This is a genomic window from Salinispora vitiensis (assembly GCF_000378825.1).
Classification (GTDB): domain Bacteria; phylum Actinomycetota; class Actinomycetes; order Mycobacteriales; family Micromonosporaceae; genus Micromonospora; species Micromonospora vitiensis.
This window is the reverse complement of the sequence record NZ_KB900388.1, coordinates 4,157,326-4,383,454: the sequence shown is the minus strand read 5'-3', so window position 1 is coordinate 4,383,454 and position 226,129 is coordinate 4,157,326. Positions and strand designations below refer to the sequence as shown.

Here is a 226,129-nt window from a genome sequence, read left to right as displayed (position 1 = left end):
GGACGTGCTGGTCCTGAAGCTGGTCTGGGTTGCCGCGCTGATCGCCCTGTTCACGCTGGTCGCCGCCGGTTTCGGGTGGGGCGTGACGAGTCCGATCCACTGGCGTCGGGTCGGCATGGCGGCTGTCGGCGTCGCAGTGGTGGGGGCCGCCGGGATCCCGATCGGGCTGGCGCTGTCCGATGTCGGAGGGGAGCCGATGACCCGGTTTTCGGCAGCGCAACATCAGGTGTGCGGTGGGCAGCAGCCACGGGTCTGCCTCTGGGATGACCACCGGCGGCATCTGGACGATGTCGTCCGCATGGTCGAGACAGCTAAGCAGGTCAGCGGAGTCGTACCCGGGGATGTGCAGCAGTACGAGGAGTTCGGCATGAGCGCGCCGGCCGGCAACCCGGACATTTTCCGAGGCGGCAACGGAGTAATTCACATTGATACCGGGTTCATAAAAGACGAGGAATTGGTCCAACAACTCGCCGGCCAGTGGCGCCACGTGAACATGGAACGCTGCGACACACCACGGGAGGAATTGTTCACCGCTTACCCGGAGCTGGATAACCTGTACCAAGAATTGTTTACGGCTGCGCTCGCGGGCCCGGTTGACGACCTCGCTGCCTGGCGTGGCCGCTACGCCGCCGCCTCGGCGTGCTGACCGCGCCATGACGACCTCACGTATCCGCGAAGGCGCACCGCTGCCGCTACTCTGGCTCCGCGTGCACGGACTCGCCGGTTACCTAGCGGCCGGTGCCGTGGTGGCTGCCTGTTACCTGTGGCAGCGGCTCGAATCGGCTGATTGGCCCTTTCCGCTGAACAACGACGTCACGTTTCTTCCGGCCATCCTGGCCGCCGGCGCGCTGCTCGGCCTCGGAAGTGGGGTCGGTTTCCTCGAACGACGCCATCCCGGTCTGGTCGGCGTCCGAGCCTTCACTGTGGCGGCGTACGGCATTCTGGGCGTGATGATTCTGCTCCTGCGGCCGTCCTCTGTGGCCGAGGACCTACCCGGGCCGCTGCCGACTATCCGCTCATTCATGATCGCCCTCGGCATAGGGTTGATCGTCCAGGTGTGGGCCGGCACCGCGCTGGCCTGCGGGCTCGTGATCGTTCGGGCGCTGGTGGCCGGGCAGTTCACCCAGAACGGGAACGGAGCGAGTCTGTTTCTGTGGGATCTCGCGCCACTCGACGCCGTGCCATACACAGTGGCCGCCGTTGTCCTGCTCGGAGTGGGTACTGCCTTCCACGCGACCAACGGGCCACACCGAAACCCGTAGTCGACCACGACTCTGCTTGTACAACCCTGATGCCTACGGCCGGCTCTTCGGTTGAGGCACTTGCTACCGCTTTGGGCCCTCCGTCTCAGGACGGCCTTGCGGTGATCGTCGTAGGCGGGCCAGCCAGCCGTCGGCCCAGTCGAGATGCGGACAACCCTTGTTCGCGCACCGGGGGCAGGTCCGCCCTCCCCAGTGGCTACGAATGATCATTTCGATTCCGCGAAACACCAGGTCCAGGTCTCCCGGCTCAAAGGCGCTGGTCGTGGGGTGGTCGGGTTCCACCCGCCAGCACCAGTCGACAAACCTCTCCCTGAGGTCCGGTCTGGTGCCGTTGAGCCGGGATAGCTGATCAGATGCCTCGGCCAAAAGCTTGCCCTGGTGAGCCAGCAGCGCTGACCTCCTGCCGCGATACTCATCCAACAACGCGAGCCGCGCGGGCTGGCACGGCCAGTCGGCGCCGCAGGCCCGGCACCGCCAGAGCGGGCGCATGGGATCGTGTGCCTTTCTCACCACGACCGGCTCCCGCCCGCGTGGTGGTCACGTAGGCAACGCTTGACGTCACCACACCGGGGGCACCAACTACCCGAACGACTCTTGGTCACCAGACCCAGGACCACACCAACGGCGAGCCCAACGACGACGGCAATAGCAGCGACAACCATCGACGCCCCCTCAGTCTCGCCTGTCGGCGCTTCGGGCAGGCGGCCGGTGCGCCATCACCAGCGGCCTCCGTTGGCTCGCCACTGCTGCGCCGGGGTGAGCCAACCGACGCGGCCGGGCCGGGGGTCGGCGAGGGTGGGCTGGGTCATCCACGCCGGGAAGTTGACCGACCTAGCGCGCTGCACCGTCACGGGGTACGGGACGTTGTTCCTCTGCTGCGGTGCAATCGCGGAGGGCGGCGAGCTCCTCCTCAGGCGGCGGAACCAACGGCTGGGGCGCATGTCTCCTCCTGCAGGGCTGGGGGTCCGGCGACCTATACGGGTTGCACATGGAGCACCACGTCGGGGTCATCGTGCATCATGCACACACGGCAATGCAATGCCCTGCGGTTCAAATCGTGCCCACCTTCGGGGTATCTCGACTCACGTCTGTGTGAGTACGATGCGATGCATGGCCAACTCACGGCGGTACCAACCAGGCAACATGGCTGGTCGACGGCTCGGGATGACGCTCCGGGCGCTTCGAGAGGCGGCCGAGCTAAGCACGGCTCAGGTCGCGGAGCACCTTGCCAGCAGCCAGCCGAAGGTCAGCCGGATCGAGAACGCCGTATCCCCTGTGTCCAAGGGGGATCTGATGCTGATGCTCAACCTGTACGGCGTCACCGACCCGGACGAACAAGATCGACACTGGCAGCTTGCCCGCGCCGGACGAGAGCGGGGTTGGTGGGAGTCGTACCGGGACGTCATCACCGGCTCCCTCGGGTCCTACATTGGATTCGAGAACGACGCCACCTCCTTGAAGGTTTGGTCCTTGGGAGTCTTCCCCGGGCTGCTCCAGACCGAGTCGTACGCTCGGGCGCTGTTCGCGGCGGACCCCGTACGAACGGAGCCCGAGGAGGTGGATCGGCTGGTGGCGGCTCGAATGCAACGTCAGCAGCGGATCGAGAACGACGGGCTGAGCTTGTGGGTCGTCCTTGACGAATCGCTGCTACACCGTCAAGTCGGGTCCTCGGAGGTGCTTGCAGGGCAGCTTGAGCGAGTGGCCAGCCCGCCACCAGGAGTGACGGTGCAGGTACTGCCATCAAACATCGGATGGCACTCCGGGCTGAGCGGCGCCTTCACGATCATGGAATTTGCGGAGTACCCCACGATCGCGTTCCGCGAGGCGCTGACCGGGGACACCCCGGTGGAGAGGGCCCGCGACGTCGGGAGATACACCTTGGCTTTCGATCACCTCCGAGCCTCTGCCTTGAGCCCGGTAGAGTCAAAGAAAGCCGCCGCGTCGGTGGCGCGGGAACTACGGAGGCAACAGCAATGAACCTCGACGGCGCCACGTGGCGCAAATCCACCCGGAGTTCCGGCGGCGGTAACGGGGACTGCGTGGAGGTCGCCGACAACCTTCCCGGCGTCGTCGGCGTCCGTGACAGCAAGGACCCCACCGGACCGGCCCTGGTGTTCGGTCCGGAGGCGTGGCAGGCGTTCGTTACGCACGCCCGGCGCTGACAAGCAAGAACCTAAGCCCCCCGGTGTTGGCACCGGGGGGCTAAAGCATGTCTGGGACCCACCTCCAGCCCCACACCCCCGCGCCGGATATCCACCGCTCGTAAGCGTAAGTGACAAGGGTCGACCCGGGTCGTTGTTCTCGCGCCAGGGGAAGAGGCCAGCGGACGCCACCCGGCGGCGGCCCGCCGCGGTCTAGCCGGCCGGGCTGCCCGCCGGCTGTGGCGTCGGCGCCGGCTCCGCCGCCCCGGGGCGATCCCGGGGCAGTCGGGCACAGGCGACCAGCCCGATGAGCAGGAAGCCGGCGGCGGCGAAGGCCGCGTACCGGGTGGCGTCGGCGAAGGCGGCCTTCGCCTCCTCGGCGATCGGCGCGGTGCGGGGGTCGGCGGCGAGCCCGGCGATCGCCGCTCCGCCGCTCTCCCGGACCTCGGTCACCACCTGTTCCCGCTGGGCGGAGTCGAGCTCGGAGCGATCAGCGAGCCGCGCCCCGAGAAGCCCGCTGAGTCCGGCGAAGAGGACGGTGCCGAGCACGGCGATGCCGAGGGCGGAGCCGACCTGCCGCGCGGTGCTCTGCACCCCGGACCCCTGGCCGCTGCGCCGGACCGGCACCTCGCGCAGCGACACCCCGGTGAGTTGGGCGGTGGCCAGACCGACGCCGACGCCGTAGACGAAGAGCAGGCCGAGCGGAGCCCACCAGCGGGTGTCGGGGGCGACCACGAGGCCGAGTCCGGCGATGCCGGCGATCTCCGCGGCTACGCCGAGCTGCACCACCCGGGTGGTACCCCACCGTTTGACGAGAAGCGCTCCGAGCGCACTGGACAGGAAGCTACCGACAGCGAGGGGCAGCAGCGCTAGGCCGGTGTGGAAGGCGCTGTAGCCGAGCACGTTCTGGTACCAGAGCGGGAGCGCGAAGAGGAGGCCGAACTCGCCCAGGCTGACGATCGCGGCGGCGGTGACGCCGGTCCGGAAGGAGCCGATCCGGAACAGCGACAGGTCGATCAGCGCCGGGCGACCGATCCGGTTACGGCGCACTTGGTGGGTGACCAGAAGGGCGAGGGCGGCCAGGCCGGTCAGCCCGACGACCGGTACCGGGGAGATCGCGGCGGGCCAGTCCAGGCCGAAGATGCTGACCGGCTTCGCCAACCCCCACCAGCCATATGTACGCCCCTCGATGAGGGCGAAGACGACGCCGGTCATACCGAGCACCGACAGCAGCGCCCCGATCAGGTCGATGCCGCGCTCGACTCGTTCGTCGCGGGATTCGGGGACCAGCGCGAGCGTGGCGACGACAACCAGCAGGCCGATCGGGAGGTTGATGCCGAAGGCCCACCGCCAGGAGAGCTCGGTGGTGAGCCAGCCGCCGAGCAGCGGGCCGAGCGCGGCGGCCCCGCCGATGGTGGAGCCCCAGACCGCGAAGGCGATCGCCCGCTCTCGGCCGGCGAAGTTCGCGTTCAGCAGCGACAGTGAGGTGGGCAGCATCATCGCGCCGCCCAGCCCTTGGAGCACCCGCGCCCCGATCAGCTCCGCACCGGAGCCGGCGGACGCGGCGAGCAGGCTGGCCACGACGAAGACCAGCACGCCGACGACGAACATTCGCCGCCGGCCGGCCCGGTCGGCGAAGCGGCCGGCGACCAGAAGCAGGGCGGCGAAGACGAGGGTGTACGCCTCCTGGACCCACTGCGCCCCGGCGGAGCTGACACCGAGGTCGGCGATGATCGCCGGGACAGCGACGTTGACGATCGTCACGTCGACGATGATCGTGGCGACTCCGAGACTGATGGCGAGCAGCCCCCACCAGCGGCCGCGTCCCTGCTCCGGCATACCCGCTCCGATCGCTAGTTTATCTAGCTACCTGAGCTGCTAGCTTCGTCCCGTGGACAGCGCCGCGTCAACCACCCCCGGCTCGCGTCGCGGGCCGTACAGCGAAGCGCCCTCAACCAGCCGCACCGCCCGGGCGCTGCGCGAGGTGATCCGGGCTGCCAGCGGCACCCCGGGGGCGCTGGCCCGCCGGCTCGGAATCGGGGTCACCGACGCCGCCGCCATCGACCACCTCGCCGCCAGCCCGGACCCGCTCGGCCCGGTGGAGTTGGGCAACCGCCTCGGCATCCGGTCCGCCTCGGCCACCGCGCTGGTGGATCGGCTGGTCCGCGCCGGCCACTTGGCGCGCACGCCGCATCCGCAGGATCGCCGCCGGGTGGCGCTGCAGGTCACCGACCAGGGGTACGACGAGGTGTCGGCGGCATTGCGGCCGATGCTGGCCGGCATCGAGCAGGCGGTCGACCGGCTCACGCCGGAGCAGGCAGCCGCCACGGCCACCTTCCTGCTGCAGGTCGCCGAGGTTATGCGGGAGTACGTGGGGACCGCGCAGGCGGAACCGCCCGACCTTGTGCGTCAACCCGGGCCCCGAACAGCCGACGAATGACGACCCGGGCGGCCTCCCGCGGATCGTCCCCCGTCTCGTCCGGCAGGGCGCCCGCGTTCCACAGGGTGGCGAAGCCATGCACGATGGACCAGGCGGCCAGCGCATCCCCGGCGGCGCCGCCCACCGCGCCCGGCCCTGGCGGCAGGTCGGCCACCGCCGAGCGCAGGACCGCGCGCGATCGTTTCCGGGCGGCCACCACCTCCGGCGCGTCGGCGCGGTAGAGGTCGGGGCGGTACATCACCTCGAAGTGCGCCCGACGCCGGACGGCGAAGTCAACGTAGGCCACCCCCATCTCGAGCAGGCTGTCGCCGGTCCGCAGGGCCGCGGCGAGCAGGTCGAAGCCCTCGACCGCGAGCGCGGTGAGCAACCCTGACTTGTCGCCGAAGTGGTGGGCGGGCGCCGCATGCGACACACCGGCTCGGCGGGCGAGGTCCCGCAGGCTCAGGGCGGCGGGCCCGGACTCCTCGATCGCCACCGCGGCGGCGGCGAGCAGGGCCCGCCGAAGATCGCCGTGGTGGTAGCCGCGTGCACCGGTCATCTCGGAAGCATATCTTGCCGTTGACAAGATATCCGGACGGAGGCAGTGACGACCCACCCTGGCCGATTCCGGCTACGAAGGCATAGGCCAGGGGGCATCAAGACCCCGATCAAGCAACCACCGATGGCAGCCGACTCGCACCCGACAACCGCGCCTACAACCGGCTCCTACGTGGCCTGCGCTGAGGACGAGTAAAAGTCCCAACAACGCCATTCGTCCATCAGGATGAATGGCGCCGGGCTACACACTGTCTTCCTACATCCTCCGACGGGGCCAGACCGCGGCCAGCGGCTGCAAGTCGCCTACCGACGCTTCTTCCTACGCTCCCGCCTTTCCAGCCAGGCTAGGTACCTCGGAAGACCGACCACCGCTGAGACCAGGTACGCCCCACTCCCTACAATCAGGGCAAAAAATACTCCGACTTGGAACATAAGAATAAGTTTGACCGCCATCGCCCAGATCCGGAGGGAGGGGCGACCGTATCTACACTCGGAGTTTCCTGCTCCGTAGCACGCCTCACGAAACTCGATTGACTTACCACGGTCAGCTGGAGTAACGATGGACCTACGAACTGTTGTCACCACCTGTCGGCCATCCTGAGTCTGGACCGCGACGTCACAGTGCCACCAATACCCAAGGCCGTTACTACTCACCGGCCCGACCCGTTCGCAATACTGCACGGTGGCCACGGCTGGGCGCTCCGTAGGAAAGCTTTTAATAACGCCGGTGCCGGGATAGAAGCTAGCCAACGTCTCGGAGATCAGGTACAAAACGGGTATAGCGGCGAGGAGGGCGATCGCTATTGCAAGCCGCACCACTCGTCCCCAGAATGGCCCACGCCGCTGGTAGGCAGCGAGCGCCTCCTGCTGAAAACGCACTGACTCCGCATCCACTTCACTGCCCCCTTACCAAGACCGGCCGACAGCAGCGAGCCAATCGCATTCCACAAATTGCGCGAATCACCCAACTAAAGTCGTCGGAGATTGGTAGGAGTATAACCTGCCACAATTGCGAGAATAAACCCGGCGCGTGGCGACAGCGCAGTGCGACAACATCCCGTGGCGACGGCCCATCTCTGAGCCTCGATTCACCGATGAAGATCGCCGGTGACGACCGTGACGTTCGTGCGCGAATCTGCTGCGTGCCGGCCTGGTTCCGGTGATGCGGCAGTTGCGGGCTGCCTGACCGCATACCGGCCGGAACCAGGCGGCCCGACCACAGGCCAGAAACCCCGCCCCACTCCAGCACAACCCTGCCCGGAGCAAGCCGACCACGTAACCGGCGAGTCTGCCCTGCCCCGAAACCACATCCCGCCTGTTTCCACCGCCGCCCGGCCCAGCACCTTTGCCCGTGTCGCACCGAACAACCCTTATACGTTGCTGAGATAAGCTCAGTCTGCCACCGACAGGATCGGCTTGGCGGTTCCGCTGGCTCCGCCACCGCCGTCGCCATTTCGGTTGGCACCTGACGATCCGACCACTAACCTGCCCGGGTGAAGGAAACCCCCCGCCAGGACGCGCCACTCGTGCGCTGGCCATCCTGACCACCCGGGCCGACCGAGGCGAACCCCACGGAGAGCCGGCGTGCTGATCCAACTGCTCCGCACCTACCTACGCCCCTACCACCGCCCGCTGGCGGCCGTGGTCGCCCTCCAGTTCGTCGGCACCATCGCCTCGCTGTACCTGCCGAGCCTCAACGCCGACATCATCGACCTCGGGGTGGCCCGCGGCGACACCGGCTTCATCCTCCGCACCGGGGGCTGGATGCTCGTCGTCAGCCTGGTACAGATCGTCTGCTCGATCGCCGCCGTCTACCTCGGCGCCCGCACCGCAATGGCGTACGGCCGGGATGTCCGGGCGGCGCTCTTCGCCCACGTCAACACCTTCTCCGCTCGCGAGGTCGCCCACTTCGGCGCACCATCGCTGATCACTCGCAACACCAACGACGTGCAGCAGGTGCAGATGCTGGTGCTGATGAGCTGCACGATGCTGGTCGCCGCGCCGATCATGAGCGTCGGCGGGGTGGTGATGGCGCTCCGCGAAGACCTCGGGCTCTCCTGGCTGCTGCTGGTCTGCGTCCCCGTCCTGGCGCTCGGTCTGGGCCAGGTGATCCGCAAGATGGTGCCCGGATTCCGACTCATGCAGACCCGCATCGACACCGTCAACCGGGTCCTCCGCGAGCAGATCAGTGGCATCCGGGTGGTACGGGCGTTCGTCCGGGAACCGGACGAGACCCGGCGCTTCGCCACCGCCAACACCGACCTGACCGTGACCGCCCTACAGACCGGCCGACTGGCCGCACTGATCTTCCCGATCGTGATGCTGGTCCTCAACGTCTCCAGCGTCGCGGTGCTCTGGTTCGGTGCCGGACGGGTCGACGCCGGCGCCATCGAGGTCGGCTCCCTCACCGCCTTCCTCCAGTACCTGATGCAGATCCTGATGGCGGTCATGATGGCCACGTTCATGCTGATGATGGTGCCGAGAGCGGCCGTCTGCGCCGAGCGGGTCAGCGAGGTGCTGGCGACCAAGACCTCGGTCACGCCCCCACCGGAGCCGGTCACCACACCGCCGGGCCGCGCCGAGGTGGAGCTGCGCCGGGTGCGGTTCCAGTACCCGGGCGCGGCCGAGCCGGTGCTGCGGGACGTGTCGTTCCGGGTGACCCCGGGCACGACCACCGCGATCATCGGCAGCACCGGCGCCGGCAAGAGCACCCTCCTCGCCCTGATCCCACGACTGATCGACGCCACCTCCGGTGCGGTGCTGGTGGACGGGGTCGACGTCCGCGACCTCGCGCCGGAGGCGCTGTGGCAGCGGATCGGCCTGGTGCCCCAGCGCCCGTACCTGTTCACCGGCACGATCGCCAGCAACCTGCGGCACGGCAACCCGGACGCGACCGAGGCCGAGCTGTGGGCGGCGCTGGAGGTGGCGCAGGCCCGCGACTTCGTCGCGGCGCTGCCGGACGGGCTGGACGCGCCGGTAGCGCAGGGTGGCACCAACCTCTCCGGCGGGCAACGGCAGCGGCTGGCCATCGCCCGGGCGCTGGTGCGCCGACCAGAGATCTACCTCTTCGACGACTCCTTCTCCGCCCTTGACCTCGGCACCGACGCGCGGCTACGGGCGGCGCTGCGCCCGGTCACCGCCGACGCGGCGGTGGTGGTCGTGGCGCAGCGGGTCGCCACTGTGGCAGACGCCGACCGGATCGTGGTGCTGGAGGACGGGGGCGTCGTGGGGATCGGCCGGCACGCCGAGCTACTGACGGCCTGCCCCACGTACGCGGAGATCGTCGCATCTCAGCAGAGCACGGGGGTGACGGCGTGAGTGCTCCGGCCGTACCGAAGAAGAACCCACCCGGCGAGGAGCCGACGCCCCAGCGGCTACCAAACGGCGGCCAACGCGGCAGCGGACCCTCCTGGCCGGGGCCGGGCATGCCCGCCGAACGGTCGATGTCCTTCGGGCCGTCGGCTCGGCGCCTCCTCGGACGGCTCCGCCCGCACCGCCTCCCCCTGATCGGGGTGATCGCCCTGACGGTGCTCGGTGTCGGCCTGAACGTGGTCGGCCCGAGAGTGCTCGGCCACGCCACCGACCTGATCTTCGCCGGGGTGTTGGGGAGACAACTCGAACCCGGCACGACGACGGAGGCCGCCGCCGCGGCGGCGCGCGCGGCGGGCAACGACAGCTTCGCCGACATCATCACCCGGATGGGCGTGGTTCCCGGCGCCGGGATCGACTCGGCCGCGCTGGCCCGGGTGCTGCTGCTGGCGCTCGCCCTCTACGTCGCGGCGTCCCTGCTCATCTGGGGGCAGGGTTGGCTACTCACCGGAATCGTGCAGCGGACGGTGCACCGGCTACGCGAGGAGGTGGCGGCCAAGCTGAACCGGCTGCCCCTGCCCTACTTCGACCGACAGCCCCGGGGTGAGCTGCTCAGCCGGGTCACCAACGACATCGACAACATCTCGACCAGCCTGCAGCAGACCCTGAGCCAACTGCTCACCGCGCTACTCACCGTGGTCGGGGTGCTCGCCATGATGTTCTGGATCTCGCCGCTGTTGGCGCTGATCGCACTGGTGGCGGTGCCCCTGTCGGTGCTCGTCACCCAGCAGATCGCGAAGCGGTCCCAGCCGCGGTTCGTCGCCCAGTGGACGCACACCGCGGAGCTCAACGGCCAGATCGAGGAGGCCTTCACCGGCCACGAGCTGGTCAAGGTCTTCGGCCGGCAGCGGGCTGTGCAAGCCTCCTTCGCGGCCAAGAACGAGGAGTTGTTCCAGGCCAGCTTCGGGGCGCAGTTCATCTCCGGAATCATCATGCCGGCGATGATGTTCATCGGGAACCTGAGCTATGTGGCGATCGCCGTGGTCGGCGGGCTCCGGGTGGCCTCGGGCACGATGACCCTCGGTGACGTGCAGGCCTTCATCCAGTACTCCCGCCAGTTCACCCAGCCGCTCACCCAGCTCGCCGCGATGACGAACCTGCTCCAGTCCGGGGTCGCCTCCGCCGAGCGGGTCTTCGCGGTGCTCGACGCCGAGGAGCAGGATCCGGAACCGGCCGCCCCGGCCAAACTGATCGCACCCCGCGGGCGGGTCGCGTTCGAGCACGTCTCCTTCCGGTACACGCCGGACGAGCCGTTGATCGAGGATCTGTCGCTGACCGCCGAGCCCGGGCAGACGGTGGCGATCGTCGGGCCGACCGGGGCCGGCAAGACCACCCTGGTCAACCTGGTGCTGCGCTTCTACGAGCTGAACGCGGGTCGGATCACCCTCGACGGGGTGGACATCACCGGGCTGCGCCGGGACGACCTGCGCTCCCGCATCGGCATGGTGCTCCAGGACACCTGGCTGTTCACCGGCACGATCCGGGAGAACATCGCCTACGGCCGACCCGACGCCACCGAGGAGGAGATCCTGGCGGCGGCGCGGGCGACCTTCGTGGACCGCTTCGTACGCAGCCTGCCCGATGGCTACGACACCGTGATCGACGAGGAGGGGAGCAACATCAGCGCTGGCGAACGGCAGCTCATCACCATCGCCCGCGCCTTCCTCGCCGAGCCGTCGCTGCTGATCCTCGACGAGGCCACCAGCTCCGTGGACACCCGGACCGAGGTGCTGCTCCAACGGGCGATGGCGGCACTGCGCTCCGACCGCACCAGCTTCGTGATCGCACACCGGCTCTCCACCATCCGCGACGCCGACCTGATCCTGATGATGGTGGACGGGCGCATCGTCGAACAGGGCACCCACGACGAGTTGCTCGCGGCCGATGGCCCGTACGCCGGCCTGCACCGCTCTCAGTTCACCCAGGGCCAGCCGACCGGGTCCGAGCCGATCTCGGCTCCGTAGCCGGCGGTCCTCGGCGTGCCGCTCAGCTCGGCGGGAGAAGCTCCGGCGAGCGGGTCGCGGCGACCCGGGCAACCAGCGCGAGGGCCTCGGCGGCGGGCAGCGGGGCCAGGTGCTGGCCGTCCCGCAGCCGCAGCGACACCCGTCCGGCGGCGGCCTCCCGCGGGCCGACCACCGCGGCGTACGGGACCCGGGCCTGCGCCGCGTCGCGGATCCGCCCGCCCAGCGAGCCTCCCCGGTCCACCTCGGCCCGCAGTCCGGCCACCCGCGCCGCGGCGACGAACTCGTCAGCCGCGCCGTCCTGCGCGGCCGCGACCGGCAGGACCACCAGCTGAACCGGCGCGTACCAGACGGGGAACGCCCCCTCGTGCACCTCGATCAGGTAGCTGAACAGCCGCTCCATGCTCCCGACGAGACTGCGGTGCACCAGCACCGGCCGGCGCCGGACACCACCGGAGTCGACGTACGACAGATCGAACCGCTCCGGCTTGTCGAAGTCGAGTTGGACGGTGGAGAGCGTCCACTCCCGGCCGGCGGCGTCCGCCACCTGAATATCAATCTTCGGTCCGTAGAAGGCCGCCGCACCGACATCCTCGGTGTACTCCACCCCGTCGAGCGCGGCGCGGAGCAACTCCTCGGCCAACGCCCAGTCGTCCTCCGCGCCGACGTAGCGCTGACCCGGGCCCCGCAGCGACAGCCGGAACCCCGCCGGTCGTACGCCGAGGGCGGCGTGCGCCGCGCGGATCAGCCGAAGGATCTCCGCCACCTCCGCCCCGACCTGCTCCAGGGCGCAGAAGTTGTGGGCGTCGTTGAGCGAGATCGCCCGTACCCGGGCCAGCCCGCCCAGCACACCGGAGCGCTCGGCCCGGTACATGCCACCCAGCTCGGCGATCCGCAGCGGCAGGTCCCGCCAGGATCGTCCCCGGCACCGGTAGACCAACGCGTGGTGCGGGCAGAGCGCCGGGCGGAGCAGGAGCTCATCGTCGGCCGACAGCCGCATCGGTGGGAACATCTCCTCGGCGAAGTGGCCGAGATGCCCGGAGCGTTCGAAGAGTTCCCGCCGACCGAGGGGCGGGGTGAGGACGTGCTGGTAGCCGGCCTGGCGTTCCAGGTCCCGGAGGTACTCCTCGACGGCGTGCCGGGCCGCCGCCCCGGCCGGCAGCCAGAGCGGCAGCCCCGCGCCGGCGAGCGGGTCGGAGGTGAACAGGCCCAGCTCCCGGCCGAGCCTACGGTGGTCGATCATGTCGCGCTCCTGGTTCGGGTACGGCGCTCGGAGCGATCGGTACCCGGAACGCAACGAGGCCCCGGGGCGGTTCGCCCCGGGGCCTTGTTGACGGAGAAAGTCAGTGCGGCACGCCGGGGTTCCCCGGCGTCGTGTTCCTTACCGCAGCCTGCATGGGGCGAGGCTACGGCGAGCAGTACCGAGCCCGCACCCGAATTTGGCCCACCTCCGGTCGCGATGGCCCACCGCCGCCCTCACCGTCGAGCCCGCGAACGAGCGGAAGGCACCCAATGAGCCTTTCCGGGTAGCGGGTCGTCTGCCGCGACGGTGTCGCCGATTCTCCAGGGACAGCGGCTGATGTTGCGGATCCGGGGCGCCCCGAGATGGTGGCCGGCGATGCCCCGAAAAGGTTGGCGCGTCGGCGGGCACGGATTGCCGGCGACGCGAATGAGGAGGGGCACTTCGAAGCAGCATCGATCGATGCTAATGGGCGTCAATGCTGATGGCCGCTAGGATGCCAGCGTTACGTTCGCTGTCGAGCTGCCCCACCGGCGGGACCGACACCAAGGCCCGACTCGGGCCGCCGCGAGCAGGTGCTATCAGCCGGAATAGAGCGAGATGTCGATCGAGGCGGGCGCGGGTATTCCTGCGCCCCATCCATGAGGGCAACTCGACAGCGGGCGACACAGCACCACCTAGCCCCGGCAGGACGACGCACGACCGCCCCCCCCGGATGCCCGCACGACCGCCCGCCCGGATGCCCCGGCGTGCCCGTTCACCGTGACGGTCCAGCGGGCAGCCTAGACACCCACTGGAACGCCCGGTTGCCGTTGGGCGATCGGGCCCGTCACTCCGGCTCGTGCAGCATCAACTGCCGGGCGGCCTCGGTGACGGAGCCGGAGAGCGAGGGGTAGATGGTGATGGTCTGCGCCAGCTCGTTGACCGTCAGATGGTTCTCCACCGCCATCGTGATCGGCAGGATCAGCTCGCTGGCCTTCGGGGCGACCACCACACCACCGATCACCTGGCCGCTGGCGGGCCGGCAGAAGAGTTTGACGAAGCCGTCGGGGACCTCGTCCATCTTCGCCCGGGCGTTGCCGGCGAGCGGCAGCATGACCTGCCGGGCCGGCACCTTCCCCGCGTCCACCTCGTCCTGGGAGACGCCGACCGTGGCCAGCTCCGGATCGGTGAAGACGTTCGCCGCGACCGTACGCAGCCGCAGCGGCCGGACCGCCTCGCCGAGCGCGTGCCACATCGCGATCCGGCCCTGCATCGCGGCCACGCTGGCCAACGGCAGCATCCCGGTGCAGTCCCCGGCGGCGTAGATGCCGGGCACGTTGGTCCGGGACACCCGGTCGACCGCGACGTACCCGCCCCCGGCCAGCCCGACGCCGTACTCGGCCAGCCCCAGGTCGGTGGTGTTGGGAATGGAGCCCACCGCGATCAGCGCGTGTGAACCGTGCACCCGGCGCCCGTCGGAGAGCTCGACCTCGACGCCGTCGGCGGTCCGGCGGACGGCGTTGGCCCGGGAGTTGTTCAGGATGCTCATTCCCCGGCTGCGAAACACCCGTTCGATCGCCATCGCCGCGTCGGCGTCCTCGTGCGGCATCACCCGGTCCCGGCTGGAGACGAGGGTGACCTCGATCCCCATCGCCAGGTAGGCGCTGGCGAACTCGGCGCCGGTGACGCCGGAGCCGACCACGACCAGGTGCCGGGGCAACTCAGGCAGGTCGTACACCTGCCGCCAGGTGAGGATGCGCTCACCGTCCGGGAGCGCGGTGGGGAGTTGGCGCGGGGTCGCGCCGGTGGCGATCAGGACGGTGGTGGCATCGATCCGGTACTCCGCGCCGCCGTCCGCCGGTGTGACGATCACCCGGTGGTTGTGACCGAGCGTGTCCTCGCCGAGCCGGGCGCTGCCGGCCACGAACGTCACCCCGGCCTTGACCAACTTGGCGTGAATGTCGGCGGACTGCGCGAGCGCGAGCCGCTTGACCCGTGCGTGCACCGCCGGGGCGTCGACGGTGACCGCCGCCCGCCCGGCCGGGTGGACCCCGAACTCCTCCGTGTCCCGATACCCGGTCACCAGCTGCGAGCTGGCGATGAAGGTCTTCGACGGCACGCAGTCGGACAGCACGCAGGCACCGCCGGCACCGTCTGCCTCGACCACGGTGACATCGGCGTCCAGTTGGGCGGCGACCAACGCCGCCTCGTAACCGGCCGGCCCCCCGCCGATGATCACGATCCGGCTCACAGCGCTCACTCCCTGTCCATACTCACAGTGTTTTTCTTCTCCCGAACGCATCCGACACGCACCGTCGTATTCTCCCCCACCCGCCGGCCGGGCTATCGTCATCGTTGTGCGTCATTACGCCGCCTACGGCTCAAACCTCGACCCTGCCCGGATGCGCGCCTACTGTCCGCATTCGCCGATGGTGGGCACCGGCTGGCTCGAAGGCTGGCGGCTCACCTTCGCCGGCGAAGGCGTGATCGGCTGGGAGGGCGCGGTCAGCACCGTGGTCGAGTCCCCGGGGGATCGCGTCTTCGTGGCGCTCTACGACATCCACGCGTACGACGCGGCCCAGCTCGACGAGATCGAGGGCATAACCTCCGGCACCTACCGGAAACTCCACCTGCGGGTGTCGGCCCTGACCGGCGATGTGACCGCGTGGATCTACGTCTTCGACGGTTACGAGGGGGGCCTGCCGACCTCGTGGTACCTCTCGGAAATCGCCAACGCCGCCGAGAAGGCGGGCGCACCGGACGACTACGTCACGGGACTGCGCTCCCGCCCCACCGGCACCGCTTCGGCCTGACGGCCGGCAGTCTGTGGGGGGATGTCGCACGACCCACAGTCTGCTATCGCCCACCTTGGGGCAACGAGCCGGCCCCGCCGTGCGTCGTCAATCACACATTCGGGTGTCGACCGGCACCGCGGGGGTCGGCCTCCTCCTCGGCGAACGCTTCGGCCGCGGCCTCCACCTCGCCGGTCCGGCGCCGCGCGCCGATGACCGCCCGTTCGGCTGCCCGCCGCGCCGACCTCGCCCGGCTCAGCTCCGCTTCGGCAGCGGCCCGTTGCCGCTCCAGCTCGGCGATTTCCGTCTCGATCGCGGCGAGTCCGTCCACCCCACCCCGCTCGGCCTCCGCCGCACCGGCCAGCTCCGCCTCGGCCCGTTCCTGATCAGTACGGGCCTTCGCCAACTCCGTCGCCAACGCCCGACGTTTCCGTTCCCGCTCGGCGCGGGCGGCCCGCTCCGCCTGCCGAGCACGGGGGGCTGCCCCGTCGCCACCCGGTGCCTGGGCCGGCGGCGCCGACTCCTCGGTGACCAGCCGCAGCTGCGGGCGCGGCACCTCGCCGAAGCCGGCGTAGCTGGCGGCCCGGAGCAGCCGGCCCGAGCGCACCTGCTCGGCGACCTCGACGTCGGAGAGCGCGGCGTTGAGGGTCGACTCCACCGCCCCGAGCGGGAGCTTGCCGGGCGGTGGAGCACCGGGCACCGCGGCCGCCAGACTGCGGACCTCCGCGAGCAGCGCGCCGACCACTGCCCGCCGCCGGGTGGAGAGCTCCCGCAGCTGCGCGCCGCGCAGTTCCCGCTGGGCCGACCGGAGTGACTCCGCGAGCTGACCCAGGTCGGCGACGAGCTCCGGTCGCTCCAACGCGAGCAGGTTCACCAGCCACGCCGCGACCGTGGGGCGACGAAGCCGGGCGATCTCTCGCGCGGCAGGTACGTCGCCCGCTCGCCGCGCCTCGGCCACCGCCTCGTCCCGGGCGGCCACGAACCGGTCGGGGGGCGTGCGATAGAGCTGCCGCAGCAGCTCCCGGGACGGACCGGACATGCGGTTCAGGCATCCACCAGGGTGCCCGGTACGAGCCGCTGGTAGTCCACGTCGGAGAGGCGGACGAAGTTGTTGTTCAGCACATCCAGGCCGCGGTCGTTGAGCAACCCGTCGTGCAGCGCGTACGCCCGGCGGGGCCCGACGGCGCGGAGGAAGTCCAGCGACTCGGCGAACTTCGCCCAGGGCGCGTGGATCGGCAGGAACAGCGTGTCGATCGGCACGTCCTGCGGCACGACGAAGGAATCACCGGGGTGGTAGACCACGTCGTCGATCAGGTACGCCAGATTCTCCACCACCGGAAGGTCGGAGTGGATCACGGCGTGTCGGCCGCCGTAGGCGCGGACCGGAACACCGGCGGCGGTGAATTCCGCGCCCGCCTCGACCGGGACGAACGTGGCGGCCAGGCCGTCCAGCACGGCCGCCAGCGACGGCGGTCCGTACACGACGAACGGCCCCCGGTCGTGTTGCTCGGTCAGGGCCGCCACGTCCACGTGGTCCGGGTGCTCGTGGGTGATCAGCACAGCGTCCACGCCGTCCAGCGCGGCCCGCTCGCTGTAGACGCCGGGATCGACGACCAGCACCCCACCTTCGTCCTCCACCCGGATGCAGGAGTGCGTGTACTTGGTCAGCCGCATTCGTGACTCCTCGAGAATCGAATCGTGACCTCCTCAGCGCAGTCTGCCGGAAGGGACGCCGCATCGCGTCCCGACTGACCGATCGTCCCTGCCGTCCGGGTCACGCACCGGTGCGGAGCAGATGAATGTTACGGATCGGAGCGGATATGTATCGATGTGGAGCGCGCCGCCGAGGGGCGGCGCTGGTAGCGGTACTGATGGGGGTCCTGCTCGTCAGTGGCTGCGGTGCGGGCACGGACGAGCGCGGCGGTCCGGGCACCGGCGACGACACGGCGGCGACCGCGGCGGGCGCCGGCCAGCCGGACGGGCCGGCCGGGCCGGACGGGGGCGACGACGCTTCGGCGGACCTCCGGGTCGACCAGCGTGCCATCGTCTACACCGGTTCGATGCGCGTGCAGGTGTCCGACGTCGAGCAGGCGGCCCGCGATGCGATCGCCCGGACCACCGCGGCCGGCGGTTTCGTCGGTAGTGACCAGCGACGTAGTGCGGCCGGGAACGCCACCGTCGAGCTGACGCTCCGGGTGCCGGCCGCGAAGTTCGCCACGGTGGTGGAGCAGGTCGCCGAACTCGGCAAACGGCAGCGACAGGAGATCTCCACCGAGGACGTCACCGAGGAGACGATCGACCTCGACGCCCGGATCACCACCCAACAGGCCCGGGTGGACAACGCCCGGCGGCTGCTCGGCGAGGCACGGTCGATCAGCGATCTGGTGACGCTGGAGAACGAGTTGGCGCGCCGCGAGGCCGACCTCGCCTCGCTGGAGGCGAAGCAGCGCCGACTGGCGGACTTGACCGCGCTCTCCTCGATCGTGGTGTCGCTGGTCGGCCCGGACGCCGCCACCGAGGACGAGGCTTCCGCGTTCGGCTTCGTGGCTGGTCTCGAGGGCGGGTGGAAGGTCTTCGTGATCTCGTGGACCGTCCTGCTGACCGTACTCGGCGCGGTCCTGCCGTGGCTGCTCCTGCTCGGCGCACCGGTGGGCACGACGGTGTGGTTGCTACGCCGCCGCCAGCGGCCGGCCCTGGTCGCTCCCCTCGCGGGCGGCGCCGGGAGGGGGCCGACCGATCCCGCAGGGAGGGGGCCGACCGATCCCACCAGCGGCGGGGTCGCTCCGCCCCCGGTCAGCCCGCCGCCGCAAGCGCCTGGAGCGCGGTCTGCACCATGAGTCGAACGCCGACCGGGATGGCCCGCTCGTCCGGGTCGAACGACGCGCGGTGGAGGTCAACGTTCGGGCCCGGGCGTCCGACACCGAGTCGGGCCAGGGCACCGGGGACGTACTCCAGATACCAGGAGAAGTCCTCACCCCCCATGCTCTGCGGGGTCTCCGCGATGCCCGCCGGCCCGAGCGCGGCGGTGGTCGCGGCGGCGAGGACCTGGATGGCCTGGGAATCGTTGCTGACCGGTGGTCGGCCACGCTGATAGTCCAAGTCCACGGTGGCGCCGGTGGGGGCGATCACGTCCTGGACCACCTGGGCGACGACCTTGGGGGCCATCGCCCAGGTGTCCCGATCCATCACGCGCAGCGTCCCAGAGGCGCAGGCTTCCGACGGGATGACGTTGTAGCGGGTGCCGGCCGAGGCGTGGCCGAACACCAGCAGTAGTCCGCTGTTGGCCGGCACCCGCCGGGCGACCAGGGCCGGCACCTCGGTGATCAGCCGGCCGAGGGCGTCAACCAGATCGACGGTGAGGTGCGGGCGGGCAGTGTGCCCGCCGGGACCGGTCAATCGCACGCTGACGTTGTCGGCGGCAGCGGTGATCGGACCGACCCGGAGGCCGATCTCGCCGACCGGGAGGTTCGGGTCGCAGTGCAGCGCGAAGATCTGCACCACCTCGTCGAGACCGCCGGCCTCGATCACCTCGAGCGAACCACAGGGCAGGATCTCCTCGGCCGGCTGGAAGATCAGGCGCACCCGGCCCGGCAGTTCACCCGCTTCGGCGAGGCGGGCGAGGAGCATTCCCAGGCCGAGTAGGACCGTGGTGTGCACGTCGTGGCCGCAGGCGTGACAGACCCCGTCAACCGTGGAGCGGAAGGGCACGTCCTTGCTGTCGGTCAACGGCAGCGCGTCGATGTCGGCCCGGAACGCGACCACCGGGCCGTCTGGGCGACCGTCGATGTCGCAGATGACTCCGTTGCCCTTGGGGAGCAGCCGGGGTCGCAACCCGGCCTGGGTCAGCTCCCGGGCGATCAGGGCGGCCGTCTCGAACTCCTCGCCGGAGAGCTCCGGATGCGAGTGGATTCGCCGACGGGTGGCGATCAGGCCCGACACCCGGAGCGCGAGGAACTGGTCCAGGTCGAGGGGTAAGGGCTGGGAGCCGGCGGGCGCCTCCGTCCAGGACGACGCCAGCTGGCCATTACTCGGCAGCGTCAACGCACTCGTCACGTCGAATTCTCGATCACTAGAAATGGATGAATCTTCCGGAACCGCCGACAGCCTAGACCTCCGACGGTGACGCTGCGCAACCTCGTTCTGGTAGCGATCGGGCCGCTCTGCGTCACGTACGCCCTGCTCGGGGCGCTCGTTCATCGGCGGGACAGCAGGTAGATCGCGGTTGAACGCTGCCATCTGCCCCACACCTCCTACAACGCGTAACCGATTCACGAGTGCAGAATTTTTCCCCACCACTCGAGACCGTCATCCGAATTGTGGCATTAGTCCGTTCTGTTAACGGACACTCCGACAACTAGCAACCACACTCACGACCGGAGCCCGCAGACGGTCACACGTTCACCCGGTAACCGACCACACACGGTGTGCGTCTACCTCACTCGAACGGGTTACCCACGGTTGCCGCCCGCTACGCGCCCAGACCGCCACCCAGCCCGCGAACGGGCAGCTGGCAGGGGCAGGGCAGCGGGCAGCAACCGCTGGCGGCACCGGCAACGGCAGCACCGCGGGGACGCCAGACGTCGGGACGTCGGGAGGCCGAGACGTCGGGAGGCTGGGGCGGGGTCAGAAACGGTCAGCGGGGCGGTACATCCCCCAGACCTCACGCAGCGTGCCGCAAACCTCGCCAACCGTGGCGCGAGCCCGCAACGCCTCCTTCATCGGGTAGAGCACGTTACCGCTCCCCTCGGCAGCAGCCCGGAGCTGCGCCCGGGCCCGCTCAACCGCACCGGAGTCCCGCTCCGCCCGCAACTTCGCCAGCCGCTCGGCCTGCGCGACCTCGATCGCCGGGTCAACCCGCAGCGGCTCGTACGGCTCCTCCTCGTCCACCGCGAACCGGTTGAGGCCCACCACGACCCGATCGCCGGAGTCGATCTGCTGCGCGATCTGGTACGCCGACTGCTCGATCTCCCGCTTCTGGAACCCGACCTCGATCGCCTCAACCGCCGAGCCGTGCTCGAAGACCCGCTGCATCAGCCCCTCCGCCGCGGCCTCGATCTCGGCCGTCATCGCCTCCACCACGTACGAGCCGGCGAACGGGTCAACGGTGTCGGTCAGGTCTGTCTCGTAGGCGAGCACCTGCTGCGTCCGCAGCGCGAGCCGGGCGGCCTTCTCCGTCGGCAACGCGATCGCCTCGTCGAAGCTGTTGGTGTGCAACGACTGGGTTCCGCCGAGCACGGCACCGAGCCCCTGCACCGCCACCCGGACCAGGTTCACCTCCGGTTGCTGGGCGGTCAACTGCACGCCGGCGGTCTGGGTGTGGAACCGGAGCATCATCGACTTCGGATTCTTCGCGCCGAACTCGTCCCGCATCAGCCGCGCCCAGATCCGCCGGGCGGCACGGAACTTCGCCACCTCCTCCAACAGCGTCGTCCGGGCGACGAAGAAGAACGACAGCCGCGGCGCGAAGTCATCCACGGCCAGCCCGGCGGCGATCGCCGCGCGGACGTACTCGACCCCGTTGGCGAGGGTGAAGGCGATCTCTTGAACGGGAGATGCACCCGCCTCGGCCATGTGGTAGCCGGAGATGGAGATGGTGTTCCACTTCGGCGTCTCGGCGCGACAGTAGGCGAAGGTGTCCGCGACCAGGCGCAGCGAGGGCTTCGGCGGGAAGATGTACGTCCCGCGGGCGATGTACTCCTTGAGGATGTCGTTCTGGATCGTGCCGTTCAGTGCCGTCCCCGGCACGCCGTTCTCCTCGGCGACCAACTGATAAAGCAGCAGCAGCACCGAGCCCGGCGCGTTGATGGTCATCGACGTGGAGACCTTGTCCAGCGGGATGCCGTCGAAGAGCAGTCGCATGTCCTCGATGGAGTCAATGGCGACACCGACCTTGCCGACCTCACCGTGCGCGATCGACTCGTCCGAGTCGTACCCCATCTGGGTGGGCAGGTCGAAGGCGACGGAGAGCCCCATCGTGCCTGCCCGAAGCAGCTGGTGGTAGCGCGCGTTGGACTCCGCGGCGGTACCGAAGCCGGCATACTGGCGCATCGTCCAGGGGCGCGCCGTGTACATGGTGGGATAGACCCCGCGGGTGTACGGGTACTCCCCCGGGTTGCCCAGCCGGGAGTCCAGGTCCGCCGGGAGGTCGGCCGTTGTGTAGACGCCCTGAATCGGGAAACCGGACTCGCTTGACCGCCGTTCGCTCATTACCGGATGGTAAGGCGACCTGCCCCGGCACCGGATGAGGGATAGGGCACACACCCCACCCGACCACCCCAGCGTGCCTGTCCGGACACACACCGTCGACTTTGCCAAATGTCCGCCGCGTCGGCTTTCGCAACCGGCATCCGACCCAGCAAGATAGGGGGGTTGTGTCCCAGCCCCCCTCGAAATCCCCGGTGGCTCTTCAGTGACTCAGATCCCGACGTGGAGCGGCGGACCTGTCAGTCCTCCCAGCGACCGCGCAACACCCAACACCATCATTGGCGGGCGCTACTCATTGCGCTCGGCGGTGGGCAATGGCGGCATGGGCACGGTCTGGCGTGCCGCAGACACGCTCCTGCGCCGAGACGTGGCCGTCAAGGAGGTCGTCCTACCCCAGGGGCTGGCCCCCTCCGACCGCGACGCCATGTACGAACGCACCCTGCGTGAGGCCCGCGCCGCGGCGGCGATCCAACACCCCGCCGTCGTCCAGGTTTACGACGTGGTCACCGAGGGTGGCCGGCCGTGGATCGTGATGGAGCTGCTCGACTCCCGCAGCCTCGCGGACATGGTGATCGAAGACGGCCCGTTGGCCCAGCGGGTGGTAGCCAAGATCGGCGTCTCGCTGCTCGGCGCGCTGGAGGTGGCGCACGCGATCGGCGTACTGCATCGTGACGTCAAGCCCGCCAACGTGCTGATCTGTTCGGACGGCCGCTGCGTGCTGACCGACTTCGGGGTGGCCCGGATGCCCACCGACGTGCAGCTCACCACGCCCGGCATGGTGCTCGGCTCCCCACACTTCATCTCCCCCGAACGGGCGATGGGCCAGGACTTCGGGCCGCCCAGCGACCTGTTCTCCCTCGGGGTGACCCTCTACACGGCCGCCGAGGGGCGCCCGCCCTTCGACAAGGGCGATCCGATCGAGACGATGCACTCGGTCGTCGAGGACCCGCCGGCCCCGCCCCAGCGCAGTGGCCCGCTGGTGCCCGTACTGATGGGACTGCTGGAGAAGGACCCGGACCGCCGGCTGCCCGTGCACACGGCCCGGGCCATGCTCCGCGAGCTGCTCGCCGGCCCGCTGACCAGCAACGCGGCTGCGGTGCACTCGGTGACCGACCCGTACTCGGTGGTGCCCGTCCAGCAACAGCCAGCCGCGAGCCCGCAGCCGACCCAACCCGCCCAACTGGCTCAACCCGCCCAGCTGGCGCCGGCGCAACCGGCCCAGCCGAAACCGAGCGGCGCGATCGGCGGGCGCGCGATGCTCGCCGCCGGTGAGTCGCTCACCGACCGGCTCGCCGCGCTGCGCCGGGGCGAGCGTCCGGCGGTGGAGTCCCGGGCCACTCCCGCTGCTCTGGAGGAAACCAGCGCCAACGCGCTCGGCGGTCCGTTGAACACACCGACCGGGGCGATGCCGGCGCCGAGCCGCACCTACGGCGGGGATGCCACCGCGCGCGTCGGGGGCTACCCGGGCCCGGCCGCTCCCCCGGCCGGCGCCCAGTGGTCAGTTCCGGGCACCGGTCAGGCGTGGACCAACGCATCGCAGCCGCCGGCACCGGCACCCGGCGGCGGCCTCGCCGGTCCGGCCCGGGCCGGCGGCAACCAACTCGTTGACCGGGTGAAGAGCTGGCCGGGCAAGGTCCAGCTCGCCGTCGCGGGCGGGCTGGCCGTGGTGCTCCTGATCGGCATCCTCACCTTCACCGGCGGAGACGATTCGGAGCCACCGGTCGCACCACCGGCGGCTCCGCCGACGTCGGCCGCTCCCACCGTCGAGCTTCCCGAACTGATGGAGTACTCGGCGCGGGGGGTGCGGGTCCTGGTGCCGCAGGGTTGGGAGGAGAAGGTCGGCGGGCTGTACACCGACTACGTTGACCCGGAGGACCAGGGCCGCCGGGTCCGCGTCATCACCGAGAAGTGGAATAACACCTCAGCACGCTGGGCAGAGATCGCCGAGGACGGGCTGCAGACCAACTCCTCCTGCGCGAAGCCGTACCGTCAGGTCGCCTTGGACGTCGGGGTCGAGCTGGCCGGCAAGCCGGCGGCCCAGCTTGAATACACCTGTGGTGAGGGCGCGGAGATGCGGCACGGCATCTGGCGTGGCGTCGCCCACGAGGGCCAGTCGTACTCGTTCTACCTGACCGCCAACGACGCCCGGTTCGAGGAGAGTCGACCGATCTTCGACGAGATGGTCAAATCTTTCCAGCTGGCCGCGGCCAGCTGAGCCTGGGCGAGCCGACGCGGTGATCCGCCGACGTGCTATCAAGAGGCATGTCGGCGGATCACCACCACCACCTCAATGACCTTCGTGAGCAGGCCCAACGTTGGCTCGACGACGATCCGGACCCGGCCGGCCGCGCCGAGCTACAGGCAGTGCTCGACCGATTTCCGGCCAGCGCCCCGGAGCTGGCCGACCGCTTCGCCGGCCCGCTGACCTTCGGCACCGCGGGCCTGCGCGGCCCGTTGCGGGCCGGCCCGAACGGAATGAATCTCGCGGTGGTCACCCAGGCCGCCGCCGGGCTGGTCGCCTGGCTGGCCGCCCAGGGTGGCGTCGGTCCCCTGGTGATCGGGTACGACGCCCGAACCGGCTCCCGCGCCTTCGCGGAACGAACCGCGCAGGTCGCCACCGGCGCGGGCCGCCCGGCGCTGCTGCTTCCCCGCCCGCTGCCGACGCCGGTGCTGGCCCATGCGGTGCGCCAGCACGAGGCGGTCGCCGGAGTGATGGTGACCGCCAGTCACAACCCGCCCCAGGACAACGGCTACAAGGTCTACCTGGGCGCCCAGCTCGGTGGCGAACTGGGCGCGGGCGCGCAGATCGTGCCGCCAGCGGACGCCGAGATCGAGTCCGCCATCCGCGCGGTCGGCCCGCTCGCTGCCGTACCGCTGGGCCCACCCGGGCAGCTCCTCGACGACGCCCTGGTGGCGTCGTACGTGCAGCAGGCCGTCGCGGTGATCGCACCGGACGGGCCGCGTGACCTGCAGGTGGCGTACACGCCACTACACGGAGTTGGCGCCGCGGTGCTCACCGCGGCGTTCACCCACGCCGGTTTCCCCACCCCGCAGCTCGTACCGGAGCAGGCTGAGCCGGATCCGAAGTTCCCCACGGTCGCCTTCCCCAACCCGGAGGAGCCCGGAGCCGTTGACCTGCTCACCGCCCTGGCCGAGGCGACCGGCGCGGACCTCGCGATCGCCAACGACCCGGACGCGGACCGCTGCGCGGTGGTCATCCGGGAGCCGGCCGAATCCGGGACGGACCGGGACACTCCGGGGTGGCGGATGCTCCGCGGTGACGAGGTGGGGGCGCTCCTCGCCGACCACCTGATGCGGCGCGGCCGAACCGGCCTCTACGCGACCACCATCGTGTCGTCGGCGCTGCTGCGCGCGATGTGCACCGCCCGGGACCTGCCGTATGACGAGACGCTGACCGGGTTCAAGTGGATTGTCCGGGCCGGCGGTGGGTCCACCCCGCTGGTCTTCGGCTACGAGGAGGCACTGGGCTACTGCGTCGCCCCCGACCACGTCCGGGACAAGGACGGCATCACGGCGGCGCTGACCATCGCCGAGCTCGCCGCTGGGCTCAAGGCGGAGGGGCGTGGCCTCGCCGACCGGCTGGACGAGTTGGCGGCCGAGTTCGGCGTGCACCACACCGACCAGCTCTCGGTCCGGGTGGACGACCTACAGGTGATCACCGACGCGATGGCCCGGATCCGCGCCGCGACCCCGCGCACCCTGCTCGGAGAAGCGCTCATCGAATCCCAAGACCTGCTCCCGGCAGCCGATGTGGTGATCCTGCGCAGCGCCACCGCCCGGGTGGTGATCCGACCGTCCGGCACCGAGCCAAAGCTCAAGGCGTACCTGGAGGTGGTGCAGCCGGCCGTCGCGGGTGACATCGCCACGGCCCGGCGCCGCGCCGCCGCGGCCGTCGCCGAGTTGCGCACCGAAATCGCCGCCAGCCTGGGGGTGTAGCGGGTCCGATCCGGGGCAGCGGGCTGCCCCGGATCAACAATGGACGCGCACGTGGGGCAGCTCGGCAGCCGCAGCACCGACCACGCGGTGCGGCAGCGGCGCTGTGGACCAGTCGCGGTCAGAAGCGGGGCATGCCACCAAACTGCCGGTCACCGGCGTCGCCCAGGCCGGGGACGATGAACCGACGGTCGTTCAGGCCCTCGTCGACTGCCGCCGTGACCAGGCGCAGGGGCAGTCCGGAACGCTCCAGCCGGTCAATTCCGACCGGCGCGGCGAGCACGCAGAGCACCGTGATCTCGGTGCACCCCCGGTCGGCGAGCAACCGGCAGCAGTGCTCCAACGAGCCCCCGGTGGCGAGCATCGGGTCGAGCACCAGCACCGGCAGTCCGGTGAGGTCCGGCGGGAGCGACTCCATGTACGCGCGGGGCTCGAAGGTCTCCTCGTCCCGGGCCAGACCGACGAAGCCCATCGAAGACTCCGGCAACAGGCCCAGCGCGGCGTCGGCCATGCCGAGCCCGGCCCGCAGCACCGGCACCAGCAGCGGCGGATTGGCGAGTCGGGTGCCCTGAGTACCGGTCACCGGGGTTTGCACCGGGTAGCGCTCGACGGGGAAGGAGCGGGCCGCCTCGTACACCAGCATGGTGGTGAGTTCGTGCAGCGCGGCGCGGAACGAGGCCGAGTCGGTCCGGGCGTCGCGCATCGCGGTCAGCCGCGCCTGGGCGAGCGGGTGGTCAATGACGTGTACTTCCACGGTCGCCCAACCTACCCGCCCCCGGCCCTGGGCACCCTCGGTGTGGCCGGAACGACGGCGCTGGCGGGCAGCGCCACCATGACCAAGATCACAGTTGGACGCTCCGGCGTACACTCCGGGTCATGACGGCGACAGCGATGTCGGCCCGGTCGGACCTGACCGAGCTGGGACGATCCGAGACCGCGCTCCGGGCGTTCCTCCACAACCTGCCCGGCGTGGACCAGGTCGGTGCCGAGCAGCGGGCGGCGCAGCTCGGCACCCGTTCGATCAAAGCCACGGCGAAGGCCTGGGCGATCGACCTGGCGATCCGGATGGTCGATCTCACCACCCTGGAGGGGGCCGACACCCCCGGCAAGGTTCGGGCACTCGCCGCCAAGGCCCTGCGCCCCGACCCCGCCGACCCGTCCTGTCCGCACGTCGGCGCCGTCTGCGTCTACCCGTCGATGGTCCCGTACGTGGCCGAGGTGCTGCGTGGGCCCGCCGGCGGGGCCGGACCGGCCGGCGCCGGAGCAGCACCAGCCGGCGTGGTGCACCTGGCCAGCGTGGCGACCGCCTTCCCCGCCGGCCAGGCGCCGCTGGAGGTCAAGCTCGCCGACACCCGGGCAGCGGTCGCCGCCGGCGCCGACGAGATCGACATGGTGATCAACCGGAGCGCCTTTCTGACCGGCCGCTACCAGGAGGTCTACGACGAGATCGTGGCCACCCGGGAGGCCTGCGGCCCGGCCCACCTGAAGGTGATCCTGGAAACCGGGGAGCTCGCCACCTACGACAACGTCCGTCGCGCCTCCTGGCTCGCCATGCTGGCCGGGGCGGACTTCATCAAGACCTCCACCGGCAAGCTCCCGGCGGCCGCCACCCCGCCGGTGACGCTGGTGATGCTGGAAGCGGTCCGGGACTTCCGTGCCGCGACCGGACGGCAGGTCGGCGTGAAGCCGGCCGGCGGCATCAAGACCACCAAAGACGCCATCAAGTACCTCGTGCTGGTCAACGAGACGGTCGGCCCGGACTGGCTGGACCCGGACTGGTTCCGGTTCGGCGCCTCCAGCCTCCTCAACGACCTGCTGATGCAACGCACCAAGCTGACGACCGGCGACTACGCCGGTCCCGACTACTTCACCCGGGACTGAGCGCGATGTTCGAATACGCCCCCGCCCCCGAGTCACGCTCGGTGGTACGGCTCCAGCCCGCGTACGGGCTCTTCATCGACGGCGAGTTCGTTGACCCGACCGACGGCGACAGCTTCCCGTCGATCAACCCCGCCTCCGAGGAGGTCCTCGCCGAGGTCGCCGCCGGCGGCGCCGGCGATGTCGACCGTGCGGTCCGCGCCGCGCGCACCGCGTACGACCGGGTCTGGGGCCCGATGCCGGGCCGGGACCGGGCCAAGTATCTGTTCCGGATCGCCCGCCTCATCCAGGAACGTTCCCGCGAGTTGGCGGTGCTGGAGTCGCTGGACAACGGCAAACCGATCAAGGAGTCCCGGGACGTTGACCTTCCGCTGGTCGCCGCCCACTTCTTCTACCACGCCGGCTGGGCGGACAAGCTCGACCACGCAGGGTTCGGGCCCGGCCCCCGGCCGCTCGGGGTGGCCGCGCAGATCATCCCGTGGAACTTCCCCCTGCTCATGCTGGCGTGGAAGATCGCCCCGGCGCTAGCCACCGGCAACACCGTGGTACTCAAACCCGCGGAGACGACCTCGCTCACCGCGCTGCTCTTCGCCGAGATCTGCCAACAGGCCGACCTCCCCGCCGGGGTGGTGAACATCGTCACCGGCGCGGGTGGGACCGGCCGGGCGCTGGTCGAGCACCGCGACGTAGACAAGGTCGCCTTCACCGGCTCCACCGAGGTGGGCAAGGCCATCGCCCGCGCCGTCGCCGGCACCGACACGAGGCTCACCCTGGAGCTGGGCGGTAAGGCCGCCAACATCGTCTTCGACGACGCCCCGGTGGACCAGGCGGTGGAAGGCATCGTCAACGGCATCTTCTTCAACCAGGGGCACGTCTGCTGCGCCGGCTCCCGCCTGCTGCTGCAGGAGTCGGTCGCCGACCAGGTGCTGGCGGCACTCAAGCGGCGGATGACCCAGCTGCGCGTCGGTGACCCGCTGGACAAGAACACCGACATCGGGGCGATCAACTCGGCGGCGCAGCTGGCCAGGATCAGCGAGCTCGCCGACGCCGGCACGGCCGAGGGCGCCCAGCGCTGGTCGCCCCCGTGCGCGCTTCCCGACCGTGGCTTCTGGTTCGCGCCCACCATCTTCACCGGGGTCGCCCAGTCCCACCGGATCGCCCGCGAGGAGATCTTCGGCCCGGTGCTGTCCGTGCTGACCTTCCGCACTCCGGCGGAGGCCGTCGAGAAGGCCAACAACACTCCGTACGGGCTTTCGGCCGGCGTGTGGACGGAGAAGGGCTCCCGGATGCTGTGGCTGGCCGACCGGCTCCGCGCCGGCGTGGTCTGGGCCAACACCTTCAACAAATTCGACCCCACCGCGCCGTTCGGCGGTTACCAGGAGTCGGGCTACGGTCGCGAGGGCGGCCGGCACGGGCTGGAGGCGTACCTGAATGTCTGAGCGGGTCGCGGTACGAAAGACGTACAAGCTCTACATCGGCGGGAAGTTCCCGCGCAGCGAGTCGGGACGGTCGTATCTCGTGCAGTCAGGTGAGAACAGCACGGCCAACGTGGCGCTCGCCTCGCGCAAGGACGCCCGGGACGCGGTGGTGGCGGCCCGGGCCGCCGGCTCGGGTTGGGCCGGCGCCACCGCGTACAACCGGGGTCAGATCCTCTACCGCGCCGCCGAGATGCTGGAGGGCCGGCGCGAACAGTTCGTGGCCCTCGGCATCCCCGGCGACGAGGTGGACGCCGCGACCGACCGGTGGGTCTGGTACGCCGGCTGGTCGGACAAGCTGCCCCAGGTGCGGGGCGGCGTGAACCCGGTCGCCGGCCCGTACCTCAACCTGTCGACGCCGGAGCCGACCGGGGTGGTGGCGGCGGTGGCCCCTGCGGCGCCGGCGCTACTCGGCCTGGTCAGTGTGATCGCCCCGGCGATCGTGAGCGGAAACACCGTGGTCGTGGCAGCCTCGCCCACCGACCCCCTCGCCGCGGTGACCCTGGCCGAGGTGCTGGCGACCGCCGATCTGCCTGCCGGGGTGGTCAACATCCTGACCGGTCGCATCGAGGAGACGGTCCCGTCGCTGGCGGGCCACCGGGATGTCAACGCCCTCGACCTGACGGGCGTGGCCGACGCCGAGCTGGCGACGAGGCTGGAGGTCAGGGCGGCGGAGAACCTCAAGCGGGTGCTGCGCCCGGTCCCGGCCCACCACGACTGGTACGCCGATCCCGGCCTGGCCCGGATGACGGCACTGCTGGAGACGAAGACCGTTTGGCACCCCAAGGGCGGGTAGCAGGAACTACTACGCGAGGTAGGATTACCGGGTGACCCGGCTCGGCGAGCTCGAACGCGCAGTGATGGATGTGCTGTGGGACCTATCCCCCGGCAGGACAGACGGGCTGATGGTGCGGGAGGTCGTCGACGCCCTCGCCGGGCGCGAGCTGGCCTACACCACGGTGCTGACCGTGCTGGACCGGCTCGCCGGCAAGGGCATGGTGCGGCGGGAACGCGAGGGGCGGGCCTGGCGGTACCAGGCCGCCGCCAGCCGCGAGGCGCACATCGCCCAACTCATGCTCGACGCGCTGGACCTCGGCGGTAGCCGAGACGCCGCCCTGGTGCGCTTCGCCCGGTCGGTGACCGGCACCGAGGCGGAGGTGCTGCGCGCCGCGCTGATCGCGTCCGGCGAGCCCAACCCCCCGGCGGACCCCGCCACCCCGGTGGACCCGGTCTCCCCGGCGGACCCCGCCACCCCCGCGGCCAAGACGCCGAAGCACTAGGGCGACGAGCATGACGTACGCGCTGCACTTCGGGCTCACGGTGCTGGCCTGCTGGCTCACCGCGCAGGTGTTGGCCCGGTCGACCTGGACCTGGCGCAGCCCGCGGGTGGCCATTCTCTGCTGGCAGGCGGTCGGCCTGGCGGCGGGGCTGGCGGCGATGGGTCTCCCGATGGCCCTCGGCCTGGCCGGCTACGACCTGCCGACCGGCAGCGCCCTCTGGGCCCTCGTCGGGGAACTGCGGCGCGGCGCGTGGCCGGCCGGGGTGACGGCGCTCCAACTCGGGCTCGTCGGTCTCGGCTGCGGAATCGGCGTGGTGCTGTTCACCACCACCCTCCGCAGCCTGCACAGCGCCGTCCGGGCCCAACGCCGCCACCGGGATCTGCTCACGCTGGTCGCCCGGCAGGATCCGACGGTGCCCGGCGCGCTGGTGCTCGACCATCCGAGTGCGGCCGCGTACTGCCTACCCGGCGTACGGCCCCGGGTCGTGATCAGTGCCGGCACCCTCGACCTGCTGGACCAGGCCGAGCTGGCGGCCGTGCTCACCCACGAGCAGGCCCACGCCCAGGAACGACATGACCTCGTCCTGTTGCCGTTCACCGCGCTCCGTCGGGCGCTGCCCTGGCTCCGCTGGGTACGGGACGCACACGAGCGAGTCACCCTGCTCGTCGAGATGCGCGCCGATGACAAGGCCCGCGAGCGGCACGCCGAGGCGCCCCTGGCCGGCGCGCTGCGCCGGTTCGCCGCCGCTGATAACCGGCTGACTCCGGCCGGCGCCCTGGGCCTCGGCGACCACGACCTCGAACTGCGGGTCCACCGGCTGCTGGAGACGGGACGACCGCCCCGGCTGCTCGGCACCGCGGCGCTGGCGGTGACAACCACGCTGGTCGCCCTACCCGTCTCGCTGTTCCTGAGCTGATGGCCAAGGCACCACCGGAGTCCGGCCCGACTAGGCTTTACGCAATGTGCTGGTGGGAGCTGCAGGGACGGACCGAGGGTAGGGCACCGGGGCAGCTGTGAACCGTCGTCCCTTCGATCCACGTCTGCTGCGACGGGTCCCCGCGGCCCGGCGCGACCTCGCCGTACTCGCGCTCCTCGGCGTACTCGCCGCGGGCCTGGTGCTGGCGCAGGCGACCGCGCTCGCCGCACTGCTCGCCACCGCCTTCGACGGGCAGCTCAACCGGCCCGCGTTGGCCGGCTTCGTCGCCGCGATCAGCGCCCGGTCGCTGCTGGTGTGGGCGCAGGGAACAGTGTCGGCCCGGGTCGCCGCGACGGTAAAGGCGGCGCTGCGGGCCGAGCTGCTCGCCGCGGTCGGCCGGCACGGCCCAACCTGGGTCGCCGGGCAGCGGGCCGGACAGCTGGCAACGCTGGCCGGGCGCGGGCTGGACGCGCTGGACGCCTATTTCACCGGGTACCTGCCGCAGCTCGTACTCAGCGTCACCGTGCCGATCGCCGTACTCGCCCGGATCTTCGTCGCCGACTGGAGCTCCGCCCTCATCATCGCGGTCACCCTCCCCCTCATCCCGATCTTCGGCGCGCTGCTCGGCTGGCAGGCGCAGGCGGCGACGGAACGTCAGTGGCGGCGGCTGGCGCTGCTCGGCGGGCACTTCCTGGACATGATCGCCGGGCTTCCGACGCTGCGGACGTTCGGCCGGGCCCGGGCCCAGACCGAGGTGGTCCGCAGGATGGCCGACGGGCACCGGGTGGCGACCATGCAGACGCTGCGCATCGCGTTCCTCTCCGCACTGGTACTGGAGCTGGTCGCCACCCTCTCCGTCGCGCTGGTCGCGGTGCCGGTCGGGGTCCGGCTACTCGGCGGCGGGCTGACCCTGCAGACCGCCTTGTTGGTGCTGCTCCTCACTCCCGAGGCGTACCTCCCCCTGCGGACTGCCGGCAGCCGATTCCACGCCAGCATGGAGGGGCTCACCGCGCTGGACGAGGCGCTCACCCTCTCCGCCGGGGCACCCGAGGCCGGCACCGGGACGGGTCGGGCCGCGCCGAACGGCCGGGGCGTGATCCGGTTCGAGGGAGTCACCGTCGCCTACGACCGGACCACGGCCCTGCGCGATGTCACGCTGACCATCCAGCCGGGCGAGCGGATCGCGGTGGTCGGGCCGAGCGGCGCCGGCAAGAGCACCCTGCTGAACCTGCTGCTCGGATTTGTTCGGCCCACCTCCGGTCGGGTCACCGTGGACGGCGTTGACCTGGCCCAGGCCGACCTGGACGCCTGGCGCCGCAACCTCGCCTGGGTTCCGCAGCGGGCCCACCTGTTCGCCGCCTCGCTGGCGGACAACATCCGTCTCGGCTCCCCCGACACGCCCGACGCCGCGCTGGCCGACGCCGTACGCGACGCAGCGCTGGCCGAGGTCGTCGCCGCGCTCCCGGACGGGCTGGCCACCCACCTCGGTGAACGGGGGCACGGCCTCTCCAGCGGTCAACGACAACGGGTCGCGTTAGCCCGCGCCTTCCTCCGGGACGCCCCGGTGGTGCTCCTCGACGAGCCGACCGCCCGCCTGGACTCGGGGAGCGAGTCCGCCGTCCTCAGGGCCACCCGCGCGCTGGTGGCCGGCCGCACCGCGCTGCTGGTGGCCCACCGTCCCGCGCTGCTGGCCGACGCGGACCGCGTGCTGCGGGTCGCCGACGGGCGGGTTACCGAGCTCACCGCGACCCCCGCCGGGAGGACGACCTGATGAGTGTCTCCGACCCGACCGGCAACCCCGGTACTCCCCCGGCCGACGCCACCGCGGGCGATGCGGCGCCGCGGCCCACCGGGCGTGCCGATGCACCGGAGTGGGTGGTGCTGCGGCTGGCCCGCCCCTACCTGAACCGGCTGATCGGGGCGGGTCTGCTCGCCGCCGCCACCGAATTCGCCGCGCTGGCCCTGATGTCCACCGCGACGTGGCTGCTGATGAGCGCCGCCGGCCGCCCGCCGCTGGACCGGCTGACGGTGGCGATCGTCGCCGTCCGTGCGCTCGCCATCGGACGCGGCGTGCTCCGCTACACCGAACGCCTCGCCGGGCACGACGCGGTGCTGCGGCTGGTCACCGATGTCCGTACCCGGGTCTTCGCCGCCCTGGCGTCCCGGCGAGACAGCGCCGGGCAGCGCTCCGGCGACGCCCTGAGCCGGCTGGTGTCCGACGTCGAAGCCGTCCAGGATCTGCTGCTACGGGTCCTCGTTCCGGCAACGGCAGCGGCGCTGGTAGGCGTGGTGGCCGTCGCCGCGACCACGTTCGTCTCACCGGCCGCCGCCGGAGCGCTCGCGGTTGGACTGCTGCTCGCGGGGGTCGCGCTGCCGGTGCTGGCCACCGCGCTGACCCGACGCGCCGCCGCCGAGCTGGCACCGTTACGCGGCGCCCTGGCCACCGACGCCGTTGACCTCACCCACGGCGCTGCCGACCTCGCCGCCTTCGGAGCCACCGATCGGGCCCGGGGCGCGGCGACCGGCCGGATCCGGCGGCTGGCCCGAATCGAACGGCGGCTGGCCGCGGCCGGTTTCGCGGTGGATGCGCTGGGAGTTCTGGTTGCCGGGCTGACCGCCGGGGCGGTGCTGCTGGTGGCCCTCGCCGACGGCGTAACCGGGGTGCTGGTCGGCGTCCTCGCCGTCGGCACGCTGGTCGCCGTCGAGGTCGCGCTCGCCCTCGTCGGCGCCGCCCGGCAATGGACCGGCCTCCGCGCCGGCCTCACCCGGATCGCCGCGCTGCTTCGGGAGGCGCCGGCAGCGTCCCCGGCCACTCCCGCGGTGCGCCCCGCCCCCACCACCGTGGACATCCGGTTCAGCGAGGTCACCGTCCGGTACCGCAGCGAGGGGCCGCCCGCCCTCGACCGGTTCCGCCTGGACCTACCCCCGGGCCGGCGGGTCGCCGTGGTGGGGCCGAGCGGCGCCGGCAAGAGCACGCTCGCCGCCGTCCTGACCGGCAGCGTACGGCCAACCACCGGACAGGTCGTCCTGGCCGGAGAGGAGCTCTCCGCCTACCCGGCGGAGCTCCTCCCCCGGCTTGTCGGGGGCCTACTCGCCGAGGCGTACGTCTTCCACGCCACGGTCCGGGAGAACCTGTTGCTCGGTCGCCCCGGGGCGACCGAGGAGGACCTCGCCGCGGCGGCCACCACCGCCGGGTTGGCGGGTTGGGTACGGGAGCAGCCCGACGGCTGGGACACGGTGGTGGGAGAGGAGGGCGGTCAGCTCTCCGGGGGCCAGCGGCAGCGTCTCGCGCTGGCCCGGGCGCTCCTCGCCGAGCCGGCGGTGCTGGTGCTCGACGAGCCGACCGAGGGGCTCGACCCGGTGGCCGCGGATGACGTACTGGCCGCGGTGCTGGCCGCCACCCCGGCCCAACGCTCCGTGCTGCTGATCAGCCATCGGCTGCGCGGCCTCGACGCGGTTGACGAAATCCTGGTGCTCGATGCTGGTCGGGTTGTCCAGCGCGGCCAGCACGCCGACCTGGTCGCCACCCCCGGCTGGTACCGGGATCAGTGGCAACTCCAGGAGGCTGCCGAGCGCGGCTATCTCGCTCTTGGCCCACCCTGACCGGGCTGGGCCAGGGGCCGGGGCTACCGCCCCGCCGGCCACCACCCCCCGCCAGCTGTCTCCCTCCGCTCGCACGTCCGCAATTCCCAGTCACCGGCGGGGTGCCGACACCACAGTCCGGCGCCGCCCACTAGGGTATGTGCGCGTAGTCACCCGCCGGGTCGCCCTGGTGGGTGGGCAATCCGAAGCACACGGAGGTCAGCGTGGCCCGCCAGTCGCCTCAACGACCCGATTCCGACGAGCCCGAACTCGACGACTCGGCTGCCTCCGGCACCGCTGCCGAGCCGACTGAGGTTGACCGCGCGCTCTGGGCGGAGCTGCGGATCGACCCGGTGGAGATCGCGCTACCCGCCGGCACCGGCTACACGCTGCGCGCCTACCGTCCGGCTCGGGAGCTGACCCCGACCGACGTCGAGGAGCGCGACCAGGACGACCCCTTCCTCGCCCGGCGACCGGTGGTGGCCGAAGAGGACGACGAGGAGGTCGTCATCCTCGACGAGGAGGTCGCCCAGGAGTTCGCGGAGAGCGACAAGGAGGAGCGCGGCGCCCACGAGGACTCCGGGGACGAGGCGGAGGCCTCCTCAACCGAGTCCACCGACGACGCGGGCGATGAGGAGGTGCCGGTCTTCCTCAGTCACAAGGGTCGGCTGCTGCTCTTCAAGACGGCCGAGTCCCTGGTCAGCTTCGTACGCTCCGGCGCCCCCAACGATCTGTCCCAGCTGGACAGCTGGGGCGAGCTGGCCGAGCGGGTGGAGCCGGGCGATGTCACGCCGCTCGACGAGGACACCTACGAGCTCGACCTGGTCGTGGAGAACCTGCGCGGCGGGCACGACGCGTGGGACTCGACGCTACTCATCGAGGCCGGCGAGGTCGCCCGTGACCTCTCGTACGCGCTGCGGGTGCCCGCCGTGCTGGACATGCTCTCCGCCGGTTCCAGCCTTGACGACCTGGACGAGGCGTTACGGGCGACTGCCAACGGGGGAATTGGCGGGTTTCGCGGCCGGCGCCGGCTCAAGAAGATCGGGGCACAAACCGCAAGCCTGGGTTGGCGCACCATTGTCGGCAAGATCTCTGCCGTTGTGGACTGGCGCGACTGACCCACACCAGGGAGCATCATTCTCTGGCAGAGAAGACCTGTGTCCCGGGAGGAGGACGACGCCGTGGCGCTCGTGCGCGTGTACTGCGGTCTGGCCTCGGCGGATCCGGCTGAACGGCCGGCCTCGGTCGGTTCGACGCTGACATCCGCTGTTGTTGACGACGCTGGTCGTCTGCTGCACGTCTGCGAGATCAGCGACGACCCCGCCGGCTACGCCCAGTTGGTCACACTGCTCGTGGAGCGATCGGGCGGACCGAGCGGCGCGGCGATCGCCGCCGACAACGACGACCACGCCGTCACCTCCCTCGTCACCGCCGCTGGTCGTCCGCTGGCAGTCGCCGACGACGACTCGGTGGACGACTTCGCCGAGCGGTTCGCCGACGATGACTCCCTGGAGGAGGTGCAGGCACCGCCCGTGCAGCGACGGGCCATCGGCCTCGCCCGCGCCCTACAAGCCGGTGCGCTCTCCGCCGTCGCCCTACCCGCTCCTCGGGACCTGGCCGGCTACCAGCCGGTCCTCGCCGCGCACGCCGCGCTCGCCAGCGGTCGGCATTCGGCCGCGGTCGCGCTGCGAGAGGTGCTACGGGAGCTCTTCCCGGCGGCCCTACAGGCCTACCCTGATCCCGCCGAGCCGGTTGCGCTGGCAGTGCTCGACGCCCTCCCCGAGCCCGGGATGCTGGCCGGCGCAGAGCCCGACGGGCCGGCCGACCGGGCCCTCGCGGACCTCGCCGCCACGGGTCTCGCCGCACCTGAAATGATCGAGGCGGCGATCACCTCCCTCCGGGTCGCGGTCGCCGAGACCCCACGCCGCGCCGCGGTCAGCCGAACCCTCACCTCGGCGGTCTCCACCACCGTCCGGCATGCCGTAGCCGCGGTCCGGGCCGGCGATGTCGGCTGCGAGGCGCTGGTCGGTGTGCTCCACGACCGGGCGGGCACTCGCGCGTCGGGCCGCCGGTCTACCGCCCGACGCGGTGCATCGAGCCACGGGCCGGCGTCCGCTGGCGCCACCCTGCCCACCCGGCTGGAGAGCGCCCGCCGGCCCCAGCCAGAGCCGGCGCCCGGCCAGACCGCCCCGCCGACCCCGCGCCCGCTCGGCCCCCCACCGGTCGCGCCGATGCCGGTCGCACCCCCACCAGTGGCCCCGGAGCCGATTACCCCCGTAGCCGTGGCCGGTCCGCCGGCCTCGGTGGAACCGACTCAGCCGGAGGCGACGCCGAGCCCTGTTGACGGCCCGACGAACCGCCCCATCTCGTCGGCCGCCAACGCCCCGGCCCCGCCGTCGCAGCGCGGCTCGAGCTCACCGGCGGAGGCGGGTGAGCCATTCCGGGCGACGTTGACCACCGCGGCGATCCAGAATGCCCGCGCTGAGCGGCAGCGCACCATCATCCCGCCACGCCCCAACCCGGGATCCGGACCGGTGACACCGAGCAGCGGGTTCAGCGTGACCGACCCCAGCGTGCCGGTGCCGAACCCACGTCCCGGCCGGGAGCCCGCTGCCCCGGGCTCGCGGGCGAACTGGCCGCTGGTCAACAACCCGGACCCGGGGGACGGTGCTACGCGTAACCCTACGGCCGACTCGTATGGCGGGCATGGGGTGGACGCCCCGACCGATCCAGGTACGGAGAACCGGGTGCCACCGCCGTGGTTGGCTGACGACATGCCGCAGGAACCGCCGGTGCTGCGCTTGGTCGAGCCGCCCCCGCTGGCCGACCGCGCGCTACTCGACGGGGTTGACCAACAGCTCGACACGCCACCGCTCCGCCTCGTTGATCGGGACGGGCCCCGCAGTCACCAGCCCACCGAGCGCCCCAACGGGCAGCAGTTGCCGCCGGTGGAGCACCGTCCCCCACCGGTCGCCGACGACGGGGACGGGGACCTGCTCATCTTCGCCCAGGCGAAATCGGCCTGGTTCGTCGGTCAGAGCGAAGACGACGAGGTGAACTGGTCGTCGCTGAACGACACCGGTTGGCAGGCGGCCGAACAGGCGGCGGAGCAGGCGGCGAAGCAGGCAGCGGAGCAGTTGGCGAAACCGCTGTCCGGCTCCGAGACAGCAGCGGGCCTTCCGGTCCGGGTACCACAGGCCAACCTGGTCCCCGGTTCACCGAAGCGGGATGATCGACCCCTGCGGATTGTTCGGGACGCGGCCAGTCTCGCCGAGAACACCACCGGTTACTTCCGCGGCTGGCGTCGCGGTCAAGAGATCGGGGGGTTCGCAGTTGGTGGCCGGCCAGGGCGCGAAGCCGCTGGCGGCTGGGACTTCACCCGGGACACCAGTGACCGCGACGAAGAAGAGTACGAGTACCGCTCGGTCGGTTACCGGTCCTGACTCCCGGGTCCCGGCCTCATCAGCACCAGCTGGAAATCGAACAGCCCCCGGCCAACTGCCGGGGGCTGTTCGATTTCCTTGACCGTAAGAGCTCAGAGGTAGCTGGCGACGGCCTTGCCGTCGCCAGCTACCGGCACGTCATCTCAGGCCCGGGCGACAGCCCGGGACCGACGCATGGTTAGCACGTACTCGACAAGCGAGATCAGCACGTGTTTCGTGGACTCTCGGTTGCGAGCGTCACACGCCACCACCGGCACATGGCTGGAAACTGCCAGCGCGTCCCGGACCTCCTGCGGGTTGTGGTACTGCAGCCCATCGAAGCAGTTGATGGCTACCAGGTAGGGCAGCTGCCGGTGCTCGAAGAAGTCAATCGCCGCGAAACAGTCAGCGAGCCGACGGGTGTCGACCAAGACAACCGCACCGATGGCGCCGCGGACCAGTTCGTCCCACATAAACCAGAACCGAGTCTGACCAGGCGTACCGAACAGGTACAAAATCAGGTCTCGGTCGATCGTGATTCGACCAAAATCCATGGCCACAGTGGTCGTCGACTTCCCCGGCACCTGCCGATTGTCGTCAACGCCCACGCTCGCGGAGGTCATGATCGCCTCCGTTGTCAGCGGCGTGATCTCCGAGACCGAGCCGACCAACGTCGTCTTGCCGACGCCGAATCCACCGGCAATGACAATCTTCGCCGATGTCACGCGGCCGCTCGCGGTCGGCGGACGCGCCACGTCAGAGCCTGCGAAGTCCACTCAGCACCCTTTCCAGCAGTTCAGTGCCCACCACGTCGTCCGAGTCGTCCAGGATGGTCGGCTCATGGACCGCGACCAGGCCGTCTGTCGCCATGTCGGCGATGAGCACCCGGGCCACTCCGAGCGGAAGCTGCATCCGCGCCGCGATCTCGGCTAACGACTGCACACGTCCATCACAGAGCGCGGCGATGTACTGGTGCTCACGGCCGTGCCCACCGTTGCCCGTGGCAACGGCCCGCCCGCGCACCGTTGTCTCGATAAGCGCTTCCATCGCGATATCGAGTCGGGGACGGGTGCGACCCCGGGTCACGGCGTACGGACGGACCAACGCGCCGGTCGGTTCGTCACGATCAGTCATGTCACCGCTCACCTCCTTCGCACCCGGGGCCGGCGTGGGCCGACCCCCATTTTTTTGTCCTTGTCCGCCGGCATCATCCGGTCAGCGAAACGTCAGCCCGGCATGCCCGCAGCCGCACGCGGCTGCGGGGTCAATACGTCCCCCACCCGGTCTACCAGGAGGGCCATCTCGTAGCCGACCTGCCCGACGTCAGAGTTGCGGGCAGCGAGCACGGCGAACGATGAGCCATCCGAGATCGACATCAGGAAGAGGAAACCGTTGTCCATCTCCACCACGGTCTGGAGCACGGCACCGCCCTCGAAGCAGCGGGCTGCACCCTGGGTAAGGCTAACCAGTCCGGATGCGATGGCAGCCAACTGGTCGGCCCGGTCCCGCGGAAGGTCCCGTGAGGCCGCGAGGAGCAGGCCGTCCGCCGACACGGCGACCGCATGCGCGACTCCCGGCACCCGGTCGGCGAAGTTGGCGAGCAGCCAGCCGAGGTCCTGCGTAGTAGTCATCCTTCTTGCTCCTTCTGCCCGCTCCCAGCCATTGGGCCTGAGCCAGATTGCGAGGACTGCCCACCCGGATTCCCCTCCGGGCTGGTGGGGTTACTGTCCGAGGGATTATTGCGCCCTCGCTGGACCCCACGGTGATACGCGGAGAGCAGCCCTCGGACCGACTCGGGCGTTCGCCGCTGAACCGCTGCCGACGGCTTTTCAACCGCGCCCGGTACCAGCTGGGCCATCGGCGTACGCTTCGGCAAACCAGTCGAGGTCGTCGCCGCCACCGGTACGTCGCTGGCCGCGGTAGCGGCCCGCCAACCGTCGTCGGCGGCGGTACTCCAACCCTCACCGGCTCTTCCCGGTGGCGGGGCGAACCCGCCCGTGGAGAGGGTGTTCCCGTTCGCGGTCGTGCCGTTCTGACGCGACGTACCACCGTTCGTCGGGCTTTCTGCCATTGGTGTGTTACCTGTCGTTGCGGGTGGTGCCTGCTGCTGACGGTCCGCGTCTATCCTGGCGAACTGCTGGGTCGCGGCACCACCCTGCCCCGTGGCGCCGCCGCCCCCGACAGTTTCGGCATTCTTGACTGTCTCCTCGGAGCCGGGTCGGCGAGTGCGGAACCAGGCCGACTCCAGCTCCCGGAAAATCGGCAGTTCCATCGTCGCGTCGGCAGGCGGCTGCTGGTTTGGCGCCGGGGCTGACGGCTGCTGGTTCTGCGGCGCGGCTGGCTGCGGCGCGGCTGGCTGCACCGCAGTTGGCTGCGGCGCGGCTGGCTGCGCCGGAGCGGGGCCCGGCACCGGAGCGGCTGGGCCAGCGGCCGACGCGGGAGCAGCGGGGTACGCGGCGGGCGGGGAACCAGCCGAACCTGCTATCCGAGGCAGCTCGGTAGTCAGGTCGGGGGCTGTGGGGACCTGTTCGGAGACCGAGGCAGCAGTGCTGGACACCGGCGGCCACGCCGGTGGAGCGGCGCTACTCGGGGCCGTGGTGGCCGGAGGCAACGGCGCCGCGTACGGCTGACCCGAACTCGGCGCCGCGTACGGCTGACCCGAACTCGGCGCCGCGTACGGCTGACCCGAACTCGGCGCCGCGTACGGCTGACCCGAGGTCGGTTGCCCGGAGGTCGGGGCAGCCGACACCGGCGACGCGGAGGTCGGCATACCCGCGGTGGGTTGGGCGGAAGCCGGCCACCCGGCGAAGGGAGTCGACGGTGTGCCGTACGGCTGGGCTTCTGGGCTACTCGGCAGTTGTCGCGGAATCCCCGGCTGCTGCCCGGTGACATCCGACTCACTCGAGGAACGCCGCTGCGGCAGCGTGCTGTTCGGCTGCCCGCTCATGGGGTACGGGGCAGGCGACCCACCGCCGGTGACGGCGTTGGTCGCACCGGTGAGATCGGACCACGCCGGCATCGCCTGCGGCGAGCCCGAGGGCGTGCCCGCACCGTTGCTGTGGGCCGGATCGAAGGGCCGGCCACCGAGTGTGACCTGGTTACCCGACTCGCCCGGGCGGGGGTCAAAGGTTGAGCCACTCGACGCGGGGAGCGCGTCGAGTGCCGCCGCGTTGGTGTTCGGCGCTGCCGGCAGGCCGGGGGGCAGCTGCTGCCCGGCGCCGAGCGCCCGGGGCACCAGCACACCAGCCGGAAGGCTCACCTCCGCGACGGCTCCCCGATCGGTGCCGGCGCGCAATTCCACCTTGACCCCGTGCCGGGAGGCCAGCCGAGCAACCACGACCAAGCCCATCATCCGAGAGACCGCCACGTCCACCTGTGGCGGGGTGGCGAGCTTCTCGTTCAGCTCCCGCAGCTGTTCCGCGCTGATGCCGATGCCGCGGTCCTCCACGTATAGGGAGGCCCGGTCGCCGGCCCGCCGGGCCTCCACGACGACCTGTGACTCGGGCGGCGAGAAGGCGGTCGCGTTGTCGAACAGTTCGGCGATGAGATGCACCAGGTCGTTGACGGCGGCGGCGGCGACCTCGATATCGCGGTCAATGACGCCGAACTCGATCCGCGTGTAGTGCTCCACCTCGGACTGGGCAGCCCGCAGCACGTCGATCAGGGCGGCCGGCTCCCGCTGTACGCGGGTGCTGTCCGCCGCGGCGAGAACCAGCAGGTTCTCGTCGTTGCGGCGCATCCGGGTGGCGAGGTGGTCGAGCTGGAACAACTCGGCCAGCCGATCGGGATCCTCCTCGCCCCGTTCGAGTCGGTCGAGCTGACCGATAAGTCGGTCGACCAGGATCTGCGACCGGCGCGCCAGGTTAACGAACATGGTCGCCACGGAAGCCCGCAGAGCGGCCTGCTCCGCCGCGGTACGCACCGCCTCCAAGTGGACCGCGTTGAACGCCTCGGTCACCTGACCGAACTCATCCTTGCTGCGCACCGGCAGCGGCTCGGCGATCTGGTTGGCGAGTTGCACCGGGGTTTGCTGGCCGCCGGTGGCATGCATCTCCCGAAGTCGGGCGACGGCCTGCGGCAGCCCATGCCCGGCGATCATAAGAGCGCCCTGCCGCAGGTCGCGTAGCGACCGCGCCATCGAGCGGGCGATCAGGTACGCGAAGAGGACGGCGAGCAGCAGCATGCTGAGCAGCAGCCCGGTCTCCAGTAACACCTGCATCCGCACGGCCGACCGAAGTTCGTCGGCGCGCCCGACGGCATCCCCGTCAAGCTTCGTCTCCACCTCCCGAACCAGGGTGGCGTACTCGGTCATCGCCTTGTCCCACTCGTCGGGTGTGAAGCCGACGTTCTCCAGGTTCCTAGCATCGGAGAGGCCGCGTAGGTTGCTGTTGTAGGACTCCGCCTCCCGGGCGATGGAACCGGCGGCCGTTTGGTCGAACAGCTCCTGGTCGGCGAGGTCGGCGACGGCGGCGAAGGACTCCAGCCACTGTCGCTGGCCAGTCCAGGTGGAGATGTAGGTGTTCCACAGGTCGGCGCCGAGCTGCTCCCGGCTAAAGGCGATGTGAACCACGTCCCGCTGCTGGGACAGGTACTCCTTGTTCCGGGTGAGGGCGGTCGCGGCCCGCATCAGGTCGCTCAGCTCGGAGTCACCGGCCAGCTGGGTGGCCGAGTCCCGCACGTTGATCAGGTCGGCGAGCAAGCTGTCGTACTGCTGCTGCGCCTGGGTAGTGCTGAGTCGGCCGTTGAAAACCTGGCTTCGCGTTCCGGGCAGGTCGGAGAGAGTCTGGTCAATGAAGCGGAGCTGGTTCTCCAGCGTGTCGGGCAGGCCCGTAACCTCGCTCCGCCGCGCGGCGTACGGTTCCTTCGCCTCGTCGACCCGGGCGGAAGCCTCATCGTATGCCGTGACGCGCTTCTCTCGCTCGGCCGCCCGATCTTCGCCCAGCAGCCGGATCGCTTCCGTCCGCTCGGCCTGCAGCTGACCAACCAGGTCGCCCGAGTGGGCAACCAAGCTGGCGAGGTCGCCAGATCGATTGGCGTTGTTGAGTGTTTGCAGGTGGTCGACGATGCCACTGGTACCCACGACGACCGTTGCAACGGTCGGCACGATCAAGATGAGACCGAGCTTGGACCAGATCGGCAGGTCGCGGAGCCAACCAGCAGGCCGGCGTATACGCGACAGGGAAGAGCCCGCCGTCTTCGGTCGTTTGCTCACGTCACCGCCCTCGTGATTGCAGCCCTCGCGTTGCCCTCGGGCAACACCTGGCGACCGACCCATTGGGTCGGACCATCCGAGATTCCACCACGCCACCCCGGAAAGAGAAAGCCCAGGCTGGTCTTGACCGCCCCCACAGCGAGATGTTCTGGCGATTCGATCGCATTCAGTCTGACCTGCGTTACCCAACGCAATGGAACGCCCCTCCGCGTTGTCCTGCTAGCCGCCGCTCCGGCCATCAAAAGTCGTACATAGCTTGACGAACCGAGCTTCCGGCTCGGCTCGAACGACTGCCACCCGAGCCCTGGGAACCTCACTGCCGCCGACCGAAAGGGCAGGTCGACCGGAAGTACCGGGCTCGACGCGCCGACCCGACAGCAGGGTACGACGCTCCGGCAAGCCCAGCTGCGGGCCGACGCGTCATTATACGGGGTTAGGGGCGAAATGGATACAGCTACTCAGCCAATTAGAGTCGCCAACTCGCCACTTCTTGGCACCAAAGGGACAATTCCCACCGGCACCGGCAGCGATGGGATGCCAACCCGGCGACCGGATCGCCCAAGCCCCGGCTCTGCCCCCGGCTACCCGGCGTCGGTCAACAGCCGCCCGTACGCCGGCTTGATCACCTCGTCGATGATCTGTAGCCGCTGGTCAAACGGGATGAAGGCGCTCTTCATGGCGTTGATCGTCAGCCACTGCAGTTCCCGCCAGCCGTACCCGAACGCATCCACCAACAAGGCCATCTCCCGGGACATCGAGGTGCCGCTCATCAACCGGTTGTCGGTGTTGACGGTGACCCGGAACCGCAGATCCCGCAGCAGCCCGATCGGATGATCCGCAATCGAGAGGGCCGCCCCAGTCTGCACGTTCGACGAGGGGCACAGCTCCAACGGAATCCGCTTGTCGCGCACGTACGCGGCCAGCCGGCCGAGTACCGGCTCCTCACCGGGCGTGATGTCATCCACGATCCGCACCCCGTGGCCGAGCCGGTCTGCTCCGCACCACTGGATGGCCTGCCAGATCGACGGCAGCCCAAACGCCTCGCCAGCGTGGATCGTGAAGTGGAAGTTCTCCCGCTGCAGATATTCGAAGGCATCCAGGTGCCGGGTGGGCGGGAAACCGGCCTCGGCCCCGGCGATGTCGAAGCCCACGACGCCGACGTCCCGGTGCCGTACGGCCAGTTCGGCGATCTCCTGCGACCGGGCGGCGTGCCGCATGGCGGTCAGCAGCGTGCCAACCCGAATCGGCGTGCCCTGCGCCGCGGCGAGGTCGGTGCCCTCGGCGAAGCCGGCGATCACCGCCGCGACCACCTCGTCCAGGTTGAGACCCCGCTCCAGGTGCAGCTCCGGCGCGAACCGGACCTCCGCGTAAACGACACCGTCAGCCGCCAGGTCCAGCGCGCACTCCCGGGCAACCCGCCGCAGCGCCGAAGCGGTCTGCATGACCTGAACGGTGTGCGCGAAGGTCTCCAGATACCGCTCCAACGAGCCGGAGCCGGCCGCGTCGACGAACCAGTGGCCCAACGCCTCCGGGTCGGTCGTCGGCAGCTCGTGCCCCACCTCGGCGGCCAGCTCGACGACCGTCGCTGGTCGCAGGCCACCGTCGAGGTGATCGTGCAGCAGCGCCTTGGGGACCTTGACGATGTCCTCGTACCGAATAGTCGCAACCATGTTCAGACCCTAGTCGGCACCAACGTCTGCACAGCGTCAGCCCCGTTGGCGCGTTGTCCGGGTCACCCACCAGCCGGGCGTGGCAGTGCGCGACGCGGCAACCGGGTCGTCCTCAGCACCGGCTCGCCCGGGGGTCGATAGGATGCCGGTCCACCGGGTGACCGCCCGGCTCACCACCGACCGGCCCGGAGCCCGACATGGATCCCCGCATCCGCCACCGGCTGCGCTGCCCGATCTGCGCCCTTCCGCTGGCCGAGGCGACCGCTGGCACCACCCGGACACTGACCTGTCCGCGCCGGCACAGCTTCGACGTGGCCCGGCAGGGCTATGTGAATCTCCTGGCCGGCCGGGCACCACACGTCGGGGACACCGGCGAAATGGTTGCCGCCCGCACCGACTTCCTCGCCGCCGGTCACTACGACCTGATCTCCCGGGCGCTGGCCGACGCGGCCGCGGTCGCCACGGCCCGCTACCGCGCCGCGCACCCCCAGCCCGAGACGAGCACCGCGTACCCCCTGGTGGTGGAGCCCGGCGCCGGCACCGGCCGGCACCTCGGCGCGGTGCTGGCGGCGCTGCCGGACGCCGTCGGCCTAGCCCTGGACGTGTCGAAGCCGGCGCTACGCCGCGCGGCCCGCGTCCATGAACGAGCCGGGGCGGCGCTGGCCGACACCTGGCAGCAGCTGCCCCTGCCCGACGCCTCGGTCGCCGTGCTGTTGAACGTCTTCGCCCCGCGCAACGGAGCGGAGTTCCACCGGGTACTCGATCCGGCCGGCGCGCTGCTGGTCGTCACGCCGGCCGCCGACCACCTCACCGAGTTGGTTGGTGCGCTCGGCCTGCTCCAGGTCGACCCGGCAAAGCCCGACCGGGTGGCCGGGCGCCTCGGAACGCGTTTCGCCACCGAGTCGGAGACCGAACACCGAACCCGGCTGACGTTGACCCGCCCGGAGATCTCCACTCTGGTGGGAATGGGACCCAGCGCCTGGCACACCGAGCCGGCCCGGCTCGCCGAACGGATTGCCACCCTGCCCGACCCGGTCGAGGTAACCGTGGCCGTCCGACTCGGCGTCCACCGTCGCCGCTAGGTCGAGAGATCTACCTCTTCCCAGCCGGGGGGCTCGTCGTGGTAGGGGCCCCGGAGGACTACCGCCCACTCCAGTGCCCACCGACGTTGCCCAATCGCGTTGGCGTCCACCAGGCCGGGCAGGGTTCGGTGGGCGTGCTCCACCTCGAGATAAGCCCAATCCAGGCAGTAGTGCAGGTCGAGCAGGGCCGCCGCGTCCGCCGGATCCCGGGGGGCGGTGAGGGTCCGTGACCGCCAGTGCCGGACCGTCTCGCCGGCCAGAATGTTCGGCATCCGCTCCACCAGCCGCTCATCCACCGGCAACGTCGGGTCCAGCTGCCGAGTCAGGCCAAGCACCCAGGCCAGGGCGTACAGCGCGTCGTAGTGCAACACGAAAGAGCGGTGGTCCCCCTTGCCGCCAGTGACGAACTGCCACTCCGGCGGGGTGACCGTCTCGACCAGATGCGAGGCGAGCAGCCAACTCATCGCCGCCTGCGGCGGCATGCCGAAACAGCGGGCCAGGATGAGGTGCAGCACCGCGACCCGGGTCTCGATCTCACCGGTCGGGCGCAGCTCGATCTCGTCACCGGGCTCCCACACCAGGGGAAAGTGCGCCGGCGGCAGTGGCAGTCCCAGCCGAGACAACTCCTCCAGGCTGGCCGCACGCACCATTTGGGGGTTTGGGGCAGGTACCGCCACGACAGTTATCCTCGTCTGTGTGGACCGGCTGGCCGGATCGTCCTCCTGGCCAGGCAGGATAGCCCTCCGCTAAGGGGGAACGGAACGGACGGTCAGCTGATTCGCTCGAGCACCAACGGCTGCTGTTCCGGGGCAGCCGCCGCGATCCGCACCGCCCGCACCGCCTCCGTCCGGGCCGCCGGAATCCGGTCGGCCTCCTCGGCCCGCAGCTCAAAGAGGGGCTCGCCAGCACGGACCGGATCACCGGGGCGCTTGTGCAGCAGCACCCCCGCCGGCGCGGACACCGCGTCCTCCTTGCGGGCCCGGCCGGCGCCGAGCCGCCACGCGGCCAACCCCATCCCGTACGCGTCCACCTGGGCCACCACACCGCTCTCGGCTGCGCGGACCACCTCGACCTCCGGCGCGGTGGGCGCCGGGGCGTCCGGGTCCCCGCCCTGGGCCCGGAGCATCGCCCGCCAGGCGTCCATCGCCCGGCCGTCACGCAAGGCCGCCGCCGGATCGGCGTCCGGTAGCCCGGCCGCGTCCAGCATCTCGCGGGCCAGGGCCAGGGTCAGCTCCACCACGTCCGCCGGGCCGCCGCCCGCCAAGACCTCCACAGACTCGGTCACCTCGACCGCGTTGCCGATGGCCAGCCCCAGGGGGGTGGACATGTCGGTCAGCAGGGCGACCGTGCGGACACCCTGCGCACCACCCAACTCGACCATGGTGCGGGCCAGTTGCCGGGCCTGGTCGACCGACTTCATGAACGCGCCGGAGCCGACCTTGACGTCGAGCACCAGCGCGCCGGTCCCCTCAGCGATCTTCTTGCTCATGATCGAGCTGGCGATCAGCGGGATGGCCTCCACCGTGCCGGTCACGTCCCGCAACGCGTACAGCTTGCGGTCGGCCGGCGCGAGACCGGCACCAGCCGCGCAGATCACCGCGCCGACCTCGCGAAGCTGGGCGAGGAACTCCTCGTTGCCCAGCGATGCCCGCCAGCCCGGAATGGACTCCAGCTTGTCCAGCGTGCCGCCGGTGTGCCCGAGACCTCGGCCGCTCAGCTGCGGCACCGCCGCACCACAGGCCGCGACCAGCGGAGTCAACGGCAGGGTGATCTTGTCTCCGACGCCGCCGGTCGAGTGCTTGTCCACCGTCGGCCGGTCGACCGCTGAGAGGTCCAGCCGCTCGCCGCTGGCGATCATCGCCGCGGTCCACCGGGCGATCTCCGGCGTGGTCATGCCGTTCAACAGGATCGCCATCGCGAGCGCGGCCATCTGCTCGTCCGCCACCTGGCCCCGGGTGTAGGCGTCCACCACCCAATCAACCTGGGCATCGGAGAGGACCGCGCCGTCCCGCTTGGCCCGAATGACATCAACCGCCGCAAATTCCGCCATGAACTAACTCTCTCCCCACGTTCTCAGCCCGGGCCGGCTACCCGCCCGCTCCGATGTGTCCCGCCGCCGGTCGGCCCTCGGCCCGTACGCTCAGCCCGGCCACCGGATCGGGATCTCCAACGGCGGCTCGCCCTCACCCGCCCAGAAGATCGTGCCCGCCGCGTCCACCACCACGACCCGGGGTACCCGGGCCAGCCCCCAGGTGATCGCCTCCGCTGGATCATCCCAGCTCGGCCCCTCCTCGAGAACGCCGGTCTCGCCGTCGCCGGCCTCCCCCGCCGAGCGTTCCCAGTACGCCGTCCACACCTGTTGCCCCGCCGACAGGTCCGGGTGCACGAAGACCGTCCCGCGCCCCCGCCAGGCAGCCAGCCGCTCCGGCACCACCGGAACCGGGTCCGTCCCGGTCACCGCCTCCAGGTCCGCCACGTCGAACGCGTGCGGCAGCAGCTCGGCCATCCGGAGCGCCCCGCTCTTAACCTCGATCAGGCACTCCGGGCCGCCGTGTTCCCAGAGCAGCTGCCGGCACCGCCCGCACGGCATCAGCGGCTCCCCGGTGGCGTCAACGCAGGAGAGCGCGACGATCCGCCCACCACCGGTGGCGTGCAGCGAAGAGATCACCCCGCACTCGGCGCAGAGCGCCATGCCGTACGACGCGTTCTCCACGTTGCAGCCGACCACGATGCGACCATCGTCCACCAGGGCGGCCGCCCCCACCGGAAACTTCGAGTACGGCACGTACGCGTGCCGCATCACCTCGGTCGCCGCGGCGCGCAGCCGCCCCCAGTCGAGCTCCATCTGCTTTCCCCATCAACCCTTGATGTACGGCTTTCCGTCGGCTGCCGGCGCCCGGACCCTACCCACCAGCCCCGCCACCGCCAGGATCGTCGCCAGGTACGGCAGCATCGCCAGGAACTGGCTCGGAATGGAGCTGTTGATCGCGCTCAGGTAGGTGGCGAGTTGGTCGGCGAAGCCGAAGAAGAGCGCCGCGAGCAGCGCGCCGGTCGGGCTCCACCGGCCGAAGATCAGCGCCGCTAGGGCGATGAAGCCCTTGCCGCCGATCATGTTCTTGGTGAACGAGAAGAGGGCGAGCGTGTACGAGGCACCGCCGATGCCGGCGACCGCCCCGGCCAGCAGCACGTTGCGGTAGCGCAGTCGCAGCACCCGGACGCCCAGGGTGTCGGCGGCGGTCGGATGCTCACCGACCGAACGGGTACGCAGGCCCCACCGGGTCCGGAACAGCGCGATGTGGATCACCAGGACCAGAAGCAGGCCGAGGTAGAGGAAGATGTTGCCGGCGAACAGCGCCGGCCCGAGCACCGGGATCTCCGACAGCAGCGGGATCTCCCAGTTGCTGAAGTGTGGGGCGCTGTTGTATTTCGCCGGGTCGGGTTGCATCAGCCGCTCGTAGAGGAAGCCGGTGATGCCCACCGCGAGCAGGTTCAGCACGATCCCCATGACCACCTGGTCCACCAGGTAGCGGATGGCGAAGACCGCCAGCAGCAGTGAGATGAAGGTGCCGCCGATGGCTGCGGCGATCAGGCCCACCCAGAGGTTGCCGCTGAGGCTGCCGAAGAGGGCACCGCTGAAAGCCCCCATCAGTAGCTGGCCCTCGATGGCCACGTTGACCACGCCGGAGCGTTCGCAGAGCACGCCGGCCAGCGACCCGAAGATCAGCGGAAGAGCCAGGATGAAGGTGCCCCGGACGATGTTGACCAGGGGCATGAAGTTCTGCCCGGCCGGGGCGGTGGAGACCTGCCAGCAGAGGAAGCTCACCACGAAGCCGACCAGGCCGACACCGAGCACGAGGGTGAACCAGCGCTTCGGCAGCCCGGCCAGGATCGCCACGCCGGCGGCGAGGGCGACCGCCCCGAAGAGGGCCGCCCCGACCGTACCGTTGATCTTCAACGCGGCGCCGCTGGCATCCTCGCTGAGGGTGAACCGGGCCGGCTCGCTGGCGGCGAGCGCGGTGAAGAGCAGCACCGCCAGCAGGCCGAGCACGGTCAGCACCAGGCCGGCCTTCCTGGCTCGGGTCCAGAACCCCTCGTTGACCGGGGAGACCGCGACGTCGTCAACAGCCATGGTGGACATGCGCGTCACCAGCCCTTCGCGAGGCTCGTCTGCGGCCGGGCGGCCCGGGCGGCTCGAAGCTGGAAGATCGCCTTCACCAGGGCCGGCGCGGCGATGAAGATGACGATCAGCGCCTGGAGCACGGTAACCAACTCCAGCGAGACACCCGAGTACGACTGCATCCGGTTACCGCCGGCCTGCAGCGCGCCGAAGAGCAGGGCGGCGAGCAACACGCCCCACGGCTTCACCCGGCCAAGCAGCGCCACCAGAATGCCGTCGAAGCCGATCTGGGCTACGACCAGCGGGGTCAGTGCGGCGGCGGTGGTGCCGAGCACCATCTGCGAGCCGCCGAGGCCGGCCAGGGCACCGGCGAAGACCATAATCAACACGTACGTCCGGGTGACACTGATGCCGGCGGTACGCGAAGCCGCCGGGTTACTCCCCACGGCCCGCAACTCGAAGCCGAGGGTCGACCGGTTCAGCAGCCAGGCGACCGCCCACGTCGCCAGCACGGCGAGGATGATTCCCGCGTGCGCCCGCAGGTCGTCGCCGAAGAGCCGGGGAAGCTGCGCGGAGGCGTCCACCGGACGGCTGATGGCATTCGTACGGTTCGGGTCCTGAACCCCGTTCTGCGTGATCAACCACACCAGGAAGTACACCGCGACGTAGTTGAGCATGATCGTGTTGATCACCTCGTGGGCGCCGGTGCGGGCCTTGAGGATCCCCGGAATGAAACCCCACACGGCACCGCCAACCGCACCGGCGAACACCGCGACGAGCAGGTGCAGCCCGGCCGGCAGCGGCAGCAGGAACCCGGCCAGCCCGGCCGCGATGACGCCCATCGTGGCCTGCCCCTGGGCACCGATGTTGAACAGGCCGCCACGGAAGGCGAGCGCCACGGAGAGCCCGGTGAAGACCAGCGGGGCGGTGTAGGTCAACGTCTCCGAGATCGGGCTCAGCGCCGCGGTGAGACCGACCGCGTCGGGGTCGAAGACCGCGCCCTTGAACAGGTTCGCGTACGCCTCGCTGACCAACGCCCAGCTGGCGTTGAGGGCGTCGGCCGGGCGGGCGGTGATGTAGCTGTAGGTGGCCAGTACGTCCGGATCGGAGACGATCATCAGGATCCCGCCGACGATCATCGCCAGGACCAACGACAGCAACGTCACCGTGAAGGTGTTGGCGGCCCAGAGGTTCGCCACGAAGAGCCGCCCGAGCGCGGGGCGCTCCGGTGGCTGCTGACTCGCCGGCTCGGCTCGCTCGGTGTTGTCGAGCGTCATCCGGGCCGCCTGGTCCGTGGTCGCCGGTTCCTTGTCCGGGGAGCCGGACTCTGCGTTGGTCATGCCTCGTCCTCGCTCCCGGGGCCCGATGGGCTGGGCGCCCCGCCATCGGTACCCGCCGTCGCTCCGTTCGCCCCGGCGTCCGCCGGATCCGGAGTGATGCCCGCCATCAGCAGGCCGATCTCCTCGCGGGCGGTGTCCGGGCCGACGATGCCGATGATCCGACCGCGGTACATCACCGCGATCCGGTCGGCCAAGCCGATCACCTCGTCGAGTTCGCTGGAGACGAGGAGGACGGCGGTTCCGGCATCTCGCTCGTGAATAACCCGGCTGTGGATGAACTCGATGGAGCCGACATCGACGCCACGGGTCGGCTGGGCGGCGATGAGGAGTTTCAGCGGCCGGGACAGTTCCCGGGCGACGATCACCTTTTGTTGGTTCCCGCCGGAGAGCGTGCCAACCGCCGCCTCCGCCGACGGGGTACGGACGTCGAACTGGGCGATCCGCTCCCGCGCCGACTTCTTGATCGCATCCGGGCGGAGCGCGAGCCCCCGGCCGAACGGCGGTCGGTCGTACAGGTCCAGCACCAGGTTCTCCGCGATGCTGAGTTCCTTGACCAACCCGTCAACGCTGCGATCCTCGGGCACGTAACCAACGCCCGCGCGGAGGATCTCCTTGGTTGACCGGTCGTCGATCCGCTCCCCGCCCAGCCGCACCGAGCCGGCGAGCAGCGGACGTAGCCCCATGACCGCCTCGACCAGCTCGGTCTGGCCGTTGCCCTGCACACCGGCGATGCCGAGCACCTCACCGGCGCGCACGGTCAGGTCAACGCCGTCCACCGCGCGTACCTGCCGGTCGTCGTCAACCACCAGCCCGGAGAGCTCGAGAACCGGCTCGCCCGGCGTCGCGGGCTCCTTGTCCACGGTGAGCCGGACGGTGCGACCAACCATCAGGGCGGCCAGTTCGTCCCGGCTCGCCTCCGGCGTGGCGGTGCCGACGGTCCGCCCGCGCCGGATCACGGTGACCCGGTCGGCGATGGCCTTCACCTCACCGAGCTTGTGGGTGATGAAGACGATCGACCGACCAGCGGCCTTGAGCTCCCGCATGACGGTGAGCAGTTCCTCGGTCTCCTGCGGCGTGAGCACCGCGGTCGGCTCGTCGAGGATGAGCAGGTCAACGTCGCGGGTGAGGGCCTTGACGATCTCGACCCGCTGCTGGATGCCGACCGGCAGGTCCTCGATGATCGCGTCCGGGTCGACCTGAAGGTTGTAGCGGGTCGAGACCTCCGCGACCTCGCGCCGGGCACGTCGGCGGTCCAGGAAGCCGAGCATGCCGCCCCGGACCTGCTCGGCGCCGAGCATGACGTTCTCGGCCACGGTGAGGACCGGTACCAGCATGAAGTGCTGGTGCACCATCCCGATCCCGGCCGCGATGGCGTCCGCCGGGCCGCGCGGCTGCAGCGGCTTCCCGTCCACCAGGATCTCGCCCTCGTCGGGCTGGTAAAGCCCGTACAGCACGTTCATCAGGGTCGACTTACCCGCGCCGTTCTCCCCGAGCAGGGCGTGGATCTCCCCCGGCTCCACCGTGAGATCGATGTGGTCGTTGGCGACCAGGTCACCGAAGCGTTTGGTGATGCCGCGCAGTTCGAGTCTCAGCGCAACCTCCCGGGTACGAAGCGATGGTGCGGGGAGTTACCGGTACGCCGGCAACGGCACTCGTCGGTGGAGCCGATCGGCCGCCCGGCGCCGGCGGGAAGTCCCGTGGCGCCAGGGCGGCCGGATCGTCGTGCGGTCCGCTCGCCGAGCAGCTGGCTAAGTGCCCCTCCACGGCGAGTCGGCATCAGCTCACTGCGGCTGGGACTGCGACTCGACCTTGATCAAGCCGGCGGCGATGTCCGCCTTCAGCTTGTCGACCTCGGCCTTCAGCTCAGCCGGGATCTTGCTATCGAACTCGTGGTACGGCGCGAGCGAGACGCCCTCGTTGGCCAGCGTGCCGGTGAAACCCGGGTCCGCCTCCAGCTTCTCGCCGGCGGCGGCCTTGAGCACGGCCTCCTGAACGGCGCCGGGGATGTTCTTCACCACGGTGGTGATGATCGCCGGGCAGTTCGAGGTGCTCTCGCAGCCGTCGATGTCGACCCAGATGGTGTTGTACTTGCCGCCGGAGGACTGGGCCGCCGCGGTGGTGCCGAGGCCAGCACCGCCGGCGACCGGCATGATGATGTCGGCGCCCTGGGCGACCAGCGCGTCGCTGACCTTCTTGCCCTCGTCCTGCTTGACGAAGCTGTTGGCGAACGAGCCGTTCTGGCTTTCCTTGTCCCACCCCAGGGCCTGGACGTTCTTCCCCTTGGCCTGGTTGTAGTGGTCGACCCCATCGACGTAGCCGTCCATGAAGATGGTCACCGGCTGGATCTTCTCGCCGCCGTAGGTGCCCACCTTGCCGGTCTGGCTGAAGCCAGCGGCCAGATAACCGGCGAGGAAGCCGGCCTGGGCGGTGTCGAACTGCATCGGGTAGACGTTGCTCTGCGGCAACTTCGTGTCCACGATGCCGAACTGCTGGTCCGGGTTCGCCTCCGCGATCTTGGCGGTGGCCTCCTGCATCAGGCCACCGACGGCGAGGATGAAGTCGCAGTCCTGGTTGACGTACTGCGTCAGGTTCGGCTCGTAGTCGGCCTCAGCCTTCGACGCGACGTACTTGATGTCGATGTCCTTGTTCTCGGCCTTGGCTGCCTCCAAGCCCTGCCAGGCCGAGGTGTTGAAGGACTTGTCGTCGATCCCGCCGACGTCGGTCACCATGCAGGCACTGAACTTCTCGCCGCCGTTGCCGGCGTTGTTCTCCTCGGGCGCCTCACCGCAGGCGGAGGCGGCCAGCACGAGGCCGCCCACCGCGAAGACCGAGGCGATCCGCATCCCACGCACCGAGCGCAAGACGACTCCTTCCATTGCGCACCGCGTCCACCACGGTGGCAGCCCTTGTGAACCGGCCTGCACTGTGCCGCCGGTGTCCCACGTTCCGGACGCCGAGCGTACGCCCCCGGCCCCTACCCCGGCCGACAGCCATGCGTGACTGTTGAGTGCCTGTTACCCCGACGTGATCCTGGGGTACTTCGGTCACTCGACATGGCGGCCAAAGGTGCCCGGATGGGACGAATTCTCCGCATCCAGCGGGTTCCTCGTGCAGGGTGGTTACCCCCAGTCGGACGTTACCGCCAGAAGACCGCCACCGCAGCGTTGACCAGGGTCAGCCCGATGATCGCGAGGAAGTGCCCCCGGGCGACCGCTTCCCGCTTCCGCGAGAAGAAGACCATGACGAAAATGAGCAGCGCGAGCGTCAGCTTGGTGACGAGCTTCGCCGGGTCCGGCTCACCCCCGTCCCGCAGTGGCGCGGAGAGGCCGATTCCGGTCAGCAACGCGAGCCCCGCACCCCAGAGCATGGCCGGGTTGATCCGGAACTTGCCCTTGAGGTACTGCACCACCGCGCCGCCGAGCAACAGCGCGAACCCGATCAGGTGGATGTAACGGAGAGTCAGTCGTAAGGCTTCCACGCGGCCTATCCTCCCCCACAACGACGGATCGTAGTAGAGGGGCTCGGTCGATCGGCGCCTCAGCCCTTCGTACCACCCGCGGTCAGACCCGAGACCAGGTGCCGTTGGGCGATCATGAAGACCAGCCCAGCCGGGACCGTCACCAGCACCGCCGCCGCCGTCAGGTACTCCCACTGCGGGTTGTACTGCGGCACGAACTGCCGAAGCCCGTACGCCAGGGTGAACTGGTTGTCGGTCTGGATGAAGGCCGACGCGTACGCGACCTCCCCCCACGCGGTGAGGAAGGTGTAGAAGGCGGTGACCGCGACGGCCGGGCGGGCCAGCGGCAGCACCACCCGCCAGAAGGTGGCGAACGGGCCGCAGCCGTCCAGCGCCGCCGCCTCGTCCAGCGAGGTGGGGATGGAGTCGAAGTAGCCCTTCAGCATCCAGGAGCAGAACGGAACGGCGATGGTCAGGTAGGCGATCACCAGCGACGGCAACGTGTTGATCAACCCGAGGTGCGCCATGATCGTGTAGATCGGCACGATCAGGATGGCCACCGGAAACATCTGGGTGACCAGGAAGACCATCATCAACGGCCGGCGGCCCGGGAAGTTGAACCGGGAGACGGCGTAACCGGTGGTCGCCGAGAGGAAGATGCCGATCCCCATCGTGCCGCCGGCCACGATCACCGAGTTCAGCAGCCACCGCAGAAAGCTGGTGTCGAAGAGCACGTAGCGGTAGTTGGTCAGGGTCGGATCCTGGACCAGGGTCAGGTCGGTGCTCTGCACCGCGTACCCGGGCTTGAAGGAGGAGAGCAGCACCCAGGCGATCGGACCGATCGCAACCAGCGAGGCGACGATCAAGGTCCCGTGCAGCAGCAGCGACGTCGCCGGGCTACGCCGACTACGGCCAGCACGCCGCGCGGTCTTGGCCCGGGCGGTCGGCGTGGCCCCGGCCCCGACCGGGGCCGCCGGTGTCCCCGCCGTGGACGTGGCCGTCCCGGAGCTGGTCGATTGGCTCATCACCACACCTCGCCTTGCTTACGCAGTGCCCGCCGGTAGAACACGGAGAAGACCAAGAGAATGGAGAGAATCAACACGCCGTACGTGGAGGCGAGCGAGTAGTTGCGGATGCCCTCGAAGGCGGCCCGGTACGCGCCGGTCACCAGGATCTCGGTCTCTCCGGCCGGCTCTCCCTCGGTCACCAGGAAGATGACCGGGAAGAGGTTGAACGTCCAGATGGTGCCGAGCAGGATCACGGTCATGCTGGTCGACCGCAGGCCCGGCAATGTGATGGCCCGGAACCGCTGCCACGGCGACGCGCCGTCGATCTCCGCCGCCTCGTAGAGCTCACCGGGAATGGTCTGCAGCCCGCCGAGCAGCGCCACCATCATGAACGGCACGCCGAGCCAGACGTTGGTGACGATCGCGGTGAACAGTGACGTCCACCGTTCGGAGAACCACGGGAGCGGGTCGGCCCCGAGCCCGGTGAGCACCGAGTTCGCCAGGCCAAAGCGCTCGTTGAAGATGAACTTCCAGGCGAAGGCGCTGACGAAGGCCGGCACCGCCCACGGCAGCACCAGCAGCACCCGGTAGAGGCCACGGCCGCGGATCGGGCGGTTGAGCAGGACGGCGAGGCCGAGCCCGAGACCATAGTGGAAGGCGACACCGACGGAGGTCCAGATCAGAGTGATCCCGGTCCACTCCCAGAACCGGCCGACCTGGCCCGTGAGGACCCGGACGTAGTTGTCCAGACCCGCATACTCCCACCGGTTGGGGTTCTCCTCGCAGACCTCACCGCCGGTGATCGACTTGGTGCAGATCTCCGCCACCTGGTTGGCCTCGTTGAGGTTGGTGAAGGAGAGCCAGATTCCCCGGCCGAGCGGATAGAAGATCAAGACTGCCAGGACGATCACCACCGGCAGGACCATCGCCCAGGCGTACCAGTTCCGGTCCCAGCTACGACGAAGTCGGGACGGGCGGGCGGGGCGACGGTCCGGCGGCGCGGACGCTGGCGCGGCGGTCACGGTGCGCATATCAGCTGAGCTCCAGTAGGTGGGCCGGTCGGCCGGCGACCGGAGCGGTCGCCGGCCCGACCGGATGCCGAGGGACGAGTGGTCGCCGGCCTCTGCCCGCCGGCGGGTGGATCAGAAGCCGTACGCGGTGACGACCTCCGCCTGGTACCTCTTCGCGAGCTCGTCGAGCGCCTCCTTCGGGTCCCGGTTCTGGATCAGGACCTTGGTGACCATCTCGTCCAGCGGTTCGAAGAACTGGCCAGCCTCGGGGATCCAGGGGCGGCTGACCGCGGCCTCGACGGCCGGCTGGTACGCGGTCACGATTGGGTTGCTCTGTACCGCGTCAAGGTCGTAGGCCGACTTACGCGTCGGCAGCAGCCCGAGCTTCTCAGCGAGAAATGCCTGTGATTCGGCGGAGCTCATGAAGGCCACGAAGGCAATGGCGGCCTCGACCTTCTCCTCCGGCATGCCGGACCAGACGGTGTAGTTGTGCCCACCGACCGGACTGCCGGCCTGGGCCGAGCCGGCGGGGACCGGGGCGATGCCGAGGTTCTCCACACCGCCGAAGGCCGGCGCCTGCGACACGTTGTTGACCTCCCAGGGACCATTAATGATCATGGCGACCTTCTCTTCATTGAAGAGGGTCATCATGGTTCCGTAGGAGTCCGTCGCGGGCGGCGGGACGGCCGCGCCGCTGTCGATCAGATCCTTGGCGATCTCCAGCCCGGCCACGTTCTGGTCCGAGCCGACGACGATCTTCTTGGCCGGGACATCCACCAGGTCCCCGCCCTCGCCGTAGAGGAACGGCAGCAGGAAGTAGCCCTCCGGATTGAGGTAGAGGCCGTCCGCGCCGGTCTTCTCCTTGACGGCTTGGGCGGCGGTCTTCAGCTCGGCCCAGGTCGTCGGCGCGGCGGCGACACCCGCCTCGGCCAACAGCTTCTTGTTGTACATCAGCGACAGCGTGTCGGTCACCTGCGGGACGCCGTAGGTCTTGCCGTCGTACTTGTTCGAGGCGAGCGGAGTGGGCAGGAAGTCCGACTCGTCGGCGAGCAGTTCGGAGCCGTCCAGCGCGTAGAGGTAGCCCAGCGAGGCGAACTCTGGAACCCAAGCCACCTCCGCCCGCATGATGTCCGGCGCGCCGGTCTCGGCCTGTGCTGCCGTCTTGAACTGGTTCTGTGCCTCACCGAACGGGACCGACTGATAATTGATCTTCACGTTCGGATAGGTCTGGTTGAACTTGGCGATCAGCTCCTGGAAAACCGGACCCTCGTTCTTCGGGTCTGAGGTGTCCCACCAGGTCAGCTCGGCCTTCATGGCTGCGGGGTCGGTCGTTGACCCTTCCCCCGCGCTCTGCTCGTCCTCGCCACAGGCGACGAGGGTCAGAGCAAGGGCGGCGGAGGCGAGTACGGCGACTCCCTTGGCTGTGCGACGCATGTTCGCTCCTAGATTGCCTGCCGGTGTCGGCCGGACACTAGCAAGAGTTTTCTAAGTTAGAAACCCTTTGCGAACGGTCTTGCAACAACCGGGGCCATCTTGTCATCTAGACCCATCTCATGTCGGGCTTGCGCGACAAAACGGCAGGCCCGGACCTCGGCCAGCCGTCGCCCCCCGCCCCCCGGCCGCCAACACCCCGACCGCGTTGATGCTGTTCGATGCGGCATCCCTCGGACCTCACCGACCGAAACACCGTCCTCCGCCCAGGCCAGCAGCCCCGGAAAATCGGGCTGCAAGAACTTGCCTGTCAGCGCAAGAACCATCCGGTGAGCTACAGTGCCGCCATGCGCGCTCGACTGTCCGACATCGCCCAGCAGGCAGAGGTCAGTGAGGCCACCGTGTCGCGGGTGCTCAACGACCGACCCGGAGTGGCACCCGAGACCCGACAGGCCGTCCTGACCGCCCTTGACGTGCTCGGGTACGAACGTCCAGCCCGGCTCCGCAAACGCTGCGCCGGACTGGTGGGCCTGGTCGTCCCGGAACTCGACAACCCGATCTTTCCCGCCTTCGCGCAGATCATCGAGTCGGCGCTGGCGCCGACCGGCTTCACCCCCGTGCTGTGCACCCAGACCCCCGGGGGAATCCGGGAGGACGAATACGTCGAGATGCTGCTCGACCGGCAGGTCTCCGGCATCGTCTTCGTCTCCGGCCTGCACGCCGACACCGCCGCCGACCACGAGCGGTACCGCGCACTGATCGCCCGCCCACTGCCGGTTGTCATGGTCAACGGCTACGCACCGAACCTCCCCGCGCCCTTCATCTCCTGTGACGACCGGGAGGCCGCCGAGTTGGCCGTCACCCACCTGGTCGCGCTGGGGCACCGCCGGATCGGCCTGATCACCGGACCAAACCGGTTCGTCCCCGTACAGCGCAAGGTCGCCGCCTACCAAGCCGCCATGCGGCGCTGCACGAATGTCTCCGAGGCCGAGCTCACTGAACTCACCGAGCTCTCCCTCTTCGGCGTCGAGGGGGGCGAGGCCGCCGCCACCCGCCTGCTGGACCGCGGCGTCACCGGCCTGGTCTGCGGCTCCGACCCGATGGCGTTGGGTGCCATCCGCGCCGCCCGACAGCGCGGGCTCGCCGTGCCCCGCGACGTCTCCGTCGTCGGATACGACGACTCCCCGCTGATGGCCTTCACCGACCCACCCCTGACCACCATGCGCCAGCCGGTCGCCGCGATGGCGGTTGCCGCCGTCCAGGCTCTGGTGGACGAGATCAACGGGCATGCCGCCCCACATTCGGAGTATCTGTTCCGGCCCGAGCTGGTGGTACGCGGCTCGACCGCGGTCGCCCGGACGCCCGGCGTTGACCCCGGTGGGCCCACCCCCGCCCCGCTGGCGGTCTCGGTCTGAACGCCCGCCGCCCGCCCCGTCCCGAGCCCGGCCGGGAGGCGAATCCGGGCCCATCTTGCGCAAGGTCTGCTTGACTCTTGCAACGCTCTGCCGGCATCCTGCACAGCAACCGGCGCCACCACCCCTGCCCGCGCCGGAGACCGCCGTACCGCGCGAGATCGGGGAACCCCTCATGACCGTCCGCAACCCCACCCCGCCGACCTCCGACGATGACTGGTGGCGCTCCGCCGCCATCTATCAGGTCTACCTCCGCAGCTTCGCCGACGCGAATGGTGACGGGATCGGCGACCTGGCGGGCCTGCGGCAACGCCTGCCCTACCTGCGCGACCTCGGGGTGGACGCGCTCTGGTTGACCCCCTTCTACCCCTCACCCATGATTGACGGCGGCTACGACGTCGCCGACTACCGCGATGTCGACCCGATGTTCGGCACCCTCACCGAGTTCGACGACGTGATCGTTGACGCGCACGCACTGGGCCTACGGATCATCGTCGACCTGGTGCCCAATCACACGTCGAGCGCCCACCCCTGGTTCCAGGCCGCCCTCGCGGCGGCCCCCGGCTCCCCCGAGCGGGCCCGCTACCACTTCGCCGCGGGGCGCGGAGCCGCGGGCGAACTGCCGCCGAACGACTGGGAGAGCATCTTCGGCGGACCGGCCTGGACCCGGCTGCCCGACGGGCAGTGGTACCTGCACCTGTTCGACTCGGCACAGCCGGACCTGAACTGGCGCAACCCCGAGGTCCGCACCGAGTTCGAGGAGGTGCTCCGGTTCTGGTTGGACCGCGGCGTCGACGGGTTCCGGATTGACGTGGCCCACGGAATGATCAAGGCGGAGGGCCTGCCGGATGTCGGCTTCGGCCAACAGACCGGCCAACGACAGGTCGAACTGCTCGGCAAAAGCCGACTGCCCTACTTCGACCAGGACGAGGTGCACGACATCTACCGTGCCTGGCGGCCGATCCTGGACAGCTACCCCGGGGGCCGGATGGCGGTGGCCGAGGCCTGGGCGGAGACCCCGCAACGGCTCGCCCGCTACATCGGTCCAGACGAGCTGCACCAGGCGTTCAGCTTCGACTTCCTCGACGCCCACTGGTCGGCCGACTCCTTCCGCAAGGTCATCGACAGCGCGCTCGCCGAGTCAGCGGTCATCAACGCGCCCACCACCTGGGTGCTGTCAAACCATGACAAGCAGCGACACGTCACCCGGTACGGGGATGGGCCGGCCGGACTACGCCGCGCCCGCGCCGCAGCCCTGCTGATGCTCGCGCTGCCCGGCTGCGCCTACGTCTACCAGGGTGAGGAGCTGGGCCTACCCGAGGTCCTCGACCTCCCGGACGACCTGCGGCAGGACCCGCAGTACCTGCGGACCGGCCAGAGCCGGGACGGCTGCCGGGTACCGATCCCGTGGAGCGGCGAGCTCAGCCCCTACGGCTTCGGCCCCGCCGGCAGCGCGCTGAGCTGGCTGCCCGCCCCGGCTACCTGGCGGGAACTGTCGGTGGCTGCCCAGCGCGGCGTCCCCGACTCCACGCTCGAGCTGTATCGCACCGCGCTCCGGATCCGCCGGGCGCACCCCGCGCTCGCCACGGCCGCGGCCCAGATCGGCTGGCAGGAGAGCCGGCCGGGCGTCCTCGCCTTCACCCGTACCGCCGGCGGTACGGCGCTCACCTGTGTGGTCAACATCAGCGACGCACCCGTCAGCACCGAGTACGGCGAGCCCCTCGTCGCCAGCGCCACGCTCACCCGGGAGGAATCCGGCTACCTGATCCCGGTCGACGCGGCCGCCTGGTTCGAACGGCGCTAAGCGGGTACGCCCCAACCAACCTGGTCGTTCGGCGTGCCCCGGGCCGCCGGGCGGCTGGGCAACCGGCCGGCCCGAGATCAACGCTCGAGGCCCGGTAACTTCGCTGCGATCCGGGCAAAGCCCGCCCGGATCGCAGCCTCACTCGGCGGCATCGCCGACTGGGCCTCCCGATCCCGTTCCCCCTCCGCCAGCTCCTCGTCAAAGGTGTCGTCAAAGTTGCCGTAGAGTTCGGCGCTGTCCGCCTGCGCCGCCGCCTCATCCTCGGCGGCGGCCTGAGCCGCGACGATCTCACCTCGGATCTGCTCCGCCGACACCGCCGGCAGCAGCGGCTCGACCACTGCCATCAGCGCCTCCTCCGCCACCATCACCTCGGCCAGCGCCAACGCGGGCGCCCGCTCGTACGGGCCGCAGACCACCGGCTCCCACTCGTCGGCGTCGCCGAGCGGGCCGAAGGTGATAATCCACGGCAGGTCGAGCATCGGCGAGTCGTCCGGCAGGTCGAGTGTCACGAGAGTGCCCACCCGCCAATCATCGTTCCCCGGCCGTGGGCGGATCCCCGGTTCGACGCTCCGTCCCTGGTTCGGGTGCCGTCGGCCCGTTCACGCTCGGCTGCCCGGGGGGCGGGGAGCCCGCCTCCTCCGGGTCGGCCGCCACCCGCTCCGCCGCGAGGTCCACCACCTGCCCCCGGCTGCCGGTGGCCACCAACGCCGCGCCGAAGAGCACGAGTTGGTTGAGCAGATAGAGGTAGAGCAGCAGCCCCACCGCGCCCGCCACCACCGTGTACGCCGGGTTCCGCTCGGTCCGCACCACGTAGTACCGCCCGATGGTGTTGAGCAGGGTGATACCCACCGCCACCAGCAGCACCGCCGGGCGCAGCCGGACCCGGCTGGGCCGCAGCCGGGGCACCGCCGCCAGCAGTAGGGTCGCCAGCACCGCGTTCACGAAGACGCTGAGCACCGCACTGATCGTGGTGAGCCCGGCCGAGCCGGCACTGCCCAGCAGCCACCGCAGCAGCGACTTCAACGTGTCCACCGCCGCTACCGAGACGCCGAGCAGCACGAACACCACCAGCAGCACGCCCAGGTCGACCAACCGACGAACGACAAAGTTGCCGGGTTGTTGGTCGAGGCCGTACAGCAACCGCTGGGAGGAACGGATCGCCTCCACCCAGCCGACCCCGGTGAAGACCAGGATGATCAAACCGACCACGCCGACGGCCCCGCTACTCTCGGCGACCTGCACCGGGTCGAGGAAGGGCAGGTTCTCCCGAAGGAAGTCCGCCGCGGCGGCATTGGCCTCGACGTTTCCCTCCAGGATCGCCCCGAAGACGGAGTAGGCGACGAGGGCGAGCGCGAAGACCGCGAAGAAGCCGTAGTAGGCGATCGCGGCGGCGAGCCGGCTGCCGAACCGGCGGTTGTAGAGCAGGGCCGCCCGCAACCCGTGGTCGAAGGACGGGTAGCGGCGCCGCGTGCTGGTGATCCGCCCGTGGGCACCCGCCTGGATCCGGCGGAACACGTTCATCTCGCCATCCTCGCCGACCTGTCGCCGGGCACCGGCTCAGCCGCCGAGCCGAAAGTCCCGCCGGGGCTGCCACTTCGTCTGGCCACTGTGGGAGAAAAGCGTGAACGCCTCCACCCCGAACATCGCCGAGAAGTCAGCCAGGTCCTCATACGCCTGGTCCAGCGCGTCGGGTGAGACGTCCTGCGCCACCGTGACGTGCGGGTGGTACGGAAAACGGGTTTCCCGGTGCAGCTCCGGGGCGCCCCGGATCGCCGCGGCGAGCAGCTCGCACTCGCTGATCCCGGTCGCCACCGTCACGAAAACCACCTGGGTGACCGGCCGGAACGTGCCGGTACCGCGCAGGTGCAGGGTGAACGGAGGGTGCGCGGCGGCGACCTCGGTCAGGTGCCGTTCGACGGCCGGCAGGGCAGCGGCCGGGATCTCGGTCGGCCCGAGCAGCGTCACGTGCGCCGGGACGGCCTGCTGGTCGCCCGCCGCCATCCGCCGCCGGGTCAGCACACTCCCCCAGGGCTCGGGGACGTCCACCGCGATGCCGATCTGGATTGTGCCGCCGGCCGTCGACGACCCGTCCCGCAGGTCCACGCCTCGTGCCACCCCTTTGGCCACCGGTTCCATCCCGCTCACCCGCACGCGTCGCGTCGCTGACTACTCGCCGCGCACCGGCGGGAAGAAGCCCACCCGCTCGTACACCGCCTGCAGGGTCGGTGCTGCCACCGCCCGCGCCTTCTGCGCCCCCGCGGCGAGCAGCTTGTCGAGCTGGGCCGGGTCGTCCAGATAACCCCGGGCGCGTTCCTGGATCGGCGTCACGAACTCGCGTACCACCTCTCCAAGGTCCTTCTTCAGGTCACCGTAGCCCTTGCCGGCGTAGGCGCCGACCAGATCGTCAATGCTCCGGCCGGAAAGCGCCGAGTAGATCGTCAGCAGGTTGGAGACACCCGGTTTCTGCTGGACATCAAAAACGATCTCGCGTCCAGTGTCGGTGACCGCCGAACGAATCTTCTTGACCGACCGGGCCGCGTCCTCCAGGAGCAGGACGATACCCGCCGGGGAGGAGGACGACTTCGACATCTTCGCCGTCGGATCCTGCAAGTCCGTGATCTTTGCCGTGTCCTTGACGATGTGCGCCGCGGGAACGGCGAAGGTCGAGCCGAACCGGGTGTTGAACCGCTGCGCCAGATCGCGGCTGAGCTCCAGGTGCTGCCGCTGGTCCTCGCCGACCGGCACCGCGTCCGCCTGGTAGAGGAGGATGTCGGCCGCCTGCAGGACCGGGTACGTGAACAGGCCGACGCTGGCCCGCTCGTTGCCCTGCTTCTGCGACTTGTCCTTGAACTGGGTCATTCGGCCCGCCTCGCCGAACCCGGTGATGCACCCCAACACCCAGGCCAACTGCGCGTGCTCGGGCACCTGGGACTGCACGAAGAGGGTGCAGCGCTCTGGGTCCAGCCCCGCCGCGAGCAGCTGCGCGGCGGCCATTCGGGACCGCTGCGCCAGCACCCGGGGGTCGTGCCCAGCGGTGATCGCGTGCAGATCAACCACGCAGTAGGTGGCGTCATGCGTCTCCTGCAACGCCACCCAGTGCTGAACCGCGCCCAGGTAGTTGCCGAGATGGAACGAGTCGGCGGTCGGCTGAATGCCAGAGAACACGCGCGGTCGAACGGGTACGTTGGACATGCTGGCAATTCTGTCAGCAACCGGGGGCATCCGTCAGGACGGGCCGGCGGGTTGACCGCGACCGGCCTGGGTGGGGAGCCCCACCTCGCGTCGCGACTCGGCCGGCCGGGCCGCGGCTACCGTCACCCGGGCCACCCGACGCCCATCCAGCGTCAGCACCCGCAGCCGCCAGCCCCCGGGCGGTGCCCGCACCGGCTCCACCGGGACGGCCGGCACGGCGGTCACCGACACCTCGTCGCCAGCTACCGGCAGCCGGCCCAGCTCGGCCATGACGAAGCCACCAACCGTCTCGTAGGGTCCGTTCGGCAGGCTCACCCCGGTCCGCTCGGCGAAGTCGGCCAGGTTCAGCCGACCGTCAACGGTGGTGGGCAGGCCGGCGTGCATCGGCTCCGGCGGCGTGTCGTACTCGTCGTGCAGTTCGCCAACCAGCTCCTCAATCAGGTCCTCACAGGTGACGATGCCGGCGGTCCCCCCGTACTCGTCGACGACCACCGCCAGGTGATGCCCCTCCCGGCGCATCTCGGTCAGGGCCGGGAGCACCCGTTTACTGCCGGGCAGCCGCTTGACCTCCCGGGCCAGCTCGCCCACTGTGACCAGTGGGTCTTCGTCGGTACGGAGCAGCACGTCGTGTAGGTGCACGAAGCCGACCACGTCGTCATGCGTCCCGTCCGCCACCGGGTACCGGGTGTGCGGCTCGACCCGGACCAGGCGCTGCGCCTGGCCGATGGTCAGCGCGGTGGAGAGGAAAACCACCTCGGTGCGCGGCATCATCACCTCGCGTACCAGGCTGGCGCCGGCCACGAGGACCTCGTCGATGATCCGCCGTTCCACCGGGTCCAGCACGGTCGCCGCGGCGACCAGGTCGCGTAACTCGTCCTCGCTGATCCGTTCCCGGCCGGCCACCGGACTGGTGCCGAGCAGCCCGGTCACCAGGCGGGTGGCGGCGGTAGCGGTGCGGACCACGACCCGGGCGACCGCCCAGGACAGCGAGCCGGGTTCGCGGCGGGGTCGCCCCCGCGCACGGCGCCGGAGCCCGGGACGACCCGCTTCCCGCATGAGATCGATGGTAGACATGCATCGCAGTCGCGGAACAGCACCACGCCAGTTCTTCCGGCCCGCGGGCGCGACCCGCCCCGCCGACCGCCTCGCAGCGCGGGCACAGCAAGCCGCCGTAGGGTGATCACCGAAGGTCGCTGGTGGGGCGGCCCCGGCAGGAGGAGATTGACGTGAAACTGCTTGTCACCGGCGGCGCCGGCTTCATCGGCAGCGTGGTGACCCGGATGCTGCTCGACGCCGGCCACGAGGTTGTCGTTCTGGACGACCTACGGACCGGACACCGCGTCGCCGTGGCACCCGACGCCACCCACATCGTCGCCCCCCTGGACGAGGTGGCACAGGTGGTGACCCCGCAGGCGGGCTTCGACGGGGTACTGCACTTCGCCGCCCTGATCGCCGCCGGCGAGTCGATGGTCAAGCCAGAGCTGTACTGGCACACCAACGTCGTCGGCTCCCTCGCCCTGCTCGACGCCGTACGCGTCGCCGGGGTCCCGAGGGTCGTCTTCTCCTCCACCGCCGCCGTCTACGGCAACCCGGTCGAGCTGCCCATCTCGGAGACGGCGATCACCGCCCCCACCAACACGTACGGTGCCACCAAGCTGACCGTCGACATGGCGCTCACCTCGGCGGCGGCCGGGAGCGGGTTGGCTGCCGTCTCGCTGCGCTACTTCAACGTAGCCGGCGCCCACCTGGCTGCCCCGGTGCCCCTCGGGGAACGGCACGATCCGGAGACGCACCTCATCCCCATCGCCTTCGACGTCGCCGCCGGCCGCCGGGAGAAGCTCCAACTCTTCGGCGACGACTACCCGACCGTTGACGGCACCTGCGTCCGCGACTACATCCACGTCACCGACCTCGCCCGGGCTCACCTACTCGCGCTCGACGCCGCGGTCGGCGGCCAGCACCGGATCTACAACCTCGGCAACGGCAACGGGTTCACCAACCGTCAGGTCGTCGAGGTGGTCCGCGAGGTCACCGGCCGCCCGGTTCCGGTGGTGGTCGCCCCCCGCCGCGTCGGCGACCCCGCCGAGTTGGTCGCCGCCGCCGACCTGGCCCGTACCGAGTTGGGCTGGACACCCGCCAAGCCCACCCTGCACGACATCATCAGCGATGCCTGGACCTTCTACCGCGACCACCTGCCGGTACGGGGGTAGCCAGTCCGGCGCCGGCGACCACCTCGATCAGCGGCGACCCCGGAGCGCCCGCGCCGGCCGGGTGGGGTCAGCCCGCCTCGACGATCATGCCGGCGCCAACCGTCCGGTTCGTCGTCTCGTCGATGATGACGAAGCCACCAGTGGTGCGGTTCCGGCGGTACTCGTCAACCAGCAGCGGGACCATCGTCCGGAACCGGACCCGGCCGATCTCGTTGAGCTTCAACTCCCCCGCCGACTCGTCCCGGTGCAGCGAATTGATGTCCAACCGGTATTGCAGCCCACGCAGGATGGCCCGCGCCGACCGGGTGGTGTGCTTGATCACGTACCTGCCACCGAGCTGCAACGGTCGGGTTTCGTCCATCCAGCAGACCATCGCCTCGATGTCCTGGGCGACGGCCGGGGCGTTGTTCGGGCGGCAAATCATGTCGCCCCGGGAAATATCGATCTCGTCAGTCAGCCGCACAGTCACCGACATCGGCGGGAACGCCTCCGGTACCGGCCCGTCGGCGGTCTCCACCGCGGCGATCCGGCTGGTGAAGCCGCTCGGCAGCACCATCACCTCGTCCTCGGGCTTGAGTACGCCGGAGGCGACCTGGCCCGCGTACCCGCGGTAGTCGGTGACGGTGGTGGACTGCGGACGGATCACGTACTGCACCGGGAAGCGTACGTCGACCAGGTTCCGATCGCTGGCGATGTGCACCCGTTCCAGGTGGTGCAGCAGGGACGGCCCCTCGTACCAGGGCATCTTCTCCGACCGGGAGACGATGTTGTCGCCGTGCAGCGCGGAGACCGGCACCACCGTCAGGTCCGGCGCGTCGAGCTTCGCCGCGAACGCGGTGAACTCGTCGGCGATCTTCTCGTAGACCTCGCGCGACCAGTCCACCAGGTCCATCTTGTTGACGCAGAGGACCAGGTGCGGCACCCGCAGCAGGGAGCAGAGGAAGGCGTGCCGACGGGACTGCTCCACCAGGCCCTTCCGGGCATCAACCAGGATCAGCGCAAGGTCGGCGGTGGAGGCGCCGGTGACCATGTTCCGGGTGTACTGGATGTGCCCCGGGGTGTCGGCGATGATGAACTTCCGGCGGGGGGTGGCGAAGTAGCGGTACGCCACGTCGATCGTGATGCCCTGCTCCCGCTCGGCCCGCAGGCCGTCGGTGAGCAGCGCGAGATTGGTGTACTCGTCGCCGCGGGCCGCGCTGACCGCCTCCACCGCGGCGAGCTGATCGGTGAAGAGGGACCGGGTGTCGTAGAGCAGGCGGCCGATCAGGGTCGACTTGCCGTCATCCACGCTGCCGGCGGTGGCGAACCGCAGCAGGTCCATCGGTCGGGCGGACGTCGCTTCGGCACCGACCGCGGCGGTCGTCTCGGTGGTCATCAGAAGTAGCCCTCCCGCTTGCGGTCCTCCATCGCGGCCTCGCTGACCCGGTCGTCACCGCGGGTCGCGCCCCGCTCGGTGACCCGGGTGGCGGCGACCTCCTCGATGACCTTCGCCACCGTGTCGGCGTCCGAGCGGACCGCCGCCGTGCAGGAGGCGTCGCCCACCGTCCGGTAGCGAACCCGGGCCTTGAACCGCTCCTCACCGGTGCGGGGACGGATGAACTCGTTCACCGCGTACAGCATCCCGTCGCGCTCGATCACCTCGCGCTCGTGCGCGTAGTAGATCGAGGGCGCCTCGATCTGTTCCCGGGCGATGTAGTGCCAGACATCCAGCTCGGTCCAGTTGGACAGCGGAAACGCCCGGATCGACTCACCCGGCTGGTGCCGACCGTTGTAGAGCGACCAGAGCTCCGGACGCTGGTTCTTCGGATCCCACTGGCCGAACTCGTCCCGGAAGCTGAACACCCGCTCCTTGGCCCGCGCCTTCTCCTCATCCCGACGGGCGCCACCGAAGAGCGCGTCGAAGCGGTGCTGCTCGACGGCGGCCAAAAGCACCGGGGTCTGGATCCGGTTGCGCATGCCGTCCGCGCTCTCCCGCACCAGCCCGCTGGCCAGGGCCTCCGGCACGCTCGCCACCACCAGCTGCAGGCCCAGCTCGGCGACCCGCTGGTCCCGGTACGCCAGCACCTCGGGGAAGTTGTGCCCGGTGTCGACATGCAGCACCGGGAACGGAATGTTCGCCGGGGCGAACGCCTTCTGCGCCAGCCAGAGCATGACGATTGAGTCTTTGCCGCCGGAGAAGAGCAGCACCGGTCGTTCCATCTCCGCGACCACCTCACGCAGCACGAAGATGCTCTCCGCCTCCAGCGCGTCGAGGTGGGACACCTGGTATGCCGCCGTCGTGGTCATGACGCCGACTCGATTCCCGCACTCATTTCCAGACCTCTCCGGTCGGCTTTGCCAGAAGTAGCGCTCAGGCTACCCGCAATGGCGCTGCAACGCCGCAAGCAGTGGGCTGGCGAGATCCTTACGACAGACCAACAGGTCCGGCAGACGTGGGTTGGCTTCGTTGTAGGTCAGCGCGGAGCCGTCGATTCGGGAGGCATGCAGCCCCGTGGCGGTCGCCACCGCCACCGGCGCCGCCGAATCCCACTCGTACTGCCCGCCCGCGTGGATGTACGCGTCCACCTCACCGGTGATCACCGCCGCGATCTTCGCACCGGCCGAACCCATCGGCACCAGCTCGGCACCCACCTCGGCGGCCAGGTCGGTCAGGAAGACCGGGGGGCGGCTGCGACTGGCGGCCAACCGGATCGGCGGCTCGCCCGCGGTGGTCACCGCCGGCACCTGCGGGTACCCCGGCGGGTAGTCCGTTCCCAACACCCGATCCTGGGCCGGCAACCCGACCGCACCCGCCACCAGTCCGTGCGGCGTCGGGGCGTTCCGCGCCCAGAGCGCCACATGCACCGCCCAGTCCGCCCGGCCCGCCTCGGCGAACTCCCGGGTCCCGTCCAACGGGTCGATGATCCACACTCGGTCGCTGCCCAGCCGCGGTGCCGTCGAAGCGCCCGCCTCCGCCGCCCAGGCCAGCCGGGAGCCCTCGTCCTCCTCGGACAGGACCGCATCCTGCGGACGCCACGTCGCCAGTTCGGTCCGGAGCAGGTCGTGCGAGACCTTGTCCCCCGCGGCCCTCAGGGCACCCGGATCTCCGAAGCCCACCTCGTCGCGCAGGCTGACCAGCGCCTGCCCGGCCCGGACCGCCAACCAACGGGCGAACGCCCCATCGATCATCGGAGGACTGCTCATTTTCCGTACTCCCGTCGCCACGCCAGCCGTCGGTAGGAGCGGAGACCACCGCCGAACTGGCCGTCAGGCACCGTGGTAGAGGTTCTGGGTCGGTTCCACCCCGCGTTGGACAACCGACTCCACGACATCTGCCGCCCGATCCACCAGGAAATCCAGCTCCTTACGCTCGACCGTACCGAAATCCGACAGTACGAAATCCGCCGGGTCCCGCCGCGCCGGCGGCCGGCCCACTCCGAACCGCACCCGGGCGTACTCCTTCGTCCCCAGGGACTTCGTCATCGACCGCAGACCGTTGTGGCCGCCCTCGCCACCACCGCACTTCACCCGAACCTGGCCGTAGGGGATATCCAGCTCGTCATGGATGGCCACCACCCGCGCCGGCGGCACCTTGTAGAACTGCGCCAGGCCCGCCGCCGCCGCGCCGGAGAGGTTCATGTAGGTCAGCGGCTTCACCAGCACCAGCCGTGGCCCGCCGAGACCCAACCGCCCCTCGGCGACCTCCGCCATCGCCCGCTTGTGTCGACCGAACCGGGCCCCCAGCCGCCCCGCCAGCAGGTCGGCCACGAAAAAGCCGACGTTGTGCCGGTTCCCGGCGTACTGCCGACCGGGGTTACCCAGACCGACGACCAGCCACGGCCCTGTCTCCTCCGCCACCGTCTGCCCCTTCCGCTCGTACCCGTGCCACCCACCGATACGCAACAGGCGCCCCCGACGAGCGGGGACGCCTGGCATCTGCGCAGCGAACGATCAGGCCTCGGCCTTTGCCTCGGCACCCGCCTCCTGCTCGGCGACCGGAGCCCCGGCCTCGGCACCCTCCGAGCCCTCGGTGACCTCGCCGACCTCGGCCTCGGCCTCCGCAGCGGCCTCCTCCACCTCCGGCAGCGTGGCCTCGAGCTGCTCCTCGGTCGGGGCGGCGGTCACCGCGGCGACCGGCAGCTCCGGGTCGGTGGCCAGCTCGACTCCGGCCGGCAGCTGCACGTCGCCGGCGGCGACCTGCGTGCCCGCCTCCAGGCCCTCGATGGTGGCGTCGAGGTGGTCCGGCACCTTGGTGGCGTCAGCGGTCACCGAGAGGCTGTCGTGGTCGTGCACGATCAGCGTGCCCTTCGCGGCCTCCCCGACCAGCTGCACCGGGACCTCGACCGTGACCTGCTCGCCGCGGCGGACCAGCAGCAGGTCCACGTGCTCGAAGGTGTCCTTGATCGGATCGCGCTGGATCGCCTTCGGCAACGCCAGCACCTGCGTGCCGTCGCTGACGTCGATCGTGAAGAGCTGGTTGGCACCACCGCGCCGGATCGCCGCGGCGAACTCCCGGGCCGGCAGCGCGATGTGCTTGGGCTTCTCGCCGTGGCCGTACAGCACGGCAGGCACCTTGCCGGCCCGGCGGGTACGACGGGCACCCCCCTTGCCGAACTCGGTACGGGGCTCGGCGCTGATCTTTACCTCGGACACGGGGAAACTCCTGATGCTTCGCTGCGGCGATGGTCGTCTCGGTGCCGGGTGAGGGGCTCGCTGGGGCTCCTGCGTCATGACCGACCGCCTAGGAGCGCCGCGTCGATGACGGCGCCTCCGTGCGGTCCTGATCAGCGGCCCGCAGGGCACCCTCGCCGTGGCAACCGCACCAGTCTACCCGAAGGTAATCCACCCACTCCGGCGGCACCCCGGAATCAACAGCTCCGGCCAAAGCAGCGCCGACGAAGCCCGGGTCCGGCGGCGTCGACCGCCGCCGGACCGGGGCCGCCGGGCCTCAGCTCAGGCCACCGAAGAGGGTGGTCACCGAACCATCGTCGAAGACCTCCCGGATCGCCCGGGCCAGCAGCGGTGCGATCGACAGCACGGTGATCTTGTCGAGCTGCTTCTCCGGCGGCAGCGGCAACGTGTTCGTCACCAGTACCTCGCTGATCGGGCTGTTCTTCAGCCGCTCGGTCGCCGGATCCGAGAAGAGCGCGTGGGTGGAGGCGACGACGATCTCGGCCGCGCCCAGCTCCTTGAGGATCTCCGCCGCCTTGGTGATCGTGCCACCCGTGTCGATCATGTCGTCAACGATCAGGCAGACCCGGCCCTCAACCTCACCGACCACCCGGTTCGCCACCACCTGGTTCGGCTTGGACGGGTCCCGGGTCTTGTGGATGAACGCCAGCGGGCAGCCGCCCAGCCGGTCGGTCCACCGCTCGGCGACCCGGACCCGACCCGAATCCGGGGCGACCACCGTCATCGGACGCCCCGCGTACCGACGCTCCACCTCCTCGGCGAGCACGTCCATCGCGAAGAGGTGGTCCACCGGACCGTCGAAGAAGCCCTGAATCTGGGCGGTGTGCAGATCAACGGTGAGAATCCGGTTCGCGCCGGCGGTCTTCAACAGGTCCGCGATCAGCCGGCCCGAGATCGGCTCCCGACCCCGGTGCTTCTTGTCCTGCCGCGAGTACGGGTAGAACGGCAGGACCACGGTGATCCGCTTGGCCGACCCACGCTTCAACGCGTCGATCATGATCAGGGTCTCCATGACCCAGGTGTTCACCCCGTGCGTGACGGACTGCACCACGAAGGCGTCCGAACCGCGCACCGAGTCCTTGTAGCGGACGAAAATCTCACCGTTGGCGAAATCGTAGGCGTCGGCCGGTGTCGGGGCGACCCCGAGCACCTCGCCGATCTCCTTGGCTAACTCCGGAAAGCCACGCCCGGAGAAGAGCATCAGGCTCTTGCGGTTTTCGGCGACGATGCTGCCCATGGCCCGTCTGCTCCTGTTGGTTGGTGGTGCCCGGCGCGGGTGGTGGGCCGGGGCTAGTCGGTTGCAGTATCCCCGGTGCCGTGCGCCCCACCCACCGGCTCGGCCCCCGCGTGCATTGCCTCACCTTCACTTGCCGTCGCCCCGGAAGACACTCCCGCGACACCGGCCTGCCCCGCACGCTCGGCGGCCGCCGCGGCGGCCGTGCCGGCCCGCCGCTTAAGCACCCAGCCCTCGATGTTGCGCTGCCGCGACCGGGCCACCGCCATCGCCCCGGCCGGCACATCCTCGGCGATCACGGAACCGGCCGCCGTGTACGCCCCGTCGCCGACCTCGACCGGCGCCACGAACATGTTGTCCGCGCCGGTACGGGCGTGGTCACCGATGACGGTTCGGTGCTTGCGTACCCCGTCGTAGTTGACGAACACGGTCGCCGCGCCGATATTGCTCTGTTCGCCGATCGTGGCGTCCCCGACGTAGGTCAGGTGCGGGACCTTCGACCCCACGCCAACCTCGGAGTTCTTCACCTCGACGAAGGTGCCCACCTTCGCCTTCTGCGCCAGCCGCGCCGCCGGCCGCAGATACGCGTACGGGCCGACGCTGGCCGCCGGGCCGACCTCCGCTCCGACCGCGTGGCTGCGGACCACGGTGGCGCCGGGCCCGACCAGGGTGTCCACCAACGTGACATCCGGGCCGACCTGCGCACCGGCACCGATCACGGTGGCGCCCCGGAGCTGGGTGTTCTGGTCGACCACCGCGTCCCGGTCCAACGCCACGGTCACGTCGATCCAGGTGGTCGCCGGGTCGAGCAGGCTGACCCCGCTGCGCATCCAGGCCTCGTTGACCCGGTCGCGCAGCAGTCGCCGCAGCCCGGCCAACTCCACCCGGTCGTTGCAGCCCAGCGTCTCGATGTGGTCCGGCGCCACGTGCACCGCCACCGGCTCGCCCGCCGACCGCAGCAGGCCGAAGATGTCGGTCAGGTACTCCTCGCCCTGGGCGTTGTCGGTCGACAGCTTGCCGAGCGCGCCCCGCAGCCGGTCCGCGTCGAAGGCGTAGATACCGGCGTTGATCTCCCGAATCTCCCGCTGTGCGGGGGTCGTGTCGCGCTGCTCCACGATCTGCTGGAGCTGACCGTCCGCGTCCCGGACGACCCGGCCGAGCCCGGTCGGATCGGGTACCTCCGCGGCCAGCACCGTCGCGGCGACACCCGCCCGCTCGTGCGCCTCGACCAGCCCGCCGAGCGTCTCCGGCCGCAGCAGCGGTACGTCCCCGTTGAGAACCACCACGGTGCCGCTGCTCTCCGGGACGGCGGCCAACGCGATCCGCACCGCGTGCCCGGTGCCGAGCTGTTCGGCCTGCAGCACCGGGGTGGCCGGCGGGGCGATCTCCGCCAGATGGGCCCGGACCTGGTCCGCGCCGTGACCGACCACCACCACCGTACGGTCGGCGGCGAGCGGTGCGGCGGCGCTGAGCACGTGGCCGACGAGCGTCCGACCAAGCAGTGGGTGCAGCACCTTCGGAAGCCCGGACTTCATCCGCTTACCCGCACCGGCGGCGAGCACCACGACGGTACGGGGGGAGGGCTGCTGGGACACGGAAGGGCTCCCGTCGGAACGGCGACAGTCTCGCGGTCATGCTAACCAGACATCAACCCAGGATCGGGCGGGGCCTTCACAATGCTGACCGGTGGCTGGAGCTGGGGTGCCTGGATTCGAACCAGGAGCTCAAGGCTCCAAAGGCCTGCGGGTTGCCGTTACCCCACACCCCATCGCCGTGTCGTCCGAACGCGTGGTCGCAACAGACCCACGATCCGGAACAGCTCGGTGATCATACCTGCGATCCGCCCGGACAGCGCCCGGCCGCAGGCCGGATTACCGACAACCACGATAGTCCCCGCCAACTTGGGGCCAACCGGGTGGTGGGGTCAGCGCGCCTCACGGTGCGCCGCGGCACCGACCGCCGACCGCCGCGCGCCGCGGCACCGACCCGACCGCCGCCGGGCGCCGCGCCCGAGCCGACCTGACAGGATGACCGGTGACGGGCTCGACCCACGACTGGATTGCCGGTGACCGACTCGACCCCACGACCGGACGGCACCGAGCGCCGATGAGGTGACGACATGATGGATGGCCTGGGCAGCGACCACACCCCCGGTCGCCGACGGGGAGCCGCAGCGGCCGGCAAGACCGCACGGGTACGCATGTCGGCGGCGCAGCGGCGCGAACAACTCATCGCGACCGCGCGCCAGCTCTTCGCCGAACGCGGCTTCGACGCCACCTCGATCGAGGAGGTGGCGGCTCGGGCGAAAGTCTCCAAACCGGTGGTGTACGAGCACTTCGGCGGCAAGGAGGGGCTGTACGCGGTGGTGGTGGACCGGGAGGTCCGCAACCTGCTCGACCGGATCACCACCGCCCTGACCGCCGGCCACCCACGGGAACTGCTCGAACAGGCCGCGCTGACCCTGCTCACGTACATCGAGGAGGAGAACAGCGGGTTCCGGGTGTTGGTCCGGGAGTCACCCCTGATGTCGTCGACGGGCAACTTCAGCAGCGTCATGAACGACGTCGCGCACCAGGTGGAGCACATCCTCGGCGCCGAGTTCTCCAGCCGCGGGTACGACCCGAAACTGGCCGAACTCTACGCCCAGGCCCTGGTGGGAATGGTGGCGCTGACCGGCCGCTGGTGGCTGGAGGTACGCCGGCCGGGCAAGGAGACGGTGGCGGCGCACCTAGTGAACCTGGCCTGGAACGGCCTGTCCCACCTCGAGCCGAAGCCCGGCCTGATCACCATGCGGAGACGCTGAGCCATCGACCGGTTCCGGTCGGCGGCCGGACGGCCGGACGGCCGGACGGCCGGCGCCGGCCTACTCCGTCTCGGCGGGCTCCACCGGCCCGACCTTGTCGTAGAGGCCGGTGCCGAGCAGGATCAGCCCGAAGAGCATCGACACGATCACGGTCGACATCGAGAAGCTGAGGACATTGGCCGAGGTCTGCAACACCGACATCATCAGGATGCTGGTCACCAGAAAGACGACCCCGGCGATCAGGTTCATGTAGTGGCCGAGATTGCCCCGCCGCGACGCCCCCACCAGGAGGAAGGCGCCGAAGACCACCGAGGCCAGCGCGAACGCGAGGTTGGTGCGGAGGCCGAGCACCCATTCTCCGTCCCGGTCGAAGAGCGGGTCACCCAGCGTCTGCGCGGTGCCCCAGACACCGAAAACCAGGATGTAGAGACCGATCAGCCCGGCGAGGAACCGGTAGATCGGCCGCGCCGGATGGTTCAGCGGGATGTGCGCCATGACGCCTCCGACCACTCGACGACAGCCAGGGGCCATTGTCACCCAGGCCGGGGCGGCGCGTACGGCGAATCGGTCGGTAGCCGGCAAGCGGCCCCGGAGTCCGCCGCACCCCACGGGGACGGCGGGCTCCGGGGCCGAGAACAGCGGTCAGAGCACCAGCCGCGCCTTCTGCCAGGCCTCCTGCTCCGCGTCGGTACCGACCTTGCCGTACATCCCGACCATGAGCAGGACCAGGCCGGCCACCATCAGCACCAGGACGGTGGCGATGCTGAAGTTGAAGAAGTTCGCCTCGGTGCGGAGGAAGGCGAGGCCGGCGAGGCTGAGCGCCATCCCCGCGTACCCCAGCCCCTGATTGATCAACACGTCGACGTTGCGGCCGATCGCCGTACCGGCCAGCACGGCGCCACCGAGCAGCACGCTGAGCAACGAGAAACCGAGGTTCGTGCCCTGACCGAGTACCGCGGTGTCGCCCTGGGCCCAGAGCTCGTCGCCGGCGGTCGCGATGAGACCGAGCACGCCGAAGGCGACCAGGTACAGGCCGGTCAGCCCGCCGATCGCCCGGTAGATCGGCCGCGCGGGATGGTTCACGGGGGTGTGGGCCATGGCTGAGTCTCCAACGAGGTTACGGTGAGGGTCGGCGCCGATTGTCCCGTACTGGCCGGTGTGACGCCGCACACGGTCCCGGGGCGACTGCGCCGCGGCGCAGCGGCGGTCAGCCGGCCGGGATCTCGTCGGCCAGCGTCAGCCAGGCCTGTTCGACCTGCTCCCGCTCGCCCCGGACCTCCTTGACCTGGGCGTCCAGCTCCGCCACCCGGGCGTAGTCGGTCGCGTTCGCGGCCAGCTGGTCGAGCAGCTCCGCCTCCCGCTGCTCCAGCCGGCCCACCTGCCGCTCCAGCCGGGCCAATTCCTTACGGGCCTGGCGGACCTGCGCGGCAGACATCCCGCTCGCCTTCGCCGGCGCTGACCCACCACCGGACGCCGGTGCCGGAGGGCCCCCGTCGGTGGCCCGGGCCAGGTACTCGTCAACCCCGCCGGGCAGGTGCACCAGCTGGCCATCGCCGAACATGCCGTACACGGTGTCGGCGACCCGTTCCACCAGGTACCGGTCGTGGCTGGCCACGATGATCACGCCAGGCCAGGAGTCGAGCAAATCCTCGAGCGCGGCGAGGGTGTCGGTGTCCAGGTCGTTGGTGGGCTCGTCCAGCAGGAGCACGTTCGGCTCACCGGCGAGCAGGCGGAGCAGCTGCAGCCGCCGCCGCTCGCCACCGGAGAGATCAGCCACCGGGGTCCAGAGCCGACGGTCGTCGAAGCCGAAGACCTCGGCGAGCTGGGCGGCGGAGATCTCCCGGTCACCCAACCGGACCCGACGGGCGATCTCCTCGACCGCCTCAAGGACGCGCAGCTGGCCGGGGAGTTCGGCGAGTTCCTGGGAGAGGAAGGCGGGACGCACCGTGGAACCGGCCACGAACCGGCCGTGATCCGGTTGGGTGACGCCGGCGAGCATCCGCAACAGCGTGGTCTTGCCGGCGCCGTTACGGCCGAGGACGGCGATCCGATCCCCGGGGCCGACCTGCCAGGTGAGGTCGCGCAGGATCTCCTTCGGCCCCGCGTCCAACCGGACGTGCTCCAGGTCGTAGACCTGCTTGCCGAGTCGGGCGGTGGCGAGCCGCTGCAGCGACATGCTGTCCCGCGGCGGCGGGACGTCGGCGATCAGCGCGTTCGCCGCGTCGATGCGGAACTTCGGTTTGGCGGTCCGGGCCGGTGCGCCGCGCCGCAGCCAGGCGATCTCCTTGCGGAGCAGATTCTGGCGGCGCGCCTCGGTGGCGGCGGCGACCCGTTCCCGTTCGGCCCGGGCGAGGGTCCAGGCGGCGAACCCACCCTCGTACGCCCGGACGGTCTGGTCGGCGACCTCCCAGGTGGTGGTGCAGACGGCGTCGAGGAACCACCGGTCGTGGGTGACCACGACGAGCGCACCCCGGCGGGCGAGCAGGTGCCGGGCCAGCCAGTCGATGCCGCCGACATCGAGGTGGTTGGTGGGCTCGTCGAGGATCAGCAGGTCGGCCTCGCGAACCAGCAGCGCGGCCAGGGCGACCCGGCGGCGCTCGCCGCCGGACATCGGACCGACCGGAGCGTCGAGGCCGAGGTGCGGCATCCCGAGGCCGTCGAGGACCGCCCGGACTCCGGCGTCGCCGGCCCACTCGTGCTCGGCGCCCATCCCCTCGGCCAGCCACGCGGTGCCCAGGACCACGTCCCGGACGGTCGCGTCGGGGGCGAGCTGCAGGGTCTGCGGCAACGCGGCGACGCGCAGGTCGCGCCGGTGGGTCACCCGGCCGTCGTCCGGCTCCTCCTGCCGGGTAAGCAGGCGCAGCAGGGTGGATTTGCCGGCGCCGTTGAGGCCCACCACACCGATCCGGTCGGCGTCGTCGAGACCGAGCGAGACCTCGGTGAGCAGCGGCCCGGCAGCGCCGTAGCCCTTGGACACCCGGTCCAGGTTGACGATGTTGGCCACTACACCCCTTCCATGGTCAGGGCGCCCGGCACCGGATCGGCAGCCAAGGACGCCCGAAGCAAGGGTACGCGGGCGCCGGACGGCCGGCGCCGGGGACGGTCAGCCGATCCGGGCCCCGGCGACCGGGCCGTGTGCGGTGCGCGCCTGTCGGCACACGTCGAGGGCGCCCAGCTCGGCGGCGATGCGCTCCGCGTCGGCCGCTCCGGTGGCGAGGAAGACACAGGTCGGCCCGGAGCCGGAGACGATACCGGCGAGCGCCCCCGCCGCCTCGCCCGCCTTCAGGGTGGCGGCCAGGGACGGCCGCAGGGCGAGTGCGGCGTCCTGGAGATCGTTGCCGAGGGCCGCGGCGAGCACCCGGGGGTCAGACTGCCGGAGGGCGGCGAGGAGGGTGTCGGTGCTGCCGAGTGGGGGGCCGGCGGCCCCGGCCTCGCGGAGCCGATCGAGTTCCCGGTACGCGACCGGCGTGGAGAGGCCGCCGTCGGCGACCGCGACGACCCAGTGCCAGACGGTCGGCCGGGCCAGTACCGGGCTGACCGCCTCACCCCGGCCGGTGCCGAGCGCGGTGCCGCCGTGGATCAGGAACGGCACGTCGGAACCGAGGCCGGCGGCGATCTCCGCCAACTCGTCCCGCGACAGCCCGGTCCCCCACAGCGCGTCGCAGGCGACCAGCGCGGCGGCGGCATCGGCGCTGCCCCCGGCGAGCCCACCGGCCAGGGGAATCTGCTTACGCAGGTGCAGCCGGGCGTGCGGCGGCACCCCGGCGGAGCTGGCGAGGGCGCGGGCGGCGCGAATGACCAGGTTCGACTCGTCCAGGGCCAGATCGCCGGTCCCCTCGCCCGCCATCGTCAGGCTGAGGGTGTCGCCCCGGCGGGCGGTCAACTCGTCGTGCACAGAGATCGCGTGGTAGACGGTGTTGAGCTCGTGATAGCCGTCCCCGCGGAGCGGTCCCACCCCCAGATGCAGATTGATCTTGGCGGGGACTCGTACCCGGACCGGCCCGCTGACACCTCGCGGTTCGTCATCCTCCGGTCGCCATGCCTCGGTCACGGGATGGCGTCCCCGACCGGGCCCCGGCTCACCGGCGCGACGAGCGGGGACAACGGCGTGGCTTTTCCAACTTCCTCGACGGGCACGGCGTCAGCCTACTGCCCGGTGGGAGTGGCCGCCGCGGCCGACGCGGCGATCGCGGCGAACTGCTCGACCGGGAGCGCCTCCCCGCGGGCCCCGGGGTCCACTCCGGCGGCGGTGAGCACCGCTGCCGCCCGGTCCGCACCGCCGGCCCAACCGGCCAGGGCCGCACGAAGGGTTTTGCGACGCTGGGCGAACGCGGCGTCCACCACCGCGAAGACCCGCTCCCGGGAACCACCCACGCCCGGCGGTTCCCGACGGGTAAAGGCGACCAGCCCCGAGTCGACGTTCGGCACCGGCCAGAACACGTTCGGCGGCACCTTCCCCGCCGCGTGGACGTGGGCGTACCAGGCGAGTTTGACCGACGGCACGCCGTACACCCGGGAACCGGGACCGGCGACGAGCCGATCAGCGACCTCCTTCTGCACCATGACCAGGCCGTGCCGCAGCGTCGGCAACTCGGCGAGCAGATGCAGCACCACCGGCACGGCGACGTTGTACGGCAGGTTGGCGACCAGCGCGGTCGGCGCGGGATCGGCGAGCTGCCCGGCGGTGACCCGGAGCGCGTCGGCGCGGTGCACCGAGAGCCGGTCGGCGGCGGGACCGGCGTGCCGGGCAGCGGTCTCCGGCAGGGCGGCGGCGAGGACCGGGTCGATCTCGACGGCGTGCACGTGCGCGGCGGCCGGCAGCAGCGCGAGGGTGAGTGAGCCGAGCCCCGGCCCGACCTCCAACACCACATCCTCGGCGGTCAGGCCGGCGGTGGTGACGATCCGTCGCACCGTGTTGGGGTCGTGCACGAAGTTCTGGCCGAGCCGCTTGGTGGGAGCGACGCCGAGGCGGGCGGCGAGGTCCCGGATCTCCGCCGGGCCGAGGAGACCGGTCACGCCCGCAAGCGTAGGTGGAGGCCGGGGCGCACCGGGCAGGGGCCCGCCACCTCCCGGCGAAATCCCGTCAGCGCCACCGTCACCAGGGGCCGAAGGCCCGCTCACCGGTACGGGAGAGCGCCGCGCAGAGCTCGTCCAGGTCGCTGCCGGTGGCGGCGGCGAGCGCGCGGACGGTGAGCGGGATCAGGTACGACGCGTTGGGCCGGCCCCGGTGCGGCACCGGAGTCAGATACGGCGCGTCCGTCTCCACGAGGAGGTGATCCAGCGGGGTCACCGCGGCGGCCTCCCGCAGCGCCGCGGCACTGCTGAAGGTGACGGTGCCGGCGAAGCTGAGCAGGTAGCCGCGGCGCACGCACGCGCGGGCGAACTCGGCATCGCCGGAGAAGCAGTGCATCACCACCGTCTCCGGGGCGCCCGCATCGTCCAGGATCCGCAACACGTCGGCGTGCGCGTCGCGGTCGTGGACCACCAGGGTCCGGCCGTACCGCTTGGCGATGTCGATGTGCGCCCGGAAGCTGGCCTCCTGCGCGGCCCGCCCGTCCTCGCCGGTGCGGAAGAAGTCCATCCCGGTCTCGCCGACTCCCCGTACCCGGTCCTGGCCGGCCAGCGACTCGACGGCCCGCAGCGCCTCGTCCAACTCCGCCAACCGGGGCGCCTCGTTGGGGTGCAGCGCGACGGTGGCGACGACCGCCGGACAGCGCCGGGCCAGCTCCGCCCCCCACCGGGACGAGTCGACGTCGACCCCCACCTGCACCAACCGGTCCACCCCGACCTCCGCGGCCGCCTCGACCGCGGCGCGGACCGGGTCGACCGCCGCGCCGGTGTCGGCCCCCGGGTCGGTGTCGGCCCCCGGGTCGACGGCCGACCCCGCTGTTTGCCGGCGCGGTGGGACCCCGGCCTCGCTGATCGTGATGTCGAGGTGAGTGTGGCTGTCGGGCACCGGTCGGGGCAGCGGCGCGGGCGCGGCCGGGAACTCCCCGGCCCGGCGAGCCGCGCGCTGCTTACGGGTTTCGGTCTGCTCGGTCATCGGCGCAAGCATCACACACCAGCACCGGCAGCCGCCCGCTACCCGCTGTTCACCCGGACCAACGGCTACCTGGCGTTCGCGCCCGCCACCGATTCCGGAGCCGCGTCGACACCCCGGCGCTCGTCCCGGCTCACCCGCGGGTCCCCCTCGTCGGCGAAGTATTCGTCCGGGCTGGTCCGGTCACCCCCGTCGGCCACCTTCGCCGCCCGCAGCACCAACGTCAGCGCTGTCGCGACCAACAGGTTGGCCAGCACCGCCACGAACCCGGCGTAGATGGTCATCGTCGTGTCGAAGCCGAACTTCTCCAGGGGGAACGCGGAGCCGCCGAAGTGACTCCGGGTCGGGCTGGACACCTGGTAGAGCATCCACATGCCCAGGGACATGCCGACGGCCCAACCGGCGATCAGCGCACCGCGGTGGAACCAGCGGGTGTAGAGGCCGAGGGCCACCGCCGGCAGCGTCTGCAGAATGATCACGCCGCCGATCAGCTGAAGATCGATGGAGAACTGCGGGTCGAGGAAGACGATGCAAGCTACTGCGCCGATCTTCACCACCAACGAGGTGAGCTTGGAGACCTTCGCCTCCTGCGCCGGAGTAGCGTCCCGCCGCAAATACTCCTTGTAGATGTTGCGGGTGAACAGGTTCGCTGCCGCGATCGACATGATCGCCGCCGGCACCAGCGCCCCGATGCCGATGGCCGCGTACGCGACGCCGGTGAACCAGCTCGGGAACTGCTGGTCGAAGAGCACCGGAACAACGGTGTTGTTGTCCACCGTGCCCGCGGTCGCCCCGGGCAGCGGCTGCACGTCGGCCGCGATCGCCATGAAGCCGAGCAGCGCGATGAGCCCCAGCAGCACACTGTAGGCGGGCAACGCCGACATGTTCCGCTTGATCACGTCCCGGTTCCGACTGGCCAGCACACCGGTGATGCTGTGCGGGTACAGGAAGAGCGCCAACGCCGAGCCGAAGGCCAGCGTGACGTACTGGACCTGGTTGTTGGCATTGAGCAGAATCCCGTCGTTGGGATTCGGTGATGCCGCGAACTTCGCATCGGCGGCGTCGAAGATCTCCCCCCAACCCCCCAGCTTGTACGGCAAGTACAGCACCGCCGCCAGGATCACCACGTAGATCAGGGTGTCCTTGACGAAAGCGATCAGCGCCGGCGCACGGAGCCCGGACTGGTACGTGTACGCCGCCAGGATCGCGAACGCGATGATGATGGGCAGGTGCCGGGCCAGGCTGCTCTCCCCGGTCACGCCCATGGTCTTGAGCACCGCCTCGATCCCGACGAGCTGCAACGCGATGTACGGCATCGTGGCCACGATCCCGGTAATCGCCACAAGCAGTGCGAGGACCGGCGAGTCAAACCGGCTACGGACGAAGTCCGCCGGAGTGACGAAACCGTGCCGGTGCGACACCGACCAGAGTCGACAGAGCACCAGGAAGACCATCGGGTAGATGACGACGGTGTACGGCACCGCGAAGAAGCCCATCGCACCGGCACCGAACACCAACGCCGGCACGGCCACGAAGGTGTACGCGGTGTACAGGTCGCCGCCGATCAGAAACCAGGTGATCCAGCCGCCGAAGTTGCGCCCACCCAGCCCCCACTCGTCGAGGTGGGCCATGTCCTTCGATGCGCGCCAGCGGGATGCGATGAATCCCATGGCGCTCACCAGCAGGAAGAGCGCGGTGAAAATGCTGATCTCGGTGACGTGCTCACGCCACATCAGCGGTCACCCCGCTTCTTCGTGAGCTGATACACCAGCGTGGTGACCGCGACGCCGAGCAGGATGTACGCGAGCTGGAGCCAGTAGAACCGTGGGAAGCCGAGAATCCGGGGCGAGTCGGTGTTGTAGAACGCTGGGATCAACGGCACGACGACCGGTACGAAGAGCAGCCAGTTCCAGGGACTCTTGTCCTTCGCCCGGGTCTTCGCGGCGGCCGGCGTCTGGGGTTCGGATGTGGCCATCGGCCCACCTCCGGTGCGGGTGATTGGGTGTGGCGGCCGAGACTACGACCGCATGATCACCGTCACCTGCCGCCGGTGGGCCGCTGCGCCGAGCGGTGGATCCGCTGCGGCGAGCGGCGCGGCCACCAGCGTTCAGCCCGCCAGGCGGGCCAGTTCCTCGTCCACGATCGACGGGTCGAGTTTGCGGAACACCGGCTTGGGCGGGTCGAGTGCCCGCCCCACCTCCAACGGCACCGACTCCCACCGGGCACCAACCGTGTAGTCGCCGGTCAGCACCGGGTAGTCCGGCCCACCGTCGAGGTCCGCAACCTCCTCGATCACCGGCATCGGCGCGTGCACCCCGGTGCCGCCGAGCAGCTGGTGGATCTTCTGCGCGGAGTGCGGCAGGAAGGGGGTGAGCAGCGTGTTCGCGTCGCTGACCACCTGCAGGGCGACGTGCAGGACGGTGCCCATCCGCGGCCGGTCCGCCTCGCCCTTGAGCTTCCACGGCGCCTGCTCGGAGAGGTAGCGGTTGGCCTCGGCCACCACCTTCATCGCCTCGCCGATCGCCTGCTTCTGCCGGTGCCGGCCGATCAGCTCGCCGACCGTGTCGAAGCCGGCCCGGGCCACCGCGAGCAGCGCCTCGTCGGCCTCGGTGAGCCCGGCCGGGTCAACCGGGGGGATCGCGCCGAAGTTCTTCGCGGCCATCGAGATGGAGCGGTTGACCAGGTTGCCCCAGCCGGCGACCAGCTCGTCGTTGTTGCGCCGGAGGAACTCCGCCCAGGTGAAGTCGGTGTCGTTGCTCTCCGGTCCGGCAACCGCGATGAAGTAGCGCAGCGCGTCGGCGTCGTAGCGCTCCAGGAAGTCGCGGACGTAGATGACCACGCGCCGGGACGAGGAGAACTTCCGCCCCTCCATGGTCAGGAACTCGCTGGAGACCACCTCGGTGGGTAGGTTCAGCCGACCCAACTCGCCCGGCTGGCCGTCGTGGGAGCCTTCGCCGGAGTAGCCGGCGAGCAGCGCCGGCCAGATCACCGAGTGGAAGACGATGTTGTCCTTGCCCATGAAGTAGTGGCTGGGGGCGTCCTTGCCCGGCCCGTCGGCCGACCACCACCGGCGCCACGCCTGTGGGTCACCGGAGCGGCGGGCCCACTCGATCGAGGCGGAGAGGTAGCCGATCACCGCGTCGAACCACACGTAGATGCGCTTGTCGCCGCGCTCCCGCCAGCCGTCGAGCGGGACCGGTACGCCCCACTCCAGGTCCCGGGTGATCGTCCGGGGCTGGAGGTCGTCCAGCAGGTTCTTGGAGAAGCGCAGCACGTTCGGCCGCCAGCCCTCCCGCGTGTCCAGCCACTGCCCTAGGACGTCGGCGAGCGCCGGCAGGTCGAGGAAGAAGTGTTCGGTCTCGACGAACTTCGGCGTCTCCCCGTTGATCTTCGACTTCGGGTTTCGCAGGTCGATCGGGTCAAGCTGGTTGCCGCAGCTGTCGCACTGGTCGCCGCGGGCGCTGTCGTAGCCGCAGATCGGGCAGGTGCCCTCGATGTAGCGATCGGGCAGGGTCCGACCGGTGGACGGGGAGATGGCACCCATGGTGGTCTTCGGCACGATGTAGCCGTTGCGGTACATCCCCTCGAACAGCTCCTGCACCACCGCGTAGTGGTTGCCGGTGGTGGTACGGGTGAACAGGTCGTAGGAGAGTCCGAGCCCGTGCAGGTCCGTCACGATCACCCGGTTGTAGCGGTCGGCCAACTCACGGGGGGTGACCCCCTCCGCGTCGGCCTGCACCTGGATCGGCGTGCCGTGTTCGTCGGTGCCGGAGACCATGAGCACGTCGTGGCCGGCCATCCGCATGTACCGGGCGAAGACGTCGGAGGGAACGCCGAAGCCGGAGACGTGGCCGATGTGGCGCGGGCCGTTGGCGTAGGGCCAGGCAACCGCCGCGAGAACGTGACTCATGGCCAACAAGCCTAGTGACCCCGGCCGCGGGGCCGCGAACCAATAGGCCCGACCGGCCGCCCAGGTCACTTCTCTTCCGCGGGCACCACCTCACCGCTGTTCCGCGGGCACCACCTCACCGCTGTTCCGCGGGCACCACCTCACCGCTGTTCCGCGGGCACCACCTCACCGCTGTTCCGCGGGCACCACCTCACCGCTGTTCCGCGGGCACCACCTCACCGGTGGACGATGTCGTAGACCTCACGTCGGCGTAGCCCGTACTCGACGGCGACCTCGGTCACCGCGTCCCGACGGGAACGGCCGGTCGCTTCCCGGGCGGCGACCGCCGCCCGCAACGTCTCGTCGTCCGGACGTTGCCGGGCCGGACCCGAGGCCCCCGCCACCACCAGCGTGATCTCGCCCCGCGCCGGCTCCTCGGCGGCCCAGCTCGCCAACTCACCGAGCGGACGCCGGAGCACCTCTTCGTAGGTCTTGGTCAGTTCCCGGCAGAGCGCCGCCGGCCGATGCGTGCCGAACGCCGCGGCCAGGTCGGCGAGGGCCGCGGCGACCCGGTGCGGCGCCTCGAAGAAGACCAGGGTGCGTTCCTCGGTGGCGAGCGCGGTGAGCCGGGCGCGGCGCGAGCCCGGGCTGCGGGGCAGGAAGCCCTCGAAGCAGAACCGGTCGCTGGCCAGCCCGGAGAGGGTGAGGGCGGTGGTGACCGCGCTGGGGCCGGGGGCGGCGGTGACCGGTATCCCGGCATCCACCGCCGCCCGGACCAGCCGATAGCCCGGGTCCGAGACGCTGGGCATGCCGCCGTCGGTGATCAGGGCCACGTTGAGGCCGGCGCGGAGCGCCTCGACAAGTTCCGGCGTCCGGCGTTCCTCGTTCCCCTCAAAATATGAGACCATCCGCCCGGAAACGGTCACCTCGAGCTCCCGGGCCAACCGGGCCAGGCGCCGGGTGTCCTCGGCTGCCACCAGGTCAGCGGTCGCGAGCACCTCGCGGAGCCGGGCGGAGGCGTCGGCCGGATTTCCGAGCGGCGCGCCGAGCAGGACCAAGCGCCCGACATCGGACTTCGCATCCACGAAAGGACGCTCCTTCATCGACGGTTACAATTCTGACTCAGGGCAGTGGGCACGCCGGCCCACCTTCGCAGCCTACGATCACGGGGTGACCCAGGCGTCAACAGCGCACCCCGCCGGCCAGTCCGGGCCGGAACAGCCCGAGCAGACGGGCCGGAACCTGCCCACCGGCAAGGGCCTTCCCGACCTCGTCCGCCGCCGGCTGGCCACCGTTGACAACCGGCTGGACCGGCGGTCCTGGCTGGCCACCGCGGTGATCGTCACGATCGCGGCGGTCCTGCGCTTCGTCAACCTCGGAACCCCGCCCGGCAAGATCTTCGACGAGGTCTACTACGCCCGCGAGGGCTGGGCTCTGGTCGACCGGGGCGTCGAGTGGAACTACCAGGACGACGGCCCGTCGTACGTGGTCCACCCGCCCCTGGGCAAGTGGCTCATCGGGCTCGGCGAGTGGGCCTTCGGATACAGCGACACCGAACAGGGGGTCGTCGCCGCCGGGCACCTGATCACCACCGCCCCCGAGGTGGGCTGGCGATTCTCGGCGGCGCTGATCGGCACCCTCTCAGTGCTGCTGCTGGTCCGCATCGCGCGCCGACTGTTCGGCTCCACCGTGCTGGGCTGCGCCGCCGGGCTGCTGCTGGCCCTGGACGGCTTCCACCTGGTGCTGTCCCGCACCGCACTGCTCGACATCTTCCTGCTCTTCTTCGTGCTGGCGTCGTTCGGCGCACTGGTTCTCGACCGGGACGCCCGGCGCCGCCGTTGGGCGGAGACCCTCACCGCCGGGCCGAACCCGGGCCACCCGCCGGCCGCCGACCGACCCGCCGGTGGCTGGCGGGGGTGGCCGTGGTGGCGGCTGGCCGCCGGGGTGCTGCTCGGCTGTGCCTGCGCGGTGAAGTGGAGTGCGCTGTACTTCCTCCCGGTGTTCGCGCTCCTGGTGATCCTCTGGGAGGTCGGCGCCCGCCGCTCCGCCGGGGTACGCCGGCCGTGGCGACGCACCCTGCTCGACGAGACACCCTGGCTGCTGCTGGCCGGGCTGCTGATGGTGATCACCTACCTCGCCACCTGGTCCGGGTGGCTGCTGGGCGACGAGGGGTTCTACCGGGTGCCCGACGCACAGCGCTGGCCGCAGGCCGCGCTGAGCGACACCCCCGTCATCGGGGCGCTACAGAACCTGATCGAGTACCACAAGGAGGCGTACGGCTTCCACCGGCAGCTCGACAGCGCGCACACGTACCAGTCCTGGCCCTGGCAGTGGCTCCTCCTGGCGCGGCCGGTCGCGTTCTACTGGTCGGGCGAGGGACCCTGCGCTGCGGCGAACTGCGCCACCGAGGTGCTGCTGCTGGGCACGCCGCTGCTCTGGTGGTCCTTCCTACCCGCCCTGGCCGCGCTCGCCTGGCTGGGCCTCGCGCGACGGGACTGGCGGGCCGGGGCGATCCTGCTCTGTGTGGCGGCCGGGCTACTGCCCTGGTTCTGGTACGCCACGGACAGCGGGCGCACCATGTTCTCCTTCTATACCGCCCCGGCACTCCCGTTCCTGGTGCTCGCCGTGACCTACGTGCTGGGTGTGATCATCGGCTCGCCGGCGGCGACCGCTGCGGAGCGCACACCAGAGACCTCGGCAGCAGGCGACGGGGGGCAACGGCTCGTCGGCGCCGTCATCGCCGGAGGGTTCGTGCTGCTGGTGGCGCTTAACTTCGCCTACTTCTATCCGATCTTCGTGGGTGAGCCGATTCCGTACGACAGCTGGTCCAACCGGATGTGGCTGGATAGCCGATGGATCTGACCGGCGTCGGTTGGGTCGGGCGGGCGCCGGTTGGGTCGGACCGGCGCCGGCTCTGGCACCCCTAATAACGGAAAGGGCCCGCACGCGAGACGTGGCGGGCCCTTTCCAAAGAAAAGCGCGCCCCGATCGCCTGCCACGGGGGAAGCGGGCGATTGGAGCGCGCAGCAAAAGCTTAACCAGATGAACGCGATGGCACAACTGGGCGGGTTGGGTCAGATTTACGACGATCGCCACGCCGATGCGTCGTTGCGGTCGAGACGAATGAGCCGCTAACAACCGCGCCCGGGTCAGCGGCGGGGCTTCCGCGCGGGTTTCGCGCTTCCGAGCGGGGTTCGCGCTCCAGCAGCAGCACCGCGAATGCGCTACCTTGGGCAGCCATGGCCCTCACGCAGACGCTGGCTGCGCCGCGCGAACCTTCCGCCGGCGACGCCGCACCGGAGTAGTCGATGCGTGACCTGCTGCCTGCCGCCGTCGCGGTCGTGGTCGCGGAGCCGCCCGACTGGGAGGGCGTGCTGTTGCCGGAAGAGCAGGCGGGCCTCGGCGATCGAGCGGTTACCAGCCGGCGTCGCGAATTCACCGCTGGTCGCGTCTGCGCCCGCCGCGCCATCTCCGTGCTCGGCCAGTCACCGGTCGCCGTCCCCACCGCCGCCAACCGGGCGCCGGTCTGGCCGGCCGGGGTGGTCGGGGCGATCACCCACACCCGCGGCTACTGCGCCGCCGCCGTGGCCCGGGCCGACGAGATCCGGTCGGTCGGCCTCGACGCCGAGCAGCACCGGCCGCTGAGCCCGGGGGTGGTCTCGGCGATCTGCCTGCCGGAGGAGGAGGCGCTGTTTCCGCGGTTGCCCAGCGGCGTCTCCTGGCCGGCCGTGGTGTTCAGCGCGAAGGAGACGGTCTACAAGGTCTGGCATCCGGTCGTCGGCACCTGGCTGGACTTCCATGACGCGACGGTGACCCTGGATCCAGAGGCGGGTCGGTTCACCGCCCGGATCGCCCCCGCGCGAGTAGCCGCTGCCCCGGTGCCCGCCCCACCGGCCACCGTGTCCGGCCGATTCGCCGTCGTTGACGGTCTGGTCCACACCGCGGCGGTGCTGCTTCCGGCGTAGCGACCGGAGCACTGGCGCCGGTCGGCCCAGTACCACTCTGCCGTCGGCGGGCCAGCCAGAGCCAGCCCCCAGTACGCCCTGAGTTACGCCAACCTGCCCAGATACATCGAAATACATTACCATTTACTTACATAAATACCTAAAACGCTGACCGTTCAGAATCGGTCCGCTTCTCTGGAATGCGGCGACCCGCGCTGTCGCCATCGGTCTGGAACCCACGCCAGGAAGTAGGACCCATGCAGCGCATCTCAACCGCCCCAACCGGAGAGACAACCACGTCAACCCGAACGACCAGCCACCCGAACGCGCCCACCCCGCCCCACCAACTGCCGGAACCACTGGCGACACTACCGCCCCGGGACCGCGAGCTATTCGTACGCTTCGGTCACGGCCCCATCGAATCCGTCGCGCACTCCCGCATCCACCACGCCTTCGAGTACTGGGCCACCGTCACTCCGGACGCCGTCGCCGTCGAACACGGTGACGAGACCATCACCTATCGCGAGCTGGACCGGCGAGCCGACGAGTTGGCAGCCCGACTCGCCGCCGCCGGTGTCCGTACCGGCGACCGGGTCGCGCTCTTCGTCCGGCGGTCGATCCCCATGGTCGTCGGCCTGATCGCAGCCTTGAAGTCCGGCGCGGCCTACGTACCGCAACACGTCGACTCCGTGCCCACGGCCCAGCTGCAGCATGTCATCCAGACCGCCGAGACCCGGGTGATCCTGACGCTCGCCGCCACCGCCGAGCGCATTCCGGCCCCCGAGGGCCACGTCGTGATCGCCCTGGATAGTCCGGCTACGGAGCTCGGCGAACGCCCGGTCCGTCGCTTCACCCCGACCAGGCCGGTTCAGCCCGACGACCCCTGCTACGTGCTGTTCACCTCTGGTAGCACCGGCCGCCCCAACGGGGTGGTCGTGACCCACCGCAACCTCTGCAACATCCTGCTGACCTCCCCCGGCGACCTCGGTATCCAGCCGGGGTGGCGGGTCGGCCAGATCCTCAACATCGCCTTCGACATGGCCGCCTGGGAGATCCTGGGGGCGCTCAGCCACGGTGCCACGCTCGTCATCCGTGGCCGGGACATCGCCGAGACGATGTCCCGCGTGGACGTGATCGTGGCGACCCCGACGGTGCTCAGCCGGATCGACCCACGCCGGTGTCACCGGGTCAAGGTCGTGGCGGTCGCCGGTGAACCCTGCCCCCGCTCGCTCGCGGACACCTGGTCCGCGGTCTGCTCCTTCTACAACTCCTGCGGCCCCACCGAAACCACAATCGTCAACACGATGAGCCGGCACCACCCGACCACCGAACGACTCACCATCGGCCGGCCAACCCCCAACAACACCGTGTACGTGCTCGACGCCGATCTTCGACCCTGCCCGATCGGCACGGTTGGTGAGATGTGGGCCGGTGGTGCCGGCGTCTCGGCGGGATACCTCGGAAACCCGCAGCTCACCGCCGAACGGTACGCCCTCGACCCGTTCCTCGGCGGTGAGCACCGGATGTTTCGCACCCGGGACCTGGGGCGCTGGACCCCCGACGGCGAGTTAGAACACTTCGGACGGACCGACGACCAGGTGAAGGTCCGCGGCTTTCGGGTAGAGCTGGACTCGGTGTCGGCGATCCTGGAGGCGGTACCGGGGTGCACCCGAGCGGCGACCATCAAACTGGACGACCGCACCCTCGTCTCATTCGTGGCACCCACCCAGGTGGATCCCGGGCTCGCCCGGATGGCCGTCTCCGAGGCGCTGCCGTACTACTGCGTACCCGAGACCGTGCACACCCTGCCGGAACTTCCCATGACCAGCCGAGGAAAGATCGACAAGACCGCCCTCCGCCGGCTGGTAGCCGACCACGGGCGGGAGGCGACGCGGTGACCATCACCCCGCTGGCCGAAACGCCGGCCGCACCACCGACCAGCGCAGCCCTGGACTCGACGCGCTCCGCCCCCGGCGTCACGCTGCCACCTCGGCTTCCGCTACCGCGGCGAATCTTCACGCACCCGGCCCTGATGCACCATCACCGGCTGGCCGCGGTGGTCCTCATCGTGAACCTCGGCCTGGCCGGGTACGGGCTCGGCACCGGCGGGTGGTCCACCGCTGAGCTACCGACCTCCCAGCTCGCCGGGCTGACCTTGGCGAACTTCACCCTCGCCGTCGTCGTCCGACAGCAGTACGTCATCAATCTGTTCTTCTGGCTGGCCACCCGGGCCCGACCGAGCTGGCCCCTGCGCATCCGCCGGACCCTCGGCAAGGTCTACCACTTCGGTGGGCTACACGTCGGCGGCGCGCTCGCCGGGACCCTGTGGTTCCTCGCCCTCACCGCGACTGCCACCGTCGAGGCTCGCCGGGACGGCTCGGGCCTGCCCGCGACCCTGGTCGTGACCTACCTGTTGGTCGCGTTACTCCTCACCGTCTGCGGCACCGCCCTGCCACCGGTACGCGCCCGGCACCACGACCTGTTCGAACGGGTCCACCGCTTCGGCGGGTGGCTGGCCCTGACGCTGTTCTGGGCGTTGACGGTACTGATGATCGCCGCGGATTCCGACTCCCGGCCGCTCGCCACCGCGCTGCTGACCGCGCCGAGCAGCTGGGCGCTCGCCCTGATGACATTCAGCGTCGCCCTGCCGTGGCTCCGGCTGCGCCGGGTGCCCGTGGCCATCGAACGACCCTCCAACCACGTCGCGCTGGTCCAGCTCGAGCGCCGCCGGGTTCCCTTCCCCGGCTCCTCCACCGCGGTCAGCCGTAGCCCGCTGCTGGAGTGGCACTCGTTCGCCAACGTTCCCGCACCCGGGCAACGGCACTTCCGCATCACGATCTCCCGCGCGGGCGACTGGACCGGCGCCCTCGTGGACGATCCCCCGTCCCACCTGTGGGTCAAGGGCATCACCACCGCCGGGGTGGCCAACATCGAGACGCTCTTCACCAAGGTGGTCTACGTCGCCACCGGCAGCGGGATCGGGCCGGTGCTGCCCCACCTGCTGGCCGATAAGGTCCCCTCGCACCTGGTCTGGGCGGTCCGTAGCCCCCGGATCACCTACGGCGACGCGTTGATCGACGAGATTCGCACCGCCCGGCCGGGGGCCACGATCTGGGACACCGCCACCGACGGTAAGCCCGACATGGTGGCCCTGGCCTACCGCGCCTACCGCGAACACGGCGCCGAAGCCGTCATCTGCATCTCCAACAAGAAGCTGACCTGGCAGGTCGTCCACGGGCTGGAGCAACGGGGCATCCCCGCCTACGGCGCCATCTGGGACTCCTGAGCGAAAAAGGAGATAAGACTGTGAATCTCATCGTGGAGCGGACCGACCGGGTCGTCACCGTACGGCTGAACCGGCCCGCCGCCCGCAACGCGCTCAACACCGAACTGCTGACCGAACTACTGGCCACGCTGCAGCCGCTGGATGCCGACCCGGCCGTCGGATGCTTCGTCCTCACCGGCACCGACCAGTTCTTCGCGGCGGGTGCGGACATCCGGGAGATGGCGGCGAAGTCGGCCGCGGAGATGGTGGTCGAGGACTTCTTCGCCGGCTGGGAGGCCTTCACCGCGCTTCGTACGCCCACTGTGGCGGCGGTCGCCGGCTACGCCCTCGGCGGCGGCTGCGAATTGGCCATGATGTGCGACCTCATCGTCGCCGCCGACACGGCTCGCTTCGGCCAACCGGAGATCAAACTCGGCGTGATCCCCGGCATCGGCGGCACCCAGCGGCTGACCCGGCTGGTGGGCAAGGCCAAGGCCATGGACCTGATTCTGACCGGCCGGCTCATGACCGCCGAGGAGGCCGAGCGCAGCGGCCTGGTCTCCCGGGTCGTTCCGGCCGACCGGCTGCTGGCGGAGGCGGAGGCGGTGGCCCGGACAGTGGCCGGGTTCGGCAAGGCGGCCACCACGGCCGCCTGCGAGGCGGTCGACCACGCACTGGAGACCGGCCTGCGGGAGGGGGTCCGCTTTGAGCGACGCAGCTTCCACGCCCTGTTCGGCACCGCCGACCAGCGGGAGGGGATGCAGGCCTTCCTGGACAAGCGGGCGCCACGGTTCACCGGTCGGTAGGTGCCCGGTGAATTCCGCCGCTGACCTCGTGCCTCGGCCCACTCGCGCCGCGCCGCGACCTCATCAGTCAGCTAACCGCCGGCGGCCCGCCACACCAGGCCGGCGGCGACCCCGACGACGAGGCTGAGCGCGGCCGCCACGACGGCCACCGTCGTACTCCATCGCCCTGGGCGGTCGGGCGGGGCGACCGCCCAGGGCTGCCAGAGCGGAACCAGCCACCGCAGGTAGTAGAAGAGGCTGAGCGCGGAGTTGATGAAGACGACGACCGCCAGCCACGCGTACCCGCCGTCCCAGGCGGCACTAGCGGCGGTCAGTTTCCCGACGAAGACCGCTGTCGGCGGGGTGCCGACCAACCCGAGCAACGCCACCACCAGGGCGGCGGCCAGCCACGGCGCGGTCGCCGCCACCCCGCGCCAGGACGTACGGTCACGGTGCCGTGGTAGCGCGGCGGTGACCGCGAAGGCGGCGACGTTGGTGACGGTGTAGCCGGCGAGATAGACCAACAACGACGGCTGCGCGAGGTCGCTGCGTCCGGTGGCGACCACCGGCACCAGCAGGTAGCCGACCTGGCTCACCGTTGACCAGCCGAGCAGCCGCCGCACGTCGGTCTGCCAGTAGGCGGCGAGGTTACCCAGCAGCATGGACGCCACGGCCAGCGCGGCCACCACCGTCGGCCAGTTCGAGGAGCCGGGGAGGACCTCGGCGAGCCGGTGGACCGCGAGCAACGCACCGATCTTGGGCACGGTGGTGAGGAACGTCGCCGCCGTGGCCGTACCGCCCTGGGCCGCGTCGGGAACCCAGAAGTGCGCGGGAAAGCCACCGGCTTTGAACATCAACCCGCCGATCACCGCGACGGCGGCCGCGGTGACCACCGACCGCGGCGCGTCCGGCAGCCGAGCGGCGAGTTCGGCGTAGGCCGTGGTGCCGGTGATCCCGGCGAGCAGCGTGACACCGAGCAGGAGCAGGATGCCGAAGAGGGCGCCGAGAAGGTAGGTCTTCAGCACCGCTTCGGCACCGGCGCCGGTGCCGGCCAGGCCGATCAGCGCGTACAGCGGGATGCTGGCCAGCAGAAAGCCGACCACCAGGGCGAGCAGGTCGGTGGCGCCGGCGAGCAGCACCGCCCCGGCGGTGGCGAAGAGCAGCAGCGCGTAGGCGTCGCTCTCCCGGGCCGACCTGGCGAGCTCGTCCCCGGCGAGGGCGAGGACGAGGAGGCAGCCGGTGGCGGCGAGGATCCGGGCGACGCCGGTGCCGGTGTCGACCGCGTAGGTGCCGTCGAAGGCGGTGTCGGCCGGATCGGAGAGCGCTACCGCCGCGGTGATGATCACTGTGCCGCAGACAGCGGCGGCGACCCCCCGCAGGATCCACTGCCGGTGGCGGGGCGTGAACGAGCCGCCGAGCAGAACGACGAGGGCACCGCCGGCGAGCAGCATCTCCGGCAGCAACAGCTCGGTGCGCATCATCTCCGACGCCACCTGAGTCACCGGCCGAGCAGGTCAACGACGGTACGGGCAGCCGGCTCGACGAGATCGAGCAGCGGACGCGGCAGCACCCCGATGAGCAGGGACAGTGCCAAAAGCGGCCCCACCGACCACAGCTCGTTAGCACGCAGGTCACCGAAGCCCTTCGCGCACCCGGCGGTGGGGCCGGTCAGCAACGACTGCCCGGCGCGGAGGAACAACGCGGCCGTGACGAGGATGCCGAGCAGCGCCACCGCCGTCACGGGGGCGGTGGCGATGCTGCCGGCGAAGACCTGGAACTCGGCGATGAAGCCGGAGAAGGCCGGCAGGCCGAGGGAGGCGAAGGCGCCGACGGCGAAGAGAGCGGCGAACACCGGTGCCGGGGCGGCGAGACCGCCGTACGCGTGCAGGTCATAGCTGCCGGCCCGCTCGTACAGGACCCCGGCGAGCAGGAACAGGGCAGCGGTGATCAGACCGTGGCTGACCATCTGGGTGACCGCACCGGTCACCGCCACCGCCCGCGGCTCCGCGGTGTCCACACCGACCAGGCCGGCGACGCCAACGGCGAGCACGACGTAACCCATGTGGTTGATCGAGGTGTAGGCGATCATCCGCTTGAGGTTGGTCTGGGCCAGGGCGACCAGCGCGCCGTAGAGGACCGACACCACCCCGACGGCGACGATCACCCACGCCCAACCCCGCCACGCCTCGGGCAGCATCGGTGCGGCGATCCGCACGAAGCCGTAGGTACCCAGCTTCAACAGCACCCCGGCCAGCACGGCGGAGCCGACCGCGGGAGCGTCGGTGTGCGCCGGCGGCAACCAGGTGTGGAACGGCACGGTGGGGGTCTTCACCGCCAGGCCGATCAGGATCGCGGCGAGCACCAGGCCGCCGGCCAGGGGACGCCCCGCGAGCGGGTTCTGCGCGGTGAGGGCCGGCATGTCGAAGGTGTGCGGGTCGGCGGCCGCGTACAGGCCGATGAACCCGGTGAGCAGCGCCAGCGAGCCGAGGAAGGTGTAGAGGAAGAACTTCAGCGCCGACCGGGCCCGGTCGCCGTGCCCCCAGCCGGCGATCACCGCGTACATCCCGACGATGGACAGGTCGAAGAAGACGAAGAAGAGGATCAGGTCGGCCGCGGCGAAGACCCCGAGGCACACGCTCTGGAGGAACAGGAAGAGCGACGCCTGTACGCGGGGGCGGTGCCGCTCCCGCAGCGCGTACACCGCGCAGGCGAGGAAGACCACCGCGGTCATCGCCATCAGGGGCAGGGAGAGCCCGTCCACGCCGAGGTGGTAGCTGCTGCCCACTCCCGGGATCCACGCCGCCCGTTCGGCGAAGGCCAGTTCTCCCGGGGGCGGCGTCTCGTACCCCGCCCAGACAACGCCGACCAACGCCAGCTCGACCGTCGCCGTACCCACCCAGACCCAGCGCGCGGCGACGTCACCGCACCGGGGTACGACGGCCAGCAGCACCGCGGCGAGCAGCGGCAGGAAGACGATCGCGGTCAGCATCCGGCTACCCCAGCACCACGAGGACGACGGCACCGACGACGAGCACCACCACGGCCTGGAGGTAGTACTGGTGCAGCTGCCCGGTCTGCGGCCGGCGCGCGAGGTGCCCCAGCCGCCGCAGCCCGGCCGCGACAACCTCCACGGTCCGGTCGACCCGGCGCTCGTCGACCCGAGCCGCCCGCCTGGCGAGGACGACCGTGGCCCGCGCCGCCTGCGCGACACCCTGGTCCAGCACCCGGTCGTCGAACCGGGCCGCCGCCGCACCGAGCGCCAGGGTCGGACGCGTCACCAGCACCGAAGCCGCCTGTCGCAGGCCCAGCCACCGCCGCACCCAGCGGGGTGCCGGCACCCGCCACCGTGCCACGACGAGGAGGGCCGCCAGGGCGATCAACGCCGACGCGGCCAGTTCCGGTACCGGGGTCGGGTGGTAGCCGCCGGGTTGACCGACGGCCTGCGCGACGACGGCGCCGGTCGGGGGCAGCGCCAGCAGTCCGGCGACCGCGGCGGCGACCGCCAGCACCAGCAGCGGCAACCACCCGGCCCGGGGAATCCGCCCGGTGCCGGTCCCCTCCTGGTCCCGGTACGCGTCCACCGCGTCCTGCTGGTCGGCGGGGACCCGCCGCCAGAGCACGACGAGAACCTTCCCCGCGTAGGCCGCGGAGAGCGCGGCGGCCGCGAGGCCGACCGCGTACAGTGCCGGCGACTCCTCGCGGACGGCAGCGAGGATGGCGTCTTTGGTCGCCCAGAGCGACAGCGGCGCGATCCCGGCCAACGCCAGCAGCGCGACCGTGGCCGACCAGCCGACCAGCGACCACCGCCGGGCCACCCCGGCCAGACCGGCGAGCTGTTTGGTGCCCAGCGCGGTGAGCCACGCCCCGGCGGCGAGGAACAACAGGGCCTTGACCGCGGCGTGCGCCACCAGATGCGCGGTCCCACCCGCTACCGCACCGGCGCCGGCGGCCAACACCACGAACCCGAGTTGCGCGCAGGTGGAGGCGGCGAGGAGTTGCTTGAGGTCGGGCTGGGTAAGCGCGACCGCGCCGAGCAGCAGCGCGGTCCCCGCACCGACCCACATGGCCGCCCACGGGGCCCAGCCGGTGGCGGCCAGCAGCGGCTGCATCCGCAGGAGCAGGTAGCCGCCCAACGCCACCATCGCCGCGGAGTGCAGCAGCGCACTGACCGGACTCGGCCCGACCATCGCCCGGGACAGCCAGAAGGAGAACGGTAGCTGCGCGGCCTTGCCGAGCGCCGCGACCAGGACTCCCGCCGCCAGCACGTGCCGCCACCCCGGGCTGCTGGCGGCGAGGTCGGCCAGGGCGAGGCCCGCACCACCGGCCAGCGCCGCCCCGGCCGCCAGGTAGAGGCCAAGATCCGCAGTCCGGGTGGTGACGAATGCCGTGCGGCCGGCGGCGACCCGGGCCTCGTCCCACCACCAGAACCCGATCAACGCGTACGACGCGGCGCCCATCAGCTCCCAGGCGAAGAGCAACGTCGGCAGGGTGCCCGCCGTGACGGTAAGCGCGGCCGCGGCGGCGAACAACAGCATCAGGCCGTGGAACCGTGCCGCCGGGGTGAGTGCCTCGCCGACGGCGGCCACCAGCGCCAGCAGCGTCACCACCAGCACCGTCGGCAGGACCAGCGCGGCCAGCCCATCCACCGTCAGGACGAAATCCGCGCCGGCCAGGAACGGCACCGCCACCGTCGGCCGGGCGACGGCGACCGGTGCCGACAGCAGCACGGCCGTGGCCGCGACCGCCAACGCGACCCGCACCGCGACCCGATCCCGGGGCCGGGCGACGAGCAGCACGGCACCGGCGGTGGCGGGCAGGCCGACCACCGCCCACAACGCTGCCGTCCCGAGCGTGGTCATCCGGACAGGTCCGCGGCCGTGTCGGTCAGGTCCGACCGCCGGATCCGGTGCAGGGACGTGGCGACGGCGAAGCCCATCGCCATCTCCACCGTCATCGCCGCGAGGACGACCAGGAGCAGCACCTGCCCGGACGGGTCTGGGGCGCAGAACCACCACAGCCCGGCCACAGCCAGGATCACCCCGTTGAGCATCAACTCCAGGCCCATCATCACCATCACCACGACCTGTTGGGACAGGGCGCCGTACAAACCGACGGAGATGAGGGCCGCGGCCACCAGCAGCACGGTCCGTAGCGTCACCGGCCGACTCCCCCCGGCTGCGGATCGGCCGCCCGCGGCCGACGAAGGTCGTCCCCGAGCCGGTCGTAGCGGGTGCGGTGCGCGGCCAGGACGACCCCACTGACGATGGTGGCCGCCATGACCACACCCACCACCGCCATCGTCAACATCTTCGGACCCATCAGCTCCGTGCCGAGGGCTGCGGTGACATCCGCCGGTGGGCTGCCGCGCCGGCTCGGCCACGGCGCGAAGAGCGCCCCGGCGGCCAGGAGCAGAAACACCCCGACCGACACCGGTAGGGCGTGGCGAGCACCGTGGACCATGTTCATCGACACCATCGCCGGATTCATTCCCATGAACATGTTCATGTAGACAGCCATGACCGTCATCTCCATCACCATCATCAGAATGACCAGTACGCCGACGTAGAGCTGCTGCAGCAGAAGCACCTGAAGGCCGACCGCGATGAAGGAGAGCGCCAGGGAGTAGCTGGCCCGGGCCATCGAGTTGACGACGAAGACGGCGATCCCGGTGAGCACCGCGACGACCGCGAGGCCCCAGAAGACGAGGTGGGTGAGCATGCCTCAGCCCCCGATCACGATGACGGCGACGAGGAGGTCCTGCAGCAGCACCGCCGGCAACAGCACCAGCCAGCCCACCTCCATGAACAGGTCCGGACGCAGCGCGGGCATCCGACGGCGCAGCCACACCAACCCCGCCAGTAGCGCCGTGGCCTTCACCAGCACCCAGGCCCAGGCCGGCAGCAGCGGGCCGGACCCGCCACCGAGGAACATCGGTACGGCGAAGGCGGCGCCCGCTGCCAGCAGCGCGTACCGACCGGCCAGAAACAACAGCCGATCCACACCGGAGAGCTCCGCGGTCACCCCGCCCGCCACGTCGCGACCCACCGCCGGCGAGAAGGGTCCCCAGACCGCCATCGCCACCACGCCGAGGCAGTAGACGACGAAGGCCACCGGCATCCACACCACAAACCACAACCCCTGCTGCGCGGCGGCGACCTCCCCCACCCGCAGACTGGACGCCGCGACCGCCGGTGCCACCAACGCGAACATCAACGGCAACTCGTACGCGAGCCCGTGCGCGAGAAACCGGTATCCGCCGACCATCGCGTACGCGGAGTTGGCGCCCCATCCGGTCAGCCAAACGAACGCCCATGCCAGGACATCGAGCGCGTTCACCCACACCACGCCGACGGCCAGGTCGAACAGGGTCCACCGTCCGAGCGGCACCACCGTGACGATCATCAGCGCCATCCCGAGCAACCCGGCCCCGCCGATCCGCCACAGCAGGCGGTCCGCGGCGACGGTGGTTCGCCGGCGCTGCCGCAGCAACCGCGCCACCTCGCCCACCGGCCGCCCCATCCTGGACCGGGCACCGGCGGCCCGCCCGGCCAGGGCGCCGTCGAAGAGCGCCGCGGCGACTGCGAGCGTCCCCAGCAGCCCCGCCGCGAGCGGCGCCCAGCCACCGGAGACGGCTACCGGTGTTTCAGCCATCGGTGACCACACCCAGCGCCGCGATGTCGAGGCTGGCCACGATGAGCCGGGCGGTGGCCAGGTCCCACCCGGACACCACGCTGGCGACCGCCGCGGGCGGGGTGACCGGCACGCCGGCTGCGACGCCGACGGGAGTTCCGACCGCCACCGCGGCGGGACCACCGGCCGCGAGGGCTGCCCGGTCGAGCATGCCGTTGAGTCGGTCCCACACGTCACCGGTGAGCTCCGGGGCGAGCCCCAACCGGGCCAGTTCGTCGGGCGGCAGTGGCCCGACCCGCCGCAGTGACCAGTGCAGCAGCCACGAGCGGCGGACCCGGCGCCGTAGCCGCGCCAACTCTGTGATCGCCGCCGACCGTTCGCCGGCTAGGAGCCGATCGCGGACGACGCGGGCCTGCTGGGTCATGTCCCGCCAGCCCACCAGCGCCAGCAGCCGAGCCGCGTTGTCGCAGCGTTGGGCGGCGAGCTCTGCGGCGTCTGCCGGCCTGACCTCGCCGGACGGCTCACCACCTACCTGCACGCCGCCGGCAGGCCCGTGCCCGGCGTCAACGACGGCCGCCTGCGCCTCGGCGATGAGGTCGCCGTGCAGGTGAGCGCGGAGGACCAGGCCGGCTGGCCAGTCCGGCAGCACCGGGCCGAGTCGTACGTGCAGCACGTCCATCTCCAGCCCGTCGCGATCCTCGCTGCCGTGCGCCAGGGCGGTGTCACCGTCCGGGGCGTCGTCGGGCCCACGCCCGTCGCGGGCGATACTGTCCCGTCGCTGGCGGGGCGTGTCCCGCAGGGCGGCCTCCGCCTGGTCCAGGGCGGCGGCCGCCAGGTCCGGCCTGGTGACGTCGATCCGGGCCCGTGGCCCGGGCAGCTGCTCCCACAGGCGCGCCACCACCGGCGCCAGCTCCGGTCCGGGGGATCCACATACCGCCAGGATGTCGGCGTCCGCCGGTGACACCGCCAGCCGCCACCCCCGGACGGCCGCGAGCCGCTCGACGGTGACCCGGGTCAACCAGTTCCCGGGTACCTCGATGACCAGCAGGTGGGCGTGCCGGAGGGCGAGCCGCGCCAGCGCACCGCTCACACCCATCGCAGCGCGCCTTCCCGCCAGGCCCACACCACCGCGACGAGCACACCCACCAGGAAGACGAACATCTCCACCACGGCGGTGGCCCCCAGGTCGGCGACGACCACCGCCCACGGGTACATGAAGAGCATCTCCACGTCGAACGCCAGGAACAGCACCGTCACCAGGTACCAGCGGACGTGGTACCGGGACAGGGCGTGCTCCTCCGGGGGCCAGCCGGACTCAAACGGCGCGACCAGCAGCGGCCGACGGGCAATCGCCAGCGCACGGTGGGCCAGGTAGCAGCCCGCCACGACCGCCACGGCGACCAGCGCCATTCCCGCCGCCCCTGCGTACATCACGCTTCACCCCGCCCTGCCCCACCTGCGAGGGCGCGCTATCACATTAGGAACCAAAGGGGACCTTTCACCCAGAGGGCGGGCCTCCTCACCCGTTTGAGGCCTACCCCCGGCCCGTCCCCGGCCTACCTCCGCCCCACCCCGCTCTCCCGACGCCCGGGCGGGGGTGCCACCGACGCCACAGCCAGCGGTAGCGAACCCGACACCGGATCCGGTACACATAGTCCATGTTGAATGGAATTGATCGCCGGACCTTACTCCGCGTGGCCGGTGCATCCGCTGGCACCGCCGCACTCGCCAGCGCCACCGTCGCCCGCGGCAACCCCGCCCAGGCTGCTAGTGGCGCCTTCCGGCACGGCGTCGCCTCCGGCGACCCCCTGCCCAACGGAGTCCTACTCTGGACCCGCCTGACCCCGACCGAGGAGGCCCAACCCGGCTCCGGGCTCGGCCCCGAGGCACAGGTGTCCTGGCAGATCTCCGCCGACCCGGACTTCACCACACTGCTGGCACAGGGGACGATCCTCACCGGGCCCGCGCGGGACCACACCGTTCGCGTCGAGGCAACCGGGCTCGAGCCGGCCACCACGTACTGGTACCGCTTCGGCTACGACGGCGGCTGGTCTCCGACCGGGCGAACGATGACGGCGCCGGACCTGGACGCCGAGATCGATCGCCTGCGGCTGGGCGTGGTCTCCTGCTCGAACTGGGAGGGCGGCTACTTCGCGGCCTACCGGTACCTGGCCGAGCGGGGCGACCTGAACCTCGTCGTGCACCTCGGCGACTACCTCTACGAGTACGGCACCGGAGAGCTCGGCACCGGAGGCCAGGTCATCCGCCCGGTCAGCCCACCGCACGAGATACTCACCCTGGCCGACTACCGCATCCGGCACGCCACCTACAAGACCGACCCAGACCTGCAGGCCCTGCACGCCGCGCTGCCGTGGGCGATCACCTGGGACGACCACGAGGTCGCCAACAACTCATGGTCCGGGGGCGCGGAGAACCACACCCCGGGCGAGGAGGGTGACTACGCGGCCCGGCTGGCCGCGGCGCGGCAGGCGTACCTGGAATGGATGCCCGTACGCGCGGGGGTGGATGGCGCCATCTACCGCCGACTCCGCTTCGGACGGCTGGCCGACCTCTCCATGCTGGACCTGCGGACGTACCGGTCGGAGCAGGAATGGGGCGAGGTCGACGACGCCGACCGGACCATCACCGGTGAAGACCAGATGACCTGGCTGAAGAGCGGCTTGGCCGCCTCCGACGCGCGATGGAAGCTGGTCGGTAGCTCGGTGATGATCTCTCGCCTCGATGTCGGCACGTTGCCCGCCTGGCTGCTCGGCCCGCTCGGCGAGCTGCTGGGCGTGCCACAGAACGGTGTGGTGCTCAACGCCGACCAGTGGGACGGCTACAACGCCGACCGCAACGAGTTGGTCGACCACCTCCGCGCCACCGACACCCGTGACGTCGTCTTCCTCACCGGAGATATCCACACCTCGTGGGCCAACGAACTGACGACGAAAGCCACCGGCCCCTGGTCGCCGGCCGCCGCCGAATTCGTGGTGCCATCGGTGACCACCGACAACGTGGACGACTTCCTGCGACTACCGCCCGACAACGCCATCAGCAAGCTCGGCGCGAGCCTGATCCGCGCGACGAATCCACACGTGCGCTGGACTGAACTGGACGGACACGGCTACGGCGTGTTGGAGGTTACCCAAGCCTCGTGCCGGATGGACTGGTACCACCTAGCGGACCGGACCAAGCCGACCACATCCAGCGAGTGGGTTGCCGGCTGGTCGGTCGGCGCCGGGTCGGCGAAGCTACGCGAGGAGCATTCGCCTCTAGCCTGACCAGCAACATCGCCGGACGGTAATCGATGTTACCGGATCGAAACATAACACCACTAGCACCCCCGATCCCCCAATGTCACATTGACGTTCGTCACTGGTTTCTCTCCCACCCACCACCGCCAGGTCCGAACTCTGGGCCGCCTGGATCGAAAGAGACCCCATGAGACGCTTCGTCCGCACCGCTGTCGCCGCCGCCCTGGTGGCGACGGCGGCACTGGTCGCACCGTCGGCCGCGCAGGCCGCAGTCCGCAATCCCGTCCTCTTCGTCCATGGCCTAAGTAGCTCCGCCAGCACCTGGAACACCTGGATCAACAAGTTCAAGGCGGACGGCTACCAGGACTCCGAGCTGTACAACTGGTCCTACGACTGGAAACAATCCAACGCGACCACCGGCTCGCAGCTCATCGACAAGGTGCAGGAGGTGCTCGACGCGAGCGGCGCCACGAAGGTTGATATCGTCGCCCACTCGATGGGAGCGCTGAGCTCCCGCTGGTACCTGAAGAACGGCGGCGGGACCGCCACCGTGGACGACTTCGTCTCCGTGGCCGGGGTGAACCACGGAACCGACGTCTCCTTGTTCTGCTTCTTCTACACCTCGTGCCGGGAAATGATTCGAGGCAGCAGCTTCCTCGACTCGCTGAACTCCGGTGACGAAACCCCGGGAAACGTAAACTACGCCGCCCTGTGGTCTACGTGTGACGCACTGATCAACCCCGACAGTTCGGCAAAGCTCGACGGCGCGGTGAACACCTCCGTGGGCTGCAAGGGACACACCGACATGAACGATGACGCTAGTAACTACACCAAGGTCCGAGACTTCATCGCCTGACCAGACCGGGCTGCGGTCTACTGTGCTTCTGGCGGAGCCACCGCCGGCAGCCCGACGGCGAAGACCTCCCGGGCCAACGCGCTCAGCCAACCGGTCAGGGGCGGGTACTCCAGCAACCGAGACCCGCCCCTGACCGCTTTCCGCCTCCCGGTCGAAGGGGCTCGCGAAAACTCGGGATGTGAAGGCACCAACAGTCGGCTAAGGTCCCGGCATGGTTACGAGGAACGCCGATCCCACCGTTGGTCTGATACAGGCACGCACGGGCAGTGAACGCGCGGTGCTCGAATCCTTCCTCGACTTCCACCGCAGCGTGGTGCTGCGTAAGCTGCGTGGGCTCTCCGAAACCGATGCCGCCCGCCGCTTGGTGCCGTCCTCCACCACAGTTGGCGGCCTGGTCAAACACCTCACCCTCGTGGAGCGGAACTGGTTCTCGGCCCTACTCGACCCCAGTGGTGGTGAGGTCGTCCAGGCCACCGCGGAGAACGCACTGGCCAGCTTCACCCTGACCGACGAGGACACCGTCGAGCAGCTCGCGTCGGCCTACGAGGCAGAGTGCGCCCGGTCCCGAGCGGTTGCCGCCCGGTTCGACCTCGACCATGTGGTGCCACAGCCACAGCTCGGCGAGGTCTCGCTCCGCTGGATCCTGGTGCACGTGATCCAAGAAACGGCCCGACACGCGGGCCACGCCGACATCCTTCGCGAGCTGACCGACGGGTCGACCGGCGCTTACTGACCGGCGCTGGAGTTTGCCTGGACCTCACGAGGCCTCGACCGCCGTACGCCTCATCGCCGGGCTCTCCGGTGACCGAGAAGGTGGGCGAGTTTCTCGGTCGGGGACGAGGTTGACACCCCGACAACGGGCGCGTCATACATGCTTCCGCGAAGCCGGTCCGGGATGACCGTGGCCGCGTAGGACAGGCAGCGTTCCGCGATGCCGTTTGGAGCCTCACTGGGCTGGCCGACGGCGACTGCGAGGTCCCAACCATGCGTGATCGTCTCGACGGTGAAGCCTCGTGCCGCCGCGACGGCCGTGCCCGGGCCCCAGGGGGCGACGACCTCGTCAGCAGCGGTCAGCAGCGACCAGCTTTCCTGGAGGGAGACTGCCAGCTGTGCGTACGCGGCGGCGAGTTCCGCGTCCGGGACGTCGGTGACCACATGCGGGATGCCCCGCGTCGGGTTGCCCTGGGCGGTGGCTAGTCCCCGGCGCGCGGTGCCGATGAGGTGGCCAAGCAGGCTGCGGACATCGAAATCGTCGCAGGGCGTGGGCAGCCCCAGACACTGACTCGGTACCTCCGTCGCCAGGTGCGCCACCCAGTCCAGGGCATCGAAATAGTCGCGCCGTTGCTGCATCATCGTCACTGCGCCGTCCTACCACAGGCTGTTCGGCAGCGATACGTGCGGCCGCGCCCTCGCCGGTCGGTACGAGCATGCGGCGGTCCCGGCGGCTGGGGTGCCGAGTTCAGCTGTGCTGAACCCACAGGTTTTCTTCGACATACAGTCCGCGGTCCCGTTCCCGATCGATCAGCACGAGGTTGAGTGCACCGGGTACCACATACTCCCGGGTCACCGGAAACACCATGTCCGCCCAGCTCTCCCAGTCAGCGACGCTTCCTTCAATGACCATCGACCTCCGGGCTGGACCCAGCACTCGGGCGCCCATGCGTTGGTGGGTGCGGATCCACGGATCGATAGAGAGCCCGTCCGGACGGGTCCACCCGACGTACTCGGCCATCGACACCATCGGGTACCGGTGCTTCCACGTCGGTCGGAGTGGAGCGACCACATGTGCGAGGCCGTCGCTGTGCGCCCGTCGCGCCAACTCCTCGAGCACGACTCCGGCCAGGCCGCGCTTGTCATGCGATGAGCCGACGGCGACCGCCATGAAGCTCAGGCTCGTGGGCTCGACCCCAGCTTCGCGGCCTTCCACCGCCCGCACCAACGCCTCGTCGTAGCCGGACGGCAGGTCACCGAGGGTGCCATCCCAAGCTATCGGCACTCCCCACCCACCGGCGACCACCCGGCCCCCATCCAGCACCATGACGTCGTATCGCGCGAAATAGTCCTCGACCCGGCTCATGTACCGCTTCGAGACGTCGTCGTGGAGAACAAACTCTGGCCAGCGTTCTCGGAACGTGGCGGCCGCCACCTCGTGCAGCTCGGGCCGATCGATGCGAGTCACGATCTTCACCCTGGGAAAATACCGGTTTCGCCAAGTGACCGCGACGCCGATACCCGTGCGAACGACCGGCAGCACGTCGTGCGTCACCCAAGCCGCCCACAGCCCCTCACCCGCCGAGGGGCACAACTGGGCACCAAGCAACTACAAACCCAGCTCTCGAAGGTCGACCTGAACGCCCTCAACCGACACGAACACCGTCAGATCAACTACTGAAAACCGGCCACCGTCGGCGAACTACTGTTCAACTTCTGGGGCCGAGCACCAGTTTCCGGAGGCTGACCCAGTGATGATCATCTAGCCGACCCTTCACCCAAATGTCCGGAGTGGGCACGTGATGATCAAAATCAGTTTATGACAGCGGCCTTGCCCGCAGCCATGGTCACCGCCCTTGAATAGGGCTCGTTTTCCCGGCCATCCTTCACGTCCTGCACCTGGGTAAACACTCCATTGCGCTCTGTCTTGCTGGGCCACACTCCCGTCGTCCCACTGCCAGCCAGCACCCTGCCGACACTGCGGGGTGCGCAGGCGGCACTTGTCGGACACGGCTGCGGCATCGGTGTTTCGACCAGGCAAGGGGCTGCTTCCGACCCCCGTCGCCAGCATCCGAGAACTGGCGCCCTTACCCCTCCTCCTGAGGACTCCAAGCCCCCGATCGCGGGGGAAACTGCCCGAAACAGGGATAGGTTCAGCCGCGCCACCGCGCCAGGCCGTCCGCCGCCCGACTGTCTTCACCTCGACAGAATCCGAAAGTGAAAGATTGCAATAGACCAAGATGTCCCCTAAGATACGCGCAAACCAACGGTAGTTGACGTGACTTCAACCGCGAAGCGAACTTGAGGTAACCTCTTGCCGGATTTGGGCTCGGTGCGGAGGCGGAACGATGACTAGCGGCATGACTGTTGCGGACGTACAGGCAAGGACCTACAAGGCACGTGATTCTTGGTGGACCATCTTCCTTGTAGATCCACTCGCATCAAGACTGGTCTGGCTCGTCGCCCGCTATCCCTGGGTGACCCCCAACCGACTCTCCGTCGCCGCGCTCCTGCTCGGGATCGGCGCCGCAGCGGCCTTCGTCCCAGCGACACCGGGGTGGCTGATCGTGGGGGCGGTGATCTTCCACCTGAGCTTCGTCGTCGACTGCATGGATGGCAAGGTGGCCCGCCTCAACGGCACCGGCAGCCTGTTCGGGGCCTGGCTGGACTACATCCTTGACCGCGTCCGCGTTCTGATCTGCACCATCGCGCTGATGGGCGGGCAGTACGCCCGAACCGGCGACGTAACATTCCTGGTCGTCGGTGGCGCGATCGTCTTCCTCGACATGTTCCGTTACCTCAACGCCCTGCAGTTGTCGAAGGTCAAGCGCAAGATGCGCCGGACTCTGCGCAAGCGGATCAATGCCTCGCCAGAGCAGACGAGCGTCACCACGCCGGACTACGAAGAGGCCGACCTGGAAGGCCTCGAGCCCAGCGTGGCCGCCGTGATGCAACGCCCTGAGCTGGTGATGGAGCGGGAATTCCGGTCGCGCTTCACCGGCTTCACCCGCCTCCGCGACCTTCTCATCCGCTCCCGAGTACGGGCCCACATATTCAGCGGCATCGAGTTTCAGATGGCCGTCTTCATCATCGGCCCAATCACCGGGGCCGTGCTCGTTGTGTCCGTAGTGGCCGGGGCGCTGCTGCTGCTGTTCGAGTTCGCGCTCATCTTCAAACTCTGGCTGTCGACCAGGTCGTACGCGCACTACGACAGCTCCCTCGCCGCCGAGGCCGAGGCCGCCGGAATCGGGGAAGGACACGACGAGCCGGCGACGGCAGTGCTGGAAGCCGAGGAAGCCGCCCTGACCGGCGCGCGGCAGGGTGCCGACATTACCCGTTAGCCGGTAGTGCCCGGGGCTATCCGACTTTCGTCGGATAGCCCCCTTCGTTTTCCGGCCAGTCCTCACGGATCCCCGTCGCGACATGGGCGGTCTCGAATCGAAAAGCGCAAGCAGGCCGACGATCCAGGCCGTGGCATCGACTTTGTCGCGAGGTACCTCGAAGAGGCGACGGCCGGTGAGCTTCGCTACGCCGCGCTGTTCAACTACACCGAATTTCCCGCCTACGCGGAGGTTTCCACCGAGCAGGGTCACCTCACCGACGTCCGGTGGTTCGAGCACACCGATGTCCACCGCCGAGGTCAAGAAATGCACCGAACGCGACCGGCAGCACCCGCCTATCTGAGATGGAGCACCGTGAAAACCTTCCGCAACCCCCCGCAGATCGCAGCGCCGCTCGCCGCCTACTCCCATCAGGCGGAGATCACGGGGTCGGTCAGGTGGCTCGTGCTCTCCGGCCAGGTGGGGATGACGCCCGCCGGTGAGCTTCCCGACGATCCGATCGAGCAGTTCGGCCTGGCGTTGGAGAACGTAGCGGCCAACCTGGCGGCTGCCGGCATGCGTCCGGAGGACGTGGTCAAGCTGACGATCTACCTCGTCGGCGAGATCGACCTGCACCGTCGGAGGAAGCGACTGAGCGCATGGCTGAACGACCTGCGGCCCTGCATGACCGTCATGACCGTCGCCGGTCTGGCCACGCCTGACCTGCGCGTCGAGATCGAAGCCATCGCCTGTGCCGAAGACACTCCGACCATCGTGAGCCAACAGTGATCGTCGACTCCACGACACGGCGTCCCCCACCCCGACGGCTACCGCATCCACTTCCGGGTGCGGGCTCAAAATGGCGACGTCCGGCACGGGGAACCGGACGCCGTCATCTGGATCAGGCGTCCCGTCTGCGCAGGACCAGGTAGCCGACGAGCTGGGCAGCGACGACCCAGGCCAGAAGCACAATCAGCGCGACCGGTCGGCTGTAGGGTTCCATGTCGCCGACCATCAGGTGCTGGGCCGCTATGGACGGCAGGTAGTCCGAGATCTCCTGCGCGAGCTCGTTGCTGGAGATCACGAGGGCGCCCGGCAGACCGGCGAGGATCATAAAAACTGTGGTGAGAGTTCCCACCGCGCTGCGTACCGCAGCACCGACGCCGATCGCGAAGACGCTGATCAGTGCGACGTAGACACCCGCGAACAGAACTGTCGGCACCGCCTTGCCGAGGTCGGTGTCGCCGTATTCGAACAACAGCGGCGTGGTCGCCGCCGCGCCGAGCGCGGCCAGCGCCGTACCGACGACGAACATGATCGGGAAGATGACCACCGACTTTGCGAACAGCATCCGACCGCGCACCGGGACGCACTGCAAAGTCGTCCGGATGCTGCCAGTGGAGTACTCGGTAGTGATCACCAGCATCGCCAACGCGACGACCGCAAACTGCACCAGGTTGAGGGCCATCGCGGGGCTCTCCGCGATGGGCAGCTTGGTGTGGACGCCGTCGTCGCGGTAACCGTTGGCGATGCTACCGCCCAGGGCCGGCGCGAAGACCCCCATCAGCGCGAACGATCCGGCGAGGCACCACCAGGTGGCGCGCACGGACCACAGCTTCGTCCACTCGGCGAAGAGTGCGCCGACCGTTCCGCCCGGGCCGTCACCGGAGGTGTCGGCGGGGATGTAGGCGCCCCCGCGCGCGGTGTCCCTCATGGTCGCAGGGGACATGACTCAGACCTCGAATTTCTGCTGCGGCGCCGGCTCGGCCGGCGGCTTCGGCGACTTGTACTCGACGCTGGCGGCGGTCATCTCCATGTAGGCCTCCTCCAGCGAGGCCTCGACGACCCGCAACTCGTGCAGGCGTACGCGGAGCTCGAAGGCCAAGTCGCCGATCTGCTCGACGGACATCCCGGAGACCAGGGCCTCGTTGTCACCGTGGCGCTGCACCTGGCTCGCACGGTTCCCGAGCTGGGTGAGCAGCTCGGCGAGACCGGTGCTGTCGGGCGTACGGACGCGTATCGCGGTCAGCGAGCTGCGGGCGATGACGTCCTCGATGGCGGCGTCGGCCAGTAGCTTGCCCCTGCCGATGACGACCAGGCGGTCCGCGGTCAGCTGCATCTCGCTCATCAGGTGGCTGGAGACGAAGACCGTGCGGCCCTCGGCGGCCAGCGAACGCATCAGCTCCCGTACCCATCGGACACCGTCCGGGTCGAGGCCGTTGACCGGCTCGTCGAACAACAGCACCTGGGGATCCCCTAACAGAGCGCTGGCGATGCCGAGGCGCTGGCCCATGCCGAGCGAGAACGAACCGGCCCGCTTCTTCGCGACCTTCTCCAGGCCGACGATCTCCAAAACCGCACCCACCCGCCTGCGCGGGATGCCGTTGCTGCGGGCCATCGCGAGCAGGTGGTTGTACGCGCTGCGGCCCGGGTGCAGCGCCTTCGCCTCGAGCAGCGCGCCGACCTGGCGTAGCGGGTTCTTGATCGAGGCGTACGGCTGTCCGTTGATCAGGACCTTGCCGGAACTCGGCCGGTCCAGCCCCATGATCATGCGCATCGTCGTGGACTTGCCCGCGCCGTTGGGACCCAGGAAGCCGGTCACCTGTCCCGGCGGGATCTCGAGGTTCAGCCGGTCGACCGCGACGGTTGACTCGTACCGCTTGGTCACCTCCCGAAGTGTGATCACCGTCGATTCTCCCCCGATTTGTTCTTCATGGCTAAACGCTACAAAGCCGTGGTGGCGGGTCTCCTCGCTCGTTCGACAGAGCCGCACCACGACTTTCGACATAGTGCGCCGGGTGGCTCAGCCCTCGGCGAGGCCCTGGAACTCGTTCTCGAAGTCGTCGATCTCGCTCTGGCTGATGGAGTCGAGCGCCACGTCGAACGGGGTGAGGTGACCCGCGTCCGGCTGCCGCGCGTACGCGACGTAGGCGCCCAGCGCCTCGGACCCAGTACCGGGCCAGTACCGGGCCAGAGCCGCCACGTCGGACTCGGCCCCGCCCGCCCCAGCGTCCGCTGCCAGTACGACGACTCGACCTCGCGGTCCGGTGCCACGGCCAGCTCCGCCAGCCGCCGTGCCCAGCCGCGCAACGACGTGACGACCGGGTCGAGCGTCACCTGCCGGCCACGACCGGCCTGCTCCGCCGCCTGCGCGAGGTCGGGGACGAGGATGCGCCACGACACCCCGGCGAGGTGGTGTACGACCAGCAGCAGTCAGCCCGGGAGGTGGTGTAAGAGACGGCCATCGCGTGATCCGGTCTGATGTTATGCGGAGATCGGGGCCGTGTCGGTGTGGTCGGTGTCGTGTTGGCTGGCCGAAGAAGAACCGTCGCCGCAACATCGTCAGCACGGCGCTTCGGTCGGCTGCGGGTAAACGCTCTGGGATGGCGCTTCCGGGCTGAGTTGTGCCGGATCTGTGCCAAATGATCAACGACCAGCGTTTCCACTGGTCGTTGAGGGTATGGGTGGAGCTGAGGGGATTTGAACCCCTGACCCCCTCGATGCGAACGAGGTGCGCTACCGGTCTGCGCCACAGCCCCTCCGCCGGTGTACCGGCGCAGGTCCCACTCGGCGTTCACCGAGCGGGCCGGCGCTAAGGCTAACAGGTCGCTGGCCACCCGGCGAATTACCCCCGACGTGGCGAAGGGGGCGCCGCGAACCGAGCGGGTGGTACGCCCGGTTCCGGCCGGGCGGGCGCTCCGAGGTCAGGCCGGGTGGGCACCGCGGCCGGACTGGTACGGGCGCCCGCGGAGGCCGCCGGCCCGCCGGTAGGAGACGGTCCCGCCGTTCGCCGCGGCCGGCAGGTCCGCCGGCCGGTCCAGACCCATCGCGGTACGGCGCACCGACTCCCGTTGGGCCGCCAGGCGGCGCTGTGCCTCGCGTCGGGCCGCGGCCCGACGCGCCTGCTCGCGCCGTACCTCGGCTTGACGGGCGGCCAGCCAGGCCGCCTCGCGGGCCTGGGCGCGTCGACGGCGCTGGTCGGCGAGGGCACGGGAGCGCAGGTGGGCGACGTAGGCCAGGAGCAGGGCGGCGGTGACCGCGAAGCTGATCCAGAATCCGGGGCCGACGAACAGCACACCGACCAGCTCGACGGCGTTGAGCAGGAACAGCGCGGCAAGCACCCGCCGCCGCCGGTAGATGACTGGGGGGCCCTGGCGGCGACGCCGCTGGAGCCGGCGTGGGTGGGCGCCGGGCCGCCCGCCGAGCCGGCGCTGCCGTTTGGGGTTGGCCGGAACCGCGCGCAGCTGGTCCGACCGACGGGACCCTGGCGCCGATTCGGCACCGCCGGCACCGGAGCCCCCATTTTCACTTAACGTGACTGAAAGCGAACGCGGCGGATTTATCGGTCGGCGACCTGGGACAGTGCGGCGTCGTCGACGACGCTGGAGCACCCGCGCCGTCGACTTCGCCCGCTCCGCCACCAGCCGCTCGGTCGCGTCGTACCGGCGGACCAGGGCCGGCGCCAGGGCGAGCAGGCCGGCGGCGGCGAGGACGGCGAGGAGCACCGAGGTCGGCACCCGCACCCCTCCCGTTCACCGAATTTCAGGCAAGCACAGATCAACGCCGGACGATCTTTCACGTTTCGACCTAGAGCCGAAGATCTTACGGGTTGACTGCAAATGCCGTAGCTTGCAGTTACCTGAGGTTACGGGCGGAGGCACCGGATGCCGGCACGCCGCGCCGATCGTCCCGGCCGGGACCCATTCAGCCGATCGTTGCCCGTAGCCGGTACCAACGGGCCAGCAGACCCCCCTCGGCCGCCACGTCCTCGCTGGTCAGGGCGTAACCGATGTGGTCGCGCCAGGCGCCATCGATGTGCATGTAGCGCACGTGGTACGCCTCCTCGCGAAAGCCCAGCTTCTCCATCACCCGACGCGACGGCTGATTCTCCGGGCGGATGCTGATCTCGACCCGGTGCAGCCCGCCCGGCCCGAAGGCGTGGTCCACCGCCAGGGCGAGCGCGGTAGGGATGATGCCTCGCCCGGCCACGCGGGAATCCACCCAGTAGCCGACACAGCCCGAGCAGAACGCCTGGCGCACGATGCTGCCGACATTCAGATGACCGACCAGGCGCTCCCGTCCTCCCTCGCGGAGACAGACCACAAACGGCATGCTCTCGCCGACCCGGGCCGAGCGGCGCTGCTCCCGATACAGCCAACGAAAGGCGTCGGGTGAGTTCAGGTCCGCCCAGGCACCTGGGAGCGACGCCTCCCAGGGAGCGAGCCACGCCTCATTGACGCGGCGCACCTCAGACCAGGCGATCGCGTCCGAACGCCGGTAGGGCCGCACCAACACCGGACCGTCCGCCAACGCGGCGGGCCACCCCGGCGTACGTCGTCCCAGAAGACTCACCGGCCGATCCTCCGCCCTCAGCGCTGGCCGGGGCAAGCACCCTCACCGACGTCGGTCCAGCAGCAGAACGTCCACGGTGGAACCCGCAGCGGCGGTGGTCACCCGCTCACCGAGCACCAACAACCCATTCGCCTCGGCCAGCCCGGAAAGGGCCAGTGGCCCGCCCCGCAACGGCTGAACGGTGTAGCCGCCACCACGCCGCTCCGCGACCTGCGCCGGTCGGAACTCACGCAACCCGGCCGGCGACGAGATGGTCTCCAGTAGATGTCCCCGAACACCGGGGCGAAAGACCGGCTCCGCCCCGGCCAACATATTGATCACCGGTCGGGCCAGTACCTCGAAACCGATCAGCGCCGCCCCTGGATCACCGGGCAGGCAGACCACCGGTACCTCCTCCGGGCCGACCGTACCGAACCCGAGCGCGGTGCCGGGGTAGAGCGCCACCTCGGTGAAGGCCACCGGTCCGGTCCGGTTTCCCTCCCGACGGGAGAGGATCCGCCGGACCATGTCGCCCGGCCCGGTGCCGGTACCACCGGTGGTGATGATCAGATCGGCCCGCAGGGTCTGGTCCTCCAGCAGGCCACGTAACCCGTCCGGGTCGTCGTCGCAGATGCCCACCCGGTACGCGAGAGCGCCGGCCTCAGCCGCCGCCGCGGTCAACGCGTGCGAGTTCACGTCCACCACCTGGCCGGGCTGGCTGCCCCGCCCCACCTCGACGAGTTCGTCACCGGTGGCCACGACCACCACGCGAGGGCTGGGCCGGACCACCACATGCCCGATTCCGGTAGCGGCGAGCACCGCGACCAGCGCTGGCGAGACGTAGGTACCGGCCCGGGCGAGCAACGTGCCGGCCGGGAGTTCCTCGCCGGCCTTGCGGACGCTGTACCCCCGCTTCGGTACCCGGTAGATCTCCACCGAGGCCATGCCCTGGTCGGTCCACTCGACCGGAACCACCAGGTCCGCACCGATCGGCAGCGGCGCCCCGGCGGCCACCGAGAAGCACGTCCCCGGAGTGAGGCGGACCGGACGCCAACTAGCGGCGCCCAGGTCACCGACGACGTTGAGCTGCACGACCCGCCCGCTGGGCGAGCCGGCCTGGGCCGGTGCGGACACGATGCCCCGGCCACCGGCCGCAATGTCCTCCCAGCACGCCGCGTACCCGTCCACGGCCGCCTGGTCGAAGGCCGGGACGGAGTGGGTCGCGACGACATCCTCGGCGAGGACGTTTCCGTACGCCTGGGTGAGGTCGAGGTCGAGTGGCGGCAGTGCGCGTAACCTGCGCAGCACACTGCCCAGGTAGTCGGCGAGCGGCGTCAACTCGTTCACGGCCGCCTCGGCGTCGGCCGTCGCGGTCATGTACGTGGACCACCCGAGGAGTCCGCGTTGACGAAGTCGGCGAGCCACTTACGGAACTCGGCGCCAAGGTCGTCGCGTTCCGCGGCGATCTGCACGACGGTCTGGAGATAGCCCAACGGCATGCCCGTGTCGTATCGGGTGCCCCGGTGGATGATGGCGTGCACCGGCACCCCCTCGGTGCGCAGGAGCTCCATCGCATCGGTCAGCTGGATCTCGCCGCCGCTGCCCGGATCGGTCCGGCGGATCGCGTCGAAGATGCGGCCAGGAAGGACGTAGCGACCCAACACGGCGAGATTGCTGGGGGCTTCCTCCGGCTTCGGCTTCTCCACCATGCCCGTCACCCGGACCACGTCACCGATGTCGGCGAACTCCGCCTCGGCGGGAGCCACCGAGGCGATGCCGTAACGGGAGGTCTGGTCGGGTTCGACCTCGAAGAAGGCCAGCACGATCCCGCCCGTACGGGCCTGCAGCTCCAACATGGCCGGCAGCAGCGGCTCGGTCGGCTTCACGAACTCGTCGCCGAGCAGCACCGCGAAGGGCTGGTCCCCGACGTGGGACTCGGCGTAGCCGACGGCGTGGCCGAGCCCGAGCTGATCCGGCTGCCGGCAGGTGTAGATCGCGGCCAGGTCCTCGGTCCGTTTGACCGCGGCCAGCAGCTCGGGCTTCTTAGCGAGCCGCTCTTCCAGGTCGGGACGGCGGTCGAAGTGATCGACCATGGAGGTCTTGCCTCGCCCGGTGATCAGCAGGACGTCAGTGATCCCGGCCTGGGTGGCCTCCTCGACGATGTACTGCAACACCGGCCGGTCGACCACGGGGAGCAACTCTTTGGGCACCGCTTTGGTGGCTGGCAGGAAGCGGGTGGCGAGCCCGGCGGCCGGAATGACCGCCTTGACCGCACGGGGGCCGCCGGTCGCGGTGGCCGTCGATGAGGGGTTTACTGAGTGCTCCGACATGCCGCGAGACTATCCGCCGCGGCTCTGCCGTGGCGGGTGAGGACCGGAAGTCGCGCCGCGGGCAGGGACCGCCCCAGACCCCGGCGCCGCCTCGGTCTCCGACCCGTTCCCAGCGGCACCGGGCTGCGCCGACGGCTCGCGCCGTGCCCCGGCTCGGAGTGTCCCCTCGGCCGGGCCGGCCGGCGCCGGTAGCCCGGGCCCGGACGCGGACGCAGGCGCGGGCGCAGGCGCGGGCGCAGACGCGGGCGCAGACGCGGACGCGGACGCGGGCGCGGACGCCTCCGCCCCGGCGACCCGGCAGGTGTCTCGGCCGCTGGCTTTCGCCGCGTACAGGGCTTCATCAGCGGCGTTGAGCACCTCCTGTCCGGTGCCACCGTGGTGGGGGTGGACGGCGACACCAATAGAGACGGTCACCGGCACCTGGGTCGGGGCGGCCAACCCGCCGACGGCGATCGGGCTGTCCCGTACCGCCGCACCGAGCCGCTCCGCGACGATGGCCGCACCCGTGGCGTCGGTCTCCGGTAACAGCACCACGAACTCCTCTCCTCCCAGTCGGAAGGCGAGGTCGACCTCACGGATCTCGCCGCGGATCCGTCGGGCGAACTCGACCAGCACCCGGTCCCCGGCCGCGTGTCCGTGGGTGTCGTTGACGTGTTTGAAGCGGTCCAGGTCGAGGGCGAGAACGCTGAGCATTCGGCCGAACCGGGTGGCCCGTTCCACCTCACGGCGAAGCGACTGCCGCAGGTAGCGGTAGTTCCAGAGACCGGTGAGCGGATCGGTCAGCGACAGCCGCTGGGTCTCCTCGTGCACCCGGACGTTGTCCACCGCCACCGCGGCGTGCCCGGCGAAGGTGCGCAGCGTGACCAGGTCGTCGTCGTCGAACTCCTCCCCGCCGAGCCGGTCGTAGAGGGCGAGCACGCCGAACGTCGCTGGCGCCGCACCGTCCGGTCGGGGGGCTGGGCCGCCGTCCCGCGGAGCACCGCCGTCCCGCGGAGCACCGTCAGCCCGCGGAGCACCGTCAGCCCGCGGAGCGGCGAAGGGCACCGCGATGTACGTCCGGCAAGAGGGCTCCCCCGGCGGCGCCACGGATGGCTCCACCCGGCCGCGGCGCGCCTCTCCGCTGACCGTAACCGCGCCCACCAGGTCGCCCAGCGGCACTCGGATCGGCCCCGGCCCACCGGCCGGCGCCTCGAGCCCCTCGGTGGCCTGCGCGACCAGCAACCCAGCCGGATCGACGAGGAGTACCGCCCCCGCTCGGGCGCCCGTCGCCGCGATTGCGCTGTGCAGAATGACCCGCAGGATCCGCTGCAGGTCATGGGTACTGGCCAGGGTGTCCCCCAGTACCTCCAGGTGTCCCCGCAGCTGGTCCCGGCTGCTGGTCAGCGCGGCGACGTAGGTGCCGGTCTCCCGGGTCATCCGGTTGAACGCTCCGGCCAGCCGCCCGACCTCGTCCCGGCCGCGCACCGGCACCCGCGCGGTCAGATCGCCCCGGGCCACCCGGTCCACCGCCCCCGCCAGTTCGACGAGGGGTCGGCTGGTGGCCCGGGCCAGCCGCCCGGCGACAACGACCACCAACAGCACGGTCAACAGCACGGCGGCAGCCAAAGCGACGTACAGACTGACGGGCTGGTCGCGCGGAACGGAAATCACCAGCGACAGTGGCTGTCCGTCGGACGGACCTACCCGCCGCACATACCGACCGTCGCTGGTGCCCACCACGTGTTCACCGTCCGATCCACCGGTAGCGCCGAGCACTGCCTCGCGTACTCCCGCCGACTCGGTGGTGTGCGGGACCCGGCTGGCCGGGTCCGGGCCGTCGAGCAGGGTGACCGCTGCCCCGGTGAGCACCGCCAGCCGCGCCACGAACGCAGGGTTGATCGGCTGCACCGCGGTGACCACGCCCTGCGTGGCCCCGGGGCCGCCGCCCCGCAGTTTCACCCGAACGGCCAACGCACCGGGCGGAGCTTCGGCCGGGGTACGGGCCGCGCAGTCCCGCCAGGGCGCGGCGGGCAGCGGCGCGGTGGCATGAAGCACCTGCCCCGCACCATCGGTAACCCGGACGGCGGCAGCGAGACCCCGATCGACCACCTGCCCCACAGCGACCGCCCGGTCGGCGGCGAGGGCCACCACCTCCGCGGCGGCCCGCAGCTGCTGGCAGAGCACGTTGACCGCGGTTCGGACGGCGGTCGTGGCAACCGCGAGCCGGTCGGCGGACCGACTTCGATCGATACTGTGCACAGCCGACCCCACGAGGTACGCCCCGACCAGCACCGGGCCGAGCACCACCGTGAGGAAGGCTGCGGTTAAGCGTGCCCGTAGTGTCACTCGGTCCCCCCGGGACTTCGCCGGCCGATGCCTGCGATGCTGACACAGAGTCACTCCCGGATGAGCCCTGCGTCAGGAGTGTTGCGTGCCAGATTTTTCTGATCGGGTGGAACTGACCCGCGATGCGAAGTTTGCGGCGCGAACCAGACTGCTCGCCCACCGTCGGCAGTTCGGCGACGCCGAGCGGGCCGCCGCCGCCCGGCAGGTCCAGGCCAACCTGGTCGCACTGGTCCGCCGACTGCGCCCGCGCCGGGTGACCGCGTACGTGCCGGTCGCCACCGAACCCGGGGGCCCAGAGCTGCCGGCGGTACTGCACGCCGCGCTGCCGGAGGGCGCCGAACTGCTGTTGCCGGTGCTCCGGGCTGACCTCGACCTGGACTGGGCCCCGTGGACCGGACCCGACGATCTGGCCGCCGCCGGGCGGGGGATGCGGCAACCGACCGCGCCGCCGCTGGGCCGGTCGGCTGTCGCGACGGCCGACCTGGTGGTGCTGCCGGCACTGGCGGTGGACCGTCGGGGGGTGCGCCTGGGGCGGGGCGGCGGCTCGTACGACCGGGCGCTCGCCCGGGTCCCGGCGACCACCCTGACCGTGGTGCCGCTGCACGACGGTGAGCTGGTGCACACCCTACCGATGGAGCCGCATGACCGGCCGGTCCACGCTGTGGTCACCCCGGCGGACGGCCTGCGTACGCTGGACGGTGCCGTACCGCGGTGAACCCGCGGTGGTGTCGCGCCCCACACGTCCGCTGGACGAATCCGGGGCGATGGCGCACCATTGGCACTCGAATACGTTGAGTGCCAACCGACAGTGCCAGTTCCGGAGGAGAACGTGCCCACGTACCAGTACGCCTGCACCGCGTGCGGCCACCAGCTCGAGGCGGTGCAGTCCTTCACCGACGAGCCACTGACCGAGTGCCCGACCTGCGCGGGGCGGTTGCGGAAACTGTTCAACTCGGTCGGCATCGTGTTCAAGGGGTCGGGGTTCTACCGCACCGACTCCCGCTCCGACTCCAACTCGGGCTCGGGTGGCGCGGGCAGCAAGCCCGCCGCCGCGAGCAACGACTCCAGCTCGTCGAGCGACTCGACCTCGAAGGACTCGACCTCGAAAGACTCGACGTCGAGCGGATCGGCGTCGAACGGCTCCGCGGCGGGCGACGCAACCTCCTCGAAGAGCACGGGCTCCTCGGCCAACTCCGGGGGCAAGAAGACCCCCGCCGCCAGCGGCACCAGCTGAGCGAGGGGCGGGGCGACCCCGCCCCGACTTCCGGCACGTCGATCACGGGCAGACCCGGTCGGGAAACGGTCCCTCAGCGGGGCCGTCAACACGCCGGGGCTGCCCGTGATCGCTCGGGTTCAGCTCGGTGGCAGGGGGCGGACCGACCGGGTCAGAGGTTCACGTCGACCGTGGCCCTGCCGATCACGATCCGATGGTCGGAACAGGGGCTGTCGCCGCACGCGGTGGAGATGGAGAGCGAGTCACCGTCGTACGATCCGGCAAGACGATTCTCTCGCACGAAGATGAAGTCAATTTTGCGGCCCAGCCCACACGGGCCTTCGTCGTCGTTGCCGAAGGTGATCTCGCCGTACCCGACACAACGGGCGTCCGTGTCATCCAGCTCCCGATAGCTGCCATAGTTGGCGGAGTTGTACCGCGTGTTCACACTGGACGAGTACCACTTGTTCAATCGCGCGGCATTGGCCTCATTGTTGAGATCGCCAGCGAGAATGACGGTCATCCCAAGCCCGTCGAAGGTCTCCATGAGGCCGTGCACCTCGTCCAGCTGCTGCTCATTGATGTTCTTACCGTCGATAATCGCATTAGATGGCGTAATGTGCGTGGTGCAGAACGCCATTTTCTGCATAGTCAACAATGGTGCACACAATAGCGTCCTGTCCTCGGATGACCCGTCCGAGGACAGCGTGTAACGCAATTCATCGCCGAGTGGGGCCTTGCTGAAGATAGCGTTTCCGAAGGCCCCACCGTCGCAGGCGGTGGAGTGGGACGTCTCAAACCGGGCGAAGTTGCTGTCGTCTTCCGCCCAGCCCAGCACGCGCAGCCTTTGAATAACAGCCTGGTACTGCCCCCAGCACACCTCATTGAGGGCGGCGAAGTCCGCGTCCCGGTTAATGATCGAGTCGGTGATCACCGTGATCAAACCGTTCGTTGTTGACGAGTCATTCACCGTCCAGCCGGCAACGTTCCAGACCCAGGTGTTATAGGTCCTCTCCGCTGTCGTATTCGCGGTCGTGGCTACCGCCGCCGTACCCGAACCGAGGATCAGCGCAAGTGGGACCAGGATGGCGGTGATCATTCTCCTGACAGACAACCTGTTCTCCCTCCAAAACCGACAGTGAGAGAACGCTCGCATATGCCATCAATCCACCACCAGCGTCACACCTAACCCTTTAGCAACGCTTAATACAGTAGATTCACACATTTAACTATAGCTAGACTTGACAAGAACGACCCCACCCTGGCTCCGCCACCGCGACGGTGTGGGCAGGGTGCGGCAATGACAGGGCCGGCCAGACCCACGGTGCGGAATGCGACCCACCAGGGTGGCCGTCTGGAGTCTCGGAAGCGGCCGCGCCCGGCGGAGGCGGTGGCTACGACACCCGATCAGACCCGCGTACTCAGTCCCAGTGCGGCGGGCGTTGCTCGAGCAACCAGGCGTCGCTACCGCTGGTGGCTTCCCCCCACCCCTGGTCGGTGTCGTCAACGGCCCGCTCCGGCAGCATCGAGTAGCCGTCATCGCGCCGCTTGCTCGGCCGGTCCTCGGCACGCACCCCGGATCTTCCCGGCTCCTGGTGGTTCACAAAGCTAACCCTAGCCCGACCGGCGGAGGAGACAGCGAGGTCACGATGCACGTCGACCACCGGACCGCGTTCCCGGGTGCGCCTGAGGGCGTCTGCAGGGTGGCCCGGCCCTTGGTAGCGTCAGCGGGCGTGACGACTCCCGGCAACTCCGCGGACGACTACTGGCGACCCCCCGGCGTCGGTGCTCCGCCCGGCGAGCCCGACCTGGCCGGCGCACCGCCCGCCGAGCCCCACCCGGCCGGCGCACCGCCCGCCGAGCCCCACCCGGCCGGCGCACCGCCCGCCGATCCCGACCCGCCGCCGACAACTCCGCCCGGCGGATACACCGGCCCGCCGCCGACCATCCCGCCGCCGGCCGACTGGCATCCGCCACTCCACGTCCAGCCGCCACCACCACGACAGCTCCCCGGACAGGACCTGACGGCGCTGGACCGGGCCGAGCAGCGAGCACAGCACCTGACCTGGAGCGTCGGGGCGGTCGTCGCCGTGATCCTGTTGGCGCTCAGCTGCGCGTTCTGCCTCCGGCTGGTGCGCTGAGGGTCAGAGGGTGTTCCCCCAGACCGCCTCGGCGCCGGTGTGCCCGGTGAGCGAGACGTAGATCAGACTGACGACGGCGAACGCGACCACCACCACTGACAGCACGCGGGTCACCCAGGGCGGCGATTTCGGCGCACGGGGGCGACCGCTGGTCACCACGAGCAGCACGATGGCGGCGACCGCCAACCCCAGTACGTACCGGAAGGTCAGGGCGCCGTACCGAGAGTGCTCGGCGATCTGGTCGACGATCGGCCCCTGTATCCCGCGGGCGGTGAAGAGGTCACTCAGCTCCTCGCCGGACTGCACCGCGACCCATGCGGTGGCCGGCGCCGTCACCGCCAGCAGGACGAGCGCCCAGTCGATCCGGGGCCGGAACCGCGGCAACGCGACATAGGCGATCGCCACCAGCGCGAGCAACGGCACGAAGACGACCACAGCGTGTACCACAAGAACGTGGGCGGGCAGCCCCATGAACTCCTTGAACATGGACACCTCCGGGTGATTGCCGGCACGGGACGGCCAGCCTACGGTCACCTGACCCACCCACCTACGTCCCGCGCCCGAGCTACACGCAGTCGTGATCCGCTCGGTTCACCCCGTCGGTTCGCCGCTCGGTTGTCGCTCTCGGTTGTCGCGTGCTGTCATTGACGCATGCCCAGTAGTGAGGAGCTGCTCCGGTCGAAGGGGCTGCGGGTAACCCGTCCCCGCCTCGCTGTCCTCGACGTGCTCGCCGCCGGAGGCCACCTAGAGGTGGACGAGATCGCCCGGCGGGTCCGAGAGCGCCTCACCTCGGTCTCCACCCAGGCGGTTTACGACGTGCTCGGCGCGCTGTCCCGGGCTGGGCTGTCCCGCCGGATCGAGCCGGCCGGCAGCCCCGGCCGCTACGAGGCCCGCGTTGGCGACAATCACCACCACGTTGTCTGTCGGGGTTGCGGCGACATCGCCGACGTGGACTGCGCCGTCGGCGACGCCCCCTGCCTCGACCCGAACATCGCCCACGGTTTCGAGGTGGACGAGGCCGACGTGACCTTCTGGGGCCTCTGCCCCCGCTGCCAGGCCCGCCGCCGCGCCGACGACTGACCGCCCCGGCTCACGCCGTTGCGCGGGGCCGCAACGCGCCGCCGGACCCGTGGGCGGTCGGGGCGGGACCGTCACGCGCTGTCGGTCACCCGCTCCACGGCGGCCCACGGGTCCTTCCCCGGCGTCTGCGCACCGGCCGGACAGTGCCGCCGGAAGTCACACCAGCCGCAGCGCGGCCCCGGGGCGGTGGGGAAGGCCTGGTCCGGGTCACCGCCGGCGGCGACCGAACGCTCACCGGCAAGGATGTCCCGGGCGGTCTCCTCAGCCCGGGACACCTGCCGCGCAAGCGACTCCGGGCTGTGCTCGTGCGCGGCGACGGTCCCGGTCGGCAGGTGGTGTAGCTCCACCCGGCGACACGGTTTGCGAAAGACCCGCTCCGCCGCGTACGCGTAGAGCGCCAGCGCCTGTGAGCCGCGGGCGTCGTCGGCGTCCAGCCCAGCCCGGCCGGTCTTGTAGTCCACGATGGCGAGCTCCGCCCCCGCCGGCCCGACCCGGGAGTCGATCCGGTCGGCGCGGCCGTTGAACGCCAGCACCCCGGTCTTCACCGCGACCACCCGCTCCACCCCCAGCGGTTCGGTCTCCGGGTCAAGCGTCGCCACGTACGCCTCAAGCCAGCCCAGCGCTTTTCGGAACGCGGCTCGCTCCTGCTCATGATCCCGGTAGCCGTCGCGCACCCAAGTGCCGTTGAGCAGCGTCGCCAGCGCCGCCGACCGCCGCCGGTCAACGGGGAGCGCATACCAGTTTTTCAGCGCGGTGTGCAGGCTGGCCCCGAGTGAATTGTGCGCCCAGGGCGGCCCCTTCTGCGGGGCCGGCCGGTCCAGGTAGGTGTAGCGGTAGCGCCGTGGGCAGTCCGCGTAGGCGCCGAGTTTGCTGGGGGTGCAGACGAAGAGCCGCTCCGGCATGCCCTCGAAGCCGAGCTGTTCGGGCTCGGCGGCGCGGGGTCGCGGCGGGGTGGTGGAAGGTCGGCCAGCTCGTCGCACACCGCGATCCTGCCATCCGCCCCCGACAGAAGTCAGCCCGCGGTCGTGTACTGGGTGACGAAGGCGGCCACCGCGTCGGCGATCAGCTGGACCGCGATCGCCGCCAGCAGCAACCCGGCGATCCGGGTCAGCACCTCGATCCCACCCGGACGCAGGATCTTGACGATCCCACCGGAGAAACGGAGGACCACCCAGACGGCGAGCAACACAGCGACGATCGCGCCGGCGATCGCGGTTATGTCGGCCGCGCCGTCGGCCTGCTGCATGAAGAGCATCGTGGCCACGATCGCGCCGGGACCGGCGAGCAGCGGGGTGCCCAGCGGCACCAGCGCGATGTTCGAGGTGGCCTGCTGGCTGGGGTCGTCCGCTTTGCCGGTCAACAGTTCCAGGGCCACGAGTACGAGCAGCAGGCCACCGGCGGCCTGCAGTGCGGGCAGGTCCACGTGCAGGTAGTCGAGCAGGGTCGGGCCCGCCACCGCGAAGATCGCGATCACCCCGAGCGCCAGCGCCACCGCTTGCCAGGCCGCCCGATGCCGGTCCCGGGCGGACAACGGTCCGGTCAGCGCCAGAAAGATGGGCATCATGCCCGGCGGGTCAACGATCACGAGCAGGGTTACGAAGACCTCACCGAAGAGCTTGATGTCCACCGGCTCAACCTAGCGGCGCCGGCGCGGACGGCACGTCGCCTCACCCAGAAGGGACGCTGGTCACGCCGGCTCCGACGTTGCCTCAGGCGCCGTCGTCGGCCTTCGCCTCGTCGGCTTCCTTGCCCAGCCGCGCCTCGACCGCCTGCGGCTCGTACATCTCCTCGACGACACGCAGGTAGAGCTCGTTCGGGTTGGGCAGGTTCTTGATCTCGCGCAGCGCCTGTTCCTGCCCGGCGGACTCGAGGACGAAGGTGCCATAGTTGAGCGCTCGCCCGGCTGGTGTCTGCTCGTATTTCATGTCGGTAACCCGTACCAACGGCATCATCGCCACCTGGCGGGTAATGATGCCGTTGACGACCATCACCCGTTTGTTGGTCAGGATGAACCGGTCGTACCACCAGTCGGCGACCCGCCACGCCACCCAACCCATCACGGCAAACCAGGCCAGCACCGCGACGGTGGTCAGCCCACCGACATCCCGGCCGGCGAGGAAGCCGGAGAGGTACCCCAGCACGAAGGTGGCGACGACGCCGATGAGCAGCGGGGTGACGAGGTGAATCCAGTGCCGCTTCCACTCACCCCGGTACCGCTCGGTGGGGAAGAGGTAGCGGGCGACGAGGGAACTGGGCTCATCCTCCAGCGGCAGGACCCGGCGTGGCGCCATGCCGGCGGAGTCCGCCCGCAGGCCGGCGATCTCGTCCTCGGAGATCTGTGGCGGCTGGTAGTCGCCCTCGGGGTCGGGGATCCAGGTCCGCCCCGACCGGCTGTCGTCGGCGAACCCGGGCTCCTCGCCCAACCTCGCCTCGTCGAACGGGCCGGGACCCGGGAATGGGGGTGGACCGGATCCATAGCCGGATCCGTCCTCTGGTTCGATCCGGGGGATCGATTCCGTGTCACGCTCCCGGCGCTCCCGGTCGGGGTCGTCGGGGTCGAAGGGGGGACCGGAGGGGCTGCCCATCGTCGGCTAGGCGACGATGTTGGTGACGAACTCGCCAAACCCCTGGGCGATGTCCACGAGACCGCCGCCAAGCGACTTGAAGACGTCTGCCGCGGAGTTTGGCCGGTAGGCCACGAAGAAGATCAGGAATGCGATACCGGCCCAGGTGAGGACCTTCTTGACCATGACGGGCCATCCTCTCGCGCGGGCGCCGGGTCCGATTACCGCAGCGACACTCAGAGTATCAGCGTGATGCCGTACAGTTATTTGACTGTGTCCGTTCTCCGACATTCCGGGGGACTTGTCAAGACCACCGGATGCTCCGGAGCAGGTGCACCGTGCCTGAGCCCAAGGCGCGTCAACCTCGAAAAGCCGCGCTGAACGACCCACGAGCAACGACCCCACACTCGCCGGCCAGGCTATCGCATGCAGCCACAATCCCCGAGCTTCACCGGCCGACGCGCTTCGATCCGTCGGTGATCTCACACCGCACAGTGGAGGGGTGGCACCGCCTCAGGCCGGAGCTGGGCCGCCGTAGGACCGGATCCAGGCGTGCATGGCGATGCCACTGGCCACCCCGGCGTTGATCGAACGGGTCGAGCCGTACTGGGCAATCGAGAAGAGCTGGTCGCAGGCGGCCCGAGCAGGTTCCGACAGGCCCGGGCCCTCCTGGCCAAAGAGCAGCACGCACCGCCGGGGCAGCGTGGCCGTCTCCAGCGGTTGACAACCCGGCAGGTTGTCGATGCCCACTACCGAGAGCCCGGCACCCACCGCCCAGGCGACGAAGCCCTCGATCGTCTCGTGGTGCCGCACATGTTGGTAGCGGTCGGTCACCATCGCGCCACGTCGATTCCATCGGCGGCGGCCGACAATATGGACCTCGGCGGCGAGGAACGCGTTGGCGTTGCGGACCACGGTGCCGATATTCAGATCGTGCTGCCAGTTCTCGATCGCCACGTGGAAGTCGTGCCGCCGCTGGTCCAGGTCCGCGACGACCGCCTCCTGTCGCCAGTAGCGGTACCGGTCAACGACGTTGCGTCGGTCACCGTGCGCCAGCAGGTCTGGGTCGTAGCGCGGGTCGTCCGGCGGGGTGCCCTGCCACGGACCCACCCCGACCTCAAACTGCTCATCGGTCACGGGTCCTAGAGGGTACGGCCAGTCGGACGTGCCACTCAGCCCAACCCCAGGGCATCCCCGAGCCGATCGAGGAACCGGCGGTCGCTGCGGGCAACCGGCCCGCCCCGGCTCGGCCCGGCTCGGCAGACCCGGGCGGCGACCGACTGCACCCACTGCCGGTAGGCGGCCGAGTCAGCCGGATCGGCTCGCCGCTCGAGCAGCCGGGCCGCCGCACGGGCGACGGCGAGTAGTTCGGCGTCGTCGGCGAGCCGACCCCTCGGTGCGCTCGCCGAACCGTCATCCCGGGCGTAGATCGTGGCCACCACCGCGCGAACCAGATCGCTGTCGAAGGACCGACCCGCGGCGACGGCGTCGAGGCCGGCCAGCCCAGCGACGACCCCCCGCACCGGTGCTTGGGTGGCGGTGACGGCGACGGTCCAGCTGGGCAGACTGGAGAGCAGGTCCCACTCCGCGGCGGAGTAGGGAGCAGCGGTCGGCGGTACGGCGTGGCGGCCAGGGACGGGCGGCTCGGCGGCGACGGAGTGGCTCATGGGAACCTCCGGCGCCAGCATAAGCCCCGTTTACCGAGAAAAGGCCAACAAAACGAGGAGTGCCGGACAAATCTGCATTAGTGCGAAAGGTGGGCCACGCCGGAAGCCTTCCGCAGCCTCCGGCGCGGCAACGCCGTCAGCGCGGCGTGGGGAAACTCGGTCGCTCCAGATCCACCCCGTCGGCAGCCGCGGCCTCGGCGTACGCCTTCTTCGGCACCATGACCTTGCGCCGGAACACACACACCAGCGTGCCGTCCTGGTTGTAGCCACGGGTCTCGACGGCGACCACGCCGCGGTCCGGCTTCGACGAGGACTCCCGCTTGTCCAGGACAGTGGTCTCGCCATAGATCGTGTCGCCGTGGAACGTCGGGGCGACGTGGCGCAGGGATTCGATCTCCAGGTTCGCTATCGCCTTGCCGCTGACGTCGGGCACCGACATGCCGAGCAGCAGGGAGTAGACGTAGTTGCCGACCACGACGTTGCGCTTGAACTGGCTTGCGGTCTCGGCGTAGTGCGCGTCCAGATGGAGCGGGTGGTGGTTCATCGTGAGCAGGCAGAAGAGATGATCGTCGTACTCCGTGACCGTCTTGCCCGGCCAGTGCCGGTAGACCGCGTCAACCTCGAAATCCTCGTAGTAGCGGCCGAACTGCATCCTGATCCCCCTTCGACGGGCGGTGATGAGTTCGGCACAGCATGCCTTACCGATCGTAAAGGTGGGCCAGGGGACGACGGTGGTCGGGAAAAGTCACACCAGTGCCACCTGAGGCCGGACGCAATGAGCGGCGGGGCCCTCCCCGGCACCCGCCGCCCACGCTCTGATGCGACAGATTCTGCCGCACGGCGGCCACACTCCGACAGAGACGGGGGTCACAGTTTCCTTTTTGTTACATCACTCAGCGTAATCCAGACCCCCGATGCAAGTGATCACCGTGGATCCAATAGCCCCTTGTCATGGCTAAAGTTACCAAAGAGTAGACACCGCGCCACCAACCCGCCATGAGAGCGCTCCCATCACCGTTGGTAACGCAAATGCGACATGCACTTGCGTATTGCAGCACCCAGCTCGCCACCCATAACCATCGATTCGTTTGGCTACGCCGTAACCGGGCCGTGGCGGCGGCGTTTCGGCCATCAGGGTCCCGGGAATTCCCTGCAACGCGCCCTGGTTCGACCAGAGGTAGCTGTTCCACGCGATCGGAGAGATTTAGATGGCAACCGTTGAGCTGACCACGGCGAACTTCGACGAGCTGACCGGTGGCGACGGAATCGTGCTGGTCGACTTCTGGGCCGACTGGTGCGGCCCCTGCAAGCGGTTCGCCCCGGTGTACGAGCGCTCCTCGGAGAAGCACCCGGACATCGTCTTCGGCAAGGTCGACACCGCGGCGCAGCAGGAGCTGGGTGCAAAGTTCGACATCCGCTCCATCCCAACGATCATGGCGATCCGCGACGGCGTCATCGTCTTCGCCCAGCCCGGCGCGCTACCCGAGTCGGCCCTTGAGAACCTGATCGAGCAGGTCGAGGCGCTGGACATGGACGACGTCCGCAAGAAGCTCGCCGAGCACCCCCACTGACCCGCCGCGGGCGGGCACACCCCCATAACACTTGCCCGCCCGTTCGTACTTGTGTTCGAATACTAGCCATGCGCTGGGACAACCTCGTCGCCGATCCGAACACGACCGGCCTCGACGGGTCAGCGCCAGCGACGCCACCCCTGCCGCTGGCGCTGACCGGCGCCACCGCCCGCAGCTTCCCCACGCCCGACTTCGCCGGCATGACCTTCTATGAGATCCAGGCAAAGTCGATCATCAACCGGGTCCCGAGCACCTCCCGGGTCCCCTTCGAGTGGACCATCAACCCATATCGGGGTTGCAGCCACGCGTGCGTGTACTGCTTCGCCCGCAACACGCACACCTACCTCGGCCTCGACGCCGGTGCCGACTTCGACCGCAAAGTGATCGTCAAAACCAATGCCGGCGAGTTGCTCCGCCGAGAACTGGCAGCACCCAGCTGGCGGGGCGGGCAGATCGCGATGGGCACCAACGTGGACTGCTACCAACGAGCCGAGGGGCGCTACCAACTCCTACCGGAGATCATCAGCGCGCTACGGGATTTCGCCAACCCCTTCTCGATCCTCACCAAGGGCACCCTCATCCTGCGTGACCTTCCCCTGCTCCGCCAGGCCGCCCAGGTGACCCGGGTCAGCCTGGCCTGCTCGCTGGGCTTCGTGGACGAGCGGCTCTGGCGAGCGGTCGAACCGGGCACGCCGAGCCCCGGCCGCCGGCTACACGTGGTCCGCCAACTCACCGAAGCCGGCTTCGCCGTCGAGGTGCTGATGGCACCGATCCTGCCCGGGCTCAGTGACGACGACGAGTCCATCGAAGCGACCGTGGCGGCGGTCGCCGGCGCCGGGGCGACCGGCGTGACCCCGATCGCGCTGCACCTGCGCGCTGGCGCCCGAGACTGGTATGCCCGCTGGCTCGGTCGCGCCTTTCCGCACCTGGTCCCCCGCTACCGTGAGCTGTACGGGGCCGGCGCGTACTCCCCGCAGTCTTACCAGCGGGAGCTGACCGCCCGGGTCCGGATCGCGGCCCGACGGCACGGCCTCCATCCCGGCGCTCGCCGGGACGCCCCGCGGCCCCCCGACCAGCCACCCGACCAGCCGCACGCCGAGCAGCTCAGCCTGCTCTAGCCGCCCCCACCGGCCCCCGGCGTCAGAGCCGGTACTCCCGGAGCAGACCACGGGAGATGATGGTCTTCTGGATCTCCGACGTGCCCTCACCGATGAGCAGGAACGGGGCCTCCCGCATCAGACGCTCGATCTCGTACTCCTTGGAGTAGCCGTAGCCACCGTGGATACGGAACGCCTCCTGGACCACCTCCGCGCAGTACTCGGAGGCGAGTAGCTTGGCCATGCCGGCCTCGACGTCGTTGCGCTGACCGGCGTCCTTGAGCCGGGCGGCGTTGACCATCAACGCGTGCGCGGCCTCAATCTTCGTCCCCATCTCGGCCAGCTTGAACGCGATGGCCTGGTGTGTGGCGAGCGGCTGGCCGAAGGTACGGCGCTGCTGGGCGTACGCGGCGGCCAGCTCGAAGGCGCGGATCGAGATGCCGCAGGCCCGGGCCGCCACATTCACCCGGCCCACCTCGATTCCGTCCATCATCTGGTAGAAACCGCGACCGACCTGTTCCGCTCCGCCGAGCACCGCGGACTCGGGGACGGTCACCCCGTCGAGGACCATCTCGGTGGTCTCGACCCCCTTGTAGCCCATCTTGTCGATCTTGCCGGGGATGGTGAGGCCCGGAGCGGTCTCACCGAAGCCCGGCTCCTTCTCCAGCAGGAAGGTGCTCATGTTCCCGTACACCGAATCGGCGCCGGTGTCGGTCTTGACCAAGGTGGCGACCACCGACGCGTACGCCCCGTTGGTCAGCCACATCTTCTGGCCGTTGAGGACGTAGTCCGCGCCGTCCCGGACCGCCCGCGAGGTGATCGCCGAGACGTCGGAGCCACACTCCGGCTCGGACATCGAGAACGCCCCGCGTACCTCGCCGGTCGCCATCTTCGGCAGCAACCGGGCCCGTTGATCGGCCGAGCCGTGCTGAGAGATCAGGTACGCCACGATGAAGTGGGTGTTAACGATGCCAGAGATCGACATCCAGCCCCGGGACAGCTCCTCGACAACCAACGCGTAGGTCAGCAGCGACTCGCCCAGACCGCCGTACTCCTCGCCGATGGTCAGGCCGAACAGCCCCATCTCGCGCATCCCGTCCAGGATGTCGGCCGGGTACTCGTCGGCGTGCTCCAACCGCTGCGCGTGCGGGATGATCTCCTTGTTCGCGAACTCCCGGACGGTTTCCAGAATCGACTGTTGCACGTCGGTCAGGCCGGGTGTCTGGGCGAGTCGAGCCATGTCCGCCTCCGGGTCGATGCGTTACTCGGGGGTAACCAAATGCCCGGCCAGTATCGGCGGCGCGGGCGGTGCCGCCAAGGTGACCAGTCCCCCCAACCGCTGTGAAAAGTTTCACCAGCCGGGGTAGCGTCCGGCCATAGGGACCTCGGCAGGAGGAGAGAACCGTGAGCCAGCCACCGTCGCCCGATCCACCGGATCCCGACCGGCCCGCGTCCCCCTGGGAAGAGCCCACCGCCGGCCCGGAGCCGCCCCCCTCGCACCGAGCAGACCCGAACCAGCCGCCGGAGCACGGTGCGGCGCAGGGCGGCCAGCCCCAGTGGGGGCAGCAGCAGTGGGAACAGCAGCAACAATGGGAACAGCAGCAACAACAGTGGGGGCAGCAGCCACAGTGGGGGCAGCAGCACCAGCTCTATGGTCCGCCCAAAAGCTCGGCGACCAACGTCCTGGCCATCCTCTGCCTGGTCTTCGCCTTCGTATTCGCACCTGCGGGCATCGTCCTCGGCCACCTGGCCCGCCGGCAGCTGCGTACCAGCGGCGAGTCTGGTGGCCAACTCGCCACCGCGGGTCTGATCCTCAGCTACATCTTCACCGCGCTCGGCCTGTTGGCCTGCTGCGGATGGGCGGTCCTAGCCGCCATCGGCGGCAACGACAGCGGCACGTACTGAGTCGGAACACCCTGGCCCCAGGGGCGTGGTGACCCCCGGGTGAGCGCGGTGGGTCAGCGGAACTGCGCCTCACGCACGCTGTTGCCGCCGTCCACGACCAGCATCTGCCCGGTGATGTAGGAGGCAGCTGGCGAGCAGAGGAATGCGATGGATGCCGCCACCTCGTCCGGCGTGCCCGGCCGACCCGCGGGTGTGCCCAGTCCTTGTTTGAGTTCGGCCATCGTGGATGCGGCGGTGTGGATGGTCCCCGGGGCCACCGCGTTGACGGTCACCCCGTCCGCAATCATCTCCATCGCCAACGCCCGGGTCAGCCCGACGACTCCAGCCTTGGCCGCCGCGTAGGCGGCCTCCGTCGGCAAGGCGTTGACCGGGCCGGCGGTCGCCGCCAAGCTCACGATCCGGCCCCAGCCCCGCTCGGCCATCCCGCCGATGAAGGCCCGGCTACACAGGAAGGCCGTGGTCAGGTTGCGATCGATCTCACCGCGCCACTCCTCGTAGCTGAGCTGGGCGACCGGCCGCAGTACCTCGGGGCTGGCCCGACTCGCCAAGCCGGCGTTGTTGACCAACACCTCCACGTCACCGAGTTGCTCGGTGACCGCGTCCGCCAACGCACCGACCTCCGACTCGTCGGTAAGATCAGCCACGAATCCGGTGACCCCCAGCTCGCCGGCCCGCTCGTGGATGCGGCGAGTGGTGGAGACGATGGCGACCCGTGCGCCCAGGTCGGCGAGGCGACGCGCGGTCGCGTACCCGATACCGTCCGGACTGCCGGCTCCGGTCACCAACGCCACCCGCCCGTCCAGCCGCATGGTGACCGGCTCCGGCAGGGGCACCTGCTCGTCCTGCCCACCGGGCCCGGCCAGGCTGCCGCCCGTCGCCCGGCTACGCCGGGCCACACCGCGACGACTCGCGTCTCGTTTCGGTCGGCTCCCGGCACTCGCGTCAATCGCCATGTCAGAATCCTGCCTGTTTGCCCTGGACCGAGCAACGCGGCGCGATGACCGTGCCTCGAATTTCATTCGGCTGACTACGCTGACGGCTCACCCATCACCCCAACGGAGAGCAGAACCAGACTATGACCTACCCTTCCCCCTCCGGCGACTGGCAGGACCCGACTCGACCCCTTTCCGGGCTACCGGACGACAGTCAGCAGCCCGGGCAGCAGTCCGCTCCGTCCGCCCCAGCCAACGACCAACCCGGGCTCGGGCAGCCCGGGCTCGGGCAGCCCGGGTTCGGGCAGCCCGCCGGGGGCGTGCCCCACCCCCCAACCGGCCCGTACCCGGGCGCCTACCCGCCGGGCGCTTACCCGCCGGGCCCGTACCCGCAGCCGGGACACCCTGGCTACGGCTACCTCCATTCGCAGACGAACAGTCTGGCCATCCCCGCCCTGGTGTTGTCGCTGGTCGGGGTGATGTTCTGCATCACCGCGCCGGTCGGGGCGATCCTCGGCCACGTCGCGCAGAAGCAGATCCGGGAAACCGGCGAGAGCGGCGAGGGTATGGCGAAGGCCGCGATCATCGTCGGCTGGATCCTGACCGGCCTGGGAGCGCTCGCGATCGCCTTCTACGTAGTGTTCATCGCGATCGCTATCGGAGGGAGCACCGTCTGAGCCCAACCGGCCGCAGCGGGCCGCCCCGGGAAACCGGGGCCAGGCCCGGCGGCCGGAAGCGGCGGACCGCCGGGCCTGCTACTGCGCGGGCGGGGTGAAGGAAGAGGTACGAACCATCCCGGCCGCTCGGCCCTTCGCCGCGATCACCAACGCCATCTTGCGCGACGCCTCGTCAATCATCTCGTCGCCGAGCATCACCGCGCCGAGCTTCCCGCCCGCCTCGGAGGTGTAGTGCTGGTAGGCATCGAGGATCAACTCGGCGTGGTCGTAGTCGTCCTGCGCCGGCGAGTAGACCTCGTTCGCGGCCTCCAGCTGGCCCGGGTGCAGCACCCACTTCCCGTCGAAGCCGAGCGCGGCCGACCGCCGGGCCACGTCGCGGAACCCAGCAACATCCCGGATCTGCAGGAACGGGCCGTCGATCGCCTGCTTGTCATGCATCCGAGCGGCCATCAGGATGCGCATCAGAATGTAGTGGTAGGGATCGCCCGGGTAGTCCGGAATCAGCGCCCCGACCGCCAGTGACTTCATGTTGATCGATGCCATGAAGTCGGCGGGGCCGAAGATAATGGTCTCCACCCGGGGCGACGCCGCGGCGATCGCATCAACGTTCACCAGGCCGGCAGCGTTCTCGATCTGCGCCTCGATCCCGATCCGCCCGACCTGGAGGCCCAGGGTCTTCTCCACCTGGGTGAGGGTGAGATCCAGCCACTGCACCTGGCCGGCGTCCTGCACCTTCGGCAGCATGATGCAGTCCAGGTTGGCGCCAGCGCCCTCGACCACGTCGATGACGTCCCGGTAAGTCCATGGGGTGGTCAGGTCGTTCACCCGGACCACCCGGGTCTTGCCGGTCCAGTCGCCCTCGTTGAGGGCGGCGACGATGTTCTTCCGCGCGTCCGGCTTCGCGAGCGGGGCGACCGCGTCCTCCAGATCGAGGAAGACCTGATCGGCGGGGAGGCCCTGCGCCTTCCCCAACATCTTGACGCTGGAACCCGGTACCGCGAGGCAGGACCGACGCGGGCGACCGACTGCGGTCATATAAGCGCTCCTTCCAGCGTCCGGCGACAGGCCGGCGCCACCTCAACCATCTAGACGCATGTAGACCTGGCGATCCAAACAGGCGGCTTGACGATGCCAAGTAATGCGGACGTCACGGTAACCTCGTGCCGTGACTGGGGTGAATGAACCTGTGGAAGATCTCACTGGGCGTCGACTGGTAGTGGTGACCGGAGCCAGCTCCGGCATCGGCCTCGCCGCCGCCGTTGACCTGGCCCGCCGCGGCGACCAGGTGGTACTCGTCGGGCGCGACCCGGCCCGCCTCCACGCCGCCGCCGAGCAGGTCCGGGAGGTTGCTGGCGACCTGCCGGAGGTGTTCCGCGCGGACTTCGCCGTCCTCGACGACGTCCGGGCTCTGGCAGAGCAGCTACGCGCCGCGTACGACCGGATCGACGTGCTGGCCAACAACGCGGGGACGATCGCGCTTCGGCCAACAACCACTGTTGACGGCTACGAGCTGTCGATTCAGACCAACCATCTCGCACCGTTCCTGTTGACCAACCTCCTGCGAGACCGGCTCGACCGGGTCGTCGTGACCGCGTCCACCGCGCACCGCAGCGGTTCGCTCAACCCGAACGATCTCAACCAGCCGCTGCGCCGGTACCGCGCGATGAGCGCCTACGGCACCAGCAAACAGGCGAATGTCCTGTTCGCCACGGAGGCAGCCCGACGCTGGCCGGAGCTGCCGACGTACTGCTTCCACCCGGGCGTGGTGCGGACCCGGTTCGGCGGTGACAGCAAGCTGATCACCTTCGCCATGCGCCTGATGCCGGCCCGCCGTGCGGAAAAGGGGGCCGAGACCCTGGTCTGGCTCGCCAACCAGGCCCCGGAACGACTCCACAGCGGTGGCTACTACCAGGATCTACGGCTCCGCCAACCGGCCCAGAAGGCAATTGATCCGGAATCGGCCACTCAGCTCTGGGCAGCCAGCGCGAAGGCGGTCGGCATCGACGGGAGTCAGGGCTCCGGGGAGGGTCAGGCGCGATGACTCCGCGCGCTGCTGTGGATCACCACTGCGACGCCCACCAGCAGCAACGCCAGGCCCGGCAACGCCAACGGCTGCGGTAGCTGGCCCAGCCAGACCCAGCCGATCAGCGCCGCTCCCGGCGCCTCCAACAGAATCAGCAGACTGACCGTGGTGGCCGAGACCCGGCGCAGCGCGTAGGTGAACATCGAATGACCAAGCAGCTGGGCACCGGCCACCAGGGCCAGCACCGCGAGCCAGGTACGGGTGTCGAAGCCGGACAGCCGCACCCCACCGACCCAACAGACCACGAGTAGGACCAGAGCGCAGACGCCGTAGCAGACGGTGGTGTACGTGGTGGTGCTGACCGTGCGACGGGCCTGCTCCCCTAGGGCCGTGTAGACCGCGGCGAACATTCCGCCGAGAATCGCGAGCAGATCACCGAGGAAGGCCGGACCGGAGAGCGCGAAGTCGGCTCCGGTGGCCAGTGCCGCGCCGGCGACCGCCACGGCGACGCCGACCCACACCGCCCTCGGCAGTCGCCGCCCCTGGGCCTGTGCGATCAACCCCTGCCAGACGGGTTGGGTGGCGACCAGCGCGGTGGCCGCCGCCACCGTGGTGAGCTTGGCGCTCGGCATCCAGGTGGCGAAGTGCGCGGCGAGCGCGAAACCGGAGAAGACGCAGTACCGGCCGGCGCGTCGTCCGGCCGGAGCGGCCAACGCCCGCAGCTCGGCCCGCCGAAGGAGCAGAGTGGCCGGACTGAGCACCGCGGTCGAGAGCAGGTTGCGCCAGAAGGCGATCGCCAGGGCCGGTGCGGCGGCGAAGGCTACCAGCGGCGCGGAGGACGACACGGCGAGTACGGCGAGGGCGAGCGCGCCGCCGGTCAGCGGCTCCGATGGCAGCCGGTACGGCAGGGCGGGCACAAAGAGCAATGGTCCCACGTATCGACCGCCATGCCACCCACGAGTTGCCCACGTTCCTGGCGCAGCCGGACGCGGTCAGCGCCGCCGGACGCGGTCAGCGCCGCCGGACGCGGTCAGCGCCGCCGGACGCGGTCAGCGCCGCCGGACGCGGTGCAGCCGGAACGGTTTGCGGGCGGCCCGCACGACCGCTGCCGAGCGGGGTGGCTGGGCCAGCGAAGCGGTGGGGAGTTCCGGGCCGGCCAGTGCATCGCCGGCGGGAACGAGGCGGTTAAGCGCGCAACCGACTGTCGCCCAGCGGGCCACGAGGTCGGCAGCCGAACCTGGTGCGTTCAACCGCTTCGCCGCAACCAGCGGCGCGCTGGTCTCCCAGTCTTCGGTTCCGGGCAGCAACCGGGTCACCTCCGCCGGCCAGGTGACGATCCGGCCGCCGTGGTCGCCCCGCAGCGTGACCTCCGCCCGCCTCGCATCGGCGAGCCCGGGAGCGGACTGCTCCCCCGGCCCGCTGACCACGAGGAGCGCGCCCGCCAGGGGCACACACCAGAGCGCGGATGCCGGGGCGTCGGCGACGCCGACCCAGGCGATGGCCGCCTTCTTCAGCGCCTCGTCCACCAGCAGGTTGCTGCGTCGTACCGCGTCACTCACCCCCGCATCCTCCCGCACCGGCTGCCGGTCCGCACCCATGGTCGGGGTTGGCGCCGCTCCGGTTCGCCGTCGCGGCGGCGCCGCACCGCCCGCGCCGCACCGCCCGCGCCGCTCAGCCGACGAACGGCGGGATCACAATCTCGCCCCGGGCCACCGGTGCCACCCGGCCGGTGACGGTGGCCCCGAGGGCGGCCCCGTCGGCCGCGGTAACCGTACAGGTCAGCGCGGAGGGCCGGTTGATCTCGCTGCCCTGGCGAACGGCGTAGCCGGTCCGACCAGCACCAGGTAGCAGCCCACTGGCCACCAACCACACCCCCAGTCCCAGGGCGGCCGACCCGGTCGCCGGATCCTCCGGCCCTCCCAGCCCGGGGACGAAAACCCGGGTGTGCGCGGTCCGCGACTCGGCATCCCAGGAGAAGACCGCGACGTGCTCCACGCCGTACCGCTGCGCTGCCCCCGGATTCAGCTGGGCGCGGGGTACCGCGTCCCGATGCACCGGAAGGTATGGAAACTCCAGCCCGCAGCCGGCCACCCGGGGCGCCGGTCCGGCCTGGTCGGCCTTGGTGAGGCCGACCATCTCCAGTAGCGGCCCCGGATCCAGCTCGGGGCCGAGCGTCGGCGTACCGCCGGTCAGCGTCGCTCCGGTCGCATCCACCTCGATCGGCAGCACACCGGCGCCGCACTCCTGCCGGACCGAGCCGGTGGCGAAGAGACCACGCCGGCTGGCGGTGACCGCCGCGCCAACGCTCGGGTGACCGGCGAACGGCAACTCGGCAGCCGGGGTGAAGATCCGCGCCCGATAGGTGGCGTCGGTCCGGGTGGGTGGGAGCACGAACACCGTCTCGGAGAGGTTGAACTCCAGTGCGAGTGCCTGCAGCTGTTCCGTGGCCAACCCGTGGGCGCCGAACACCACCGCCAGCGGGTTACCGGCGAAGGGGCGATCGGTGAAGACGTCCACGATCTCGTAATCCAGGGTCGACATGTTGATAGACAGTAGGCGCCTAGGCTGGTCTGCGTGAGTACGCCGACCCGGGTCTACATCGCCCGGCTCGCCGGTGTCGCCGTCTACGACCCCAACGGCGACCAGGTGGGCCGGGTCCGCGACGCGGTAGGTCGGCTACGGGCCACGAAGCACCCGCCGGAGGTGGTCGGCCTGGTCGCCGAGATGCCGATGCGGCGGCGGATCTTCCTCTCGATCAACCGGATCACCTCGATCGATTCGGACGCCGTGGTTCTCGGCACCGGCACCCTCAACCTGCGCCGGTTCGAGAAGCGCCCGAACGAGCTGCTCGTCCTCCAGGAGCTGCTCGACCGCCGGGTGCAGATCCACCCGGACGGGACGCCCGGGGTCGTGGTGGATATCGCCATGGAGGCGACCCGCGACGAGTGGACGTTGACCCGGGTCGCGATCCGCGAGCACACCGGCCGGCTGACCCGTCGCGGCAACCTGCGCCAGATCGAGTGGGACCGGGTTCGCGGGTTGAGCGGGATCGCCGACAACCGGGGGACCGCCAACCTGCTGGCGGTCCTGGAGGAGATGCGCCCCGCGGACCTGGCGAACGCCCTGCAGGACCTGCCCGACGAACGGCGCAACGAGATCGCTGCCGCCTTCGACGACGAACGGCTGGCCAACGTACTCAGCGAGTTGCCGGAGCACGACCAGGTGGAGGTCCTGGCCGCACTGGACCGGGAGCGGGCCGCGGACGTGCTGGAGCAGATGGACCCGGACGACGCCGCCGACCTGCTCGGCGCGTTACCGCCACCGGAGCAGGATGTCCTGCTCGACCTGATGGAGCCGGACGAGGCCGACCCCGTACGCCAGCTCCTCAAGTACACGCCGGGCACGGCCGGGTCGGTGATGACCTCCGAGCCGGTGATTCTGCCTCCGGACGCCACGGTGGCCGAGGCACTGGCCCGAATCCGCGAGCCCCAGCTCTCCCCCGCGGTCGCCGCCCAGGTCTTTGTCACCCGGGCGCCGATGACCACACCGACCGGCCGCTACCTCGGAATCGTGCACTTTCAACGGCTGCTGCGGGAGCCGCCGGCTGACCTGTTGGGCGGGGTGGTGGTCAACGACATCGACCCGCTGCGGCCGGTCACCCCGCTACCTGAGATCACCCGCCGGATGGCCACCTACGATCTGGTCGCCATGCCGGTGATCGACCGCAGCAACCGGTTGGTGGGCGCGGTCACCGTGGACGACGTGCTGGACCATCTGCTGCCTCGGGACTGGCGGGACCGGGACGCGCGGCCGTCCGCCCCGGTCGGCACCGGCGAGTCGTCGGACGGTACGGATGGTTGAGCGGCGCCGGCCGGAGCGGTTGGACCAGCCACGCGAGGTCCGGCGCGTCCAGCTGCCCCGGTTCGACCCGGAGGCCTTCGGCCGATGGTCGGAGGCGATCGCCCGGAAGATGGGCACCGCCCACTTCATCGTCTACATGACGGTGGTGATCGCTGCCTGGTTCAGCTGGAACACGCTCGCCCCCACGCATCTTCGGTTCGACCCGTACACCTTCACGTTCCTGACCCTGATGTTGTCGTTGCAGGCGAGCTATGCGGCGCCGCTGATCCTGCTCGCTCAGAACCGCCAGGCGGACCGGGACCGGCTGGCGTTGGAGGAGGACCGACGTCGGGCCACCGCCCAGAAGGCCGACACCGAGTACCTGGCCCGGGAGATCGCCGCGCTCCGGAACGCGATGGGTGAGGTCGCCACCCGCGACTTTCTCCGCTCCGAGCTGGCTCGGCTCGCCGAGGAGCTGGACGATGCCGCCCAACGCCGGTTGCGCCGGCAACACCGGACCCCGGGGTGGCCGGTCAACGGGGACGGGCTCGACGAACCCCGGGATGAGGTGGAGACCGACCCGGCTGGCGACGGCCGCACCGGTGCCGGGAACAGGTGACCGCCGTCGCTGCCACCCAGGGCGGCGCCACATCGTCGCCGACGTAGCATTGCCGTCATGTCTGCACCCGCCAATACTGTCTCCGACGCGATTCAGGCCGCCCTGGCCACTGTCAACGACCCGGAGATCCGCCGTCCCATCACGGAGTTGGGCATGGTCCGCTCCGCGGCGATCGGCGACGACGGCGTGGTTCAGGTTGAGCTGCTACTCACCGTCGCCGGCTGCCCGCTGAAGGACAAGCTGCGCTCGGACATCACGGCCGCGGTGGGCGCGGTGCCGGGGGTGGCGGGGGTGGAGATCGAGTTCGGCGTGATGAGCCCCGAGCAGCGCAAGGAACTCCAGACCAAGCTACGCGGCGGCGGCACCGACCAGGAACCGGTGATTCCGTTCGCCCAGCCCGGCTCCCGGACCCGGGTGTACGCGGTGGCCAGCGGCAAGGGCGGCGTCGGCAAGTCCAGCGTGACGGTCAACCTGGCGGCGGCGCTGGCCGCCCGGGGACTCTCCGTCGGGGTCGTTGACGCGGACATCTACGGCCACTCGGTGCCGCGGATGCTCGGGGCCGAGGGGCGACCCACCCGCGTCGAGGACATGATCATGCCGCCCGAGTCGCACGGGGTGAAGGTCATCTCGATCGGGATGTTCACCCCCGGCAACGCCGCCGTCGTGTGGCGCGGCCCGATGCTGCACCGGGCCCTACAGCAGTTCCTCGCCGACGTGTACTGGGGCGACCTGGACGTGCTCCTGCTCGACCTGCCCCCGGGCACCGGTGACGTGGCGATCTCGCTGGCCCAGCTGCTGCCCAACGCCGAGATCCTGGTGGTCACCACCCCGCAGACCGCCGCCGCCGAGGTGGCGGAGCGGGCCGGCGCGATCGCGTTGCAGACCCACCAGCGGGTGGTCGGTGTCATCGAGAACATGTCGTGGCTGGAGCTGCCGGACGGCACCCGGATGGAGGTCTTCGGGGCCGGCGGTGGCCAGTCGGTCGCCGACTCGTTGACGAAGGCCGTCGGCGCGCAGGTGCCGCTACTCGGTCAGGTCCCGCTCGACACCCGGGTCCGCGAGGCCGGCGACGAGGGCAACCCGGTCGTACTCGCCGAGCCGGCCTCTCCCGCCGCCGCGGCGCTGGGCCAGGTCGCCGACCGGCTCGCGGTACGACGCGAGTCGCTGCTGGGCAAACCGCTGGGCCTCAAGCCGGCCGGCAGCTAGCGCCACCTGGTCGCGCACTCCCCCGGGACCTCTTGCTGGGCGACCCGCCGGTCCACCGGTCCAGGCGGATTGCTGGGCCCGCCGGTCAGGTGATCAGGCGGGCCCGCAGGTCGCTGACCTCGGCTGCGGTCAGGCCGTTCTCGAGGAGGTAGTCGGGCATCGTCAGGGCGGCGACCGTCGAGCTCAACGATTCCTCGATGGTGGTGTTCCGCGTCGCCAGGCACTCGGTCACCGCGACGAGTTGGTCGGGGTGACCGAGCTCGGCGTAGCGCTGCCGCATCCGCTCGTAGGAGAGCAGGTAGTCGGCGACGATCTCCGCCGGCGTCGCCTCCGCCAAGGTCAGCAACACCAGCGCGAGCAGCCCGGTCCGGTCCTTGCCGCCGGAGCAGTGAAACAGCACGCAGCCGGGCGCGGCGGTGCTGATCGCCCGGACGGCGGCGATCACCCGCTCCGACTGCTCGGCCAGCATCGCCGGGTAGTACAGCGGTGACGCCAGGTTGTCGATCTTCTCCCAGTGGTCGTAGAAGGGTGTGCCGACCGGTTCGAGCGGCACCCGCACCGTCGTCATCCCCGCTGGCCTGGGCGCGCTGTCCTGCCCGTACTCGTCGGCGTTGCGCAGATCGACGACCGTGCGAACCCCGTACGCCCAGGCGGCCGCCCACCCTGCCGCGCTCAGGCGGTTCGGCTCCTCCATCCGGACCACCGCGCCCGGCCGCACCCGCCCGAGCCCGCCCAGCTCCCGAGCGTTGACACAACCCTCCCAGGAGAGCTCCCTGCCCCGCGCCGTCGTCGGATCATCGCCGTCGGCACTGATGGGCGGCGTCGATCCACAGTCGATTCCAGTCATGCCACGGCACCATAGTTCGGCCCCGCAAGCACCCGCGGCGAGGCGTCCCTCAGGTCACCCCGTCAGTAGCTGGTCGCACCGTCGGTAGCTGGTCGCACCGTCGGTCAGGTCGCGTCGTCGTAGCTGACCCGAGGAGTGGGCGCGGGCGAGTTACCGCCGGTCGACTGGGTCGGGCGGTTGGCTGGGCGGCTCACCGGGTCAACGGCGGTGGCGACGTTCTTCAGCTCGTCGTGCACGCTGGTGACATCGGCCCGCAGGTTGTCGTAGACCCCCTGCAGCGGCTTCCGAATCGCCGCCTCATCCTCCTCGCTGAGCAGGTGCTTGCGAACGAACGTCTTCGGATGCAGGTCCTGGAGCTGGATGTCGGTGCCCAGTTCCCGACTCAGGTCAGTGGTGGCGTTGGTCGCCATCCGGCGCAGGTTACGCACCATCCGCAGACCATCACTGATGACCGCGGGCAGCCGGTCACCGAAGATCAGCAGCGCCAGGAGCAACAGCGCACCGATCTCCCACCAGTTCAGGTTGTCGAACACCGCACGATCCTCCCTTCGGCCTCAGCGCAAGCCTACGCACGTCACAGGCTAGCTCGGCAGGGGGCCGAGCGGCTCACTTCAGATCCGCGGCCAGGGTCACCGAGGCGTTCCGCCGTGACGTGTCACGCCGGTATTCCACCACCACCACGGACCCGGGTGCGAACTTCCGGACCAGGGCGATCAGGTCGGTCGGCTCGTTCGTCGGCCGCCCGTTGAGGGTGACGATCACGTCATTGGCCCGCAGGCCGGCGCTGGCCGCCGGGCCGGAGGGCTCCACCGAGACCAAGCGCACCCCCGCCCCGGCGCCCACACCCCCGCCGCCCACCTGGGCGCCGATCACCGTACGACGGGCCTTGCCGGTACCGATGATGTCCTGGGTGATCCGCTTGGCCTGGTTGATCGGAATAGCGAAGGCGAGTCCGATGTTGCCGGCCTCCTGCCCCTCGGCGACCAGCGACTTGATCGTGGAGTTGACCCCGATCACCCGGCCGGCACCGTCCACCAAGGGGCCACCGGAGTTGCCGTGGTTGACCGCCGCGTCGGTCTGGATCGCCGCGTAGTAGCGGGTGGGGCCGCCCGGCTCGCCCGCCTGCATCGTCCGGTCGAGGGCGCTGATGATGCCGGCGGTGACCGTGTTGGCCAGGGAGAGCGGCGACCCGATGGCCAACACCGGATCGCCGACCGCGAGCGCTTCCGAGTCACCGAACGCCACCGGGCGGAGCCCTTCCTTCGTGACCTTGATGACCGCGATGTCCGACTCCGGATCCTGACCGACGAGGGTGGCCGGGGCAGAGCTGCCGTCATTGAAGACCACCGTGGCCGGCCCGGTCGCACCCGCCACCACATGGTCGTTGGTAATCACGTAGCCGTCGGTGGTGGCGATGAAGCCGGAACCCTCGCTCGTCCCGTCGGGCCCCGCCACCCGAACCGTGACCACGCTCGGCAGCACCCGCTCGGCCACCCCGGCAAGCGACTCCGGCCGGCGCTGGGCCAGCTCCGGCGGCTGGACCGGGGCGCCACCGAGGACCGGGGCGGTATCGCCCCGGATCGCGAACGCGTAGCCGAGCGCGCCCCCCAGCGCACCGGCGAGCAGGGCCGTAACCAAAGGAATGATCAGCAGGTGCCGCAGTCTGGGACGGGCCGAATCCGGGTCGGTGACCGGCTCCGGCTCGGTGCCGGGAACCGGCGCGGCGGGCACGACCACCGCCGCCGGTGCCATCGGATCCCGCCACGGATCGGCCAACGCGTCGGACCACCAGGGCGAACCTGGGCCGCTCGGCGGAGGAGGGGCCGACGACGAGCCCGCCGCTGTGGCACCCGTCCCGGGCTGGCGCCAGTCCCAGCCATCGGTCACGTCGCTGCCTCCCACTCGTCCCGGGCCCGTCCGTGCCAACCACGCTCGACCGGTCGCACTCGTACGGACACCGCCTCCAGGATTGCACGGAAGCCGCGGGTGGAGTCCTGGCTACCCACCGTGATCGTCGATGCATGGGACGCGCGGCTGCGCCCCGTGAACATCGCCTCTAGGCTCACAGTGCCCCACTCACCCCTGAAGGGCGCGTTCCGACCCTGCTGCCGCAGCACCCGGAGCCCGCTCTGACCCGAACGCCGTCCGGAGGTGTCCCATCGCCACGGTCGCCAATTCCGGCTCTTCGGCCCAGGCTCTGCAACTCGCCGAGTCGTACGTGACCGAGGATCTCGTACTGCGCACCGCCCGCGCGCTCGCCCACGAGGTCGGCCTCGAGGCGGTGACCCCCGGCGCGGGTGCCGCGCTGCGGCTGCTGGCCGCAGCGGGCAGCGCCCGCGCGGTGGTGGAGATCGGCACCGGCACCGGCGTCAGCGGTGTCTGGCTGCTGCGCGGCATGCGCCCCGACGGGGTACTGACCACGATCGACGGTGAGGTCGAGCATCAGCGCATCGCCCGCCGGATCTTCACCGAGGCCGGTTTCCCCTCCGGCCGGAGCCGGATCATTACCGGCCGGGCGCTGGACGTGCTGCCACGCCTCGCCGACGGCGCGTACGACCTGGTGTTTGTTGACACCGAGGCGACCGCCTTCGCCACCTGCGTGGAGGCCGCCCACCGACTCCTCCGGCCGGGTGGAGTGCTCGCCCTCAACGGCGCCCTGGCCGACGGCCGGATCGCCGACCCCGCCGCCCGGGACGTGGAGACGGTGACCACCCGGGAGACGATCAAGGCGATCCGGGAGTCCGAGTACTGGATTCCCGCTCTGCTCCCGGTCGGCAACGGGCTACTCACCGCGGTGCGCAGTTAGGCATCCGGACCCCCGGATCGGATCGGCGCACCTCAGCCGAGGGTCTCCAGCCAGCGCAGGAGCGAACGGACGCCCCAGCCGGTGGCGCCCGGGGTCAACTCCGCGTCCGCCCCTTCCGACCAGGACGGCGCCGACATGTCGACATGCACCCACCGGTCCCGCAGCTCGCCGAGGAACTCGCGCAGGTACAGTGCCGCCACCACCGACCCAGCTCCCTGGACCGGCGCGCTGTAGAGATCGGCGAGCTCGCTGCTGAGGTAGTCGACATAGTCGGTCGGCAGCGGCATCCGCCACGCCGCTTCACCGGCCGCGGCGACCGCCGCCAACACGTCGTCGGCGAGGCGGTCGTTCTCGCTGTACAGGGCGCCGGTGCGCTTGCCCAGCGCCACCGCGTTCGCACCGGTCAGCGTGGCCAGATCGACGACCAGGTCGGGCTGGTGTTCCCGTACGGCGTAGGCGAGCGCATCGGCGAGGACCAGCCGACCCTCGGCGTCGGAGTTGGTGGTCTCGCTGGTCACGCCGTCGTAGTGGCGGATGATGTCGCCGGGCCGGAACGCGGCGCCGCTGACCATGTTCTCGGCGAGCGGGGCGAGGGTGGTGACCCGGACCGGCAGCCGCCGCATGGCCGCCCCCAGCGTGGCCGCCACCACGGCCGCCGCGCCGGCCATGTCCTTGCGCATCAGCTTCATGCCGGCCCGGGGTTTGATCGAGATTCCCCCGGTGTCGAAGGTGATCCCCTTGCCGACCAGCACGACGTGCATCCGTGCCCCGGCCGGCCGCCAGTCCAGCTCGACCAGCCGCGGGCCGTTGGCGGAGCCGCTGCCCACCGCGACGATCCCGCCGAAGCCCTCGGCGGCCAGCTCATCCGGTTCCCGGACCCGCAGGTGCAGGTCAGGAAGATCGGCCGCGGCGTCGGCCACCTGCCCGGCGAACCAGTCCGGGTTCTTCACCGACGAGGGCATGTTCACCAGGTCGCGGGCGAGTCGGGTCATCTCCGCGGTGGTGCGGGCCCCCGCGACGACGTCGGCGTACTCCGTTGGATCCGGCACCACCAGGTCGACCGCGGCCAGGGCAGGTGCGGCCTCGTCGGCGCCGAGTCGGAACCGGTACGACGCCAGCAGCAGCCCTTCCACCAGCCCCCGTACGGCTGCTGGGGTGGCCGCCGTCGGTAGCGGGAGCGTGACGTGCTCCGTACCGGCCGCCGCGCGGGCGAGGGCGGCCCCGGCTTTCCGCCAGGCCGCCTCGTCCCCGGCCCCGATGCCGAACGGGAGTAGGCGGGACGGCACCCGTTCGGGTCGAAGCTGGGTCCAGGTCTGACCGGCCTCGCCATCCAGCCGCGCGACCGGCAGCAGCGCGACGAGTTCGTCGGCGACCCCGTCCGGCAGGGCCGCCACGACGGGCACCGGCTGCGCTGACGGTTCCGCCTCGCTGGCGGGTCGGATGGGCAGAGCCAGGACATCGAGCCGCTCAGGCTCGGCGATAAGACGGATGGCGAGCACGCGACGCCGTACCTTCCAGGAGAAGCCTGCGGAGTGCTCCGCAGAACAGGGAAAATTCCGCAGGCGGCTGCCGGGGGCGGTGGGTCACCTGACGACCAGCGGTGGCCGCCCGGAGTCCCGGGTGGCCACCGTCTCGCCGTCCCGCTTCAGCACGCCTACGACCACCGGCGAGCGAACGCCGGTGGATCAGGAGGCGGACGGACCGTCCACGCGAGGCGCGGACGGTCCGTACTCAGCCGGCAGCCGCCCTCAGCGCGTCACCGAGCGCGTTGGCCTCGTCCGGAGTCATCTCGACGACGAGCCGGCCACCGCCCTCCAGCGGGACTCGCATGACGATGCCCCGGCCCTCCTTGGTGACTTCCAGCGGACCGTCGCCCGTCCGCGGCTTCATCGCCGCCATGTTGTCTCCCCTCAGACCTGAACCAGGGTCGGTGGGTTGCCCCACAGCCACTTCGCCACGACCACCCGCAACCTTCACCGGGGTGTCGACCAACGATTTTCCCTGATGAACACCGCCGGACCCAAACCGAGGCAGTATTGATGTAACAGAACCTAGCTTATCCCGAGAAGGCCTGTCACAATGTGCGGTCATGCAGGCACGGTCAGCACTCTTCGACCTGTACGGTGACCACCTCCGGCCCCGAGGTGGCCGCGCGCAGGTCGCCGCTCTGGTCAAGCTGCTGGCACCCCTGGGCATCGCACCGCCAGCAGTACGGACGGCGGTCTCCCGGATGGTGCGCCAGGGCTGGCTCGAACCTATCCGGATGGCCACCGGACCGGGTTACGCGATCACGCCGAAAGCCGCACGCCGGTTGGACGAGGCGGCCACCCGGATCTACCGCACCGGCAAAACCGGCTGGGACGGACGCTTCGACCTGCTCGTCCTAGCGGCACCGGCCGCCCGCCGGGAACGGCAGCGCCTCGCCGCGAACCTGAGCTTCCTCGGCTACGGCACGCTTGACGAGTGCACCTGGGTGGCCACCCGACCGGGCGAGGGCGTGGATCTGCTCCTAGACGAGGCGGGGGTGCGCTACGAGCGGTTCACCGCCGCGCACGCCGCCGGCACCACCGGGGCGATGGGCATCGTCCGCCGCGCCTGGGACCTGGCCGAGATCGGCCGGGCATACGAGCAGTTCGTCGCCGAACAACGGGCGCTGCTCGCCGGTGTCACCGTACGCAGTCCCGACGAGGAGGCGTACGCCGCCCGGTTCCGGCTCGTGCACGCCTGGCGCACGTTCCTGTTCCGGGACCCACAGCTGCCGCTGGCGCTGCTTCCCGAGCGCTGGCCGGGCACCGCCGCCGGCAGCTTCTTCGACCGCCACGCGGCCCGGCTTCGGCCGGCCGCCGACCGCTACGTCGAGGCGTGTCTCGACGCCGGTAACCGCATCATTGGATAGAAGGGTCATTTGACACCATGACCGAGCCACTCCTCATCGACCGCACCGACGCCGTCGTAACCCTCACCCTGAACCGCCCCACAGCCATGAACGCCTTCGACACGGCAATGAAGGAGGCGCTCCGGGACGCCCTGGCCGAGCTGGAGAGCGACCGGAGCTGCCGGGCGGTGGTGCTGGCCGGGTCGGGCGGTTCGTTCAGTGCTGGTCAGGATCTGCGCGAGCACGTGCGGACGCTGGAGTCCAGCGAGGGTAACCCGCTCGACACCGTGGGAACGCACTACAACCCGATCGTCGCTCGGCTGGCCGGCCTGGCCAAACCCGTCGTCGCCGCCGTGGGCGGCATGGCCGCCGGGGCCGGTGCCTCGCTGGCCTTCCTCGCCGACATCCGCGTCGGTGGACCCGCCACCAGCTTCCTCATGGCGTTCGCCAAGGTGGGGCTCGCCGCCGACACCGGCGCCTCGTGGACGCTGCCCCGGCTCGTCGGCCACGCCAAGGCCGTCGAGCTGCTGATGCTCGCCGAGCCGGTACGGGCGGCGGAGGCTCACCAACTCGGCCTGCTCAACCGGCTGGTCGCGACCGACGAGGAGGTGCTGCCGGCGGCGCAGGAATTGGCCGCCCGGCTGGCGGCCGGCCCGACCGTCGCGTACGGGGCGATCAAACGACAGCTCTCCATCGCGGACGCGGGCACCCTCGCCGACGCCCTAGCCGCCGAGGCGCAGGCTCAGTCGATCTGCGGCGCCACCGCCGACCACCGGTCCGCCACCATGGCCTTCGTCGCCAAGCAGAAGCCGGTCTTCGAGGGCCGCTGACGGCGCCGGGGCCGCCCCCGGTCAGTCGTCCTCCTCCGGGTCCTGATTGGCCTCGGCACCGAGGACGAACGCCTGCATGGCCAACTCGTCACCGGACGGCCAGACGAATGCGGGTAGCTCGCCGGGGCCCAGTTCCTGCACGTAGGCCCAGAACTCCCGAACCGCCTCCGCTGGCGACACGGCCTCGATCGGCAGATTGAGACTGACCATCCAGGACTGTTGCGGCGGGGGCGGACCGAGCTGGTCGGCCAGCGCCTGGAAGGCCGCCGGGTCCAGCGGTGTGACCGGCCCGTCGACCATCAGGGAGTCGGCCGACACCGGCGTGTCGAAGGACCGTCGGGTGTACGTGATCACCAGCCGCGGCTCGACCTGATCCGGGGGCGGGCCCTCCGGGCGCAGGTCGCCGATGTCGGTAACCCGACCCAGCGCGACCAGCCTCGACGGCGCATCGGCAAGCACCGCGACCTGGTCGCCAAGGCGCGGCCGAGTTCCCTCGGCACCGGTCAGCTCGAGCGTGTCATGGTGCACCAGCCGCTCGGCCTCGTACCGCCCGGGCGGCAGCAGCACCGCCCAGGTGTCCGCGCCGTCGATACGGGGTGTCCGGTCGGTCCGGTCCGCGGTGTCCGTCGTCATGCACTCCATCCCATCACGTCGGCGCCGCCCGCCGGCACGTGGCAACCAACGAGATGGTCGTCGACCATGCCGGTGGCCTGCATCAGCGCGTACGCGGTGGTCGGGCCGACGAACCGGAAGCCCCGCCTCTTCAACGCCTTCGCCATCGTGGTGGACTCCACGGTCAGCGCCGGCACCTGCGCCAACGAGGCCGGCCGGGCGCTGCGCGGCGGCGGCGCGTACGACCAGAGCAGGGCGGAGAGACCGGCCGGAAGTTCCAGCGCGACCCGCGCGTTGGAGATCGCCGCCTCAATCTTGGACCGGTTGCGGACGATGCCGGTGTCATCGAGCAGCCGGGCGACGTCCGCCGCGGAGAACGCGGCCACCGACTCGATCCGGAACCCGTCGAACGCCTCCCGGAACGCGGCCCGCTTCCGCAGGATGGTCAGCCACGACAGCCCGGACTGGAACGCCTCCAGCGTCATCCGCTCGTAGAGGGCGTCGTCGCCGTGCAGCGGACGGCCCCACTCGGTGTCGTGGTAGACGACGTAGTCGGGCGTGCCCGCCCCCCAGGCGCAGCGCGGCGAACCGTCAACACCGGTCACGAGGTCAGTCACGCGTCAACGCTACGGCACCCCACCGACACACCGACCACGCCCGGCCGTGGCCAGCCAGGCAGATCAGGGAAGGCGACCCTGCTCCACCCGCCGCCCGAATCGCCGGAGGGCCCGCGTCAAGCCGACCTTCGAGCCCGGCCACAAGAGGGGCCACACCACCCGTCCGGCCGCCCCGCCCGGCAGCTGGAACCACTCGTGCCAGACAACCTGGGTCCGCTCTCCGGCCAGCGGGGTGCACCGCAGCACGCCGGGGCCGCGCAGCAGCCTCCCGCAGTGGATTACGCGCACCTCGTACGGTGCGTCCACCCGGACCACCCGCATCTCGTCGCGGAGGGTGGCCGGGCCGACCGCGGTGACCGCCTCGACCAGGCTGCCCTCGCCGCCATCCCCCTCGACCACCCGAACCTGGGTGAAGGGAATCCATTCGCTCTGTCGTTCCCAGGAGACGAGCGCCGCGAAGACCCGCTCGGCCGACGCGTTGACGATCACCGCAGCGGTGACCTCGCCGGCCCCCGGCCGCGACACCTCGCGCAGGTCAGCACGGTCCGGGGTGGCCGGCTCCTCGGCGCCGTCCCCCACCGTCACACCGACTCCGACCGGGCTGCCGGGTCCGCTGCGTCGACCGGCCGGACGCCACCGGCCGACTCAGCCGTGTTCGCACCGCCGGACCGGGCCTCGTCACCGGACCGGGCCTCATCACTGAACCGGGCCTCGTCGCCGGACCGGGCCTCATCACCGGACCGGGCCTCATCCGCCGACTCGTCAGCGGTCCCGGCGGTCTGCGCTTGGGACCGCTGCGCTGCGTCCTCAGGCGGGTCAGCGGCGGCACCGGAGCGCGCTCCGGCGGCCTGTCTGCGGGCGCGCAGCAGCGTCTCCGCATCGGCGTTGCGCCCCTCACGCAACGCGGCGACCTCTGCCTCCAGCACCCCGATCAGCTCCGTCTTGTAGCCGATGTCGTACGCCGCCCGGCGCATCGCCTGGTCGACCTGATCCATGCGGTACCCACGCAACGCGGTGTCGAACCGCACCTGGCCAAGATCGGGCTCCCGCAGCGGGCGGCTGCTGGGCAGGGGCACCGACGCCCCGTCCGGCTCGACTGGCGCAAGACCCGAATCCCGGTCGGTGACCAGCACCGCCACGCCGAAGACCACCGCCGCGACGGTGAGCGCCGCGACCAACAGGAGCAGAACCTGACCCATGCACCAGATCGTGGCATGTCAACCGGGCCGGGGCGACCCCACCACCCCGGTTCCCCGGTGAGCAGGCGAATCGACCGCCCGGTCCGGCCGACTCGGTGCTCACCGACTAGCGTCGGGACGGTCGGGAGGTCCGGCGACACCCTCAGGAGGCGGGATGGCGAACGCACTGCGGCTCGGCCGACGCACCTTCGGCCCGGGTGAGCTCGGAGTCATGGCGATCGTCAACCGCACCCCGGACTCGTTCTTCGACCGGGGGGCGACCTTCGGGCAGGAGAGCGCGCTGCGCGCGGTGGAGCGCGCCGTCGCCGAGGGTGCCGACATCATCGACATCGGCGGGGTCAAGGCCGGCCCCGGCGCCGAGGTCGACGTGGCCGAGGAGATCCGCCGGACCGTGGCCACCATCGCCGCGGTCCGCGCCGCCTTCCCCGACGTGGTCATCTCGATCGACACCTGGCGGGCCGAGGTGGCCGTGGCGGCGGTGGCGGCCGGTGCGGACCTGCTGAACGACACGTGGTCCGGCACCGACCCAGCGCTGGCTCAGGTGGCGGCGGAGACCGGCGCCGGGCTGGTCTGCTCACACGCGGGCGGGCTGACCCCGCGTACCCGGCCGCACCGGGTCGGCTACGACGACGTGCTGGCGGACGTGGTGGCGACCGTAACCGGCCTCGCCGAGCGGGCGGTGGCGCTGGGGGTGCGGCCCGACGGCATTCTGATCGACCCGGCCCACGACTTCGGTAAGAACACCTACCACTCCCTGGAGCTCACCCGCCGCCTCGACGAACTCGCCGGGACCGGCTGGCCGCTGCTGGTCGCCCTGTCGAACAAGGACTTCATCGGCGAGACCCTGGACCTACCAGCCGTCGAACGGTTGGAAGGCACCCTCGCCGCCACCGCGATCTCGGCCTGGCTGGGCGCCCGGGTGTTCCGGGCGCACCAGGTCCAGGCGACCCGCCGGGTCCTGGACATGGTGGCCACCATCCGCGGCGACCGCCCACCCGCGTCCACCCGGCGCGGCCTGGCGTAACGCCCACCGTGGGCCCCGACCCGGCGTGGCCGGACGGTCAGGTCCAGCGCAGGATGTTCTTCCGCCACGCGTAGAGGATGCCCAGCGCCAGCACCGCCACGAAGATCCCCATCTCCACGACGGTGACCAGCCCGTAGCCGCGCCGGTTGAAGATCACGGCCCAGGGGAAGAGAAACACCGCCTCAACCGCGAACAAAACGTACAGGTAGGCGTACACGTAGTAGCGGATCTGGGCCTGGGCCCAGTCACCGCCCACCGGGTCCAGCCCGCACTCGTAGGTGGCGCGCTTGCCAGGTGGCTCGGCAGGGCGGGCGGGGCGCAACACCCGGTTGGCCGAGAAGGCCGTCACGAAGAAGAGCAGGCTGGCGAGGAGCAGGAGCCCGAGCGTCGCGTAGGAGCCCAGGTAACCGGTCACGGTGGCTCAGACTACCGGTCCGGCCCCCGGCCCGCATCCGGCCGACAGTCGACGACAAAGGGCCGGCCCCTGGTGGGGCCGGCCCTGGTCGGTTGGTCGGTTGGTCAGCTGGTGGAGTAGCCGCGGGTGGCGATCCAGTCGGCGAGGGCTTCGGTGGTGATCCAGTACTCGGCGGTGTTCGGGTTCGCCGAGTCGGCGATCTTCACCTGGTCGCCGGCGTCGCGGTAGCCGTTGACGGCGATGTAGTGGCCGCCGGCGAAGGAGTGGCTCTCGCCGTCGGTGTCGGTGGCGGTGCCGGCGATGTTGGCCACGACGGCGCGGCCGTCGTCGACGGTGCGGATGATGTCCTCGCGCAGGGTGTCGGTCTGCTTGTCGTCGGCATCGGGGGTGGAGATCTCGACGCTGCGGTACGCGTCGTGGCCGGTCTCGGTGTTCAGTACCGGGGTGATGTCGTTGATGGAGTCGGTGCCGGACTCGGTGGTGCCCATCCGCTCGGCCATCGCGTAGACGTCGATGTCCTTGTCCTGCACGGACAGGGCGTTACGGGCGGCGGCGGGGCCGCAGTAGTAGAAGTTCGGCTGGGCCTCGTAGTCGACCGGGAGTACGCGGGTGCCGTCACGCTCGCTTTGCGCGGTGGGGGCCGCGGTGGGGGCGGCGAAGGCGGCGGTCGCGGGGGCGGCGATGGCGCCACCGGTGGCGATCAGGCCAGCAGCGGTCAGGGCGGTCTTACGAAGGATGTCGGTACGCATGATGATCGAAGCCTTCCGCTCGGGGGTGCCGCGGACGCAGGGGGTGCGTCGGCGGCGTCGGGCGAGGTGGTTCGAGAAGAGTTTTCGCAAGGGGGGTTCCGCCCGGCGGGGGTGCTACTCGGGCGGCCCGGGGATGTAACCAACGCCGGCCCCGCGGCATTCCGCCGGCGGGCGACCACCGGGGATCTGGCGGTTCGGCGGGGCGCTCGCGGCTGCCCCACATGGTTACGCCAGGTATAACCACCGGCCCCCACCGCCGATTCCCCGCCGGATGTGACCCGGGCCACCCGACAAAACGTCGGATACCTCACATTCAACGAACCGATTCCCCCAAAACACCAGTTTTGCGGCGGAACCGCACCTCATTACGGGTGGCGCCGACGGCCAAGAAGTGCCTTCCGCGCGCCATCCCCGCTCGGCCAACAGCCTCCGGAGCAGCCAAAGGGCACCGGAAGTCCACCGCCGCCCGGACCGACGAGGCAATCGGGTGAGCTGGATTACGACAGCCGGCTGAAAATAGCAATGAAACGGTCATCTACTCGCCAAATCGAGTCTCAGTCGACGGACCTCTCGAGCTGGCGTGGAGGTGATCCGACGTAGGCTCTCAGGTGAGAAACGACAGCAGGCCGGACAACCACACGAGGTGGGTCACGGCGGCGCGCCGAGGAGGCCATGTGACCGGGCAGGGCGAGGTCAGGAGCGAGTGCGGCGATCCGGGCGACCGCGCCGACCAAGGCGGGGTGCGGTCATGAGCAAGAAGATTCGCCAACTGGACCGCGTGGTCATCCGCTTCGCCGGGGACTCCGGCGACGGGATGCAGCTGACCGGCGACCGATTCACCTCCGAAACCGCCCAACTCGGCAACGACATCTCCACGCTGCCCAACTTCCCGGCGGAGATCCGCGCACCCGCCGGGACGCTACCCGGGGTGTCGAGCTTCCAGGTGCACTTCGCCGACTACGACATCCTCACCCCCGGCGACTCGCCGAACGTCCTGGTCGCGATGAACCCGGCCGCGCTCAAGGCCAACCTCGCGGACCTACCGCGCGGAGCCGACATCATCGTCAACACCGACGAGTTCAGCCGACGTAACCTCGCCAAGGTCGGCTACCAGGCCAACCCGCTCGAGGACGACTCACTCGCCGGCTACACGGTGCACCCGGTGGCGTTGACCTCGATGACCGTCGGGGCGCTCGCCGACCACGAGGTATCCAAGAAGGACGCCGAACGGGCCAAGAACATGTTCGCGCTGGGCCTGCTGAGCTGGATGTACTCCCGGCCGTACGAGTCGACCCTGCGGTTCCTGGAGCGCAAGTTCGCGACCCGGCCGGAGCTGGTCGGGGCCAACGTCGCGGCGTTCAAGGCCGGCTGGAACTTCGGCGAGACGACCGAGGACTTCGCGGTCCGGTACGAGGTCAAGCCGGCGAAGATGCCACCCGGGACCTACCGGAACATCACCGGCAACGCGGCCCTGTCGCTCGGCCTGGTGGCCGCCGGGGTCCGCTCCGAGCTGCTGGTCTTCCTCGGCGCCTACCCGATCACCCCGGCGTCGGACATCCTGCACGAACTGAGCAAGCACAAGCGTTTCGGCGTGCTCACCATGCAGGCCGAGGACGAGATCGCGGCCATCGGCGCGGCGTTGGGCGCCTCGTACGGTGGGGCACTCGGCGTCACCACCACCAGCGGCCCCGGTGTCGCGCTCAAGAGCGAGACCATCTCACTCGCGGTGGCGCTGGAGCTGCCGCTGGTCATCGTGGACGTGCAGCGGGCCGGGCCGTCGACCGGGATGCCGACCAAGACCGAGCAGGCCGACCTGAACATGGCCCTCTTCGGTCGACACGGCGAGGCGCCGGTGGCGGTGCTCGCACCGAAGTCCCCGGCCGACTGCTTCTACGCGGCGCTGGAGGCGGCCCGGATCGCGCTGACCTACCGCACGCCGGTGCTCCTGCTCTCCGACAACTACGTGGCCAACGGCTCCGAGCCGTGGCTGCTCCCCGACGTCGAGTCCCTGCCCGACCTGCGGGTCGACTTCGCCACCCGGCCCAACGGCGAGGACGGTGCCACCTTCCTGCCGTACCTGCGGGACCCGGAGACCCTGGCCCGGCCCTGGGCCGTCCCCGGCACGCCCGGCCTGGAGCACCGCATCGGCGGGCTGGAGAAGGCCGACAAAACCGGCGACATCTCGTACGACCCGGCCAACCACGACTTCATGGTGCGGACCCGTGCCGCCCGGATCGAGTCCATCCCGGTGCCCGACCTTGAGGTCGAGGACCCGGACGGTGACGCCCGGGTGCTGGTGCTCGGCTGGGGGTCCACCTACGGGCCGATCGGCGCGGCCTGCCGAGGCCTCCGCCAGCGGGGGCTCTCCGTCGCCCAGGCGCACCTGCGGCACCTCGCCCCGATGCCGGCCAACCTCGGCGAGATACTGCGCTCCTACGAGCGGGTGGTCATCCCCGAGATGAACCTCGGTCAGCTCGCCCACGTGATCCGCGCCCGGTACCTGGTCGACGCGATCAGCTACAACCAGGTACACGGTCTGCCGTTCACCGCCAACGAGCTGGAGACGACGCTGGAAGAGGTCCTGAAGAATGTCTGAGCCCGTCGCCCTCAAGCTCACCGCGAAGGACTTCAAGTCCACCCAGGAGGTGCGGTGGTGCCCCGGCTGTGGTGACTACGCGATCCTCGCCGCCGTCCAGGGCTTCATGCCGGAGCTGAACATCCCCCGGGAGCGGATCGTCTTCGTCTCCGGCATCGGCTGCTCGTCACGCTTCCCGTACTACATGAACACGTACGGGATGCACTCGATCCACGGTCGCGCCCCAGCGATCGCCACCGGCCTCTCCACCACCCGCCCCGACCTCTCCATCTGGGTGGTCACCGGGGACGGCGACGCGTTGTCGATCGGCGGCAACCACCTGATCCACGCGCTGCGGCGTAACGTCAACCTGAAGATCCTGCTGTTCAATAACCAGATCTACGGCCTGACCAAGGGGCAGTACTCCCCCACCTCCGAGGTCGGCAAGATCACCAAGTCGACACCGGTCGGCTCGGCGGACGCACCGTTCAACCCGCTCTCGCTGGCACTGGGTGCGGAGGCCACCTTCGTGGCCCGCACCATCGACTCGGACCGCAAACACCTGCAGTCGGTGCTCCGGGCCGCCGCCGAGCACGAGGGCTCGGCCTTCGTGGAGATCTACCAGAACTGCAACATCTTCAACGACGGGGCCTTCGAACAGCTCAAGGGGCCCGCCACCCGGGACGACTCGCTGATCCGGCTGGAGCACAACCAGCCGATCACGTTCGGCCGGGACGGGCAGTTCTGCGTCGTACACCCGCCCGGCGGTTTCGGCCTGGAGGTCCGCGAGACCGCGGCCACCGCGGCGGAGGAGATCGTCGTCCACGATGCCACCATCACCGACCCGGCGTACGCGTTCGCCCTGTCCCGGCTGCCGGATCTGGACCTGCGCAACACCCCGATCGGGGTGTTCCGTTCGGTGCGACGGCCCTCGTACGACAGCGTGGTGCAGGAGCAGCTCGATGCCGCCCGGGCGACGGTGACCGAGCCCCGGGAGCAGCTGTTCGCCGGCCTGTTGCACAGCGGCGATACCTGGACGATCAGCTGAGCCGCCGGCTGGTCCCCGGGCCCGCCCGGTAGCCGACTCAGGACATTGGCGCTGCGGCGCGGGCGTCCCGGACATCGGCACCGGGCGCAGCGGTGCGGGCGTCCCGGACATCGGCACGGGGCGCCCCGGGGCGGAGTTCAGGACATCGGGGTGGAGGTCCGACGGTCGTCGCGGACGTGCACGAGCATGTCGCCGGTTTCGATGACCCCGCCGGCCCGATCGGCGAGGGTGACCACCTTGCCCCGCCGCACCAACGCGATGACCAGCGCCTCCAACTCGCGGGGGGAGCGGCCGACCTCGTGCCGTTCGGCCGACCGCATCGCGAGCGCCATCCCCTGGCCGGGCGTGAGCAGATCCTCCACGACATCGATCAGCGGCGGCGCGGAGGTGGAGAGGCCAAGCAGCCGGCCGGCGGTCGCCGAGGAGACGATCACGTGGTGGGCGCCGCTCTGTTTGAGCAGTGGGGCGTTCTCCGCCTCCCGGGCCGCGGCGATGATCCGCACCTGTCCCGCGGTGAGCTGCCGGACGGTCAGCGCCACCAGCACCGAAGCGTCGTCACTGTCGGTAGCGATGATCACCGCCTTGGCGGTCCGGATGTGCGCCTCGTTGAGGGTCGCCGAGCGGGTCGCCGACCCCTCGATCGCCACCAGACCGGCCGAGGTCGCCTGCCGCAGGGCGGCGCCGCTGCGTTCGACCACCACGATCCTGGACTTGTCGAAACCGTTCTCGAGCAGGGCGGAGATCGCACTGCGGCCCTTGGTGCCGTAGCCGCAGATGATGACGTGATCCTTCACAGCTCTCCTCCACCGGGACAGGCGACGGCCGGTCCGGTACTGCTCGGTCAGGACTTCCAGGGTGGTGCCGACCAAGATGATCAGAAAGATGACCCGGGCCGGGGTGATGTAGAGGACGTTGATCAGGCGGGCCGACTCCGAGACCGGGGCGATGTCGCCGTACCCGGTGGTGGAGAGGGAAACCACAACGTAGTAGAAGCAGTCGAGGAGGCTCAGCCCGTCCGAGTCACGGTTGGCGTCCCGATAGCCGTCCCGGTCGAGCCACACCACGGCGACGCTGGCGAGGACGAGCCCGAGGGCCGCGGCCAACCGCAAACTCAACGCGCTCAGCGGATCGCGCCGTTGCGCCGGGAAGTGGATCACTGTTCGCCCCGCCCAGACTCCGCTGTTACCTGCACGCCCACAACATAACGGGTCGGGGCTAACGCGCATGGCGAGGCGGTCGGGACGACGCCACAACAGCCCCGACGGCATGATGGGAGCTGTCCCCCGCGGACCACAGCCAACGAGAGCGAGGCGGAGCATGTCGTTGCTCAGACGAGTCATCGGCGGGGTGTTGCGCCGGGTCCGGATGCGGCAGGGCCGCACGCTACGGGAGGTAGCTGCCGCCGCCGGGGTCTCCATGCCGTACCTCTCCGAGGTGGAGCGGGGGCGGAAGGAGGCCTCGTCCGAGGTGCTCGCGGCGGTCTGCCGGGCGCTCGGGATCCGCCTCTCCGACCTGCTCGGGGAGGCCCGCGACGAGCTACGTCGCCTGGAGCGGCCCCAGCCGATGGGGTTCGCCGTCGGCGAGGTCAGCCGCACGCCGAGTTCCCGCGTCGAGCCGGCCCGGCAGCCGTCGGTCCGGGCCGGGCTACGCTCGGGCGGCCCCACCTCCTGCCGCGCCGGCCAAGTGCACCTTCGACTGGGCTCACCTGGGCTGCCGACCGGTGGCGCGGGGCTGGCGCCGATCGGGCCCGCGTTAACCGGCGGCCCGGCGGGAGGGGCCGGTTCACGAGTCCGGTTGATCGCTGCGGCGCCGGCCGACCGTCCCACCGCACGACGCTCGTGGCGGGTCCGGCGGCTCGTCCGGGCACGCCGGCAGCGGGCCCGACGGTAGCCGAACCGGACCGTCCCGAGCCGTGGTGGTCGCCCGGCCAATCCACCTGGGCCGATCCACCCTCGACCGATCTGCTCTGAGCCGATCTGCTGACGGCAGATCGGCTACCTCCTCCTACCCCGGCACGCGCACGCTGGACGGACCGGCTCCCGGGCGGTCCCCCGCCCGCCGACGCGCTGGAGGTAACACCTAATGATCAAAATGTTGGACGATGGGCAGCAGGGCTTCGGCGACCAGGTCTTCGAGCGGCTGTTGAAGGAACGCATCGTCTTCCTCGGCACCGAGGTAACCGACCAGTCGGCCAACCGGGTCTGTGCCCAGATCCTGCTGCTGGCCGCCGAGGACCCGGACCGCGACATCAAGCTTTACATCAACTCGCCCGGCGGCTCGGTGAGCGCGGGAATGGCCGTCTACGACACGATGCGGTTTGTCCGCAACGACGTGGCGACGCTGGCGTTGGGCATGGCTGGCTCGATGGGGCAGTTCCTCCTCTGCGCCGGGACGGCCGGCAAACGGTACGCGCTGCCCCACTCGTGGATCCTCATGCACCAGCCTTCCGGCGGGATGGGGGGCACTGCTGCCGACATTCGGATCCAGGCGGAGAACCTCCTGCACGTGAAGAAGACCATGCAGGGGCTGATCGCCCAGCACAGCGGCCGGACGCTGGCGGAGATCCAGCGGGACTGGGACCGGGATCGCTGGTTCACCCCGGAGCAAGCCCGCGAGTACGGCCTCATCGACCACGTCATCACTCGGGCGGGGGAGCTCGCGCGCTGAGCTACCAGCCATCGGTCGGGCAGAGCTTAGGACTCGGCGCGGGACCGGGAGAAGCCGCACGGATCGGCCAGACGTACCGCTGTGACGGGTTTTGTCCGCCCGCTCCCGGATTTGCGCCCGCCCTTGTCCCCCTGATAGCAACGGAGCCTCCGCCGCGCCCACGGGACGCCTCTTGCCGACCGGACCGGTCCGGCCAACCAGGACTGTTGGAGGCCCGTACCGTTGGAAGCGCTCGCCGTCTTCGAAAAGCTCCTGCCGGTGGCGTTAGCTCTCGGCGGCGGTGTGTTGTTCGCCCGGCGGAGCGTCGTCAGCGCGGCGAACTCGAAGGTGTTCGCGGACTTCGCCTTCCTCTTCGCCGTGCCGTGCTACCTGTTCGCCAACATCTACCGCAGCGACCTGGGCGCCCTGTTCGCCTGGCCCGCTCTCACCGGCTACGCCGTCACGGCGGGGATCACCATGGCGGTGGTCGGGGTGTTGGCGGGGCTGACCAGCACCCGCGAGCCCCGACAGCTCGCGTTACGGATCATGGCGGCGGTCCAGGTGAATACCGCCTATTTCGCGGTGCCCGTGTTCATCATGCTCTTCGGCGACGCAGCGCCGGTATTTCCAGTGCTGCTGTTCCAGGTATGCGTCCTCACCCTGGTCGTCCTGGCCATCATGGAGCTGAACGGGGCGCCGATGCAGGCCGTACCGGCTGGCCAGGCCGTACCGGCCGCGACTGGGGGCGGTGGGCGGCGACCGACGCAGCCGACCGATGGGCTCGGACCGACGCAGACCGACGGGCCACCGGCGCCGCCTCAACTCCAGAGCCGACGCGGCCGAGTGGGCCGGGCGGTGTGGGGTGCCCTCACCACCCCGGTCGTCTTGGCGTGCAACGCCGGCCTCCTGCTCAACCTGCTGGCCGTCCGGATGCCGGAGCCGCTGCTGGGGGGATTCGACTTCGTCGGTGCCGCCGCCGCGCCGATCGCACTCTTCGCCCTGGGCCTGCACCTGGGCGGCAGTGGGGTCAGCTTCCGCCACACCACCGGCGAGGAGATCTGGCTGATCGCCGTCAAGTGCCTGCTGTTCCCGTTTGCGGTCTGGCTGGCCGCCGCGCACGTCTTCGATATTGACGGCCCCTGGCTGACCTATCTCGTCCTCATCGCGGCGATGCCGGCGCCACAGAACCTGTTCATCGTCGCGCAGCGCTACGGCGTTGGCGTGGAGCTGTCGGCCGCGCTGGTGGTGAAGAGCTCCGTCGCGGCGCTACTGCTGCTGCCGCTCTGGGTCCACTGGGCGCAAGCGGGGTGACCTCGCTTCGCCGGCGCGGCGCACCCGAGCTACACCGTCAATCAATGTACGTCAGCTCAATGAAATTGTATTCATCAATCTTGCCAGCAGTCGCATCCATGTACTCCCGCAGGTGCGCACCACCCTTGTGAGTCTCCCAGATCTCGCGGGACTCCCAGTTCTCGTAGAGGACGAAATGGGCCGGGTCGCTGTGATCCTGGTGCAGGTCGTAGTTTATGCACCCCTCCTCCGCCCGAGTCAACGGGACAAGCTTCTTCAACTCCGCCTTCACCAGGTCCACCTGGCCCGGCCGGGCGTGAACGTTGGCAATAATAGTCAAACGTGACACTCGGCACCCCTGTTCGTCTAATCGTTCCGTTGTGAAACGCCCGCAACCCCATGCCGCGGTTCACGAACCGTCAGTCAATCTGGGTCATCTCATTGAGTACGAATTCATCCACCTTGCCGGCGGTCGCCTCAGCGTACGCCTCCATGTGGGCGGCGCCCATGTGCGCCTGCCAGAGGTCACGGGACTCCCAATTCTCGTAAAAGACGAAATGGGCCGAGTCAGTGTTGTCCTGATGCAGGTCGTAGTTGATGCACCCCTTCTCGGCCCGAGTAATCGGGATGAGCTTCTCCAGCTCCGCCTTCACCAGGTCAACCTGGCCCGGCTTGGCGTGAATGTTGGCAACAATAGTCAAGCGTGGCATGCGATGCTCCCTGGTCGCCTCGTCGCTCGTTTGTGCAACTTCTTCACGCTAGCGGAAGAGCCCGCGCCAAGCCGGCAAGTCGTCAGATGCGGGCTCGAAGCCGATCAGGTGGTTCACCCCCTGAGGCGTAACCGGTGCCAGCGCGGGTAGAAGCCGGGTGTGGCGGAGATCAGTGACTATGCGTTTCTGGGCGACTGCCAAGGCGCGGCGTTGGTGTCGGCGGACGGTTCGGTGGACTGGTGGTGTCCGCCCCGGTTCGACGGGCCGAGCGTCTTCGCGCGGCTGCTCGGCTCCGTCGGCGGCCACTGGTCGATCCGACCGCACGGGCAGTACACGACGAGCCGCTGCTACCTCGACGGCACGATGGTCGTCCAGACCGACTTTCACACCCAGGACGGGGTGCTGCGGCTGACCGACGCGCTCAGCCTCGGGGTCGGGGAACGCGGTCACCAGATCGGCCTCGGCTCACCGCACGTCCTCCTACGCCGGGTCGATGCAATTGGCGGCCCGGCGCAGGTGACGGTCGAGGTGGCGGCCCGGCCCGAGTACGGCCTGATCAGCCCCACCGTCTCCGACGCCACGACGGGGATCGAGATCTCCGGTGGCGCCGACCGGCTGACCCTGACCAGCGACCGCCACCTGAGCATCGACGGTTCCGTGGTGACCGGGGAGTTCAGCCTCGCCGAGGGAGAGAGCGCGGTCTTCGCGCTGCACCACCGACGGGCCACCGACCCGCCGACGGTTCCGCTCGACGGGCGGGTGGCGCTGCGGGACACCATCGCCGCCTGGCAGTCCTGGGACCGCCTCCACCAGGGCTACCGGGGGCCCTACCGGGAGCAGGTCCGACGCAGTGCCCTCGTACTGCAGGCGCTGACCTACCAGCCGACCGGGGCCGTGATCGCCGCCCCCACCACCTCCCTGCCCGAAGAGATCGGCGGCGAGGCGAACTGGGACTACCGTTTCGGCTGGCTCCGCGACGGCGCCTTCACCCTGAAGGCGCTCTGGGTCGCCGCCTGCCCGGACGAGGCGCACCGGTTCTTCGACTGGATGGCCGAGTCGGTGGGCTCGGTGGAGGCGGAGGACCACGTCCCGATCATGTTCGGCCCGGGTGGCGAGCGCGATCTCACCGAACACACCCTCGAGCACCTCGAGGGCTACCGGGACAGCCGCCCGGTACGGGTCGGCAACGATGCCTGGCTGCAGAAGCAACTCGACGTCATCGGCGAGGTCATCGAGTGCGCCTGGGTCCTGCGGGACCAGCTCACCGAGCTGTCGCCCGCCGCCGCCAACCTGCTGCGTTCCCTGGCCGACCGGGCCGCGAACACCTGGCGGGAGCGGGATGCCGGGATCTGGGAGGGGCGCGAGGGGCAGCGGCACTACCTGACCTCGAAGGTGATGTGCTGGTTGGCCCTCGACCGGGCCGTCAAGCTCGCCGGGCTTCTGGATGCCGAGGCGAAGGTCCCGCAGTGGTCGGAGGCGATGGCGCAGGTCCGGGCGGCGATCATGGACGAGGGGTGGAACAGCTCGACCAAGGCGTTCACCGGCGCGTTCGGCTCCGACCACCTGGATGCCGGAGTCCTGGTCATGCCCATCCTCGGTTTCCTCCCCGCCGACGACGACAAGATCCTGGCCACGGTGGACGCCATCGAACGGGACCTGGTCCAGGACGGCCTGGTACAACGCTGGACCCGGGCCGGGGACGAGGGCGCTTTCATCATCTGCTCGTACTGGCTGGTCCAGGCCCTGGCCCTGGCCGGGCGGGTTGACCGGGCGCGACAGGTCTTCGAGACCGTCACCGCCCGGGCGAACGATCTCGGCCTGCTCGCCGAGGAGATCGACCGACGCGACGGGCGCCTGATCGGCAACTTTCCCCAGGCGTTGTCTCACATCGGTCTGATCAACGCCGCCTGGACGATCGGCCAGGTCGAGGCCGCAGGAACCAAGTAGCTAGTGGCAGTCGAGGATAGGAGCACGTTGATGAGCGGACGACTGACGGGCAGAACCGCCTTGATCACCGGCTCGGACTCCGGCATCGGGCAGGCCACCGCGATCGAGTTCGGCCGGGAGGGCGCTGATGTGGTGGTGCACTACCTGCATGACCACGAGGGGGCGAGCCACACCAAGGCCGAGATCGAGCGGGCCGGTCGGCGCGCCGTGGTGGTGCAGGGCGACATCAGCGTCGAGCACCAGGTCGAGGCGATGTTCGACGAGGCCTTGGCGACGTTCGGAGAGCTGGACATCCTGATGAACGACGCCGGGGTGGACGCTTCCGGTACCCCGGTCGCCGATCTGGACACCGAGACCTGGGACCGCGCTATCCGTACCAACCTGTACGGGATGTTCTTCTGCTGTCGGCGGTTCGTCCGGCACCGCCGGGACCACGGTGGACACGGGAAGATCATCAACATCACCTCCATCCACCAGGAGGTGGCTCGGGCCGGCGGCGCCGACTACGACGCCAGCAAGGGCGGCATGCTGGAGCTGGCCAAGAGCATCGCGCTGGAGGTCGCCCCGCTACACATGAACGTCAACAACATCGGGCCGGGCATGGTGCTCACGCCGTTCAACCAACGTGCGATCGACGACCCGCAGTACCTGGAGGAGCAGGTGCAGTCGATCCCGTGGAAGCGGGCCGCCCAGCCGGAGGAGATCGCGAAGCTCGCCGTCTTCCTGGCCAGCGACGACGCGAACTATGTCACCGGGTCGACCTACTTCATGGACGGTGGCCTCATGCAGAACCAGGGGCAGGGCGCGTAGGGCGCGCTCCGACGCGTGGCGAACGGTTTGACCTCAACCCTGGTTGAGGTTTTACCGTCGCCCTATCGCGATCGGAGCGTTCCTGGAGGAGACCCATGTTCTTGGTAACTGGCGCGACCGGCAACGTCGGACGGCGGGTGGTGGCGCGACTGGCCGCCGCAGGTCACGACGTCCGCGCCGCCGTCCGCGACCCCAGCCGGGCCAACCTTCCCGCGGGGGTAGCAGCGGTCACCGCCGATCTGGCTGATCCGGCGACCCTCCGCCCGCATCTGGACGGAGTCCGGGCCGTCTTCCTGATCTGGCCGTACACGGACCCCGCCGTCACCGTTGCGCTCGCGCCGACCCTCGCGGACGTGCTGGCCAGCGCCGGATCACCCCGGGTGGTGTACCTGTCGGCCGCCTCCGCCGAAGCCGACCCGAACTCGTTCTGGGCGGTGGTGGAGCGTTCCCTCCGCGAACGCGACCTCCCCGGGACGATGCTGCGTCCCACCGGTTTCGCCACGAACACGCTGGGCTGGGCCGACGCCATTCGCGCCGAGGGGGTGGTGCGCTGGCCGTACGGCGCCGCGGCCCGATCCCTGATCCACGAGGACGACATCGCCGCGGTGGCGGTCGAGGCGATGACCGGGGACGAGCACGACCGGCGGACCTACGTGCTCACCGGCCCGGAGACAGTCACCCAGGCCGAGCAGGTACGCCTCATCGGCACCGCGATCGGGCGCGACGTGCGGTGGGAGGACATCCCGGCGGAGGCTGTCCGGCCGATGCTGATCGAGGCGTTCGGGGACGCCGGCTTCGCGGAGATGGCGTTGGCCGGCTGGGCGGCGATGGTGGAGAAACCGGAGCAGGTGACCGACGAGGTCGAGGCGGTGCTGGGACGGCCCGCCCGGACCTTCGCCCAGTGGGCCGCCGATCACGCCGCCGACTTCGCCTGAACCGTCCGGGAGTCCGGTTGCTGGGTAAGATCCGAATCCCTCTTCTTTCCGCGTACCGCCCTGTTCTCATCGATGGCCGGTACTCCAGACTGATCTCCGCTGCAGCTGTTTCCTTCCTTGGCGACGGCATGGCACTCGTAGGAATACCGTGGTTGGCGATACAGCTGGCCAAGCCGGGGCAAGGGGGAGTTGTCGCCGGACTGGCGCTGGCGGCATACACCCTGCCCGGCGCCCTTGGAGCGCTGGTGCTAGGCCGGTGGTGCGGCGGCATGAGCGCACAGAAGTTGGTCGCCGCAAGCACCGGCCTGCGAGCCCTTGGGCTGGCAACGATTGTCGCGCTGGCCGTCACCGGCCAGCTCGGCACCTTTTCCTACATTGCCCTCCTCGCCGCTTCGTCTCTCTTCTCGGCGTGGGGGAACGCAGGTCTCTACACTATTGTCAGTCAGTTGTTCGCCGATGGTCGCCAACTTCCCGCGAATGCTTTACTGAGCGTATCCCAACAGATCAGCATCATCATCGGCCCGGCAATCGCCGGCATGATCCTGCTGAAACTGGATGGCTCGGCAATCCTCGCGGTAAATGCGGCCTCATACCTGCTTCTTCTCACCACGGTCGCCCGCCTGAAGCTTCCACAACAACTGGCGGTCGCTCGGCGGGCTGGCGTCGTGGCCGGCTTTCGGATACTCGCGCAGCGACCCCAACTCGCCTCCCTGTTGCTGATCACGGCCGTCTTCTTCTTCCTGTACGGCCCGGTCGAGGTTGGGCTTCCGCTCTACGTGACCGGCAACCTGGCTGGCAGCGGCCAACTACTCGGAGCATTTTGGACCGCGTTCGGTGTCGGCGCAGTGATCGGCGGTTTCGCCGGCGGTGCCTTGGCCCGCGCACCCAGATGGCCGGCCGTCATCGCCATTATCTTCGGCTGGGGTCTAGCCCTGCTCCCCTTTGGTATCACGGACAATACTTCAGCAACCATGATTTCGTTCGCCATCGGCGGACTAATCTACGGCCCATTTCCAGCGTTCACTATTTCTCTTTTTCAGCAGGCCGCGGACGCTTCCGAACTTACGTCCGTCCTGGCAGCCCGGTCCGCCGTCACCACCACGGCAACACCCTTGGGTGCGGCGCTCGGCGGCCCACTGGTAACACTTTGGGGCGCCGCAGACACTTTACTGTATTCCGGCATCGCCACGATCATGCTCGCCGCGCTCGTCACAGCGTCGATGCTACTTCTTGACAAGCCCTTCCCACGTCTTGGAAATAAGCACCGACGCTGCCGGGCGGCACCTTCACCATGATTACGATGCTGCACCACGCCGAAGCCATCCCCTACGCCGGATAGAGAATGCTGAGCGGATAGGTGGTCGCTACGATTCGGCTACGCCTATCATGCTCACATGTTTATTAAGTGGATCAAATGCAGTGTTGTTGACCGCGGGGCGTTTGGCTCTGGTCAGCAACGGTGGGCGGTTCTGCGCGGTCTACCGGGCTTCCTCGGCCAAGGCGGAGGTTGGAGCCGTCGCGAACCTAATGTGGCGCATATCTTTGGTTGTTGGGCCGACCAACCCAGTTACGAAAAGTTCATGGCGGAGGCACACGACGGCATCGCGAGCGCTCAGGCCGGCACCTACCACGTAGTCGAGGTTCGCCTCTTCGAACACCGCATGGACATTGGTAAGGGCTATCCAGCAGGCTTTGCGAGTACCTCGTTGGCGCGACTCGCACACTGCCACGTACGGGTGAACCGTCAGGCGTATTTCATCGGGGCGCAGGCCGAGGTCTGGAACCCTGGCATGACGAGTGCGCCAGGCATGCGTTGCGGGATGTTCGGCCAGCGCGGTGCGGCCGAATTCTTGGTGCTCTCGTTGTGGGAATCGGCAGCCGACCATGATCGTTACATCCACGAATACTATCCGCACCTTTGGGAGAGGTCGGGCGCTGCCGACGACCTCGATACCGTTACCGGCGATCTGGTTGACCTCGAATCCACCTGGTTCGTCCCTGCTGGGGATTAGGCCCTTCCGCGCCAGGTTACGATCACCGACGCTGATCATGTGTTGCGGCCGATCAGCGTTGACCCGGATTGAACGGCGTTTACACCGGCTGCTCCGCCTCCCGCTCGGCAGCGTCAATCGCACTGTCGGTCACCCAGAACAATCCGATGACCAGGCTGAGCGCCAGCACACCCATGACCGCGAAGACCGCGCGCAGGCCGAGCAACTCCGCCAGCAGACCGCCGGTGAGCGCGCCGAGGGGCATGCCGCCCCAGGCCAGCATCCGGTAACCGCTGTTGACCCGGCCGAGTAGCCGGTCGGGAGTGATCCGTTGGCGGAGCGAGACCGTGATGACGTTCCAGGTGGCGACCAGAATCCCGCCCCCGAAGTAGACGGCGCCGACCACGAACGGGTTGGCGCTCAACGCCGGTGCGCCGACAACCACCGCGGCGACGACTACTGCCACGCCGAGGGTGGCGGAACGGCCCAGCCGTCGTTCAATCGCCCCCGCGACCAACGAGCCGAGCACAATGCCGACAGCCAGGGTCGCGAGCAGCAGCCCGTACCCCGGCTCGGTGAGCCCCATCGCCGAGTCGGGACCGACCGCGTAGAGCGGCAGCACCGCGAAGATCCCGCTCATGGTGAAGTTGCTGACCCCCACCATCACCGCCATGGCGCGCAGCAGTCGGTGTCGCCAGAGGAACCGGAGGCCCTCCGCGATGTCCCGGCGCAGGCTGGTCGGCGCTTCCCGTTCGACCCGGAACCGGCCACGGATGAGGAGCAACGCCGCGACCGCGACCGCCCACAACCCCGCCGGCCCCACCACCGCCAGCGCCACGCCAGCGGTGACCAGGAACCCCGCCAGGGGTGGGCCGACGAACTGGTTGGCCGCCAGCGTGACCGCGTGCAGTCGCCCGTTGGCGCGCGGCAGCGCATCCCGCGACACTACCTGCGGCAGGATCGACTGGGCCGAGGTGTCGTAGAGCGTCTCGGCGACGCCAGCGCCGAACGCCACCGCGTAGAGCAGCCAGATCGACGCCGCGTCCAGGGCCACGGCCAGCGCCATCACCCCGAACAACACCGCACGCACCGTGTTGGCGGCCACCATCACCCGGCGGCGGTCCAACCGGTCGGCCAGGGCGCCGGCCGGCAGCGCGAAGAACAGCCACGGCAGGCTGAACGCCATCGCCACCCCGGCCACCAGCATCGGCGAATCCGTCAAGCTGACCGCGACCAGCGGCAGCGCGAGTTTGACGATCCCGTCGGCGAGGTTCGACGCCGCGGACGCGGACCACAGCTGCCAGAACGGGGTGCCCAGCTGCTCGGCGTCCCGACGCGGAGCAGTCAGGTGGCCTTGTGGGCCCGGCGTTGACCGTTCATCCGTACGGGGAGGATCGCCAATCGTCACCCGCGGATGCTCTCAGAACGGCACATCGTTCGCTGCCCCCAACCAGGCGGGGGATCGACCACCGACGCACGGATGAGTGAGACCGGCCTACTCGAGGTCACCCGGGTCGTACGCGGATGGGACGTAGACGTGGTGGCGGGTCACTGGCCCGTCGCGAGTTCCCGCAGGTCCGCCTCGCTCACCTCGTGGGCGTCGGGGCCCGGATCCCCCCACTGATCCCGCTTCGCGAGCAGCTGTGCGGCGAGTTCCTGCGCCCCCACCAAGGAGTGGTACTCCGCCGAGCCACATTGGATGGTGTTCGCGAGCGGTACCTCGGTGGCGTCCTCGATGGAGCGAAGCCCGGCGGCGATGACCTCGGCCAGGTCGTCGAAACTCCACGGACCAACCGTCCAGACGTACACGCCGGTCATGCAGCCCATCGGCGCGACGTTCATGATCGTGGGGTGGTGCTGGCGTACGTAGGTGCCGAGAAAGTGTTCGATTGTGTGCATGACCGGGCCCGGCACCTGGGACACGTTCGGCTGCGCCACCCGGAAGTCCCAGAGCGCGACCGGCTGGCTCGTGCCCGGCACCGTCTGCTCGTTGACGATCCGCAGATAGGGCGGCACCACGTACCGATGATCCAAGTCGTGTGACTGCGGCATAACCAGGACTCCTAGGTCACTCCCGAGGCGGACTCGCCCTCAGCCTAGGAGGAATGCGTGCTCATCCTGACCGCTTCCGGTCAAGCCGGTTGCCGCTCCGGACGACCTCCGAAACCAAACCGGCCATGTCGGTGGCGCTGTCGACGGGAAGGGCCGGGCTGGCCTCCGCGCCGGCCAGCTCCGTCAACACCGGCGCCAGCTCGGCAGCGCTGGTGACATGGGTGGTGAGCCCCGCCTCGGCGAGTAGCTGCGCGTTGGCCCGACCGTGCCCAGAAATCGGCCGATAGGTGACGGTGGGGAGCCCACCGGCCAGCGACTGCTGGCAGGTGAGCCCGCCGGCGTTCTCCACCACCACATCAACCGCCCGCATCAGGGTGGGCATGTCCTCGACCCAACCCAGGACGGGTCCGGGGAAGGTACGCAGGCGCTGGCGGAGCCGGACGTTGCGCCCACACGCCACGACGGGGGTGACGCAGCCGGCGGCGAGCACATCGCGCGCGGTCCGGGCCACGTCGCCCATCCCCCACGAGCCGGCGACGATCAACGCCAGCCGCTCCTGCTCGGGCAGGCCGAACCGGGCCCGAGCCGTACGCTGGCAGGCCGTTGCCGTGGGCGCGAAAGCGGCGGAGATCAGTGGATCGACCACCCGCACATCTGCCGCCCCACGCGCCTGTGCCTGCCGCTGCGTCCCGTCGTGAATGACGCAGTAGGTGTCGACGCCGGGCGCGACCCAGATCGGGTGGACGGCGAAATCCGTGACGTAGCTGAGCACCGGCACGGTGAGCTGCCCCGTTCCGCGCATCGGCCCGAGTAGCTGGTTGGCGAACGGGTGCGTCGTCACCACCAGGCGGGTGTCCGCCGATATCCGCGACAGCATCTGCGGTACGGCCGCCCGCAGCGCGGCCCGGAGCGCGCGGACCATCGACGACGACCGGTCGGTGAACCGGAAGAGCGCATCGTAGCTCCAGGGGAACCGCTGGAGCATGGTGCGGTAGCCCTCCCGAACGAGTCGGTGCAGCGGTCGGGGCAGGGCCGCGAAGAAGTTGAGCTGCTCCACGACGACTCCGTTGCCGGCGAGCCGGGTAGCGAGTTCGGCCGCGGCGGCGTCGTGGCCCGCCCCGATGTCGGCGGAGACGACCAGGATCCGCAGCGGACCCGGGCCGCCGGGGCCGCCGGGGCCGCCGCGACCGGCACCATCCGGGGACGTACCGGCGCGCGGACTTCTCCCGCCCGGCCGTGGCTTCACCGGCTGCGGTTACCCACCCGATACGTCGCCATGCCCCGGTCGCGCCCGGACCGGTGTGCGCCCCGCCTCGGGCTCCCCGGTGACCTCGGTCTCCGCGTGTGCGCCGAGCGTCCCGATGGTTAGCTCCCGCCCCTGGGCCCAGCTCACGAGGCGCGGCAGGACGGCCAGGGCACCTCGCCAGGCTCCCGGGCTGGACGCATGATCCGAATCATGCAGCAACAGCGTGCCGCCGCCGTCGAGATCTTTCACGATGGTTTCCCAGATCGCCGCCGGAGATCGGGTTGCGTCCCAGTCGCGTCCCCAGGCGGTCCAGAGGCGGGGGGTCAGGCCCAGCCGCCGGCACGCCAGCAGCGCCGAGATCGTCAGCACGCCGTACGGCGGCCGGTACCACAGCGGTGCGGCTCCGGTGACGGCCGCGACGGCATCCCGTGTGCGGGCGATGTCGGCGTAGGTCGCGGCAGGGGATCGGCACAGCAGGTTCCGGTGCTCCCATCCGTGCACCGCGAGCTCATGCCCGGCGGCTGCCATCTCCCGTCCGAGTCCCGGGTCTCGGTCGAGCAGGGTGCCGAGCAGAAAGAAGGTGGCCCGCACGTCGGCCCGCTCCAACGCCCGCAGAAACCGTACGGTGGAGGCGCGGCGTGGCCCGTCGTCGAAGGTCAACGCGATCCGACCGGCCGCGCCCACCCCGGCCAGCCGGGGCCAGTATCGGCGCCGCAGCACGCCGCTGGCGGTGACCGCCGGCAGCGCGTGCCCCACCGCCCCGCCCGCGACGGCCACGGCCGTCCCCGTCAACCAGCGCCGAAGGTCGGGCCGCCCGACCCGGGCGCCACCTGCCACGACGCCACCTGCCACGGCGTTCCGTTACCCGCTTCGGACTCCGCTACCCGCTTCGGTACGGGGTACGACTCCCGTCTGGGCGGCCTTGCGGTGCTCGTCGGAGGCGGGCCAGCCAGCCGTCGGCCCAGTCGAGATGCGGACAACCTGTGTTCACGCATCGGGGGCAGGTCCGCCCTCCCCAGTGGCTACGAATGATCATTTCGATGCCGCGAAACACCACATCTGGGTCCAGGTCTCCCGACTCGAAGGCGCTGGTCGTGGGGTGTTCGGGTTCCGCCCGCCAGCACCAGTTGACAAACCTTTCCCTGAGGTCCGGCCTGGTGCCGTTGAGTCGGGATAGCTGATCAGTTGCCTCGGCCAGGAGCTTGCCCTGGTGGGCCAGCAGGGCCGACCTCCTGCCGCGATACTCCGCCAGCAACGCGAGCCGCGCGGGCTGGCAGGGCCAGTCGGCGCCGCAGGCACGGCACCGCCAAAGCGGGCGCATCGGGTCGTGCCCCCTTCTCACCACGACCGGCTCCCGCCCGCGTGGTCACGTAGGCAACGCTTGACGTCACCACACCGGGGGCACCAACTGCCCGAGCGGCTCTTGGTCACCAGGCCCAGGAGCACGCCAACGGCGAGCCCGGCGACTACGGCAGCAGCAACGACAACCATCGACGTCCCCTTCAGCCTTGCCGCGCGGCGGTGTGGGCGGGCCGGTGCGCGGTCACCAGCGGCCTCCGTTGGCTCGCCACTGCTGGGCGGGGGTGAGCCAGCCGACGCGGCCGGGTTGGGGGGCGGCGAGGGTGGGCTGGGTCATCCACGCCGGCAGATTGACCGGCCTAGCGCGCTGCACCGTCACTGGGTACGGGACGTTGTTCCTCTGCTGCGGTGCGTTCACGGGAGGCGACGAGCTCTTCCTCTGCCGACGGAATCTCCTGCGAGCCACAGTCCACTTCCCTCTTGGACCGGACAAAGATCCGGAATTGTGAGGTGTCGCATTTGCTCCTGAGACGCCATCTCGGTTGCGCCGCGAGCGGTACCTGATCAGGGCTATGAACAGCAGCACGATGTCCCCCTTGGGCGAAGGTTCAACCAGTCGGTGCACGTCGATGCAACTCATTACACTTTGAGCGCGCTCAAAAGACAACCACTCAAGCAGGCCAGTGTCGGAAGAGTGTCACTTGACTAAAGATCACTCATCTAGGCGTGTCCGAATTGGCATCGCTAGGCTTCAGCAAGACAAGGCAAGCATGTTCTAATTGAGCGAGACACGCGTCCAACTAATTGAGTGGGAGGTGGTCACGGGTGGCAGACATGGTCGGCTCAGCCCTGGTGCGCCGGTCCATCGGCCGCCGGCTGGGGATCCTGCGCCGGGCGGCGAACCTGACCCAGGAACAAGCGGCCGAACACCTCCAGAAGGGGCGCGCAACCATCGCCCGGATGGAGGACGGCACCGAGGGCGTCAGGTTCCGGGACATCGACGTCAAGGCGATGTGTGAGCTGTACGGCGCCGAACAGGCCGATCTGGATCTTCTCCTGGCGTTGACGGCTGAAACGCGCAACGGCCGGAAGAAGAGCTGGTGGCACGACTACACGGAGACGGAGCTACCTCAGTTCTTCGGGTTGTACGTGTCCCTGGAGGACAGCGCGGAAACGATCCGACAGTACGAGGTTGAGTTGATCCCCGGCCTGCTGCAAACGCGGGCCTACGCAGAGCAGGTACACCAGGTGCCGAAGGGCTACGTCGATCAAGCGGAGCGGGAACGCCGGGTGACCGTCAGACTGGCGCGGCAGTCTCTGCTGTCCCGGCCGCGTGCGCCGCACCTGAGCGTGATCCTCAACGAGGCAGTGTTGCATCGGCTGGTTGGTGGAGCTGATGTGATGGCCGAGCAGTTCAAGTACCTGCTCGACGTCACCCAGCGCGGCAACATATCCGTGCGGGTCCTGCCCTTCGCCGCTGGCATCCACGGTGGCATGGCGGCGAGCACGCCGTTCTCACTGCTGGACTTCCCGGCCGATCCGGTGGGCGAGGTGCTGGAGCCTCCGCTGGCCTATGTCGACACGTTGACCGGCGCCCTGTACCTCAACAAGCCCGACGAGTCCAGCGCATACCGGCTGGTCTGGGAAGACCTCGACGACCGCGCAATCGACGAGGCGGCATCCAAGAAGATGATCACAACTGCATTGGAGGAACTGAGCGGTGACTAACCTGACCGGCGCCCGGTGGCGCAAGAGCACGCGGAGCGGCAACGGCAACAACTGCGTGGAGGTCGCCGACAACCTTCCCGGCGTCGTCGGCGTCCGTGACAGCAAGGACCCAACCGGACCAGCCCTGGTGTTCGGTCCGGAGGCGTGGCAGGCGTTCGTTACGCACGCCCGGCGCTGACAAGCACTTGAGCCCCCAGTGCTGGCGCGCTGGGGGCTTAAGCCTGGATCCGTGGATGGGAGCTGATCCACTGTGGCTGTAACGGCGTGGGAATGTGACAAGAGTGCCTTCTGGGCCGCCGGCACACTCACCGGCACCACCCGCTACGCCGTGGCCCGAGGCGCCACCCTGCCCACCCACCTGATCAACATCCCAGCCCGACTCGCCTGCGCCCAACGCCCACCCATGCTGCACCTACCCACTGGCCCCGCGCCCACGCCTGGCTCGCCTTCTGGAACGTCGTGTTCACCTGACCAGAGCACCGCCACCGCTCGCAGTTGGCGCGCACGCCGCGATGGAGTCCGCGTTCGTAATCCTGGACTTTCCGGACCCTGCGGAGGACCCGTCAGTTGTCTATCTCGACTCGCCCAGCTCCGCCGCGTACCTGCAAAAGGGCGTCGAGATCACCCGGTACGAAACGATATTCAGGCTTGTCTGCTGCCAAGCCGTTCCGATCCTGGAGTATCAGCCATGACTCAGCTCCGCGAGTACCGCAAAAGCGCCCGATCTGGGGGCTCCGGTGGCAATTGTGTTGAATGGGCGCACACAGCCCACACGGTCTACATTCGGGACAGCAAAGACCCGGCTGGGCCGGAGCTGGCCGCCACCTACTCCGAGTGGGAAGACCTCATCCGGGCGGTGGGGACGGGCCACGAGCACCCATGGGTCATCCAGCTACCCAGCGGCGTCCAGGTCTGCAAGGACGGGCAGGAGCTGCGGTTCACGTCGGCAGAGTGGACCGCGTTCCGGGCAGGGATCAACGATGGGGAATGTGTACCGGTAGGCGTATAGACCTGGTCGCGCTGGTGTTCGGTCCGGCGGCGTGGCAGGCGTTCGTTAAGCACGCCCGGTCCTCCACGTCAGGTATCACCCTCCAGACAGCGATAACAGCTTCGAGCCCGGCCGTGCTCGGCTGGTGAGCGGGCCACGAACACCCGTTCGTGAGCACGGTCATCGGCCTCGGTCGGGTGCCGAAAGGTCAAACTGGTTGACGGCACGGTCAGAATTCGAAGGTGCGTGCCTTCCAGGAACTGGTTGACGAGGCAGCAGCGGCGGACGTGTCCGGCTGGAGCTTCGACTGGCTCGACGGTCGGGCCACCGAGCAGCGACCGCCCTGGCGCTACTCACGCCTGCTCGCGTCCCGGCTGCCCCACTCCCCCGCGGCGCTGGACATCGACACCGGCGGCGGTGAGGTCCTCGCCGAGGTGCCCCGGTTGGCGCCCCGGATGGTGGTCACCGAGGGCTGGCCACCGAACGTGGAGCGCGCCCGAGCGCTGCTACAGCCGCGCGGCGTCGCGGTCGTCGCGGTCGAACCGGGACGACCGTTGCCCTTTGCCGACGCGAGCTTCCCGCTGGTGACCAGCCGCCACCCCGTCCGCCCCGACTGGTCCGAGATCGCCCGGGTGCTCCAGGACGGGGGCAGCTACCTCGCCCAGCATGTCGGGCCCGCCTCCGCGTTCGAACTCATCGAGTACTTTCGTGGCCCCCTGCCCCACGAGCGGTTCGCTCGTGACCCACACCGGGAGGTCGCCGCCGCGCGGCGCGCCGGGTTGGAGATCGTGGAGCTGCGCACCGCGCGCTGCCGGATGGAATTCTTCGACATCGGCGCGGTCGTCTACACCCTGCGCAAGTGCGCCTGGTGGGTGCCCGACTTCACCGTGGAGCGGCACCGCGCCCGACTCGAACGGCTCGACGCCCAAATCCGCACCCACGGTGCATTCGTCGCGCACTCCACCAGAACCCTGATCGAGGCCAGCCGAACACCCCGCCGAAGGGCAGAACAATGATCGGAGCCAAGGTCGGCGCCGGGCGGGAGGCGGACGTACACACGTGGTGCGACGACGCGGTCATCAAGCTGTACCGGCCCGGGCTGCTCGGACACCGCGCCGAGGCGGGAGCGCTGACCGCGCTGGCCGGGCTCGACATCGCTCCAAAACTGGCCGACACGGTGGAGTGGAACGGACGCGTCGGCCTGGTGCTGGAACGGCTGGACGGGGCGGACATGCTCACCCAGTTGCAGCGACAGCCGTGGCGGATGCTCGGCATGGCCCGTACGCTGGCCGCCACCCACCTCGCCGTACACCAGGTGTCGGCCCCCGCCGACCTGCCCGAGCTCCGCTCGCTCCTGGCCGCCCGCATCACCGACGCCACCATGCCGACGCGGCTCCGGGACCACACGCTGCGGCTACTCGACGACCTACCCGAGGGGGACCGTCTCTGCCACGGGGACTACCACCCCGGCAACCTGATGCTCATCGCTGGTCGAGCCGCGGTCATCGACTGGCCCAACGCGACGCGCGGCGCACCAGCAGCCGACCATGCCCGGACGAAGCTGCTCCTGCGTTACTCCGCTCCGCTACCGGAGACATCGCGGGTCGCTCGTACGCTGGTCAGGAGCGGCCGGTCCGTGTTTGCCCGCCGCTACACCCGCGCCTACCGGGCCGGCTCGGTGCAGCCGCCACCGCCGTCGGGACCCTGGCTGGCGGTACAGGCCGCGGCTCGCCTCGCGGAAGGCATCGCGGCCGAACGGGCCACCCTCATCGCTTTTCTTGAGCGCCGCTACCACCAGACCGGGCGGTAACGGGCAGGCCTCCCCCGCGGCTTCGGTGGCACGGCAACGCAGGCGGGCGGCCCCGGCGCAAACCTCAGCCCGGGATGCGGGACGGCGTGGTGGGGCTGCCGAAACGGGCGAGGTAGTGCCAGACGCGCTTGAGATCCTGCGGTTGGTAGCAGCCGGTACGGACAGCGTCCCCGATGATGCGTGGGGTGAGGTACCCCTCGACGGCGAAAGCGGCACCGAGCTCCACGTAGCGCGGGCCACGGTACTCCGGATGCCGACGGAGCTCGGCTACGGAGAGCCGGAAACCCGGATGCCACTCTAGCCGGCAGGGCAGGCGACGGGCCGCGCTCTCGACGTCGGTGCCGCGGTAGCAGGAATCCAGCACGAGTGCCTCGACGTCGCGGTCCAGCCGGACCGCACCGTGCACCTGCGCCTCAACGTAGTCATCCAGTTCGTCCCGCTGGTCGGCGTGCGCCAGGTCGACCAGCGACATGCGTTCGGCCACGCCGAACATGGTTGGCTCGAGATGGCTGTCCGGGTAGCAGAAGGTCGCCCGGCTGAGCGTGGACGCCGTCAGCCGCAGGTGAGCTGAGCCGAATCGGGGCGCGGCACCGACCGGTTTACGGCGGGAGTTCAGGCCGCCGTAAACCGGTCGATGCTGGGCGGGTACGGCGTCGTAGGCGCCGCCGAACATCCGCTGTTCCCAGCGCCACCGGTCGCCACCGGGGTGGGCGGTGAGCCCACCGTTGCTGGTGCCGGTGACAAACTGAGACAGGTAACTCCCGTCCGCCAACATCCGGCCGAGAATAGGGCTGTCAGTGACCATCCGGTCAGGATGAAAGTTCAGCGTGATCCGCAGGGACGCGTCGACCGGGGGCCCCGCGGACCGGGTTGCCACGTAGCGCAAAGCCTGCGAACAGGCAGAGTGCAGGCTAGCTTCCGCAAAGACCCTTTCATCCACCCGTCCATTGTCCGGTTGGTCGGTGGTGCGGCCTACCCCTTTACGCACACCACCTGCTTGAGGTGCGCGACCACCTCGACCAGGTCGGTCTGCTGTGCCAGCACGGCCTCAATGTCCTTGTACGCGCCCGGAATCTCGTCCACGACCCCGGCATCCTTGCGGCACTCCACCCCGGCGGTCTGCGTCGCCAGATCATCGGTGGTGAAGCTCCGCTTGGCCTGCCCCCGGGACATCCGCCGGCCCGCGCCGTGCGACGCGGAGCAGTACGCGGCCTCGTTGCCCTTACCCCGCACGATGTAGGACCCGGTCCCCATCGATCCGGGGATGATGCCCAGCTCCCCCGCACCGGCCCGGATGGCGCCCTTACGGGTCACCAACACCTCCACGCCGTCGTAGGTCTCCTCGGCGACATAGTTGTGGTGGCAGCTGATCGGCTCGTCGTAGCTCACCTGCGGGAACCGGTCCCGGACCACGGTGCAGAGCAGCGCGAGCATGACTGCGCGGTTGCGCCGCGCGTACTCCTGCGCCCACCACAGGTCCCGCCGGTAGGCGTCCATCTCCGCCGTCCCGGCGAGGAAGACCGCCAGGTCACGGTCGGGCAGGGCGGAGTTGTGCGGCAACCTCCGGGCGATGGCCATGTGCCGCTCCGCCAGCTCCTTGCCAATGTTCCGGGAGCCGGAGTGCAACATCAACCACACCCGGCCCGCATCGACACCACCCTGCTCCAGGCAGACCTCGATGAAGTGGTTTCCGCCGCCGAGGGTCCCCATCTGGTTCATCGCTCGGCCTTCCAGCCGGGCGACCCCGGCGTGCAGGTCGGTGAAGCGCCGCCAGAAGTCGTCCCATCCCGCCTGCGCCAGCCCCCAGATCCGACGCGGGTTCACCGCCTTCTTGCGCTGGGCGAAGCCGACCGGGATCGCGTCCTCGATGGCGTGCCGCAGCCCCGCGAGGTCGTCCGGCAGGTCGGCCGCGGTCAGCGAGGTCCGCACGGCGGACATGCCACAGCCGATGTCGACGCCAACCGCGGCCGGCGAGACGGCCTGCCGCATCGCGATGACCGAGCCGACGGTGGCGCCCTTACCGAAATGCACGTCGGGCATCACGGCGACGCCCTGCACCCAGGGCAGGGTGCCGATGTTGCGGAGCTGCTGAGCGGCCTGCGGTTCGATGCTGTACGGATCGGTCCACACCCGGACCGGAGCCCGGGTGGAGGGCAGCACGGCGTACGTCATGATTGGCACTTCCCGACGGTCACGATTTCACAGGTCTACCGAAAACCGGATCGCGTACTCGGCGACTACGGTCTCGACCTCGTCCGCCCAGTATTGCGAAGACAACCGTAGAGATCACCGGATTATTGGCGCTCACCTCGTCCTGGCGGCGGTCGGGTGCCGATCCGACGAGGCCGGGTGTCACCGCGCTAACCACCGAGGTCAGGTGGTGGTGGCGACAATCCGCGGGCAGCAGCAACTGGCTGCGTCCTGCGACAATGCGCCCGTGGAATCACCTGTCATCAGCACGGTTGACCGGAGCCGCCGATGGTGGAGTGCGCTGCGGCTCGTCCTGGTCCTACTGTGGCTGGTGACGGCGGTCACCACCTGGTGGACGACTCCCCGGGAGCAGAGCTACGAAAAGGCGCGTGCCGATGTCGCTGCCGGCCGCGTGACGGCCTTTCAGTGGGGCGACCAATGGAACAGCACCGAGGCGGGGCCTTGGTTCGGAGCTTCCGGTCTGCGACAGAGCTCCAGTCAACTCGGGCCATTCTTCGCGTGGAAAACCTCCGATGGTCGGTCGTACTGGACCGACACCACCACTTTCACGCAGGTAGAGATACACATCGAGTATGACGACTATTCCGGGCCTGGAGCCGCCGGCATCGCCCAGCAGCTACGCGCCGCCGGGATCGAGCAGCGAGGCGGCACCCTGCCCCCGGGGGCATCCAGCACGGCCGGGATAGTCTTCCTTCTCGCCGTGGTCACTCTTGGCGTCGTGATCGCCGGTCCACCGCCACGCCGGGGCACCCGATGGTTCTGGTTTTGGCTGATCTACATAACACCGCTGGGTCTCGGCTTGTTGTTCTGGCTGGTCCGGGAGCATCCTTGGGCACGTTCGGCCCCTCATGCCGCCCCCTCCGGCGACGGCGAACGGCGAGACCGCGGCACTCTCGGCCTCGCTATCGGCCTAATCCTGGCGATCTTGTACATCGCAGTTGTGCCGATCCTGCACAAATTCCTCGGCGACTGGTGGGTTCCGCGGCCCGGCGTCTAACGCTTTCGCGCTCTACAGTGGCCGCATGCCGACCCTTGCCTCCCCCGCACTGCCGCGCGGCTCGATGGCGGCGCTGACGCAGCCCGAGCTCTCCGCGCAGGATCTGCTGCTTCGTCCCTGGCAACCGTCAGATCGGCGCGCTGTCGTGGCTGGCTACGCCGACCCGGCCATCCAGCGCTGGCACTGTCGCTCGATGACCGACGACGAGGCTGATGCTTGGATAGCCGCCTGGTCCGACCGCTGGAACGGGGAGACCGGCGCCGGTTGGGCCGTGCTGGCCGCGGGAGGAGTCGTAGGACAGATCAGCCTGCGCCGGGTGGACCTGGCCGAGGGCTTGGCGGAGGTGTCGTACTGGGTGCTGCCGGAGGCACGCGGTCGTCGGGTCGCCCCCCGCGCGCTGACCGCTGTCACCACCTGGTCCTTCGCCACCCTCCGGCTCCACCGCGTCGAACTCTGCCACTCGACGGTGAACACCGCATCCTGCCGGGTCGCGCAGTACGCCGGCTTCACGATGGAAGGCACGAAGCGCGCCGAGGCCCGCCACACCGATGGCTGGCACGACATGCACCTCCACTCCCGCCTCGACAACGACCGGTGAACGCACCGCTATCCGAAAGCTTTCGTCAATGCCATCGCCGCACCCGCCTTCGACCCCGGTGACCGAGGTCGAGCAGCCGCTGTCGACAGCCCCGCCAGAGCGCCTCGACCGCCGGCTCAACGGAGCGTTCTGGCGGTTGTTCGGCGCCACCGCGGCCTCGAACCTTGCCGACGGAGTCAGCCGGGCGGTCGTACCGTTGCTGGCGGCCACCCTGACCCGCGATCCGGTACTGATCGCGGCCTTCACCGGGCTCTCCTTCCTGCCCTGGCTGCTCTTCGCGTTGCCGGCCGGGACGCTGGTCGACCGGTCCGACCGGCGTCGCGTGATGATCAGAGCCAACCTCTTTCGGGCGGTGTTGTTCGCGCTGCTGGCCGGCACCGTCGCGACCGGCACGGCGACGATCTGGCTCCTGTACGTGGTGGTGTTCACGCTGGGGTGCGCCGAGACCCTCTACGACAGCGCGGCCCGGGCAGTGCTGCCGCAGATCGTGCGCCGGGACCAGCTCGACCGGGGAAACGGTCTCCTGGTGACCGCGGAATCCGGCATGCAGACCTTCGTCGGGGCGCCGGTCGGCGCACTGATCTTCGCGCTGGCCGCCGCCGCGCCGTTGGTGGGCAACGTGGCCTTCTATGCCGTCGCCGCGCTGGTGATGGTGACCGTGGCTGGTCGGTTCACCCCGGAACGCACGATCACCTCGGAAGGCACGATCACCCGGGCCGCCGGGTTCCGGTCCGAGCTGGCCGCCGGAGTGCGCTGGCTCTGGGGTCATCGCCTCCTGCGGGAACTGACCGCCGGCATAGCTGCCACGTCGGTGTTGCAGAGTGTGCCGAACGCCGTACTGGTGCTCTATGTCCTGGACGTGCTACGCGTACCGGAGGCGAATTACGGTCTCGTGGTGCTGGGTGCCGGTCTCGGCGGTCTCGTGGGCGGCCTCGTCGCTCCGGCGGTGGGCCGACACTGCGGCCGAATCCGCACCCTGGGCCTGACCTTGGTGCTGTCCCCACTTCCGGTGATCGCCATGAGCCTCACCGACAACGCGGTACTTGGCGGCACGCTGTACGGCCTGGCCGGGTTCTTCGCCTCGATCAGCAATGTGCTCACGATGTCGCTGCGCCAAGCGCTCATCCCCGAGGAACTGTTCGGCCGGGTGCTGGGCGCCTATCGGACGCTGGTCTGGGGTGGTATCCCGATCGGCGCCCTCGCCGGCGGCGTGCTGGCGGCGGTCACCAGCGTCCCCACCGCCTTCGCCGTCGGTGGAGTCGGGGGTTTCCTCGTCGCCCTCTGGATGGTCACGTTGCTGTACCGGCACCGGGCTGAATTGGCTGCTACTTTTGCGCCATCACCGGAAATTCGGACGGTGGCCTAGGCAGCGGTGTCGGAGCAGCGGCCACCGGGGCGGAAGGCTCGCCGGGCCTGCGGGCCCACTCTCTCCTCGCCAGGAGTAGCGGGATGCCGACAACGGGCACCAGCCACAGCGCGATGTGGAGCCGGTTGCCCTGGCTGACTACCGGATGGGCCACCTGGGTGGCCAGTCCGGTGCTGGCCACGGCTAGCGTCAGCCACCCGAGAGCACGATCGTGGCGCAGGAGCGCCCACGCACCAAAGCCCAGACCGAGCAGCAGCCACGGCGACCCCAACTCCTGCTGTAGCCACTGCGACCAATAGGTGACGTTGAGGTCGACCAACCGCTGCCAGGGGTCGGCGACATCGGGACGCGTGAAGTGGTTGGTCCACTTGTCCTGCAGTGTCTCCCCCGCGCCGGACAGGCCGAGCAGCTTGACGCTCGTGAGGATGCCGACGGTGGTCACACCGCCGATGCCGACTACCAGACCGGTCCCGAGGTGCCGATGCCGTCGGCTGGTAGCCAGAATGAGCAGCCCGGCGGCAGCTAGCCCGCCCGCAACCAGCAAGAAGGTGGAGAATCGCAGCACGGCACCGGTAGCCAGCGCGCCGAGCAGCAGGGACGCCCCGGCCGCTGTGCGTTGTCGCAGTAGCCACACCGCGCCGAGCAGGGCGGCCACGGTGAGCGCCATTGCCGGCCCCTCGGTTAACGGATAGGCGCCCCAGTATCCGATTGGCGAGCCGTAATAGGCGATCTGACCGGCGACCGCGAGATGTAGAGGTACGCCGAGCTCCCGCAGCAGGCGGACGATCAGAAGCCCACCGATCGCGGTACACAGCACAGAGGTCACCGTGAGACCAGCGTTGACGCCGAGGATCGCCACGAGCGGGGTGGTAAGGGCCGGGTAGCCGATCCGGTCGTTGAAGATCGCCTCGTAGCGCGGCTCGTTCGGCGTCAGCCCGTCCGGGTACTGCGCGATGCACGCCTCAATGCGTTGAACGATCTGGGGAGGGTCGTACATGGTCAGCGGGTCGACCGACGCTCTCCGGGCCTCGACGCGAGACAGTTTGCCGCAGTAGGCCGTCAGTGCGTCCCGCTGGGCGTCGTCCGGTGACTCGCCGAGCAGTTCGAGGGCCATGCGGGCGTAGCGGTAGCCATCGTTGGTCGGATCCACCGCCGGCCGGAGCGCCACCGCCCAGAGTCCGACCCACGCGAGCGCGACGAGCAACGGCACGAGACCACGCTTCAACGATGTCACGGAGCTCCCTCAGGAACATTGGCTGATCGGCCGCTCAAACAGGCCGCCCGGGATTCTATGGCCCGGCTCGTAGCTGGGCTCAGTCGGCCAGGGGCCGCAACCCATCGCGTCCGTTCAGCCAGACCCACTCGAGCATCAAGCATGTAGGACGGTTAGGCTCCCGGCATGTCCATGATCGTTGGTCGCGGGGCTCTAATTTGTCCTGGTTGGGCGTGTCACCTTCCGGCGTTTTGTGGCAAATCGATTGGTACTGCCGAAAGCACGGGCAAAGCGGCTAGCTAGCTCTGGCGGCATTTGTCTACTGCAGTCAGTTGCGCCGGCAGTGAGCGAGATAGCCGGGTAGCGGCCTCGGTGGCAGGCACCGCATCGACTTTCTGGTCTTTTAGTGGCAAGACATGGGGGAATAACGAATGGTACATAACGGGCTAGTGGCACGTGCGTCTGATCAGGATGAGTTGCCGCAAAGCGGCCAGTACGCCAGCTACATGCGTACCGGCGATCTCCTCGGACTGCAGCCGGAACACGACCGCGACGAGCTCCTGTTCGTCTCAACTCATCAGGCGACGGAGCTGTTGCTGAAGGTCGCATCGGAAGCGGTTACCGGCGCCAGGGAAGAGCTGAACGCCGGCGTGACCAGCGCGGCCGAGCTCCTACTCCGCCGAGCATGCGCGACAGTACGCGCAGCGACCGGCCTGTTGCCGATGTTGTCGGAGTTGACACCGCAGGCGTTCGCGCGGCTACGGCCCCGGCTGGGCAACGGTTCGGGAGCGGAATCTCCGGGCTGGCGGCAGCTACGTAGCGCGGCACGAGAGCTGCAGCAGGAGTTCGATCAGCAGTGCACCGTGGCGCGGGTATCGCTGCCGGAGCTGTATCGAGGGCAGCCGGACCAGCCGCTGTATCGACTGGCGGAGCGCATGGTCGATCTCGATGAGGCTGTTCGGCTATGGCGGATGCAGCACGTCGTGCTCGCGCAGCGGGTGGTCGGGGCGGCCGGGGTAGGCACACAGGGAATGCCGGTAGCAACCTTGGCCAAGTCAATCTCGAAGGTGCTGTTCCCCGCGCTGTGGGCGGTACGCGACGAGCTGACGGCCCACTCGGAGCTGATGTCATGACCCGGCGCGGTGTGGATGCTTTCGGGCCGGCCCGGGACGAGTTCGCCGGTTTGGACTGGACCCACCTCGCCTGGTGCAGCCATGCGCCGCGAGCCACCCGGGTCCAGGCAGCACTGCTGGCGATGACAGCAGCGATGGACGGGCCCACGTCCGCGTGGGAAACCTGGGAACCCCAGATCGGGCTGCTACGCGACCGATTTGCCGACCTGATCGGCTGCCGAGGCGATCAGGTCGCGCTACTCGCGGACGCGTCAACAGCGGCATTTCAGGTCGCCTCGACGCTGCCCTGGTCACCCAGGCCAAAGATTGTCATGAGTAGTGCGGAGTTTCCTGGGCTGGCGCACGTGTGGTTGGCGCAGCAAGCCCGTGGCGCCGAGGTCGTCATCGTCGGTGACCAGGCGGGCCGGGTGTCAGGCGAGGATTATCTCCAAGCGGTGGACGAACGAACGGCGCTGGTCTCGATACCTGCCGTCACCTACCGCGACGGGGTACGACTGCCCATCCGAGAGATCACCGACGCGGCACATGCCGCCGGCGCAATGGTGGTTGTTGACGGCTACCAAGCCCTCGGAGTCGAACCAGTAGACGTGGCACGGTGGGACTGCGACTACCTCATCGCGGGGTTCTCCAAATACGCCCTGGGACTACCGGGCGTGGTCGGACTATACGAAAGGACCGTTGGTGAGCGCCGGCCGGACCTGACGGGATGGCAGGGTCGCAGCGCGCTACACCGGTGGGACTCACGCCAGCTGGACTGGCCGCAGCGGGCAGCCCGGTTTCAGGCGGGTACCCCAGCGGTGCCAGCGGTCTACGCCGCCACGGCAGGCCTGTCCCTGATCAACGAGTTGGACCTGCAGGCGGTACGACAGCATGTGACCATGCTGCTCGGTGACGCCCACCGGCAGCTGAGCGCGGCGGGTTGGAGCATAGCCACACCCCAAGCGCCCGAGGAGCATGGCGCACACCTGGCGGTACGTCACCCCGAACCGGAGAAGCTGACGGCGTGGCTGGCAGATCAGCAGGTGGCGGTGTCACCGAGAGGCGGGGTCGTACGGATCGCCGTACACGCCTACAGCACCCCGGCAGAGGTTTCTGCGGCGTGTGACCTGCTCGCGCGGTTCAACGCCGACCATCCGGGGCAGAACGCCTTGGTAGGTACGTCATGACCACGGCAGCCGTCGCGATCCGCGCCTGGCTGGTGGGGCCACGACACAGCGACAACTTTCCGTACGCGGTGGTCACCGACGAGCTACATAGAGTAGGCAAGCACTTCCTGGACGGGGAGCTGGTGGCCGCCCTGCAGCAGACTCGCACCGAGCTCGGCTCAGTACCGGGGTCGTACGCGTCGAGCCAGCTGCTGCGTGCGTGGCTGGACGTGATGCTGGACAAACCCGACGGCCGGTACTGCTACCACACGTATCTGGCGCTGCCACTGCTGCCCCAACCGGGGCAGAGCGATAACGGGCTGACGCCGGACACGGCCGCCGCGCTGCGGTGTCGGGACCGGCTGGTGGCCGCGTTGATCGCGGACACGGTCCGGTTTGCCAGCACCGGTGGGGAGGCAACGACGGCGACGTTGACCGGTAAAAGGATTCGCCTGGGCACCCGGGTGTTGACGCCGGTGCTGAGGCGGCTCGGATTGACCGACGACCTCGGGCACGACGTTGACCCACACGAGGTCTGGCAACGGGTCCAATCCGCACTCGACGCCGATGAGCGGCAGGCGGTGGCGTTGTCGATGCTGCCCGTATCGACCGTGCACGACGAGCACCTTTTCATCCGGGTGTTGCAGGCCTGGGAGTGCACCTTCGCCCTGGTGGCGGTCAACCTGTCGGCGGTGGTCAATGAGCTGAGTCAACAGGCGGTGGCGGCAGCGGCCCGCGGGCTGGACGCGGCTACTGCGGTGTTGCGTGAGTCGGCGCCGCTATTCTCGCTGCTGGCGACGATGCGACCAGAGTCATTCGCTGAGTTCAGGGTGTACACCGACGGCGCCAGCGCGATCCAAAGCGACTCGTACAAGTTGGTGGAGTCGTTGTGCCGGCGCCCGGAACTCGCACGACTGCACTCGATCGCCTTCGCCGCCGTGCCGGGCGTGCTACAGCGGGTGGAACAGGGACAGCCAACGGTGCAGTCCCAGCTCGCGTCCCTGCCCCCGACAGGCGGGGTCGACGCGCAGTTGACACCCGCGATGGAGGCATTCGCCGAGGCGATACGAGCGTGGCGGCGCACGCACTACTCGCTGGCGGTGCGGATGCTGGGCGATCAGCCCGGCACCGGTTCCACCCCCGGCACACCGTATCTCCAGCAGGTACGCGACATACCGGTGTTCACCGGCGGAGGCAGGGCGGCATAAGGATCCCACGCGGGGTGGTGGAACAGTGACTGCCAGGAGCTGGCAGCGCCCCACCGCCCCGCGGCCGACACCTGGGGCTTGCCGCGTGACCGCCCGCAGCAGTCAGATGCCGACGTCTCGTCGGGACGCCCAGGCACGCGGATCGGGTACTATCTGGCTCGGGTCGAGAGGCGCTGCGACGGGCAGAGCCCGCCACGCTCGGCCCTGATTTATTAAAACAAGGGCGCCTCCGAGCTTTGGAGGCGGCCGCTTGAGCGCGTTAGTGAGCCAGAAGAGCACGGCATCGTCGTTGCGGCAGCTGATGTCGCAGCGGGTTCTAGTGCTGGACGGCGCCTGGGGCACGATGCTGCAGGCCGCGAAGCTCACCGCCGCGGACTATCGAGGCGACCTGATCGTCGACCACCCGCAGGACGTCACTGGCGATCCCGACCTGCTCAACCTCACCCGACCCGACGTCATCCTCGACGTACACCGGCAGTATCTGGCCGCCGGCGCCGACATCACCACCACCAATACCTTCACGGCGACGAGCATCGGCCAGGCCGACTACGGGCTTGAGTCACTGGTTCGGGAGATGAACGTTCAGGGCGCGCGGCTGGCCCGACAGGCGGCGGACGAGTTCGACAACCGATTCGTGGCCGGCTCGATCGGGCCGCTGAACGTGACGCTGTCGCTGTCGCCGCGGGTCGAGGACCCGGCGTATCGCGCCGTCGACTTCGACCAAGTGCGCGCGGCGTACGCGGAGCAGATCTCGGCCCTGGCCGAGGGTGGCGTCGACCTCCTGCTGATCGAGACGATCTTCGACACGTTGAACGCTAAAGCGGCAATCGCCGCTGCTCGTGAGGTCGCGCCGCAGCTGCCGCTGTGGATTTCCGTCACCATCGTCGACCTCAGCGGGCGGACGCTGTCGGGGCAGACGGTGGAGGCTTTCTGGCGCTCGGTAGAGCGGGCCGACCCGCTGGTCGTCGGCGTGAACTGCTCGCTGGGTGCGGCCGAGATGCGCCCGCACATCGAGGAGCTTTCCAAGATCGCCGGAAGCTACGTGGCGTGTCACCCCAACGCCGGCCTGCCGAACGCTTTCGGCGGCTACGACCAAACGCCGGAGGAAACCGCCGGCCTGATCGGCGAGTTCGCCGCGTCCGGCCTCCTCAACATCGTCGGTGGCTGCTGCGGCACCTCACCGGAGCACATCGCCCGGATCGCCGCCGCCGTGGCCGGCGTCCCGCCGCGGACGGTTGCCGCCCAGCCTGAAGCCACCCGCTTCAGCGGGTTGGAGCCGTTCGCGATCGGACCGGACACCGGGTTCGTGATGATCGGTGAGCGCACCAACGTCACCGGCTCGGCCAAGTTCCGTCGGCTCATCGAGTCGGACAACTATCAGGGCGCGGTCGACGTGGCCCTGGAGCAGGTCCGCGGCGGCGCCAACCTGCTCGACGTCAACATGGACGCGGACCTGCTCGACAGCGAGCACGCCATGACGACCTTCCTCAACCTCATCGCCACCGAGCCCGAGGTCGCCCGGATCCCGGTGGTGATCGACAGCTCGAAGTGGACGGTGCTCGAAGCCGGCCTCAAGTGCGTGCAGGGCAAGGCCGTGGTCAACTCCATCAGCCTCAAGGAAGGCGAGGAGTCGTTCCTGGCTCAGGCCCGCCGGATCCACGACTACGGTGCCGGCGTGGTGGTGATGGCCTTCGACGAAGACGGCCAGGCCGACACCACCGACCGGAAGGTCTCCATCTGCGCCCGGGCCTACGATCTACTCGTCGAGAAGGTCGGGTTCGCGCCGGAGGACATCATCTTCGACCCGAACGTCCTCGCGGTCGCCACCGGCATCGCCGAGCACAACGGGTACGCGAAGGCGTTCATCGACGCCCTCCCGCTGATCAAGGCCCGTTGCCCGGGTGCCCGCACCAGCGGTGGCATCTCCAACCTGTCATTCTCCTTCCGGGGCAACGACGTGGTTCGCGAGGCGATGCATTCGGCGTTCCTGCTGCACGCTGTCCGCGCCGGGCTGGACATGGGCATCGTCAACGCCGGCCAGCTCGCCGTGTACGCCGACATCCCCGCCGACCTCGTCGAGCTCGTCGAGGACGTGATCTTCGACCGGCGCCCGGACGCCACCGACCGCCTGGTCACCTTCGCGTCGACCGTCACCGGTTCCGGCACGAAGCGTGCGGTCGACCTCTCCTGGCGCGAGACGCCGGTGCACGAGCGGCTCTCGTACGCGCTGGTCCACGGCATCGTCGACTTCATCGAAGAAGACACGGAGGAGGCCCGGCAGGGCCTCCCCCGGCCCCTCAACGTCATCGAGGGTCCGCTGATGGACGGAATGAAGATCGTCGGCGACCTGTTCGGCGCCGGCAAGATGTTCCTGCCGCAGGTGGTCAAGAGCGCCCGGGTCATGAAGCGCTCGGTCGCCTACCTCGAACCGTTCATGGAAGCCGAGAAGGAGCAGGCCCGCCAGGAGGGCCGGATCGACCCGGGCCGCGGTCAGGGCAAGGTCGTGCTGGCGACCGTGAAGGGCGATGTGCACGACATCGGCAAGAACATCGTCGGCGTGGTCCTGGGCTGCAACAACTACGAGGTCATCGACCTGGGCGTGATGGTTCCGGCTGGCCGGATCCTGGACACGGCCGTCGCCGAGGGCGCCGACGCCATCGGCCTGTCCGGCTTGATCACGCCGTCGCTGGACGAGATGGTCGCCGTCGGTGCCGAGATGCAGCGCCGCGGCCTCAAGATGCCCCTGCTGATCGGCGGGGCCACCACATCGCGTCAACACACCGCCGTGCGCATCGCCCCCGCGTACGACGGCACGACCGTGCACGTGCTCGACGCGTCCCGGGTCGTCGGCGTGGTCTCCGACCTGCTCGACGACGGTCGGGCCCGCGAGCTGGACCGCGCCAACCGCGTCGAGCAGGAACGGCTACGCGAGGCGCACGCCAACCGGCACTCCCAGCCGATGCTCAGCGTCGCTGAGGCCCGCGCGAACCGCGAGCAGGTCGACTTCAGCGACCTGCCGACCCCGGCCTTCACCGGCTGGCGGACCGTCCAGCCCACCCTGCCCGAGCTACGCGAGATGATCGACTGGCAGTTCCTCTTTTTGGCCTGGGAACTCAAGGGCAAGTTCCCGGCGATCCTGGACCAGCCGGTGGCCCGCGAGCTCTACGACGACGCCAACACCCTGTTGGACCAGATCACGAAGGACGGCTCCTTCCAGGCCCAAGGTGTCTACGGCTTCTGGCCCGCGCACTCCGAGGGCGACGACATCGTCCTCGGCAACGGGGTGCGGCTGCCGATGCTACGCCAGCAGACGGTGAAACCGGCCGGCCGGAACAACCGCTGCCTGGCCGACTACGTGGCCCCCGAAGGTGACCACCTGGGTGGCTTCGCCGTGACCATCCACGGCGCCGATTCCCTGGCCGCGCACTACGAGGCCCAGCACGACGACTACCGCGCGATCATGGTCAAGGCGCTGGCCGACCGGCTCGCCGAAGCCTTCGCCGAGTACATCCACCTGAAGGCCCGCCGCGACTGGTTCGAACCAGACGCCACACCGGACCTCGCCGACCTGCACGCCGAACGCTTCCGGGGCATCCGACCGGCGCTCGGCTATCCCGCCAGCCCGGACCACAGCGAGAAACGGGACCTGTTCGACCTGCTGGAGACGGCCGAGCTCGGCATCGGCCTGACGGAGTCCTTCGCGATGACGCCGGCCGCCAGCGTCAGTGGGCTGATCTTCGCCAACCCGGCGGCGAAATACTTCACCGTGGGCCGGATCGGCAAGGACCAGATCGAAGACTACGCCGCCCGCCGCGCCATCAGCGTCGCCGACGCCGAGCGGTGGCTGCGACCCAATCTGGCCTATGAACCGTCCTGACGCCGTCCGAACCGACCACGTGGGGTACCGGCCGGGTGGAAGCTCCACGCCGTAGCGTCGTCGGGCATTCGCCTCCACGCCGACCGTGAGCGGGGCCGATGCCTGGCGGCGCTGACCTGACGGCATGGACCATCACCGCTGGATGCCTGCCACCTTGCCGACAAGGGATCGATTTGTATCGGCTTGGTGGCTGCGCGCCACTAGGTAGCCGACGTAGGCGGCGAGCGCGACGGCCGCCAGCGCTGCCGGCGGCCCGGTGAGTGCGCGGGTGCTGCTGCGGGAGGCCAGCGCGGCGCCGAAGGACTGGTCAGCCAGTAGCGACCAGCGCGACCGCCAGGACAGGGCCGATCCGGTCGACAGCGCGGAGCCGACGGACAGGATCGATCCGGCCGATCCGATACTGGCGATGGAGGCGATCGAGCCGACACTGCCGATGGACAGTATCGAGCCGTGGGAGCCGATCGACAACAAGGAGTCTGTGGACCACAGTGACAGCCGTGCGGAGCCGGTAGAGGTCATGAGCGGATTATGCGGTATTCCGGTGGTACTCGCGGCTCGCGGTTTGGGTGCCGCTGCGGCGTGGTCGCTGCGCTAGGCCGCATCGTGGCCTACGTCGTCATCGCGCACGCCATGTTGAGGACTAATTCGATCCGGCGGCATTTCCCGTCGCCGGCATCAGCCCCGATTCGCACCTAGCCGGAGCGCCCCCGCGCCGGCATGCAGTCCCGCGGGGTGCGGTCGGGCGCACTGGCCGCGGTCTGGTGCTACCCGGTCTCGACTCGACAGGCCCGGACAGGTCAAGACGCATGAATCACCCATTCCGTACTTATCATCACCTAGGAGGGCAAAGAGTCGTCAATGTGATGGGAAATCATGAACAGAAACGCAAAGGTGATGACCACCCGCGCCACCGCGACCGCTGCGGTAGCCGCCACCACCGCATTCGTGATGATGGGCAACGTGGTCAGCGCCGCGCCCGTCGGCCCGATCGACCCCGTCCAGGCCACCCAAGGATTCCTGGTCATGACAGAGGGAAACGCGACCCTGATCGGCACGGAGAACGAGGGGACGCTGGCCGTCGGCGGGAACCTCGCATTCTCGCAGTACCAGCTGGCCACGGTGAGCGCCGGAAACTTCTTCGCCCCCGGCGAGAACAACCCCACGGCGCTCGTCGTGGACGGGCAGGTGGACTTCCCAAACAGTACGCCCAACACCCGCCTCCAGGTCCTGCAGAATGGGTACGCGAAGATCGGGAACCTGAACGACACCTTCGTCCGGGATTTTGACAACAACAACGTGCCGGCCAATACGCGGATCCTGCCGGCCAACGACTACGACGCCTCGCCCCGGATCGAACTCGTCACCAACCAGTCGGTACCGAGTGTCGGCCCCGTCTCGGTGATTGACTTCGCGGAGGCGTTCCAGACCTTCCGGTCAAACTCCACCGAGCTCGCGACGTGCCAGAACACCGTCGCGCTGCGGGACCCAAACGGCGACCCGATCTCCTCCCCCATCCCGCCCGGGACCAACGCCGTCATCGACCTGACCCCGAACACCACCAACGTGCTCAACATCAACTCAGCCGATCTGGACAACATCAGCATCCTGACCTTCCCCGACCAGCCGAATGCGAGCAGCCCGTTGTTGGTCAACGTCGACACCACCGACGTGGGGGACATCTTCGACTGGACCGCGCCGAACTTCGCCGGCATCGGCGGACCCGAAGCCCGGTTCATCCTGTTCAACTTCCCCACCGCCACCGCCCTCACCCTCGCGCCCGGTGGCGCAACGGTCGAAGGAACGATCTACGCGCCAAGCGCCGATTTCACCGACCTTGATCAGAGCAACACCGAAGGCAGCATCGTCGCCCGCACCCTGGAGCACCGGGGCGGGGAAATCCACGACTATCCCTTCAGCACCACACTCGCCTGCGACAACGGTTCCCCGACGGCCAGCCCGACAGCGACGCCGACCGCCAGCCCGACCGTCGACCCGACGGGGACCCCGACCGTCACACCAAGCCCGACCGGGACCGACCTACCAATCACCGGATCATCCAGCGGGTCAATGCTCCTCACCGGCAGCCTGGCCGTGCTGACCGGCACCGCCCTCCTGCTCACAATCGGTCTCACGCACCGGCGACGGCGCAACGCCGAAAGCTGAGCGCAGCGGCGCACCGCTACCTGGACGATGGCCCTATGCCTGCGGGTGATCGCGGCGGGCCTCGTCCAGGCAGGCGGCGAACGCCCCGACCAGCAGGGGCAGGGTGGTCAGGAACTCACGCAGCACATGCCGAGGGTTGTGCTCACGGGCATCCGCCACCTCCGCTCGAGCACCGGCGTCGGCGAACGCCGTGCAGACCTCCCAGAGGTTGGCGCCGGTGCTGCTCCACTGCCACACGTCGTGGGCCAACGCCGGTAGCCGCAGCACCGGGGCGAAACCGAAAATTCCGATGCCGTAGTTCAGCGGATCGTCCGGGCTGTTACCCAACGACACCATGAGCGGCAGCACCCGGTACGCGCGAGCGAGGTCCTCCAGATCCGGGGCGTCCAGGTCGACCTCCAGCAGGAGGCCCTCCTCCAGGAACTCCGCGATAAATCGATTTGGGTCAACCACACCGATCCGCTCGGCGGCCTCGATCACCGCGGCCCGGTTCCAGGTCTCGCCGGGCCGGTCCACCGGGCAGTGCGCCGCGGCCCACACCCCGAAGGCTTCCGGGTCGGGCAGGGTTATCGAGAACCGGCCGATGCGCAACGCGTTGTACTTCATCGGGGCGCCGACGCTCGGGAAGAACTCCCCGGTGTAGCGCCCCACCGGCAGGATCAACGGCTCGGCCATCGAGGGTTCCTCGTCGTGTCGGTCACGGCAGCGGCTCCAGGTAGATGACGCCGGCCACGAGCAGCTGGTGGATTTCCCGCAGGAACGCGGTGAGCATCCGTTCCGGGTCGAACAGGTCTGGGTCGGTGGCGTTGGCCGCCCGTTCTTCGGCGGCGAGCGCCTGGCAGATCTCCCAGAGGCTCTCCCCCGCCGGGGCCCGCTCCCACAGGTCGAATACGGTGCGCGTCACCTTCACCATCGGGCGTTCGAAGAAGCCGATCGACCACAGCCAGGGCTCCTCGGCGCTGTTGCCCAGCCCGAGTAGACGGGCGCCAACCCGGTGCCGGCGCGCGAACTCCACCGCCTCCGCCGGGGCGACCTCGACGAGAAGCCCCTCGGCTATCAGCCCGTCCAGCAGCGGCCCGGTGTCCACACCGGGCAGTAGCCTGACCGCCGCCTCTCGTACCGCCGCAAGGGTCCAGGGCTGCTCGGCCAACTGGGCACCAGCTCCGTGCGCCAACGCCCAGAGAGTGAAGCGCTGGTCGTCCAACTCCCACACCTCCACGCCGAGACGGACCCGGTGGATACGGTCGGGGGAACCGACCGTCGGGTGGAAGGTGCCGAAGAACTCCCCCACCGGCAGCAGAGGGGCCGGCCCGCATGGTGTGTTGTTTGAATGGATGTCCTGTCCGTAAAGGAGCACAACGGCTCTCCTCCCCACTGTTGTGTCGACACGGGCACCCCGCCAACATTTCGTGCGGCGCCGCCTCATTGGGCAGCGTGAGGCCGAGCGCCTCCGACGCGATCCGCTCGGCCTCGTCCCGGCCGGCCGGCAGCGCGCTCCCCGCCACGAGTGGCGCCCCGGCCGCCGTCCAGCGCCGGGTGCGTTCTCCCCGCGTAGACGACTCCGACACCGCCAAGGCAATCACCGTACCGTCGGCGGGCCGCGCGTACACCCCGGCCGGGTCGAGGCCGCCGGCCCGCAGCGCGTCAGAAAGCGACGAGCTGAATTCGTTGTACTGCTCCGGGCTTGTGCCGACCGGTCCGACCAGTTCTGCGCCTGTTCCGGCACGACGCCCAGGAATTCGCAGTAGTTCGGGTTGAGCTGGCGGCCATAGTCGACTCCGCCACGCCCTGCCCGAACGACGGCCGGCGCACCCTCGGGCACGACGTCCGGAGAAGGCGCCGCCGGCTGCCTTATCCGCCGTAGCTCACGCCGCGCCGGAGTTACTCCGTTAGGGCTTCCAGGTCACGGCGGGTAAGGGCGGCGCGGAGCTGTAGCGCCTCGGCGGCCAGATTTTCCGGACCGCCCTGCTCACGGTCGATGGCGCAGACCACCGTGTCTACCTTGGCGCCAATGGCGCGTAGCTGACCGCACGACGACAGTAGGGCGCCTCCGGTGGTCACGACATCCTCGACCAGAACGACCCGGCGCCCGTGCACAGGACCACCCTCGGCGACCTTGCTGGTGCCGTACTCCTTGGCGTGTTTGCGCACAAAGACCGTGGGCAGCCCGGTCAGTTGTGACATCACAGTGGCCAGCGGGATGCCACCCATCTCCATTCCCGCCAGTACGTCGCACTCCGGCAGCAGGTCCACCATCGCTTCGGCGACCTCGCGCAGCAGGTTCGGCTCACCCTCGAACAGGTACTTGTCGAAGTACTCCGTGCTGACCTGCCCGGAGCGCAGCCGGAACCGTCCGGTCAGGTGGCACGTGTCGTAGACGCGACGGGCAAGCGGGTCAGCCATCTGGCCAGTTTCGCATTCCGCCGGTATTGACCGGGCATCGAGCCCACTGGTAACCGATGCTGTTGATGGCCGAGTACGTCGGGTGGACCCGTCCGGAGGGGCATCGATGCCCTGGACTGGTTCGCCGCCACCTCATCGGCACCGCGCGCCGGGGACTCGCCACCGCCCGGGGCAACCCGACGCGGGGCATCCCGCATGTGGTCACCGACGTTCCGGACGCGGAACTCGCCGCCGCGTACGCACAGCTGGCAGTCTCCCTACAGGAAAACTGGGGTCCCAGCCGTATCAGGCTCCGCGTGGGGCAACGTCGACCCCCTGCGTCCACGTTGAACCCAATGACGTAGCATGCGACCGCTACAGGCGTTAAGAAAAACCGTCGGTGACCCTTTCCTACACCCCTTTAGGATTGCCATGGCCAAAATTACGTTCGCGATGTCTCGGCTGATCGAGGTAACCCTCATCGCCCTGGGCGTGTTCATCATACTCTGGGACCAAAGTTTAGGCTATATCGCACTCTGGGACCTCACCGGAATGCTCTACCTCGCAATCCGCATCCGCCGCCTTCGGGGCAAGCGAGGATTGGACGAGAGTGATGCGTGGCTCAAGCGGACCTTGGGACCCCGCCTCGGCCTGCTGTTTACCATCTTCGCGAGTTTGGTCGGAATCACCGCAGGTATCGTGATCGTAATGGGCGGCGACAATGAGCTCGAGACATTGATCGCCAAGGGAGTGGGCGTTCCCACCGTGCTGCTCGCCTGGGGAATCCTTCACTTTGGTTATGCGGAACGGTACGCGCAGAGCTACTATGCCGCCCTGCCGACGAAAACATTGGTTTTCCCCAACACGGATCGGCCAAGCTTCATCGACTTCACCTATCTGTCTTTCAGCATCGGCGCGACTTTTGCGATCCCGGATGTAGAAACGCAAAATTCGAAGGTCAGGCTCGGAGTACTCTCACACGCCATCCTGTCGTTCATCTACAACACTGCGACCATCGGTATTGTCGTTAGCGTAATCACAAGCTAACACTTCGGTCAGCGACCCGGGCCGATTCGGCAATGCCCTTCGGTCGGCCCGGGGTCTCGCTGTTAAAAATGTGGTTATAGGGACGCCGGTAGCCTGCTCCGGACCAGGCCGGCCACCGAAGTGGCCTCATACCGCTCACCCCGCCCTGGGCGAAACCGTCCGGCACGTTCGTCAGAACGGGTGAGTGGTCCCGCTCAGCTCCTCGGCTCGGCCAGGACGCAGAATTCGTTGCCCTCCGGGTCGAAGAGGGTCACCCAGTGCTGCCCTTCCTGCACAGGTTCGGCGCGCCGGGCACCGAGGGAGATCAGCCGGGCGACCTCGGCCTCCTGGTCGTCGGGGCGGAAGTCGGGGTGGAGCCGGTTCTTCGCCGTCTTGCCCTCAGCGACGGGGACGAAGAGCAGCCCCGGCAACCGGTCCGGCGCGGGCCGGATCTCCACGATCTCCTCGGTCTTGTCGACCACGACCCAGCCGAGAGCCACGGCCCACCACTGCCCGAGGGCGATGGGGTCGGAGGAATCGACGATGATCTGCTCCCATTCGAGTGCCATGGGCATGATCATAGGCAGCCGGCGGGCTGTCAGGTTCAGCCCGACGGTCTACAAGGGTTTCGGCCACCACGTAGGGCCTCCGGTCACCGTAGGGGCGTCGGCATCGCCGTCCGGCACTTCGCTGCAACCGATGCCGGCAAGGGCAACGTCGCCTCTCGGATGGGCCGTTCATCGGCGGTGCAGCGAAGGACCACCCCAGAGACTCCAGTGGGCGTGCTCGCCAGCGGTGCTGCCACGGAAGCTGACCGGGAGATCGCGCTGGAACCAGTCGGAGGGCAGCCGTAGGTCATCGGCATCCCAATCGCGATGGTGGGCGGAACAGATCTCGACGATGAGCCAGTCAACGAGTTGGATGATCAACGCAAGACAGGAACGGGCGCACCCTGCCTGGATGGTCGCTCCTATCATCCGCTGTTCCGGCGGAACGCTGCTGTCGCCTTCGGCGTCCGAGTGCCACAACCGATATCGATCGTGCAAAATACTTGCGTAGGGATCACCGATCGCTTTGTCGGTCCACCGCCGCGGGTCGCTAACCCGGTTGAGCAGCTGATGCAGGCTGCCGTGCGCGAGGGCGTTGCGCAGTGTCACCCACTGGTTGAGGTGTTGGCTGAAGGTCAGGCCTGACCGTTTCCCCGGATCATGCCCGGTCAACTGCTCCATGGCAGTCATCCGCACGCCGCTCCAGCCGGTCGCCGCGTTCACCCGCAGTCTGTTGAGGAAGTTCGAATCACAGGCTGTGGAGTCAACGAGAACTTGCTCGGCCTTACTGGCATACAGCTCTTTGGGCACGCTGTTTTCCTGCCCAGCAACCCAGTGCACCAAGTCCACATCGGTGGAAAAGGCCGACCGGGTATCGGCGATGAAGCGATCCCATGCGCCGATGGTCGTCACGACCAGGGCGCGGTTCAGTGAAGCGCGTGGCTGCCGACCACGCACGGTCTTTTCGTTGTGTACCAGCACCAGGTCGACCGCGACGCCGAGGTTGTCGCGAGCGGCGCGGGCGACCTGCGCGAAGCGGGTATGGAGAGGTGTCATCGCCACATGATCTCATTGACTTCAATAATCGTTCGGTTATTGGTGGGCCCTCACCACCGGGGCGCGACCCAAGGCAGGGCGGTGCAACGGAGGCCTCAGTCCTGTCCAGACAATGCCGCGGTGTGGCCCCAGGCAGCCCAGCGAGAGCAGTAGAGGGGTACGCGAGCTGGTCGATGGCGGGCGCGTCCCGGTCAGGATCAGCGCTGGCACTCTGCCGGACGAAAGTCAGGAAGAGACCGGCCCGACGGCGCTGCTGCGGCCTGCTCCGAGGGGATCAAGGACCTGCAGGCGCAGGGCGACCGGATGCTCCTCGCGCCTCTGTGGGTGACAGTGGCACCGCGCGACAAGTCGTACCCCCAGACATCCCGGCCGCACCTGGCGGGATATCTGGGGGCACTGGTGCTTCGGTGGCCGGGAGCCCGCAACGGGAGAACGGGCTCCCGGCGGGACCGACCCGAAGCGGTCGGTCCCAGCGCGGTCACGGCCGGGTGGCGCTCACTCGCGGGCGCCGGCCAGCTCCACCGGGCGGGTCCGCAGCGCGCCGGCAGCGGGCAGCACGGAGGCGACCACGGCGACCACCGCGCACGCCCCCACCGTCGCCGCGAGCGTCTGCCAGGGCAGCACCACGCTGGACCAGACCGACAGGGCGGCCAGCGAGCCCCAGATGCCCAGGATGTTGAACGCCATCACGATGGTGCCCAGCACCGCGCCGACCACCACGACCGTCATCGCCTCCACGGCGACCAGGATGAGGATCTGCCGCCTCGTCGCACCAGCGAGGCGCAGCACTGCGAGGTCGCGTACCCGGTCCGAGGTGGCCATCACCATGGTGTTGCCCAGCGCGATGCCGGTGTAGATCAGCGCGATGCCGAGCACCACCAGGTAGCCGACGCGGGTCTGGCGGCTGTTGCTCGGGTACTCCGACTGGATCCACGCCGCCCGGGTCTGTACATCCGCGCCGGTGGGCTGCAGGGCGGCCCGGACCGCCGCGGTCCCGGCGCTCGCGTCGGCGCCCGCGGCCCAGGTGACCTCCAGCCGGTCCGGCTCGACCCCAGGAGCGTTGCGCGGGGTCACGTAGACGCCGTTGTTGCCGGTGCCGGTGGCGATCACGGCCGCGATCCGTAGCGACTTCTTGGTGCCGTCGCCGAGCCACACGTCGACCTGCTCGCCGACGGTGTGCTGCACCCACTCCTCGTTGACGACGATGCTGCTGTCGTCAAGGTCGGCGATGTCACCGGCCTGCACCGGCAGCTTGCGCGCTGCGACGAGCTCGCGCGGGTCGACGGCCTGCGCGTCCGAGCGGATCAGCGCCGTGCCCTCCTCGAGGTGGTAGACGGGGGTGGCGGCGCTGGCCGTCACCGTGGCTCCGGGCACCTGGCGAACCTGCGCCACCGTCCGGGCGTCGAAACCCCCGGCGACGTCGTCGGCCTGCACGATCAAGTCGGCGCGGGTCTGCTCCCGGATCTCGTTCGCCTTCGCCTCGTTGATGGTGGCCGTCGCACCCAGCAGCGAGCCGGCCAGCGCCACGGTCACCAGCACGGGCGCCGCGATCGCCGCGGTGCGCCGCACGCCGGCGGCCGCGTTCTCGCGTACCAGCATGCCGGTGGCGCCGGGCAGCTGGGCCGGGAGCCACGCGAGCAGCCGGGTCAGCGGCCGCACGAGGATCGGCGCGAGCAGCGCCACCGCGGTGATCAGCAGCATCGGCTGGGTGGTGTACGTCTTGCGGTGCAGCGCGTCGCCCGGGTCGGCGAGCAGCCGCCAGACGAGCATGCCCAGCCCGGTGGCGAGCAGGCCGGCACCGAAGACCCAGCGCCCCGGCGTCATGGCCTTGGTGTCCACCGAGGCCTCCCGCAGCGCCTCGACGGGACGGATGCGCCCCGCCCGCACCGTGGCGACCGTGACCCCGCCGAGCGCGACGAGCAGCCCGGTCGAGAACGCCAGGTGGTACGGCCAGGTGTACGCCCCGATGGTGAACCACGGGGGTGCGAGTTGTTCGTCGACGAGCAGGCTCGCGAGCCACGGGGCGCCGTACGAGCCCAGCACACACCCGGCGACCGAGGCGAGCACGCCCACCACCACCGCCTCCATGAACATCACCGAACGCACCTGCCGCGGGGTGGCACCGGCGGTACGCATCAGCCCGATCTCGCGACGCCGCTGGGCGACGGCGAAGGCGAAGGTGGACGCCACCACGAAGGCGGACACGAACGTGGTGACGCCGCCCGCGGTGCCCAGCAGGGCGTTCATGGCGATGAGGGCGTCGCGGTCGCGGTTAGGCTCCGGGTCGGCCTTGCGCCGGTCGCTGCCGGTGAGCACCTGGACGTCCGAGCCGGCACCGACCACCGTACGCACCATCTCGGGCGCCGCCTGCACGACCAGGTTGTCGATGCGCGGTGAGAGCTTGGCGGCCTCCGCGTCGGCGAAGAAGATGGGCTCCTCGAAGCGGGCCGGCGCGACCACGCCGGCGACCGTACGCGTACTCAGCCCTGCCGGGGTGCGCACCGACACCACCTTGCCGACCAGGGACGCGTCGCCGGAGAGCACCACCTCGGTGGGCTTGCGGGGCTCGTGCCCGGCGGTCAGCCGGTATCCGCCAAACGCGGCGATCGACCACGGGTGCCCGACCAGGTCGTCGTCGCCGCCGGGTCCGGCCACGCGTACGGGGAACGACCGGTCGGCGACCGTGGGAGCCTTCGCGGCGAGCGCCTTGGCGACCTCGGGCGCGACGCCGCGCGGCTGGGCGAGGGGCTGGGTGCGGTCCCCGATCGGCGTGGGCACCCGCAGCTCGTCCGGGCCGCGCACCACGACCGGCGCTCCCGCGAAGCGCTCGGGCTCCTGTTCGGGGGCGTCGAGGGTCGACGCGAGCCCGAGGCCCATCGTGGCGATCAGCGCCACGCCCAGCGCCAGCGCGACGAACGTGCCGACGAGCGTCATCCAGCGGGTCCGCAGGGTGCTGAGGGTCACGGTCAGCATGCGACGGTCTCCAGCTGGGTCATCCGGGCGGCGACGGCCTCGGCTGTGGGCGCCTCGAGCTCGCCGTTGAGGTGGCCGTCGACGAGGAATACGACGCGGTCGGCGTACGACGCGGCGACCGGGTCGTGGGTGACCATCACGATTGTTTGCCGCTGCTCGTCCACTAAGGCCCGCAGCATCGTCAGGACGTCGCGGCTGGTGGTGGAGTCCAGCGCGCCGGTGGCCTCGTCGCCAAAGAGGACCTCGGGCTGGGTGATCAGCGCCCGGGCGATCGCGACGCGCTGCTGCTGGCCGCCGGACATCTCGCCCGGGCGGTGCTTGGCCCGGCCCGCGAGCCCGACCTGGGCCAGCACGTCCTGCACCTGCGAGCGGCCGGGCCGGCGCCCGGCCAGCCGCAGCGGCAGCGCCACGTTCTGCTCAGCGGTCAGCGCCGGCAGGAGGTTGAAGGACTGGAACACGAAGCCGATGCGCTCGCGGCGCAGCAGGGTCAGTTTCGTCTCGTTGAGCGTCGTCAGGTCCGTTTCGCCGAGCAGCACCGAGCCGGAGGTCGGCCGGTCGAGGCCCGCCGCGCACTGCAGCAGCGTTGACTTGCCCGACCCCGAGGGGCCCATGACGGCGGCGAAGGTGCCCTCGGTGAAGGACAGGGAGAGGTCGTTCAAGGCGGTCACCGCTCCGTCGCTCGCGCCATAGGTGCGGGTGACGTTGCGGAGCCGAATCGCGTCACGGGTCATGGTTCGACCTTGGTGTACGGCGAGGCTGCGCACAGCCTCGCGGGAGTGAGTCTTTGCGGTAGTGCTAGCGATACCGGGAAGGGGCACCGGCGTCGCGTGACGCCGATGCCCCGTAGTGGGTGGAAGGATCAGATCGTGACGAGCGTGGACTCCCGGCTCGGGGCCGGCGTGCGCTCGAGCTCACTGTTGAGCACGGCCTGGTAGGTGCGGGTAATGCGTGCTGCCGGGTCCACGCCGAGCTCCTCGGCGAGCCGGCGGCGCCCCTCGTGGATTGGCTCACGTCACGAGCTCGGTGACACCGCCTGCCCCGCGGGCGACGAGGACGCCGATGAGGGTCCAGGTCACCGCCCACCAACCCAATATCCGATCAGGTTGCCGAGCACGGCGCCGGCCAGGGCGGCGGCAATGGCCGCGGGCAGCGGGACGACCCGGTGCGAGGCGAGCATCCCGCCCACGACCACCCCGCTCTGTCCCGGTACGAGAATGCCGATGAAGGGAACTGCCGCCTCGAGCGCGGGAAACAGCAGGACCACCAGCAATGTGCCCCACAGTCCCAGCGCCACGACGTTGCCGGCCAGCCAATCGGTCATCGGGTACTCACCCTCCAGTGGCCTGGTCCTTGCGGTGCGGATGCACTTCATCAAGAGAACCGGATCTGCGGGCCGGCCACACGCCTCCGGAAGTGAGTCTTGTTGGTAACGCAGGCGCTACCTCCGCCGGTCGCGCCTGCTGGCTGGAAACGTGATCATCGGCTGTCTACGGTTGTCCGGGTGAGCGCGCAAAACGTATGGCAGGCCCTGGCCCGGCCGGGTTTCCTGCTGTCCGGGTGGCCTTTGCGCTCGATCGGATACCTGATCGTCAATGGTCTGACGGGATTGCTCACGCTGGTCGTGGCGGTGCTTCTACTGTCGGCCGGTGGACTGCTCGCGGTCGTGGTCGTCGGCATCCCACTGCTGGGCGCGATCGCCCTGCTAGGCCTGCCCGTGGCGGTCGTCGAGCGCTGGTCGCTGCGGATGATCGACACCCGGCCGGTGCCCGACGCCCACCGCACCCCGCCGCGCCCGGGGCTCACCTCGTGGCTGCGGACCCGCTTCACCGAGCCGGTCACGTGGCGCGAGCTCGGCTACGCGGCGCTGCTCATGTTCGTGCTCGGGCCCATCGACTTGCTCGCCGTGACCCTGGGGGTGACCGTGCCGCTCGCGCTGCTCGCCACCCCGTTGCTGCTCGCCACCGTCGGCGAGGGTGAGCAGGTCAACGTGCTGAAGGCGTACGCGGTCACCTCTTGGCCGGGCGCGTTCGCCGTCTGCGCCGCGGGAGTCCTCGCGCTGGTCGCCTGCGCGTACGGGCTGGGCCTGCTCGCCGGCTCGCGCGGGGCGCTGGCCCGCATCCTCATCACCCCGACCGGCAGCCAGCTGGGGGAACGGATTACCGAGCTGACCCGCTCCCGGGTTCGCTTGGTCGACGCATTCGAGGCCGAGCGCGGCCGCATCGAGCGGGACCTGCACGACGGCGCCCAGCAACGGCTGGTCACCCTCACGATGATGCTCGGGGTGGCCCGGCTCGACGCGCCGGCCGGACCGCTGGCGGAGCAGCTGACCCGCGCGCACGACGAGGCTGGAATGGTTCTGGTGGAGCTGCGGGAACTGATCCGCGGCATTTACCCTCCGGCACTCACCAATTTCGGCCTAGCGGAGGCGGTGGACGAGCTCGCGGCTCGCTCGGCGATTCCGGTCGACGTTTCCCTGACGGTGCCGCAACGATTCTCCCGGCCGATCGAGTCTACGGTCTACTTCGTTGTCTCAGAGGCGCTGTCAAACATGGCTAAACATTCCGATGCCGACCGCGGGGAGGTCTCCGGCGGATATGAGCAAGGCCGCCTGACGGTGAGCATCTGCGACAACGGTTGCGGCGGCGCCGACATCGACGCGGGGACGGGCCTGCTCGGCCTCGGTGACCGGGTTTCCGTCGTCGATGGCAGACTGTCGCTGTCCAGCCCACCGGGCGGACCCACCCGAATAGTTGTGGAGATTCCTTGCCAGCCGCTTCCGAACTCCGAATAGTCCTCGCCGAGGACAGCGTTCTGCTGCGGGAGGGCCTGATCGGGCTGATGGCGCGGTTCGGTCACCGGGTCGTCGCCGCAGTCTCCGATGCCGATGGCCTGCTAGATGCGGTCGAAACGCACGAACCCGACGTGGTCGTGACCGACGTGCGCATGCCGCCGGGATTCAAGGACGAAGGGCTGCGCGCCGCGGTGGAATTGCGCCGCACACGCCCGGCCCTGCCCATGCTCGTGCTGAGCCAGTACGTCGAGACGATGTACGCGACAGAATTGCTGAACGCCGGCGACGGAACGGGCGTCGGCTATCTGCTCAAGGACCGGATCGGGCAGGTGGAGGAATTCCTCGACGCGCTCGACCGGGTGGTGGCGGGTGGCACCGTCTTGGATCCCGAGGTGGTGCGGCAGATGCTGCGCCGGCGCCGCAATCCCCTCGAAACGCTGACCAACCGCGAGCGCGAGGTGCTGGCCCTGGTCGCCGAGGGCCGGTCCAATGCCGCGATCGCCGCGAACCTGGTGGTCACCGAGGCGGCAGTGGCCAAGCACATCCGCAACATCCTCTACAAGCTCGATCTCCCGCAGACCGAGGAGAGCCACCGGCGCGTGCTCGCGGTGCTCACCTTCCTGCGATCCTGAGCCCTGACCTGCGAATTCTCGCCCTCCGTCCGCGCTCGCCGCGTTCGATGCCCGGCGCAGGCTGAGGTCGTGGCGCGATGACACCTTCCGGCCATGGCAACTCGTCCGCCACGTCCCTGTGTTTACCGGCACGGAGGGGAGCAGGTCACCCAGATTGTGCAGCGGATCGAGGCGGAGGTCGCGGCGTACCCGGAGGGGGTTGCCTACCGGCCGGGCCCATTGCTATGACTGCGGGCGGGCGTCGGAGCGCCGGTACGGCGGCCAATTCGATACGGTCGAGCATTTTGACACTTGTGTCCATTAGGGAGTAATGGGTGCACAACATCACGACAGCGCCGATCGCGGCACTCCTCGCCGGGTACCGGCCGCGGACCTCCACGGAGGCCTCCGACGTCGAGCGCCTCCTGGATCTGCTGACCTCCGGCGACCCGTGGTCGCGCGACCTGCCACTGCATGTCACCGCCTCGGCGCTGGTGGTCCACCCACCGACGCGGCGGATCATGCTGCGCTGGCACGCCCGCATGCAGGCGTGGCTGCAGATCGGCGGGCACGGCGATCCCGGTGAGCACGACCCGATCGACGTCGTGCTGCGCGAGGGACGAGAGGAGACCCACCTCGACGACCTGGTGTGCTGGCCGGATACCTCGATACGTCAGGTCGCGGTTCTGCCGGTGCCGGCCAGCCCGGACGAACCCGCTCACGAGCACGCCGACCTGCGTTTCGTGCTGGCCACCGAGACACCTGCGCGGGCGCGGCCGGAGAAGCCGACCGCCACGTTGCGTTGGCTGAGCCTGCCCGAGGCACATGCCATCACCACCGAGCCGAACCTGCACGAGTTGCTCGCCCGCGTGGCGGAACTCTTCGACCAGTAGGGCCGCCATCGAAGGAGAAAAACAGCCTGTCCAGTCCGGCCCTGCCGACCCGACCTCACCGGAAGAAGCAAAAAGCTGTGTCGCCGACATCGACCTGGTCCTCGACGAGGAGGGCCTCGCCGCTCTCGCGGTCCGCTTCGAACGGAAAACCCCATTGAGCTACCTCGACCTGTTACGCATTCCCTCCGTTGCCCGGCTACTGCTGGCGGCTATCGTCGGCCGCCTGCCCACCTCGATGGTCGCGCTGGCGTTGACCCTGACGCTGCGCGAGCACGGAATCGAATTCCGGTTCATCGGGGTGGCCCTTGCGGTGCTCACGGTGTCCCATGCAGTCGGCGGGCCGGCCCTGAGCCGGCTGATCGATCGGCGCAGCCAGACCACCGTGCTGACCGGTGCCGCAGTGGTCTCCTCAACTGCTGTGGTCACGGCGGCACTGCAGCCCAGCAACCGGACTGTCGTGCTGGTCGGCATGGCCGTTGCTGGGTTCGCCACCCCACCGCTGGAGCCGTGTCTACGCGCGCTCTGGCCGGGCCTGGTCGGGCAGGATAACCTGCAGCGTGCCTACTCGCTGGACGCGGTGGGACAGGAGGTCATCTTCGTCGCCGGCCCGATGCTGGTAGCGGTGACGGTCGCCGTGTGGTCACCCGCGGCGGCGCTCATGATGACGGCCGTACTCTGCCTGCTGGGCACCATGGTCTTCGCGTCCTCGGTGCCGTCGCGGCAGTGGCGCGGCGTATCCAGCAGCGCCGGCCTGCTCGGTCCGCTGCGCAGTCCACTGCTGGTGGTCATGCTGCTGGGGGTGGCCGGGACGGTGGTGCCGATCGGTGCCCTCAGCATCGTCCTGGTGTCCTACGCAGAGCAGAACGCCGTCTGGGGCGGAGCCAGCGTGCTGCTGGTCGTCTCCGCCACCGGTGCACTGATCGGCGCACTGACCATGGGTCGGATCCAGTGGAAGACTGCGGCCACCACCCGAATCGTCGTGTTCAGCGCCTGCCTCGGCGCCGCCTACCTGCTGGTCGCCACGCTCGCGCCGGTGTGGGCCATGGCGGCGATCGTGTTCGTCGCGGGGTTCTTCCTGCCGCCGCTGCTGGTGATCGCCTTCTCGCTGATCGACGAGCTTGCTCCGCCTGGCACGATCGTGGAGGCGTTCGCATGGTTGGTCACGCTCTTCGCCGTCGGCTCCGGTGCCGGGTCAGCCATCGCCGGCGCGGTCCAAGACATGGCCGGGACACGCGAGGCCGCCGCGACGACCGCCGGCCTGGCGTTCGTCGGCACCGTACTGCTCGTGCTGTTCCGCCGCGCCCACACGGCGCGCGTCCCGACGTTGGTCAGCTGATGTCGCGCCTGCTCGGGCTGGACCTCGACGGGACTCAGCCTCGCCGATGGCCCCGTCCATGCTGCTGGATCGAGACGGCACGGTGTCAATCCCCTGGAATCGTGGAGGACTCGGTTATGCGGCCTGGTTCTCCAGGACGTGGGTGGTCGATCGTTTGTAGTCAATCGGTGAGCGTCCGTCGCAGACGGAGTGGCGGGGCACCCAGCTGCTGTCCGGCCTGGAGCACTCAGGGCTCCCGCTTCCTTCTGAGCTCGCCATCTGTGTTGCGTACTGGAGTCGGGCGTCGACGGGCTGTTGCTCACGACCGAGACCACCTTTGGCAGCGATCCGCTCCGTGCGGCGGGTCTGCTGGCCGATCTCGTTCGCCGCTACGGCGGGGGCAGACGCGCGACGTGAGTCAGAGAGCTACCCAGTAACGCCGCTTCGGGCCGATCACGGTGTCCCGTACGTCCTCCAGCACCCCGCCCGCCTTCTCGATCATGCGGCCCGAGGCGTAATTGTCCGGTGAACAGGTCAGCAGCACCCTATCCATCCCCCTCGACCGGGCCCGTTCGAGTGCCGTCTCCAACGCCCAGGTCGCGAGGCCGCGCCGCCGGTACCGGGGACAGATGCTGTAACCGATGTGCCCGCCTGCCTCTAGCAGGAGCGGGGTCAGCGCGTGCCGAAGCTCGATCGCGCCCAGACAGACGCCATCGTACGTGATCCACCAGTACGTGGAATGTGCCCGGCCGGGTGCCGGTGCTACCGCCGGATCGGCGCTATGGAGCAGTTTGGCGACCCAGGTGGCGAAGCCTTCCGGGCTCGTAACGTCGTCGTCGGCCCCGAGCCCGGCCCCATCCAGATGTGACCTGCGGGCTATTCGGCGTAGGCAGCGAGCCAGGAGGCGTGCAGCCGGACGTCCGGCCGGATCAGCTCGGGATGGATCTCGTCCGGACCGCACATGCCCATGTCACAACCCCAGTCGTTCGAGTAGGGCCACGCCGCCCCGGTTGAGTTGGTAGAAGACCTGCACACCGAGCCCGCTGCTTCCGCACCAGGCCGGACGCGGACAGGACCGTCAAATGCTGTGACACTGTACTCTCGGAGATCCCCAGCGAAGCCGCCACCGCGGTGGTCGTCTGCGGCGCCTCCAACGCTCGCACCACCTGCGCCTGCCCGCTGCCCGCTGCCCAGCAGCATCGCCAGGCGGTTTAGCGCATTCCGGATCGCCTCGACCCTGACCCTGGCATGGCGGCGCCGTGCACGCTTGACCGCGGCGAGATCCGCGTCAAGGGCGGCCGAGGCAGGCCCAGGCACCCTGGCCAGGAACTCCAGCGCTTCCAGGGCAGTCAGGTCAGCGAACGCGGCCAACGCGGCCGGGAAGTACTCCCGCAGCGCGCTGCGCAGCCACAGCATGTGCCTGGTCTGTTCCCAGACCAGTCTCTTGTGAGCCACCGGACACCGAGCCAGGACTTGACCTGCAGCGGACTTGAGGTTTGAAGCTGTCTTCAGTTTCCGGGGCCGCAGGGGCACCTGAGTCGGAGCCCTCGGCGCTATTCATTGTCATTTCATTGGAAGGTGCCTGAGTTGCGCGACCTGGGTCTGCTACGAGAAAGGCGGTTCGCCGTCTTATTCACGGCCCGCACCATCGCTGTGCTAGGTTCGGCGTTCGGGCCTGTGGCCCTCACCTTCGCGGTCCTCGACCTGCCCGGAGCCGGTGCCGGCACGCTGACCCTCGTCCTGTCCGCCCAGACCATTCCGGAAATCGCGCTGCTCCTGTTCGGCGGAGTGATCGCAGACCGCGTGCCCCGGCATCTGCTGATGATGGGCTCCGAACTGGCGTCGGCCCTGTCCTTCACGGCCCTGGCCGCCATGTTCCTGACCGGGAACTCCCCCGTGACAGCCGTCGTCGCCTGCTCGGTGGTCATCGGTGTCTCTCTCGCGCTGTACTACCCGGCCCTCACCGGCGTGGTACCGGACGTGGTTCCCCCCGAACGCCTGCAAACCGCCAACGCCCTGCTGCGCTTCGGCATGAACGCCGGCCGGATCCTCGGGCTCTCCCTGGCCGGCGGCATGGTTGCCCTAGTCGGCCCCGGCTGGGCCCTTGCCACCAACGCGGCCGCCTACGCTGTCTCGGCGATGCTGCTCGCCACGCTGCGCCTCCGGCCCCGGTTTCACGGAGGCAGTGCCCCCTCGATCGTCGCGGACCTGCGCGCGGGCTGGAAGGAGTTTTCGAGCCGGACCTGGCTCTGGGTGACAGTGCTGCAGTTCGCGCTCGTGATCTCGGCGATGCAGGCCGCCTTCGGCGTGCTAGGTCCCGTAGTCGCCAAGGAGCACATGGGAGGCGCTCCCGCCTGGTCAATGGTCCTGCTCGGGCAGTCGGCCGGCACGCTCGTCGGCGTAGTGGTCTCGATGCGGCTGCGGCCGCGCCGTCCGCTCCTCGTGGCCACCCCGATGATCTTCGCGATGGCAGTGCCGGTTTTGCTGCTGGGAGTCGGCGCACCGCTGTTCGCGGTAGTGGCGGGATCCTTCATCCTGGGCATCGGATTCAACACCTTCGGGGTGCTGTTCGAGACCACCATGCAGCGGGAAATCCCACGGGAGGCGCTCTCACGGGTCGCGTCATACGACGCGCTCGGCACCTTCATGATCGGCCCGCTTGGTCTGATGGCAGCGGCCCCGCTTGCCGCCAGCGTAGGTGCACGCCCGGCGCTCCTGCTGTGCGGTGCCCTGATGACGGCGGCCACCGCGGGCGCCCTGTTCGTGCCGCACATCCGGCGGCTCGCCGTCACTCCAGCGACATTCGTCGACGAGGGCGAGGCCATCCCCGACGTCAAGGAAAAGACATTGGACGGCGGTGCGGCACTGTAGAGCTGCACCCGGTCGCCGACTCACCGATGGCCCACCTCTGTTCGGGTCGGATCCGGCCCCAGGCGGACGGCCGCCACGCCATCAACATCATCGATCGTTGAAGTTCGGAGGCCGTACATGATCTTCAATAATGTGCGCGGTGTGTGCTTTCCAGCGGATGCCAACCCGGGTGAACCCCCCGGGTCGCGAGACTGGGCGCTCGCGCCCTCGTAGCTCAGGGGATAGAGCAACGGTTTCCGCAGCCGGCGAAGTTCGTCCGGCCTCGCCGGTGCAGGGCCGGTCGAAGCGCTCACCGTGGTCCGCCTCGTCCTGGCGGATCCAGTTACGCAACGCTTCGGGATGCACACCGAGCTGTTCGGCCCTCCTGGTCAGGGCCGGTAAGACCACGATCGAAAGCCTCCGAGATACCGGGGAAACCTCAGGGCCGCTTCGTCAGGGGACGGAAGGGCGAAACGTCGGTTAATGCGGCGGACTATTCGCTGGTGAGGTCCCGATTTGCCGTGAGCGCGGCCACGGTCAGCGCCGCGAGAGCCCAGCCGACCGCCACGGCGAGGTTGCGGCCGCCCCCAGAGCTAGCCATCACGAAGCTCGAGAAGGGCAACGGCATCCGGAGCCGGCCCAGGAGCCCCTCGACGAAGACGAACCAAGCGGCGGCACCCATGAACAGCCAGTTGGACCGGCGGGCCACGGCGGCCGACGCAGCGCCGAAGACCGCGATCGCCGGCACGACAGCCAGCAGATTCGCGTACGCGGGGACGTTGCCCCCGAGCAGCGCTGGAAGCCCGCTGACCGCCACCACCGCCAGCGCGACGAGCACTGCGGTGGCCACCTGCCCGAGCAGCACCGCCGCCCGTCTCGACTCGGCCAGCGCGAGCAGGATTGCCGTACGGTGCTGATGGTGCTGGGCTACCAGCAGCGCGGCCAGACCAAAGGTGCTCATGCCGGCGAGCAGGGCCCAGGCCGAGACGTTGACGGCGGCCAGCAACATCCCGACGAGGGTGAGCGCGAGCATCGAAATCCAGCTCGACCGGATCGTGGCGACCCGGTAGAGCTCGCTACGCACCAGTGTGAGCATCAGGCCCCCGCCAGTTCGAGGAAGATCTGTTCCAGGTTCGACGCCTCACTGGTCAACTCGTAGAGCGGCACTCGGGCCTCGAATGCGACCTCGCCTGCGTCCTCGGCCGCCAGCCCCGTCACCTCCAGGGCGTCGTCGACCGGGGTGACCCTGCCCCCCGCCCGCTCGAACGCCCGCCACAACCGCCCGAGGTCGCGTCCGCGCACCCTGAGGCGCCGGCTACGAGTGCCGTACAGGCTGGCTAGCGGTGCTACGCAGGTGATCCGACCCTTCGCGATCACGATCACGTCGTCGATGAGGTGTGCCAGTTCGGCGAGGAGGTGACTGGAGATGAGCACCGTGCCACCACGTGCGGCGTGCTCCCGCAACAGCGAGCGCAGCCAAACGATGCCCTCCGGGTCCAGCCCGTTCGCCGGCTCGTCCAGCACCAGCACCGGAGGATCACCCAGAAGCGCCGTCGCTACGGCCAGCCGCTGCCGCATGCCCAGCGAGTAGTCCCCGGTGCGCCGATCGGCCGCGTGTGCCAGCCCCACGTACTCAAGGAGCGCCTCCACCCGACCCTTCCCGGCGCCGGCCAGAATCGCTTGGGCGGTCAGATGGGCCTGGCCGGTCTGGCCCGGGTGGCTGATGCCCTGCTCCAGCACCGCGCCGACCTGTTGTAGGGGATAGCGGAATTCGCGGAAACGCTTGCCGTTGACGAATGCCGCCCCGGAGGTCGGGCGGCTCAGCCCGAGCAGCATGCGCAGGGTGGTCGTCTTTCCCGAGCCGTTCAGTCCGAGGAAGCCGGTCACGCGTCCCGGATGCGCGGTGAAGCTGAGCCCCTCCACCGCCCGGACCGAACCGTAGTGTTTCGTGAGCTGGCGCGTCTCGATCATGAGCCGTCACAATCAGCCGGGTCGGCGGCGTCCGCGCCACCCTTCACATCGAGGTACTGACCCATCAGCACCCTCGGCGCGCAATTGCTGGTAGACCGACAGGGCACGCTCGGCCCTGCCCAACGGTAGTGAGCAGGAGCGGAACAGCCCATCCGCCCATACTAGACATAGATCTCCCCACCGGATGGCCGCGCTCTCGCCGAACCGATCCGGATCGCCCTACACTCCAGCTGTCGATGCCGGTCGACCAGGCTGACGGGCAACGTGGGGAACCCGCGGATGTTCACCTCGCCCGAAATCTAAGAGCTCGAGCGTGCCTCACCCGCTGCAGCCGTCGTTGTTGCCGCCGGGACCGACACGCCTCCGGTGTCGGCGTAGACCTCGCGGTAGAAGTCGCGGCGCCTACTCGAGGACCCGTCCTTCCGGGCGAACGCCGCCCAAGTCCGGGCCGAGTTCCTGGCCATGCCCCGCCCGGTCGACGTCGTGCCGCGGCTGGAGGAGCTCACCGCCGCACACGGGTCGCGCTGAGCGGTGTGCGGGAGCGGCGGACCGGCGCGGGCCGGTCAGCCGTTCTTCCGTTTGCGGTACAGCACCATGGTGAGCGGCCCGAAGACCACCAGCAGGATGCCGATCGACAGCGCGACCAGGCCAATCTGCCCGGCGGTCACCGTGCCGTGCACCAGGCCACGCACCGCGGTGGACAGGTGGCTGATCGGATTGACATCGACGATCGCCCGGATCCACCCGGGCATCGTGCTCGACTCCACGAAAATGTTGCTACAGAAGACCACCGCCATCAGCAGCATGCTCTGCGCCTGGATCGAGTCCGGGCTGCGTACCAGCAGGCTGATGGTGGTGAAGATCCACGCGAACGCGAACGCGAACGCCAGGATCAGCAGCATCGCCAGTACCAGGCCGACGGCTCCGGCCCCCGGCCGGAATCCCAACGCCAGCCCGAGCACGGCGGTCAGCGTGAGGGTCACCAGGTACCGGCCCAGATCGGTGACCATGGTGCCGACGAGGCTGGCCGGCTGCCAGAACGGCATGCTGCGGAACCGGTCGTAGATCCCCTTGGCGATGTCAAGGCTGATCGTGTGGCCCGTGGCCATCGTCTGCATCACCGCCGCCATGACCAGGACACCGGGCAGGAACACCTGCAGGTAGTTGTCGGTCGACCCGGCGAACGCGCCACCGAACAGGTAGTTGAAGATCAGCAGGAAGACGATGGGCATCATCATGGCGTCGAAGAGTTGCTCGACCGCCGTGTTCTTCGCCTTGATCGCCGCCCGCCAGGCCAGGGTCAGCGTCGCGGACAGGGCGCCGGGCGGCTGGGGCCGCTCGAGGGTCCGCAGGATCGCGTCGAGCGCGGCGACGGGCGCAGGGGCCTTGGACACAGTGCTCATACGGCGTTCACCTCCGCGCCGGTGGCGATCCCGGCGGGACCGGCAGTCAGGGTCAGGAACACCTCGTCCAGACTTGGTTGGCCGAGGGAAAAGTCGGCGACGGCGACGCCCGCCGCGGTCAGCGCGGTGAGCGCCTCGCCGGCCCGGCCGGGATCGGAGGCGCTGACCGACAGCCGGGCCGGGTCCGGGTCCGGGCGTACCGGCGCCCCGAGCACCCGCGTCAACACCTGCTCCGCGAACTGGCGTTGTGTCGCGTCCAGCAGACGGACGTGCACCGCGCCGCCGCCCACCGAGGCCTTCAGCTCGCCGGGCGTGCCTTCGGCGATGACCTCGCCGTTGTCGATCACCGCTATCCGGTCCGCGAGCTGGTCGGCCTCTTCCAGGTATTGGGTCGTGAGCAGAACCGTGGTCCCGCCGGCCACCACCGTCCGCACGGCATCCCAGACCTGGTTGCGGCTGCGGGGATCCAGCCCGGCGGTCGGCTCGTCCAGGAAGATTAGCCGCGGAGCGCTCAGGACGCTGGCGGCGATGTCCAGCCGGCGTTGCATGCCGCCGGAGTACGTCCTGACCATCCGGTCGCCCGCGTCGGCCAGGTCGAACGCCCCCAGCAGCTCGACCGCCCGCTGCCGGGCCACGGCCCGGGAGTACCCCGTCAGCCGCGCCAGCAGGTTGAGGTTCTGCCGGCCGGTCAGGGTGTCGTCGACGGAGGCGAACTGGCCGGTCAGGCTGATGAGCCCGCGAACGGTCTCGGCCTCGCGGACCACGTCGTGGCCGAACACCTCGGCTGAGCCGGCGTCCGGCGGCAGCAGCGTGGTGAGCATCCTGATGGTCGTGGTCTTGCCCGCACCGTTCGGCCCGAGTACTCCGTACACCGTCCCGGCGGTAACGGTGAGGTCGATCCCGTCCACCGCCCTCGTCTTGCCGAAGGCTTTCGTCAAGCCGTTGGTTCGAATCGCAAAGTCTGAATGCACATTGACTCCCTGCACGCGGCCGGTAGTCGTCCGGACCCACTCACCGCGGAATGGTACCGAAGTCCAGGGCGGAACGCGCGTAGTCGTCACCAGATGCAAAATCTGTGTGTGATTTCCGCGCAACGCTTGACGGCATGAGAATTGTGCTATCTGAGGCGCCGCCGGCGGCAGGTATTTACGACGACATCCCCGGCGCGACGGACATCTTGCCTGCTGGATGGCGGTGCCAGTAATCCCCTAATATCGACCGTTGCTAGTCGAAGCATGTCTCGGCCTTTGACTTCATAAGCGTCTTCCGCTTCGACGCCGAAGGGTCATTCACCCCGACGGAACAGCAGCGATCACGGGTCAGCCAACCCGTTCCCCTTTGTCGGCGCGCGCACTAGTCGCAGCGGGGTGTTGCTATCCGGAAAGGAGCGGCGCGCGCCACCGCGTGAGCTGGCGAACTGGTTGTCGAGCCGGGTCTGGACCGGTTTCGGGCACATCCGCCGACTGATCCCACCCGGCCGGGGTAGTTCTGACCCCGGCCAGGCAGGCGCGGCCTCAGGCGGGGTTCGCCGCGGTGAGGACGTCGAAGGACCACAGCTCCCACTTGTCGGCGTAGGTCACCGATTCGGGGGCGCGATGCGGGCGGGTGGCGTACCAGGCGTCGTACGCCTCGGTGTCACGCCACTGGGTGACCACCAACCAGGTCGTGCGGTCGTCGGTGGGACGCAGCACCTGAAAGCCCTCGAAACCGTCCGCATCTTCGATCTTGCCTGGGCGCGCCGAGAACCGTTTGATGAATTCGTCACCGTGACCCTCCACGATGTCTATCGCATTAATTTTAACGATGCTCATGTGTCGCTCCTTAGGTCGGCGGCCGCGGGTGGCTCCGGCCGGTTGGCATCTTTGACGAACGTCAGCATGACGACAGCGTCACTGACCGCTCGCAGGTCGTGTTTGTGATCTGGAATCACCAGGTAGTCGCCCGTGGAGCCATGCCACGTCATCTCGGTGGTACTCACGGTGGCTGTTCCCGACAACAGTTGCAGGGTGGCCTGCCCTGGGTTCTCGTGCTCACTCAACGCCGATCCAGCCCGCAGTGCCAGCACTAGCTGCTTCAGGCTGCGGTGATCGGCGTTGAGCGTGGCCGCGGCGCGCCCGGACGAAGCTTCGTGGGCGCGGGTCAAGAGTTCCTGTCCGAGTTCGTGCAGACTTTTCATTGGCGTCGTGGGCATCAGTCTTTCCTTCGGGTGCGGCGGGTCAACGTGATCTGACACGAGTCAGGTCGCGGGAAAGGGGTGAGTTGGGCCGCCACCGATGTCCCGGCAGTGGCGTGGGTGATCCCGTCCACCATGCCGTCGTGTAGGGAGCAGATGACATCGCCGTAGTCAGGTATGAGGTCGAGAAAGGGGCAGTGCCATAACGTGATCTCGGCGCGGTTCCCGGTGAGCGCGGCGGTTGGCGCGAACTCGTGGGCATCGAAGCGGGATGTGAGCGCGGTTGTGGCCCGAGTGAGTGGGGCGCCGTCGATGGCCTCCGTCGGCTGCTCGGATGCCCACGCCCGTCCGGCGGCACGTGCGAGTGCGCGACCATTCGGCTGCTCGCACAATGTGCGCGCGAGGAGCCCCGCCAGCAAGCGGTACTGGGTGGGTCCGGCGGTGTCCATGCCGACGGTTGCGCGATAGGTCATCGGTGGGCGGCCACGGCCGCGAGGCGCCCCGGGTACGCGCTCGGCGAGCTGCGCGCCAACCAACTCCTCCAAGTGCAGCCGGGTGGTCTCGACCGGCCAGCCCACTGCGTCTGCGACCTGCTGAGCGGTCATGGCACCGGCTGCCCGGTGGAGGACCTGCCGCAGGGCTGTTCGCCGACTCGTCACGAACCAAATATACACAAGGCAGCTTGGGTAAAATTTACGCTGTTCACCTCGGCCCCCTAGGGTCTGGTCCGTGGAGCGGTTGGCGCGGCGGCTGGGGGTAACTGATGCGGTGGTCATCGGGATGGGGGCGATGCTCGGCGCGGGCGTCTTCGTGGTGTTCGCTCCAGCTGCGGCGGCGGCTGGCGGGACCGGACTGCTGGTGGCACTTACGCTGGCCGGGTTCGTAGCGTTTTGTAATGCGACCAGCTCGGCCCGGCTGGCGGCCCACTACCCCGAGTCCGGCGGCACGTACGTCTACGGGCGGGAGCGGCTCGGCCCGTTCGCCGGGTTCGTGGCCGGCTGGGGCTTCGTGGTCGGCAAGACCGCAAGCTGCGCGGCGATGGCGCTGACGGTTGGGGCATACCTCTGGCCGGACCGGGCCCGGCTCGTTGCCGTCATCGCCATCGCGGCCGTCACCGCCGTGAACCTGCGCGGTGTGGGGAAGACGGCGCGGGCCACGAAGGTGCTGGTCGGGGTGGTGCTGGGGGTCCTGTCCCTGGTCGCGGTGGTCGGCCTGACCGGCTTCGCAGCGGAGCGAATCGGCGGCGTCGGTTCGGTCGGCGGCCGGGTGCTCAGCGACGTCGGCGGTGCCGGTGCGCCCGGTGTGCTGACCGCCGCAGGGCTACTCTTCTTTGCTTTCGCCGGGTATGCCCGGATAGCCACTCTCGGCGAAGAGGTACGCGACCCGAGGCGAACGATCCCCCGAGCGGTGCCGCTGGCGCTGGGTATGGTGCTGGCGATCTACTTGGTACTAGCGGTGATCACGTTGGGGGTGCTCGGCCCGGACCGGCTGGCCGCCTCCGCCGCTCCCCTGGCCGACGTGGTGACCGCCGTCGGGCTGCCCGGCCTGTCCTGGGTGGTCCGGGCCGGCGCAGCCGTGGCGGTGATCGGGGTGCTGCTCTCGCTGCTCGCCGCCGTGGGTCGGACCCTACTGGCGATGGGCCGCCGACGGGACGTGCCGGTCGGCTTGGCCACCGTGCACCGGGTGCACCAAGTGCCATACCGAGCTGAGCTGGCGGTGGCCATGGTGGTGGCGGCCGTGGTCCTCGTCGGTGACGTCCGCGGGGCAATCGGCTTCTCCAGCTGCACCGTGCTGGTCTACTACGCAATCACCAACGCCGCGGCGCTCACCCTCGGCCGTGACCCGGGCCGTCGGCTGCCGGTACGGCTGCTCGCCGTACTGGGACTGGCCGGCTGCGTCACGCTGGCGGCCAGCCTGCCCCCAGCCAGCGTTGGGGCGGGAATCGGCGTGCTCGCCATCGGCGCTGCCTGGTACGCGCTGCGTCGGCGGTACCTCGACCGCGCCGGAGGCCGTTGACCCGCTCTGAACGAGGCACCTGGCACGTCACCGAGATGGGGATACCGTCGGCGGCCAGCTCGCTCCCGAGCGGGTAGAGCCTCTTCCCAACAGGTTGACCGCCCGACAGGAGGACGCGGCGCTGGTCCGGAAACGGCAACTGGTTCCTGCTGACCCGCACCGCCGGCGAACGACGACCTTCCACGCCACTGCTCCGGGCCGGCGCGGGCGGAGGCCCGGCGTGGTCGTTCAGCAGCGGGACTCGGCGAGGCCGACGAACTCGTCCACGGCACCGGGGACTTCCGCTCCAAAGATGGAAGTGGTGATGGGAAGGGTCAGGATCGAGAGCGGGCCGCGCGCCTCCAGTCGCCAGGTGACGTCGTACCCGCCCTGGTCGTTGGGTTCGATCGTGTGGTGCCAGTCGGTGTGGGTCCACGGCAGACTCTTGAAGCGGTCTGTGTAACGCTCCTGGGGCACGACTTCGACCACCTCGTAGGCGATGGGGTCCTGTCCCTGGACCTTCACCGTGCCGGTAGTGCCGGCCTCGAAGGGCCCGTCGAGCTCGATGTAGTCGAGGCCCTTGTCCCACTCGGTGCGGGCGGGCACGTCGGCCCACAGGTCCCACATCGCGTCGCGGCAGGCGTCGGTCGAGCGGGTCACCGTGACGATGTGGGTGTCGCGGACCGAGCCGAGGAGTGCCAGGAGGGCCACCAGGCCCACAAGCGCCCCGGCAATCGACAGTACGACCTTACGACGTCGGGTCATGAAAGTCCTTCTTCCGGGTCGACGGACTCGCCAGATTCGGTCGGGCTACATTCCTGGGACGCACCACACGCACTATTGCACGGGCGTGTTGCACAACCGTACCAACCCGGAGGGGTGTGTCAATGCGGGTCGACAATCGAGCTGCCCTGCTGCGTGGCGCGCGGAGCTGTCTCGACCAGCGTGGGTACGCACGGACCCGCGCCCGTGACGTCGCCTCCGCGGCCGGGGTGAGCACAGCGGCCATCGGCTACCACTTCGGGACCACCGAGGCCCTGCTCCTCGCCGCCCTCACGGAAGGGCTCGAGGAGTGGTCGGCCACCCTGGACGGTCGGCTGCGGTCGGTGCCGGCCCGTACGTCGCTGCCTGATCATCTGGCCGCCGCCTGGGGGCAGGTGATCGAGTCGTTCGAGGGCAACCGCGGCGTGCTCGCCGCGTCGTTCGAACTCATCGCACAGGCCGACGAGGACTCCGAGCTGCGTCAGGCGCTCCGTCGCACACTCGCGGACGCGCGAGAAAACCTCGCCGCGCAGATGCTGGGTATCGACCCCACAGCCGAACCCCAGCGGGCCAGGAACGTCGGCGCGATGTGCTACGCGATCCTGAGCGGCCTCATCGTGCAATGGCTCGTCGACCCGGACGGTCTGCCCACCGCCGAAGGCCTGGCGTCCGGCCTCCTCGACCTGCTCGCCCTCGACGGGGCCGGCGAGTAGGGCCCCTGCGGGCGGCGTGCGGATCCGGGTGCGACCAGGCGGCCCCTGCCGCGATCAGCAATGCCGGAGCAGGGCCGTAGTCGGGACGGCCGGACTGGCGGGTGGGGCCGTGGATGGCGAGGTCGGCGGCGACCGTTATCTCGGTGATCTCGACCGGCCGGCCCAGACTGCGCCTCGATGTGTCGATCACTGAACTGTCCTTGCCGCAGCTGCCCGCGGCGGAGGAAATCATGTTTTGCGGTACTGAGTTGGAGTTTGCGCCCGTACGTTCGCTGGACGACCGAGCGTTGAGCCAATGGCCGGGGTGTCCAGTAAGCACGATGATCGTGGACCGGTTCTTCCGTCAGGCCCACGCTGAGGAGCAGCAGTTACGCCACCCTCTTGGGAGGGCGAGCGCGATGACGACCTGGGTCTGGGAAAGTATGGCCGTGAGCACTGACATACATCTACTGACCGTGTTTCCCGATGGTCCCGGTGGCGGGAACCCTGCGCCCATCGTACTCAACGCCGCCCGGCTGTCTGACCACGAGATGCAAGCCGTCGCCCGTTCGTACGGGTTCGAGTGCGGGTTCGTCCTACCCGCCCCGGCCGGATCCGGATGCGACTTCGCCATGCGCTTCTGGGTGCCCAACGAGGAGATGTCGATGTGCGGGCACGCCACTGTCGGCGCCACGTGGCTGTTGCATCGCATGGGCCGCCTTCCCAGCTGCATGGCGAGGATCTCGACGCCAAGCGGTGTCGTAGAGGCTCACATCACGGGTGAAGGCGACACGCCGCTGGTGGAAATCAGCCAGCCGGCGGGCCGGGTGCAAACCCTCGACGACAAATCCGCCGTCCGGACACTATTGAATGTGCTGCGGATTGTGGCGAGCGACCTCGACTCCGCACCGATTGTCAACGCCGTCACCAGCCGGATCAAGACGCTCGTCCCGCTAGCCAGCACCGAGGTCCTGCACCGACTCCAGCCGGACTTCGATCAGGTCGAGTCACTATGCGGCCTCCTGGGCAGTACCGGACTCTACCCGTATGCCTTCCCGGAAAAGAGCGACGAATCCGGCGGGCGGGTGGTGCACGCCCGCCAGTTCCCGCAGTCGGCCGGATATCCGGAGGATGCGGCTACGGGTGTCGCGTCCGCGTCCCTCGCGTTCGGACTCCTGCAAACTCCCTCCGCAAGGGTTACACCCGGCACTACAGTACGTGTACGCCAAGGCCAGGCCATGGGCCGCCCATCCCTGATTACGGTGCGTTTCCGACAAACCAAGACCGGGATTGAAGGCTGCTGGCTCGGTGGCACCGTCGAGATGGCCGCTTCACACTGACCTCCCCTGAGGGACGGCGGCGACCGCCGCGCGCAGCGGGTCGAGGGTGCCCAGGAACTCCGCCAGCTCGCGTGGCCGGTCGATGGGTGGGCGCGGGTAGGCGACCAGCACCGCGTCGGCGACCGGCCACAGCCAGCGACGCCGGACCCCGAGGACGAGCCCACCCTGGTCGACGAGACTGGCGCGGCACCCACTTCATCCCGCCCACCAAGATCAACCTGAGTCACATGGAGACTCGGGGTGTGGTCCTAGGCTGGGTGAACAGGGGTCCGAGTGACGCGGATGAACGGGGGCCACTCCCTGCCACCCCAGGTGAACCCCCGGGTCGCTAGACTGGGCGCTCGCGCCCTCGTAGCTCAGGGGATAGAGCAACGGTTTCCTAAGGCGACGCTCCGCCAGTGTTCGCAGGCTGATGACCTGCGGCTTTCCTGTCGCCACCCGTTGGGTGCCGGTCGCTTCGCGGGCTCGCTGCGATCGCTTGCCGAAGATCAGCTGGAACGTTTCGGACCCTATGGGTGCGGGCTCAACGTTGCCGTGAGTCGGGGCCGAGTCACCCTCTCTCGTCGTCGAGCAGTTCGCGGCGCCACTGGGCGAATCGGCTTCGGAGATCGTCCAGCGCTGGGCCGGTGACGCCGTACAGGGCGAAGTCGTCAGGATCGAGCTGGGTGGCTTGTCCGAGGGCGTCGGCGAAGATACGCGGGTGGAAGCCACGGTCGGCGCGCCGCGCGAGGGCGAGGAGGGCGTCGCGGGTGTAGCGACCGGACCGGAGGGTGGCGTCAATGTCGATGAAGTCCCGGGCGAACGCTCGTCCGTAGAGTGCGCTCATCTTGTTCGCGACCGCGTCGTCGGGGTGCAGTACCGGTCCGATCGCCATGAGGATCGGTTCGTTGGCGCGCCAGTCCACGCCGAGTTCGACCTTTGAAACCCGGATACCGTCGGTGACTGCGAGCCGGGCGAAGGTGTCGTACTGCCGCTCGGTTTCGACGGTGAGGCCGTCGTCGCGGTAGGCGTGCACGACGGCGACGACCGCGGCGGTGAACTCGTCGCGGCGGTCCCAGGCGGTGAACAGGTCGACGTCCTCGCTGGGCCGCTCGACGAGCCCGGCGGCCTGGACGGCGTAGCCGCCGGCCAGCGCGAAGCCGTATCGATCGGCCGCCGCGAGCCCGGTACGGGCGAGGCGTTCATGGAAGGGGTCCACCGCTATGCCGCGTCGCTGCGGGTGGCGGCGAGTTCAGGGAAGGTGTCCTCCCAGCGCTGGCGGAGCTGGGGCGGCAGCCAGAGGGTGGGCCAGAGCCGCCGGAGGAGGTCGACATCGAGCCAGGCGTTGAGGTCCTCGGCCGTGCTGGCTTCGGTGAGCACCACCTTGTACATGCTGGCCAGGCGGGCGGGCCGGTCAAGGTCGTACTCGGCGTGCCCGGACCAGTCGAGATGAGGCGGAAGCGTCACCGTGCCCGCGGTCGGGCCATGGAGATCGGCGAGGGTCGCGGCCACTACGTAGGGCTTCCGGTCGCCGTAGGGCCGGTAGTCCGCCGGCGGCTGGGGTGCCGTCCTGCGCCGGCTGAGATTGGTCGCCCGCCGGACCTCCGGTCGGAGGGCCTGGCGGATCGTCTCCCGGCTGTACCCGGTGACCCGTTGCAGATCGACCGGTCGCCAGCCGGCGGCGTGAAACGCCCGCAGCTGCTCGTCCCGCTCGGTCAACGCCTGCGCGCGCGTCGCCTCGTACCTTGAGACAACCGCCTGCAGCTCATCCTCGGAGAACCGACCCATGCTCGTCAGCCTACTACGCTAGGCCAAGCATGCTTGGCCCACTGCGGCCCCCTTGTTGTCGGTGTCATGAACCTGAGCCGGCTGTGGCGAGCATGCTGCACTGGGCTAAGGCGTGTTTCAGAAGTCGTGGTGGCCGGTGAAGGTCACGGCGTGTCGGTGATCGACAACTGAAGAGGTCTCCGGTATTTGGTTCTGCGACCAAGCAAGAACGTCATACCGGAGACCTCGTGGCTACCTTAGCGGTGACGAGGCGGCACGACCTCACCGACGCTCAGTGGCAGCGGCTCGCCGCGCTGTTGCCGGCCGCGTCGGTGAAGGGTCGGCCGCCGAAGTGGGACAAACGGCAGCTCATCGACGGGATCAGGTGGCGGATCCGAATCGGGTCGCCCTGGCGTGACGTGCCGGCCGAGTACGGACCCTGGCAGACGATCTACGGGCTGTTCCGTCGCTGGCAGCGCGACGGCACCTGGGACAAGATCCTGGCCGCCTCGCAGGCCGCCGGCGATGCGCAAGGCCGGATCACCTGGATGGTCAGCGTGGACTCGATGACCAGCCGCGCCCACCAACACGCCGCCGGCGCTCGCCGGGACGGCCATCTGCAAAAAGGGGCCCGATCCCGGCTCGACGCCGAGACAGGATCGTGCGCAGGTAGGAGATGTCGGCGACCCACAGCCGGTTCGGTTCGGTGGCAGTGAACTGCCGCTGGACCAGGTCCGGGGCGGTCGCGGTAGCTGCGGCCTTGCGGCGCGGCTTGCCGCGTCGCCGGCGGTGGGCGCCCTCAATGCCGGCCAAGCGCATCAGTCTCGCTACCGCCTTGCGGTTCCACCGGTGGCCACGGTCGTGGAGTTCGGCGGTGAGCCGGCGGGCGCCGTAGACGCCTCGATGCTCCGACCAGGCCTGCCGGGTCACCTCGACCCGAGCGTGGTCGTGGCGTTCCCGGTCAGCGGCATGTTGCCGGCCGGTTCGCAGCCACTGGTAGAAGGCGCTGTGGCCGACACCGAGCAGCCGGCAGAGCAGACGGACCGGGTAGGTGGTCTTCTCCGCGTCGATGAACCGGTACACGTCAGTCCGGTTCACCGCTCCGTCTCGCGTGCGAAGAAGACCGCGGCTTTTTTCAAGATCTCCTTCTCCAGCTCCAGCTGGGCGACCTGCCGTCGCAACCGCACCAACTCGGCCCGTTCGTCAGCGGCCAGGTCACTGGGCCAGCCGCCGTCGCGTTCCTGCCGCATCCGGTCGACCCAGTTGCGCAGCGTCTCGTGGTTGACGCCCAACTCCCGACCCACGTCGCGGATCGTGCGACCGGAGTCGAGCACCAACGCCGCGGCCTGGCGCCGGAACTCCTCGGGGTACTTGCTCTGTCGAGCCACAGCGGTTTCCTCCTCCTCGGCAGGATGCCAAGTCAGGAGGTGTCCGGTCTCAGGGGGTCACTTCAGTGCCGGCCCTGTCGACGAGCTGCCGGATCGGTAGTCGCTGTCAGGATGCGGTGGTCGAGTCGGTTAGCACCGTCTTCGTGGTGATCAAGGTGGTGGGGAACCGGCCGCGGGTGATCCGGGCGAACATGGACCGGGGACCGACGATGTGGACATGGTCTACGCCGGCCGCGCGCAAACCGTCCGTGACGGTGTTCCACCGCACCGGGTGGGTCCAGCCGTCGAGAAGGTCGGTCCGGACCTCCTCCGGCGTGGTCAGCAGTGCACCGGTGACGTCGGAGAGCAGGGGGATGGACGGTCGATGCCAGCGAACCGTTCCGTAGACCTCGTTCTCCAGGCGGGTGCGCAGCCCCGCGACCATGCTGCAGTGCTCAGCCCGGTTCATCGTGTAGAACGGGTGGCCGCCCTCCTCGCGCACCCGGCGCGCGAAGTCGGCAAGCGCGGCGCGCGGCCCGGAGACCGCGTGCACCTCCTCGTCCAGGACGACGGAGAGCTCAAGCAGGTGACCGGCCGCGCGGAACTCGGCCACCAGGTTCTCCACCTGGTCGTGGGACAGCCGGTAGAAGAAGTGGCAGCCCAACGGCTCGGGAAGCCCGTCGAAGAAGTCCGTCTCCACCGTCACGCTCCGGCGCAGCAGCAGAAGGGCGTCGTGGTACGTCAGAGCACCGGCGAACACCGCCGCCATGAAGGCACCGAAGCTCTGGCCGCCGGCGACCGCGGGGCTTAGCTGCCACCGTTCGGTAGCCCAGTCGGCCAATGCCAGGCTGACTGCCATGTACCCCGCCTCGAACACCTCCCACTCGTAGATGGACGCGGAGGCGTATCGACTCAACACGGGGTAGCCGAGCACGTCATCGGCGACGGCGAGACGGGCCTGGGCATGGTGACTACCCTCGGCGAAGCTCTGCAGAGAGGTCGGACTGGTGGGGACGAGCCCCGGAAAGAACATGGCGGAACCCCCCACGTTTGTGCCCCCATCCGGTCAGGCGTGCGGCGATACTGGAAAGTCACCGGCCAGTTTGTCGATCCCGGGCGGCGTGTCGTCAAGATCCACACCGATCTCGACGATCGTGGTGCGGCCGGCGGCACACTCCCGCCACGCCTCGCGTAGCACCGGTTCGAGGTCGTCCACGTCGTCGATCCGGGCGAATCCCAGGCCGTAGGCCGCCGCGAGGCCACGATTGCCGGTGCCCCGGCCGGTATCGGTGAAGCGGTACCGGCTGCCCGGGACGGCCGACCCGAGGTTCTTCTGCAACCATCCGTAGCCGCCGTTGTCGAGCACGACGTAGAGCACCCCGACACCCGCCTCGACGACGGTGGGCAGCTCGCTGCGGAACAGGTGGAACGCACCGTCGCCCGCGATGGAGACGACGGGACCTTTCCGGCCGCAGGCCACCCCGACCGCGGCGGCGGCGCCGAATCCCAGGCTGGTCTGCTCACTGGGCACGATCGACCCGCCGGCGGAACTGCTGGACCAGTACGGGAAGAAGTACGACCACATGTCCTGCAGACCATTTTCCTGCACGAGGATGCGGTCAGGCGGGACGACCCGGTCGAGGACGCTCAGCACAGCGGTGACGGCCACCCCGTTCGGCCTGTCACGCTTGCGAATCCCGTCGGCGACACGCTCGGCTGCCGCTCTGGTTGTCCGTACCCGGTCGACCCACGCCGACCGGTATGGGCCGGTGTCGGCGTCCAGCCAACCGAGGAGCACTGCCCGGACGTCACCGAGCACCGCCGACCCCTCCCGCTCGGTGGCCACGTCGGCGGCGTCCAGGGTCACCTGGATCACACGGGTGGACTGGGGCCAACCGAAGGTCGCGGTCTCCTCCAACCTGCTGCCCAGCGCGACAACGAGGTCCGCCTCGGCCCAGAGTTCGCTCATCGGAGGCACGCTGTAGAGGCCAGCGAGGCCGCAGAAGAAATCGTGCTCCTCGGACGGGACGCCTCGTCCGGAGGCGGTGGCGAAGATCGGCGCACCCAGGGCCTCGGCGAGCTGCTCGATGATCCGGCCCACGTCGCGGTGTCGACAACCGCCACCGGCCAGGAGCACCGGTCGCTGGGCCCGTGCCAGCAGCGCCCCGCTGGTCGCAATCGACTCGTCCGACGCCGGGGAGGGCTCCACAGGTGCCGCCCGCCATGGTCCGGCAACCGTCACCGGGCCGAGCCCGACCGGTTCGGAGATCTCGACGTAGACCGGACCCGGGACGGCCCGCGCGATCAACGCCGCCTTGTTCAGGACTGCTCCCAACCGCGAGGGCTCGGTGACCCGGGCGGCGTAGCGCGTCAGGGGTCGGACGAGCGTCAACTGGTCCACTTCCTGGAACGCGCCGGTCCCGACGCTCGCCTCGGCGGTCCCTGCGGCAACGAGCAGGAGTGGAACTCGTGCCGAGTCGGCCTCCAAGAGCCCTGTGATCGTGTTCGTGACCGCCGGTCCCTTGCCGACGATGACCACCCCCGGGTAGCCGGTGGAGAGCGCGTACCCGGTGGCCATGAAGACGGCGTTGCGCTGGTCACGGCAGAGGACGACGCGCACCGGCAGCGTGGCAAGCGCCGCCAGCGGCCCCATGTCGTCGCCAGGAAGCCCGAATATCGTGTCGACGCCGAGCGCGACGACCAGGTCCGCGACCGCCGCCCACCCGGTCGGGTACCGCGTCGCCGTGGGTAAGGGTACCGATGACACCGACGGTGACGGACCCTCGACGGTCGACACCGCGGTCAGGTCCTGGCTCACCGCGCTCCCATCCCGGTTTCGCCGACGTCGGGCTCGACCGGCTCACCAGCTTGGCCGAGATGACGGGCAACCGCCTGGGACACCAGGATCGGCCCCACGTGCAGTCGCCCGCTGTACGCCGCGTAGCTCGCCATCGGTCCCCAGCCACCGAAGGGAGCGTTGCCGTCGTCGACGCTGAACATCGACGCGTTGATGGTGACGGTGTGCCGGCGGGCAAGTGCGGCGGTCAGTGCGGGCGCATCGCCGTAGACGCTGGCGCCCAACGCACGCTCGGCATAGATCCCGCTGGTCAGGATGCGGGTCGCGGTGGCCTCGTCCGGGTAGACGGCGACGTTGAAGACTGGTGCGAAGAACTCGGTGTCGCCGGATCGTCCGTCCAGGGGGCTGACCACCACCGCCGGTTCGACCCTGCGGCTGCGGAAGTCGATGCTGCCGCCGTGGACGATATTGGCCCGATTTTTGAACAGGAAGAGCGCCGCGGCCTCAAGCGCTCCGTGGTAGAAGATCGACCCGTAGTCGGCTGTCGGGTCCGCGTATTCGCCGTACCGTAAGCCCTTGACCTCCTTGAGCAGCAGGTCGAGGAAGGCGTCGGCATCCGATTCCTGGACACAGAAGAGGTCGGGGGCCAGGCAGTCCTGGCCGGTGTTGAACATCCGGATCTGAACGGCGTCGCGGGCGGCCGCGGCAAGATCGGCCCCCGGGGCGACGATGAAGGGGTTCACCCCCGCCCCCAGGAAGAGCAACAGCTGCTCGGCGCGGAGCTGGGGCCGGATCTGTTCGGCGTTCTGGTAGGCGCCGGTGAAGACGACGACGTCGGCCGGCAGAACTGCGTCCCAGACGAAGGCTCGCTGGCTGACCATCAACGGCTCGATCGGCAGGCCGTGCACCGGTGCGAGCATCGCGTGTAGACGTTGCAGATGTTCCGCCGTCTGGCTGGCGGGCCTGAGCACCACCCGGTCGGCGAACAGCGACGGCACCAGCAGGTAGAGCACGTAGGAGTAGAGCAGCACGTTGGATGGCATGAACACCGCGATGTTCCGTACCGCTGCCGGTCGGTGGCGTTGGCACTCTGCCAACGCACCGTCGAGGGTGGCGATCGCGGCGGCCAGTTCGTACCGCGCCGCGCCGATCGTCGTGAACTTGGTCAGCTCG

General features: G+C 69.7%; 218 protein-coding genes, 2 tRNA genes, 7 pseudogenes and 1 riboswitch (2 of these 228 running past the window's edge). Of the genes and pseudogenes, 87 read left to right on the top strand and 140 right to left on the bottom strand.

Going from position 1 to position 226,129, the window contains the following annotated elements:
- Positions 1–646, top strand: partial view of a hypothetical protein gene (locus SALPAC2_RS0120820; protein ID WP_223874901.1) — the 3' portion only. Its footprint begins 575 nt before the window's first position; the window shows 646 of its 1,221 coding nt (coding positions 576–1,221); the start codon falls outside the window, past its left edge; the stop codon is at positions 644–646.
- Positions 615–1,262: a hypothetical protein gene (locus SALPAC2_RS0120815; RefSeq protein ID WP_026184966.1), complete on the top strand. Its 648-nt coding sequence runs from the start codon at positions 615–617 to the stop codon at positions 1,260–1,262. The genes SALPAC2_RS0120820 and SALPAC2_RS0120815 overlap by 32 nt, the downstream gene beginning before the upstream one ends.
- Positions 1,263–1,325: 63 nt before the next feature.
- Here the strand turns inward: SALPAC2_RS0120815 and SALPAC2_RS28075 are convergent, their stop codons facing one another.
- Positions 1,326–1,751, bottom strand: coding sequence for a flavin reductase (locus SALPAC2_RS28075; RefSeq protein ID WP_080636970.1), 426 nt, complete (start codon positions 1,749–1,751; stop codon positions 1,326–1,328).
- 227 nt (positions 1,752–1,978) lie between these two features.
- Positions 1,979–2,107, bottom strand: a complete 129-nt coding sequence (locus SALPAC2_RS28260; protein ID WP_263404666.1) for a hypothetical protein — start codon at positions 2,105–2,107, stop codon at positions 1,979–1,981.
- A gap of 319 nt (positions 2,108–2,426) precedes the next feature.
- Between SALPAC2_RS28260 and SALPAC2_RS0120805 the strand changes: the two genes are divergently transcribed.
- Both SALPAC2_RS0120805 and SALPAC2_RS0120800 read left to right on the top strand, forming a co-directional pair.
- Entirely contained in the window at positions 2,427–3,239 is an 813-nt protein-coding gene (locus SALPAC2_RS0120805) for a helix-turn-helix domain-containing protein (protein WP_018218558.1), read from the top strand.
- Entirely contained in the window at positions 3,236–3,424 is a 189-nt protein-coding gene (locus tag SALPAC2_RS0120800; protein ID WP_018218557.1) for a DUF397 domain-containing protein, read from the top strand. The genes SALPAC2_RS0120805 and SALPAC2_RS0120800 overlap by 4 nt, the downstream gene beginning before the upstream one ends.
- Before the next feature lie 192 nt (positions 3,425–3,616).
- Here SALPAC2_RS0120800 and SALPAC2_RS0120795 read toward each other — a convergent pair whose 3' ends face one another.
- Positions 3,617–5,242 (bottom strand): DHA2 family efflux MFS transporter permease subunit, encoded by a 1,626-nt coding sequence (locus SALPAC2_RS0120795; protein WP_018218556.1) that lies wholly within the window; start codon positions 5,240–5,242, stop codon positions 3,617–3,619.
- A 52-nt stretch (positions 5,243–5,294) separates the two neighbouring features.
- Between SALPAC2_RS0120795 and SALPAC2_RS26495 the strand changes: the two genes are divergently transcribed.
- Positions 5,295–5,843 (top strand): MarR family winged helix-turn-helix transcriptional regulator, encoded by a 549-nt coding sequence (locus SALPAC2_RS26495; protein WP_026184964.1) that lies wholly within the window; start codon positions 5,295–5,297, stop codon positions 5,841–5,843.
- Here the strand turns inward: SALPAC2_RS26495 and SALPAC2_RS0120785 are convergent.
- Together SALPAC2_RS0120785 and SALPAC2_RS28580 are read right to left on the bottom strand one after the other, a co-directional pair.
- Positions 5,761–6,381: a TetR/AcrR family transcriptional regulator gene (locus SALPAC2_RS0120785; protein WP_018218554.1), complete on the bottom strand. Its 621-nt coding sequence runs from the start codon at positions 6,379–6,381 to the stop codon at positions 5,761–5,763. The two genes, SALPAC2_RS26495 and SALPAC2_RS0120785, sit on opposite strands and share 83 nt — an antisense overlap.
- A gap of 302 nt (positions 6,382–6,683) precedes the next feature.
- Positions 6,684–7,196: a DUF6346 domain-containing protein gene (locus SALPAC2_RS28580; protein ID WP_223874900.1), complete on the bottom strand. Its 513-nt coding sequence runs from the start codon at positions 7,194–7,196 to the stop codon at positions 6,684–6,686.
- Positions 7,197–7,964: 768 nt separating this feature from the next.
- Here SALPAC2_RS28580 and SALPAC2_RS0120780 point away from each other — a divergent pair.
- Both SALPAC2_RS0120780 and SALPAC2_RS0120775 read left to right on the top strand, forming a co-directional pair.
- Positions 7,965–9,698, top strand: coding sequence for an ABC transporter ATP-binding protein (locus tag SALPAC2_RS0120780; RefSeq protein ID WP_018218553.1), 1,734 nt, complete (start codon positions 7,965–7,967; stop codon positions 9,696–9,698).
- Positions 9,695–11,713: an ABC transporter ATP-binding protein gene (locus SALPAC2_RS0120775; RefSeq protein WP_026184963.1), complete on the top strand. Its 2,019-nt coding sequence runs from the start codon at positions 9,695–9,697 to the stop codon at positions 11,711–11,713. The genes SALPAC2_RS0120780 and SALPAC2_RS0120775 overlap by 4 nt, the downstream gene beginning before the upstream one ends.
- A gap of 22 nt (positions 11,714–11,735) precedes the next feature.
- On the opposite strand, the gene thrS is transcribed toward SALPAC2_RS0120775, so the two are convergent.
- Both thrS and SALPAC2_RS0120765 read right to left on the bottom strand, forming a co-directional pair.
- Positions 11,736–12,953, bottom strand: a complete 1,218-nt coding sequence (gene thrS, locus SALPAC2_RS0120770) for a threonine--tRNA ligase (protein ID WP_018218551.1) — start codon at positions 12,951–12,953, stop codon at positions 11,736–11,738.
- Positions 12,954–13,779: 826 nt separating this feature from the next.
- Complete coding sequence (locus SALPAC2_RS0120765) at positions 13,780–15,183, bottom strand: NAD(P)H-quinone dehydrogenase (RefSeq protein WP_018218550.1); 1,404 nt, start codon at positions 15,181–15,183, stop codon at positions 13,780–13,782.
- Between the two features lie 106 nt (positions 15,184–15,289).
- Here SALPAC2_RS0120765 and SALPAC2_RS0120760 point away from each other — a divergent pair, with 106 nt between their 5' ends.
- Entirely contained in the window at positions 15,290–15,745 is a 456-nt protein-coding gene (locus SALPAC2_RS0120760) for a gamma-glutamylcyclotransferase (protein WP_026184962.1), read from the top strand.
- Positions 15,746–15,836: 91 nt separating this feature from the next.
- On the opposite strand, the gene SALPAC2_RS0120755 is transcribed toward SALPAC2_RS0120760, so the two are convergent.
- Together SALPAC2_RS0120755 and SALPAC2_RS0120750 are read right to left on the bottom strand one after the other, a co-directional pair.
- The gene (locus SALPAC2_RS0120755) at positions 15,837–16,763 is read right to left on the bottom strand and encodes a hypothetical protein (protein ID WP_018218548.1); all 927 of its coding nucleotides are present in this window, start codon (positions 16,761–16,763) and stop codon (positions 15,837–15,839) included.
- 5 nt (positions 16,764–16,768) lie between these two features.
- Complete coding sequence (locus SALPAC2_RS0120750; RefSeq protein WP_018218547.1) at positions 16,769–17,398, bottom strand: MBL fold metallo-hydrolase; 630 nt, start codon at positions 17,396–17,398, stop codon at positions 16,769–16,771.
- 125 nt (positions 17,399–17,523) lie between these two features.
- On the opposite strand from SALPAC2_RS0120750, the gene SALPAC2_RS0120745 reads away from it, so the two are divergent.
- A complete protein-coding gene (locus SALPAC2_RS0120745; protein WP_026184961.1) occupies positions 17,524–18,561 on the top strand; it encodes a DUF4349 domain-containing protein in 1,038 nt (345 codons plus the stop codon).
- Here the strand turns inward: SALPAC2_RS0120745 and SALPAC2_RS0120740 are convergent.
- Both SALPAC2_RS0120740 and SALPAC2_RS0120735 read right to left on the bottom strand, forming a co-directional pair.
- On the bottom strand, positions 18,518–19,777 hold the full coding sequence (locus tag SALPAC2_RS0120740) for an amidohydrolase (protein WP_018218545.1): 1,260 nt from the start codon (positions 19,775–19,777) through the stop codon (positions 18,518–18,520). The two genes, SALPAC2_RS0120745 and SALPAC2_RS0120740, sit on opposite strands and share 44 nt — an antisense overlap.
- Before the next feature lie 570 nt (positions 19,778–20,347).
- Complete coding sequence (locus SALPAC2_RS0120735; RefSeq protein ID WP_018218544.1) at positions 20,348–21,931, bottom strand: acyl-CoA mutase large subunit family protein; 1,584 nt, start codon at positions 21,929–21,931, stop codon at positions 20,348–20,350.
- Positions 21,932–22,133: 202 nt separating this feature from the next.
- On the opposite strand from SALPAC2_RS0120735, the gene SALPAC2_RS0120730 reads away from it, so the two are divergent.
- Entirely contained in the window at positions 22,134–24,143 is a 2,010-nt protein-coding gene (locus SALPAC2_RS0120730) for a serine/threonine-protein kinase (protein ID WP_026184960.1), read from the top strand.
- Positions 24,144–24,190: 47 nt separating this feature from the next.
- Positions 24,191–25,885 (top strand): phospho-sugar mutase, encoded by a 1,695-nt coding sequence (locus tag SALPAC2_RS0120725; protein ID WP_018218542.1) that lies wholly within the window; start codon positions 24,191–24,193, stop codon positions 25,883–25,885.
- A gap of 118 nt (positions 25,886–26,003) precedes the next feature.
- Here SALPAC2_RS0120725 and upp read toward each other — a convergent pair whose 3' ends face one another.
- Positions 26,004–26,636 (bottom strand): uracil phosphoribosyltransferase, encoded by a 633-nt coding sequence (upp, locus tag SALPAC2_RS0120720; RefSeq protein ID WP_018218541.1) that lies wholly within the window; start codon positions 26,634–26,636, stop codon positions 26,004–26,006.
- A 122-nt stretch (positions 26,637–26,758) separates the two neighbouring features.
- Here upp and deoC point away from each other — a divergent pair, with 122 nt between their 5' ends.
- The 9 genes from deoC to SALPAC2_RS0120675 all read left to right on the top strand — a co-directional run bounded on the left by deoC (position 26,759) and on the right by SALPAC2_RS0120675 (position 38,456).
- Positions 26,759–27,763, top strand: a complete 1,005-nt coding sequence (deoC, locus tag SALPAC2_RS0120715; protein WP_018218540.1) for a deoxyribose-phosphate aldolase — start codon at positions 26,759–26,761, stop codon at positions 27,761–27,763.
- A gap of 5 nt (positions 27,764–27,768) precedes the next feature.
- Positions 27,769–29,199 (top strand): aldehyde dehydrogenase family protein, encoded by a 1,431-nt coding sequence (locus SALPAC2_RS0120710; protein ID WP_018218539.1) that lies wholly within the window; start codon positions 27,769–27,771, stop codon positions 29,197–29,199.
- The gene (locus SALPAC2_RS0120705; RefSeq protein ID WP_018218538.1) at positions 29,192–30,031 is read left to right on the top strand and encodes an aldehyde dehydrogenase family protein; all 840 of its coding nucleotides are present in this window, start codon (positions 29,192–29,194) and stop codon (positions 30,029–30,031) included. The genes SALPAC2_RS0120710 and SALPAC2_RS0120705 overlap by 8 nt, the downstream gene beginning before the upstream one ends.
- A gap of 31 nt (positions 30,032–30,062) precedes the next feature.
- The gene (locus SALPAC2_RS0120700; RefSeq protein WP_018218537.1) at positions 30,063–30,515 is read left to right on the top strand and encodes a BlaI/MecI/CopY family transcriptional regulator; all 453 of its coding nucleotides are present in this window, start codon (positions 30,063–30,065) and stop codon (positions 30,513–30,515) included.
- Between the two features lie 10 nt (positions 30,516–30,525).
- Positions 30,526–31,431: a M56 family metallopeptidase gene (locus SALPAC2_RS0120695; RefSeq protein WP_018218536.1), complete on the top strand. Its 906-nt coding sequence runs from the start codon at positions 30,526–30,528 to the stop codon at positions 31,429–31,431.
- A gap of 97 nt (positions 31,432–31,528) precedes the next feature.
- The gene (gene cydD / locus SALPAC2_RS0120690) at positions 31,529–33,202 is read left to right on the top strand and encodes a thiol reductant ABC exporter subunit CydD (RefSeq protein WP_018218535.1); all 1,674 of its coding nucleotides are present in this window, start codon (positions 31,529–31,531) and stop codon (positions 33,200–33,202) included.
- Positions 33,202–35,034, top strand: a complete 1,833-nt coding sequence (cydC, locus tag SALPAC2_RS0120685; protein WP_018218534.1) for a thiol reductant ABC exporter subunit CydC — start codon at positions 33,202–33,204, stop codon at positions 35,032–35,034. The genes cydD and cydC overlap by 1 nt, the downstream gene beginning before the upstream one ends.
- A gap of 173 nt (positions 35,035–35,207) precedes the next feature.
- Complete coding sequence (locus tag SALPAC2_RS0120680) at positions 35,208–36,131, top strand: hypothetical protein (RefSeq protein WP_018218533.1); 924 nt, start codon at positions 35,208–35,210, stop codon at positions 36,129–36,131.
- 39 nt (positions 36,132–36,170) lie between these two features.
- Positions 36,171–38,456, top strand: coding sequence for a hypothetical protein (locus SALPAC2_RS0120675; protein WP_018218532.1), 2,286 nt, complete (start codon positions 36,171–36,173; stop codon positions 38,454–38,456).
- 143 nt (positions 38,457–38,599) lie between these two features.
- On the opposite strand, the gene SALPAC2_RS0120670 is transcribed toward SALPAC2_RS0120675, so the two are convergent.
- The 5 genes from SALPAC2_RS0120670 to SALPAC2_RS0120650 form a co-directional block, all read right to left on the bottom strand.
- On the bottom strand, positions 38,600–39,190 hold the full coding sequence (locus SALPAC2_RS0120670) for a GTP-binding protein (protein WP_026184959.1): 591 nt from the start codon (positions 39,188–39,190) through the stop codon (positions 38,600–38,602).
- A 1-nt stretch (position 39,191) separates the two neighbouring features.
- Positions 39,192–39,569: a DUF742 domain-containing protein gene (locus SALPAC2_RS0120665; protein ID WP_018218530.1), complete on the bottom strand. Its 378-nt coding sequence runs from the start codon at positions 39,567–39,569 to the stop codon at positions 39,192–39,194.
- Between the two features lie 92 nt (positions 39,570–39,661).
- Positions 39,662–40,066, bottom strand: a complete 405-nt coding sequence (locus SALPAC2_RS0120660) for a roadblock/LC7 domain-containing protein (protein ID WP_018218529.1) — start codon at positions 40,064–40,066, stop codon at positions 39,662–39,664.
- The gene (locus tag SALPAC2_RS0120655) at positions 40,063–43,647 is read right to left on the bottom strand and encodes a nitrate- and nitrite sensing domain-containing protein (RefSeq protein ID WP_018218528.1); all 3,585 of its coding nucleotides are present in this window, start codon (positions 43,645–43,647) and stop codon (positions 40,063–40,065) included. Before SALPAC2_RS0120655 ends, SALPAC2_RS0120660 begins: the two co-directional genes overlap by 4 nt.
- A 581-nt stretch (positions 43,648–44,228) precedes the next feature.
- Positions 44,229–45,317 carry an adenosine deaminase gene (locus SALPAC2_RS0120650; RefSeq protein WP_018218527.1) on the bottom strand — a complete coding sequence of 363 codons (1,089 nt, stop codon included), beginning with the start codon at positions 45,315–45,317 and terminating at the stop codon, positions 44,229–44,231.
- Positions 45,318–45,514: 197 nt separating this feature from the next.
- Here SALPAC2_RS0120650 and SALPAC2_RS0120645 point away from each other — a divergent pair, with 197 nt between their 5' ends.
- Complete coding sequence (locus SALPAC2_RS0120645) at positions 45,515–46,399, top strand: putative RNA methyltransferase (protein WP_018218526.1); 885 nt, start codon at positions 45,515–45,517, stop codon at positions 46,397–46,399.
- On the opposite strand, the gene SALPAC2_RS0120640 is transcribed toward SALPAC2_RS0120645, so the two are convergent.
- The 11 genes from SALPAC2_RS0120640 to SALPAC2_RS0120590 all read right to left on the bottom strand — a co-directional run bounded on the left by SALPAC2_RS0120640 (position 46,396) and on the right by SALPAC2_RS0120590 (position 58,764).
- The gene (locus SALPAC2_RS0120640; RefSeq protein WP_018218525.1) at positions 46,396–47,049 is read right to left on the bottom strand and encodes a DUF4272 domain-containing protein; all 654 of its coding nucleotides are present in this window, start codon (positions 47,047–47,049) and stop codon (positions 46,396–46,398) included. The genes SALPAC2_RS0120645 and SALPAC2_RS0120640 overlap by 4 nt on opposite strands.
- Positions 47,050–47,168: 119 nt before the next feature.
- Complete coding sequence (locus SALPAC2_RS0120635; protein ID WP_018218524.1) at positions 47,169–48,449, bottom strand: thymidine phosphorylase; 1,281 nt, start codon at positions 48,447–48,449, stop codon at positions 47,169–47,171.
- Positions 48,450–48,539: 90 nt separating this feature from the next.
- Positions 48,540–49,244: a cytidine deaminase gene (locus SALPAC2_RS0120630; RefSeq protein WP_018218523.1), complete on the bottom strand. Its 705-nt coding sequence runs from the start codon at positions 49,242–49,244 to the stop codon at positions 48,540–48,542.
- A gap of 12 nt (positions 49,245–49,256) precedes the next feature.
- Positions 49,257–50,537, bottom strand: coding sequence for an ABC transporter permease (locus SALPAC2_RS0120625; RefSeq protein WP_018218522.1), 1,281 nt, complete (start codon positions 50,535–50,537; stop codon positions 49,257–49,259).
- Between the two features lie 5 nt (positions 50,538–50,542).
- Positions 50,543–51,856 (bottom strand): ABC transporter permease, encoded by a 1,314-nt coding sequence (locus SALPAC2_RS0120620; protein WP_018218521.1) that lies wholly within the window; start codon positions 51,854–51,856, stop codon positions 50,543–50,545.
- On the bottom strand, positions 51,853–53,388 hold the full coding sequence (locus SALPAC2_RS0120615; protein WP_317889017.1) for an ABC transporter ATP-binding protein: 1,536 nt from the start codon (positions 53,386–53,388) through the stop codon (positions 51,853–51,855). Before SALPAC2_RS0120615 ends, SALPAC2_RS0120620 begins: the two co-directional genes overlap by 4 nt.
- A gap of 249 nt (positions 53,389–53,637) precedes the next feature.
- The gene (locus SALPAC2_RS0120610; protein WP_018218519.1) at positions 53,638–54,699 is read right to left on the bottom strand and encodes a BMP family lipoprotein; all 1,062 of its coding nucleotides are present in this window, start codon (positions 54,697–54,699) and stop codon (positions 53,638–53,640) included.
- A gap of 293 nt (positions 54,700–54,992) precedes the next feature.
- Positions 54,993–55,334, bottom strand: coding sequence for a hypothetical protein (locus SALPAC2_RS0120605; protein ID WP_018218518.1), 342 nt, complete (start codon positions 55,332–55,334; stop codon positions 54,993–54,995).
- A gap of 59 nt (positions 55,335–55,393) precedes the next feature.
- Positions 55,394–56,338 (bottom strand): sugar ABC transporter permease, encoded by a 945-nt coding sequence (locus SALPAC2_RS0120600; RefSeq protein WP_018218517.1) that lies wholly within the window; start codon positions 56,336–56,338, stop codon positions 55,394–55,396.
- Positions 56,338–57,351, bottom strand: a complete 1,014-nt coding sequence (locus SALPAC2_RS0120595; protein ID WP_018218516.1) for a carbohydrate ABC transporter permease — start codon at positions 57,349–57,351, stop codon at positions 56,338–56,340. Before SALPAC2_RS0120595 ends, SALPAC2_RS0120600 begins: the two co-directional genes overlap by 1 nt.
- A gap of 111 nt (positions 57,352–57,462) precedes the next feature.
- Positions 57,463–58,764 carry an extracellular solute-binding protein gene (locus tag SALPAC2_RS0120590; RefSeq protein ID WP_026184957.1) on the bottom strand — a complete coding sequence of 434 codons (1,302 nt, stop codon included), beginning with the start codon at positions 58,762–58,764 and terminating at the stop codon, positions 57,463–57,465.
- 344 nt (positions 58,765–59,108) lie between these two features.
- Between SALPAC2_RS0120590 and SALPAC2_RS0120585 the strand changes: the two genes are divergently transcribed.
- Both SALPAC2_RS0120585 and SALPAC2_RS0120580 read left to right on the top strand, forming a co-directional pair.
- Positions 59,109–60,176 (top strand): LacI family DNA-binding transcriptional regulator, encoded by a 1,068-nt coding sequence (locus SALPAC2_RS0120585; RefSeq protein ID WP_033661906.1) that lies wholly within the window; start codon positions 59,109–59,111, stop codon positions 60,174–60,176.
- 172 nt (positions 60,177–60,348) lie between these two features.
- Positions 60,349–61,977, top strand: a complete 1,629-nt coding sequence (locus SALPAC2_RS0120580; protein WP_018218513.1) for a glycoside hydrolase family 13 protein — start codon at positions 60,349–60,351, stop codon at positions 61,975–61,977.
- A 77-nt stretch (positions 61,978–62,054) separates the two neighbouring features.
- Here the strand turns inward: SALPAC2_RS0120580 and SALPAC2_RS0120575 are convergent, their stop codons facing one another.
- From SALPAC2_RS0120575 to SALPAC2_RS0120555, 5 genes are read right to left on the bottom strand one after another with little or no spacing between them, the layout of a single operon-like run.
- Positions 62,055–62,498 carry a hypothetical protein gene (locus SALPAC2_RS0120575; RefSeq protein ID WP_018218512.1) on the bottom strand — a complete coding sequence of 148 codons (444 nt, stop codon included), beginning with the start codon at positions 62,496–62,498 and terminating at the stop codon, positions 62,055–62,057.
- Between the two features lie 7 nt (positions 62,499–62,505).
- Positions 62,506–63,498, bottom strand: coding sequence for a YihY/virulence factor BrkB family protein (locus SALPAC2_RS0120570; RefSeq protein WP_018218511.1), 993 nt, complete (start codon positions 63,496–63,498; stop codon positions 62,506–62,508).
- Between the two features lie 36 nt (positions 63,499–63,534).
- Positions 63,535–64,113: a 2'-5' RNA ligase family protein gene (locus tag SALPAC2_RS0120565; RefSeq protein ID WP_018218510.1), complete on the bottom strand. Its 579-nt coding sequence runs from the start codon at positions 64,111–64,113 to the stop codon at positions 63,535–63,537.
- Positions 64,114–64,143: 30 nt separating this feature from the next.
- Complete coding sequence (gene trpS / locus SALPAC2_RS0120560; protein ID WP_018218509.1) at positions 64,144–65,169, bottom strand: tryptophan--tRNA ligase; 1,026 nt, start codon at positions 65,167–65,169, stop codon at positions 64,144–64,146.
- A 33-nt stretch (positions 65,170–65,202) separates the two neighbouring features.
- Positions 65,203–66,132: a hemolysin family protein gene (locus SALPAC2_RS0120555; protein ID WP_018218508.1), complete on the bottom strand. Its 930-nt coding sequence runs from the start codon at positions 66,130–66,132 to the stop codon at positions 65,203–65,205.
- A 263-nt stretch (positions 66,133–66,395) separates the two neighbouring features.
- On the opposite strand from SALPAC2_RS0120555, the gene galE reads away from it, so the two are divergent.
- On the top strand, positions 66,396–67,379 hold the full coding sequence (gene galE, locus SALPAC2_RS0120550) for a UDP-glucose 4-epimerase GalE (RefSeq protein WP_026184955.1): 984 nt from the start codon (positions 66,396–66,398) through the stop codon (positions 67,377–67,379).
- Positions 67,380–67,446: 67 nt separating this feature from the next.
- Here the strand turns inward: galE and SALPAC2_RS0120545 are convergent, their stop codons facing one another.
- The 8 genes from SALPAC2_RS0120545 to SALPAC2_RS0120510 form a co-directional block, all read right to left on the bottom strand.
- A complete protein-coding gene (locus tag SALPAC2_RS0120545) occupies positions 67,447–68,754 on the bottom strand; it encodes a sulfate adenylyltransferase subunit 1 (RefSeq protein ID WP_018218506.1) in 1,308 nt (435 codons plus the stop codon).
- Complete coding sequence (cysD, locus tag SALPAC2_RS0120540; RefSeq protein ID WP_018218505.1) at positions 68,754–69,665, bottom strand: sulfate adenylyltransferase subunit CysD; 912 nt, start codon at positions 69,663–69,665, stop codon at positions 68,754–68,756. The genes SALPAC2_RS0120545 and cysD overlap by 1 nt, the downstream gene beginning before the upstream one ends.
- A gap of 69 nt (positions 69,666–69,734) precedes the next feature.
- The gene (locus tag SALPAC2_RS0120535; RefSeq protein ID WP_026184954.1) at positions 69,735–70,562 is read right to left on the bottom strand and encodes an inositol monophosphatase family protein; all 828 of its coding nucleotides are present in this window, start codon (positions 70,560–70,562) and stop codon (positions 69,735–69,737) included.
- A 63-nt stretch (positions 70,563–70,625) separates the two neighbouring features.
- Complete coding sequence (pth, locus tag SALPAC2_RS0120530; RefSeq protein ID WP_018218503.1) at positions 70,626–71,216, bottom strand: aminoacyl-tRNA hydrolase; 591 nt, start codon at positions 71,214–71,216, stop codon at positions 70,626–70,628.
- Positions 71,217–71,309: 93 nt separating this feature from the next.
- On the bottom strand, positions 71,310–72,011 hold the full coding sequence (locus SALPAC2_RS0120525) for a 50S ribosomal protein L25/general stress protein Ctc (RefSeq protein WP_018218502.1): 702 nt from the start codon (positions 72,009–72,011) through the stop codon (positions 71,310–71,312).
- A 295-nt stretch (positions 72,012–72,306) separates the two neighbouring features.
- Entirely contained in the window at positions 72,307–73,287 is a 981-nt protein-coding gene (locus SALPAC2_RS0120520; RefSeq protein WP_018218501.1) for a ribose-phosphate diphosphokinase, read from the bottom strand.
- A 53-nt stretch (positions 73,288–73,340) separates the two neighbouring features.
- A complete protein-coding gene (gene glmU / locus SALPAC2_RS0120515; RefSeq protein WP_026184953.1) occupies positions 73,341–74,879 on the bottom strand; it encodes a bifunctional UDP-N-acetylglucosamine diphosphorylase/glucosamine-1-phosphate N-acetyltransferase GlmU in 1,539 nt (512 codons plus the stop codon).
- 101 nt (positions 74,880–74,980) lie between these two features.
- Positions 74,981–75,052, bottom strand: a tRNA-Gln gene (locus tag SALPAC2_RS0120510).
- Positions 75,053–75,403: 351 nt separating this feature from the next.
- Here SALPAC2_RS0120510 and SALPAC2_RS0120505 point away from each other — a divergent pair.
- Entirely contained in the window at positions 75,404–76,087 is a 684-nt protein-coding gene (locus tag SALPAC2_RS0120505) for a TetR/AcrR family transcriptional regulator (RefSeq protein WP_018218499.1), read from the top strand.
- A 60-nt stretch (positions 76,088–76,147) separates the two neighbouring features.
- Here SALPAC2_RS0120505 and SALPAC2_RS0120500 read toward each other — a convergent pair whose 3' ends face one another.
- The 10 genes from SALPAC2_RS0120500 to rsmI form a co-directional block, all read right to left on the bottom strand.
- A complete protein-coding gene (locus SALPAC2_RS0120500; protein ID WP_018218498.1) occupies positions 76,148–76,582 on the bottom strand; it encodes a DUF4383 domain-containing protein in 435 nt (144 codons plus the stop codon).
- Positions 76,583–76,729: 147 nt separating this feature from the next.
- Positions 76,730–77,185: a DUF4383 domain-containing protein gene (locus SALPAC2_RS0120495; protein ID WP_018218497.1), complete on the bottom strand. Its 456-nt coding sequence runs from the start codon at positions 77,183–77,185 to the stop codon at positions 76,730–76,732.
- Between the two features lie 109 nt (positions 77,186–77,294).
- Positions 77,295–79,091 (bottom strand): ABC-F family ATP-binding cassette domain-containing protein, encoded by a 1,797-nt coding sequence (locus SALPAC2_RS0120490; protein WP_018218496.1) that lies wholly within the window; start codon positions 79,089–79,091, stop codon positions 77,295–77,297.
- A gap of 99 nt (positions 79,092–79,190) precedes the next feature.
- The gene (locus SALPAC2_RS0120485; protein WP_018218495.1) at positions 79,191–80,138 is read right to left on the bottom strand and encodes a 4-(cytidine 5'-diphospho)-2-C-methyl-D-erythritol kinase; all 948 of its coding nucleotides are present in this window, start codon (positions 80,136–80,138) and stop codon (positions 79,191–79,193) included.
- A gap of 95 nt (positions 80,139–80,233) precedes the next feature.
- Positions 80,234–81,103, bottom strand: coding sequence for a 16S rRNA (adenine(1518)-N(6)/adenine(1519)-N(6))-dimethyltransferase RsmA (rsmA, locus tag SALPAC2_RS0120480; RefSeq protein ID WP_018218494.1), 870 nt, complete (start codon positions 81,101–81,103; stop codon positions 80,234–80,236).
- Positions 81,104–81,182: 79 nt separating this feature from the next.
- A complete protein-coding gene (locus tag SALPAC2_RS0120475; RefSeq protein ID WP_018218493.1) occupies positions 81,183–82,142 on the bottom strand; it encodes a TatD family hydrolase in 960 nt (319 codons plus the stop codon).
- A 53-nt stretch (positions 82,143–82,195) separates the two neighbouring features.
- On the bottom strand, positions 82,196–83,860 hold the full coding sequence (gene mctP, locus SALPAC2_RS0120470; RefSeq protein WP_018218492.1) for a monocarboxylate uptake permease MctP: 1,665 nt from the start codon (positions 83,858–83,860) through the stop codon (positions 82,196–82,198).
- A complete protein-coding gene (locus SALPAC2_RS0120465) occupies positions 83,860–84,102 on the bottom strand; it encodes a DUF3311 domain-containing protein (RefSeq protein ID WP_018218491.1) in 243 nt (80 codons plus the stop codon). The genes mctP and SALPAC2_RS0120465 overlap by 1 nt, the downstream gene beginning before the upstream one ends.
- Before the next feature lie 132 nt (positions 84,103–84,234).
- Positions 84,235–86,037: a methionine--tRNA ligase gene (gene metG, locus SALPAC2_RS0120455; RefSeq protein WP_026184952.1), complete on the bottom strand. Its 1,803-nt coding sequence runs from the start codon at positions 86,035–86,037 to the stop codon at positions 84,235–84,237.
- Between the two features lie 215 nt (positions 86,038–86,252).
- The gene (rsmI, locus tag SALPAC2_RS0120450; protein WP_018218489.1) at positions 86,253–87,101 is read right to left on the bottom strand and encodes a 16S rRNA (cytidine(1402)-2'-O)-methyltransferase; all 849 of its coding nucleotides are present in this window, start codon (positions 87,099–87,101) and stop codon (positions 86,253–86,255) included.
- A gap of 85 nt (positions 87,102–87,186) precedes the next feature.
- On the opposite strand from rsmI, the gene SALPAC2_RS0120445 reads away from it, so the two are divergent.
- The 5 genes from SALPAC2_RS0120445 to SALPAC2_RS0120425 all read left to right on the top strand — a co-directional run bounded on the left by SALPAC2_RS0120445 (position 87,187) and on the right by SALPAC2_RS0120425 (position 94,031).
- Positions 87,187–88,878, top strand: coding sequence for a dolichyl-phosphate-mannose--protein mannosyltransferase (locus tag SALPAC2_RS0120445; protein WP_018218488.1), 1,692 nt, complete (start codon positions 87,187–87,189; stop codon positions 88,876–88,878).
- A gap of 446 nt (positions 88,879–89,324) precedes the next feature.
- A complete protein-coding gene (locus tag SALPAC2_RS0120440; RefSeq protein ID WP_018218487.1) occupies positions 89,325–89,981 on the top strand; it encodes a 4'-phosphopantetheinyl transferase family protein in 657 nt (218 codons plus the stop codon).
- Between the two features lie 236 nt (positions 89,982–90,217).
- Positions 90,218–91,858: an amino acid adenylation domain-containing protein gene (locus SALPAC2_RS0120435; RefSeq protein ID WP_018218486.1), complete on the top strand. Its 1,641-nt coding sequence runs from the start codon at positions 90,218–90,220 to the stop codon at positions 91,856–91,858.
- Entirely contained in the window at positions 91,855–93,246 is a 1,392-nt protein-coding gene (locus SALPAC2_RS0120430; protein ID WP_018218485.1) for a ferredoxin reductase domain-containing protein, read from the top strand. Before SALPAC2_RS0120435 ends, SALPAC2_RS0120430 begins: the two co-directional genes overlap by 4 nt.
- A gap of 20 nt (positions 93,247–93,266) precedes the next feature.
- Positions 93,267–94,031 carry an enoyl-CoA hydratase-related protein gene (locus SALPAC2_RS0120425; RefSeq protein ID WP_018218484.1) on the top strand — a complete coding sequence of 255 codons (765 nt, stop codon included), beginning with the start codon at positions 93,267–93,269 and terminating at the stop codon, positions 94,029–94,031.
- 71 nt (positions 94,032–94,102) lie between these two features.
- Here the strand turns inward: SALPAC2_RS0120425 and SALPAC2_RS0120420 are convergent, their stop codons facing one another.
- From SALPAC2_RS0120420 to SALPAC2_RS0120385, 8 genes are read right to left on the bottom strand one after another with little or no spacing between them, the layout of a single operon-like run.
- On the bottom strand, positions 94,103–95,503 hold the full coding sequence (locus SALPAC2_RS0120420) for an NADH-quinone oxidoreductase subunit N (protein WP_018218483.1): 1,401 nt from the start codon (positions 95,501–95,503) through the stop codon (positions 94,103–94,105).
- 5 nt (positions 95,504–95,508) lie between these two features.
- On the bottom strand, positions 95,509–96,999 hold the full coding sequence (locus SALPAC2_RS0120415) for a complex I subunit 4 family protein (RefSeq protein ID WP_018218482.1): 1,491 nt from the start codon (positions 96,997–96,999) through the stop codon (positions 95,509–95,511).
- A gap of 4 nt (positions 97,000–97,003) precedes the next feature.
- Positions 97,004–98,869 (bottom strand): proton-conducting transporter transmembrane domain-containing protein, encoded by a 1,866-nt coding sequence (locus tag SALPAC2_RS0120410; protein WP_018218481.1) that lies wholly within the window; start codon positions 98,867–98,869, stop codon positions 97,004–97,006.
- The gene (locus SALPAC2_RS0120405) at positions 98,866–99,168 is read right to left on the bottom strand and encodes an NADH-quinone oxidoreductase subunit NuoK (protein ID WP_018218480.1); all 303 of its coding nucleotides are present in this window, start codon (positions 99,166–99,168) and stop codon (positions 98,866–98,868) included. The genes SALPAC2_RS0120410 and SALPAC2_RS0120405 overlap by 4 nt, the downstream gene beginning before the upstream one ends.
- Complete coding sequence (locus tag SALPAC2_RS0120400) at positions 99,165–99,728, bottom strand: NADH:ubiquinone oxidoreductase subunit 6 (chain J) (protein WP_018218479.1); 564 nt, start codon at positions 99,726–99,728, stop codon at positions 99,165–99,167. The genes SALPAC2_RS0120405 and SALPAC2_RS0120400 overlap by 4 nt, the downstream gene beginning before the upstream one ends.
- 3 nt (positions 99,729–99,731) lie before the next feature.
- On the bottom strand, positions 99,732–100,661 hold the full coding sequence (locus SALPAC2_RS0120395; RefSeq protein WP_018218478.1) for a complex I subunit 1 family protein: 930 nt from the start codon (positions 100,659–100,661) through the stop codon (positions 99,732–99,734).
- Positions 100,654–101,736, bottom strand: coding sequence for a hypothetical protein (locus SALPAC2_RS0120390; RefSeq protein WP_018218477.1), 1,083 nt, complete (start codon positions 101,734–101,736; stop codon positions 100,654–100,656). The genes SALPAC2_RS0120395 and SALPAC2_RS0120390 overlap by 8 nt, the downstream gene beginning before the upstream one ends.
- Positions 101,727–102,050 carry an NADH-quinone oxidoreductase subunit A gene (locus SALPAC2_RS0120385; protein ID WP_018218476.1) on the bottom strand — a complete coding sequence of 108 codons (324 nt, stop codon included), beginning with the start codon at positions 102,048–102,050 and terminating at the stop codon, positions 101,727–101,729. The genes SALPAC2_RS0120390 and SALPAC2_RS0120385 overlap by 10 nt, the downstream gene beginning before the upstream one ends.
- A gap of 248 nt (positions 102,051–102,298) precedes the next feature.
- On the opposite strand from SALPAC2_RS0120385, the gene SALPAC2_RS0120380 reads away from it, so the two are divergent.
- From SALPAC2_RS0120380 to SALPAC2_RS0120365, 3 genes are all read left to right on the top strand, one after another.
- Positions 102,299–103,924 (top strand): alkaline phosphatase D family protein, encoded by a 1,626-nt coding sequence (locus tag SALPAC2_RS0120380; protein ID WP_026184950.1) that lies wholly within the window; start codon positions 102,299–102,301, stop codon positions 103,922–103,924.
- 160 nt (positions 103,925–104,084) lie between these two features.
- Positions 104,085–104,753 (top strand): esterase/lipase family protein, encoded by a 669-nt coding sequence (locus SALPAC2_RS0120375; protein WP_018218474.1) that lies wholly within the window; start codon positions 104,085–104,087, stop codon positions 104,751–104,753.
- Between the two features lie 247 nt (positions 104,754–105,000).
- Positions 105,001–105,486, top strand: coding sequence for a DinB family protein (locus tag SALPAC2_RS0120365; protein ID WP_026184949.1), 486 nt, complete (start codon positions 105,001–105,003; stop codon positions 105,484–105,486).
- 50 nt (positions 105,487–105,536) lie between these two features.
- On the opposite strand, the gene SALPAC2_RS0120360 is transcribed toward SALPAC2_RS0120365, so the two are convergent.
- Together SALPAC2_RS0120360 and SALPAC2_RS0120355 are read right to left on the bottom strand one after the other, a co-directional pair.
- Positions 105,537–106,106 (bottom strand): TIGR03086 family metal-binding protein, encoded by a 570-nt coding sequence (locus SALPAC2_RS0120360; protein ID WP_033661909.1) that lies wholly within the window; start codon positions 106,104–106,106, stop codon positions 105,537–105,539.
- Positions 106,107–106,212: 106 nt separating this feature from the next.
- Positions 106,213–106,932 (bottom strand): hypothetical protein, encoded by a 720-nt coding sequence (locus SALPAC2_RS0120355; RefSeq protein ID WP_223874101.1) that lies wholly within the window; start codon positions 106,930–106,932, stop codon positions 106,213–106,215.
- A gap of 892 nt (positions 106,933–107,824) precedes the next feature.
- Between SALPAC2_RS0120355 and SALPAC2_RS0120345 the strand changes: the two genes are divergently transcribed.
- Together SALPAC2_RS0120345 and SALPAC2_RS0120340 are read left to right on the top strand one after the other, a co-directional pair.
- On the top strand, positions 107,825–108,805 hold the full coding sequence (locus SALPAC2_RS0120345; RefSeq protein ID WP_026184947.1) for a CDP-alcohol phosphatidyltransferase family protein: 981 nt from the start codon (positions 107,825–107,827) through the stop codon (positions 108,803–108,805).
- 354 nt (positions 108,806–109,159) lie between these two features.
- Positions 109,160–109,573 carry a RidA family protein gene (locus tag SALPAC2_RS0120340; RefSeq protein WP_018218468.1) on the top strand — a complete coding sequence of 138 codons (414 nt, stop codon included), beginning with the start codon at positions 109,160–109,162 and terminating at the stop codon, positions 109,571–109,573.
- Between the two features lie 112 nt (positions 109,574–109,685).
- On the opposite strand, the gene SALPAC2_RS0120335 is transcribed toward SALPAC2_RS0120340, so the two are convergent.
- The 9 genes from SALPAC2_RS0120335 to SALPAC2_RS0120295 form a co-directional block, all read right to left on the bottom strand.
- Positions 109,686–110,498, bottom strand: coding sequence for an ABC-2 transporter permease (locus tag SALPAC2_RS0120335; RefSeq protein ID WP_018218467.1), 813 nt, complete (start codon positions 110,496–110,498; stop codon positions 109,686–109,688).
- A gap of 18 nt (positions 110,499–110,516) precedes the next feature.
- A complete protein-coding gene (locus SALPAC2_RS0120330) occupies positions 110,517–111,470 on the bottom strand; it encodes an ABC transporter ATP-binding protein (RefSeq protein ID WP_018218466.1) in 954 nt (317 codons plus the stop codon).
- Positions 111,471–111,587: 117 nt separating this feature from the next.
- The gene (locus tag SALPAC2_RS27390; RefSeq protein WP_018218465.1) at positions 111,588–111,767 is read right to left on the bottom strand and encodes a hypothetical protein; all 180 of its coding nucleotides are present in this window, start codon (positions 111,765–111,767) and stop codon (positions 111,588–111,590) included.
- A gap of 482 nt (positions 111,768–112,249) precedes the next feature.
- Positions 112,250–112,323, bottom strand: a tRNA-Ala gene (locus tag SALPAC2_RS0120320).
- Between the two features lie 165 nt (positions 112,324–112,488).
- Positions 112,489–113,307, bottom strand: a complete 819-nt coding sequence (sepX, locus tag SALPAC2_RS0120315; protein WP_018218464.1) for a divisome protein SepX/GlpR — start codon at positions 113,305–113,307, stop codon at positions 112,489–112,491.
- A 181-nt stretch (positions 113,308–113,488) separates the two neighbouring features.
- Positions 113,489–114,136 carry a GNAT family N-acetyltransferase gene (locus tag SALPAC2_RS0120310; protein WP_026184945.1) on the bottom strand — a complete coding sequence of 216 codons (648 nt, stop codon included), beginning with the start codon at positions 114,134–114,136 and terminating at the stop codon, positions 113,489–113,491.
- A gap of 42 nt (positions 114,137–114,178) precedes the next feature.
- A complete protein-coding gene (locus SALPAC2_RS0120305) occupies positions 114,179–115,492 on the bottom strand; it encodes a molybdopterin molybdotransferase MoeA (RefSeq protein WP_018218462.1) in 1,314 nt (437 codons plus the stop codon).
- On the bottom strand, positions 115,489–116,445 hold the full coding sequence (locus SALPAC2_RS0120300) for a UTP--glucose-1-phosphate uridylyltransferase (RefSeq protein ID WP_018218461.1): 957 nt from the start codon (positions 116,443–116,445) through the stop codon (positions 115,489–115,491). Before SALPAC2_RS0120300 ends, SALPAC2_RS0120305 begins: the two co-directional genes overlap by 4 nt.
- A gap of 9 nt (positions 116,446–116,454) precedes the next feature.
- Positions 116,455–118,731, bottom strand: a complete 2,277-nt coding sequence (locus SALPAC2_RS0120295; protein WP_033661901.1) for a GGDEF domain-containing protein — start codon at positions 118,729–118,731, stop codon at positions 116,455–116,457.
- Positions 118,732–118,855: 124 nt separating this feature from the next.
- Here SALPAC2_RS0120295 and SALPAC2_RS0120290 point away from each other — a divergent pair, with 124 nt between their 5' ends.
- Positions 118,856–119,485, top strand: coding sequence for a 5-formyltetrahydrofolate cyclo-ligase (locus SALPAC2_RS0120290; RefSeq protein ID WP_033661902.1), 630 nt, complete (start codon positions 118,856–118,858; stop codon positions 119,483–119,485).
- Between the two features lie 93 nt (positions 119,486–119,578).
- Positions 119,579–119,740: pseudogene (locus SALPAC2_RS28065) on the top strand (FmdB family zinc ribbon protein); the annotation flags it as partial.
- A gap of 14 nt (positions 119,741–119,754) precedes the next feature.
- Here the strand turns inward: SALPAC2_RS28065 and SALPAC2_RS28060 are convergent.
- From SALPAC2_RS28060 to SALPAC2_RS0120275, 3 genes are all read right to left on the bottom strand, one after another.
- Positions 119,755–119,997 (bottom strand): hypothetical protein, encoded by a 243-nt coding sequence (locus SALPAC2_RS28060; protein WP_018218458.1) that lies wholly within the window; start codon positions 119,995–119,997, stop codon positions 119,755–119,757.
- Positions 119,998–120,155: 158 nt separating this feature from the next.
- Entirely contained in the window at positions 120,156–121,082 is a 927-nt protein-coding gene (locus SALPAC2_RS0120280) for an endonuclease/exonuclease/phosphatase family protein (protein WP_018218457.1), read from the bottom strand.
- A 322-nt stretch (positions 121,083–121,404) separates the two neighbouring features.
- Positions 121,405–121,587 carry a hypothetical protein gene (locus SALPAC2_RS0120275; protein ID WP_026184943.1) on the bottom strand — a complete coding sequence of 61 codons (183 nt, stop codon included), beginning with the start codon at positions 121,585–121,587 and terminating at the stop codon, positions 121,405–121,407.
- Positions 121,588–121,716: 129 nt separating this feature from the next.
- Between SALPAC2_RS0120275 and SALPAC2_RS0120270 the strand changes: the two genes are divergently transcribed.
- Positions 121,717–122,124, top strand: coding sequence for a hypothetical protein (locus tag SALPAC2_RS0120270; RefSeq protein ID WP_026184942.1), 408 nt, complete (start codon positions 121,717–121,719; stop codon positions 122,122–122,124).
- Positions 122,125–122,127: 3 nt separating this feature from the next.
- Here SALPAC2_RS0120270 and SALPAC2_RS0120265 read toward each other — a convergent pair whose 3' ends face one another.
- On the bottom strand, positions 122,128–122,610 hold the full coding sequence (locus tag SALPAC2_RS0120265) for a DUF2231 domain-containing protein (RefSeq protein ID WP_026184941.1): 483 nt from the start codon (positions 122,608–122,610) through the stop codon (positions 122,128–122,130).
- Between the two features lie 165 nt (positions 122,611–122,775).
- Here SALPAC2_RS0120265 and SALPAC2_RS0120260 point away from each other — a divergent pair, with 165 nt between their 5' ends.
- Positions 122,776–123,204, top strand: a complete 429-nt coding sequence (locus SALPAC2_RS0120260) for a Fur family transcriptional regulator (RefSeq protein ID WP_018218453.1) — start codon at positions 122,776–122,778, stop codon at positions 123,202–123,204.
- Between the two features lie 71 nt (positions 123,205–123,275).
- On the opposite strand, the gene SALPAC2_RS0120255 is transcribed toward SALPAC2_RS0120260, so the two are convergent.
- From SALPAC2_RS0120255 to SALPAC2_RS0120225, 8 genes and pseudogenes are all read right to left on the bottom strand, one after another.
- Complete coding sequence (locus tag SALPAC2_RS0120255) at positions 123,276–124,184, bottom strand: RecB family exonuclease (protein ID WP_026184940.1); 909 nt, start codon at positions 124,182–124,184, stop codon at positions 123,276–123,278.
- A gap of 32 nt (positions 124,185–124,216) precedes the next feature.
- Positions 124,217–124,831: a MarC family protein gene (locus SALPAC2_RS0120250; RefSeq protein ID WP_018218451.1), complete on the bottom strand. Its 615-nt coding sequence runs from the start codon at positions 124,829–124,831 to the stop codon at positions 124,217–124,219.
- Between the two features lie 82 nt (positions 124,832–124,913).
- Positions 124,914–125,789: a PH domain-containing protein gene (locus tag SALPAC2_RS0120245; protein WP_018218450.1), complete on the bottom strand. Its 876-nt coding sequence runs from the start codon at positions 125,787–125,789 to the stop codon at positions 124,914–124,916.
- 6 nt (positions 125,790–125,795) lie between these two features.
- Positions 125,796–125,954, bottom strand: a complete 159-nt coding sequence (locus SALPAC2_RS27615; RefSeq protein WP_018218449.1) for a hypothetical protein — start codon at positions 125,952–125,954, stop codon at positions 125,796–125,798.
- A gap of 192 nt (positions 125,955–126,146) precedes the next feature.
- Positions 126,147–126,263, bottom strand: a pseudogene (locus SALPAC2_RS28390) (DUF6758 family protein); the annotation flags it as partial.
- An 18-nt stretch (positions 126,264–126,281) separates the two neighbouring features.
- A complete protein-coding gene (locus SALPAC2_RS0120235) occupies positions 126,282–126,905 on the bottom strand; it encodes a TrmH family RNA methyltransferase (protein ID WP_018218448.1) in 624 nt (207 codons plus the stop codon).
- A 35-nt stretch (positions 126,906–126,940) separates the two neighbouring features.
- Positions 126,941–127,456, bottom strand: coding sequence for a hypothetical protein (locus SALPAC2_RS0120230; protein ID WP_018218447.1), 516 nt, complete (start codon positions 127,454–127,456; stop codon positions 126,941–126,943).
- Positions 127,457–127,571: 115 nt separating this feature from the next.
- The gene (locus SALPAC2_RS0120225; protein WP_018218446.1) at positions 127,572–128,087 is read right to left on the bottom strand and encodes a MaoC family dehydratase; all 516 of its coding nucleotides are present in this window, start codon (positions 128,085–128,087) and stop codon (positions 127,572–127,574) included.
- A gap of 556 nt (positions 128,088–128,643) precedes the next feature.
- Here SALPAC2_RS0120225 and trxA point away from each other — a divergent pair.
- Together trxA and SALPAC2_RS0120215 are read left to right on the top strand one after the other, a co-directional pair.
- Entirely contained in the window at positions 128,644–129,006 is a 363-nt protein-coding gene (gene trxA / locus SALPAC2_RS0120220; RefSeq protein WP_018218445.1) for a thioredoxin, read from the top strand.
- Between the two features lie 68 nt (positions 129,007–129,074).
- Positions 129,075–130,124, top strand: coding sequence for an Rv2578c family radical SAM protein (locus tag SALPAC2_RS0120215; protein WP_018218444.1), 1,050 nt, complete (start codon positions 129,075–129,077; stop codon positions 130,122–130,124).
- A gap of 22 nt (positions 130,125–130,146) precedes the next feature.
- On the opposite strand, the gene SALPAC2_RS0120210 is transcribed toward SALPAC2_RS0120215, so the two are convergent.
- A complete protein-coding gene (locus SALPAC2_RS0120210; protein ID WP_018218443.1) occupies positions 130,147–131,343 on the bottom strand; it encodes an acyl-CoA dehydrogenase family protein in 1,197 nt (398 codons plus the stop codon).
- Positions 131,344–131,507: 164 nt separating this feature from the next.
- Between SALPAC2_RS0120210 and SALPAC2_RS0120205 the strand changes: the two genes are divergently transcribed.
- Positions 131,508–132,008 carry a DUF4190 domain-containing protein gene (locus SALPAC2_RS0120205; RefSeq protein WP_018218442.1) on the top strand — a complete coding sequence of 167 codons (501 nt, stop codon included), beginning with the start codon at positions 131,508–131,510 and terminating at the stop codon, positions 132,006–132,008.
- Between the two features lie 53 nt (positions 132,009–132,061).
- On the opposite strand, the gene SALPAC2_RS0120200 is transcribed toward SALPAC2_RS0120205, so the two are convergent.
- Complete coding sequence (locus SALPAC2_RS0120200; RefSeq protein ID WP_033661903.1) at positions 132,062–132,961, bottom strand: SDR family NAD(P)-dependent oxidoreductase; 900 nt, start codon at positions 132,959–132,961, stop codon at positions 132,062–132,064.
- 122 nt (positions 132,962–133,083) lie between these two features.
- Between SALPAC2_RS0120200 and SALPAC2_RS0120195 the strand changes: the two genes are divergently transcribed.
- Positions 133,084–133,617: a DUF4190 domain-containing protein gene (locus SALPAC2_RS0120195; RefSeq protein ID WP_018218440.1), complete on the top strand. Its 534-nt coding sequence runs from the start codon at positions 133,084–133,086 to the stop codon at positions 133,615–133,617.
- Positions 133,618–133,695: 78 nt separating this feature from the next.
- Here the strand turns inward: SALPAC2_RS0120195 and SALPAC2_RS0120190 are convergent, their stop codons facing one another.
- Positions 133,696–134,652, bottom strand: coding sequence for an HpcH/HpaI aldolase/citrate lyase family protein (locus SALPAC2_RS0120190; protein WP_018218439.1), 957 nt, complete (start codon positions 134,650–134,652; stop codon positions 133,696–133,698).
- Positions 134,653–134,803: 151 nt separating this feature from the next.
- Between SALPAC2_RS0120190 and SALPAC2_RS0120185 the strand changes: the two genes are divergently transcribed.
- A complete protein-coding gene (locus SALPAC2_RS0120185; protein WP_026184938.1) occupies positions 134,804–135,658 on the top strand; it encodes an SDR family NAD(P)-dependent oxidoreductase in 855 nt (284 codons plus the stop codon).
- Here the strand turns inward: SALPAC2_RS0120185 and SALPAC2_RS0120180 are convergent.
- The 3 genes from SALPAC2_RS0120180 to SALPAC2_RS0120170 form a co-directional block, all read right to left on the bottom strand.
- Positions 135,646–136,557: a DMT family transporter gene (locus SALPAC2_RS0120180; RefSeq protein ID WP_026184937.1), complete on the bottom strand. Its 912-nt coding sequence runs from the start codon at positions 136,555–136,557 to the stop codon at positions 135,646–135,648. The genes SALPAC2_RS0120185 and SALPAC2_RS0120180 overlap by 13 nt on opposite strands.
- 132 nt (positions 136,558–136,689) lie before the next feature.
- On the bottom strand, positions 136,690–137,199 hold the full coding sequence (locus SALPAC2_RS0120175) for a hypothetical protein (protein WP_026184936.1): 510 nt from the start codon (positions 137,197–137,199) through the stop codon (positions 136,690–136,692).
- Positions 137,200–137,311: 112 nt separating this feature from the next.
- The gene (locus tag SALPAC2_RS0120170) at positions 137,312–138,181 is read right to left on the bottom strand and encodes a PhzF family phenazine biosynthesis protein (protein WP_018218435.1); all 870 of its coding nucleotides are present in this window, start codon (positions 138,179–138,181) and stop codon (positions 137,312–137,314) included.
- A 33-nt stretch (positions 138,182–138,214) separates the two neighbouring features.
- Here SALPAC2_RS0120170 and SALPAC2_RS0120165 point away from each other — a divergent pair, with 33 nt between their 5' ends.
- The 3 genes from SALPAC2_RS0120165 to SALPAC2_RS0120155 are packed head-to-tail and all read left to right on the top strand — an operon-like array spanning position 138,215 to position 141,305.
- Positions 138,215–139,501, top strand: coding sequence for a magnesium transporter MgtE N-terminal domain-containing protein (locus SALPAC2_RS0120165; RefSeq protein ID WP_018218434.1), 1,287 nt, complete (start codon positions 138,215–138,217; stop codon positions 139,499–139,501).
- Positions 139,494–140,099 (top strand): DUF1003 domain-containing protein, encoded by a 606-nt coding sequence (locus SALPAC2_RS0120160; protein ID WP_018218433.1) that lies wholly within the window; start codon positions 139,494–139,496, stop codon positions 140,097–140,099. The genes SALPAC2_RS0120165 and SALPAC2_RS0120160 overlap by 8 nt, the downstream gene beginning before the upstream one ends.
- A 57-nt stretch (positions 140,100–140,156) precedes the next feature.
- Positions 140,157–141,305, top strand: a complete 1,149-nt coding sequence (locus SALPAC2_RS0120155; protein ID WP_018218432.1) for an Mrp/NBP35 family ATP-binding protein — start codon at positions 140,157–140,159, stop codon at positions 141,303–141,305.
- Between the two features lie 85 nt (positions 141,306–141,390).
- Here the strand turns inward: SALPAC2_RS0120155 and SALPAC2_RS0120150 are convergent, their stop codons facing one another.
- The 3 genes from SALPAC2_RS0120150 to SALPAC2_RS0120140 all read right to left on the bottom strand — a co-directional run bounded on the left by SALPAC2_RS0120150 (position 141,391) and on the right by SALPAC2_RS0120140 (position 144,039).
- The gene (locus SALPAC2_RS0120150; RefSeq protein WP_018218431.1) at positions 141,391–142,152 is read right to left on the bottom strand and encodes a tyrosine-protein phosphatase; all 762 of its coding nucleotides are present in this window, start codon (positions 142,150–142,152) and stop codon (positions 141,391–141,393) included.
- A 104-nt stretch (positions 142,153–142,256) separates the two neighbouring features.
- On the bottom strand, positions 142,257–142,685 hold the full coding sequence (locus SALPAC2_RS0120145; protein ID WP_018218430.1) for a Sec-independent protein translocase family protein: 429 nt from the start codon (positions 142,683–142,685) through the stop codon (positions 142,257–142,259).
- A 73-nt stretch (positions 142,686–142,758) separates the two neighbouring features.
- Entirely contained in the window at positions 142,759–144,039 is a 1,281-nt protein-coding gene (locus SALPAC2_RS0120140; RefSeq protein ID WP_080636965.1) for a S1C family serine protease, read from the bottom strand.
- Positions 144,040–144,370: 331 nt separating this feature from the next.
- Here SALPAC2_RS0120140 and SALPAC2_RS0120130 point away from each other — a divergent pair, with 331 nt between their 5' ends.
- The gene (locus SALPAC2_RS0120130; protein ID WP_018218428.1) at positions 144,371–144,958 is read left to right on the top strand and encodes an O-methyltransferase; all 588 of its coding nucleotides are present in this window, start codon (positions 144,371–144,373) and stop codon (positions 144,956–144,958) included.
- A 32-nt stretch (positions 144,959–144,990) separates the two neighbouring features.
- Here the strand turns inward: SALPAC2_RS0120130 and SALPAC2_RS0120125 are convergent, their stop codons facing one another.
- Positions 144,991–146,457, bottom strand: coding sequence for a leucyl aminopeptidase family protein (locus SALPAC2_RS0120125; protein WP_018218427.1), 1,467 nt, complete (start codon positions 146,455–146,457; stop codon positions 144,991–144,993).
- Between the two features lie 232 nt (positions 146,458–146,689).
- Positions 146,690–146,857, bottom strand: coding sequence for a DUF3117 domain-containing protein (locus tag SALPAC2_RS26470; RefSeq protein ID WP_011904620.1), 168 nt, complete (start codon positions 146,855–146,857; stop codon positions 146,690–146,692).
- A gap of 190 nt (positions 146,858–147,047) precedes the next feature.
- Between SALPAC2_RS26470 and SALPAC2_RS0120115 the strand changes: the two genes are divergently transcribed.
- The gene (locus SALPAC2_RS0120115; RefSeq protein ID WP_018218426.1) at positions 147,048–147,854 is read left to right on the top strand and encodes a PaaX family transcriptional regulator; all 807 of its coding nucleotides are present in this window, start codon (positions 147,048–147,050) and stop codon (positions 147,852–147,854) included.
- A 17-nt stretch (positions 147,855–147,871) separates the two neighbouring features.
- Complete coding sequence (locus SALPAC2_RS0120110) at positions 147,872–148,663, top strand: enoyl-CoA hydratase-related protein (protein WP_018218425.1); 792 nt, start codon at positions 147,872–147,874, stop codon at positions 148,661–148,663.
- A 21-nt stretch (positions 148,664–148,684) separates the two neighbouring features.
- Here the strand turns inward: SALPAC2_RS0120110 and SALPAC2_RS0120105 are convergent, their stop codons facing one another.
- From SALPAC2_RS0120105 to SALPAC2_RS0120090, 4 genes are all read right to left on the bottom strand, one after another.
- Positions 148,685–149,296, bottom strand: coding sequence for a hypothetical protein (locus tag SALPAC2_RS0120105; protein WP_018218424.1), 612 nt, complete (start codon positions 149,294–149,296; stop codon positions 148,685–148,687).
- Entirely contained in the window at positions 149,293–149,892 is a 600-nt protein-coding gene (locus SALPAC2_RS0120100) for a DNA-3-methyladenine glycosylase I (RefSeq protein ID WP_018218423.1), read from the bottom strand. Before SALPAC2_RS0120100 ends, SALPAC2_RS0120105 begins: the two co-directional genes overlap by 4 nt.
- Before the next feature lie 63 nt (positions 149,893–149,955).
- Entirely contained in the window at positions 149,956–150,477 is a 522-nt protein-coding gene (locus SALPAC2_RS0120095) for an SRPBCC family protein (protein WP_018218422.1), read from the bottom strand.
- Positions 150,474–151,091 (bottom strand): DivIVA domain-containing protein, encoded by a 618-nt coding sequence (locus SALPAC2_RS0120090; RefSeq protein ID WP_018218421.1) that lies wholly within the window; start codon positions 151,089–151,091, stop codon positions 150,474–150,476. The genes SALPAC2_RS0120095 and SALPAC2_RS0120090 overlap by 4 nt, the downstream gene beginning before the upstream one ends.
- A 154-nt stretch (positions 151,092–151,245) precedes the next feature.
- On the opposite strand from SALPAC2_RS0120090, the gene folP reads away from it, so the two are divergent.
- On the top strand, positions 151,246–152,115 hold the full coding sequence (gene folP / locus SALPAC2_RS0120085; RefSeq protein WP_018218420.1) for a dihydropteroate synthase: 870 nt from the start codon (positions 151,246–151,248) through the stop codon (positions 152,113–152,115).
- 37 nt (positions 152,116–152,152) lie between these two features.
- On the opposite strand, the gene ndhC is transcribed toward folP, so the two are convergent.
- Both ndhC and SALPAC2_RS0120075 read right to left on the bottom strand, forming a co-directional pair.
- Complete coding sequence (ndhC, locus tag SALPAC2_RS0120080; protein WP_018218419.1) at positions 152,153–152,530, bottom strand: NADH-quinone oxidoreductase subunit A; 378 nt, start codon at positions 152,528–152,530, stop codon at positions 152,153–152,155.
- A gap of 104 nt (positions 152,531–152,634) precedes the next feature.
- Positions 152,635–153,279, bottom strand: a complete 645-nt coding sequence (locus SALPAC2_RS0120075) for a C39 family peptidase (RefSeq protein ID WP_018218418.1) — start codon at positions 153,277–153,279, stop codon at positions 152,635–152,637.
- Positions 153,280–154,027: 748 nt separating this feature from the next.
- On the opposite strand from SALPAC2_RS0120075, the gene SALPAC2_RS0120070 reads away from it, so the two are divergent.
- Entirely contained in the window at positions 154,028–155,875 is a 1,848-nt protein-coding gene (locus SALPAC2_RS0120070) for a 2-oxoacid:acceptor oxidoreductase subunit alpha (protein WP_018218417.1), read from the top strand.
- The gene (locus SALPAC2_RS0120065) at positions 155,868–156,902 is read left to right on the top strand and encodes a 2-oxoacid:ferredoxin oxidoreductase subunit beta (RefSeq protein ID WP_018218416.1); all 1,035 of its coding nucleotides are present in this window, start codon (positions 155,868–155,870) and stop codon (positions 156,900–156,902) included. Before SALPAC2_RS0120070 ends, SALPAC2_RS0120065 begins: the two co-directional genes overlap by 8 nt.
- A 137-nt stretch (positions 156,903–157,039) precedes the next feature.
- Here SALPAC2_RS0120065 and SALPAC2_RS0120060 read toward each other — a convergent pair whose 3' ends face one another.
- Positions 157,040–158,059 (bottom strand): potassium channel family protein, encoded by a 1,020-nt coding sequence (locus SALPAC2_RS0120060; protein ID WP_018218415.1) that lies wholly within the window; start codon positions 158,057–158,059, stop codon positions 157,040–157,042.
- A gap of 160 nt (positions 158,060–158,219) precedes the next feature.
- Between SALPAC2_RS0120060 and SALPAC2_RS0120055 the strand changes: the two genes are divergently transcribed.
- From SALPAC2_RS0120055 to SALPAC2_RS0120045, 3 genes are all read left to right on the top strand, one after another.
- Positions 158,220–158,792, top strand: coding sequence for a helix-turn-helix domain-containing protein (locus SALPAC2_RS0120055; RefSeq protein WP_018218414.1), 573 nt, complete (start codon positions 158,220–158,222; stop codon positions 158,790–158,792).
- A gap of 192 nt (positions 158,793–158,984) precedes the next feature.
- Positions 158,985–159,569 (top strand): ClpP family protease, encoded by a 585-nt coding sequence (locus tag SALPAC2_RS0120050; protein WP_018218413.1) that lies wholly within the window; start codon positions 158,985–158,987, stop codon positions 159,567–159,569.
- A gap of 222 nt (positions 159,570–159,791) precedes the next feature.
- On the top strand, positions 159,792–160,859 hold the full coding sequence (locus tag SALPAC2_RS0120045) for an AEC family transporter (RefSeq protein ID WP_018218412.1): 1,068 nt from the start codon (positions 159,792–159,794) through the stop codon (positions 160,857–160,859).
- A gap of 37 nt (positions 160,860–160,896) precedes the next feature.
- On the opposite strand, the gene SALPAC2_RS0120040 is transcribed toward SALPAC2_RS0120045, so the two are convergent.
- The gene (locus SALPAC2_RS0120040; protein WP_026184934.1) at positions 160,897–161,187 is read right to left on the bottom strand and encodes a putative quinol monooxygenase; all 291 of its coding nucleotides are present in this window, start codon (positions 161,185–161,187) and stop codon (positions 160,897–160,899) included.
- Between the two features lie 70 nt (positions 161,188–161,257).
- A complete protein-coding gene (locus tag SALPAC2_RS0120035; protein ID WP_018218410.1) occupies positions 161,258–161,548 on the bottom strand; it encodes a putative quinol monooxygenase in 291 nt (96 codons plus the stop codon).
- Positions 161,549–161,707: 159 nt separating this feature from the next.
- Here SALPAC2_RS0120035 and SALPAC2_RS0120030 point away from each other — a divergent pair, with 159 nt between their 5' ends.
- The 5 genes from SALPAC2_RS0120030 (at position 161,708) to SALPAC2_RS25205 (ending at position 167,252) form a co-directional block, all read left to right on the top strand.
- A complete protein-coding gene (locus SALPAC2_RS0120030) occupies positions 161,708–163,495 on the top strand; it encodes a glycoside hydrolase family 15 protein (protein WP_018218409.1) in 1,788 nt (595 codons plus the stop codon).
- Between the two features lie 30 nt (positions 163,496–163,525).
- The gene (locus SALPAC2_RS0120025) at positions 163,526–164,305 is read left to right on the top strand and encodes a glucose 1-dehydrogenase (RefSeq protein WP_018218408.1); all 780 of its coding nucleotides are present in this window, start codon (positions 163,526–163,528) and stop codon (positions 164,303–164,305) included.
- A 95-nt stretch (positions 164,306–164,400) separates the two neighbouring features.
- Positions 164,401–165,240 carry an SDR family oxidoreductase gene (locus tag SALPAC2_RS0120020; protein ID WP_018218407.1) on the top strand — a complete coding sequence of 280 codons (840 nt, stop codon included), beginning with the start codon at positions 164,401–164,403 and terminating at the stop codon, positions 165,238–165,240.
- A 17-nt stretch (positions 165,241–165,257) separates the two neighbouring features.
- Positions 165,258–166,535, top strand: a complete 1,278-nt coding sequence (locus tag SALPAC2_RS0120015) for an MFS transporter (protein ID WP_188115900.1) — start codon at positions 165,258–165,260, stop codon at positions 166,533–166,535.
- Positions 166,536–166,634: 99 nt separating this feature from the next.
- The gene (locus SALPAC2_RS25205; RefSeq protein WP_033661938.1) at positions 166,635–167,252 is read left to right on the top strand and encodes a YdbC family protein; all 618 of its coding nucleotides are present in this window, start codon (positions 166,635–166,637) and stop codon (positions 167,250–167,252) included.
- 79 nt (positions 167,253–167,331) lie between these two features.
- Here SALPAC2_RS25205 and SALPAC2_RS0120005 read toward each other — a convergent pair whose 3' ends face one another.
- The 6 genes from SALPAC2_RS0120005 to SALPAC2_RS28255 form a co-directional block, all read right to left on the bottom strand.
- Complete coding sequence (locus tag SALPAC2_RS0120005; RefSeq protein ID WP_018218404.1) at positions 167,332–168,639, bottom strand: MFS transporter; 1,308 nt, start codon at positions 168,637–168,639, stop codon at positions 167,332–167,334.
- Between the two features lie 140 nt (positions 168,640–168,779).
- A complete protein-coding gene (locus SALPAC2_RS0120000; protein WP_018218403.1) occupies positions 168,780–169,283 on the bottom strand; it encodes an S-ribosylhomocysteine lyase in 504 nt (167 codons plus the stop codon).
- 61 nt (positions 169,284–169,344) lie between these two features.
- The gene (locus SALPAC2_RS0119995) at positions 169,345–170,529 is read right to left on the bottom strand and encodes a UDP-N-acetylglucosamine--LPS N-acetylglucosamine transferase (RefSeq protein WP_018218402.1); all 1,185 of its coding nucleotides are present in this window, start codon (positions 170,527–170,529) and stop codon (positions 169,345–169,347) included.
- A 9-nt stretch (positions 170,530–170,538) separates the two neighbouring features.
- Positions 170,539–171,366: a polysaccharide deacetylase family protein gene (locus SALPAC2_RS0119990; RefSeq protein ID WP_018218401.1), complete on the bottom strand. Its 828-nt coding sequence runs from the start codon at positions 171,364–171,366 to the stop codon at positions 170,539–170,541.
- A gap of 43 nt (positions 171,367–171,409) precedes the next feature.
- The gene (locus tag SALPAC2_RS28055) at positions 171,410–171,850 is read right to left on the bottom strand and encodes a flavin reductase (protein ID WP_080637016.1); all 441 of its coding nucleotides are present in this window, start codon (positions 171,848–171,850) and stop codon (positions 171,410–171,412) included.
- 222 nt (positions 171,851–172,072) lie between these two features.
- Positions 172,073–172,201 carry a hypothetical protein gene (locus tag SALPAC2_RS28255; protein ID WP_263404669.1) on the bottom strand — a complete coding sequence of 43 codons (129 nt, stop codon included), beginning with the start codon at positions 172,199–172,201 and terminating at the stop codon, positions 172,073–172,075.
- A gap of 461 nt (positions 172,202–172,662) precedes the next feature.
- On the opposite strand from SALPAC2_RS28255, the gene SALPAC2_RS0119985 reads away from it, so the two are divergent.
- From SALPAC2_RS0119985 to SALPAC2_RS0119960, 7 genes and pseudogenes are all read left to right on the top strand, one after another.
- Positions 172,663–173,556: a helix-turn-helix domain-containing protein gene (locus SALPAC2_RS0119985; RefSeq protein WP_018218400.1), complete on the top strand. Its 894-nt coding sequence runs from the start codon at positions 172,663–172,665 to the stop codon at positions 173,554–173,556.
- Positions 173,549–173,734: a DUF397 domain-containing protein gene (locus SALPAC2_RS0119980; RefSeq protein ID WP_011904556.1), complete on the top strand. Its 186-nt coding sequence runs from the start codon at positions 173,549–173,551 to the stop codon at positions 173,732–173,734. Before SALPAC2_RS0119985 ends, SALPAC2_RS0119980 begins: the two co-directional genes overlap by 8 nt.
- 114 nt (positions 173,735–173,848) lie before the next feature.
- Positions 173,849–174,027 (top strand): annotated as a pseudogene (locus SALPAC2_RS28575) (IS1380-like element ISGosp1 family transposase); the annotation flags it as partial.
- On the top strand, positions 173,976–174,248 hold the full coding sequence (locus SALPAC2_RS28050; protein ID WP_317889016.1) for a Scr1 family TA system antitoxin-like transcriptional regulator: 273 nt from the start codon (positions 173,976–173,978) through the stop codon (positions 174,246–174,248). The pseudogene SALPAC2_RS28575 and the gene SALPAC2_RS28050, both read left to right, overlap by 52 nt.
- Positions 174,245–174,565: a DUF397 domain-containing protein gene (locus tag SALPAC2_RS0119970; RefSeq protein WP_018218398.1), complete on the top strand. Its 321-nt coding sequence runs from the start codon at positions 174,245–174,247 to the stop codon at positions 174,563–174,565. Before SALPAC2_RS28050 ends, SALPAC2_RS0119970 begins: the two co-directional genes overlap by 4 nt.
- A gap of 221 nt (positions 174,566–174,786) precedes the next feature.
- Positions 174,787–175,560: a class I SAM-dependent methyltransferase gene (locus SALPAC2_RS0119965; RefSeq protein ID WP_018218397.1), complete on the top strand. Its 774-nt coding sequence runs from the start codon at positions 174,787–174,789 to the stop codon at positions 175,558–175,560.
- Complete coding sequence (locus SALPAC2_RS0119960) at positions 175,557–176,354, top strand: phosphotransferase family protein (protein WP_018218396.1); 798 nt, start codon at positions 175,557–175,559, stop codon at positions 176,352–176,354. The genes SALPAC2_RS0119965 and SALPAC2_RS0119960 overlap by 4 nt, the downstream gene beginning before the upstream one ends.
- A gap of 64 nt (positions 176,355–176,418) precedes the next feature.
- Here SALPAC2_RS0119960 and SALPAC2_RS0119955 read toward each other — a convergent pair whose 3' ends face one another.
- Positions 176,419–177,129 (bottom strand): DUF3626 domain-containing protein, encoded by a 711-nt coding sequence (locus tag SALPAC2_RS0119955; protein ID WP_317889015.1) that lies wholly within the window; start codon positions 177,127–177,129, stop codon positions 176,419–176,421.
- 197 nt (positions 177,130–177,326) lie between these two features.
- On the bottom strand, positions 177,327–178,526 hold the full coding sequence (locus SALPAC2_RS0119950) for an RtcB family protein (protein ID WP_018218394.1): 1,200 nt from the start codon (positions 178,524–178,526) through the stop codon (positions 177,327–177,329).
- A 265-nt stretch (positions 178,527–178,791) separates the two neighbouring features.
- Between SALPAC2_RS0119950 and SALPAC2_RS0119945 the strand changes: the two genes are divergently transcribed.
- Genes SALPAC2_RS0119945 through SALPAC2_RS0119935 form a run of 3 tightly spaced genes read left to right on the top strand, consistent with a single transcriptional unit; the run spans position 178,792 to position 181,526 of the window.
- Positions 178,792–179,562 (top strand): hypothetical protein, encoded by a 771-nt coding sequence (locus SALPAC2_RS0119945; RefSeq protein ID WP_026184932.1) that lies wholly within the window; start codon positions 178,792–178,794, stop codon positions 179,560–179,562.
- 25 nt (positions 179,563–179,587) lie between these two features.
- Entirely contained in the window at positions 179,588–180,160 is a 573-nt protein-coding gene (locus SALPAC2_RS0119940) for a GNAT family N-acetyltransferase (RefSeq protein ID WP_026184931.1), read from the top strand.
- Positions 180,161–180,188: 28 nt separating this feature from the next.
- The gene (locus SALPAC2_RS0119935; protein ID WP_018218391.1) at positions 180,189–181,526 is read left to right on the top strand and encodes an MFS transporter; all 1,338 of its coding nucleotides are present in this window, start codon (positions 180,189–180,191) and stop codon (positions 181,524–181,526) included.
- Here the strand turns inward: SALPAC2_RS0119935 and SALPAC2_RS25200 are convergent.
- Entirely contained in the window at positions 181,486–182,760 is a 1,275-nt protein-coding gene (locus tag SALPAC2_RS25200) for a glycosyltransferase family protein (protein WP_223874115.1), read from the bottom strand. The two genes, SALPAC2_RS0119935 and SALPAC2_RS25200, sit on opposite strands and share 41 nt — an antisense overlap.
- A gap of 485 nt (positions 182,761–183,245) precedes the next feature.
- Here SALPAC2_RS25200 and SALPAC2_RS0119925 point away from each other — a divergent pair, with 485 nt between their 5' ends.
- The 4 genes from SALPAC2_RS0119925 to metH all read left to right on the top strand — a co-directional run bounded on the left by SALPAC2_RS0119925 (position 183,246) and on the right by metH (position 190,102).
- Entirely contained in the window at positions 183,246–183,872 is a 627-nt protein-coding gene (locus SALPAC2_RS0119925) for a tryptophan 2,3-dioxygenase family protein (RefSeq protein ID WP_018218389.1), read from the top strand.
- Positions 183,869–185,038, top strand: a complete 1,170-nt coding sequence (locus SALPAC2_RS0119920; RefSeq protein ID WP_018218388.1) for an aminotransferase class V-fold PLP-dependent enzyme — start codon at positions 183,869–183,871, stop codon at positions 185,036–185,038. The genes SALPAC2_RS0119925 and SALPAC2_RS0119920 overlap by 4 nt, the downstream gene beginning before the upstream one ends.
- Positions 185,035–186,225 carry a tryptophan 2,3-dioxygenase family protein gene (locus SALPAC2_RS0119915; RefSeq protein ID WP_018218387.1) on the top strand — a complete coding sequence of 397 codons (1,191 nt, stop codon included), beginning with the start codon at positions 185,035–185,037 and terminating at the stop codon, positions 186,223–186,225. The genes SALPAC2_RS0119920 and SALPAC2_RS0119915 overlap by 4 nt, the downstream gene beginning before the upstream one ends.
- Positions 186,226–186,384: 159 nt before the next feature.
- A riboswitch (S-adenosyl-L-homocysteine riboswitch) is annotated at positions 186,385–186,461 on the top strand.
- Between the two features lie 26 nt (positions 186,462–186,487).
- The gene (gene metH, locus SALPAC2_RS0119910; protein ID WP_018218386.1) at positions 186,488–190,102 is read left to right on the top strand and encodes a methionine synthase; all 3,615 of its coding nucleotides are present in this window, start codon (positions 186,488–186,490) and stop codon (positions 190,100–190,102) included.
- A 132-nt stretch (positions 190,103–190,234) separates the two neighbouring features.
- On the opposite strand, the gene SALPAC2_RS26460 is transcribed toward metH, so the two are convergent.
- Positions 190,235–190,621, bottom strand: a complete 387-nt coding sequence (locus SALPAC2_RS26460; protein WP_026184926.1) for a hypothetical protein — start codon at positions 190,619–190,621, stop codon at positions 190,235–190,237.
- A 354-nt stretch (positions 190,622–190,975) separates the two neighbouring features.
- On the opposite strand from SALPAC2_RS26460, the gene SALPAC2_RS0119900 reads away from it, so the two are divergent.
- Positions 190,976–192,265 carry a choice-of-anchor A family protein gene (locus tag SALPAC2_RS0119900; RefSeq protein WP_020493367.1) on the top strand — a complete coding sequence of 430 codons (1,290 nt, stop codon included), beginning with the start codon at positions 190,976–190,978 and terminating at the stop codon, positions 192,263–192,265.
- Between the two features lie 33 nt (positions 192,266–192,298).
- Here SALPAC2_RS0119900 and SALPAC2_RS0119895 read toward each other — a convergent pair whose 3' ends face one another.
- The 4 genes and pseudogenes from SALPAC2_RS0119895 to pyrE form a co-directional block, all read right to left on the bottom strand.
- Positions 192,299–192,940: a hypothetical protein gene (locus SALPAC2_RS0119895; RefSeq protein ID WP_018218384.1), complete on the bottom strand. Its 642-nt coding sequence runs from the start codon at positions 192,938–192,940 to the stop codon at positions 192,299–192,301.
- Positions 192,941–192,962: 22 nt separating this feature from the next.
- A pseudogene (locus SALPAC2_RS27080) lies at positions 192,963–193,586 on the bottom strand (SMI1/KNR4 family protein); the annotation flags it as partial.
- Positions 193,587–193,659: 73 nt separating this feature from the next.
- Positions 193,660–193,860 (bottom strand): annotated as a pseudogene (locus SALPAC2_RS28570) (hypothetical protein); the annotation flags it as partial.
- A 286-nt stretch (positions 193,861–194,146) separates the two neighbouring features.
- Positions 194,147–194,668: an orotate phosphoribosyltransferase gene (gene pyrE / locus SALPAC2_RS0119885; protein ID WP_018218382.1), complete on the bottom strand. Its 522-nt coding sequence runs from the start codon at positions 194,666–194,668 to the stop codon at positions 194,147–194,149.
- Positions 194,669–195,079: 411 nt separating this feature from the next.
- On the opposite strand from pyrE, the gene SALPAC2_RS0119880 reads away from it, so the two are divergent.
- Entirely contained in the window at positions 195,080–195,694 is a 615-nt protein-coding gene (locus SALPAC2_RS0119880) for a DUF1345 domain-containing protein (RefSeq protein ID WP_018218381.1), read from the top strand.
- A 194-nt stretch (positions 195,695–195,888) separates the two neighbouring features.
- Here the strand turns inward: SALPAC2_RS0119880 and SALPAC2_RS0119875 are convergent, their stop codons facing one another.
- The 6 genes from SALPAC2_RS0119875 to SALPAC2_RS0119850 all read right to left on the bottom strand — a co-directional run bounded on the left by SALPAC2_RS0119875 (position 195,889) and on the right by SALPAC2_RS0119850 (position 201,571).
- Positions 195,889–196,254 carry a VOC family protein gene (locus SALPAC2_RS0119875; protein ID WP_026184925.1) on the bottom strand — a complete coding sequence of 122 codons (366 nt, stop codon included), beginning with the start codon at positions 196,252–196,254 and terminating at the stop codon, positions 195,889–195,891.
- 156 nt (positions 196,255–196,410) lie between these two features.
- A complete protein-coding gene (locus tag SALPAC2_RS0119870; RefSeq protein WP_018218379.1) occupies positions 196,411–197,277 on the bottom strand; it encodes a hypothetical protein in 867 nt (288 codons plus the stop codon).
- A gap of 495 nt (positions 197,278–197,772) precedes the next feature.
- Entirely contained in the window at positions 197,773–200,250 is a 2,478-nt protein-coding gene (locus tag SALPAC2_RS0119865; RefSeq protein WP_018218378.1) for an ABC transporter permease, read from the bottom strand.
- A complete protein-coding gene (locus SALPAC2_RS0119860) occupies positions 200,244–200,981 on the bottom strand; it encodes an ABC transporter ATP-binding protein (RefSeq protein ID WP_018218377.1) in 738 nt (245 codons plus the stop codon). The genes SALPAC2_RS0119865 and SALPAC2_RS0119860 overlap by 7 nt, the downstream gene beginning before the upstream one ends.
- A gap of 128 nt (positions 200,982–201,109) precedes the next feature.
- Entirely contained in the window at positions 201,110–201,253 is a 144-nt protein-coding gene (locus SALPAC2_RS28565) for a BTAD domain-containing putative transcriptional regulator (RefSeq protein ID WP_397540879.1), read from the bottom strand.
- Between the two features lie 69 nt (positions 201,254–201,322).
- Positions 201,323–201,571, bottom strand: a complete 249-nt coding sequence (locus SALPAC2_RS0119850; protein ID WP_018218375.1) for a hypothetical protein — start codon at positions 201,569–201,571, stop codon at positions 201,323–201,325.
- Between the two features lie 180 nt (positions 201,572–201,751).
- Here SALPAC2_RS0119850 and SALPAC2_RS0119845 point away from each other — a divergent pair, with 180 nt between their 5' ends.
- The 5 genes from SALPAC2_RS0119845 to SALPAC2_RS0119830 all read left to right on the top strand — a co-directional run bounded on the left by SALPAC2_RS0119845 (position 201,752) and on the right by SALPAC2_RS0119830 (position 205,881).
- A complete protein-coding gene (locus SALPAC2_RS0119845; protein WP_018218374.1) occupies positions 201,752–203,041 on the top strand; it encodes a sensor histidine kinase in 1,290 nt (429 codons plus the stop codon).
- Complete coding sequence (locus SALPAC2_RS0119840; RefSeq protein ID WP_018218373.1) at positions 203,014–203,673, top strand: response regulator; 660 nt, start codon at positions 203,014–203,016, stop codon at positions 203,671–203,673. The genes SALPAC2_RS0119845 and SALPAC2_RS0119840 overlap by 28 nt, the downstream gene beginning before the upstream one ends.
- Positions 203,674–203,766: 93 nt before the next feature.
- The gene (locus SALPAC2_RS28250) at positions 203,767–203,901 is read left to right on the top strand and encodes a hypothetical protein (protein ID WP_263404671.1); all 135 of its coding nucleotides are present in this window, start codon (positions 203,767–203,769) and stop codon (positions 203,899–203,901) included.
- A gap of 86 nt (positions 203,902–203,987) precedes the next feature.
- Positions 203,988–204,545: an NUDIX hydrolase gene (locus SALPAC2_RS0119835; protein WP_018218372.1), complete on the top strand. Its 558-nt coding sequence runs from the start codon at positions 203,988–203,990 to the stop codon at positions 204,543–204,545.
- A 154-nt stretch (positions 204,546–204,699) separates the two neighbouring features.
- Positions 204,700–205,881 carry an MFS transporter gene (locus SALPAC2_RS0119830; protein ID WP_018218371.1) on the top strand — a complete coding sequence of 394 codons (1,182 nt, stop codon included), beginning with the start codon at positions 204,700–204,702 and terminating at the stop codon, positions 205,879–205,881.
- 397 nt (positions 205,882–206,278) lie between these two features.
- Here the strand turns inward: SALPAC2_RS0119830 and SALPAC2_RS28245 are convergent, their stop codons facing one another.
- The 3 genes and pseudogenes from SALPAC2_RS28245 to SALPAC2_RS28640 form a co-directional block, all read right to left on the bottom strand.
- A complete protein-coding gene (locus SALPAC2_RS28245; RefSeq protein ID WP_263404673.1) occupies positions 206,279–206,404 on the bottom strand; it encodes a hypothetical protein in 126 nt (41 codons plus the stop codon).
- Positions 206,405–206,821 (bottom strand): annotated as a pseudogene (locus tag SALPAC2_RS25185) (GNAT family N-acetyltransferase); the annotation flags it as partial.
- Entirely contained in the window at positions 206,737–207,276 is a 540-nt protein-coding gene (locus SALPAC2_RS28640; RefSeq protein ID WP_026184923.1) for a hypothetical protein, read from the bottom strand. The gene SALPAC2_RS28640 and the pseudogene SALPAC2_RS25185, both read right to left, overlap by 85 nt.
- A gap of 162 nt (positions 207,277–207,438) precedes the next feature.
- Here SALPAC2_RS28640 and SALPAC2_RS0119815 point away from each other — a divergent pair, with 162 nt between their 5' ends.
- Positions 207,439–208,731, top strand: a complete 1,293-nt coding sequence (locus tag SALPAC2_RS0119815) for an MFS transporter (RefSeq protein ID WP_085981289.1) — start codon at positions 207,439–207,441, stop codon at positions 208,729–208,731.
- 472 nt (positions 208,732–209,203) lie between these two features.
- Here the strand turns inward: SALPAC2_RS0119815 and SALPAC2_RS0119810 are convergent, their stop codons facing one another.
- The 7 genes from SALPAC2_RS0119810 to SALPAC2_RS0119780 form a co-directional block, all read right to left on the bottom strand.
- Entirely contained in the window at positions 209,204–209,794 is a 591-nt protein-coding gene (locus tag SALPAC2_RS0119810; RefSeq protein ID WP_162561377.1) for a hypothetical protein, read from the bottom strand.
- A gap of 11 nt (positions 209,795–209,805) precedes the next feature.
- Positions 209,806–210,681, bottom strand: a complete 876-nt coding sequence (locus SALPAC2_RS0119805; protein WP_018218367.1) for an ABC transporter ATP-binding protein — start codon at positions 210,679–210,681, stop codon at positions 209,806–209,808.
- Between the two features lie 563 nt (positions 210,682–211,244).
- The gene (locus SALPAC2_RS0119800; RefSeq protein ID WP_018218366.1) at positions 211,245–212,084 is read right to left on the bottom strand and encodes an ABC transporter permease; all 840 of its coding nucleotides are present in this window, start codon (positions 212,082–212,084) and stop codon (positions 211,245–211,247) included.
- The gene (locus SALPAC2_RS0119795; protein ID WP_223874119.1) at positions 212,081–213,022 is read right to left on the bottom strand and encodes an ATP-binding cassette domain-containing protein; all 942 of its coding nucleotides are present in this window, start codon (positions 213,020–213,022) and stop codon (positions 212,081–212,083) included. Before SALPAC2_RS0119795 ends, SALPAC2_RS0119800 begins: the two co-directional genes overlap by 4 nt.
- 576 nt (positions 213,023–213,598) lie before the next feature.
- A complete protein-coding gene (locus SALPAC2_RS0119790; RefSeq protein ID WP_026184921.1) occupies positions 213,599–213,895 on the bottom strand; it encodes an antibiotic biosynthesis monooxygenase family protein in 297 nt (98 codons plus the stop codon).
- A complete protein-coding gene (locus SALPAC2_RS0119785; RefSeq protein ID WP_018218363.1) occupies positions 213,892–214,260 on the bottom strand; it encodes a cupin domain-containing protein in 369 nt (122 codons plus the stop codon). The genes SALPAC2_RS0119790 and SALPAC2_RS0119785 overlap by 4 nt, the downstream gene beginning before the upstream one ends.
- A gap of 14 nt (positions 214,261–214,274) precedes the next feature.
- Positions 214,275–214,931 carry a helix-turn-helix transcriptional regulator gene (locus tag SALPAC2_RS0119780; RefSeq protein WP_018218362.1) on the bottom strand — a complete coding sequence of 219 codons (657 nt, stop codon included), beginning with the start codon at positions 214,929–214,931 and terminating at the stop codon, positions 214,275–214,277.
- A 55-nt stretch (positions 214,932–214,986) separates the two neighbouring features.
- Here SALPAC2_RS0119780 and SALPAC2_RS0119775 point away from each other — a divergent pair, with 55 nt between their 5' ends.
- Positions 214,987–216,273: an APC family permease gene (locus tag SALPAC2_RS0119775; protein WP_026184920.1), complete on the top strand. Its 1,287-nt coding sequence runs from the start codon at positions 214,987–214,989 to the stop codon at positions 216,271–216,273.
- Positions 216,274–216,501: 228 nt separating this feature from the next.
- Here SALPAC2_RS0119775 and SALPAC2_RS0119770 read toward each other — a convergent pair whose 3' ends face one another.
- Positions 216,502–217,017, bottom strand: a complete 516-nt coding sequence (locus tag SALPAC2_RS0119770) for an SRPBCC family protein (protein ID WP_018218360.1) — start codon at positions 217,015–217,017, stop codon at positions 216,502–216,504.
- Positions 217,018–217,139: 122 nt separating this feature from the next.
- Between SALPAC2_RS0119770 and SALPAC2_RS0119765 the strand changes: the two genes are divergently transcribed.
- Together SALPAC2_RS0119765 and SALPAC2_RS0119760 are read left to right on the top strand one after the other, a co-directional pair.
- Complete coding sequence (locus SALPAC2_RS0119765; protein ID WP_018218359.1) at positions 217,140–217,727, top strand: TetR/AcrR family transcriptional regulator; 588 nt, start codon at positions 217,140–217,142, stop codon at positions 217,725–217,727.
- Positions 217,728–217,870: 143 nt separating this feature from the next.
- On the top strand, positions 217,871–219,046 hold the full coding sequence (locus SALPAC2_RS0119760) for a PhzF family phenazine biosynthesis isomerase (RefSeq protein WP_223874120.1): 1,176 nt from the start codon (positions 217,871–217,873) through the stop codon (positions 219,044–219,046).
- A 550-nt stretch (positions 219,047–219,596) separates the two neighbouring features.
- On the opposite strand, the gene SALPAC2_RS0119750 is transcribed toward SALPAC2_RS0119760, so the two are convergent.
- Both SALPAC2_RS0119750 and SALPAC2_RS0119745 read right to left on the bottom strand, forming a co-directional pair.
- The gene (locus SALPAC2_RS0119750) at positions 219,597–220,244 is read right to left on the bottom strand and encodes a nucleotidyl transferase AbiEii/AbiGii toxin family protein (RefSeq protein WP_018218356.1); all 648 of its coding nucleotides are present in this window, start codon (positions 220,242–220,244) and stop codon (positions 219,597–219,599) included.
- Between the two features lie 2 nt (positions 220,245–220,246).
- Positions 220,247–220,813: a hypothetical protein gene (locus SALPAC2_RS0119745; protein ID WP_018218355.1), complete on the bottom strand. Its 567-nt coding sequence runs from the start codon at positions 220,811–220,813 to the stop codon at positions 220,247–220,249.
- 227 nt (positions 220,814–221,040) lie between these two features.
- Between SALPAC2_RS0119745 and SALPAC2_RS26435 the strand changes: the two are divergent.
- Positions 221,041–221,418: pseudogene (locus SALPAC2_RS26435) on the top strand (IS5 family transposase); the annotation flags it as partial.
- Here the strand turns inward: SALPAC2_RS26435 and SALPAC2_RS25180 are convergent.
- The 5 genes from SALPAC2_RS25180 to SALPAC2_RS25175 all read right to left on the bottom strand — a co-directional run.
- On the bottom strand, positions 221,345–221,722 hold the full coding sequence (locus tag SALPAC2_RS25180) for an IS3 family transposase (protein WP_223874908.1): 378 nt from the start codon (positions 221,720–221,722) through the stop codon (positions 221,345–221,347). The pseudogene SALPAC2_RS26435 and the gene SALPAC2_RS25180 overlap by 74 nt on opposite strands.
- Positions 221,723–221,886: 164 nt before the next feature.
- Positions 221,887–222,180, bottom strand: a complete 294-nt coding sequence (locus tag SALPAC2_RS0119735) for a transposase (RefSeq protein WP_018218354.1) — start codon at positions 222,178–222,180, stop codon at positions 221,887–221,889.
- 106 nt (positions 222,181–222,286) lie between these two features.
- A complete protein-coding gene (locus tag SALPAC2_RS0119730; protein WP_018218353.1) occupies positions 222,287–223,192 on the bottom strand; it encodes an ACP S-malonyltransferase in 906 nt (301 codons plus the stop codon).
- 33 nt (positions 223,193–223,225) lie between these two features.
- Complete coding sequence (locus tag SALPAC2_RS0119725; RefSeq protein WP_018218352.1) at positions 223,226–224,977, bottom strand: thiamine pyrophosphate-binding protein; 1,752 nt, start codon at positions 224,975–224,977, stop codon at positions 223,226–223,228.
- Positions 224,974–226,129, bottom strand: partial view of an aldehyde dehydrogenase family protein gene (locus tag SALPAC2_RS25175; RefSeq protein ID WP_018218351.1) — the 3' portion only. The gene runs 125 nt beyond the window's last position; only the last 1,156 of its 1,281 coding nucleotides appear in the window; its start codon lies off the right edge, out of view — the gene reads right to left on this strand; the stop codon is at positions 224,974–224,976. The genes SALPAC2_RS0119725 and SALPAC2_RS25175 overlap by 4 nt, the downstream gene beginning before the upstream one ends.

Bases quoted from the DNA above. Each gene is read 5' to 3' on its own strand.
- SALPAC2_RS28075 (WP_080636970.1), bottom strand. From the start codon at position 1,751: ATGCGCCCGCTCTGGCGGTGCCGGGCCTGCGGCGCCGACTGGCCGTGC.
- SALPAC2_RS0120805 (WP_018218558.1), top strand. From the start codon at position 2,427: ATGACGCTCCGGGCGCTTCGAGAGGCGGCCGAGCTAAGCACGGCTCAG.
- SALPAC2_RS0120800 (WP_018218557.1), top strand. From the start codon at position 3,236: ATGAACCTCGACGGCGCCACGTGGCGCAAATCCACCCGGAGTTCCGGC.
- SALPAC2_RS0120795 (WP_018218556.1), bottom strand. From the start codon at position 5,242: ATGCCGGAGCAGGGACGCGGCCGCTGGTGGGGGCTGCTCGCCATCAGT.
- SALPAC2_RS0120785 (WP_018218554.1), bottom strand. From the start codon at position 6,381: ATGACCGGTGCACGCGGCTACCACCACGGCGATCTTCGGCGGGCCCTG.
- thrS (WP_018218551.1), bottom strand. From the start codon at position 12,953: ATGATCGACCACCGTAGGCTCGGCCGGGAGCTGGGCCTGTTCACCTCC.
- SALPAC2_RS0120755 (WP_018218548.1), bottom strand. From the start codon at position 16,763: ATGTCCGGTCCGTCCCGGGAGCTGCTGCGGCAGCTCTATCGCACGCCC.
- SALPAC2_RS0120750 (WP_018218547.1), bottom strand. From the start codon at position 17,398: ATGCGGCTGACCAAGTACACGCACTCCTGCATCCGGGTGGAGGACGAA.
- SALPAC2_RS0120745 (WP_026184961.1), top strand. From the start codon at position 17,524: ATGTTACGGATCGGAGCGGATATGTATCGATGTGGAGCGCGCCGCCGA.
- SALPAC2_RS0120735 (WP_018218544.1), bottom strand. From the start codon at position 21,931: ATGAGCGAACGGCGGTCAAGCGAGTCCGGTTTCCCGATTCAGGGCGTC.
- SALPAC2_RS0120725 (WP_018218542.1), top strand. From the start codon at position 24,191: ATGTCGGCGGATCACCACCACCACCTCAATGACCTTCGTGAGCAGGCC.
- deoC (WP_018218540.1), top strand. From the start codon at position 26,759: ATGACGGCGACAGCGATGTCGGCCCGGTCGGACCTGACCGAGCTGGGA.
- SALPAC2_RS0120710 (WP_018218539.1), top strand. From the start codon at position 27,769: ATGTTCGAATACGCCCCCGCCCCCGAGTCACGCTCGGTGGTACGGCTC.
- SALPAC2_RS0120705 (WP_018218538.1), top strand. From the start codon at position 29,192: ATGTCTGAGCGGGTCGCGGTACGAAAGACGTACAAGCTCTACATCGGC.
- SALPAC2_RS0120695 (WP_018218536.1), top strand. From the start codon at position 30,526: ATGACGTACGCGCTGCACTTCGGGCTCACGGTGCTGGCCTGCTGGCTC.
- cydC (WP_018218534.1), top strand. From the start codon at position 33,202: ATGAGTGTCTCCGACCCGACCGGCAACCCCGGTACTCCCCCGGCCGAC.
- SALPAC2_RS0120665 (WP_018218530.1), bottom strand. From the start codon at position 39,569: ATGACTGATCGTGACGAACCGACCGGCGCGTTGGTCCGTCCGTACGCC.
- SALPAC2_RS0120660 (WP_018218529.1), bottom strand. From the start codon at position 40,066: ATGACTACTACGCAGGACCTCGGCTGGCTGCTCGCCAACTTCGCCGAC.
- SALPAC2_RS0120650 (WP_018218527.1), bottom strand. From the start codon at position 45,317: ATGGTTGCGACTATTCGGTACGAGGACATCGTCAAGGTCCCCAAGGCG.
- SALPAC2_RS0120645 (WP_018218526.1), top strand. From the start codon at position 45,515: ATGGATCCCCGCATCCGCCACCGGCTGCGCTGCCCGATCTGCGCCCTT.
- SALPAC2_RS0120640 (WP_018218525.1), bottom strand. From the start codon at position 47,049: ATGGTGCGTGCGGCCAGCCTGGAGGAGTTGTCTCGGCTGGGACTGCCA.
- SALPAC2_RS0120635 (WP_018218524.1), bottom strand. From the start codon at position 48,449: ATGGCGGAATTTGCGGCGGTTGATGTCATTCGGGCCAAGCGGGACGGC.
- SALPAC2_RS0120630 (WP_018218523.1), bottom strand. From the start codon at position 49,244: ATGGAGCTCGACTGGGGGCGGCTGCGCGCCGCGGCGACCGAGGTGATG.
- SALPAC2_RS0120625 (WP_018218522.1), bottom strand. From the start codon at position 50,537: ATGTCCACCATGGCTGTTGACGACGTCGCGGTCTCCCCGGTCAACGAG.
- SALPAC2_RS0120620 (WP_018218521.1), bottom strand. From the start codon at position 51,856: ATGACCAACGCAGAGTCCGGCTCCCCGGACAAGGAACCGGCGACCACG.
- SALPAC2_RS0120610 (WP_018218519.1), bottom strand. From the start codon at position 54,699: ATGCGGATCGCCTCGGTCTTCGCGGTGGGCGGCCTCGTGCTGGCCGCC.
- SALPAC2_RS0120600 (WP_018218517.1), bottom strand. From the start codon at position 56,338: ATGAGCCAATCGACCAGCTCCGGGACGGCCACGTCCACGGCGGGGACA.
- SALPAC2_RS0120595 (WP_018218516.1), bottom strand. From the start codon at position 57,351: ATGCGCACCGTGACCGCCGCGCCAGCGTCCGCGCCGCCGGACCGTCGC.
- SALPAC2_RS0120590 (WP_026184957.1), bottom strand. From the start codon at position 58,764: ATGCGTCGCACAGCCAAGGGAGTCGCCGTACTCGCCTCCGCCGCCCTT.
- SALPAC2_RS0120585 (WP_033661906.1), top strand. From the start codon at position 59,109: ATGCGCGCTCGACTGTCCGACATCGCCCAGCAGGCAGAGGTCAGTGAG.
- SALPAC2_RS0120580 (WP_018218513.1), top strand. From the start codon at position 60,349: ATGACCGTCCGCAACCCCACCCCGCCGACCTCCGACGATGACTGGTGG.
- SALPAC2_RS0120570 (WP_018218511.1), bottom strand. From the start codon at position 63,498: ATGAACGTGTTCCGCCGGATCCAGGCGGGTGCCCACGGGCGGATCACC.
- SALPAC2_RS0120565 (WP_018218510.1), bottom strand. From the start codon at position 64,113: ATGGAACCGGTGGCCAAAGGGGTGGCACGAGGCGTGGACCTGCGGGAC.
- trpS (WP_018218509.1), bottom strand. From the start codon at position 65,169: ATGTCCAACGTACCCGTTCGACCGCGCGTGTTCTCTGGCATTCAGCCG.
- SALPAC2_RS0120545 (WP_018218506.1), bottom strand. From the start codon at position 68,754: ATGACCACCGAGACGACCGCCGCGGTCGGTGCCGAAGCGACGTCCGCC.
- cysD (WP_018218505.1), bottom strand. From the start codon at position 69,665: ATGACCACGACGGCGGCATACCAGGTGTCCCACCTCGACGCGCTGGAG.
- SALPAC2_RS0120535 (WP_026184954.1), bottom strand. From the start codon at position 70,562: ATGAGCAGTCCTCCGATGATCGATGGGGCGTTCGCCCGTTGGTTGGCG.
- SALPAC2_RS0120520 (WP_018218501.1), bottom strand. From the start codon at position 73,287: ATGGGCAGCATCGTCGCCGAAAACCGCAAGAGCCTGATGCTCTTCTCC.
- SALPAC2_RS0120505 (WP_018218499.1), top strand. From the start codon at position 75,404: ATGATGGATGGCCTGGGCAGCGACCACACCCCCGGTCGCCGACGGGGA.
- SALPAC2_RS0120500 (WP_018218498.1), bottom strand. From the start codon at position 76,582: ATGGCGCACATCCCGCTGAACCATCCGGCGCGGCCGATCTACCGGTTC.
- SALPAC2_RS0120495 (WP_018218497.1), bottom strand. From the start codon at position 77,185: ATGGCCCACACCCCCGTGAACCATCCCGCGCGGCCGATCTACCGGGCG.
- SALPAC2_RS0120475 (WP_018218493.1), bottom strand. From the start codon at position 82,142: ATGCTTGCGCCGATGACCGAGCAGACCGAAACCCGTAAGCAGCGCGCG.
- mctP (WP_018218492.1), bottom strand. From the start codon at position 83,860: ATGTGGCGTGAGCACGTCACCGAGATCAGCATTTTCACCGCGCTCTTC.
- SALPAC2_RS0120465 (WP_018218491.1), bottom strand. From the start codon at position 84,102: ATGGCCACATCCGAACCCCAGACGCCGGCCGCCGCGAAGACCCGGGCG.
- metG (WP_026184952.1), bottom strand. From the start codon at position 86,037: ATGAGTCACGTTCTCGCGGCGGTTGCCTGGCCCTACGCCAACGGCCCG.
- SALPAC2_RS0120440 (WP_018218487.1), top strand. From the start codon at position 89,325: ATGCGTGACCTGCTGCCTGCCGCCGTCGCGGTCGTGGTCGCGGAGCCG.
- SALPAC2_RS0120435 (WP_018218486.1), top strand. From the start codon at position 90,218: ATGCAGCGCATCTCAACCGCCCCAACCGGAGAGACAACCACGTCAACC.
- SALPAC2_RS0120415 (WP_018218482.1), bottom strand. From the start codon at position 96,999: ATGCTGACCGCGATCGTCTTCCTGCCGCTGCTCGCCGCGGTGCTGCTG.
- SALPAC2_RS0120410 (WP_018218481.1), bottom strand. From the start codon at position 98,869: ATGACCACGCTCGGGACGGCAGCGTTGTGGGCGGTGGTCGGCCTGCCC.
- SALPAC2_RS0120400 (WP_018218479.1), bottom strand. From the start codon at position 99,728: ATGCTCACCCACCTCGTCTTCTGGGGCCTCGCGGTCGTCGCGGTGCTC.
- SALPAC2_RS0120395 (WP_018218478.1), bottom strand. From the start codon at position 100,661: ATGGCTGAAACACCGGTAGCCGTCTCCGGTGGCTGGGCGCCGCTCGCG.
- SALPAC2_RS0120390 (WP_018218477.1), bottom strand. From the start codon at position 101,736: ATGGGTGTGAGCGGTGCGCTGGCGCGGCTCGCCCTCCGGCACGCCCAC.
- SALPAC2_RS0120385 (WP_018218476.1), bottom strand. From the start codon at position 102,050: ATGGCGCTGGTCGCCGTGGCGGTCGTGGCGGGCTGCTACCTGGCCCAC.
- SALPAC2_RS0120380 (WP_026184950.1), top strand. From the start codon at position 102,299: ATGTTGAATGGAATTGATCGCCGGACCTTACTCCGCGTGGCCGGTGCA.
- SALPAC2_RS0120375 (WP_018218474.1), top strand. From the start codon at position 104,085: ATGAGACGCTTCGTCCGCACCGCTGTCGCCGCCGCCCTGGTGGCGACG.
- SALPAC2_RS0120360 (WP_033661909.1), bottom strand. From the start codon at position 106,106: ATGATGCAGCAACGGCGCGACTATTTCGATGCCCTGGACTGGGTGGCG.
- SALPAC2_RS0120345 (WP_026184947.1), top strand. From the start codon at position 107,825: ATGACTGTTGCGGACGTACAGGCAAGGACCTACAAGGCACGTGATTCT.
- SALPAC2_RS0120335 (WP_018218467.1), bottom strand. From the start codon at position 110,498: ATGAGGGACACCGCGCGCGGGGGCGCCTACATCCCCGCCGACACCTCC.
- SALPAC2_RS0120305 (WP_018218462.1), bottom strand. From the start codon at position 115,492: ATGACCGCGACGGCCGACGCCGAGGCGGCCGTGAACGAGTTGACGCCG.
- SALPAC2_RS0120300 (WP_018218461.1), bottom strand. From the start codon at position 116,445: ATGTCGGAGCACTCAGTAAACCCCTCATCGACGGCCACCGCGACCGGC.
- SALPAC2_RS0120280 (WP_018218457.1), bottom strand. From the start codon at position 121,082: ATGATCACCGCCATCCTGGTCCCACTTGCGCTGATCCTCGGTTCGGGT.
- SALPAC2_RS0120265 (WP_026184941.1), bottom strand. From the start codon at position 122,610: ATGTTCAAGGAGTTCATGGGGCTGCCCGCCCACGTTCTTGTGGTACAC.
- SALPAC2_RS0120260 (WP_018218453.1), top strand. From the start codon at position 122,776: ATGCCCAGTAGTGAGGAGCTGCTCCGGTCGAAGGGGCTGCGGGTAACC.
- SALPAC2_RS0120245 (WP_018218450.1), bottom strand. From the start codon at position 125,789: ATGGGCAGCCCCTCCGGTCCCCCCTTCGACCCCGACGACCCCGACCGG.
- SALPAC2_RS27615 (WP_018218449.1), bottom strand. From the start codon at position 125,954: ATGGTCAAGAAGGTCCTCACCTGGGCCGGTATCGCATTCCTGATCTTC.
- SALPAC2_RS0120230 (WP_018218447.1), bottom strand. From the start codon at position 127,456: ATGCTGGCGCCGGAGGTTCCCATGAGCCACTCCGTCGCCGCCGAGCCG.
- SALPAC2_RS0120225 (WP_018218446.1), bottom strand. From the start codon at position 128,087: ATGCAGTTCGGCCGCTACTACGAGGATTTCGAGGTTGACGCGGTCTAC.
- trxA (WP_018218445.1), top strand. From the start codon at position 128,644: ATGGCAACCGTTGAGCTGACCACGGCGAACTTCGACGAGCTGACCGGT.
- SALPAC2_RS0120215 (WP_018218444.1), top strand. From the start codon at position 129,075: ATGCGCTGGGACAACCTCGTCGCCGATCCGAACACGACCGGCCTCGAC.
- SALPAC2_RS0120210 (WP_018218443.1), bottom strand. From the start codon at position 131,343: ATGGCTCGACTCGCCCAGACACCCGGCCTGACCGACGTGCAACAGTCG.
- SALPAC2_RS0120200 (WP_033661903.1), bottom strand. From the start codon at position 132,961: ATGGCGATTGACGCGAGTGCCGGGAGCCGACCGAAACGAGACGCGAGT.
- SALPAC2_RS0120195 (WP_018218440.1), top strand. From the start codon at position 133,084: ATGACCTACCCTTCCCCCTCCGGCGACTGGCAGGACCCGACTCGACCC.
- SALPAC2_RS0120190 (WP_018218439.1), bottom strand. From the start codon at position 134,652: ATGACCGCAGTCGGTCGCCCGCGTCGGTCCTGCCTCGCGGTACCGGGT.
- SALPAC2_RS0120170 (WP_018218435.1), bottom strand. From the start codon at position 138,181: ATGTCGACCCTGGATTACGAGATCGTGGACGTCTTCACCGATCGCCCC.
- SALPAC2_RS0120160 (WP_018218433.1), top strand. From the start codon at position 139,494: ATGGTTGAGCGGCGCCGGCCGGAGCGGTTGGACCAGCCACGCGAGGTC.
- SALPAC2_RS0120155 (WP_018218432.1), top strand. From the start codon at position 140,157: ATGTCTGCACCCGCCAATACTGTCTCCGACGCGATTCAGGCCGCCCTG.
- SALPAC2_RS0120150 (WP_018218431.1), bottom strand. From the start codon at position 142,152: ATGACTGGAATCGACTGTGGATCGACGCCGCCCATCAGTGCCGACGGC.
- SALPAC2_RS26470 (WP_011904620.1), bottom strand. From the start codon at position 146,857: ATGGCGGCGATGAAGCCGCGGACGGGCGACGGTCCGCTGGAAGTCACC.
- SALPAC2_RS0120115 (WP_018218426.1), top strand. From the start codon at position 147,048: ATGCAGGCACGGTCAGCACTCTTCGACCTGTACGGTGACCACCTCCGG.
- SALPAC2_RS0120110 (WP_018218425.1), top strand. From the start codon at position 147,872: ATGACCGAGCCACTCCTCATCGACCGCACCGACGCCGTCGTAACCCTC.
- SALPAC2_RS0120105 (WP_018218424.1), bottom strand. From the start codon at position 149,296: ATGACGACGGACACCGCGGACCGGACCGACCGGACACCCCGTATCGAC.
- SALPAC2_RS0120090 (WP_018218421.1), bottom strand. From the start codon at position 151,091: ATGGGTCAGGTTCTGCTCCTGTTGGTCGCGGCGCTCACCGTCGCGGCG.
- folP (WP_018218420.1), top strand. From the start codon at position 151,246: ATGGCGAACGCACTGCGGCTCGGCCGACGCACCTTCGGCCCGGGTGAG.
- SALPAC2_RS0120075 (WP_018218418.1), bottom strand. From the start codon at position 153,279: ATGCGTACCGACATCCTTCGTAAGACCGCCCTGACCGCTGCTGGCCTG.
- SALPAC2_RS0120070 (WP_018218417.1), top strand. From the start codon at position 154,028: ATGAGCAAGAAGATTCGCCAACTGGACCGCGTGGTCATCCGCTTCGCC.
- SALPAC2_RS0120065 (WP_018218416.1), top strand. From the start codon at position 155,868: ATGTCTGAGCCCGTCGCCCTCAAGCTCACCGCGAAGGACTTCAAGTCC.
- SALPAC2_RS0120055 (WP_018218414.1), top strand. From the start codon at position 158,220: ATGTCGTTGCTCAGACGAGTCATCGGCGGGGTGTTGCGCCGGGTCCGG.
- SALPAC2_RS0120050 (WP_018218413.1), top strand. From the start codon at position 158,985: ATGATCAAAATGTTGGACGATGGGCAGCAGGGCTTCGGCGACCAGGTC.
- SALPAC2_RS0120035 (WP_018218410.1), bottom strand. From the start codon at position 161,548: ATGCCACGCTTGACTATTGTTGCCAACATTCACGCCAAGCCGGGCCAG.
- SALPAC2_RS0120025 (WP_018218408.1), top strand. From the start codon at position 163,526: ATGAGCGGACGACTGACGGGCAGAACCGCCTTGATCACCGGCTCGGAC.
- SALPAC2_RS0120020 (WP_018218407.1), top strand. From the start codon at position 164,401: ATGTTCTTGGTAACTGGCGCGACCGGCAACGTCGGACGGCGGGTGGTG.
- SALPAC2_RS25205 (WP_033661938.1), top strand. From the start codon at position 166,635: ATGTTTATTAAGTGGATCAAATGCAGTGTTGTTGACCGCGGGGCGTTT.
- SALPAC2_RS0120000 (WP_018218403.1), bottom strand. From the start codon at position 169,283: ATGCCGCAGTCACACGACTTGGATCATCGGTACGTGGTGCCGCCCTAT.
- SALPAC2_RS28055 (WP_080637016.1), bottom strand. From the start codon at position 171,850: ATGCGCCCGCTTTGGCGGTGCCGTGCCTGCGGCGCCGACTGGCCCTGC.
- SALPAC2_RS0119985 (WP_018218400.1), top strand. From the start codon at position 172,663: ATGGTCGGCTCAGCCCTGGTGCGCCGGTCCATCGGCCGCCGGCTGGGG.
- SALPAC2_RS0119970 (WP_018218398.1), top strand. From the start codon at position 174,245: ATGACTCAGCTCCGCGAGTACCGCAAAAGCGCCCGATCTGGGGGCTCC.
- SALPAC2_RS0119960 (WP_018218396.1), top strand. From the start codon at position 175,557: ATGATCGGAGCCAAGGTCGGCGCCGGGCGGGAGGCGGACGTACACACG.
- SALPAC2_RS0119955 (WP_317889015.1), bottom strand. From the start codon at position 177,129: ATGTTGGCGGACGGGAGTTACCTGTCTCAGTTTGTCACCGGCACCAGC.
- SALPAC2_RS0119950 (WP_018218394.1), bottom strand. From the start codon at position 178,526: ATGACGTACGCCGTGCTGCCCTCCACCCGGGCTCCGGTCCGGGTGTGG.
- SALPAC2_RS0119940 (WP_026184931.1), top strand. From the start codon at position 179,588: ATGCCGACCCTTGCCTCCCCCGCACTGCCGCGCGGCTCGATGGCGGCG.
- SALPAC2_RS0119935 (WP_018218391.1), top strand. From the start codon at position 180,189: ATGCCATCGCCGCACCCGCCTTCGACCCCGGTGACCGAGGTCGAGCAG.
- SALPAC2_RS0119925 (WP_018218389.1), top strand. From the start codon at position 183,246: ATGCGTACCGGCGATCTCCTCGGACTGCAGCCGGAACACGACCGCGAC.
- SALPAC2_RS0119920 (WP_018218388.1), top strand. From the start codon at position 183,869: ATGACCCGGCGCGGTGTGGATGCTTTCGGGCCGGCCCGGGACGAGTTC.
- SALPAC2_RS0119915 (WP_018218387.1), top strand. From the start codon at position 185,035: ATGACCACGGCAGCCGTCGCGATCCGCGCCTGGCTGGTGGGGCCACGA.
- SALPAC2_RS26460 (WP_026184926.1), bottom strand. From the start codon at position 190,621: ATGACCTCTACCGGCTCCGCACGGCTGTCACTGTGGTCCACAGACTCC.
- SALPAC2_RS0119900 (WP_020493367.1), top strand. From the start codon at position 190,976: ATGAACAGAAACGCAAAGGTGATGACCACCCGCGCCACCGCGACCGCT.
- SALPAC2_RS0119895 (WP_018218384.1), bottom strand. From the start codon at position 192,940: ATGGCCGAGCCGTTGATCCTGCCGGTGGGGCGCTACACCGGGGAGTTC.
- pyrE (WP_018218382.1), bottom strand. From the start codon at position 194,668: ATGGCTGACCCGCTTGCCCGTCGCGTCTACGACACGTGCCACCTGACC.
- SALPAC2_RS0119880 (WP_018218381.1), top strand. From the start codon at position 195,080: ATGGCCAAAATTACGTTCGCGATGTCTCGGCTGATCGAGGTAACCCTC.
- SALPAC2_RS0119875 (WP_026184925.1), bottom strand. From the start codon at position 196,254: ATGATCATGCCCATGGCACTCGAATGGGAGCAGATCATCGTCGATTCC.
- SALPAC2_RS0119870 (WP_018218379.1), bottom strand. From the start codon at position 197,277: ATGACACCTCTCCATACCCGCTTCGCGCAGGTCGCCCGCGCCGCTCGC.
- SALPAC2_RS0119865 (WP_018218378.1), bottom strand. From the start codon at position 200,250: ATGCTGACCGTGACCCTCAGCACCCTGCGGACCCGCTGGATGACGCTC.
- SALPAC2_RS0119860 (WP_018218377.1), bottom strand. From the start codon at position 200,981: ATGACCCGTGACGCGATTCGGCTCCGCAACGTCACCCGCACCTATGGC.
- SALPAC2_RS0119850 (WP_018218375.1), bottom strand. From the start codon at position 201,571: ATGACCGATTGGCTGGCCGGCAACGTCGTGGCGCTGGGACTGTGGGGC.
- SALPAC2_RS28250 (WP_263404671.1), top strand. From the start codon at position 203,767: ATGGCAACTCGTCCGCCACGTCCCTGTGTTTACCGGCACGGAGGGGAG.
- SALPAC2_RS28640 (WP_026184923.1), bottom strand. From the start codon at position 207,276: ATGCTGTGGCTGCGCAGCGCGCTGCGGGAGTACTTCCCGGCCGCGTTG.
- SALPAC2_RS0119805 (WP_018218367.1), bottom strand. From the start codon at position 210,681: ATGATCGAGACGCGCCAGCTCACGAAACACTACGGTTCGGTCCGGGCG.
- SALPAC2_RS0119800 (WP_018218366.1), bottom strand. From the start codon at position 212,084: ATGAGCACTGTGTCCAAGGCCCCTGCGCCCGTCGCCGCGCTCGACGCG.
- SALPAC2_RS0119790 (WP_026184921.1), bottom strand. From the start codon at position 213,895: ATGAGCATCGTTAAAATTAATGCGATAGACATCGTGGAGGGTCACGGT.
- SALPAC2_RS0119785 (WP_018218363.1), bottom strand. From the start codon at position 214,260: ATGAAAAGTCTGCACGAACTCGGACAGGAACTCTTGACCCGCGCCCAC.
- SALPAC2_RS0119770 (WP_018218360.1), bottom strand. From the start codon at position 217,017: ATGACCCGACGTCGTAAGGTCGTACTGTCGATTGCCGGGGCGCTTGTG.
- SALPAC2_RS0119765 (WP_018218359.1), top strand. From the start codon at position 217,140: ATGCGGGTCGACAATCGAGCTGCCCTGCTGCGTGGCGCGCGGAGCTGT.
- SALPAC2_RS0119745 (WP_018218355.1), bottom strand. From the start codon at position 220,813: ATGGGTCGGTTCTCCGAGGATGAGCTGCAGGCGGTTGTCTCAAGGTAC.
- SALPAC2_RS0119730 (WP_018218353.1), bottom strand. From the start codon at position 223,192: ATGTTCTTTCCGGGGCTCGTCCCCACCAGTCCGACCTCTCTGCAGAGC.